Source organism: Agromyces sp. Marseille-Q5079 (assembly GCF_051016555.1).
Classification (GTDB): Bacteria; Actinomycetota; Actinomycetes; order Actinomycetales; family Microbacteriaceae; genus Agromyces.
This window is the reverse complement of sequence record NZ_JBPEJF010000001.1, coordinates 563765-791724: the sequence shown is the minus strand read 5'-3', so window position 1 is coordinate 791724 and position 227960 is coordinate 563765. Positions and strand designations below refer to the sequence as shown.

Sequence of the window (227960 nt, the reverse complement as noted above, 5' to 3'; positions counted from 1 at the left end):
ACATCGCGAAGGTCGCCGAGCTCGAGCGGGTCGCCGAGGACGCGCGCGGCGAACTCCGTGCCGCGATCACCCGCGCGGGCAGCGCCGGCGACGAGGGGCAGGCCATCGCCGACGTCGTCGTGCCGGGACTCGGCTCCAGCGAACTCGCCACCGAGCTGGCCGAGCGCTCCTCGCGTGCGCTCGAGCTCGCGGCGACCGAGGTGCCCGAGCTCGCGGACCCGATCGCCTACGACCAGAGCACGCTGCGCCCCGCATGGATCAGCATCGCGGAACTGCTCCAGACCCGCGCCCGGGGCGTCGAGCTGCTGGGCGACCTCGAGCAGCTCACGACGGACGGCGACGAGATCAACGAGGCGGCCACGGACACCCGCGCCGCGCGGTCGTCGTTCTACGCGTCGGCGGCCGCGGATGCGGGCCAGGTTCTGCTCGCGAACCAGGTCGCGACCTACGAGTCGCGCATCGCGGTGCAGCACGGCATCGACCAGGAGGGCGAGGGCTGGTTCGAGGAGCCGTACAGCGCCGAGGCCTACTCGCAGCTGGCGGGCGCGGTCGACGCGATGAAGGCGTCGGCGGTCGCCGAGACCGCGCGTCGCGCCGACGCCGCCTACGCCGAGCACGGCCCCATCGAGGACTTCGCCCGGTCCATCGCCCACGGAGTGAACCTCGACTTCACCTGGGCGCACATGGTCAACGGCCTCTCCAGCGACGACTGGTACGCCGGCAATGCCACCTATCGGTACGGCGACGGCGGGTGGGCGACGATCCAGCTCAGCCACAGCATCGGATGGCGATGGGCCGACGACGTCAACGCGACGGCGGTCGTCGTGCACGAGGTCGGACACGCGCAGGTCGTGCGTCCCGAGTGCGACCCGTTGTTCACCGGGCCGGTGTTCGGCAGCGACGACGAGATGTGGGCCACGGCGTGGGCGATCGCGTCGGGGTACGACGTGTCGGGGTCCGGGATCGGGGCCTACGGGCGCCCGAGCGACGCGCAGATCGCCGAGGCGGCCAAGTGCCTCTGAGCCGACCCGCCGGGCCGCGGCATCCGCTCAGGTCGTGCGCGGCGCGAGCCAGGTGTGCAGCGAGCGCGTGACGAAGGGCAGCACCCAGTAGGTCATGATCGGCGTGAGCACGAGGGTGGTCGCGAGCACGCGGAGCCAGATCGGCAGGTCGCCCCAGCCCGGAACCGGCGTCACCAGGTAGGTGAAGACCAGGTTGACCGGGAAGAACCCGAGCCAGATCGTCACGGCCTGCTTCCAGCGCGGCGGGGCGGGCGGCAGTTCGTCGTCGGATGCCGCATCGGGATCGATCGTCGGGATGGAGCCGGTCGGCGGCTCGTCGAACCAGCCCTCGATGCCGGTGCGGCGACGGGTGCGCTCCGACCGGACGAGGCCCTCGCCGGTGGCGAGCCAGCTCGTGCGCTCCTCGGAATGCTCCCACGCGTCGAGCGTCTGCTCGCTCGAGAACCGGTACAGCACGTGCCAGACGTCGGAGTCCTCGGCGGCGCGCACCCAGCCCGAGCCGAGGAAGCCGGGGAAGCGGTTCGCACGGTTGATGCCCGCCTGAACCCAGGCGGTGACCTCGGGGATGCGGTCGGGGTCGACCTCGCGGCGGATGGAGACGGTGACGGGGTGGTTCGTGGTCATCTGTGGTGGCCTCTCGTGGCCCGCCGGGGGTGGTGCGGGGATCGGAGCGAAAGCCGCGGGGGCCCTCGGTGTTCCGTGAGCCCCCTCGGCGTCCTCAAGTGTAGGCAACGGGGGTTACCCGTGTGTTTCGCGTCGATAGGCTGCGCTGGTGAGCGGATATCAGGTACTGGACATCGGTGGCCTCGACGACTGGAGGTCGCACTTCGGCGGGTTCCGGCCCGACAGCTCGCGCGACGGCCGCCGGGTCGTCGACCACGAGCTGACGATGCAGTACATCGGCATGACGGCCAACGCACTCGAGCCCGGCGAGGAGGCCGGATACTGGCACCGGCACGCCAGGGTCGAGGAGCTCTACGTGTTCCTCGGCGGCACCGGGCAGATGGGGCTCGACGACGACGTGATCGACGTCGCCGCCGGATCGGTCGTGCGCGTCGGGCAGGGCGTCTGGCGCACGTGGCGCTGTACGCCCGGCAGCACGGGCGAGCTGCGGTGGCTGTGCATCCGGGCCGGCGGCACCGAGCTCCCCGAGTTCCCCGACGACTCGGAGCGCGGCGGCGACCGTCCGATGCCCTGGTAGCGAGCCGCCCGACGGCTCCGGCCGCGTCATGACGTCGGCCGGCTCACTTCGGCGACGGGTCGGGGATCTCCTCGGGCCGGTACTTCGGCAGCCGCGAGGCCGGGATGGCCGCGACGGCACTGAGCCCGGCGAGGATGAGGAAGCCGAGCCGCAGCGTGTGCAGGCGCTCCTCCTCGTTGAGCGCGACGGCGGCGTCGACCTGGGCGGGCGTCGCCGTCGTCTCGTCGAGCACCGCGCGCAGGTCGTCGTTGCTGACGAAGTTGACCTCGTCGAGGTCGACCTGGGCCACGAGGTCGTCGGGCAGCTCGGGATGCTCCGAGACGGCGTTGCCGATGTTCAGCGTCAGCATCGTGACGAGCAGGGCGCCCATGACCGCGGTGCCGACGGCGGAGGCGAGGTTCTGGGTGGTGCCGCGGATCGAGCCGACGTCGCCGGCGAGCGACTTGGGCGCCGACGTGACGAGCACGTTGAACACGAGCGTGACGAGCGCGCCCTGGCCGATGCCGAAGACCACGAGGCCGAGGATGGTCGGCAGCGTCTCCCAGTTGTTGGTCACGACGAACGAGAGCCAGAGCAGGGCGATCGTCGTGAGCCCGAACGAGAACAGCGCGATCGTGCGGGGGCTGTACCGCCGGTAGAAGCGCACGATCAGGGTGGCCGTGATGAAGACGGTGAGGTTGAACGGCATCATCGCGAGCGAGGTGTCGAACGGCGTGCGACCCTGGACCACCTGGATGTACGTCGGCACGGTGAAGTTCACCGCGGCCTCCATCGAGACGATGATGAACATCGCGTAGACCGCCGCGCGCTCGCGAGGGTGCCGGAGCACGCCGAGGTCGACGAGCGGCACGAGGCCGCGACGCATCCGTCGTCTCGTCCACAGGAAGAAGCACTGGCCGAGCACCACGCCGACCACCACGAAGACCGGCGCGGGCGAGAGGCCGATGACGTCGAACGGCGCCGCGGGCTCCGCGAGCAGGATGCCCCACGAGTTCAGGTTGTTGAACCCGAGCGTGAGGAGCACGATCGCCGCACCGATCAGCACCGAGGCGACGAGGTCGATGCGCACGGAGCGGTCGCCGCGATCGGAGCGGAGGCCGAAGCTCAGCGCGAACACCGCGATCGCCAGCGCGAGCGTGATGAAGAAGATCGGGCGCCAGCCGATGAGCGTGCCCAGGGTGCCGCCGATGAGGAAGGCGCTGATGCCCGAGAACGCCCTGGCCGAGCCGAGCGATCCCACGGCCGTCGCCTGCTGGGTGCCGCGGTAGTTCTCGGCGATGAGGGCCACGAGCGCCGGCACGATGATCGCCGCGGCGGAGCCGGCGAGCGCCTGGCCCGCGATCGCCCACCCGATGGTGGGCGAGAAGATCATGATCAGCGAGGATGCCGCGAACACGACGAGGACGCACCGGAAGATGAGCACCCACCCGATGCGCTGGCCGAGCTTCGCTCCCGTCATCACCAGGGCGGCGACCGCGAGGCCGTAGACGACGATCGTCGTGCTGGCCACCGTCGGCGGTACCCCGAAGTCCTCGACCATGCCGCCGAGCGAGATCGGCAGCGCCGACACGTTGAACGACATGAGCACCTGGGCGAGGAACAGCCCGACCATGGGTGCCCAGGAGCGCCGCTCCTCGGTTCCGGTCGCCGTGGTCGTCGAAGTTCCGGTCATCTGATGCCCCCCATCGCGGCCCGCGTGCGAGCGGGCCCGACCAGTCTTACGCAGCCGGACGTGTCGAGGCGCGCCGTGCAGCCTCGTGTCGCGGCGTGTCGGGAGGGGCGCGCGAGGTCAGGTCTGGATGACGGCGACCGGCTCGGTGGTGGGCTGCTCGGAGCCGCCGGCCGGCTCGACCGTGATGCCGACCGCGACGCCCTGCGCGAAGTCGCCCTCGAGGATCCGCCAGGTCTCGTCGCCGGCCACGTCGAACGTGCCCGCGGAGACGACGCCGTTCTGGTCGATGTACCAGAGCTCGTACGTCTGCTCGTCGTCGAGGGCGGTCAGCCCGTCGGCGATGATCGCGCTGCGACCGAGATCGACCGAGGAGACGAGCGTGACCTCGCCGCCGCCCTCGACCTGTGCGGTGGTCTCCTGCGCGTCGGATGCCGCGGCCAGCGTGTTCATCTGGAGCTGTGCACCCCATCCGTTCGGGCCGAACCAGTTCGTGCCGAGGACGACGCCCGCGACGAGCAGCACGACGGCCGCGGCCGACGACAGCACGATCGCGAGTCGGCGGCGCCCGCGCCGCTCGCCGAGGTCGGCGACCGGCGCCGGGTCGCCCGAGCGGGTCTGCGGGGCATCGGAACGCGGAGTCGTGGCAGCGGCGGTCGGCGCGGGGAGCACGGACGGAGCCGGAACGGCCGGCTCGGCAGCATCCGCTCGCCCACCCTCGGCTCGTCGTTCCTGGGGTGCCGAGTCGAGGCGATCGAAGAGGCCCGCCTTGAGGGACGGCGGGGGAGCGACGGGCTCGACGGCCTCGCCGAGTCCGGAGGCGATGGCGCGGAACGAGTCGACCTCGGCCAGCAGCTCGGGCGAGGTCGCGAGGGCTCGTTCGAACCGGGCTCGCTCGACCTCGTCGAGGGCGTCGAGGGCGTACGCCGGTGCGAGCTCGAGCAGCTCGCGCAGCTCGTCGCCCGTCGGGCCATCGGCTCGGTTCATGTCGTCACCCCCAGTAGGTCTCGCAATCGGATCATGCCATCCCGCAGCCGGGTCTTCACCGTGCCGAGGGGAACCTCGAGTCTCGTCGCGATCTCGGACTGCGTGCAGCCCCCGTAGTAGGCCAGCGAGATGCACTCCCGCTGTGCGGGGCTCAGCGAGGTGAGCGCCTCGGCGATGCGCTCGTGCTCGATCGCGATCTCGGCCGCCTCGGCGACCTCGTCGACGGGGACGTCGAGATCGCGGATGCCGACCCTGAGATCGCGGTCGCGCGCCGACTGCGATGCCCGCACCCGGTCGACGGCCCGCCGGTGAGCGAGGGTCAGCAGCCAGGGGATCGCCGCCCCGCGCTCGGGCTCGAACCGCGCAGCGGTCTGCCATGCCTCGAGGAACACGTCCTGCGTCACCTCCTCGGCCTGTGCCGCATCGACGAGCAGGCGGCGCACGAGCCCGAGGACCCGTGCCGCGGTCGCGTCGTACAGCAGCGAGAAGGCGTCGCGGTCGCCCGCGGCGGTGGCGACGAGGAGGTCCTCGAGCGCGCGAGGGTGCTCCCCGGAGTGCCCAGCGACGTCGACCACGTCTCCCAGCATGTCAGAGCGATGCCCGTCTGGCCGCCCCTTGCGAGGCGGAGCGATTCGTGAGAGGAGGGCATGGGTCATCCGAACGTGGAGGGGACATGGTCGGCACCGATCGGTGCATCGACGGGGTGGGTGGTCACTGGGGGCGCCTCGTTTCGGGAGTCATCTGGTATTCGGAGCGGACGCCGGAATCGATTGGCTCGGGCGACGCCCGACATCCGTCCAATCCGATCTCGCACGCCCTCCGAATCCTTCGTGTCGACCCGCTCCGGGCCGGCCACTACGAAGGAGGAGATCCGATGCGATCGATCCGCAGCACCCGTACCGCACTCGCCGTGTTCTCGATCACGGCCGTCGCCATGCTCGGCCTCGCGGGCTGCAGCTCGGGCGGCAGCACCTCGGCCGAGTCCGAGGAGCCCACCATGTCCGAAGAGGCCGCCGCTCCCACCGAAGAGGCCATGGACCCGGCCGCCGACCTCGTCGGCCCCGGTTGCGCCGCCTACGCCGAAGCCGTGCCGGACGGCGCAGGCTCGGTCGCCGGCATGTCCGAGGACCCGGTGGCCGTCGCGGCATCCAACAACCCGATGCTCACGACGCTCACGGCCGCCGTCTCCGGTGAGCTGAACCCCGACGTGAACCTGGTCGACACGCTGAACGGCGACGAGTTCACCGTCTTCGCGCCCGTCGACGACGCGTTCGCCAAGATCGACCCGGCCACGATCGAGTCGCTGAAGACCGACGCCGACACCCTGACGTCGATCCTGACGTACCACGTCGTGCCCGGCCAGCTCTCGCCCGATGAGGTCGTCGGCACCCAGACGACCGTGCAGGGCGGCACGGTCGAGGTGACCGGCTCCGGCGATGACCTCATGGTCAACGACGCGGCGGTCATCTGCGGTGGCGTGCACACCGCCAACGCGACCGTGTACCTCATCGACACGGTGCTGATGCCGGCGATGTAGTCGGCTCTCGCGGGGTGCTCCACCGCCCGGTGGGGCACCCCGCACCGAACGAACGTCAGCCGCGGCATCCGCTGCGCACCTGAGGAGGGATCATCATGGGAAGCTCTGTCAACCGCATCGTCGGCGTCGTGTTCGGCGCGGTCTACCTCGTCGTCGGCCTGCTCGGCTTCGCCGTCACCGGCGGCGTCGGATTCATCGCCACCGAGGGTGGCCTGCTGCTCGGCATCTTCGAGGTCAACCCCCTGCACAACATCGCGCATCTCCTGATCGGCGCGGCGCTGCTCATCGCCGGCATCGCGAGCACCAGGGCGGCGAAGGCGACCAACTCCGTCGTCGGTGCCGCGTACCTGCTGCTCGGCATCGTCGGGTTCTTCCTGACGGGCACCGCGGCGAACATCCTCGCGCTCAACACCGCCGACCACTTCCTGCATCTCGCGAGCGCGCTCGTGCTGCTCGGAGTCGGCGTGGGAGCCGAGCGCTCGGTCTCCTCGAACCGCACGGCGACGGCCTAGGGAGCCCGGCCGTGCCGGCACTGGCGAACCTCACGCGAAGCTGGCCCATGTTCGCCGCACTCGGCGCCGGGCTCGTGCTCACCGCGGTGGGCGCCGGTGCCCTGGGCGCCTCGGGTTGGGGAACCGCCGCCGCCGTCGCGCTCCTCGGGAGCGGCCTCGCCGCCCTCGGCTGGGGCGTGGCGGCGCTGCGGGCGGCCCGAGTGCCTGCCCCCGGCGGCACGCTCGTCGTGTCGCTGGTGCTGATCGCGGCGTCCGGGGCGGTCATCGCCTCGGGCGCCGCTCCCGCGGCCGGTATCGCGGTGCTGCCGCTGCTGGCCGCCGACCTGTTCCTCGTCGTGGTGGCCTTCGGGGCCGCCGCGACACTCCGGGCGCGACGCGAACGGCGAGCGGATGCCGCGGGCGTCCGCGGTGCGGCCGAAGCCGCCGCCCGGGGTGGGCGAACGGCTCGGACGCCCGCTGCGACGGCGGTCGGAATGGTCGTCGGCGCGGCCCTCGTGGCGGCGCTCGCGACGCCCGCGCTCGCCGCGACGGAGGCCGGCGGCGACGCCGTTCCCCACGGCGAACTGCACGGAGACTCGCACGAGGATTCCGTGCACCACTGACTCCGTCTCCTCGCGTGCCGGCGACGCACGCGGAGGAGGCGGACCCAAAAGCGGCCCCGGGGACCCCGAACCCCGGGGCCGCGCCAAATGAAGACTGATTTCGCAATACGGCCTGTCATTCCTCCTCTCGAGGCTCGACAGGCCTTTTCGCGCGCCCGGAACTTCCTCTTGACGGATAGTTTCGAAGACGCTTTACTAAATCAACTCCAGATCCGGCCAGGCCGCAGACAGCCCTGGCCCAGCGCGATCTCGGGCCGCACCACGCTCTTCCACCCGGCGTCCCCCGCGCCGTCACATTCCGGCAGGCCCCCTGCCGCTCACCGAGGAGATCACATGCGTACCACCCGTTTCACCGCGGCCGGCGCCCTCGCCGTCGCCGCAGCACTGACCTTCACCGCCTGTTCCGGCAACGCCGGCGCTGCCGGGCCCGACTCCGGGCCGATGCCCGTGCCCACCACCGATGGCGACGGCAAGACCGTCACCGTCTGGGTCATGGAGGGCGACTACCAGGACGTCACGCTCGAGGCGATCAACGAGGCCTTCACCGAGCAGACCGGCGCAGAGGTCGACCTGCAGATCCAGCAGTGGGACGGCATCACCACGAAGATCAGCACGGCGCTCGCCACGGCGACCCCGCCAGACGTCATCGACATCGGCAACACCCAGGTCCCGGGATACGCGGCCAACGGCGGCCTGCTCGACCTGACCGCGTACGAGGACGACCTCATGCAGGGGGCGACCTGGCTCACGGGCCTCGAGGAGCCCGCGCGCATCGACGGCTCCCTCTACGCGGTTCCCGGCTTCGCGGGCACCCGCGCCGTCATCTACAACGCGAAGATGTGGGCGGATGCCGGCGTGACCGAGATCCCGACCACGTACGAGGAGCTCACCGCGGCGCTCGACACCGTCGCCGCTGCGCACACCGAGGCCGACTTCTCGCCCTTCTACTTCCCTGGCCAGTACTGGCAGTCGAGCATGCAGTTCGTGTGGGACGCCGGCGCCGAGATCGCGACCTCCGACGATGGCACCTGGACCGGCGGCTTCTCGACGCCCGAGGGCATCGAGGGCCTGACGAACTTCGCCGAGTTCCAGAACACGTTCTCGACCGGGGCATCCGCGACCCTCGACAACATCACGCCCGACCAGAACCAGATCTTCGCCGACGGCAAGACCTCGGCGATCCTGAACACCGGCGGCGGCATCGCGGGCATCAAGAAGGCGAACCCCGCGATCACCGACGACATGCTCGGTACGTTCCCGCTGCCCGGGTTCTCGGGCGAGCAGCAGCCCGCCATGCTCGGCGGATCGGTCTGGGGCATCGCGGCGAAGACCCGGAACGAGGATCTCGCCCTGCAGTGGGCGAAGATCGCCGGCAGCCCCGAGATCCAGGAGGAGTACGTCTACGGCGTCGACGGCTGGATCCCGAACAGCGTCGAGGGCATCGAGGCCGCGCAGGCCGACGGCCTCTCACCGCTGCAGGCGGGCTTCTTCCAAGCGGCACTCGTCTCGAAGGCGACCCCCGCCGCCGCGAACTGGCCGACGATCGAGGGCGACAAGTCGATCGCGGAGCTCTTCGGCGCGGTCGCCTCGGGCTCGAAGTCGGTCGAGGACGCCGCCGAGGAGTTCGACGCGCACCTCGCCGACGTGCTGAACGGCTGAGCATGACGGGGATGGGCACGAGCAGCGACGTGCGGATGCCGGCGGCACGAGCCGCAGATGCCACGGCGGCCGCTGCCACAGCGCCGGAGGCGGCGGTGACGGATGCCGCGGCATTGGGTGGACGGGACGACCGAGGGGTTTCGGATCGGCACCGTCCGCCGGGTGACGGGGCGTGGCGGCGCGCGGGAGCCACCCGCGCGCCGCTCTGGCTCCTGACGCCCGCCGGGCTCGTGATGGCGGTCGTGACGCTCGCGCCGATCGTGCTGCTCGTGCTCATCTCGTTCACCGACTACGACCAGCGATCGCTCTTCACCGGCGCGTTCTCGTTCGTCGGCGTCGCGCAGTACCGGGCGATCTTCACCGACCCCGACTTCTGGTGGTCGCTCGTGCGCACGGTCGTGTTCACGCTCGCCATGGTGCTCGGCAGCGTGGCCATCGGCATGGGCGTCGCCCAGCTCATGACCCGACTCGGCACGGTCATGCGCTACGTCGTCACGGTCGTGCTGATCTGCGCGTGGGCGATGCCGAACGTGGCGTCCTCGCTCGTGTGGAACTGGCTCTTCCAGCCCGGGTACGGCGTCGTCAACTGGATGCTCACGCAGGTCGGCGTCTTCGGCGACCTCACCGACATCGCCTGGTCGCAGCATCCGGTGCTCGCGGCCGTGAGCATCTGGGCGCTCATCGTCTGGCAGGCGGTGCCGTTCATCGCGCTGACCCTCTACGCCGCCCAGGTGCAGGTGCCGCCCGAGTACTTCGAGGCCGCCCGGCTCGACGGCGCGAGCGAGTGGACGATCTACCGGTCGATCACCCTCGTGTTCCTGCGGCCGACGCTGCTGCTCATCACCATCCTCTCGATCATCTGGGACTACAACGTGTTCAACCAGATCTGGCTCATCTCGCAGGGCGGGCCCGACGACATCACCACGACGCTCGGCATCTTCACGTACAAGACCGCCTTCGTCGGCTTCGACCTCGGCGGCGGCGCGGCGGTCTCGGTCGTCACGACGCTGATCCTGCTCGGACTCACGGCGCTCTACATCCGCAACCTCGTGCGATCGGGGGAGGAGCTGTGAGCGCCCTCACCGACGCCGGCGCGGGCGCGATCGCCGAGCCGGGCGCCCGCGGCGCGCTCGCGGGCGCCGGTCGCGGCATCCGTGGCAGCCGCCTCACCGGGCGCCGTCGCCGCCGTCCGCGCTGGGCGAGCAACCTCATCGCCGCCGCCTTCTGCCTCGTCTGGATCTTCCCGGTCTACTGGATGGTGAACACGGCGTTCAAGCCGCGCGAGGAGATCCTCACGCCGACGCCGCTGTTCTGGCCGACCAACCCGTCGTTCGAGAACTTCGTCGTCGCCGTCACGCAGACCGGGTTCCTCACCGACCTCCGCAACAGCCTGATCGTCGTGACGGGCACGGTGCTCATGTCGATCGTGCTCGGGTTCTTCGCGGCGGCGGCGCTCTCGCGGTTCCGGTTCCGGGGTCGTCGAGCGATCCTCGTCGTGATCCTCGCGGTGCAGATGCTGCCGGGCACGGCGCTGCTGATCCCGACGTTCCTCATGTTCAACTCCATCGGGCTGCTCGGCACCTTCTTCGGGCTCATGCTCGCGTACGTCGCCGCGGTGCTGCCGTTCTCGATCTGGGTCATGCGCGGCTTCTTCATCGCCATCCCCGACGAGATCGAGGAGGCCGCGCGCATGGACGGCGCGGGCACCTGGCGCATCCTCGTGAGCGTGTGGTTCCCGCTCGTCGGGCCCGGCGTCATCGCGACGAGCATCTTCGCGTTCATCGCGGCGTGGAACGACTACCTCGTGGCTTACACCTTCATGAAGGACCAGGCGATGTACACGCTGCCCGTGTGGCTCGCCTCGTTCACGACCCCAACGGCCGGAACCGACTTCGGCGGCCAGATGGCCGGCTCGGTGCTGTTCTCGCTGCCCGTCATCGTCTTCTTCCTCTTCATCCAACGCAACCTCGTCGCGGGCATGTCGGCCGGCGCCGTGAAGGGCTGACCCGCATGATCCTCCCCCGCCCGCAGCACGTCTCGACGCCGATCGGCGGCCACGCCGGCGCCGACGGCTTCCGGTTCGATCGCACGGTGTCGATCGCCGCGCCCCCCGGCCTCGCCTCCGTCGCCGAGTGGCTCGCCGCCGCGCTGCGACCCGCGACCGGGTTGCCGCTGCCGGTCACGCGAGCGGATGCCGCGGGCACGGCGCCGGCGCGCGGCATCCGACTCTTGCTCGATGCCGACCTCGGCGATGAGGCGTACCGACTGCGCGTCGAGCCCGACGGGATCGAGATCGCCGGCGGCGGCGCAGCGGGCGTGTTCCGCGGCGCCACGTCGCTGCTGCAGTTGCTGCCGCCCGCGATCCACCGTCGCGCGAGGGTCGACGGCGCGGGGTGGGTCGTGGCGCCCGTCGAGGTGGCCGATGAGCCGCGCTTCGGCTGGCGCGGCGCGATGCTCGACGTCGCGCGGCACTTCATGCCCAAGCACGACGTGCTGCGCTTCATCGACCTCATGGCGATGCACAAGCTGAACCGCCTGCACCTGCACCTGACCGACGACCAGGGGTGGCGCATGCAGGTCCGCCGGTATCCGCGCCTCACCCGGGTCGGCGCGTGGCGGCACGAGAGCCAGGTGGGCGCCGACCCCGAGGGCCCCCTCGACGGACGGCCGCACGGTGGCTTCTACACGCAGGACGACCTGCGCGAGATCGTCGCGTACGCGGCCGACCGGTTCGTCACGATCGTGCCCGAGATCGAGTCGCCCGGTCATGTGCAGGCCGCGCTCGCCGCGTATCCCGAGCTCGGCGTGCGGGACGTGGAGCCCGGCCCGCTCGACGTGTGGCCGCACTGGGGTATCGACGAGAACGTGCTGAACGCCGAGGAGGCGACGGTGCAGTTCTTCCTCGACGTCCTCGACGAGGTCATGGACGTCTTCCCCGGCCCGTTCATCGGCATCGGCGGCGACGAGTGCCCGCGCGTGCAGTGGCAGCGGAGCCCTCGCGTGCAGCAGCGCATGCGCGAGCTCGGGCTCGCCGACGAGGCATCCGTGCAGTCCTGGTTCGTCGGCCGCATGGCCGAGCGCCTCGCCGAACGCGGTCGGCGCGTCTTCGGCTGGGAGGAGCTGCTCGAGGGCGAACTCGCCGATGACGCCGTCGTGACGTCCTGGCGCGGCTCGGCCGCGACCGCCATCGCCGCGCGACTCGGCTACGACGTCGTCGCCTGCCCCGACGACGTCGTCTACCTCGACTACCGGCAGTCGGATGCCGCGGACGAGCCGATCCCGGTGTCCATCCCGATCACCGTGCTCGACGCGTACCGCTTCGACCCGGTGCCGAAGGGCCTCGACGAGGCGGCGGCGCAGCACGTGCTCGGCGGCCAGGCGAACCTCTGGACCGAGTACATGGACTCCGCCCGCACGGTCGACTACTTCGCCTTCCCGCGCCTGTGCGCCATCGCCGAGGTGCTGTGGTCGGGCCCAGGGGGTGATGAGGCCGACTTCCTCGAGCGCCTCGACCGGCACCTCGAACGGCTCGACGCGATCGGCGTCGAGTACCGGCGCGCGGATGGACCGCGGCCGTGGCAGCGCAGGCCCGGCATCCAGGGCCGGCCCGAGACCCGTGAGGAGCGCGAACGACACGTCGCGGCGCTCGTCGCCGGGCTTCCGGGCGCGTGAGCGTCGGACGCGCGAAGATGGGGGAGCCCGCCTCGACCGAGGTGACGAGTGAGGTGTCCGCCGAGAGGAGCACGCGCATGAGCCGCACAGCCGGCAGCGGCGGCGCGAACCTGCGCAGCATGAACGCGCGCGAGGTGCTCGGCGCGCTGCACGGCGAGGGTCGTCCGCTCACGGTCGCCGAGCTCGCGGCATCCGTTCGGCTCACCCGGCCCACCGTCGAGGCGGCGCTCGCCGAGCTCGCGGCCATGGGCTGGGTCGAGGATGTCGCCCCAGAGGCCTCGAACCGCGTCGGTCGACGTGCCCGGCGCTACCGGTTCGACACCGACGCGGGCCTGCTCATGGGCGTCGACGTCGGCCCGCACGCCGTGATCTGCCTCGTCGCCGACCTCGGCGGCACGGTGTTGCACTCCGAGGAGCAGCGCTACGACGACCACGGCGACGCGGCGACCGCGTGGGCCGTGATCCGGGACGTGGTCGACCGCGCACTCGCGGCCGTGCCCGCGCGGCCGCTGCTCGCGACGACGTTCGGCGTGCCGGCCGTCGTCGGCCCCGACGGCGTCATCGCGTACTCGGTCGTCGTGCCCGGCTGGTTGCGCGCCGACATCCCCTCGCTCATCGAGAGCTCGTTCCCGTCGGAGGCGACGTACTTCGACAACGACGTGAAGCTCGCGACCCTCGCCGAGGCCGAATGGGGCCGGCTCGTCGGCGTCGAGCACGCGATCTTCCTGCTCGCGGGCCGGCAGATCGGTGCCGGCGTCATCGTGAACGGGCAGCTCACGCGCGGGGCCAACGGTGCGGCAGGCGAGATCGGCGGCCTCGATTCGGTCGACTGGGCGTCGGCGCCGATCCGCCTGATCGAGTCGTTCGAGCCGCGCATCGCCATCGAGGAGATCTTCGAGCGCGCCGCGGGCGGCGACCCCGAGGCCGTGGGCGCCGTGGCCGTCTTCGCACGGGACCTCGCCGAGGGCGTGGCGGCACTCGCCCTCACCGTCGACCCCGAGGTCGTCGTCGTGTCAGGAGAGGCCGCGCTCGCCGGCGACGCGTTCCTCGTGCCCCTGCGCAGGGCGCTCTCCTCTCTCGCGCTCTCGACGCCACGGGTCGAGCGCTCCTCGCTCGACACGCGGGCCGTCGCGCTCGGGGCCGTCGCCCGCTCGCTCGACCACGTGCGCGGGTCGGTGCTGGAGCTGCCCAAGGCGTAGCCAGGGCTCGTGCCCGCTCGTGCCCGCTCGTGCCCGATCGTGCGCCCGCGGCCTAGACGAACGTCTCGGTGTCGGCGGGCGGCCGGAGCTCCGCGGCGGCGCGCATGTCCGCCTCGCGCTGCTCGCGGTTCTTGCGGATCATCCGGTCGTCGCGGAGCGGCAGGTGCAGGTGCTCCTCGGCCGGGATGCCCGACCGCAGCTGCCTGACCCGCTCGACCTCGGTGTCGAGCACCGCGCCGAACATGATCGCGAGGTTCGACAGCCAGAACCAGAGCATGAACGCCACGGCCACGCCGAGCACGCCGTAGTTGCGCTCGTACGTGCCGAAACTGAGGGCGTACCAGCCGAACAGCACCGTCGCGATCGCCCAGGCGAGGAGTGCCCCGGCCGTGCCCACGCTGAGCCAGCGGAAGTTGCGCCGGCGCACGTTCGGCGTCGCCCAGTAGAGCAGGGCGAGCATCGCCGCCGCCAGGGCGATCACGAGCGGGATCTTCGCGAGGTCCCACCAGAAGACCACGCCCTCGTCGAGCCCGAGCGTGCGTGCGGCGGCATCCGCGATCGGGCCGCTGAGCAGGAGCAGGAGGGCGATCGCGCCGCCGAGCACGAGGGCCGCGACGGCGACGAGGAGCATGAGCGGGCGTGACGTCCAGAACGCCCGGCCCTCGCCGACGTGCAGGATGCGGTTCATGCCGCGGCCGAAGACGCCGAGGTAGCCCGAGGTGGTCCAGAGCGCGCCGGCCAGGCCGACGATGATCGCGAACCACTGGTTCGACGCGTCGAGCAGTTGCTCGATCGGCTGGCCGAGGGCGCCGACGATCGAGTCGCCGCCGAGGTCGGAGACGACCGCGAGCACGTCGCGGGTCACGTCTCGAGCGGTGCCGAACGCACCGAGGATCGCGAGGCCGGCCAGCGTGGCCGGGAACACGGTGAGCACCGCGTAGTAGGTGAGCGCCGAGGCGATGTCGGCCGCCTGGTTGATGCGGAACTCGTGCCAGGTGCGGATCGCGATCAGGCGCCACTCGTGCCTCGAGACCCGGATGGGGGAATCCTGGTGCGTCATCTGCGCCTTCCTCGGGTGAACGGGTCTCGCCGATGATCGTATCTGGGCCCCTCAGGTCGAGCGGATGCCGCGTCGAGCGGATGCCGCGTCGAGCGGATGCGTCGGTGGAGCGGATGCCGCCGGGTCAGCCGAGGCTGGCGTGCAGGAACGCCGCGACGCGGGCCCGCATCGCCTCGTCGAGGATGCCGATCGAGTGCTCCGACCCCGCGACGGCCGCGAGCTCGACCGGCACCCCGGCATCGGCGAGGCTCGCGGCGAAGCCGCGCGACTGCGCGAGCGGGACCACCTCGGTCTCGGCGTGGCCGATGAAGAACGGCGGATCGCTCGCGTCGATGAACGATGCCGCCGAGGCATCCGTCGCCTGAGGGCACGCGTCGTCGCCCGCGTCGGCCTCGCAGCCGAGGTAGGCGGCGACGATTCCGCGGAGCCACGCCGACGCCCCGTCGGCGACGAGCTCGTCGGCCGTGAGGCCGACCGGCCCCGAGAGCTCGGCCACCGCGGCGACCCGCGAACCCACGTCGAGCGGGCCGTCGCCGGTCGTGCCGAGCAGGGCGGCGAGGTTGCCGCCCGCCGACCCGCCGAACGCGCCGATGCGCGCCGGGTCGACGTCGAACCGCTCGAGCTGCTCGGGGTCGCGCAGCCACTGCACGGCCAGCGACACGTCGTCGATCGCCGCCGGGAAGCGCACCTCGGGCACGAGCCGGTAGTTGACGGATGCCGCGACGAAGCCCTCGCTCGCGAGCCAGAGGCAGACGTTGCGCCAGTCGCTGTTGGCCTTGTCGCCGCGCGCCCAGCTGCCGCCGTGGATCGACACGACCGCCGGGAGCGCGGTCGTGCCGGCCGTCGTGAGCGCCGCTGCAGCGGCCGGAGCCGCCTCGGCCGGGATCACGGCGGGCCGGCAGACATCGAGGGTCAGCACCGTGCCGTCGTCGCGCACGCCGTACTCGACGTCCTCGTCGACGACGATGCCCTCGGGCGGGGTGAACGTGCGGATGCCGACGATCGCGGGAGTCGTGAGCTCGCTCGCGGCATCCGCGCCGGGCGGGTCGATCTCGCGGAGCTGACGGTGGAAGCCCGAGAGCGCGGACACGCCGACGACGGCCACGAGGGCGGCAGCGGCGGCGACCAGGATCCGCCGGGAGCGGATGCCGGAGCCGCCTGCGTTTCGGGTCGAGGTCACCAGGGCTCCGGGTTCAGGGGTGCAGTGATGCTACTCCGCTCGGCGCGCGCGGCCAATTCGAATGCGAGCGTGCCTCAGGAAGCGCCCGGTCGCGCGGGCTTCGGGCCCGTGCTCGGCGGTTTCCCAGCGGCATCCGCTATCGTTGGAAGGTCGGTTCTGGACACCGCACGCGTAGTGCGGATGGGTTTGTGAGTCCAGGGGCCGGTTTCGGGGCAGTCGCCCTCGAATAGTCACCGTATGTGAACGGCCCCGGTCGACGATGTTCCGGGTTCTCAGCGCGCCGCCCCGCGGCGGTACTGCCATGTACTTGAAGTAACCCAGAAAGCATCGCCATGCCCAAGAACAAGAAGCCCGCCGGCGGACGACCCGCCAAGAACTTCGACCCGTCGTACGCGAAGGGCGGCAAGTCCGCCGGATCGCACCACGGTTCGTCCAAGCCCGGCTCGCGCAGCGCCGGCCACCGCGGCTACCGCCCCGAAGAGGCCGACGCACCCCGTGCGAAGGACCGCTGGTCGCGCGACGAGCGCGTCTCCGCCGGCCGGTCGCCGCACCGCGCCGACCGCGACGGCCGCGACGACCGGGCCCCGCGCTCGTTCGACCGCAACGACCGCCCCGCCCGCTCGAACGACCGCGATGACCGCGCTCCCCGTTCGTTCGATCGCAACGAGCGCCCGGCGCGTTCGTTCGACCGCGACGACCGCGCTCCCCGTTCGTACGACCGCAACGACCGCAACGACCGTCCGGCGCGTTCGTTCGACCGGAACGACCGTCCCGTGCGCTCGAACGACCGCGATGACCGCGCTCCCCGTTCGTTCGATCGCAACGACCGCCCGGCGCGTTCGTTCGACCGCGATGACCGGGCTCCCCGTTCGTTCGACCGGAACGACCGGAACGACCGTCCGGCTCGTTCGTTCGACCGGAACGACCGGAACGACCGTCCGGCTCGTTCGTTCGACCGGAACGATCGGAACGACCGTCCGGCTCGTTCGTTCGACCGTGACGACCGGGCTCCCCGTTCGTACGACCGCAACGACCGTCCGGCTCGTTCCTTCGACCGGAACGATCGCCCGGCCCGCTCGAACGACCGTGACGACCGGGCTCCCCGTTCGTTCGACCGCAACGACCGTCCGGCCCGTTCGTTCGACCGGAACGACCGCAACGACCGTCCTGCTCGTTCGTTCGACCGCGACGAGCGGGCGCCGCGCCGCGACTTCGACCGCAACGAGCGCCCGGCGCGTTCGTTCGACCGCAACGAGCGCCCGGCGCGTTCGTTCGACCGCAACGACCGCAGCGAGCGCCCCGCCCGCCGCGACTTCGAGCGTCCCGGCTTCCAGGACTCCGCTCGCCGCCCGTCGAGCTTCTACCCCGCGAAGGATGCCGGCGCGCACTTCACGCCGAACGACGACGTCGTGCTCGAGCGCCTCGAGGCCGAGGCGATCCAGGCCGGCGACGTCGACGGCGTGAGCTTCGGCGACCTCGGCCTCGGCCAGAACGTCGTCCGCGTGCTCGCCGAACTCGGTGCCGAGTCGCCGTTCCCGATCCAGGCCGCGACGATCCCCGTCGTGCTCGAGGGTCGCGACGTGCTCGGCCGCGGCAAGACCGGCTCCGGCAAGACCATCGCCTTCGGCGCTCCGACCGTCGAGCGCCTCATGACGCTCTGGGCCCAGTCGGGCAAGGCCGGCGGCAAGCGCCAGATGGGCCGCAAGCCCCGCGCCCTGATCCTGGCCCCCACGCGCGAGCTCGCGCTGCAGATCGACCGCACCGTGCAGCCCATCGCGCAGAGCGTCGGCCTCTTCACCACGCAGATCTACGGCGGCGTCCCCCAGGGTCGTCAGGTCGGTGCGCTGCAGCGCGGCGTCGACATCGTGATCGGCACCCCCGGCCGCATCGAGGACCTCATCGAGCAGGGTCGCCTCGACCTCAGCGAGATCGCCATCACGGTGCTCGACGAGGCCGACCACATGTGCGACCTCGGGTTCCTCGAGCCCGTGCAGCGCATCCTCCGCCGCACCGCGCCCGGCAGCCAGAGGCTCCTCTTCTCGGCCACCCTCGACCAGGGCGTCGCGACGCTCGTCGACGAGTTCCTCGTGGACCCGGCCGTGCACGAGGTCGCGGGCGAAGACCAGGCGTCCTCGACGATCGAGCACCGCGTGTTCGTCATCGAGAACCGCGAGAAGCGCGACATCGTCGCCCAGCTCGCCAACCGCAAGGGCAAGACCCTCGTCTTCAGCCGCACGCGTGCGTTCGCCGAGGACCTGACCGCGCACCTCGAGGACTACGGCATCCGCGCCGTCGCCCTGCACGGCGACCTCAACCAGTCGCGCCGCACGCGCAACCTGCAGCAGCTCACCTCGGGTCGGGTCGACGTGCTCGTCGCCACGGACGTCGCGGCACGCGGCATCCACGTCGACGACATCGACCTGGTGATCCAGGCCGACGCGCCCGACGAGTACAAGACCTACCTGCACCGCGCGGGCCGCACCGGCCGCGCCGGCAAGGAGGGTCGCGTCGTCACGCTCATCCCGCGCAATCGTCAGCGTCGCATGACCGACCTGCTCGACCGGGCCGAGATCGACGTGGAGTTCGACTTCCTCGCGTTCGGCGAGGAGGCGTTCCCCGAGGACGCCCCCGGCTACCAGGCCCCCGAGGTCGTCGAGACCGTCGAGGTCGTCGAGATCGAGGTCGTCGAGGTCGAGGTCGTCGAGGTCGCGGATGCCGCGGCCGACGCCGACGCATCCGGCCAGGAGTTCCCCGACACCGCCGACACCCCCGACGTGCTCGAGGAGGCCGACGAGACGATCGAGGCCGACGACGAGCAGGTCGCCGGTGCGCAGGTCGACGACGCGGCTTCCGACGCCGAGAAGGCCCCGGCCGTCTGAGCCATCCGTCGCCGCAGCACTCGAACAGGCCCTCGTCCTTGCGGACGGGGGCCTGTTCCTTCTCCCGTGCGCGCCGCTAGCATGAGCGCGACGCGGTCCGCTTCCGGTATCCACGGGTCGAGTGCGAACGCGAGACGTGGAGGGGCACGACATGACCGACGACGGCAACCCGCAGGGCACTCCTCCCGATTCGTCGGCCCCGAAGGATCCGGCATCCGGGGCGATTCCACCGGGAGCCCCAGGCGACACCACGGCCGTGGCGACCTCGCCAGCGGAGGCCGGCCGGAAGCCGGCCGGCGTCAGCATGGCCGCACTCATCTCGGTGGGCATCGGGGTCGTCGTCCTGTCGTTCGTCGCGGCATTCCTCGGCTCCTCGCTCGCGCGGTCGGCCGACACGGTCGAGGCGGTGGCGACGCCGACGCCTGTAGAGGTCGACGAGGCGGCCTACGAGGAGGCCCTCGAGGAGATCCTCCCCGCCGGCTCAGCGGTTCGCGCCGGAACCGGTGCGCCCGAAGCGGGCAAGGGCTACGACGGCGACGTCTACATCGACATCTCCACCTCCGACGTCTACCTCTTCACGGATGACGAGTGGGAATTGGTCGGCAACATCCGCACCTCGGCGGCCGAGAACCTGACCGGCGCGACGGGCGCCACCGGTGCGGCCGGCACCGATGGCCAGACCGGCGCCACGGGAGCGACGGGCGCAGACGGCGCGGACGGCGCGGATGGCAAGCCGGGAACACAGGTGCTTCTCGACGAAGGCAAGCCCGACCCTGAGAAGTGCAGCACCGACGGCGATCTCTACATCGACACCGAGGCCTGGTCCTTCTACCAATGCAAGAGCGGGGCCTGGACGGCCTTCGGGCCGCCGACCGATACCGCCCCGCCGGCGACCGAGCCCTCGGATGAGCCGACGGACGAGCCGACCGACGAGCCCTCGGAGGAACCCACCGAGGAGCCCGCCGAGTAGCGACTGGACGCCGTGGAGATGGCGACGAGGTGATCCCCGCGAGGTGACGTTCGGCCTCGCGAGGTGATCCCGCGCCCTCCTGGCATCCGGGCCCCGGGAATACTGGCGTCGTCAGGTCGTCAGGTCGTCAGGTCGTCAGGTCGTCAGGTCGTCACCTCGTGGGCTCGGCCGAGCCTTCGAGGTGGCCGCGCCCATCCGCCACTGCTCTGCAACGTTTACCTTCCGCGAGTCTCGAAAATCTCTCGACAAGCGACCTCCGCATCCGATATGTTGACGTCAACATCTGAATGTTGACGTCAACATTCCTGATCGGAAGAGACAACGGTGTCCCCTTTGAATTCACGCCCGCGCGGCGTCGCGGCGGCTGTCGCCGCCGTCGCCGTAGCCGGCTCCCTGCAGTTCATGCCGCTCGCCGCCTCCGCAGCCGAGGCCGACGTGGTGCTCACGCCCAATCCTGCCGTCACCGGCCCGGAGTTCGAGGGCTGGGGAACCAGCCTCGTCTGGATGGCGAACGCCACCGGCGACTACCCCGAAGCGCTCCGCACCGACCTCATCGACTCGGTGTTCGGTGACGACGGCATGAACCTCAACATCGCCCGATACAACATCGGCGGCGGCAACGCGTCCGACGTGTCCGACTACCTGCGGCCCGGCGGTGCCGTGCCCGGGTGGTGGAACGCGGATGCGCCGCTGACCGACGCCCAGGGCGAGATCACGTCGAGCTACGCCGACCGCGACCGGTTCCTCGCCGCATGGACGGGCGACGCGGCATCCGACTACGACTTCGAGGCCGACGCCGCACAGCTCGCCTGGGTCGACCAGATCAAGGACCGCGTCACGAAGTGGGAGGCGTTCAGCAACTCGCCGCCGTACTTCATGACCGAGAGCGGCTACGTCAGCGGCGGCTTCGACGCGAACGCCGAGCAGATCAAGCCCGCGGCCGTCGAGAAGTTCGCCACCTACCTCACGACGGTCGCCGAGCATGTCGAGGACACCCATGGCATCGAGTTCGACACGATCGATCCCCTCAACGAGCCGAACACGAACTACTGGGGCACGACCCTCGGCGCCGGCGGCACACCGACCGGCGGACGCCAGGAGGGCGCGCACGTCGGGCCCGCGATGCAGTCGCAGGTGCTGACCGCGCTCGACGCGGAGCTCGCCGACGAGGCCACCACGACCGACGCCCTCCTCTCCGGGCCTGATGAGACGAACCCCGGACGCTTCGTCGCCGACTGGGACGGCTGGACGCCCGAGGCGAAGCAGGCCGTCGACCAGCTCAACGTGCACACTTACGGCACGGGCGACCGGCTGCGCGTGCGCGACATCGCGAAGGCCGCCGATAAGCCGCTCTGGATGAGTGAGGTCGAGGGCAACTGGGGCGGCAACTCCTGGAACCCCGCCTCGATCGAGAACGGGCTCGGCATCGCCCAGCACATCATGGGCGACCTGCGCGAGCTCGACCCGTCCGCCTGGGTGCTCTGGCAGCCCGTCGAGGACCTCTACAACATGCAGAAGCAGGAGAAGCTCAACTGGGGCTCGGTCTTCATCGACTTCGACTGCAACGCCGACGGCGACTCCGAGCGGCGGCTCGCCGACGGTGACGCCGACCCGTCGTGCAAGGTCGTGACGAACTCCAAGTTCGACGCGATCCGCAACTTCACGCACTACATCGAGCCCGGTGACCGCATCGTGCCGACGAACGACGCCCAGACGACCTCGGCGGTCAAGGGCGACGGCTCCGGCGCCGTGCTCGTGCACACGAACACCTCGGGCGATGAGCAGGCCGTGCGCGTCGACCTCTCGCAGTTCGGCGAGCTCGCAGCGGGCGCGACCGTCACGCCGATCATCACGACGGAGTCGCCGGCGGGGGACCCCTCGGCGAACGCACTCGTCGAGGGCGCACCCGTCGCCGTCGACCAGGCCACGGCCTCGGCCGACCTGACCGTGCCCGCGAAGTCGATCACGACGTTCGTGGTGACCGGAGCCTCCGGCTCCGCCGCCGACGCACCGGCCGTCCGCGACGGCGAGACCTTCCGCCTCGTGGGGGTGCAGAGCAGCAAGCCGCTCGCCGCGACCTCGGGGAGCCCGGCCACCGTGCTCGGTGACGCCGCGGCAGCGGATGCCGACGCCGCCCAGCTCTGGACCGCGACGCGCCTGAGCGAGGGCGACGGCACCACGAGCGACCGGTTCGCGCTGCGACTGGCCGACGGCCGCACGCTCGCCACGAACGCGAGCGGGAGCACCGAGCTGCGCACCCTGAGCGACGACGAGGCCCGAGCGGATGCCTCGGCGCAATGGGTCGCGAACACCACCGACGGCACCACCTTCACCCTGCTGAACCCGGCGCGCGAGCGCGTGCTCGACGTCGGGGGGCAGTCGACGTCGGTCGGGGCATCCGTGGGGCTCTGGACTTCGAACGGCGGCGGGAACCAGCGGTTCACGCTCGTCGAACCCGAGGGACCGGTCGGACCGACCTACACGAGCTTCCGCCCCGGGCAGGAGTGGCTCGACACGAACGGCAACGTGATCCAGGCCCACGGCGGCCAGGTCGTGCCGTCGACCGACGACGAGGGCGAGACGATCTACTACCTCTACGGCGAGGACCGCACGAACGGGTACCACTCGGCTCCCGGCGTGCACGTCTACAGCTCGTACGACCTCACCAACTGGACCGATGAGGGCCTCGCACTGCGCGCCCTCTCGTCGAGGGCGCAGTTCGACGAGCCGTACTTCGAAGCCCTGTACAGCGACTACACGCAGGCGCAGAAGGACGCCGTCTACCGCGACCTCGGCACCACGCCGGTGTCGGGTGTGACGCCGCCGATCATCGAGCGGCCGAAGGTGATCTTCAACGAGAGCACCGGCAAGTGGGTCATGTGGGCGCACATGGACGGACCGAGCGAGACCTCGACCGCGCAGTACGCGAAGGCCAGGGCGGGCGTGGCGATCGCCGACTCCCCGTTCGGTCCGTTCCGCTACATCGACAACCAGGCCTTGAACTCCTCGCCCGACGGCTGGGGCGACCCCGGCATGGCGCGCGACATGAACCTCTTCGTCGACGATGACGGCACGGGATACATCATCTACTCGAGCGAGGACAACGGGACGATGTACATCTCGAAGCTCGACGACGAGTACACCGGCCTCGCCACGCCGGCCGACCAGGCCGTCGAGGGAGTCGACTACAACCGCATCTTCGTCGGCTGGTCGCGTGAGGCGCCGGCGATGTTCAAGCACGACGAGCGCTACTTCCTGCTCACGTCGGGCACCAGTGGCTGGTCGCCGAACCCGACGAAGTACGCGTCGGCGACGGACCTCATGGGCGACTGGACCGAGATCGGCGACCCGTTCCCGTGGTGGGCTCAGTCCAACTCGTGGAACACGCAGCCGACCTCCGTCATCCCGGTCGACCGCGAGCACGGCAAGTACATCTACATGGGCGACCGCTGGAACGGCGGCTCCGACGACGCGCTGCGGAACGCACCGCTCGTCTGGCTGCCCCTGAACATGGGCGAGGGCGGCGACACGCTCTCGGTCGAGGTCTGGGACGAGTGGACGCTCGACGAGCTCGACCAGTGGGCCGCGTGGGAGGTCACGGGCGTGCCGACGAGCGTCCCGCTCGGCGAGCCCTTCGACGTGCCGACCGTGACGGTGGCGCAGAACGGCGAGACGACCTCGCAGCCGGTGACGTGGGCCGTCGACGGGTCGCTCGAGCTCCCGGGCACCGTGACCGTCACCGGCACGCTGCCCGAGTTCGGCGGGCGCACCTTCACCCGCTCGGTCGCGGTCGTGCCCCAGCACGTGCGGTACGCCGTGAATGCCGGAGGGCAGCGCACCGCCGACTGGACGGCGCTCATCGACGCGGCATCCGCCGAGGCATCCGTGCTGAACAGCCGACCCGACCAGAAGTACGGCGTCGACCCCGGAACGCACGCGTCGTGGGGCTACCTCGGCGACGCGAGCGCCACGACGGGCGACGAGAGCGGATCGATGTTCTCCACCCTCAGGTACGCGACCGGCGGCGCCGACCTCGCGTACCGGTTCGACGGCCTGGAGCCCGGCACCTACACGGTGTTCGCCGGGTACTCCGACCCGTGGGCGCAGTGGGCTCCCGATCGCGGGGCCGAGGTCACGGTGAACGGCGTCGTCGTCGAAGCGGACCACGACTACGACGACACGAACCAGGCGGCCGCGTACGCCGGGGTCTCGGTCGGCGCCGACGGTCGCATCGACGTCGCGCTGAGCCCGACGGGCGCCACCGACGTGCAGCTGAGCTGGCTGATCGTCACGGCCGACGAACTCGCGCCCCCGAAGCTCGCCGTCGAGGTCACGGCGAGCACGCGATGCGTCGCGAAGAAGGCCGTCGTGACCGCACTCGTGCACAACACGGCCGACGTCCCGGTCGCAGTCACCCTCGACTCGGCCTACGGCTCGAAGACGATCGGCTCGATCGCGGCCGGAGCCAGCGCCACGCAGGCGTTCACCACGCGGGCCGCGGGCATCGCGGCCGGCACGGTCACGGCAAAGGTCACGGCGACGGTCGCCGGCCAGACCCTCACCCAGACCGCGGATGCCGCGTACGCGGCCACCGACTGCCGATGACCGCCGCACGCGGCATCCACCGTCCGCGAAGCCATCCGAGGAACCGAAGGAGCATGCCATGAAGCACACGAGAGGCGCCGTCCGCGCCTGCGCGATCGGACTCGGAGCCCTGATGCTCGTGGGCGTCGCCGGGGTCGCCGCGGCCGAGGAGAACCACGGCGGCGGGGAGGTCGACGTGCAGGTCGAGATCCCCGAGATCGCGGAGCCGGGCGTGCTCGCGATGACCGTGGCGAGCGGCGCGACCGCGCTCGTCGAGGAGGGCTCGACCGGGACGGTGCGGCAGTTCACCGGCTCGCTGCCGACCGTGACGGTCACCGACACGCGATCGGCCGAGGAGATCCCCGATGGCGCGGCCTGGTACGTCATCGGGACCTCGAGCGACTTCGTCGGGGACGCCGGGCAGCCGGCGATCGATGCCGGGCACCTCGGCTGGGCCCCGCACCTCATCGACGGCGGCGCGAGCGGTCTCGTCGCCGAGGGCGAACGCGTCGACACCGTCATGGACGAGACCGCCGGGGATCCGTTCGGTCTCGTCGACCAGGAGCTGCTCGCGCTCGCGTGGGACTCGGAGGACATCGCCGCCGAAGGGCAGTGGACCGCGAACGCCGACCTGTTCCTCCGCACGCCGGTGACGGTCGCGCCGGGGGGCTACACCGCGACGCTGACCCTGTCGCTGTTCGAGTAGGGCCATGCGTCGGTTCCTCCGAACGGGCGTGCCGACCTCGGGGGCGCGCGCCGTGGTGCTCGCGTTCGCGGGGGTCGTGTGTGCGCTCGCCGTGGTGGCGGGCTCACCCGTCTCAGCGTGGGCGGAGGAGACGCCCGCCTCGGTGTCCTGGTCGGTCTCGCCGGCGGATGCCACAGGGCCCGACGGGCGTTCCCGGGTCGAGCTCGACCTCGACCCGGGGGCGTCCGCCACCGAGCACCTCGCGGTGCACAACCTCGGCGACGAGGCGGTGACGTTCGCGATCACGGCCGCCGACGGCTACCTCACGTCGACCGGGCGCTTCAACATGCTGCCGTCCGATCAGGACTCCGTCGACGCCGGAACCTGGATCTCGGTGGCGGACTCGGTGACGATCGCGGCCGGCTCGACGGCGATCGTGCCGTTCACCGTCGCCGTGCCCGAGAACGCGACGCCCGGCGACCACGCCGCGGGCATCGCGGCATCCGTCGTCTCGACCTCGACCGGTGACGGCGCCCGGGTCGGCGTGGAGAGCCGCGTGGGGTTCCGGGTGATGACGCGGGTGACCGGCGAACTCGCGCCGGCCGTCGCCCTCGCCGCGGACGGCCGATACGTCATCTCGTGGAACCCCTTCCGGCCCGGTCGCCTCGAGGTCACCGGCGTCATCGAGAACACGGGCAACGTGGCGCTCGCCATCGAGGGCGCGGTCGAGTCCGGCGGCGAGAGGATCGCCGCGACCGGCTTCGAGGCCGACGAGTCCGGCGCAGCCGGCCCGACGAGCGCCGACCTGCTCCCGGGCGAGGAGCGCACCCTGGCCTTCGGCGTCCCCGCCGTCTGGCCGCTCGGGGTCGTGACCGTGCCGGTGACCGTCGAGGCCACCGCGGTCGGCCCGGACGGGACGGAGACGGTCGCCGACCGCGCCGAGCGCACGGTGACGGTCTGGGCCCTGCCGCTGCCGCAGTCCGTGCTGCTCGTCGCGGTGGCGCTCATCGTGCTCGGGATCGCGCTCGGCCGTCGCCGCCGGTCCGCGAGGATCGACCGGCTCGTGGAGGACGCCCGCGAGGAGGGGCGCCGAGCGGCCCTCGGCGGGGCCTGAGTCCCGGCATCCACCGGCGTACGCGCCCCCGTTCGGGTTGCGCGCGGCATCCGTCATTGCGTACGCTCAATTCCCAACCGAACAATCGGTCAGGAAGTCGGGCGACGCAGACGACTCCGACCAGCCCCCTCCCCGCACGTCAGAACAACGGAGTTCGCATGTCGACCGAAGTCACCGAGAGCACGAAGAACGGGCGGATGCCCGCCGAGGAACGGAGGGTGCTCGCGGGCACCCTGGTCGGCACCTCGATCGAGTGGTACGACTTCTTCATCTACGCCCAGGCGGCCGGTCTCGTGCTCGCCCCGCTCTTCCTCGCGCCGGTGGCCGAGTCGAACCCGGGCCTCGCCCAGGTCCTCGCGTTCGCCACGATCGGCATCTCGTTCCTGTTCCGCCCCCTCGGCGCGATCGTCGCCGGATACCTCGGCGACAAGCTCGGGCGCAAGCGGATGCTCGTCTTCACGCTCGTCATGATGGGCGTGTCGACCTCGCTCATCGGCTTCCTGCCGACGTACGCCGCCATCGGCATCGCCGCGCCGATCCTGCTGATCCTCCTCCGCATCCTGCAGGGGTTCTCGGCCGGCGGCGAGTGGGGTGGCGCGGCGCTCATGGCGGTCGAGCACGCCCCGAAGGGCCGTCGCGGCTTCTTCGGCGCCTTCCCGCAGATCGGCGTGCCGGTCGGCATGATCCTCGCGACGTTCACCCTGTGGGTCCTCACGAGCTCGATGTCGCCCGAGGCGTTCATGGAGTGGGGTTGGCGCATCCCGTTCCTGCTCTCGATCGTGCTCATCATCGTCGGGTACGTCATTCGCCGGGCGGTCGAGGAGAGCCCCGTCTTCGAGGAACTGCTGCGTCGCCGCAAGGAGTCCTCGACGCCGCTGCGCGAGCTGTTCCGCCACAACACCAAGCAGGTCGTGCTCACCGCGGTCATCTTCATCGCGAACAACGCCGCCGGGTACCTGCTCATCGCCTACTTCGCGACGTACGCCGTCGTCGGGCTCGGCATGGATCGCCCCAGCGTGCTGCTCGCGACGACCTTCGCCTCGTTCGGCTGGCTCATCTTCACGCTCTGGGGCGGGCGCGTCTCCGACCGCCTGGGCCGCGTGCGCACCTTCCAGATCGGCTACGTCTTCCTCGCGCTCTGGGCCGTGCCGATGTGGTTCCTCATCGACACCGGTGAGATCCTCTGGTACTTCGTGGCCCTGTTCGTCATGACGTTCGGCCTGGGTCTCTCGTACGGCCCGCAGGCCTCGCTCTACGCGGAGATGTTCCCGGCCAGGGTCCGCTACTCGGGCGTCTCGATCGGGTACGCGCTCGGCGCCATCCTCGGCGGGGCGTTCGCGCCCATGATCGCCGAGTCGCTGCTGAACGCGACGGGCCAGTCGTGGACGATCGGCGTGTACATCGCGATCGCGAGCGTCATCTCGCTCATCGGCGTCTCGCTGGTCAAGGAGACGAAGGGCCGCGACCTGCTCGAGTAGTCGGCGATCACGGCGACCTCGCGCCCCGGCCCGCACCTGCGGACCGGGGCGTGTCGTGTTCCGGGCTGCGGATGCCACGTGCCTGGGCATGGACGCGGCCGGCCGAACGTACGCGACCGGCGCACGTACGCGCCCGGCGCAGGTACGCGACCGGCGGACTGGCGTGGCGGCTCGACCCCGTGCCATAATTACTTCCTGAACGGTCGGTCACTAATTCGACCGGACAATGACGTCAGGAGAACAGATGGCCGAGGCCTACCTCGTCGGAGGGGTTCGCACGCCCGTGGGCCGGTACGGCGGAGCGCTCGCGAGTGTGCGACCCGACGACCTCGCGGCCCTCGTCGTCGGTGAGGCCGTGCGTCGCGCGGGCCTCGACCCGGCGGCGGTCGCCGACGGCATGATCGACGAGGTCATCCTCGGGGCGGCCAACCAGGCCGGCGAGGACAACCGCAACGTCGCGCGCATGGCCGTGCTGCTGGCCGGCCTGCCCGATTCGATTCCGGGCATCACCGTGAACCGCCTCTGCGCCTCCGGCATGTCCGCCGTCACGATGGCGGCCCAGGCGATCCGGGCCGGCGACGCCGACCTCATCGTCGCCGGCGGCGTCGAGTCGATGACCCGCGCGCCGTGGGTGCAGGCCAAGCCCGAGAAGGCGTGGGCGAAGCCCGGCGCCGCCTACGACACGTCGATCGGATGGCGGTTCCCGAACCCGCGTCTGCTCGCCCGCGACAAGGCCACGTTCTCGATGCCCGAGACCGCCGAGGAGGTCGCCAGGGTCGACGGCATCACGCGCGCCGAGGCCGACGAGTTCGCGCTGCGCTCGCAGCACCGCGCGGCATCCGCGATCGACGCCGGCCGCTTCGCCGACGAGATCGTCGGCGTGCCGCTCGCCCGAGGCGGCGAGGTGCTCGTCGACGAGGGGCCCCGCCGCGACACGACCCTCGAGGCGCTCGCCGCGTTGCGCCCCGTCGTCCCCGGAGGGTCCGTCGTGACGGCGGGCAACGCGAGCTCGCTCAACGACGGCGCGTCCGCGATCGTCGTCGCCAGTGCGGCCGCCGTCGAGCGGTACGGACTCGTGCCCCGCGCACGGGTCGTGGTCGGGGCATCCGCCGGCCTCGCGCCCGAGATCATGGGACTCGGGCCGGTGCCCGCCACCGAGAAGGCCCTCGCCCGCTCCGGCCTGGCCATCGGCGACCTGGGCTCGATCGAGCTCAACGAGGCGTTCGCCACCCAGTCGATCGCCTCGATGCGCCGGCTCGGCCTCGACCCCGAGCGCGTCAACGCCGACGGGGGAGCGATCGCGCTGGGGCATCCGCTCGGCTCCTCGGGCTCGCGCCTCGTGGTGACCCTGCTCGGGCGCATGGAACGCGAGGGCTCGCGCTACGGCCTCGCGACCATGTGCGTCGGCGTCGGCCAGGGGTCGGCCCTCATCGTGGAGCACCTGTCATGACGGATGCCGCAGCAGACCCCGCGACGGGCGCCGGCGGCTCGCCGCTCCGCATCGAGCGCTTCCCCGACCGGGTCGTCGCCACGCTCGACCGCCCCGACGTGCGCAACGCGATCGACCAGCGCACCATCGACGCGCTGCACCTGCTCTGCGCCGAGCTCGAGGCGATCCCGCGCATCCTGATCCTCACGGGCGCCGGCGGCGTGTTCGCCTCGGGGGCCGACATCGCCCAGCTGCGCGAGCGCCGTGCCGCCGACGCCCACCGCGGCATCAACGCGAATGCGTTCATCCGCATCGCCGAACTGCCGATGCCGGTCATCGCGGCGCTCGATGGGTACGCCCTCGGCGGCGGCGCCGAGCTCGCCTACGCGGCCGACATCCGCATCGCGACCCCGTCGCTGAAGATCGGCAACCCCGAGACCGGACTCGGCATCCTCGCCGCGGCCGGTGCGAGCTGGCGGCTGAAGGAGATCGTCGGCGAAGCCCGCGCGGCCGAGATGCTGCTCACCGGGCGCACGGTCCAGGCCGACGAGGCGCTCGCGATCGGGCTCGTGAGCGCGCTGCATCCGGCCGACGAGCTGCTGGGCGCCGCGCACGCGATCGCCGACCGCATCGCGCGCAACGACCGGGACGCGACCATCGCGACGAAGCGCGTGTTCCGCGCACCGCGCGCTGCGCATCCCGAGGCCGACAACGAGGCGCAGGCGGTGCTCTTCGAGAGCCCCGAGAAGTTCCGGCGCATGAGCGAGTTCCTCGAGAGGAAGCAGAAGTGAGCGAGACCACGACCGGTGCCCCGTCCGACGTCGGCGTGCTCGGCGGCGGGCGCATGGGCGCGGGCATCGCGCACGCGTTCCTGCTGGCGGGCTCGCGGGTGACCGTCGTCGAGCGCGACGCGGATGCCGCGGCCGCGGCGTCGACGCGCGTGCTCGACTCCGTCGCGGCATCCGTCGCCCGCGGCACCGCCGACGAGGGCGCCGACGTCATCGCCGCTCGATTCGGCACGAGCACCGACGTCGGCTCGTTCGCGCGCTGCGGGCTCGTGGTCGAGGCCGTGCCCGAGCAGCTCGAGCTGAAGATCGACGCGCTCACCCGCGTCGAGGCCGTCATCGGCGACGACGCCGCGCTCGCCTCGAACACGTCGTCGATCTCGATCGACGAGCTCGCGGCCCTGCTCGACCGGCCCTCGCGATTCCTCGGCATGCACTTCTTCAACCCCGTGCCCGCGTCGACGCTCGTCGAGATCGTGCGTGGCGCGGCGACCGACGCGCCGCTCGTCGACGCCTCGCGCGAGTGGGTGCACGCGATCGGCAAGACCCCCATCGTCGTCGCCGACTCCCCGGGGTTCGCGTCCTCGCGGCTCGGCGTCGTGATCGGCCTCGAGGCGATCCGCATGCTCGAGGAGGGCGTCGCCACCGCCGAGGACATCGACCGGGCCATGACGCTCGGGTACAAGCATCCGGTCGGCCCCCTGCGCCTGACCGACCTCGTCGGGCTCGACGTGCGGCTCGGCATCGCCGAGTACCTCGCCGCGAACCTCGGCGAGCGGTTCGCGCCCCCCGCCCTGATGCGGCGCATGGTCGCCGAGGGGCGACTCGGCCGCAAGACCGGCCAGGGCTTCTACACCTGGGACGAGTCATGAGCGATCGTGGCCGTCTCCTCCTCGAGCGGTCGCGGATGGCGACCTCCGCGCCCGTCATGTCGCCATCTGCGACCGCTCGATGCCCGTTCGACGAAAGGCACCCCGAATGAACACGATCCTGCCCAGCTACGTCAACGGCGAGTGGTGGACGCCGGATGCCGCGACGACCGCGGGCGGCGGCGTCGCCGCATCCGCGACGGAGGTGCGCGACGCCTCGACCGGCGAGGTCGTGACCCGCGTCTCGACCGAGGGGCTCGACCTCGCGGCGGCGCTGGAGTACGCGCGCACCGTGGGCCAGCGCTCGCTCGGCGAGCTGACCTTCCACCAGCGTGCCGTGCTGCTGAAGCAGATGGCCCTCGTCCTCACCGAGCGCAAGCAGGAGCTCTACGAGCTCTCGAGCCGCACAGGCGCGACGAAGCAGGACTCCTGGGTCGACATCGACGGCGGCATCGGCGTGCTCTTCACGTACTCGTCGAAGGGGCGACGCGAGCTGCCGAACTCGCAGGTGTACGTCGACGGCGGCGTCGAGCAGCTCTCGAAGGACGGCTCGTTCCTCGGGCGGCACATCTTCACGCGCCTGCCCGGGGTCGCCGTGCAGATCAACGCCTTCAACTTCCCGGTCTGGGGGTCGCTCGAGAAGTTCGCCCCCGCGTTCCTCGCCGGGGTTCCGAGCCTCGTGAAGCCGGCGACGCCGACCGGATACCTCGCCGAGGCGTTCGTGCGCATCCTCGTCGAGTCGGGCCTGCTGCCCGACGGCTCGCTCCAGCTCGTCTCGGGCAGCGTGCCCGACCTCTTCGAGCACCTCCGGCTCGGCGACCTCGTCGCGTTCACCGGATCGGCCTCGACCGCCGAGCGCCTGCGCGCCAACGACTCCGTGCAGACGGGCGGCGTGCGCTTCACGAGCGAGACGGACTCGATCAACGCGTCGGTGCTCGGCCCCGACGCCGTCGACGGCACGCCCGAGTTCGACGCCTACGTCAAGCAGCTCGTGACCGAGATGACCACGAAGGCCGGCCAGAAGTGCACGGCCATCCGCCGGGCGATCGTGCCCGCGGCATCCGTCGACGCCGTCATCGGGGCCGCGCGGGCCCGCATCGCCGAGCGCGTCGTCGTGGGGGACCCCCGCGCCGAGGGCGTGACCATGGGGCCGCTCGCCTCGACCGGCCAGCGCGACGAGGTCCTCCGCCAGGTGCGCCGCCTCGCCGACGAGGGCGGCGAGATCGTGATCGGCTCCACGGATGCCCCGACCGTGCGGCTCGCCGACGGCACCGACGGCGCGGCATCCGACGGGGCGTTCGTCTCACCCGTCATGCTGCGATTCGCGGATGCCGCGAGCCCCGCCCTGCACGAGGTCGAGGCGTTCGGGCCCGTGACCTCGATCGTCGGCTACGACAGCGTCGACGACGCCGTGCGGCTCGTCGCACGCGGCGGCGGCTCGCTCGTGACGAGTGTCGCCACGCACGACCCCGCGGTTGCCGTGGCCCTCGCCTCGGGCATCGCGGCCTACAACGGCCGCCTGCTGCTGCTCGACCGCGACGACGCCCGCACCTCGACGGGCCACGGTTCGCCGCTGCCCACGCTCGTGCACGGCGGACCGGGTCGCGCCGGCGGCGGCGAGGAGCTCGGCGGCATCCGGGCGGTGCTGCACCACATGCAGCGCACGGCCGTGCAGGGTTCGCCCGAGATGCTGACCGCCCTGACCGGCGTCTGGCATGCGGGCGCCGCGTCGACGCCGTACGCCGAGGCCGGCGAACCGCACCCCTTCCGCAAGTCGCTCGCCGAGCTCCGCATCGGCGACCAGGTCGTGTCGGGTTCGCGCACGGTCACGCTCGAGGACATCGAGACGTTCGCGCACTTCACGGGCGACACGTTCTACGCCCACATGGACGAGGCCGCCGCGGCGGCCAACCCGTTCTTCCCGGGCCGCGTCGCGCACGGGTACCTGCTCGTGTCGTGGGCGGCCGGGCTCTTCGTCGACGCGGCGCCCGGACCCGTGCTCGCGAACTCGGGCCTCGAGAACCTCAGGTTCGTCACGCCCGTGTCGCCGGGCGACGCGATCCGGGTCGAGCTCACGGCGAAGCAGATCACGCCGCGCGAGACCGACGAGTACGGCGAGGTGCGGTGGGACGCCGTGCTGCGGAACCAGGACGACGACCTCGTCGCGAGCTACGACGTGCTGACGCTCGTCGCGAAGGAGCAGGCGCCGGTCGCCGGCTGACCGAGCCCGGCGCGCCCGGCTCGCGGCTCGGCCGTGTCGGTCGTGGCCGTGTCGGTCGTCGGCGTGCCGGTCACGGTCGCGTGGTCGCGCGTCAGCCGCGCAGCGCGAGCACGAACGGCAGCACCTCGGCGGCGCCGGCCTGCCGGAGCTCGCGTGCCGCGACCGTGAGCGACCACCGGCTGTCGGCCAGATCGTCGACGAGCAGCACGCCGCCACTCGGCACGTCGAGCCCCTCGGCCGTGAAGCGCTGCCAGACACCCGCGAGGCGGAACGCGCTGTTGCCGCCGGGTTGCCCGCTCGGGCCGCCGTTCGCGGGCTCGAGGGCGCCGACATAGGGCAGGCGCCCGATGCGGGCGATGCCCTCGGCGAGCGATCGCACGAGGAGCGGATGCGCGCGCGACGGCATCGACACCACGGCGACGGGGCGCTCGTGCCAGCCCCAGTCGGCGAGCACCCGCACGCACGCGTCGAGCATCGCCGGCGTCACCGGTGCGTCGGGGGCGCCGGCCGCGAAGACCTCGCGCAGCGTGCCGCCCCATCCGAGGTCGGTGAGGCGGGCGAGGGCCCGACCCTCGCCCGCCTGCTCGGCCGGAGCGATGCGGCCCTTCACGGGAACGCCCAGGCGATCGGCGCCGGTCGGCCAGGCCTTGCGCGGCTCCACCGGGACGCCGACCCGATCGAGGGCTCCGGATGCCGCGGCGGCAGCGCCCTCGTCGAGGTCGCCCGGGTACCAGACGCCGGCGCAGTTGTCGCAGCGCCCGCACGGCGCCGCCGTCTCGTCGTCGAGGGATCGCTGGAGGAACTCCATGCGGCACCGGTCGGTCTGCTCGTACTCGATCATGTGCTGCTGCTCGGCCTCGCGCTCGGCCGCGATGCGGCGATACCGCTCGGCGTCGTAGGACCAGGGCTCGCCCGTGGCGACCCAGCCGCCCTGCACGCGGCGCACGGCGCCGTCGACGTCGAGCACCTTCAGCAGCAGCTCGAGAGGGGTGCGTCGGATGTCGACGCGGGCCTCGAGGGCGGGTGTGGACACCGGCACGTCGGAGAGTTCGTCGATGACGCGGCGCGCCCGCTCCTCGTCGGGCATCGACGCCGTGGCGAAGTAGTGCCAGATCGCGCGGTCTTCGGTGCCGGGCATCAACAGCACGTCGGCGCTCTCGCTCGCGCGGCCGGCGCGACCGACCTGCTGGTAGTAGGCCACCGGTGACGAGGGGGCGCCGAGGTGCAGGACGAACCCGAGGTCGGGCTTGTCGAAGCCCATGCCGAGTGCGCTGGTCGCCACGAGCGCCTTGACCTCGTTGCGCTTCAGGAGGCCCTCGGACTCCTCACGCTCGTCGGGGTCGGTCTGGCCGGTGTAGGCGCGCACGTCGTGGCCGCGCTCGCGCAGCACGCGGGCGATGTCGGTCGCGGCCGAGACGGTGAGCGTGTAGATGATGCCCGATCCGGGCAGGTCGTCGAGGTGGCTGAGCAACCAGGCGAGACGGCTCGCCGAATCGGGGAGGCGCAGCACCCCGAGCCGCAGCGAGGTGCGAGCCAGCGGGCCCCGGATGGTGAGCACGCCATCGCCCGCATCGCCGCCTTCGGCCGTGGAGCCGAGCTGCTCCGCGACATCCGCCACGACCCGGCTGTTGGCGGTGGCCGTCGTCGCGAGCACCGGCACGGAGGCCGGCATCTGCGCGATGAGCTCGCGCAGGCGCCGGTAGTCGGGCCGGAAGTCGTGGCCCCAGTCGCTGATGCAGTGCGCCTCGTCGACCACGAGCATGCCCATGCGTCGCACGAGTGCGGGCAGCTGCTGCTCGCGGAAGGACGGGTTGTTGAGCCGCTCGGGCGAGACGAGGAGCACGTCGACCTCGTCGGCGTCGAGCCGCTGCAGCACGTCGGACCACTCGTGCGCGTTCGTCGAGTTGATGGCCACGGCGCGTACGCCCGCGCGCTCGGCCGCGGCGATCTGGTCGCGCATGAGCGCGAGCAGCGGGGAGACGAGCACCGTGGGCCCGGCGCCCTCGCGTCGGAGCAGGAGCGTGGCCACGAAGTAGACGGCCGACTTGCCCCACCCCGTGCGCTGCACCACGAGCGCGCGTCGACGGCCCTCGACCAGGGCGCTGATGGCCTCGAACTGCCCGTCGTGGAACGTCGCGTCGTCGCGGCCGACGAGTTCGCGGAGCGCCTCGAGCGCCGCCGTGCGGAGATCTGCGGATGCCGCGCCTGGCGAGGAGGGCGTCGTCTCGTTCGGCGTGGCGGTCATGCTCCCACTCTGTCGGATGCCGCGGACATCCGCTCGTTCTGGGGCATTGCCGGGGCCTCCTCGTGCGAGTAGCGTGCGGTGCGCACGCCCCTCCGTGCACAGCGTCCTCGACGATGCGACCCGACATCGCTGGCACGGTGGAAGGGCACGTCCGTGGCTCGTCGTCCAAGCATCCGCACCTCGTTGGGAGCCGTCGCCGCGACGATCGCGCTCCTCGCCGTCTCCTTCGCCGGGGGGACCGGCGCCCAGGCCGCCCCGCCGCCGCCGCCCTCGATCGCCGCGCTCGGGGACTCGATCACCCAGGCGACGGATGCCTGCGGCTACCGTGACTGCCCGGCGTACAGCTGGTCGACCGGATCCTCCTCATCGGTGAAGTCGCACGCGAGCCGCCTCAGGTTGGCGGGTGCGACGACGCTCGCCGTGTACAACGACGCCGTCACCGGCTCGAAGGCCGCCAACCTGCTCGCCCAGGCGCAGAAGGCGGTCGCGCAGCGGGCCCAGTACGTCACGGTCGAGATCGGCGCCAACGACGCGTGCACCTCGACCGTCGCCGGCATGACCGCGACGGCGGCGTTCCGCACCTCGGTGCTGACGGCGCTGCAGGCGATCAACCAGGGAACGCCGACGGCGAGGATCTTCGTCGCGAGCATCCCGAACCTGAAGCGCATGTGGTCGCTGAGCCAGGCCAAGTCTGGCGCGAGGCTCGTCTGGGCGGCCGGGAAGATCTGCCAGTCGATGCTCGTGAGGCCCACCAGCACGGCCATCGCCGACACCACCCGACGAGACCAGGTGCAGGCGAGGGTCGACGAGTACAACGTGGCGCTGGCCGGTGCGTGCGCCGCGGTCGCGAACTGCACGTTCGACGGCAACGCCGTGGCGAACTACTCGTTCACGGCCAGCCAGATCTCGGTGCTCGACTACTTCCATCCGAGCATCTCGGGCCAGGCGAAGTTCGCCGAGATCACCTGGGGGGTGAGTCCCTACGGCACGCCCTGACCGGGCTCACTCGGCGGACTGCGCCGTGAGGACGGCGGTGACGAACCGCGCGGCGAGGTAGCCGTAGCCCGCGTCGTTCAGGTGCAGGCCGTCGCCCAGGTCGAGCAGGTCGCTGTTGCCGGTCGTGATCCAGGGCGTCGGCGACGACGGGTCGATGAACACGGCGCCCGCCTCGACCGACGCCGCCCGGATCGCCGGGAGGTGCACGAGCCGTGCGGTTCCGGCGGCGATGGGCTCGGCCGGGCCGAACACCACGACGACCGCCTCCGGCCACTGCATGCGCGCCGTGCGCACGACCTGGCCCACGGCCTCGGCCTCGGCCTCGGTGGACGCGCGCCAGTCGTTCAGGCCGCCCTGGATCACGATCACGTCGTAGGTCGCGCCGGTGCGGGCCTGCGCGAGCAGGCGCTGCCGGAAGCCGAGTCCGTCGGTGCCGTCGGTCGAGGTCGTCTTGGTGAAGCCCGTGCCGCCGACGCCGTCGATCGTCGCCTGCCACCGGAGTGAGCCCGCCGCGATGGCCGCCCAGTTCGCGGATGACGAGGTCGCACCGTACCCGGCGGTGAACGAGTCGCCCAGGATGAGCGCCCGGGGATTCGCGGGCAGGTCGGACAGGCGCGGGGTCGTGTCGGTCGGGACCGGCCGCGTCTCGGCGTCGGGCGTGGCCGACGGCGCCGCGGCGATCGCCTCGGTGATCCCGCCCGTCGTGGGCGTCGGCGATCCGAGGGCGAGCGGGGCGGCGACGATCGCGACGCAGACGCCGGCACCGACGAGCCCGAGCGCGGTCCACCGCACGGCCGCAACGCGACGACGGGTCCACTCGGGCTTCATGAGGCGATCGTAACCGGTCGATCCTGCGCGGGGGCCTGAGGATCGCGAGGCCCCGGGGGTGCGTTCGGGGTCGTCGGGTAGCATGCTGTCTTCAGCTCGCTGACGTCGTCGAGCACCCAATCCAACTTCCGGTCCTCGAGGGATGTGCCATGCCTGCTTCACGGCCACGCGTGCAATCGCTCGACGGCCTGCGCGGTCTCGCGGCGCTCATCGTGCTCGTGCACCACTCGCTGCTCGTCGTTCCCGCGCTCGCGGCGCCCTACTACGGCGGTCGCGCCGAGCCGGGGGCGACCTGGCTGCTCGTGCACACCCCGTTGCACCTGCTGTGGGGCGGCACCGAGGCGGTGTACCTCTTCTTCATCCTGTCGGGCCTCGTGCTGTCGCTCGCGGCCCGGTCGAGGTCGTTCACGTGGCGGTCGTACTACCCGTCGCGCATCGTGCGCCTCTACGTCCCCGTGATCGGCGCCGTCGTGCTCGCGGGCATCGTGATCGCACTGGTCCCGCGCGACGGCGCGACCGAGAGCGTCTGGCTCTCGCGTCGGAGCGACGACTACCCGATCTCCTCCATGCTCGAGGATGCGACGCTCCTCGGCGGACCGAGCGGAGTGGTCAGCCCGCTCTGGTCGCTCTACTGGGAGGTGCTGTTCTCCCTCCTGCTCCCCGTCTACCTGTATGCGGCCAGGCGGATGCCCGCGTGGCTGCAGGCGGTCATCGCCGTCGCGCTGTCCACCATCGGCACCCTCGAGGGCGTGACGGCGTTGAAGTACCTGCCGATGTTCGGGCTCGGCGTGGCCCTCGCCGCCGGGTGGGAGCGCCTCGGCGAGACGGTGGGGCGGATGCCGCGAGCCGTCGCGATCCCGGCATGGACCGTGGCCGTCGCGGGCGCGCTCGTGCTCACCAGCTCCTACTGGCTCGTGCTGCCGTACACCGATCGTGTGACGGCGCGGGCGGCGACCATGCCGCTCACGCTCGTCGGGGTCGCGATCCTGATCGTCGCGGCCGTGCACGCCGGGCTGCTCGCGCGCATCCTGTCGTCGAGGCCGTTCCTCTTCCTCGGCACGATCTCCTTCAGCCTGTACCTCGTGCACGAACCCATCGTGATCGCGATCGGGCACCTCGTGCCCCGGCCCTTCATGACGGTGCTGATCGCGCTGCCCGTCGCGCTCCTGGTGGCGGTCGTGTTCTACCACGTGGTCGAACGGCCGGCGCACCTGCTCGCGAAGCGCGTGCGCGATCACGCCGCGAACGAGGTCGTTCCGGCGCCGGCCCGCGGAGGCGACCGGCCGAGCGCGCCGGTCGACGCCGACGCCGTACCCGATGGGGTGCGCACCACGGCAGTGGTGGGCCAGAACTAGGGCGGATGCCCGATACCCATCGGGTACCTCAGGGACGAATGTCGACTCCAGACAGACACAGGGAGTCGACATGATGATCTCGGAACTCAGCTACCTCCACCTGCAGGACGCGCAGGGGGCCCGATTCGCCCAGGAGCTCGAGCGCGTTCGCGAGCAGCGCGAACGGCAGCTCGAGGCCGACGGCGCGGCGGTGCCGTCCCGCACGCACGGGCGGCCGACGGGCGACGGCTGGTGGGCGGGCATCCTGCATCTCGGGCACGGCTCGCATCAGTCGGATGGCGCGCGGGCGGCCTGACAGGCCGGCGAGAACGGGCGGCCCGACAGGCCGGCGCCTCGTGCCGGCGCATCGTCGGCGGCCGTCCGGGGCCGCGCCGCCGACGTCCTTGACCCGATGGCCCGCGGAGGCCACGCTGAGCACATGAGTGCATCGACGAGCGCATCCGTCCGCGGCGCGGCCTTCTGGATCTGCTACGCCGTCACGGTGATCAGCGCGATCACGAGCATCGCCTTCGCCGTCATCGCCGTGACCGACGCCGGGCTCGAGGATGCCAACGCGCTGTACGCGGCATCCCGCAGCACCGCGCTGGTCGTGCTCGCCCTCGTCGCGCCGCTGTTCCGATCGGATGCCGCGCTGCTGGCGATCGCCGTGGCGATGACGATCGTGCAGGGCATCGACGCGTTCATCGGTGCGCTCCAGGGCGACCTCGCGAAGACCCTCGGGCCGGCCCTGCTCTGCGTCGTGACGATCGTCGCGGCGACGTTCCTCGCCAGGAGCGACCGCATCCGCTCGCAGGACTGACACCGGCATGCCCCACGAGTACCGACTCCACGTCGACGTCGACGCGCGCTGCCTCTGCTGCGGCAGCCTGCAGCGCTTCCGCTTCGCCTCGCCGTCCGACCAGGTCGTGTGCGAGCACTGCCGCACCCACGGCGGCGACGAGAAGGCGGTGCGCCGCGACCGGGAGCACATCGCGCTGTGGCGGGGCATCCTCGATCGGCACGAGGCCGATGCCCGAGCCGAAGAGGCGGCCGCGGCGCTCGCCGCCGACGAGGCGGCGGCCGTCATCGCCCGACTCACGGCTGAGCGCGACCAGCTGCGCGCGGGCGTGATCGCGGCCGACAGCGAGGTCGGCGCCGGCCTCCGCGACTCGCTCCAGGGCGAGCTGGTGCGCCGCGCCGAACGCGCGACCGCGTTGACGGCGAGACGGGTCGACAAGGCGATGGTCGCGCTGTGGCGGCTGCAGGCGTTCCACCACCCCGACGCGCGCAAGCCCGGCACGTGCTCGTGCGGGCGATCGCTCACCGCCTGCGGCGAGAGCCGCGTGCTCGAGGCGCAGCGCCAGGACATGCTCGACTGGGAGCGTCGGCAGCTCGTGCTGCTGAAGGCCGGCGAGCGGCACGGACTGCCGCCCGAGCACCCCGAGGTCGCCGGGACCTGACGGCGGCGCTCAGCCGAGCAGGTCCTCGACGCGGTTCGAGGTCGGCATCCGCAGGCCGTCGAGCGCGACCGCGACGACGTCGTCGGCGAGCCGGTCGGCGTCTTCGGCGCCGCCCGGGCGGTACCACTCGACGAGCGAGTTGATCATGCCGAACGTGAGGCGCGAGACGACGCTCGCGTCGAGGTCGCTGCGGAGCGACCCCTCGGCCTGCGCCTCGGACACGAGCGCGGTGACGCGCCGGTCGAAGGCGCGCCGACGCTCGAGCGCGCGTCGTTCGACCTCGGTGTTGCCGCGCACGCGCAGCAGCAGCGTGACCGACGGCAGCCGGTCGACGAGCACGTGCACGGCGCCGCGCAGCACGAGGTCGAGGCGGTCGGCGGCGCGCCCGCCGGCGGCATCCGCCTGTTCGAGCACGCCCTCGAGCGAGGACAGCGCCGAGTCGAGGGCCCGGTCGAGGATCTCGTCCTTCGACGTGAAGTGGTGGTAGATCGCCGACTTCGAGAGCCCGAGACGTTCGGCGAGCACGCCCATGGAAGTGGCGTCGTAGCCGTACTCGTTGAAGGCGGCGACGGCGACGTCGAGGATGCCCTGCTGGTCGTAGCCCGGTCGCCCGCGTCGAAGTGAGGTGTTCTCTGACATCGCCATCAGTCTCCCACCCGAACGGTCGGTTGGCCCGCAGCCGGGTCGAGCGGATGCCGCGTGCCGAGCGGATGCCGCGTGCCGATGTCGCGGCACGTGCCGATGTCGGTGCCCGCTGCCAGACTGGCGTCGTGACCAGGAGCATCGGAACCCCCGGCGGCACGCCCGAGCGCCCGGCGCTGTTCTTCGCCGATGCTGCGGAGTTCCGCGCCTGGCTCGAGGCCAACCACGAGACCGCGCCCGAGCTCTGGATGGGCCTCTACAAGAAGCACGTCGAGCACCACGGCCTCACCTGGGCCGAGGCCGTGCCCGAGGCGCTGTGCTTCGGCTGGATCGACTCGGTCGCCCAGCGCATCGACGACGACGCCCGTCGCCAGCGGTGGAGTCCTCGCAAGGCCGACAGCATCTGGTCGGCCGTGAACGTCGCGCACGTCGAGCGGCTCATCGCCGAGGGGCGCATGCGCCCGGCCGGCTTGGCGGCCTACGAGCGCCGACGGGCCGATCGCACGGGCGTCTACTCGCACGAGCGCGTCGAGCAGGTGCTGCCGCCCGAGGCCGCGGCGCGACTCGAGGCCGACGCCGCGGCATCCGCCTTCTGGCAGGCCGCCACGCCGACCTATCGGCGCATGGTCACGCACTGGGTGCTCTCCGCGAAGCAGGAGTCCACGCGCGAACGGCGGCTCGTGCAGCTCATCGACGACAGCGCCGCCGGGCGGCTGGTGTCGTTCCAGCGATACGGCGAGACACCGAGCTGGGTCGCGCGCGCCGCGCAGGCCGCGCGCGATGCCGGCGGCCCGACGGGGTCGCCGACCGAGTAGCGGCGTCCGGCCGTCAAGGGCGCTCCAGAGGCGCACCAGGGGCGCACCGAGGTCTCGATGCCGAGCGCCGCAGTCGGGTCGGCACCCCCTCGCCCGACGGGTTCCTACGGTTGCACGGGCCACGACGTCGAATCGACGCGGTGCACGCCGGAGTGCGGGTTCGCTCTGCGACTGCGGTGCCGGAGTGCCGGAGTGCCGGAGTGCCGGAGTGCCGTTGTGCCGGGGTGTCGGAGGGTGGGTTTGCTCTGCGAGTGCCGGAGTGCCGGAGTGCCGGAGTGCGGTTGTGCCGGGGTATCGGAGGGTGGGTTTGCTCTGCGACTTCGGTGCCGGGGTGCCGGAGTGCCGGGGTGTCGGAGGGTGGGTTTGCTCTGAGACTGCGGTGCCGGGGTGCCGGGGTGCCGGGGTGTCGGAGGGTGGGTTTGCTCTGAGACTGCGGTGCCGGAGTGCCGGAGTGCCGGGGTGCCGGGGTGCCGGGGTGCCGGAGGGTGGGTTTGCTCTGAGACTGCGGTGCCGGAGTGCCGGAGTGCCGGAGTGCCGGAGTGCCGGAGTGCCGCCCTTCCCGAGAGTGGACCACGCCTCTTCCCGAGAGTGGGACCACGCCTCTTCTCGAGAGCGGGACCACGTCCTTCTCGAGGGTTCGACCACGCCCCTTTACGAGAGTGAGACCACGCCCCTTCCTCGAGAGTGGGAGGGACCGCGCCGCGGCATCCGCTCAGGCGGTGCGCAGGTCGTAGACGCGCTTGTACTTGCCCTCGCTGCGGGGCAGCGTGCCCGGCTCCTCGAGGCGCACCTCGACGGTCGATCCGATCAGCACCTTGATCTTCTTCGCGAGCACCACGGATGCCGCCTCGCAGACGTCGCGAGAGAGGTCGGGGTGGCGTTCGATGCGCACGGTCATGGCGTCCATGCGGCCGACGCGGGTGAGCTCGAGGATGAAATGCGGGGTCAGGTGCTCGATGCCGAGCACGATCTCCTCGATCTGCGTCGGGAAGAGGTTCACGCCGCGCAGGATGATCATGTCGTCGTTGCGGCCGGTGATCTTCTCGATGCGGCGCATCGCGGGCCGTGCGGTGCCGGGCAGCAGGCGCGTGAGGTCGCGCGTGCGGTAGCGGATGACCGGGAACGCCTCCTTCGTGAGCGAGGTGAACACGAGCTCGCCCATCTCGCCGTCGGCGAGCACCTCGCCGTTGTCGCCGTCGATGATCTCGGGCAGGAAGTGGTCCTCCCAGATGTGGGGGCCGTCCTTCGTCTCGAGGCACTCGTTGCCGACGCCCGGGCCCATGACCTCGCTGAGGCCGTAGATGTCGAGGGCGTCGATGCCGAGGCGCTCCTCGAGCTCGTGGCGCATCTCGTTCGTCCACGGCTCGGCGCCGAGCACGGCGACCTTGAGCGAGGTCGAGCGCGGGTCGATGCCGGCCTCGACCATGGCGTCGGCGATCGTGAGGAGGTAGCTCGGCGTGCAGAGGATCGCGTCGGGCTCGAAGTCGGTGATGAGCTGCACCTGGCGGGCGGTCTGGCCACCTGACATCGGGATCACCGTCGCACCGAGCGCCTCGATGCCCGCGTGCGCGCCGAGGCCGCCCGTGAACAGGCCGTAGCCGTAGGCGTTGTGCACCTTCATGCCGGGGCGGATGCCGCTCGCGCGGAGTGACCGGGCGATGAGCGTCGCCCACCGCTCGAGGTCGCCCTTGGTGTAGCCGACGACCGTGGGGCGCCCGGTCGTGCCGCTCGAGGCATGGATGCGCGCGACCTGCTCCATGGGCACGGCGAACATGCCGAACGGGTAGGTGTCGCGCAGGTCGGCCTTCGTCGTGAACGGCAGCTTCGCGACATCCGCGAGCGTGCGGATGTCGTCGGGGTGCACGCCCGCCTCGTCGAACTTGCGCGTGTAGAGCGGCACGTTCTCGTAGGCGTGGCGCACGGTCTGCTGCAGGCGCTCGAGCTGCAGGGTCTCGAGCTCGGCGCGCGACATGCGCTCCTCGGGATCGAGGGCGTCGGATGCCGCGGGCACGAGGCCCGAGACGCTCGGGATCGTGACGCTGCTGGGGGAGAGGGTCGTCGTCGACACGGGATGCTCCTGGGGGTTCGGCGGGGTCAGCGGGTGCGGTTGGTCGAGATCGAGCGGCCGCGGAACTCCGCGACCGGGTCGCCGTGCTCGTCGACGACCGAGACGTCGTAGAGGCCCGTGCGGCCGCTGCGCGTGCGTCGCACCGCGGTGGCGGTGAGCGTCTGGCCGGCGACGGTGGACTTCAGGAACGTGATGTCGGCGCCTGCCGCGACGGTGACCGCGTCGTCTTCGTTGCAGGCGATCGCGAAGGCCGTGTCGGCCAGCGTGAAGACGAGCCCGCCGTGGGTGATGGCGAAGCCGTTCGTCATGTCCTCGCGTACGCGCATGGAGACGACCGCGTGGCCGGGGTCGTCGCGCTCCACGCGCATGCCGAGCGCGGCCGACGCGAGGTCGCGCTGCATCATGGTGCGGGCGGGCGCGGTGGCCTGCTCGGCGGCGTGCGCGGCGGCATCCGGTTCGGCGTCGGTCTGGACCTGCGTCGCGGCATCCGTCATGTGAAGCTCCTCGTCGAGATTCTGCGCTGTTGCGTGCGTTCGTGCGGGCGCCGTTGCTTCCGGCGCTGCAACGACTATATACTAACTGAACGATCGGTTGGTATTGTTCTCTTGGAGAACCCGGATGCCGCCGGCACCCGAACCGCGAACACACAGGAGTCGACGATGACCTCACCCGCTGACCTCAGCGTGGTCGAACGCGAGCCCTCGCCCGAGGAGGCGCAGTTCGACGACCTCATCGCCGCGGACTCGCGCATCGAGCCGCGCGACTGGATGCCCGAGGCGTACCGCAAGACGCTCATCCGCCAGATCAGCCAGCACGCGCACTCCGAGATCATCGGCATGCAGCCCGAGTCCAACTGGATCACGCGCGCCCCGAGCCTCAAGCGCAAGGCGATCCTCATGGCCAAGGTGCAGGACGAGGCCGGCCACGGGCTCTACCTCTACTCGGCCGCGCAGACCCTCGGCATCACGCGCGACGAGATGATGAGCCAGCTCATCGAGGGCCGTGCCCGCTACTCCTCGATCTTCAATTACCCCACCCCGACCTGGGCCGACATGGGCGCGATCGGATGGCTCGTCGACGGCGCCGCGATCTGCAACCAGGTGCCGCTGTGCCGCGCCTCGTACGGCCCCTACGGCCGTGCGATGGTGCGCATCTGCAAGGAGGAGTCCTTCCACCAGCGGCAGGGCTTCGAGATCCTGCTCGAGCTCATGCAGGGCACCGAGGCCCAGAAGCAGATGGCGCAGGACGCGGTGAACCGCTGGTACTGGCCCGCGCTGCAGATGTTCGGCCCGCCCGACGACCAGTCGCCGAACTCGGCGCAGTCGATGGCGTGGAACATCAAGCGCTTCTCGAACGACGAGCTTCGCCAGCGCTTCGTCGGCATGCTCGTGCCGCAGGCCGAGGTCATGGGCGTCACGCTGCCCGACCCGAACCTGCGCTTCAACGAGGAGACCGGCGAATACGACATGAGCGAGATCGACTGGACCGAGTTCGACGAGGTGCTCGCCGGCCGCGGCCCCGCCAACGCCGAGCGCATCCGCCGACGCCGAGAGGCCCACGAGGAGGGCGCCTGGGTGCGCGAAGCCGCCGCCGAGTACGCCCGCAAGCAGTCCGAGCGCGAGCTCGCGGCATCCGGGGCGGTGGCATGATGTCGACCCCCGGCGAGATGGGAACCGAGGCCTGGCCCCTCTGGGAGGTCTTCGTGCGCGCGAATCGCGGCCTCAGCCACGTGCACGTCGGCTCGCTGCACGCGCCCGACTCCGACATGGCCGTGCGCAACGCGCGCGACCTCTACACACGTCGCAACGAGGGCGTGTCGATCTGGGTGGTGCCCGCCGACGCGATCACCACGAGCGACCCCGACGCCAAGGGCGCCTTCTTCGAGAGCCCCGCGGGCAAGAACTACCGCCACGCCGTGTACTACACGAAGAGCGAGGGGGTGAAGCACCTGTGAGCACGCCCTCCCTGCACGACGCCGGTCATGACGCGGGCCACGACGCCCACGGCTCCGTCACGGTCGACGAGCTCGCGCTCGCCGAGGAGCTCGCGGGCTCCGGCATCACGGGCTCGGGCCGGGTCGCCGGTGCGGATGCCGCGGAGTACGCGCTGCGCCTCGGCGACGACGCCCTCGTGCTCGCCCAGCAGCTCGGCATGTGGATCACCCGCGCCCCCGAGCTCGAGGAGGACGTCGCCCTCGGCAACATCGGCCTCGACCTCATCGGGCACGCCCGCTCGCTCCTGCACTACGCGGGCACGGCGACCGGCCGCAGCGAAGACGACCTCGCCTACTGGCGCGGCGAGCCAGAGTTCCGCAACGCCTGGCTCTTCGAGCAGCCCAACGGCGACTTCGCGCACACCATCGCGCGCCAGCTCGTGGCCTCGCTCTACCTCTACGAGCTCTACGGTGCGCTGGAGTCCTCGACCGACGAGACGCTCGCGGCCATCGCGGCCAAGTCGGCCAAGGAGGTCGACTACCACCGCGACCACGCCGTGCAGTGGGTGCTGCGCCTGTCGGGCGGCACCGACGAGTCGCGCCGCCGCATGATCGCGGCCGTGACCGACACCTGGCCGTACGTCGACGAGCTCTTCGCCGACGACGCGCTCGTCGAGCGGCTCGCGGCCGACGGGGTCGCCGTGCTGCCGTCGACGCTCCGGCCCGCCTTCGAGTCGGCCGTCGACGCCGTCTTCGCCGAGGCGCAGCTCGAGCGGCCCACCGGCCGCACCGCGTTCATCGCCTCCGGCGGTGGCCGCGAGGGCCGGCACACCGAGCACCTCGGGCCGCTCCTCGCCGAGATGCAGGTGCTCGCCCGATCGCACCCGGGGGCGTCGTGGTGACCGCGCTCGCCCGGCCGGCGGCATCCGCTCGTCCCGACACGAGCGCCGCTCGCCCGACCCGCCCGGCCGACGCTCACGCATGGGACGTCGCGGCGACCGTGACCGACCCCGAGATCCCGGTGCTCACGATCGAGGACCTCGGGGTGCTGCGCTCGGCGCTCGTCGACGACGAGGGCGCGGTGCGCGTGCAGCTGACGCCCACGTACAGCGGATGCCCCGCGCTCGACGCCATGCGCGACGACGTCGTGCTCGCGCTCACCCACGCCGGCTACGACGACGTGCACGTCGACCTCGTGCTCGCGCCCGCGTGGACCACCGACTGGATGAGCGAGGCGGGCAAGGAGAAGCTCCGCCGCTACGGCATCCAGGCGCCGACCGGTCGGGCGGCCGCTCGCGATGCGGGTCCCGTGCGCGTGCAGCTCGCGGTCAAGTGCCCGCGCTGCGACTCGCTGAACACCCGCGAACTCGCCCGCTTCGGCTCGACCTCGTGCAAGGCGCTCTACGAGTGCCGCGACTGCCTCGAGCCCTTCGACTACTTCAAGGTGCTCTGATGGCCGCGCGCAATCTCGGGTCGACGACGACCCGACCGGCGGATGCCGCCGCAGCGGCGTTCCTCGCCGCCACCGTCGGCGGAGAGGCGGCGACGACGCCCGAGGGCTCGAAGCGCCGTCGGGCCCGGTTCCACAGCCTCGAGGTCGCCGAGGTGCGCCCGCTCACGGCCGACGCCGTCGAGGTCACCTTCGCGGTTCCGGCCGAGCTCGCCGACGAGTACGCCTACCAGCCCGGGCAGTACGTGGCGCTCCGCGCCGAGCTCGAAGGCCACGAGCGCCGCCGCAGCTACTCGATCTGCCGTCCGCCCGAGCGCTCGGCCGACGGCGCCGGCACCATCTCGGTGGGCATCAAGCGCGACCTCGGCGGCATCTTCTCGTCGTGGGCGAACTCCGAGCTGAAGGCCGGCGACCGCCTCGACGTGATGAGCCCTCAGGGCACGTTCACCTCGACCCTCGACGCGCTCGACGGCAAGCACATCGTCGCCATCGCGGCGGGGTCGGGCATCACCCCGCTCATGGCGCTCGCCCAGACGGTGCTGGCCCGCTCCGCGACATCCGAGTTCGAGCTCGTCTACACGAACCGCTCCACGCTCGACGTGATGTTCCTCGAGGAGCTCGCCGAGCTCAAGGACCGGTACCCGTCGCGGCTCGCGCTGCACCACGTGCTCTCGCGCGAGCAGCGCACCGCGCCGCTGCTCTCGGGGCGCATCGACGCCGAGAAGCTCGGCACCATACTCGACGTGCTCATCCGCCCCGAGACGGTCGACGAGTGGTTCCTCTGCGGGCCGTTCGAGCTCGTGCAGCTCGCGCGCGACACCCTCGCCGAGCGCGGCGTGCCGACCGAGCACGTGCGGTACGAGCTCTTCACGACCGACGCCGACCGCGTCGAGCCTCGCCACGGCCGGCCCGTCGAGGTGCGGCAGGGCGAGCGCACGTTCGCGATCGAGTTCACGCTCGACGGGCAGTCCTCGACCGTCGAGAGCCCGGTGTCGGCGAACGAGTCGATCCTGAACGCGGCGCTGCGCGTGCGACCCGACGTGCCGTTCGCGTGCGCCGGCGGCGTTTGCGGCACCTGCCGGGCCAGGGTCATCGACGGCGACGTGACGATGACCGAGAACTACGCGCTCGAACCCGACGAGCTCGAGCGCGGCTACGTGCTCACCTGCCAGTCCCATCCCACGTCCGACCGGGTGAGCGTCGACTACGACGTCTGACGCCGATACCCTGCGAACGGGTCGACGACGACCCGCCGAACGGAGCATCATGATCGAATTCAGCGTGCACGACCGCGTGGCCGAGGTGGTGCTGAACGCCCCGCACAAGTTGAATGCGCTCGGCGCCGACGACCTCATCGCACTCTCCGACGCCTACGGCCGGGCCGAGAGCCTCGCGATCGACGGCGAGGTGCGCGCCCTCGTGCTGCGGGGCGAGGGCCGGGCGTTCTGCGCCGGTCGCGACATCTCCGGGGTCGACCCGCGCGATGACGACGTGCTGGAGTATCTCGGCGGCCTCGTGCAGCCGCTCCTCGAGCGCATGGCGTCGCTGCCGGTGCCGACCTTCGCCATCGCGCACGGCGCCTGCCTCGGCGTCGGCCTCGGCCTGCTCGTGGCGAGCGACATCGTCTACGTCGCCGACACCGCGAAGATCGGTTCGCCGTTCGCCAACCTCGGCGCCACGCTCGACTCCGGCGGGCACGCGCTCTTCGTCGAGCGGCTCGGCGCGCACCGCACGATGGACCTCATCGTCACCGGCCGGCTCATGTCGGGCTCCGAGGCCGTCGCCGCCGGGCTGTTCTCGCAGGTGTTCCCGGCCGACGAGGTCGCGGATGCCACCCGCACGGCGGCCGTGGCCGCGGCATCCGGGGCCACCCAGGCGTTCGTCGCCTCGAAGGCGCTCGTGGCGTCGCTGCGCGACGAGCGCATCGGGCTCTGGCAATCGATGGACGAGGAGAACCGTGCGCAGGCGGCGCTCTGCGACACCGACGACTACCGCGAGGGCTTCGCCGCGTTCCAGGAGAAGCGCCGGCCGGTCTTCACCGGGCGCGCCTAGCCCCCCTCGGCGCTCCGCCGGGCGGTCCGCCAGGCGCTCGGGCGCGCGTCGCGACGGCTCAGCGCACGTCGTCGGCTCGCGGCATCCGCGCGGCCTCTTGATCGTGCTCGGCGATGTCGCGCCCGAGGTCGTCCTCGATGAGGAGGTCGCGTCGCACGTGGTCGCTGCGGTAGGCCGACCGGCCGAGCATGTGTGCCGTCATGGGCTGCGTGAGCAGCTGGAACGTCATCACGAGCACCACGGTCGTGAGCACGCCCCACGTCGGCACCTGCACGACGATCGCCACGAGGACGGCGGCGAGGCCGAGCACCTGCGGCTTGGTCGCCGCGTGCAGCCGGGTGAGCACGTCGGGGAAGCGCACGATGCCGATGCCCGCGGCCATCGACAGGAACCCGCTCACCAGGATGAGCAGGCCGACGGCGATCTCGGCGGCGCTCACGAGGCATCCTGCTTTCCCATGAAGCGCGCGATCGAGATCGAACCGACGACCGCGAACATGGCGAGCACGAGCAGGACGACGAGCGTGTCGGTGTGCTTGTTGAGCGCCATCTCGGCGCCGAGCGCGCAGATCGCGATCGCGAGCAGCACATCGGTCGCGAGGGCGCGGTCGAGGATCGACGGGCCCTTGATGATGCGGATGACGGCGGCGATGGCGCCGATGCCGAACATGATGCCGGCGATGATGCTCACGAGGGTGAGGAAGGTCATGGGGTGCCTCCATTCGGGCCGGATGCGTCGTGGCGACCACGCGGAGCCGAGCCGCCCGTCGCCGAGGCGCGTGCCGCGCGCCGTTCACGTCGGGCCTCGCGCACCGATTCGGCCTGCGCGCGGGTGCCGATGGCGAGCACGATGCGCTCCTCGGTGCCGAGCACGGAGAGATGGGTGCGCTCGATGTCGGCGGCTGTGCGCGTGCCGAGCGCGTGCAGGTAGAGCAGCCCGCGCTCGCGATCGATGTCGACGACGACGGTGCCCGGCACGACCGAGATCGCCTCGGCCGTCAGGGTGGTGACGAGGTCGGAGCGGGTGAGCAGCTGCACGGCGATGATCGAGTTCATCGGCTTCCACCACGGGTTGATCGAGAACCAGGCGACCTGCAGCGACGCGACGACGACGTCGAACATCATGCGGAGGCCGAGCAGGAGGCCGCGCCAGACGTTGAAGCGCCCGCTGAGGAGCACGGGCGGCAGGTAGAGCGTGCGGGTGACGAGCACCGCGAGCACGATGCCCGACACGATCGTGAGCGCGTCGATGTGGTCCCAGAGGAAGCACCACAGGGCGACGAGGGCGACCAGCAACGGCAGCTGGCGCCAGACGCTCCACCAGCGGGACATCTCGGGCACCGAGTCGGTCGTGGGTCCGGTCGTCACGGCGCACCTCCGGGGAACACCAGCGAGACGTAGACCGACGGGTCGACGAGGCTCGCAGCGGCGCGGTCGGCGAACCCGAAGATGGGGCCGGCGAACACCGTGAGCAGCACCGTCACGACGACGAGCACGGTGGTCGCGGCGACCATGAGTCGGGGCGTGGTCTTCGTGGCCGTCACGGTGGCGCCCTCGGGCGCCTCGAGCACCGAGCCGAGGAGCACCGACTCGTAGCCGTCGAGCTCTTCGCGGCGGCGCCAGAACGCCATGTTCCAGAAGCGCGTGAGCGCGTACAGCGTGATGAGCGAGGTGATCGCCCCCGCCGCGATCACGGCCCAGACGAGCCACGCCGTCGCCGGGTCGGTCGCGGCCTGCTCGCCACCCGCGAGGAAGAGCCCGGTCTTGCCGAGGAATCCCGAGAACGGCGGGATGCCGCCGAGGTTCAGCGCCGGGATGAAGAACAGGATCGCGAGGAACGGCGACGCCTTCAGCAGGCCCGCGAGCCGGTTGATGGAGGTCGCGCCGCCGAAGCGCTCGATGAGTCCGGTCGTGAGGAACAGCGTCGTCTGCACGGTGATGTGGTGCACGACGTAGTAGATCGTCGAGGCCATGCCGAGCTGCGTGCCGATCGCGATGCCGAAGATCATGTAGCCGATGTGGCTCACGAGCGTGAACGAGAGCAGTCGCTTGATGTCGGCCTGCGTGAGCGCGCCGAGGATGCCGATGAGCATGGTCAGCCCGCCGACGCCCATGAGCAGCACGGTGAGGTCGTTGTCGGCGAAGATCACCGTCTCGGTGCGGATGATCGCGTAGACGCCGACCTTCGTGAGGAGGCCCGCGAACACCGCCGTGACCGGTGCGGGCGCCGTCGGGTACGAGTCGGGCAGCCAGAACGAGAGCGGGAACACGGCGGCCTTGATGCCGAAGGCGATGAGCAGCAGCAGGTGCAGGATCAGCTGCACCTGGTCGGGCAGCTCGGCGATGCGCACCGAGAGCTGGGCCAGGTTCGCCGTGCCGGTGGCGCCGTAGATGAGCGCGATCGCGCTGAGGAAGAACAGCGAGGACACGAGGCTGACGATGATGTACGTCACGCCCGCGCGGATGCGCTCGCCCGTGCCGCCGAGCGTCAGCAGCACGTAGCTGGCCGACAGCAGGATCTCGAAGCCCACGTAGAGGTTGAACAGGTCGCCCGCGATGAAGGCGTTGAACACGCCCGCAGACAGGATCAGGTAGCTCGGGTGGAAGATCGAGACCGGGGTCTCGCGATGCCGGTCGGCGACGCCCTGGCCGACGGCGTAGACGAGCACCACGAGCAGCACGACGGCCGAGACGAGCAGCATGATCGCCGACAGCCGGTCGACCACGAGCACGATGCCGTACGGCGCCGGCCAGGCGCCGATGGTCACCGCGATCGGGTCGCCCGAGTCGACCGCGGCGAGGAGCACGGCCGCGATGACGACGACGGCCGCGAGCACGGCGATGCTCACCACGACCTGGGCGCGACGGTGGCGGCCGAGGATCAGGGCGGATGCCGCGCCGAGCAGCGGCAGCAGCACCACCAGGGGCACGAGGGCGGCGGTCATCGGTCGTCCTCGGTCTCGTCGGGTCGGCGCTCGTCACCGCGGCGTTCGACGCGGTCGCGGGCGGATGCCTCGAGCTCGAGCTCCTCGTCGAGGTCGTCGTCGAACTCCTCGTCGCTCGCCTCGATGAGTTCCTGGATGGCGGCGTCGTCCTCTGCGGAGATGCGGATGAGGTCGGCGGCCTCCACGGCGTCCTGCAGGTCCTCGTCCTCGTCGTCGATGAGGTCGCCCTTGGCTCCGAGCTGCGCGAGCCACCACGAGCGGTAGATGAGGGCGAGCATGAACGCGGTGATGCCGAGGTTGATGACGATCGCGGTGAGCACGAACGCCTGCGGCAGCGGGTCGGAGATCTCGTCGGGGTCGACGCCGTCGCCGAGGATCGGCGCGAGGCCCGGTGCGCCGCTCATGAGGTAGATCAGCACGTTGACGGCGTTGCCGACGAGCAGGAACCCGATCAGCACGCGCGTGAGGCTGCGCTCGAGCATGATCGAGATGCCCGCGCCGAACATCACGGCCATCAGGATGACGAGGGTGAGCGAGGCGGTCATGTGCGCGCCTCCTCGGGAGCGGGAGCGCCGGCGGGCGACGGCTCGGGAGCGGGACCGGGCTCTGGCGACGGCTCGGGATCGGGTGCATCGAGTCCGACGGGCTGGAGCTCGTCGGCGTCGGCCTGATCACCCGATGGCGCGTCGGGCGAGCCGGAGTCGGCCTCCTCCTGCTGGCGGTCGACCTCGCCGCCGAGGGAGCGGAGGATGTCGAGCACGAGCCCGACGACGACGAGGTAGACGCCGATGTCGAACAGGGTCGACGTGCCGATCGAGATCGTGCCGAGCAGCGGCACCTCGGCCTCGAACCAGGCGGACTCGAGCGCGGCGCCGCCGAAGAGCAGCGACGCGGTCGCGGTGCCCGCGGCGAGCAGCAGGCCCGTGCCGAGCAGCCGTCCGGCGTCGATCGGCGCGGCCTCGCCGAGTTCGTAGCGCCCGCCCGCGAGGTAACGGGCCACGAGTGCGAGGCCGGCGAGCAGCCCGCCGGCGAATCCGCCGCCGGGGGCGTTGTGGCCGACGAAGAGCAGGAAGACCGAGACGACGATCGCGGGGTGGAACAGCAGTCGCACGAGCACCTCGATGAGGATCGAGCGGTTGCGCGGCGAGATCGTGCGGCCGGCGATGAGCCACGTCTGCCGGGTGGATGCGGCCTCGGCCGCGGCATCCGTCTCGCCGTCGGTGTTCGCGAGGCTCGTGCGCGGCGCGCGGATGCTCGACGCGGGCTCGGGCAGCGGGCGCATGCGGTCGCGGCGGTCGAGGCCGAGGTCGCCGTCGTCGAGGCGGGGTGCGCCGCCCGTGCGGCCCGAGACGAAGATGAGGCTCGCGACGCCCGTCGCGACGGCGACGAGCACGGAGATCTCGCCGAGGGTGTCCCACGCGCGGATGTCGACGAGCATGACGTTCACGATGTTCTTCCCGTGCGCCTCGAGGGCGAGGGCGGGCAGGCCGTTCGCGATGGTCGGCTCGACCCGGGCGCCGAGCGCGACGAGTCCGATGACGCCCATCACGAGGCCCGCCAGGGCGCCGATCACGCCGCGGGCGAGCTTGTGCACCGGAGGGTTGCGCTGCGCGATCTGCTTCGGCAGCCGGCGCAGCACGAGCACGAAGACGACGATCACGATGGTCTCGACGAGCGCCTGCGTGAGTGCGAGGTCGGGGGCTCCGGACATGCCGAAGAGCAGCACCAGGCCGTACCCGGTGACGCTCACGAGCAGCACGGCGGTCATGCGTTGGCGGACGCCCGCGGCCGCGACCGCCGCGATGCACATGACGAGGGCGATGAACGGCTGCGACGGGTAGTCCCAGAGCCGAACCTCGTCGGGCCAGTCGGTGTTCATGATCGCGGCGGTGCCGAGGCCGCCGATGAAGACCGCGATGATGATGGTGAGGTAGCCCGGCAGGCCGCGCGACTGGATCGCGGTCGTGACGGCGGCGGCGACGCGGTCGACGACCGAGACGACGCCGAGGTAGCCGCGGCTGGAGTCGATCATCGGCACGAGGGCCGCCTGCAGGCGCGCCACGGGCCGACGCGCCCAGGCGAGCAGGCCGCCGACGAGGAACACGCCCGCCGAGAGGAACAGGGCGGGTTCGAGGCCGTGCCAGAGCGCCAGGTGGTACTCGTGCCCGCCCGGCAGCTCGTCCGCGTACGCCGTGAGCAGGGGCTCGATGGCGCCGATCGCGAACGCCGCGACGAGGCTCGCCGCCGAGAGGATCGCGGGGGCGACGGTGATCGCGGCGCCCGGGGCGTGCAGCGGAGTCGGCGCGACATCCGGCTTGGTGGAGAAGGCGCCCCAGAGGAAGCGGACCGTGTAGGCGACCGTGAGCACCGAGCCGAGCAGGGCGCCGACGAGCGCGACCCACGCCCAGGGCGTGCCGGCGTCGAGGAACGCGGTGAAGATGCCCTCCTTCGCCACGTAGCCGAGCATCGGGGGCACGCCGGCCATCGACGCGGCGGCGAGGAACGCGACGGTCGCGACCACCGGCATGCGGCGCCCGAGCCCCGACAACTTGCGCCAGTCGCGCGTGCCGGCGGCGTGGTCGACGATGCCGACCGTGAGGAACAGGGCCGCCTTGAACATCGCGTGCGCGAGCAGCAGCGCCACGCCCGCGAGCGCCGCGTCGCGCGTGCCGAACCCGGTGACGAGCACGAGGAAGCCGAGCTGGCTCACGGTGCCGTAGGCGAGCAGCAGCTTGAGGTCGTACTGGCGCAGGGCGCGCCATCCGCCCACGAGCATGGTGAGCACCCCGAGCCCGATGACGATCGGATGCCACACCGAGAGGTCCGCGTACCCGGGGGCGAGTCGCGCCACGAGGTAGACGCCGGCCTTGACCATCGCCGCCGCGTGCAGGTACGCCGAGACCGGCGTGGGCGCGGCCATCGCGGCCGGCAGCCAGAAGTGGAACGGGACGAGCGCGCTCTTCGAGATGGCGCCGAGGAGGACGAGCGCGATGCCCCACTCGCCGGCCGCGCCCGTGACCGGGTTCGCGACGAGTTCGGAGAGCGAGGTCGTGCCGCCCGCGACCGAGAGCACCACGAGGCCCACGAGCATCGCGAGCCCGCCGAACGTCGTCACGGTGAGCGCCTGCAGGGCGGCACCGCGGCTCTCCTTGCGACCGGTGTAGTGGCCGATGAGGAGGTACGAGAGCACGCTCGTCAGCTCCCAGAACACGAAGAGCACGAACACGTCGTCTGAGGTCACGAGGCCGAGCATCACGCCCGCGAACGCGAGCAGCAGGGCCGCGAACCGACCGAGTGACGGCTCGTCGTCGGCGAAGTACCACGTGCAGTAGAGCAGCACGAGCGCGCCGATGCCGGTGACCACGAGCCCGAGGATCAGGGCGAGGGCGTCGAGGCGGAAGCTCAGTTCGATGCCGAGCTGCGGGATCCACTCGACCTGCTCGACCACCGGGGTGCCGGCCAGGACGCCGGGCATCCACACGAGCAGCAGGACGAATGCCGCTGCGGGCACGAATGCGATGATCGCGAAGACGCGGCGACCGAGCCGTCTCGCCAACCACGGCGTCACGAGGGAGACCGCCGCGAAGATCGCGAGACTGAGGATCATCCATCCTCCTCACGCCATCAGCAATCGTCCGTCCCGCCAGTTTACCGGGCGTCGCGGCGCTCGCGACCGGCTGCGGCGGCATCCGGCCCCGGTTCGGGCGCTCGAGCGGATGCCACGGCCGGTGCCATGGCGCAGGATGGACGCATGTCGATCCTCATCTCCGTCCGCGAGTTGGCCGCCCGTATCGAGTCGGGCATGCGCACCGTCGTGCTGGATGCGCGTTGGACGCTGGCCGAGCCGCACGGCCTCGACGCATACCGCGCCGGGCATATCCCGACGGCGGTCTCGGTCGACCTCGAGGACGAACTGTCCGACCACGACGCGATCGGCCTGGGGCGGCATCCGCTGCCCACCGAGGAGGCGTTCACGGCCGCGATGCGCCGATGGGGCATCCGAACCGGCGACCTCGTCGTCGTCACCGACACGACCTCGAACCAGGCGGCGGCACGGGCCTGGTGGCTGCTGCGCCACGCGGGGCACGACGCGGTGCTCCTGCTCGACGGCGGCATCGACGCGTGGGTCGCCGACGGGTACCCGCTCGAGACCGGCGTGAACGTGCCGGAGCCCGGTGACGCCACGGCGCGCTTCGGGGCGATGCCCGTCATCGACATCGACGAGGCGGCCGCGTTCTCCGAGCACGGCGTGCTGCTCGACGCCCGTGCGGGCGAGCGCTATCGCGGCGAGGTCGAGCCCGTCGACCCGAAGGCCGGGCACGTGCCGGGCGCGACGTCGGCGCCCTCGGTCGACGCGCTCGACGCCGACGGCCGCTTCCTGCCGGCCGACGTGCTCGCCGCGCGGTACGCGGCCCTCGGCGTCGCTCAGGGCACGCCCGTCGCCGCGTACTGCGGGTCGGGCGTGGCGGCGAGCCACCTGGTCGCCGCGCTCGCGGTCGCGGGCATCGACGCCGCACTGTTCCCGGGCTCCTGGAGCCAGTGGTCCAACGACGACACGCGCGAGGTCGCCACCGGCCCCGAGCCACGCTGAACCGGGCCCGTGCGGCGCGGACGCGGCATCCGCTCAGCTCGGGAGGTGACCGACGCCGATCAGGGTCGTGAGGTCGACGCGCGTGATGCCGCGCTCGGCGAGGAGCCCGTGGAACGCGGTCGCGACGCGGTCGCGCGTCTCGTCGTCGAGGTCGGCCACGAGCCGCCGCCGGGACATGCCGAGCACGAGCCGCCACGCCAGGTCGTCGTCGAGATCGAGGTGCCTCGGCACGAGCTCGCCGCGCGTCTGTTCGAGCCCGAGACCGCCGAGCCACTGCGCCAGGGCGCCTGGGGACTCGGGCAGGTCGGGCGTTCCGCCGTCGCGATACGCGGTCACGGCCGCCGCGCCCACGTCGCCGCCCTCCGCCTCGACCGCGTCGCAGAGCGCGTCGATGAACTCGCGGAGCGCGGTCGGCGCCCACACCGTCGCCACGAAGCGTCCGCCCGGCTTCAGCCGTTCGACGAGATGCGCGACACCGGCCTCGATATCGGGGAAGAAGAACACGCCGAGCACGCACTGCACCAGGTCGTAGCCGACGGGCTCCCACTCCGTGACATCCGCCGCATGGAGCCGCAGCTGCGGCAGCGGGGCCGCCTCCCGCTCGGCGCGCTCCCGGGCGAGCTCGATCATCGTCTCCGAGAGGTCGACCGCATCGACCACCCCCGTCGGCCCGACGAGCTCGGCCGTGGGCACCGCCGAGGCGCCGTCGCCGCAGCAGGCGTCGAGCACGAGCTCGCCGAACTGCGGTGCGGCACGGAGCACGGTCGCCATCGAGATCGGATTCCACACGACGGCATCCAACTCGGCGAATGCCGAGGCATGCTCGGCGAAGTGCCGGACGGTAGCACGAACGTCAGCCTGTTCCCCCATGGGCCCATTCTGACGCTGATCGGGCCGATTGTTGTGGATTCAGGCAAAGGAAAGCCGAAGCGTGCAGACTGGGGGGAATCCTGCTTTCCGATCGAATCGAGAAGACTCCCTCATGAATCGTGCCCTGCGCCGCGTCGCGCCCGTCGCGCTCGCCACCGCCGCAGCAGCCCTGCTCCTCGCCGGCTGTGCGGGCGGCGACCCCGAAGCCTCGCCGTCCACGCCCGCCGCAGCCGAGTGCATGGACCTCTCCTCGGGCGAGCTCAGCGACGGCGTCAAGGTCGAAGGCGACTTCGGCGCCGCGCCGACCGCGACCTTCGACACCCCGCTCGAGGCCGAGGAGCTGCAGCGCACCGTCGTCACCGAGGGCGACGGCGAGACCACCGCGGCCGGCGACAGCGTGAACGCCGTCGTCACGGTCTTCTCGGGCGCCTCGGGCGACCAGCTCTTCTCGCAGCCCGCCACCATCACCGCCGGCGACACGTCGGTCTTCGAGGCGTTCCTCGCGGGCGTCGACTGCGTGCCCACCGGCACCCGCACCGTCACCGTCGCCCCCGCCGACTCGCTCTACGACGGCGCGGGCAACGAGAACATCGGCCTCGCCGCGGGCGAGAGCGTCGTCATCGTGGTCGACGTCAAGGAGCCGCTCACGGCATCCGAGTGGACCGAAGACGTGCCCGAGGTGAAGTTCGGCGCCGAGGGCGAGGCCCCCACGGTCACGCTGCCCGACACCGAGCCGCCCGCCGACTACCAGCTCAAGGTGCTCGAGGAGGGCGATGGCGACGTCGTCGCCGCCGGTGACACCGTGACCCTCAACTACCAGGGCACGAGCTGGGACACCGGCGAGGTGTTCGACCAGAGCTACGGCGGCGACCCCGCGCAGTTCTCGACCGACCAGGTGATCCAGGGCTTCGGCGCGGCGCTCGTCGGCCAGAAGGTCGGCACCAAGCTCATCGTCACGATCCCGCCGGAGTACGCCTACGGCACCGATGCGGAGGCCGCTGAGCTCGGCGGACAGACCCTCGTGTTCCTCGTCGAGATCCTCGACACGGCGCCCGCCGCGTAGCACCGGGCGAACGACGAACGGGCCGCAGCGATCACTCGCTGCGGCCCGTTCCGTCGTCTGCGGGTGTGCGCGCGCCGCCTGACCGGTGTTCGCGCTGCGCCTGACCGGTGTTCGCGCTGCGCCTGACCGGTGCCCGCCGCGCCTGCCCGGTGCGCGTCCGCGCCGACCCATTTCGCCGAGCGGTCACGATCTGCTGATTCAGGCCCTACCGGAAGAGCACTTCGCGACCACTCCGCGAACCAGTCCGGCGTGTCCCCGAGCCGGCATGGTGTGCCGCCACGGCGTCAGGCAGACGGCCGCACGTCAGGCCGGGATCCGCCGAATCATCCTGAATCGCGCGCGTTCGCCTGAATCGGCGAAGGTGTCAGCTGCTGGGCGGATGCCGCGGAGGTCACACCAGGGGAAGGTTCGGCGACGTGGCCGGGCGGATGCCGCGGCTGGCCGCGCGGATGCCGTGGCTGGCCGCGCGGATGCCCCGAGGATCAGGCCGGCACCGCGGCATCCGTCGTCTTCGCGCGCCGCACCGGGCGCTGGAGGCCCCGTGCGACGCCGGTGCGATCGAGGCGGCGGGCGATGAGCAGGCCGAGCCACACGCCCGCGAGGTTGGAGAGCACCGAGAGCGTCGGGTAGGCGATCTGCGCCCAGAGCGGGAAGTGGTCGACCCCGAGGAAGGGCATCGAGTACAGCGCGTAGGGCAGGGCGAACACGGCCGCGCCGACGTAGAAGATCCACGGCCGGAAGGATCGGTAGAGCCCCAGGGCGAGCGGGATCTCGACCATCGCGCCGATCATGAGGCAGGTGAGGATCGCCGATGGGCCCTGCGGGGTCAGCACCGCGTTGATGAGCCCCGCGATGAGCGAGGTGAGCAGGCCGACGCCCGGCTGGCGGATCAGCGCCAGCGCGACCACGAACGGCACGCTCCAGATGCCCGCGAAGGCCGCGTAGAGCAGCGGGAGCGCGGGCGCGACCGTCGTCGACAGCACGAAGGCGGGCACGAGCAGCAGGCCCGCGGCCGCGCCGATCGCAGCGCAGGTGAGCAGCAGGCGGGTGGGGACGTTCAGTCGCACGGGGCGGCTCCGATCAGGTGGGGGTCGTGGGGGTGACGGTCGAGGCGTCGTCGTGATCCGGGTGCGACCGCGGCGCGCGGGCGGGCGCTCACAGCCCGACCTCGGTGCGGTCGGGGGTCACGCCGCCGAAGCCGCCCTGCAGGGCCCACCAGTAGATGGCGACCGAGACCGCCCAGAACAGGACGACGAAGACTGTGTCGCGCACCCGCCAGCGGCTGATGGTGCGCTCGGTGCGAGTGGGGTGCGCCCCGAACGCGCGCGCGTCCATGGCGAGGGCGACGCGTTCGGCGTGGCGGATGGCGCTCGCGAGCAGCGGGATGGCCGTGCCGATCGTGCGCCGAACGGCCGCGACCGGCCCGCGCCCGGCATCCGTTCCGCGAACGCGGTGCGCGGCGCGGATGACCTCGAGCTCGTGGCCGAACCGCGGCACGAAGCGCAGCGCGGCGAGGGCCGTGTACCCGATGCGGTACGGCACGCGGAGGTTCTGCACGAGCGCGCGCACGAGCTCGGGCCCGCTCGTGGTCAGGCCGGCGAGGAGCGAGAGCATGAGCAGCGCCGTGATGCGCATCGCCGTCGCGAGGCCGACGAGGTAGGCGGCGAGCGTGAACTCCCAGTCGCCGATGCCGAAGAGCACCACGGATGCCGCGGCGCCGGCGCCCTCGATGCGCTCGGGGTCGACCCAGATGCCGAAGCTGAACCCGAGCACGAGGACCGCGACGGGAACGCCGAGGAGCAGCGCGGCGAGGGCGCGGCCCGACAGCCGCGCACCGATGACGAGCAGGCCGAGCGCGAGCACGATGAACGCGAGCGGGATCGCGACGCCCCTCGTGAAGATGAGCGCGAGCATTACGGGAAGCGGTGCCGCGAACTTCGCGAGCGGGTTGAGGTGGTGCAGGAACCGGATGCCGCTGGTCGGCGCCTGCTCGGCGTAGGGGTCGCGGATGGGCGGGGGCGAGGGCACGCGGGCGGCCGGGCCGGCGGGCGCCGGTGCGGCGGGCGCCGGTGCGGCGGGCGCCGGTGCGGCGGCGTCCGGCGCCTCGACCGAGACCGAGGCCGGCGGAGCGGTCGCGGTCGCGGGGTGGGTGCGGCCGACGGCAGGGGCGCGGGCGTGGCGGCGCTCATGCGACGGCCCGATCGCCGACGGGCAGTTGCGACATCCGCGTGACCGCGTGCCATTCAGGGTGTCGCTCGAGGCCGCGGGTGGCGCGCGCGAGGGGCGGATGCCGCAGCCCTGCCTCCTCGATCAGCGGACCCGCGAGCACCTCGGCCGTCGGCCCGACGCCGAGCAGCCGCCCGTCGCGCATGACCGCGACGTGGGTCGCGTGGTCGGCCACGAGCTGCAGGTCGTGGGTGACGACGAGCACGGTCGTGCCCTCGGCGTTCAGGTCGCCCAGGATGTCGAGCAGCTCGGACGCGCGGGCGCGGTCCTGGCCGAACGTCGGCTCGTCGAGGGCGAGCACGGGGGCGCCGGCCACGAGCGCGGTGCCGACCGAGAGGCGGCGCTTCTGTCCGCCCGAGAGCAGGAACGGATGCCGGTCGCGGTGCTCGGTCAGGTCGAAGCGCGCGAGCATGCGGTCGACCTCGACGCGACGGGCCTCTTCGTCGACGCCCTGCAGGCGCAGGCCGAGTTCGAGCTCCTCGGCGACGGTGTGCGCGACGAACTGGTGCTCGGGGTTCTGGAACACGAAGCCGATCTGGCGGGCGCGCGCGCGGGCGTCGGCGCGCGACGGGTCCATGCCGAGCACGTCGACACTGCCTCGCGGGGCGGGGATGACGCCCGCGATGGCCTGGAGGAGCGTCGTCTTGCCGGCGCCGTTCGTGCCGACGATGGCGAGGAAGTCGCCGGATGCCACGTCGAGGTCGACTCCGTCGACCACGACCGGTCCGCGACGTCCGCCGCGGCGCACGGAGCAGTCGCGCACCGTGATGGCGGGCCGCAGCGCCGTGAGCCTGGCTGGCTCGGTCGCAGATCGTCGCTCCTCGGCGCCCGAAGCGACCGATTGCGACCGTGCTGCGGGGGCGTCGGCATGGGCGTCGGCGGGGGCGGCGGTCGCGCCACGGGGCGCAGGCAGGATGTCGACGCCGTCGAGGGCGGCCCCGAGCTCGGCGGGGCTGAGCGGCAGCGGGTGCAGTACGACGCCGGCGGCGCGGAGGCGCAGCGCGGCGAGCGTGGAGACGGGGAGCCAGACGCCGAGCGCGAGCAGTTCCTCGGCGCGGCCCTGCAGCACCTCGCGGGCGGGGCCGTCGATCACGAGCCGGCCTGCCGCGTCGAGCACGACGACGCGGTCGACGAGGTCGACGGCGGCGTCGAGGTTGTGCTCGACGAGCACGATCGCGTGGTCGCGTTCGCTCGCGAGTTCGCGGAGCACCGAGTAGACCTCGTCGATGCCGGCCGGATCGAGGTTCGCGGTCGGCTCGTCGAGGACGAGCACGGGCGAGGCGAGCGCGAGGGCGCAGGCGACGGCGAGCCGTTGCCGGCCGCCGCCCGAGAGCACGTCGGGGTTCTCGGTGCGACGGTCCCAGAGCCCGACGAGCTTCAGCGCGCGCTCGGCGCGTTCGAGCACATCGGCGACGGGCACGAGCCGGTTCTCGGGGCCGAAGCAGACCTCGTCGAGCAGGGTTCCGGTGACGACCTGCGCATCGGGGTCCTGGAAGACCATCGCGACGTGCTCGCTGAGCTCGGCGACCGTGTGATCGCGCGTGTCGAGCCCGGCGACCCGCACGGCGCCCTCGAGCGTCGCGGGCACGGCGTGCGGGACGAGCCCGTCGAGGGCGAGCGCGAGCGTCGACTTGCCGCATCCGGAAGGCCCGAGCAGGAGCACGACCTCACCCGGGCGCACGTCGAACGAGACGCCGGCAGGGGTCGCCCGCGTCGCCTCGTCGTGGCGGATGCTCACGCCGTCGAGGGTGATGAGGGGCTCTGCGTTCACGTGGTCTCGCCAGGTAGGCCGGCGGGCGCCGGAGCGGGGTGGCCGACCCGACGTCGGCTTAGGACAGCCTAACCTTCACGCATGGATGCCGCGACCGCCGCTGCGATCGCGGCATCCGCACCTGCGACCGAGCACGCCCGGTCAGCGGGCGGCCACGGCGGCACGCGTGAGCACGGCGGCCTCCAGCTCGGCCTCGATGAGCGCGAACGTGTCGTACGAGGCGATGTCCTCGGCGAGGCCCTGCGCCCGCGCTCGGAAGCCCGCGTCGGCGAGCACCCGGTCGACGCCGTCGCGGACGGCGAGGGCGGTCGGGGTTCCGGTGCCGAGGTTCACGCCGGTGCCGGACCAGGCGATCCGCATCGAGACCTCGGGCTTGTCCTCGGTGTCGCCCGCGGCGACGAGCGGCACGCCGTGGCTCAGGGCGAACTGGGTGCCGCCGTACCCCGCGTTCGTGACGAACACGTCGGTCCGGTCCATGAGGAGGTCGTACGGCAGGAACTCCGCCGCGCGTGCATTGGCGGGCAGTTCGCCGAGCTCGGAGACCGGGCGGCCGCCCGTCGAGACGACGACGAGCACGTCGCGGTCGGCGAGGCCGTCGAGGGTCGGTCGCACGAGGCGGTCGAAGTCCTTGTTGTCGATCGTGCCCTGGGTCACGTGCACGACCGGCCGCGAGCCGTCGAGTTCCGACCACCACTCCGGCAGCGCGGCCGCCTCGGGCACCGCCGGCAGCACGGTCCCGACGAAGCGGAGGTTCGGCGACAGGTCGCTGCGCGGCGGCTCGAACGCCGCCGAGCTCAGCTGCAGGAACCGGTCGAACATCCGCGAGCAGTCGAGCACGAACGACGAGAGTCGCGGGCGTCCGAGCGAGATCATCACGTCGTTCGCGAGGCGCTGCGTCGCGGCGAACACCACGCGCTGCACGAGGACGTTCAGCACGCGGTTGCGCACGTGCCCGAGCAGGCCCGCCTTCGGCGGGAGCCCGAGCCCGTAGGGCGCGACATCCGTGCTGGACTGGCTGAGGGGGATCACGCCGACGGCGATGATCGGGGGCCGGGCGCCGGGGCCGTCGAGCAGCAGCGGCAGCACGCCGGCGAAGGCGGCATCCGTGAGGATCGCGTCGGGCGAGAGCTCGTCGATCGCGGCCTCGAGGGCGGCGAACTGGTCGGGCACGGGCTTCACGAAGATCGTCTGCACGTCGTACTGCAGCTTCGCGATGCCGTGGTGCCGGTCGCGGTCCGGCAGGTGGTCCTGCATGACGCGGTCGTCGTAGTCGGCGATGCCGCCCAGAGCACGGTGCGCGGCGCCGGTCGCCTCGACGGCGGTGCGGAACCGCGCGCCCGTCAGCACGGTGACGGTGTGGCCGCGGGCGACGAGGTCGCCCGCGATCGCGATGAGCGGGGCGGCGTGCCCCTGGATCGGGTTGGAGCAGAGCAGGTAGTTCGACATGGGATCTTCCGGTGGATGCGGCGACCCGAGCGGATGCGCCCGGCATGCCGGAACACCCGGCACGAGGGGTGACGCTAGCCCCGTGCGAGCCGCCGCCGCCACGGTTCCGGGCCGATCTCGGTGCTGGCACGACGAGGTTTCAGGGTGCGCACCGAGACGACGGCGGCTCCGGGGAATTCCCCGGTCAACTGCGGTGTTGTATCAATGTCCGGGTGCGGAGGCTCCGCGCCGGAAGGAGGAGAACGTGGGCATCAGTTACGTCGAGTTCGAAGACGAAGCCGGAGTCCTGCGTCGCTACCGCAAGCACGTGAACGGCCGTGGCCTCGTCTCGACGACGGCGAAGGTCGACGCGTCCGCCTTCGTCGATCCGACGGCGTACGTCGACCCCGGTGCCGAGGTGCAGCGCGGCGCGCAGATCGAGCACGGCGCATGGGTGGAGGCCGGCGCGATCGTCGCCGAGCGCGCCACCGTGGGTGTGAACGCCCGCGTCGGCCAGCGCGCGGTGATCGGACGCAACGCGGTCGTCGGCCCGTTCGCGGTCGTCGGCTCCGAGGCGCGCGTGCAGAACGGCGCCCGGGTGCCACGCGAGTTCGTCGTGGAGGCCCGTTCCGACTACCAGGCGTCCGGCGACGACCTGCGGCGCCTCGGCCTCGCGGCCTGAGGCCCGGCCCGATTCGACGCGACGAGGCCCGCACGACCGCATGGTCGCGCGGGCCTCGTGCTGCCTGCCGGCGGGCCGACTCCCGGAGGTCAGCGCTGGGGCGGCTGTCCGCCCCCGCCGCCGCCCATGCCGGCGACCTGGTCCTGCTCGCCGGCGACGCCGGTGCCGACGCTCGAGGCGCCGTCCGCGGTTCCGGAGGCGCTGAGCCCTCCGACCGTGTCGCCGCTCGCGATACCGCCCGCGACGACCGTGTACGTCTCGCCGTTCACGAAGTCGGGCGACGAGAAGACGACCGACGCCGTCTCCTTCCCGGTCTCGTAGGTCGCCACGACCGTGCCGTCGGAGGCCACGAGGTGGAGCAGCGTGCCCGCGGCCTGCGTGCTGTCGAGGACGACCGCGACCGAGGCCTGCGCCGCGTCGACGCCCGGAGCCACGAGCATGCCCGCGCTGCCGGCGGCCAGCAGGGTGCCGCCCGAGATGTCGAACGTGCCGTCCACGTCGAGCGGGCCGTTCATCTGCTCGGTCGGACCGTCGACGACGATCGTGCCGCCCGTGACCGAGGCGTCGCCGTTCACGTCGATGCCGTCGCCGTCGGAGTGCACGAGCAGGGTGCCGCCCGAGATCGAGAGCGTGCGGCCCGTCGACGACGCCGACTCGGCGTAGCCGTCGCCGGGCGCGCCGCCGCCGGCCTCCGTGCCCGAGCCGTCGGCGCCGCCCGCGACGTTGATGCCGTCGTCGGTGCCGGTGATCTCGGTGTCGCCGCCAGTGATCGTGATCGCGGCGGCCTCGAGCGCCTCGTACGAGTCGTCGACCGTCACCTGGCCGCCCGAGACCGTGAGCGCGACATCCGCGTGCACCCCGTCGTCGCCCGAGGACACCGTGACCTCTCCCGACGCGAGGTGAACGGTGTTGCTCGTGTGGAGCGCGTCGTCGGCGGAGTCCACGTCCACCGTGGCGCCGTCGACGACGACGTACACGTCGCCCTTCACGCCCTTCATCGAGGTGTCCTCGGATGCCGCGGAGCCCGAACCGCCGCCCGCGGTCACGTCGAGCGTGCCGCCCCAGAGCACGGCGTCCGTGGCCGCGTCGATGCCGTCGCCGCCGGAGACGACGCTGACCTCGCCGCCCGCGATCGCGACGTAGCCGCGCTCGGCCTCCTCCACGTCGTCGGCCTTGATGCCGTCGCCGCCCGCGGTCACGTCGATCGTGCCGCCCGTGATCATCACGAGGTCCTTGCCCCGGATGCCGTCATCGACCGCGTCGACGGTGATGTCGCCGCCCGCGATCGTGAGCGCGTCGCTCGACGCGATGCCGTCGTTGCCGTTGCCCTGCACGACGAGTGAGCCGGTGCCCGAGATGACGAGGTCGGCGGCGCTGGCCAGTGCGGCGTTCGCGGAGACGTCGTCCGCGTAGGACGAGGCATCCGACAGGGAGTTCTCGCTGCCGTCGGCGAGCACGAGCTGCACCTCGTCGGCGGCGACCACGTCGATCGCGGCGCCCGCCTCGTTCGCGATGTCGACGCCGTCGAGCACGACGGTCACGTCGGCGTCGCCGGCGTCGACCGCGAGCTGGCCGGCGGTCGAACCGCTGATCACGTAGGTGCCGGCCGCCGTGATCGTCACGGTGTCGCCGTCGACGCTGACGCCGTCGGTCGCCTCGGGGGAGGACAGGTCGATCGAGACGGCGGATGCCGCGTCGTAGTCGGAGATCGCGGTCGGCGCCTCCTCGTTGTCGGCCATGACCTCCGCGGCGCTCGCGCCAGGGGCGACGGCCTCGGCCTGCTCGATCGTGACGGTCGAGTCGTCGCTCTCGGTCGACGAGCCGGTGCCGGCCGCGGCGGTGCCCGCGCAGCTCGCGAGCAGGAGCGTGCCGGCCAGGGCCAAGGGGGCGGCGGCGGTCAACCAGGGGCGTCGTCGGCGTCGGTTCGCGGGAGTCGGGTTCGCGGGAGTCAGGTTCACGGAGGTCGGGTTCGTCGGGTCGGGGGTCGTGGCGTTCACGGGAGGTCCTTTCGGCGACCGGTGGTCGCGTGGGCGAAGTGTCGGCGGAGGACGGGCGTCCACCGGTTGGAGGGCAGGTCGGGCCGGAGCGCCGCGAGGCCCGTGGCGAACTTCGAGACGCTCGCGGGGCGGTGCCCGAGCGACCAGAGCGTGCGGTCGACCGGCCCTGCGCTCCCGCCGGACTTGGTCTCGACGATCACGGAGCCCGGGGTCGTGAGCCATCGCCCGTGCGGCCCGAGCTCGATCCACTCGAGGCCGACGTCGATCGTCGCGCGGCTGCCGCCTGGGACCAGGAGCGTCGCCCGGCGGTAGCGGGTCGTCAGCACGGGCACGAACGGGTCGTGCTCCGGCGGCTCGATGCCGGCCTCGTCGAGCGTCGACTCGGCGTAGGCGAGGGCGTCGCCCGTGAGGCCGGCCGCGGCATCCGGCTCGATGGCGACCCGCTCCTTGACGGTCACGGAGCGACCGCCGCGGGTCTTCACCTCGAGGAAGCTCAGTGCGGAGTCGACGTACGAACGCGTGCGGATCTTGTAGCGCCGTCGCCGGCCGTACGCCGCGAGGTGGTAGCTCGAGAGGTCGGGGGTGTCGAAGTAGACGGACTCGTACTGCGACGAGCGCCGCCCGTCGATCTCGAGCGCGGCGGTGCCGGCCGGCAGCCGCTGGAGCAGGTCGGGAACGGCGCCCGCGGGCAGCATGTACTTGCGGTCGACTCTGGTGAGCAGCTCGGCCGCGCTGTTCAGCTCGTCGAGTCCGACCGGGGCCAGATCGCGCAGTGGCGCGAGGGCCGCGGCGTTCACGCGGCCACCGGTTCGCGACGGGATGCCGTCTGGTGCAGCTCGTAGCGCACGTCGACGGTCGTCGTGTCGTTCACGAGGTCGAGTCGCTCGACTCGCATCGCCCGGACGCGCCCGCCGAGTATGGCCTCGAGGTGCTCGCGGAGCTCGCCCTCGTCGGGGAGGGCCCGATCGAGCACCACGAGCTGCTGCCGGTAGCGGCGCAGGACCCGGCCGTTGTCGACCGCGGCGAGCACGCCGACCACGAGGGCCATGAGCGCGGGGGCGGCCCAGCCGAGTCCGGCGCCGAGACCGCCGATGAGTCCGAGGGCGAGCGCCGCGAAGTAGTACGCGACCTCGTGCTGCTGCACCTCGCTCGATCGCAGCCGGATGATCGAGAGCACGCCGAAGAGTCCGAGGCCGAGTCCGGCGCCCACCGCGCTCGAGCCGAGCACGAGCGAGACGGCGAGCACGCCGACGTTCACGGTCAGGAATGCGATCAGCAGGTCGCGGCGCCGGTGGCGCGGGAAGTACAGGCCGAAGACGAGGGCGCTGACCGCGACCAGGTCGATGGCGAGAAGGATGAGGGGATCCATGGATGCTCCGAACGGTTGTCGATGCACCCATGGAGCCAGCCCGGCCCGGCCGCCTCCTATGGCGGTCCGATGAGGTCCCTATGCGTCCGAGAGCGGTTGCCTGAACGTCCTACCCGACCGGCGGCAGGAGTTCGCCCGCCAGCAGTTCGAGCGTCTGCTCGCGGCCGGGTGCGGCATCCGCCGGCTCGGCCTCGAACGACCCCGAGATCGGCGAGACCATGATCTCGTCGATGCCGTGCCGGTTCGCCAGCGTGCGCAGCTCGGATGCCGCGGCCGACGCGTCGCCGATGATCCAGCGTCGCTCCATGCCGGCGATGACCTCGTCGACCATGCTGTCGGCGGGCGCCGCCTGGGCCTCCTCGACGGTCTCGAGCTCGCGCATCGGACGGTTCGCACGCAACCGGGCCATCGCCCGGAGCTGCGGCAGGGCGCGCGCCCGCGCCTCTTCGGCCGTGGGCGCGACCGAGGCGTTGGCCGTGAGGAACGTCTCGGGCGTCGGGTGCGCCTCGCTCGGCTGGTAGCCGGTGCGGTAGAGCTCGAGGGCGCGTTCGAGGCCCTCGCCCGAGAAGTGGTTCGCGAAGACGTACGGCAGGCCGAGCTCGGCGGCCAGCTTCGCCGAGTAGTCGCTCGATCCGAGCAGCCACACCTGCGGCGTCGAGCTCGCGGCCGGCGTCGCGGTGATCGCGTACTCGCGCCCGCTCGTCAGGCGCAGGTTCGCCCCGTCGGGCGAAACGAGGCTCAGGATGTCGGCGATGTGATCGGGGAACCGGTCGACGTCGGCGGTCGGCCCCGAGATGCGCAGGAGCTGCGTGATCACCGGGTCGCTGCCGGGGGCCCGGCCGAGGCCGAGGTCGATGCGCCCGGGCGCGATGGCCTCGAGGGCGGCGAACTGCTCCGCGACGACGAAGGGCGCGTGGTTCGGCAGCATGACGCCGCCCGAGCCGACGCGGATGCGCTCGGTCTGCGCGACGGTCGCCGCGATGAGCACCGGCGGCGTGGTCGAGGCGACCGAGCGCATGTTGTGGTGCTCGGCGAACCAGTAGCGGGTGAACCCCAGGCGATCGGCGAGCTTGGCCAGGCCCACGGATGCCGCGACGGCCCCCGCACTGGTCTGGCCGCTCCGAACGGGAACGAGGTCGAGGACGGACAGGCGCAGTGTTTCGGACATCGCTGACGGCAACGACCGGCGGCGGCCGCGTATTCCGCGGGCCGCGGCATCGGTGGCGGCATCCGATCGCGGCATCCGATCTGCATCGTCTCGTGGCATCCGATCTTCGAGGGATATCCCTGAGCAGGGAGGAGGGATGCCACTGGCGCGCGGCGTGGGTGTCGGCCGTTGTATGGGTTCTGCGTTCGTGCGTGCCGACGGGATCCCCCGCGGCCGTCCGCCCCGGAGACGGGGCCAGGGCCCGCGGCGCGACCCATCGAAAGGAACCAGCTGTGAACACCCCTGTGTCCGGCGCCGCATGGAGCGCCGCCGAACCCGAATCGACCACCCCCGCCCGAACCGAGGCTGACCAGGCGATCGCGCCGGTCGCCGATCTCGCACTGGCGCGCCGACGTCATCACGAGGCCACCGCAGCGGACGCCGCGCCGCGTGACCGTGCCGCGGCGTTCGCCGAGCTCGCCGACCGCCTCGCCGGTCGACTGAGCCTTCCCGGCGACGCCACCTGGGACGCCGACCGCCTCGCGTGGAACCTCGCCGTCGACCAGCGCCCCGCCGCGGTCGTCGTCGCGGCCGGCGCGGCGGACGCCGTCGAGACCGTGCGCGCCGCCGCGGGCCTCGGCCTCGGCGTCGCCGCGCAGTCCACCGGCCACAACGCCGGCCCGCTCGCCGCGCAGGACGGATTCGACGAGGTCGTGCTGCTCAAGATGTCCGAGCTCCGCGGCGTCGAGATCGACCCCGAGGCTCGCGTCGCCCGCATCGAGCCGGGCGCCCAGTGGGGCGACGTGGTCGCGGCCGCAACGCCGCACGGCCTCGCCGCGCTCGCCGGCTCCTCGCACGACGTCGGCGTCATGGGCTACACGCTCGGCGGCGGCATCAGCTGGCTCGCCCGGTCGCACGGCCTCGCCGCGAACCAGGTGCTCGCGGCCGAGATCGTCACGGCCGACGGCCGCCTGCGGCGCATCGACGCCGAGCACGATACCGACCTGTTCTGGGCGATCCGCGGCGGCGGCGGCGACTTCGGCGTCGTCACCGCGCTCGAGTTCCGTCTCTTCCCGATCACCGAGGTGCTCGCCGGCATGCTGCTCTGGCCGCTGGATGCCGCGGAGCAGGTCCTGCCCGCCTGGGCCGCCTGGACGGCGGAACTGCCCGACAGCGTCACCTCGACCGCGAGGGTCATGCGCCTGCCCGCCCTGCCCGAGCTGCCGCCGTTCCTGTCGGGCCGGGAGCTGCTCCTCATCGAGGCCGTGTGCCAGGAGAGTCCCGAGCGCGCCGCCGAGCTCCTCGCGCCCCTGCGTGCGTTCTCCCCCGAGATCGACACCGTGCACCCGCAGCCGGTCGCCGAACTGCTGCAGCTGCACATGGACCCGCCCGAGCCGTCCCCCGGCTTCGGCGACGGCATGATGCTCACCGAGCTCGCACCCGCGACCGTGCGCGCGTTCCTCGCCGCCGTCGGACCCGGTGCGGACACCGCGCTGCTCGTGGCCGAGCTCCGCCACCTCGGCGGCGTGCTCGACCCCGACGCCGCGCTCGACGTCGCGGCCGACCACGGGACGCCTGCCCCCGGGGCCGTCGCCGGCTTCGACGCCCGCTACCTCGTGTTCGCGGGCGGCATCCCGATGCCCGGCCTGGGCGATGCGCTCGTCGCCTCGCTCGGTCGGCTCTTCTCGCGGATCGAGCCCTGGCGTGCGCCCGTGGAGTACCTGAACTTCAGCGAGAACCGTCGACCCGCCGAGCGCCTGTTCGGTGAGCGCGTGCACCGGCTGCGCGCGGTCAAGCACGCCGTCGACCCGGCGGGCATGATCCGCTCGAATCACTCGGTGCTCGCCTGAGCGCCCCTCGAGCGCCCATCGAGCGGGCAGTCGTCTCGTCGGCTGCCCGCTCAGGGTCGTTTGGGGGGATTCCCCGAGTGACCTCGTCCGTTCCTCGGAGTAACGTGGCGAGCCGGTCGGACCGGGTGGATCGGCCCTGAACGGATCGGGGGACCGATGAGTCGGCTCGGAGACAGGCTCGCGACGTTCGGCGGTGCACGTCCCGACGTGCTGGAGCGCACGCCGGGCCAGCGCCAGCGATACCTCGCGATGGGGCTCGTGCTCATCGCCACCGCGGCCGTCTCCGCCGCCGCGGCCTCGTTCGCCCTCGCGATGGCCCTGAAGGCGCCCACCTGGGTGGCGGTCGTCGTCGGACTGTGCTGGGGACTGGTCATCCTCGCCATCGACCGGATGCTCGTCGTCGGCATGCCCAGGCAGCCGCGCGCCTCGGCGAACCTGCTGCTCGCCCTGCCCCGGGTGGCGCTCGCGCTCGTGATCGGCGTCGTCGTCGCGACTCCGCTCACGCTGCAGGTGTTCGAGCGCGAGATCGAGGCCGAGACCGAGGTCATGGTGCTCGAGGCGAAGCAGGCGTTCGAGGAACAGCTCGCCGCCGATCCCCGCTACGACGACATCGCGTCGCTCACCGAGCGCGTCGCCGAGCAGAAGGCGCTCATCGCAGGCGGCGGACGCGCGTCGCTGGCGGCTGACGCCGACTACGTCGCCGCGCAGGCGGCGACCGCGGCGGCGCAGGCCGCGTACGACGAGGCGAACCGGGTCTGGCTCGCCGAGCTCGACGGCACCGAGGGCACGGGCATCGTCGGCGACGGGCCCATCACGCAGTCGAAGAAGCTCGACCGCGACGGCAAGCTCGCGGCGCTGGACGCGGCCAAGGCCGCGGAGGCCGAGGCGAAGGCCCAGGCCGAGGCCCGCATCGAGGCGGGATCGGCCGAAGCGGTCGAGCAGGCCGGGCAGGCCCTCGCGGCCGACAGTGAACGGCTCGATCGGCTGACCGCGGCGCGCGACCTCGAGGCCGCGCGGTACGACGCGGCCGCCGACCAGAGCACCGGCATGCTCGCCCGCCTCGACGCCCTGTGGCGGATCGGCGAGCGCAACGGCATGCTCGCGACCGCGCACCTCATGATCGCCCTGCTCTTCGTCTGCATCGAGCTCATGCCCGTGCTGACGAAGACGCTCCAGAACCTCATGGCCCCGACCGCCTACGACGAGGTGGCGCAGATCACCGACGAGACGATCGTCGCGGCCGATCGCGAGCGCGCGGCCGAACGACTCCGCGCGGCTCGGGAGGAATCGGCACCCAGGCTCGACGTCGCCGAGTACCGCGCGGGCCTCCGACGCGAATCGGGTCGCCGCGTCGCCGATGCGTTCGTGGCGCGACAGGAGGAGGCCGAACTCGCCGCGGTCGAGGAGTGGGCGGAGCAGCGCGCGCCGTTCATCGCCGCGCGTGCGGTTCGCGAATGGGAGCAGGACGCGGACGGCGCCCCGGTCGCAACGGTGCCGAACCCCGGGTGAGCTGCCTGAGTGTTCTCTCCTTGGGGGTGTCGCTTCACCGCCCGCCTTCATAGGCTGGAGTCCAGCGACATCGTCGTCGCACGATCCACGGGGGAGGAACGAATGACGCTCCATCACGAGCTGCCGACCAGCACCGATTTCGCAACGCTGGCGGGTGAACACCGACCGGCCATCACCGTCTACGCCTCGACATCACCCGTGGTCAACGAGCGCGAACGCGCGGAGGTCTCCGTCAAGAGCGCGTTCGATCACGCGCTCGACCAGATCAAGGCATCTGGCGCACCGGCCACCGAACTCGACGCCCTCCGCCGCGAACGCGACGGCGTGCTCGGCGACTTCGCCCTGTGGGGCGCGCTGTCGCGATCGCTCGCCATCTTCGTCGCCCCCGGGTTCACCGAGGTCTTCGTGCTGCCCAACCGACTCGACGACGCCTGGCACGTCGGCTCGCACTTCACGCTCGGACAGCTGCTCCGCGCCCCCAGCCAGGACCAGGAGGCCTTCGCCCTCACCCTGTCGGCGCACGAGTGGAAGCTCTGGCACGCCACGCCCACCGCACGGGCCCTGCCGCTCGAGACCGACCCTTCGCATCCGGCCGACCTCGACGCCGCGACGAACCGCGAGCCCGGCGAGAACAGCCCCCGCGGCGGCCAGCACGGCGACCGCGGCGAGGTCGGCGACGAGCGCGGCAAGAAGCTGATCGACATCTACGCCAAGCGCATCGCTGACGCGACGAAGCACGAGCTCGCGGCGATCGACCCCGACGGACGGGTGCCGCTGTTCGTGTTCGCGGCCGAGCCGTTGCTCAGCGCCCTCCTCGACCGCGCCCGCAACGGCCGTCGCATCGTGGGCGTTCCCGGCTCGCCCGACCGGCTTGGAGCGTCCGAGATCGACGCCGCCCTGCGCGAGCAGCTCGCGCGCCTGAACGTCGCCGAAGCGGATGCCGCGTTGCGCGGCCTCGCCGAGGCGAACGCCGGACGCGTGGAGCGCGACCTCGCGGCCATCGCCAGGCTCGCCGTCGACGGCGCCGTCGAGACCATCTGGTTCGACTTCACGACCTCGGTCAACGGCACGCTCGACCGGGAGACCGGGGCGATCGAGTTCGCGACCGGCAACGGCACCGGCGAGACGCTCGCCGACGGCACGCCCGCGGGCGACCTGCTGCCGCAGCTCGCGCTGCTCGTGTTCGCCAAGGGCGGCCGCATCGTCACGGTCCGCGGCGAAGACCTCGACGACGGTGCGTGGAGCGGTCCGGTGATGGCCGAGTTGCGGTTCGCGCTCGCCTGATCCCGGGGCGTCGCTTCAGGAGACGGCGACGGATGCCGCAGCGCGTCGACGCTCGGCATCCGCTCGCAGCCCGGTGCGCACCTGCTCGACCACCGGGATGCTGATCGGCTCGCGCCAGCCGAAGCGGATGACGATCGTCTCCGCCTGCGAGTCCTCGATGATCGCCTCGACGGCGGTGTCGACGAGCGCCCGCGGCAGGTCGGTTCCCGGTGTGCGCTCGCGCAGCTCCAGCCACAGGCTGCCGGGATGCGGCACGACGCCGGGGTTCGCGGCGATGAGGGAGAGCTCCCATCCGTTCGAGGGGCAGAGGCCGAATCCGGAGACGCGCACGATGCGTCCGCTCGAGGTGGTCAGCGCGGTGGCGGAGAAGTCCCGGGCGGCGAATTCGCAGTGAGTCGTGTTCATCCCACGCACGATATGAGCCGCGCGGGCCGGCGTCCTCAGGGGTAGCGCTGAACCGGGGCCTCGTCGTCCTAGGCTGAACGGCATGCGTTTCGGAATGTTCATCCCACAGGGCTGGCGCCACGACCTCGTCGACATCGACCCGGCCGAGCACTGGCAGACCATGCACGACCTCGCCGCGCACGCCGATGCGCCCGACTCCGGCTGGGAGTCGATCTGGGTCTACGACCACTTCCACACCGTGCCGGTGCCGAGCGAGACCGAGGCCACCCACGAGGCGTGGACCCTCATGGCGGCCTTCGCCGCGTCGACCTCGCGCGTGCGCCTCGGCCAGATGTGCACGTGCGTCGCCTACCGCAACCCCGCCTACCTCGCGAAGATCGCCGCGACCGTCGACCTCATCTCGGGGGGACGCACCGAGATGGGCATCGGCGCCGGCTGGTACGAGCACGAGTGGCTCGCGTACGGCTACGGATTCCCCGACGCCCCGACCCGGCTGCGCGCGCTGCGCGAGGGCGTCGACGTCATGCACCAGGCCTGGACGACCGGCCGCGCGAGCCTCGACGGCGAGTTCTGGCAGATCGACGACGCCATCGTGCAGCCGAAGCCGCTCCAGACCGGCGGCATCCCGATGTGGATCGCCGGCGGCGGCGAGAAGGTCACGCTGAAGATCGCCGCGAAGTACGCGAGCTACACGAACTTCAACGGCGGCGTCGAGGGCTTCGTGCACAAGAGCGAGATCCTGCGCGGCCACGCCGAGACGCTCGGCCGCGACTTCGACTCGATCGTGCGCAGCTCGAACTTCAACACGGTCGTCGGCACGGATGCCGCGGACGTCGAGCGCCGTCTCGCCGTCATCGAGGCGCGCGTCGCACCGTATCTCGGCCAGGCCGGCACCGAGCGGTACCTCCAGGGCATGCACTCCGACGAGTCGCTCGTCGGCACCGTGAGCGAGGTCGTCGCCAAGCTCGAGCGACGCCGCGACCTGGGCCTGGGCTATGCGATCCACTACATGCCCGAGCTCGCGTACGACCGCAGCGGGCTCGAGCTGTTCGAGGCCGAGGTCATCCCGGCGCTCGCCGACTAGCGACGACGACGACCGCCCGGGCGCCTAGCGGGAGCACGCGCGATCGCGAGGAGATCGCTCGGTTCGGAGGACTCGATTCGCTGAATCGTCCTCCTGACCGGGCGATCTCCTCCCGTGCGTGAAGGCGCGGGAGGTTCGCGGCGCTGCGAGTACTACGCGGCGATGGCCTCGTCGAGCTTCGCGGCGAGCTCGGCGTCGCTGGGCTCGGTGAAGTGCGTGCCGTCGGGGAAGACGACCACGGGGATCTGGGTGCGGCCCGAGATCGCCTTGGCGCGGTCGGCGCCGTCGAGCTCGACCTCGAGGTCGATGTAGTCGTAGTCGACGCCGCGGGTGTCGAGCAGGGCCTTGGAGCGGCGGCAGTCGATGCACCATTCGGCGCCGTACATCGTGATGCGGGCAGGGTTCAGGTCAGACGAGGGGGAGGTCATACCCATAACCTACGTTCCGACGCTGAGGGGTATTCCCAGCCACGGCCGAGCCGATGCGGTGGCAGACTCGGCGCATGCGATTCGAGTCGACGATGTTCCAGACGGGCAACAACACCGGCATCGAGGTGCCCGAAGACGTGATCGAGGCGCTCGGCGCCGGCAGGAAGCCGCCCGTCGTCGTGAACGTGAACGGCTACGAGTACCGCAGCACGGTCGCGGTGATGGGCGGGCGCTACCTGATCGGCTTCAGCGCCGACAAGCGCGCCGCCACCGGAATCCAGGGCGGTGACGCGATCGTCGTCGACCTCGAGGTCGACACCGCGCCACGCACGGTCGAGGTGCCCGACGACCTCGCCGCGGCGCTCGATGCGGCCGGTGCCAGGGCCGCATTCGACCGGCTCTCGCCGAGCGCCCGCAAGGCGCACGTGACGAACGTCGAGTCGGCGAAGGCGCCCGAGACCCGGCAGCGCCGGGTCGAGGCGATCGCCGCCAAGCTCGCCTGAGGCGGATGCCGCGGCCGCCGTCGGATGTGGCGGCGACGGCGCCGGGCGGCTGCTGTCGTTCGGTGCCCTCCGTTTGGTGCCCGATGCCCGGTGTCCGGTGGTCAGTCCGCGGTGGCCGGCGGCCGGTCGCGTCGAGTGCGCCGACCGTCGTGCGGCGATGCAGCCCAGTGGTGGAGGCCGTTTTCGGCGCCCCGCTTCCTGCGATGCGCGGTGCCACGGGGAGGTTCCTCCAAGATTGCAGTGCCGGAGTGCTGGAGTGCTGGAGTGCCGGAGTGCCGGAGTGCTGGAGTGCTGGAGTGCCGGAGTGCTGGAGTGCTGGAGTGCTGGAGTGCCGGAGTGCCGGAGTGCTGGAGTGCCGGAGTGCTGGAGTGCCGGAGTGCCGGAGTGCCGGAGTGCCGGAGTGCCGCGACGACGGAGTTCGAGAACGCCGGAGTGCCGCGACGCCGAAGTTCGAGAGCCTCGGGCCGGGCCAAAGGCGTCCGCCTGCGTGAGTGCCGGAGTGCCTGAGTGCCGCGATTCGAGAGCGACGGACGCGGTACAGCCGGAGCCGGAGCCGGAGCCGGAGCCGGAGGCGCCCGAAGCATGCCCGTCCCGAGCGCGGCGATGCGCGGCCGTGAGGCCGGCCCAGCCGGTGAGGTCAGCGGTGCGTCAGGCCACCGGCTCGAGCACGGTTCCGCCACGGGTGCGCGCCCGATCGGCGCCGACCAGTCGCACGAACGCGCTGAGCTGGGCGACTCCGGCCGGGGTGTACGGCAGGGCGTCGAGCAGGCCGGGGGAGTAGAGCAGGTAGGCCGCCCACTTCGCGCGCGAGATCGCGACGTTGAGGCGGTTCTTCAGCAGCAGGAACTCCACGCCGCGGGGAGCGGACGCCGCGCTCGACGCGGCGAGCGAGACGATCGCGACCGCGGCCTCCTGACCTTGGAACTTGTCGACCGTGCCGACGGGCACGTCGGGGAAGCCGGCGTCGTCGAGGGCCTGACGCACGAGCGTGAGCTGCGCGTTGTAGGGGGTGACCACGATGAGGTCGCGCTGCTCGAGCGGGCGGCCGCGGGCGGCATCGGCATTGGTCGGATCGATCCAGATGCGGCCGAGCAGCGCCTCGACGTGGGCGACGACGACGTCGGCCTCTTCAGCGGAGGCGACCGTGTTGCCCTCGTGCTCGACCGGCACTGGGGTGAGCCCGGGGTGCACGCCGTCGAGGGAGCGGGTCGAGGCGACCTCGTGCGAGTGCAGCTCGCCCTCGTAGGATAGGCGCGACACCGGCGCTGCGACGGCGGGGTGCATGCGCCGACTCTCGGCGAGGAAGAATCCGTACTCGGCGGGCAGCACGTCGTGGCCGTCGGCGATCCAGCCGAGGGCCGACGTGTCGACCGGCTCGAGGTGGATGCCCTGGCTCACCTGCGGCAGTTGCTGCGGGTCGCCGAGCAGCAGCAGGTTGCGGGTGGAGACCGCCGCGGCGATGGTCGAGGCGAGCGAGAACTGCCCGGCCTCGTCGATGACGAGCAGGTCGAGCGAGGCGCGCGGGACCCGGTCGTCGTTGGCGAAGTCCCAGGCGGTGCCGCCGACCACGAACCCGGTGTTCGCGTGCGCCTGGGCGAACTGGCCGAGCCCGTTGCGCTTCTTGTCGAGCACGGTGTACTCGTGGTCGCCGGGGGCGGCGTCGTCTTTCGGCGCCTTGCCGACGAGGTCGGGTGCGAGTCCGGCTCGGATCGTGGCGTCGAGCACGTTCTCGACCACGGCGTGCGACTGGGCGACGACGCCGATCTTCCAGGCGTGCTGCTCGACGAGCGCGGCGATCACGTGCGAGGCGACGTAGGTCTTGCCCGTGCCGGGAGGACCTTGCACGGCGAGGTAGGAGTCGTCGAGCCGCTGCAGGCCCGCGGTGACGGCGGCGACGTAGTCGTGGTGCGCCGCGAGCGCCGCGCTCGCACCCAGGCCGAGGCCGTCGCGCGTGCGGGGCGCGGCTCGGCGGAGGATGTCGACGGCGGGGTTCTTCGGCCAGCGCGGCCAGGTGCGGGCGACCTGTTCGGCCCAGCCGGCGATCGCGCCCTTCTGTCGCCCGGCGGCCGGCGGCGGCCCGGGCACGACGGCCATGGGCAGCCCCGACCAGGTCTCGCCGTCGATCGCGCCCTCGTCGACGACCACGCCGTCGTCGAGCACCTCGACCACGGTGACCGAGCGCGCCGTGCGGGCGCCGGGCCGCTGCGGACGCCCGACGCTGAACGGCGCCGGCGAGTCGTAGAGCACGTTCACGCTGCCGCCGACCGAGAAGCGCGAACCGGGGGCGATGCGGCCGCGCAGCAGCACCTGCCGCCGCTCGACGCGCCGGCCCTCCTCGATGAACCAGGGCTCGACCACGACGGATGCCGCGGGGTCGACGACGAGCACGTCGCGCTGCTCCTCCCACGCCTCGAGCGGCTGCTCGAGGCGGAAGAAGTGCGCCCACCAGAAGCTCTTGGCCTCGCGGTCGTGGTAGTCGATCGCGGCGGCCGCGAGGGCCAGCGCCGTGTGGTCGGCGTCTCGCGCGGGGTCGTCGCGGGGACCGGAGAGCTGCTGCAGGTGCAGCGCGATCGGCGACGGCTCGGGCACCTTGCCCTCGGCCTTCAACGCCTCGATCAGCTCGGACTCGGGCACCGAGGGGACGCCCGCCCCGCGGGCCAGGCCGAGAAGCCAGTCGCGCAGGCGCAGCGTCGACACGCAGTCGTAGCGGTTGTAGTCGGCGAGGTCGTCGAGCACGTGCTGGGCGGCCGCCGCGCCCGAGAGCCCGGTGACGGGGTCGACGCCGCCGTCGGCCGCGAGGGCGCGGGCGCGCACGTACTCGAGGATCGAGTCGCCGCCCGACTTGACGTCGGCCTCGCGCAGCTCGGTGCCCATGTAGAGGGGCTCGAGCTTCTTGATCGAGTACGAGCGGCTGCCCACGCGCACCGCCCGCTTGACGATGGGGTAGAGGTCGACGAACACGCCGTCGCGGAGCAGCCGGTCGACCTCGACCTCGCGCACGCCGTGCCGGGCCGCGATCGACAGCAGGTGCGCCTTCTCGTAGTTGGCGTAGTGGTAGATGTGCAGGTTCGGGTGGGCGGCGCGGCGTGCGGCCACGAGGTCGAGGAACCGCTCGAGCGCGACCTTCTCTTCGGCGAAGCTGTGCGCCCAGAGCGGCGTGAACTGCTCGTCGACGTCGACCATGCCGAAGAGGTAGTCGATGCCCCACTCCTTGGCGGGACCCTCGGTGTAGAGCGGGTCGCCCTCGAAGTCGAAGAACAGGTCGCCCGCATCGGGCTCGGGGATCGCCGAGAGCGAGGCCGGGTCGCGCAGCGCGACGGGCGGCGCGAGCGGCGGGTCGTCGGGGGAGCGCGTGCCCGCGGCATCCGCAGCCTGTTGCGCAGCCTCGGCCTCGAGCTGGAGCCGTGCCTGCAGGCGCAGGTTCGCGAGCGTCGCGTCGAGCACGCCGGGCACCGGTGCATCGGATGCCACGAGTTCGTCGATCGTGGTGATGCCCGCCTCGGCGAGGGGAGTGCGCTGCGTCACGCGCAGGCCCGCGACGAGCAGCACGTCGCGATGCGCCTGCACCTCGAGGTCGCACGTGGCGCAGCGCCCGTCGAGCCCGTAGCGGGGGTCGCCCCAGGCGACGGGCGCGGTGTCGGCGAGGCGTTCGTCGATGATGCGCTCGAGCCGTTCGCGGCGCAGGCGGTAGACGGGCGCGATGTCGTCGAGGCGGTGCGTGCTCGTGGTGCCGTCGCCGAGCAGCAGCTCGACGGTGGCGGCGCAGGGCACCCCGATGCGCTCGAGCTGCTCGGCGTAGGCGGCCAGCTGCAGCAGCGCCGTGACCTTGGCACGACGGGCGAGCTTGCTGTCTTGGACGAGGTAGCGACCGTCGGGCTGCCGCACGATGAAGTCGGCGAAGCCGATGAAGCCGTCGTCGGCGAACGTGGCCTGGAACACGACGGGTGCGCCCGCGGCGAAGGCGGCGTTGGTCGCCTCGACGGCGGCGGCCACGGCGGCCGCGTCGCGCACCGACGGACGCTCGATTTCGACGACGCCGTCGCCGAACTGCTCGCGGTAGCGCTCGAGCACGCGCAGCTCGTGCGCGTCGCCCATGCGCCCCGAGCGCTCGAGCATCGCGTCTTCGGGGTCGGGCACGGGCTCGATGCGGCCGAGCTTGGCGTCGAGGGCGCGGAGGAACGCGAACTCGCACTCCGAGGCCTTCTTGAGGTCGCTCGCGCTCGTGACCACCGTGCCGTCGACCAGATACATCGGGTTCCCTTCGCCGTGCCTGACACGCTAGTCGCGGCATCCGACATCTGATCGGACCTCGACGGGGCGGCCGGCCCGCGCACGGGCGGCCCCGGGGCGGCCGTCGCACCCGGCCTCACGGCGTCGCGAGCACCCCGCGATGCAGGCCGAGCATGCCCTCGACGGCGTGGCCGATGCGGGTGCCGCGATCGCTCGAGTGCTCCCAGCGCACGAGCGCGTGGGCGTTCAGGCCGTCGATCATGCCGAGCACCTGCCAGGCGACGGATGCCGCGTCGTCGGTCTCGAACTCCCCGGAGGCGACGCCCGCCTCGATGATGCCCTGCAGGAACGCCCGCCAGTCGTCCATCTCGTCGCGCACGCGCTGCGCGAGCGGCTCGTTGCGCCGGCCGAGCGCCCACGCCTCGACCCAGATTCCGGTGACGTCGTCGCGGGTGCCGTCGAGCAGGGTCTCGAGCAGCAGGGCGAGGCGTGCTCTGGGGCTCTCGCGCTCGGCGACGAGCTCGCCGACCTCGACCAGCTCGGTCGCGACGATCGTGCCGAACGTGTTCGCGACGAGGGTGTCCATGTTGGGCTCGTAGTGGGCGACGAGGGCCGGGGCGACGTCGATCTGGGCGGCGATGCTGCGCAGCGTCACGCCGTAGAGGCCGTGCTCGAGGGCCACGTCGCGCGCGGCATCCGCGATCTCGGCCGATCGCTCGGCGGGAGTCTTGCGGGCGGCCTTCTTGCGGACCGGTCTTGACATGGTGACCTCGTGTCGGTAGCGTCGCTGCAACTTATTGATCGTCTGATCAATAGTAGATCGAGTCCCCGATCCTGTCGAGTGATCGACGAGCAGAGAGCACCTCAACGATGAGCAACACCACCACCGCGACCCCGGATGCCGCAGCCACGCCGCACCCGCATGCGAACACGTCCGCCGGGCCCGTCGCCGACGCCACGACCGATCGCGCCGGCCACGTCGAGACCCACGGCGCCGACTTCATCCCCGAGAACGAGCGCCACGGCACGCCCCGCGAGCTCTTCTGGGTGTGGATGTCGGCCAACGTCATCTACCTGTACTTCGTCGTGGGCGGCGTGCTCATGCTGCTCGGCCTGCCGATCTGGGAGGCCCTGCTCATCACCGTGCTCGGCAACGTCTGGTGGGCGGCCGTCGGGCTCCTCGCGATCAGCGGACCCGTCTCGGGCACCCCGAGCGTCGCGATCATGCGCGCCATGTTCGGCATCCGCGGCAGTCGCGTGTTCGGCGCCGGCCTCGGCGTGGCCATCGGCATCTTCTACGAGATCATCAACATCGCCTTCGCGACGCTGGCCGCCCTCGCGCTCGTCGCGCAGATCGGCATCGTGCTGCCGGCCGGCGCCGAGTGGGGCGTGCTCGTCGTCGTCGCCGCGCTCAGTTTCGTGATCGGCATCTACGGCCACGCCACGATCCTGAAGCTCGCCCCGTACTTCTCCGCCGCGCTCGCCGTGGTCTTCATCGTGCTCGCCGTGTTCGTCTTCGGCGCGGCCGACTTCTCGTACTCGCCCGCGCCCCTCGAGCCCGGCGAGCACTGGGCGATGCTGCTGCTCGGCTTCGCGATCGTCGCCTCGAGCCCGCTGTCGTGGGGCACCGGCGCCGACTACGCCCGGTACCTGCCGACCGACGTCTCCAAGCGCAAGGTCGCGACGTGGACCGCGCTCGGCGGCTTCATCCCCGCGATCGTCATCGGCACGCTCGGCGTCGTCGCCGGCACCGCCATCGACATGACCGATCCGCAGCTCACGATCGCCGAGATCGTGCCGGCCTGGTTCACGCCCGTCTTCCTCGCGATGATCGTGCTCTCGAGCATCACGAACAACGTGCTCGTCGCATACTCCACCGGCCTCTACGCCCAGGGACTCGGATTCCGGATGCCGCGATCCCTCACGGTCGTCGTGACCGGGGCCGCCGCGACGGCGGCCGCCGCCTGGCTGCTGTTCATCGCCCCGAGCTTCCTCGATGCGCTGAACTCCTCGCTCGAGCTCGCGGTCACCGTGCTCGGCCCGCTCGTCGCGGTCTACGCGGTCGACATCATGCTGCGCCGCAACCGCTACGACGGGCGGGCCCTCACCGACGAGCGTCGCGGCAGCCCGTTCTGGTACCGCGGCGGCGTGTTCTGGCCCGGCGTCATCGCCATGGTCGGCGCCACCACGACGGCCGTGCTCATGGCGAACACGACGCTCTACGTCGGCCCGATCGCCGAGGCGCTCGGCGGCGCCGACCTCTCGGCGATCGTGGGCCCGCTGCTCGCGGGCGGCCTGTACGCCGCGCTCTGGCTGACCACGAAGCCCTACCGCGACCCCGCCGCGCGCCCCGCGGCATCCGCTCACCGCACCGTCGACCGCACCGCCGTCGACCACGCAGCCATCGACCGCACCCAGGAGGTGTCCGCATGACCTGGCGCATGCCCGCAGAGACCGCACGTCACGACCGCACGTGGATGGCGTTCCCCCGCGAGGGCCTGACCCTCGGCGAGACCGAGTCGGAGCGCGAGGCCGGCTACGCCGCCTGGAGCGCCGTCGCGAACGCGATCGTGCCGTTCGAGCCGCTCACGATGGTCGTCGACCCGACCGAGACCGCCCGCGCCCGTCGCATGCTCGACGGCGCGATCGAGCTCGTCGAGGCCCCGCTCGACGAATTCTGGATGCGCGACTTCGGCCCCACGTTCGTCGTCGACGACGAACGCCCGGGCATGCTCGGCGCCGTCGACTGGATCTTCAACGGCTGGGGCGCCCCCGAGTGGGCCGAGTGGACGAAGTCGGCGGAGATCGCCCGCTTCATCGCCGACCGCGTCGGCGCCGAACTCGTGAGCTCGGTGCTCGTGAACGAGGGCGGCGGCATCCACGTCGACGGCGAGGGCACGGTGCTCGTCACCGAGACCGTGCAGCTCGACCCGCGCCGCAACCCGTACGCCGACAAGGCCCGCGTCGAGGCCGAGCTCGCCCGCACGATCGGCGCGACGAAGGCGATCTGGCTGCCCCGCGGCCTCGAGCGCGACTACGACGACTTCGGCACGAACGGCCACGTCGACATCGTCGCGACGATCCCCTCGCCCGGCCGCCTGCTGCTGCATCGGCAGGACAACCCCGAGCACCCCGACTTCGAGGTCACGCGGGCCCTGCGCGCCCAGCTCGAGGGCGAAGCGGATGCCGCGGGCCGCCCCTTCGACATCGTCGACCTCCCGGCGCCCGAGACCCTGCGCGACCACGAGGGCTTCGTCGACTGGAGCTACGTCAACCACCTCGTCGTGAACGACGGCGTCATCGCCTGCGGCTTCGGCGAGGAGCGGGCGGATGCCGCGGCGCGCGAGATCCTCGCCGACGCCTACCCCGGACGCCGGGTCGTCACCGTCGACTCGCGCGAGATCTTCGCCCGCGGCGGCGGCATCCACTGCATCACGCAGCAGCAGCCCTCGCTCGAGGGGGGGCCGCACGATGACCTGGGCTGACGGGGCGTTCGACGTCGTCGAGGCCGCGATCGCCGACCTGCGCGCCGCGCTCGAGTCGGGCCGCGTCACCGCCGTCGGCCTGCTCGACGCGTACCTCGCGCGCATCGCCGCGTTCGACGGGCCCGACACTCCGACGGCGCTCAACGCCCTCGTCGTGATGAACCCCGAGGCCCGCGCCGACGCCGAGGCCTCCGACGCGCGCCGTGCCCGTGGCGAGGTGCTCGGCCCGCTCGACGGCATCCCCTACACGGCGAAGGACAGCTACCTCGCGAAGGGGCTGACCGCGGCCGCCGGGTCGCCCGCGTTCGAGCACCTCGTCGCGCAGCGCGACGCGTTCACGATCGAACGACTCCGTGGCGCGGGAGCGGTGCTCATCGGCCTCACGAACATGCCGCCCATGGCGAACGGCGGCATGCAGCGCGGCGTCTACGGACGCGCCGAGAGCCCGTACACCGCGGACTTCCTGACGTCGGCGTTCGGCTCGGGATCCTCCAACGGATCGGGCACCGCGACCGCCGCATCGTTCGCGGCGTTCGGGCTCGGCGAGGAGACCTGGTCGTCGGGCCGGGCGCCCGCATCGAACAACGCGCTCTGCGCGTACACGCCCTCGCGCGGCGTGATCTCGGTGCGCGGCAACTGGCCGCTGGTGCCGACCATGGACGTCGTCGTGCCGCACACGCGCACCATGGCCGACCTGCTCGAGGTGCTCGACGTGATCGTCGCCGACGACGCCGAGACCAGGGGCGACTTCTGGCGGGTGCAGCCCTGGATCGAGATCCCGAGGGCCTCCGAGGTGCGGCCCGACTCCTACGTCGGGCTCGCAGCGGCCGTCGCCGACGGCGAAGCGGATGCCGCGCCCGCCGCGTATGCCGCGCTCGCGGGCCGGCGGTTCGGCGTCCCGCGCATGTACGTGAACGCCGACCCCGAGGCCGGCACCGCCGCGCCCGGCCAGGTCAACGGCATCGGCGGGTCCACCGGGCAGCGCATCGAGACCCGCGCGTCCGTCATCGAGCTCTGGGAGGCCGCGCGCCGCGACCTCGAGGCGGCCGGCGCCGAGGTCGTGCTCGTCGACTTCCCCGTGGTGTCGAACTACGAGGGTGATCGTCCGGGTGCGACGACGGTCATGACCCGTGGCCTCGTGTCTCCCGAGTTCCTGCATCGCGAGATCGTCGACCTGTCGGCGTGGGCGTGGAACGACTTCCTCGACGCCAACGGCGACCCGGCCCTCGCCACGTTGGCCGACGTCGACGGCGCACGCGTGTTCCCCCACCCCGAGGGGGCGCTGCCCGACCGCTACACGGGCTTCGACGACGACATCGCGGAGTACCCGAAGTGGGTTCGCACGCACCCGGGTGCGACGTTCGACGACATGCCCGAGCTCGAGTCCGGCCTCCGCGGCCTCGAGGAGACCCGCCGCGTCGACCTCGAGGCGTGGATGGACGGCCTCGGCCTCGACGCCGTCCTCTTCCCGGCCGTCGCCGACGTCGGCCCCGCGGACATGGACGTGAACGAGGCATCCGCCGACCTCGGCTGGCGCAACGGCGTCTGGGTCGCGAACGGCAACCTGGTGCCTCGCCACCTCGGCATCCCGACGGTGACCGTGCCCATGGGCACGATGGCCGACATCCGGATGCCGGTGGGCCTCACGTTCGCCGGCCGCGCCTACGACGACACCTCGCTGCTGCGCATCGCCGCCGCCTTCGAGGCGACCGGGACCCGCCGGACCGAGCCGCCGCGCACGCCCCGCCTCGCCTGAGCGGCGCCGGCAACCATCGTCAGAGCGGGGCCGACGCCGCGACGAGCCGCTCGAGTCGCTCGGGAGCGAAGAGCGCGAGCGCCGTCGCGGAGATCACCTCCACGGGCACGGCGAGCAGTCGGCGGGCGACCTCCTCGAGCATCGGCGCCGCCTCGCCGTCCAGCATGATGTCGGTCTCGGCGAGCAGCACGATGCTCTGGCCGAGGTCGTGAACCCCGTCGGGGTCGTCGACCCTGTCGCCTCGGTCGGGGTCATCGGGTCCGTCGTGCTGCTCACCGCGTACGACGACGCCGTCATCGGACGGCCCGTTGCCGAGAGCAGCGATCGCCGCTCCGGGGCTCGTCGGAATCATGGCATCGAGCAAGCGCACGTTCGACGCCCCCTGTTGCTCGAACAGCCTGAGCAATTCGTCGCGCCGCAGCATGAGCCGCTCACGAGGCGAGAGATCGCCGTAGCGGATCCGCCCATTCGCGAGCGCCGGAAGCCGCCTGCGCGTACCCGGCGACCGCATCGGCCATCACCGCCTTCTTCGACGTCTCCATGAGGTGGGCGAGTTCCGCCACGAGACGCGCGGTCCCGACGTCGATCCGGATGGAAAGGTCTGCCATGACGGTGCTCCCCGGTGTGGTGATTGAGAATCATGTGGCGATGTGGCGATGTGGCGCTGTGGCGATGCGGCGACGGGGCGACGGGGCGGGGCTCCCACGGGGCGAGGTGGCGGCGGGTGATGTGGCGATGTGGCGATGTGGCGATCCGGAGGGAAAGGTCTGCAATGACGGTGCTCCCCGGTGTGGTGATTGGGAATCATGTGGCGATGTGGCGATGTGGCGCCGTTTCCCGGAAGCAACCCTCCCCCTGGCCGCCGGCCGCGGCCTCGCTCGGACCGAGCTGGGAGCGGGGGCCGCACGTGCTGCAGCTGTGGAGGACGGGTCACGCCTGATTCGTGAGTGATCGGGCGTGGTGCGCGTCCTCGGCGGCGTGGGTGGCGTGCATGGCAGCGCGGGCAGCGCGGGCAGCGCGGGCGAGGGGCATCAGGGTTCCGCGAGCCGGATTCGATCGCCGGCACAACCCCCTGGCGGATGCCGGGTCGCGGCGTAGCGTGGGAGACGGGTCGAGCTGCGTTCGATCGGGTCGGCCTTCCACCCGCGAGAAGGGACTCGACCATGGCTGTGTACGACGTATCCGAACGATCCGCGATCGTGACCGGGGCGGGCAGCGGCATCGGGCGCGCGATCGCCCTGCGGCTCGCCGACAGCGGCGCCTCGGTGATCGTGAACGACCTCGACGGCGACCACGCGACATCCGTCGTCGCGGAGATCACCGATGCCGGCGGCCGCGCCGAGGCATCCGTCGGCGATGTCACCGACGCCGCCTGGATCGACGCCTCGGTGGAGGCGGCGAACCGTCTGGCACCGTTGCGCATCGCGGTGAACAACGCGGGCATCGGCGGCGCATCCGCCCTGGTCGGCGACTACCCCGACGACAGTTGGGCGAAGGTCATCGACATCAACCTCAACTCGATCTTCCACGGCATGAAGCGGCAGCTGCCGGCGATCGCGGCCAACGGCGGCGGCGCCGTCGTCAACGTCGCGTCGATCCTCGGGAGCGTCGGATTCGCGAACTCGTCGGCCTACGTCACCGCCAAGCACGGCGTCGTCGGCCTCACGAAGAACGCGGCGCTCGAGTACGCCGACCAGGGCGTGCGCGTGAACTCCGTCGGCCCCGGCTTCATCAAGACGCCGCTCATCGACGCGAACCTCGACGACGCGGCGAAGCAGTTCCTGGTCGGGATGCATCCGCTCGGCCGCCTCGGCGAAGCCGATGAGGTCGCGCACCTGGTGGCGTTCCTCGCGAGCGACGGAGCCAGCTTCATCACGGGCAGCTACCACCTGGTCGACGGCGGCTACACGGCGCGCTGACTCCGAGAGGGCGACGATTCGCGGCGTCAGGCGGCGGGCGTCAGGAGACGCTGACCGTGCGCTCGTGCAGGCCGGTCGCGCCGTCAGGCACGACGCCCTGCTCCTTCGAGGTCTGCACCTCGCCGTCGGCGCCCGTGGCGCGCACCCGCAGCACGTGCGAGCCGGGCTCGGCATCCCAGTCGAAGCGCCACTGCACCCACGTGTCGTCCGAGATCGCGGTCGCGAGCGTCGCGGGCTGCCAGCCGCCGTCGTCGACCTGCACGTCGACCGCCTCGATGCCGACGTGCTGGTGCCAGGCGACGCCGGCGACGACCACCTGGCCCGCCGAGACCCCCTGACCCGAGCGCGGCACGTCGATGCGCGACGACAGCTTGATGGGACCGTGCTCGCTCCAGCCGCGATCCGTCCAGTAGGCGGATGCCGCGTCGAACCTCGTGACCTCGAGCTCGGTCACCCACTTCGTGGCCGAGACGTATCCGTAGAGGCCCGGCACCACCATGCGCACCGGGAACCCGTGCTCCGAGGGCAGCGGCTCGCCGTTCATGCCCACCGCGAGGATCGCGTTGCGGTCGTCCTGCAGCACCTCGAGCGGCGTCGACGCCGTGAAGCCGTCGATGCTCCGCGAGAGCACCATGTCGGCATCCGAACCGGGGACGGCCCGTGCGAGCAGCTCGCGGATCGGATACCCCAGCCAGACCGCGTTGCCGATGAGCCCGCCGCCGACCTCGTTCGACACGCACGCGAGCGTCGTGACGGACTCCTCGAGCGGCAGGGCGAGCAGTTCGTCCCAGGTGAGGGTGACCTCCTGCTCGACGTCCCCGTGGATGCGGAGGCTCCAATCGGCCGGCTCGACCGCGGGCACGGCGAGGGCCGTGTCGATGCGGTAGAACTGCGCGTTCGGCGTGACGACCGGCGAGAGGCCGTCGATGCCGAGCTCGGCGCCCTGGGGCACGGATGCCGCGGCCGTCGGCTTCGGCAGCGTGATCGCGTCGCGCACGGCCGTGACCGCCCGCGACCCGGCCTGCATCGCGTACCCGCCGACCGCGGCGAGGACGCCGATCGCGGCCGCGCCGCCCGCCCAGCCGAGGAACCGTCGCCGGTCGAACGCCGTCGCGGCGGGGGTGGTCGTGCCCGTGGCATCCGCTCGGGTGGTGGAGCCCGGGTCCGGGTCGGTGCCCGGACCCGGGCCCGGATTCGGCGCGGTCGCGGCAGCCGGGAGGCGCCGCACGAGCAGACGCAGCGTGATGACGCCGGCGATCGCGGCCAGCGCCGACGGGGCGAACGCGAGCATCGAGGCGTTCGCCCGGGTCACGGCGGCGAGCACGCCGACCGCGCCGATCGCCCAGATCACGACCTGCCCCCACGGCGGACGGCGGGCCTCGAGCACCCCGGCCACCGCGGCGATCACGAGCAGCACGAGCGCGATGCCCACGAGCAGGGCGGCCTTGTCGTCGGTGCCGAAGAGGGCGATCGCGGCATCCTTCGCCCACGGCGGGGCGAGGTCGATCATCATCGAGCCGACCACGGCGAAGGGGCTCGAGGCGGATGCGAGCACCGCCGCGGCGAGCTCGCCGACCCCGGCGGCCACGACGACGGAGGCGACGCCCGCGACCGCGGGCAGCAGCCACCGCGCAGTGCGACGTGGCTTCTGGGACATGGCCTCAGCGTACGCGGGCGAGCCTCTGACCGGCATGTGCGGAAGGCGGCGGATCGCTCGGGCCGAGGCACGGCCGACTCGGTGCGGATGTCGGCGGCGCCTGCCAGAATCGAGAACCGCGGGCACGCCGCACGAGAGGGGCACCATGAGCGCGACCGAGCAGACCGCAACCGCCGGCGAGGCCGCACCGCAGGGGAGGCACATCGCCGACGCGCACGACGTCATCGAGGTGCGCGGCGCCCACGAGAACAACCTCAAGGGCATCTCGCTCGACATCCCGAAGCGCCGGCTCAGCGTCTTCACGGGCGTGTCGGGCTCGGGCAAGTCGAGCCTCGTCTTCGGCACCATCGCGGCCGAGTCGCAGCGCCTCATCAACGAGACCTACTCCACGTTCATCCAGTCGTTCATGACGACCCAGCCCCGGCCCGAGGTCGACAGCCTGCGCAACGTCTCGGCGGCGATCATCGTCGACCAGGAGCGCATGGGCGCGAACTCGCGGTCGACGGTCGGCACCGCGACCGACGTCTACGCGCTCCTGCGCATCCTGTTCTCGCGCATCGGGCAGCCCTACGTCGGCGCGAGCTTCCACTTCAGCTTCAACGTGCCGGCCGGCATGTGCCCGAGGTGCGAGGGCACCGGGCAGGTCAACGACGTCGACCTCGACGAGCTCTTCGACCGCGACAAGTCGTTGGCCGAGGGGGCCATCACCATTCCGGGCTACACGGCCGACGGCTGGATGGTGCGCATCTACTCCGAGTCGGGCTTCGTCGACCCCGACAAGAAGATCCGCGACTACACCGAGGCCGAACGCCAGGACTTCCTCTACAAGGAGGCCACGAAGGTCAAGGTGCAGGGCATCAACATGACCTACGAGGGGCTCGTGCTGAAGCTGCAGAAGAGCCTGCTCTCCAAAGACCGCGACGCGATGCAGCCGCACATCCGCGCGTTCGTCGACCGTGCCGTCACCTTCACGGCCTGCCCCGAGTGCGGCGGTGCGCGCCTCAACCGCGAGGCCCTCTCCTCCAAGATCAAGGGCATCAACATCGCGGATGCCGCGTCGATGCAGATCTCCGACCTCGCCGCCTGGATCTCCGACATCGACGACCCGGGGGTGGCGCCGCTCATCGCGAACCTCCGGCAGAACGTCGACTCCTTCGTCGAGATCGGGCTCGGCTACCTGAGCCTCGACCGGCCCGCCGGCACCCTCTCGGGCGGCGAGGCGCAGCGCGTCAAGATGATCCGCCACATCGGCTCCTCGCTCACCGACGTCACGTACGTGTTCGACGAGCCCACGGTCGGGCTGCACCCCCACGACATCCAGCGCATGAACCGGCTCCTCCTGCAGTTGCGCGACAAGGGCAACACCGTGCTCGTCGTCGAGCACAAGCCCGAGGTCATCGTCATCGGCGACCACGTCGTCGACCTCGGGCCGGGCGCCGGCACGCGCGGCGGCGAGATCTGCTTCGAGGGCGACGTCGACGGGCTGCGGGCCTCCGACACGCTCACGGGTCGGCACCTCGACCACCGGGCCACGCTGCGCGAGTCCGTGCGCGAGGCATCCGGCGCGCTCGAGATCCGCGGCGCCGAGCAGCACAACCTCACCGGGGTCGACGTCGACATCCCGCTCGGGGTGCTCACCGTCGTCACGGGCGTCGCCGGGTCGGGCAAGTCCTCGCTCATCCACGGCAACGTGCCGAAGCACTCCGACGTCGTCGTGGTCGACCAGTCGCCCATCCGCGGCTCGATCCGCTCGAACCCGGCCACGTACACGGGCCTGCTCGACACGATCCGCAAGGCGTTCGCCAAGGAGAACGGCGTGAAGCCCGCGCTCTTCAGCGCGAACTCGGCCGGCGCCTGCCCGAACTGCAAGGGCATCGGGCTCGTGTTCGTCGAGCTCGGCCCCATGTCCACCGTCTCGAGCGTGTGCGAGGAGTGCGGCGGCAAGCGGTTCACCGCCGAGGTGCTCGAGTACCGGCTCAACGGCCTGAACATCGCCGAGGTGCTCGCGCTCTCGGTCGACGCCGCGCTCGAGTACCTCACCGAGAAGCCGGCGCGGGTCATCCTGCAGCGGCTCTCCGACGTCGGCCTCGGCTACCTCGGCCTCGGGCAGGCGCTCAACACGCTCTCGGGCGGTGAGCGCCAGCGCCTGAAGCTCGCGATCAGCATGGCGAAGACCGGCACGATCTACGTGCTCGACGAGCCGACGACCGGTCTGCACCTGGCCGACGTCGACCGGCTGCTCGCCCTGCTCGACCGGCTCGTGAACGACGGCAACTCGGTCATCGTCATCGAGCACCATCAGGCGGTCATGGCGCACGCCGACTGGATCATCGACCTCGGCCCCGGTGCCGGCCGCGACGGCGGTCGCATCGTGTTCGAGGGCACGCCGGCCGACCTCGTGGCGGCGGCGTCCACCGATGCGGCGACCCTCACGGGAACGCACCTGGCGGCGTACGTCGGGGCCTGATCGCCCCCGAGGCCGTCGTCGTCCACTCGCGTCCAGAGGCCCCTGCCTCGGCAGGTCGGCTTCGGCAGGTCGGCTTCGACGGACCAGGAGGCTGCGGCTCAGGCGGGGTTCGCGCGCATGAACGCGACGACGGATGCCGCGAGCGAGGCGCCCACCTCGGCGGCGGGGCGCTTCATCCCCTTGACCTCGAAGGAGTGGTTCGCGTTCTCGATCCACTCGAGGGCGACCGGTGCCGGGGAGGTCGAGGCCAGTCGCGCGACGAGGTCGTCGAGCTGCGCGTTCGGGCTCGCGAAGGGGTCGTTGCGGCCCTGCAGGAACAGCATCGGCACCTCGACCGCGGGCAGGTGCTCGTCGCGCGGCTTCTCGGGCTTTCCGGGCGCGTGCAGCGGATAGCCGAGGAACGCCAGCCCGGCCGCGGGCATGCCGTCGGCGACGGCCATCGACGCCATGCGGCCGCCGAACGACTTGCCCGAGGCCCAGATCGGCTCGTCGGGGCGTCCGGCGTCGGCGGCGCGGGCAGCCGCGACCTCCATGGCGGCGCGCCAGGTCGCGATCGCGACGGGCGGGCGATCGGGGAACCTGCGTGCGGCCTCGCGGTACGGGAAGTCGAAGCGCAGGGTCGCGACGCCGAGTTCCTGCACGGCACGGGCGAACCCCGCGAGGAACGGATGCTCCATGCCGGCGCCCGCGCCGTGGGCGACGACGAGCGTGGCCCACGCCCCGGCCGGGCGGCCGTAGCGCGCCGACACCGAGTCGACGCCGCCGAGCGGGGCGCCGGAGTCGTCGCGGACCTCGATGCGGATCGCGTCGTCGGTGCTCATTCGAACGCCCCGAGGGTGCCGCCGAGGCCGTCGGCCAGGTCGATGAGGTCGCCCGACGGGTCGACGAGGTCGCCGACCGAGGCGGTCAGGTCGGCGACGTGGCCGACGAGCATCGTGAGGTCGGCGAGCTGCGCAGCGACGTCGGCCAGGTCGGCGGTGCCGTCGGCGAGGTCGCCGAGCGTGTCGAGGTTCGTGCGCTCGAGCGTCTGCACGTCGAGCTGCAGCACCCGGATCCAGTCGCGCTCCACGCCGAAGAGCACCGCGTACGGCAGCAGCCGCTCGTGCAGGTGGAATCGCGCGACGGCGTCGGCCACGGGCCCAGAGGCGGGCGTGCTCCCGGCGGACGCCGTGGGCGTCGCGGCATCCGCCGGGCCCGCGGCATCCGTCGGGTGGGGGATCAGCTCGGCGGTGCTCGGCGACTGGAGGGCGCGCATGCGGTTGGACTCGGCGAGTTCGAGGTACTGGCGCAGCCCGTCGAGGTGCTCGCGCCGCTCGTGCGCGGGCGGGAGGAAGTGACGCCACGACGCGGGCGTCACGATGATCGTCGCGATCGTGACCGCGAGGGCCGCGATCGTGGTGATGAGGGCCGGCCAGTCGCCGGCGACCAGGGTGAAGACGATGAACAGCGCCTCGACGAGCATGCCGAGGTAGGCGAGCACGGTGAGCGTCGTGCCGGGCCACGTGACGCGCTTCGGTGCGATCAGCCCCTCGCGGGCGAGGCCGTACGAGGCGTCGCGCACGACCGACTTCAGCCGCGCCGACAGGGCCCGGCGGTCGGAGGTGAAGCGGCGCACCCGCGTGCCGGTGTGCTCGGGTCCGAAGAGCGCCTCGAGCACCGAGAACTCGTCGGCGGAGAGCGTCGCGCCGGGCTGCAGTTCGATGCCGATCGGGTCGCGCTTCGTCACGCCGGCGAGGATGCGCACCTTGCGCGTGACGGCGAGATCGATGAGCACCGCGGTGACGGCGCGGCGGTCGGCCTCGATGAGGAGTGCGTCGCGCAGGACGGACGCGCCGCGTCCGGGCGTGAACTGCGCCACCGGGGAGGTCACCGGCTGACGAGACACGATGCGCGCCGTGACGCCGAGTGCGAAGATGACGATCGCAGGCACGGCGGCGAGCAGGATGACAGCGGGGAGCACGCGCTCAGTCTAGGGATCGCGGGGGCGGCCCTGCAGCGAGCGACGCCCGGCCGGGCGCGCCGGATCACGCCTCGGATCTCGCCTCGGAGCCCCGATCGTCGCAGGCACCGGGGGCAGCCGATCGGGGCGGGTGCTCACGCCCCGAGGGCGGCGATCGCCGCGACGCCCTCGACCGCGGCACGATGCGCCGCGGGCGAGGCCGTGAGGCGGAAATGCCCTGCAGCCGGGACGATCACGTTCGTCGCGCCGGGCAGCGCGCTGCCCTCCGTCACGTGCGCATCGAGCGTGCCGAAGATCGAGACGATGCGGGCGTTCACGCTCGCCGAGCGCTGGAGCTCGAGGATCGTGGCATCCGTGGGCAGGAACGCGCGCATGCTCGGGTCGAGGAACCACCTCGCCCGCGCGGAACCGGCGTACGGGGTCGCGAGGGTGACGGCGCCGCGCACGCCGAGGAGCCTTCGTCCGTCGGCCCCCGACGGTCCGGTGCCGCGCTCGAGGTCGGCCAGGAGATGCTTGGCGATGAGGCCGCCCTTGCTGTGCGCGACGATGACGCGCCCGCCGGCCGGAGGGGCGACCCTCGCGAGTGCGGACTGCAGCCGTCGCGAGGTCTCGGCGACGGGCAGGCGGTTCATGCCGAGGCCGTGCACGATCGTGATGCGGTGGCCGGCGCCGTTCAGCGCATCGGCGAGCGGGATGAGGAAGCTCCAGTGCTCGTGCACGCCGGGCGCGAGCACGACGTCGGGCAGGGTCGGATCGCCATGCCGCCAGCGCGCGGGCGGGCGCCGCGCGGTGAGCTGCACGAGGCGTCGACGGAAGCCGAATGCGTAGTCGCGGAGGATCCAGCCGATGCGCGCGCCCGTGCCGCCGCCGAGCGACGTCGACAGGGCGGCCCGGCGCTCGTGCACGGCGAGCGTGCGGCCGACCGACTCACCGCGCGCGTGGCCCGCGATGAGCTGGTGCAGCGGCCCGTCGTGACGGCCCGTCGCCTCGTGCCCGCGGTCGGCGATCTCCGCGAACCCGGCGTTCGGGACGAGGCTCGCCACCGCCTCCGCCCAGTACTGGGGCACGACGCGGTCGTCCGCGCCGCGGATGACGAGCGTGTCGGCGCGGACCGTCGGCAGCACGAGCTCCATGCGGTGCGCGAGCATGGGGCGCAGGTTCGCGATCGTCCAGCCGAGCCCGCTCTCGAGGTACGCCTGGGCGCCCACCTCGAGCGCGGTCGGATCGATCACCGCGACGTCCTGCGCGAACCGGGCGGCCTGTTGCAGCAGCGTGCGCTCCCGCGGGTTCACCGCCGGCGCGATGAGCACGACGCGGTCGACGAGGTCCGGATGCCGCGCCGCGGCCTCCGCGACGACCTGGGCGCCGCTCGAGTGGCCGACGAGCACCGGCCGGCGGAGTCCCTCGGACCGCAGCATGGCGACGAGGAGCTCGGCGGACTCGGCGATGGACGGGACGGTGCGGGGCTTCGGCGAGTCGCCGAAGCCGGGCAGGTCGAGCGCGAGCACGCGTCCGGTGCGCGCGAGCTGGTCGACGAGGTCGCCCCAGTACTCGTGGCCCATGCCGAGGCCGTGCACGAGGACGTAGACGGGAGCCGTGAGTGCGCCGGATGCGGCATCCGACCCGGTCGCGGCATCCGCATCGGCCGGGTCGGCCGCGTCGGGGCGCGCAGGCTCGTGGATGAGGATCACGCGGTCACCGCGACGGAACGGGCGAGCGGCCATTCCCGCAGCCTAGCCCCGGTGGCGGCGGAGCGAGCTCTGGGGGCGCTTGACGGCGACGATGCGCATCGCGACCGTCACGAGCACCACGGCCACCACCGCGATGATCGCGGCCACGCCCGTGACGGTCGAGGCCGGCTCGTCGGTGAGGCGGGCGACCGCGATCCACGAGAGGCCCCAGCCGAGCGACAGGGTCGGGGCGATGCGGCCCCGGTCCCACACCGCGAGGGCGATGCCCACGAGGCCGGCCACGGCGACCATCGCCACGGCCCAGGTCTCGGGCGGGATGCCCCAGCCGTCGAATCCCGCCGCGACGAGCACCGCGGCGACGTTCGCGACCGTCGCGACGCAGACCCACCCGAGGTACAGGCCGATGGTGCCGTCGGTGATGGTCGCGTCGACGGCGGAGCGCGGCGGAAGGAGCAGGCTGCGGCGGAACGCGATGATGAGCACGACGAGCAGCACCACGATGATCGGCACGCTCAGCCAGAGCAGGTCGGCCTGCACGCTGAGGATCCACGCCGCGTTCAGCAGCATCGACGCGGCGACCCACCAGCCGAGCCGGCGGTGCCGTTCGGCGTTGCGCTGGGCGGGCAGGAACTGCCACACCGCGTAGGCCAGCAGCCCGAAGTAGATGAGCGACCAGATGGCGAACGCGCCGCCGCCGGGGGCGACGAGCGTCGCGTCCGCCGCGAGCGCACCGCCTGCGGCATCCTGCACGCGCTGGCCGCCGGCCGCGCCCGAGCCGATGAACGAGCCGATCACGGCGAGCACCGCGCTCACGGCGACCGCGATCTGCCGCAACAGGTCGTAGCCGGATGCCGCGGTCGTGCCCCCGGTCGTCTCGCGACCCTCGTTCGTTCGGTCGAGCCTCGTCATCGCCACTCCTGCCGTCGTCGTGCGGATCCCGGTCGGATATCGCCAGCCTAGGCAGGTCGCACGACCGATGCATCGAACCTTCGATCGACACGGAGGGGGTTGACATCGAGGTCGGCCGCCCCGAGTCGACGGCGGTGCCCACGGGCCTCGCCGCGCTCGCCGCCTGGCGCTCACCCGGCGGCGCTCACCAGCCTTCGGTGAGCACCCGGTCGAGCATCGCGACGAAGAAGTCGGCCGACGCGTCGTCGAGGCAGAGCGGCGGCTTCACCTTCAGCACGTTCTGGTGGTCGCCCGTCGGCTGCATGATCACGCCGAGCTCGAGGAGACGGTCGCAGATCGCGGCCGTCTCGGCGGTCGCGGGCTCGAGCGTGGCCCGGTCGCGCACGAACTCCACGCCCAGGTAGAGGCCCAGCCCGTGCACGGCTCCGATGAGCGGATGCCGCGTCGCGAGCTCCTCGAGGCGCTCCTTGAGCCGGGTGCCGACGCGCAGCGCGTTCTGCTGCAGGTGCTCGTCGCGGAAGGCGTCGAGCACCGCGAGCCCGGCCGCGCTGGACGCCGGGCTGCCGCCGGTCGAGGAGAAGAAGTACCCCTGGCTGCGGAAGGCGTCCGCGATCTCCCGCGTCGTGATGACGGCGCCGAGGGGGTAGCCGTTGCCGGCGGCCTTGGCGACGGCGATGACGTCGGGCACCGCGTGCTGCTGCTCGAAGCCCCAGAACCAGTGCCCGAGCCGCCCGAACCCCGCCTGCACCTCGTCGGCGATCGCGAGTCCGCCGGTCGCGCGCACGGCCGTGTAGACGCCCGAGAGGTACCCGTCGGGCAGGGGGATGCCGCCGGCGTTGCCGAAGAACGTCTCCGAGATGAACGCCGCCGGCGGCCGGCCCTCGGCGGCCAGCGAGGCGATGCGGGCGGCGGCCTCGGGTGCGTAGCGCGCGGCATCCGCCCCTCGGTGCACGCCGCGGAACGGGTTCGGGGCGTCGACCGCGTGCACCCAGTCGGGCCGGGTGGCGAGCGCGTTCGGGTTGTCGGCGACCGAGGTGCTCACGGCATCCGAGGCGTAGGTCCAGCCGTGGTACGCCTCGAGGATCGCGACGACATCGCGCCGGCCGGTCGCCGCGAGCGCGATGCGGATCGCGAGGTCGGTCGCCTCGGAGCCGGAGTTCACGAGGAAGACCGTGTCGAGGCCGTCGGGCGCGAGGGCCGCGAGCCGCTCGGCGTACTCGACGACCGCGCCGTAGTGGAAGCGCGAGTTCGTGTTGAGCCGGCGCAGCTGCGCGCTCACCGCGTCGGCCACCCCCACGTGCCCGTGCCCGAGGGGCGTCACGTTGTTCACCATGTCGAGGGAGACGCGGCCGTCGGTGGCCACCAGATGCTCGCGCCAGCCGCGCTCGATGCGCGGCGGGGCGGCGTAGTAGTGCTCCTGCACCTCGGCGAGGCTCGCCTCGCGGCGCTCGAGCAGGGCTGCGGCGTCGGATGCCGCGGCGGAACCGGCATCGGACGCCACGTCGGATGCCGCGAGGCCGAGCAGCGGCGCCGGGTCTGCCGTGAGCGCCAGCCAGCCGGCCGCGACCTCGGGGCGCACGGTGTGCGGCGCGGGCGGCGCGTCGCTGCGCTGCAGGCGGATGCGGATGCGGGCGCCGGATGCCGCGGTGCCGAGCGGCGACCCGGCGGCGACCTTCGTGCCCGAGCCGGGGGCGTTCGCGAGGGCGCGATGCGGTTCGTCGGCGCGGGTCGCGTCGAGGTCGAGCCGGACCCCGCCGGCGAGCTCGACGGAGACGAGCCCCGTGCCCGAGGTCGTGACGATGCCGTTCGCGGGGCTCGTGAACGCGGTCGTCGCGCGGAACCAGACGTCGAGGCCGGTCGGCACGGTGGCGGAGGAGGAGTCGGCGCGCACGCGCGCGGCCGTGAGGCGCGGGACGGCGCGGGGGAGCACGGCCGCGTCGACGGCTCGGTCGAGCGCCGCGCGGGCGAGTCGTGCCTCGAGCTCCTCGCCGTCGAGCCACGCGCCCGCGTCGACGTCGGGCGACATGATCGAGACGTCGAGCACGGCCACCCGCGAGGGCTCGAGGCCGTGCACGAGGCGGGAGAACGCGTCGGCGTCGACCTCGAGCGGCGAGCCCGCGTGGGCCTGGTCGAGTTCGACGCCGAGTGCCGCCGCGATGACGGCCGTCATCACCTCGACGGGCACCGACGTCGCCCGCTCGAAGATGCGCCACTCGCGCTCGAGGCCGTCTGCGGCGTAGGCGTTCTCGCCGCCGTCGAGCTGCACCTGGTGCTCGCCGCTGACCACGAGCACGGCGCCGCGCACGACGACGAGCGGCCAGACGGCGGCGACCTCGGCCGACGAGAGCGGCCGCAGCGCGTGGAAGGCTCGCATCGCGGGCAGCACCGAGACCGGCTCGGCCCCCGCGTGGTGCAGCACCGACGAGATCGTGATCGCGAGTTCGGCGACCGCCCACGACCGGGTGACGTCTCCGAAGTCGATGAGCCCGTCGGGGAGCCCGCGAGGGACTCCGCCGGCGAGACCGCCGTCGGCGGCGCGCACGACGTTGTCGTCGGTGAGGTCCAGGTGCACGGCCTGCATGGGCAGGTCGGGCGCGAGCGCGGCGAGGCGCGCCCAGGCGGAGGCCGCGGCATCCGTCACCTGTCGGCGCCGGCTCGCGTCGGGGTGATGGGGTGCGAGCAGGTCGACGACGCGATCGGCGAAGCGCGGATCCCACTGCAGCACGCGGTCGAGGCCGTCGTGCTCGAAGTCCGCGAGCGCGAGGCTCGTGCGCGCGGCGAGCTCGCCCAGGCGGGCGACCGTGCGCGGCGGGAGGTAGGCGCTGCCGGTGAGCGTCCCGCCGTCGAGGAAGGAGATCACGCGGATGCTGCGCAGCCCGTCGCTCGTGTCGGCGACGACCGAGCGCGGCCGGCCCGCGGCATCCGTCGTCGTGGTGGCCACGCGCAGCTCGGAGGCGTGCTCGGCGATGCGCAGGGCGGCGGCGTCCTGCGCGGCGAGCTCGGTCGCGGTGAAGGCCGGGTTCGTGACCTTCACGACGCCGACGGGCTCACCCGTGCCGGGCGCGAGGGCGAGGAAGTTCTGGTCCTGCTGGCTGCCGAGCGAACGGAGCTCGACCTCGAGCCCCCACTCGTCGGCGAGGATCGCGGCCACCTCGGCGCCCGACAGGTTCGGGGCGGGCAGCTCGCCCGCGCTGAAGAAGTCGAACCCGCGCGGCCGCACGGGTTCGCTCGCGTCGCTCGCATCGGTCATCAGGACTCCGCTCCCAGTTCTTCACGGATGCGTCGCAGGTCCTCCATCAGCGAGCCGATGAGGATCCAGTGCGACGAGGTCGGGGGGCGCACGACGAGCGCGGACGTGAGCGCGGGCACCATCGAGGTCATCGGCTCGGGTTCGGGTTCGGCCACGCGGGCCGCGAGCCGGATGTCGTGGGCCACGCGGTGCAGCTGCTCGGCGATCGCGCGCACGGTCGGCTCGTCGTGGAGGGACTCGTCGTAGTGGTCGGCGAACGCGCGCGTCATGCCGATGACCTGCGTCACGATCGGGCCGAGACGTTCGAGCAGGGCGCGCAGCTGCGCCAGTTCCTCGCGGTGGGCCGACCGGCGCGGGTTCAGCGTCAGCGACTCGGTGCCCGCGGCGATCGCGGCATCGGCGGCGTCGCGCATCGGCCGCAGCAGTCGGGCCTCGATCATGAGCGCCTCGATGTCGGCGCGCGACTGCGTCGTCTCGAGCGCGGTCGCCAGGCGATCGGCGGATGCCGCGAGCTCGCCGCCGAGCAGGGCGACCTCGTTGCGGGCCGGCGCGATCGCCACCGGCGGCACGATCGCCGCGTTCACGATGATGCCGATCGCAGCGCCGATGAGGGTCTCGAGCACGCGGTCGAGCGCGTAGTTCGGCGTCGACGCGCCGAGCGCGAGCGTGAGCATCGCCGAGATCGCGACCTGGTTGCCCGTCGCCGGGGCCATCTTCAGGCTCCAGGCGATGAACATCGCCACGAGCACCGCGACGAGCACGATCCACGAGCTCGTGCCGAACACGAGCGACAGCGTCGAGGCCACGATGACGCCGAGCATCACGCCGATGGAGCGCTCGATGCCCTTGCCGAGCGACTGGTTCACGCTCGGCTGCACGACGAGCAGCGCCGCGATCGCCGCGAACACCGGCAGCTGCGCAGGGATCAGCGCGCCCGCGATGAGCCATGCGGCGATGGTCGCGACCGACGTCTTCGCGACCTGCAGCACCGGCAGGCGCTTCGATGCCCGCAGGTTGTCGAGGACGGCCATCGGGTCAGTCGAGGGTCGCGAGGGCTGCGGCGACGGACTCGTCGCCCGCGGTGAGGTCGAACTGCGTGCGCGAGGCCGCACCCGTCGTCAGCACCGCCGCGACGACGGCTGCGACATCCGCCCGGCTGATCGAGCCGCCGGGCAGGCGCGCGCCGACCGCGACGAGCCCGGTCGCCGGTGCGTCGGTCAGGGAGCCGGGCCGCACGACGGTCCAGTCGAGCGAACTCGCGCGCACGGCGGCATCGGCCTCGCTCTTGGCGCGGAGGTAGATCTGGAACACGTCGTCTGAGTCGGGGTCGAAGTCGTCGGCGCGCATGGCGGAGACGATCACGATGCGGGCGACGCCGGCCCGCTCGGCGGCCGCGGACAGCAGGATCGCGCCGTCGCGGTCGACCGTGAGCTTGCGCTCGGCCGTGCTGCCCGGTCCGGCTCCGGCGGCGAAGACGGCCGCATCCGCTCCCGCGAGCACGGCGGCGACCTCGTCGACGGATGCCGCCTCGAGGTCGAGCACGACCGGCACCGCCCCCGCGGCCGCGATGTCGTCGGCGTGATCGGGGTTGCGGATGAGCCCGACGGGCTCGTGCCCGGCGTCGGCGAGCAGCCGCTCGAGGATGAGTGCGATCTTTCCGTGGCCTCCGGCGATGACGACGCGCATGGCCCAAGTCAACGCCGCCGCCCCCGATGGCGCAACCGGCCACGCGGACATGGCGCTTCCGATCCTGCGCGGCGACCGGCAGAATGGGCGGGTGCCGCTCGGCACGTCTTGACGCGATTCAGCGACGACGATGAACGAGGGGCACCACCATGCGACGAACCGTCTCCGCCGACATCCGGCTGACCGTCGAGGCTCCTGCGCGTCTCGTGTTCATGGTCGCCGTCGCCGGTGAGCCTGCGAGCGAGCGGCTCGACCTCCGCTCCGACGGCTCCCCGGTCGAGGCGGTCGAGCTGGCGGATGCCGCGGGCAGTCGCCTGCACGTCGTCGATGCCGAGTCCGGGTCGCTGTCGCTCTCGTACTCCGCGACCGTCGACGGCGCGCTCGACGTCGCGCCCGAGCGGGCCCTCGACCTCGTGGAGTACCTGCGGCCGAGTCGGTACTGCGAGTCCGACACCCTCGGGCCGACGGCGTTCGCCGAGTTCGGCGGCCTCGACGGGCATGCGCTGCTCGACGCCGTCTCGTCGTGGGTGGGCACGCGCCTGTCGTACGTGCCCGGATCGAGCGGCCCGACCGACGGCGCCGTGCAGACCCTGCTCGCCCGGCAGGGCGTGTGCCGCGACTACGCGCACCTCGTGATCGCGCTGCTGCGCGGGCTCGACGTGCCCGCACGGCTCGCCGCCGTGTACGCGCCCGGCCTGGACCCGATGGACTTCCACGCCGTCGCCGAGGCGCACGTCGACGGCGCGTGGCACGTCGTCGACGCGACGGCGCTCGCGCCCCGGTCGACGCTGCTGCGCATCTCGACCGGGCGCGACGCCGCCGACACGGCGTTCCTCAGCTCGTACGGCGGTGCGGCGAACCTCGACGGGATCACGGTCACCGCGACCGCCGACGACCTGCCCGCCGACGACATGACCCGGCTCGTGCAACTGCGCTGACGCGAGCCCGTCAGCGCGTCGCCGCCGCCACGGGCTGCGCCGCCGATCGTTCGAGCAGCGGCGCCGCGAAGAACGCGAGCTCGTGCTCGGCCGACGCGCGGAACGCCCGGTGCATGGCCGCTCGATGGGCGGGCGTCGCGCTCGCCGCGAGGCGGGTGACGAGGTCGATCGCCTCGCGCGTCGCGACGGCGAATCCCGGATCGGAGTACGTCGCCAGCCACGACGCGTACGGATGCCCCGGGTCGAGCGCGCGCTCGCCGAACGCGCCGGCGGCGAGGCGCTCGCCGAGGTCGACGTAGATCCAGAAGCACGGGAGCAGCGCCGCGACGAGCACGGCGTAGTCGCCGCGGGCGCCGGTCGCGAGCAGGTGGTCGAGGTAGGCCGTCGTCGTGGCATCGGGTTCGGCGGCGAACGTCGCGGCGGCGCGCAGGGGATCCGCCGCGGCATCCGCACCGTCGCCCTCGGTGCCCGGGCCCTCGGCGCCGGCAGCGTCGGTGAGCCAGCACGCGTGCAACTCGAGCTCGCCGACGAGGGCGCCGTGCGCCGAGGACGCCCAGAACGCCTGCGCCGCGGCATCCGGTGCCAGGCGCGAGGCCTCGGCGAGCACGCGGGCGTAGTCGCGCAGGTAGAGCGCGTCCTGCGCGAGGTAACCGAGGAACGGCTCGCGCTCGAGCGTGCCGTCGGCGAGCCCGCAGATGAAGGGCAGGTCGTCGATGGCGGCGCGCACGTCGGCGATGCCCGACCACCACTCGGCCTCGATCTCGCCTGTGGTCGGTGCGGTGCGCAGGCCGCCGCGCGACCAGAGCCCCGCGAAGTGGCTCACGGGCCCGTGGCCGCCGCCGACCTCGAGCGCCTCGCCGTGGCGGAGCGACTCGCGCAGCCACCGCCGCGCCTCGCCGACCGCCTCGGTCCAGTCGCCGAGTTCGGCCTGCAGCGTCGCGATCGCCGACGACAGCGAGCATCCGGTGCCGTGCGTCGCGGTCGTCGCGATGCGGGCACCCGCGAACTCGACGACGGTGGCGGATGCCGCGTGCACGAGTGCGTCGGGAGCGTCGGCGCCCGCGAGGTGTCCGCCCTTCGCGAGCACGCGCGCGCCCGTGGCGGCGGAGACCGCCTCGGCCTGCGCGATCGCCTCGGCCCAGGTCGCGGCCGGCGCCTCGCCGGCCAGCACCGCGAGCTCGAGCAGGTTCGGGGTGATCAGGTCGGCGAGGGGGAGCAGCTCGCGCAGGGCCGCCTCGGCATCGGCGTCGAGCAGCCGGTCGCCGCTCGTGGCCACCATGACCGGATCGAGCACCACGATCGGCACCTCCGTCCGTCGCAGCCAGTCGGCGACGACGTCGATCACGGACGCGTTCGCGAGCATGCCGATCTTCACCGCGTCGACCGTGATGTCGTCGCCGATCGCGTCGAGCTGCTGGCCGAGGAACGCGGCCGGCGGCACGTGCACTCCGCGCACGCCGCGCGTGTTCTGCGCAGTGAGGGCGGTGACGGCGCTCATGCCGTAGCCGCCGGCTGCCGCGATCGACTTGAGGTCGGCCTGGATGCCGGCACCGCCCGACGGGTCGCTGCCCGCGATGCTGAGCACGCGCGGCACCCGGCGTGCGCCCGCTGCGAGGTCGGCGCCCACGCCCGCGCTCATCGTGCACCCCAGGCCGCGGCGAACTCCGCGGCGGCGTCGCGCGGCGAGGGCGCGGCGCAGAGCGCCGACACGACCGCGACCCCGGCCGCGCCCGCGTCGCGGAGCGCGGCGACATCCGCCAGGGTGATGCCGCCGATCGCGACGCACGGAAGCTCGGCCTCGGCCGCGAACCGCGCGAACCCGTCGATGCCGAGCGCCGGCGGATGGTCGGGTTTCGTCGTCGTCGGACGGATGACGCCGACGCCGAGGTAGTCGACGTCGCGGCGGGGCATCCGGCGCAGGGCCTCGAGGTGTTCGCGCGCATTCGCGGTGAGGCCGACGACCGCGTCGTCGCCGAGCAGCTCACGGGCGACGGATGCCGCGGTGTCGCCCTGTCCGAGGTGCACGCCGTCGACCGGCAGCCCGCGCGCGCGAGCGGCCGCCGCGACGTCGACCCGGTCGTTCAGGAGCAGCGCTGCGCGCCCGTCGATCGCGATCGCGAGCGCCTCGAGCTGGCGCAGCAGGTCGTCGTGAGTCGCGGCCTTGTCGCGGAGTTGCACGACGCGCACGCCGCCGTCGACGGCGTCGGCCACGACGGCGGCGACCCCTCGCGGCCCGCAGAGGGCGGCATCGGTGACGAGGGTGATCGAGAGGTCGAGGGCGGTGCGGGCGGTCATGCGGTCGCCTCGGCGGTCTCTGCGGCCGGCGCCGCATCCGTCACGGAGACCTTCGCGCGGGCGACGACGGTCTCGGGCGTGACGAGCGCGAGCGCGTCGAGGAAGGCGGGGCCGAAGCTGCCCGGTCCGGCCGAGCCGGCGGCCGCGATCTCGGCCGCGACCGTGTAGACGACGGTGGCGGCCACGGTCGCCGCGAACGCGTCGTCGTCGGTGCCGCGAGCCGCGCCGAGGAACGCCGCCGTCACCGCGCCGAGCGCGCAGCCGCCGCCCGTGATGCGCGTGAGCACCGCGTCGCCGTTCGCGATGCGCGCGGTGCGACGCCCGTCGGTGATGAGGTCGACGGGGCCGGACACGGCGACCACCGCGCCGTGGGCGAGCGCGAGGTGCGCGGCCGCCTCGGCGGCGGCATCCGTGCTGTCGGCCGCGTCGACGCCGCGCCCGCCGGCGCCCGCACCCGCGAGCGCGATGATCTCGCTCGCGTTGCCGCGGATCGCGGTCGGTCGCTGCGCGACGAGTTCGCGCGCGAGGGCCGTGCGCACCGGCAGGGCGCCGATCGCGACGGGGTCGAGCACCCACGGCGTGCCGGCGGCGGATGCGGCGGCCACGGCCTCTCGCGCGGCGTCGCGCTGCTCCTCGTGGGGCGTGCCGAGGTTCACGAGCAGCCCCGACGCGATGCCGGCGAACAGGCCGGCCTCGACGCGGATGTCGACCATCGCCGGGGCGGCGCCGATCGCGAGCAGCGCGTTCGCGGTGAAGTTCGTGACCACGCTGTTCGTGATGCAGTGCACGAGCGGCGCGGACTCCCGCAGGCTCGCGAGCAGCCGTGCGCTGGACGCGGCGAGATCGGCGGGGCCGGCCTCGCCGAAGCCGCTCTCGCCGAAGCCGCTCTCGGCGGCGCCGGCTGCGGCGTGGTGGGCAGGGTCGATGGACAGACGATCGCTCACGCGACATCCCTTCGCTAGTTCGAACTAGATCAGGTTCGACGGGTGTGTTCTCAGCCGCGGTCGCCCTGGCAGGGCTGGAGCGCGGCACCCCGTGTCACTGCGGGCCAGCCTACCGGGACGGCGGATGCCGCGTCGCGAGGTGACGTGGCGCCGTGGGCGATGCGCCTGCGCGTGCCCCCGGGCTGCGCCTGCGGTGGCGTCTGCGTCTGGACCTGGACCTGGACCTGGAACTCGACCTGGACCTGGACCTGGAACTCGACCTGGACCTCGACCTCGACCTCGGGAGCACCACTTTGCGGATACGGTGCCGGAGTGCCGGAGTGCCGGAGTGCCGGAGTGCCGGAGTGCCGGAGTGCCGGAGTGCCGGAGTGCCGGAGTGCCGGAGTGCCGGAGTGCCGGAGTGCCGGAGTGCCGGAGTGCCGGAGTGCCGGAGTGCCGGAGTGCCGGAGTGCCGGAGTGCCGGAGTGCCGGAGTGCCGGAGTGCCGGAGTGCCGGAGTGCCGGAGTGCCGGAGTGCCGCGCATCTGCGGAGCGGCACCCCGGTGGTGCTGGCGATCGCACGCGTTCGTGCTCCGTTCGCCCAGGTTCGAGCTCCGTCCGGCCCCCAGTTCGAGGGCGAACGTCCGCTGAGGTGTGGTGGTCGTCCGACGCGGCGGCTACGGTTCTCGCAACACCCCGCCGGGTCGGCGATCCTCCGTCGGACGATCTCCACTCGGCTGATCGCCCCCGGGAACGTTCCTCCCCGGGCCCGGCGGGGTCGTCACTCCCAGGGATGCGCGGCGGGACCAAGGATGCGCGGCGGGACCAGGATGCGCGGCGGCATCGGGGTGCGAGGCGGGATCCTTGCGGGCCATGGCAGTCTGGCCGTATGACCTCCGGCCGCGCACACCGCAACCACCGGGTCGCCGTCCTCGTCCTCGAGGGCGCGAAGCCGCTCGACGTCGGCATCCCGGCGCAGATCTTCGCGACCCGCCAGTCGATGCCGTACGAGGTGCGCGTCTGCGGCGCGGCGCCGGGCCCCGTGACCGGCGGCGACGGCCTCTCGTACCACGTGGCCGACGGGCTCGAGGCGTTCGAATGGGCGGAGACGATCTTCATCCCGGGCTACCGGCATCCGGATGTCGAGGCGCCGCCGCCTGTCGTCGTCGATGCCCTCCTCGCCGCCCATGAGCGCGGGGCGCGGATCGCGGCGATCTCGACGGGTGCGTTCGCGCTCGCCGCAACGGGCCTGCTCGACGGGCGTCGTGCCACGACGCATTGGCACTACACGCGCGCGCTCGCGGCGCGGCATCCGCTCGTGCAGGTCGACGAGAACGTGCTGTTCGTCGACGAGGGGCGCGTGCTCACGTCGGCCGGTGCGGCGTCGGGCATCGACCTCTGCCTGCACCTCGTGCGCCGCGATCACGGCGTCGCGCTGTCGAACCACGTCGCCAGGCGCCTGGTGGCCGCGCCGTACCGCAGCGGCGGCCAGGCCCAGTACGTGCCGCGGGCGCTGCCCGACGACCTCGGCGAGCTGTTCGCGGCGACCCGCCACTGGGCGATCGAGCGCATCGACGAGCCCCTGACGCTCGATGACCTGGCGCGCAACGCGAAGGTGTCGACGCGCACGTTCTCCCGCCGCTTCGTCGAGGACACCGGGTACACGCCCATGCAGTGGATCCTGCGCGCGCGCATCGACCTCGCGCGGGAGCTCCTCGAGCGCACCGACCTCGGGGTCGAGCAGGTCGCCGCGCGGGTGGGGCTCGGGACGGCGGCGAACCTCCGCCTGCACTTCCACCGTGTGCTCGGCACGTCGCCCACGGAGTACCGGCACACGTTCCGCCGGTCGCCCGCGGAGTGAACGGCGTCGCCTACAGGTCGAGGACGTTCCAGACCACGTCGCCGTTCTCGCCGGGCGTGGTGCGGTCGCGGCGGAAGCCGAGCTTCTCGAGCACCCGGAAGGACGGGGTGTTCCAGGTGGCCACGGTCGACCAGAGCCGCGTGCGCCCGGTCACCCGGGCCGCCTCGACGATCGCCGCTCCGGCCTCGGTGGCGTATCCCCGACCGTGCGCGCTGCGGAGCAGTTCGTAGGCGATCTCGGGCTCGTCGATGCTGGCGCGTCCGATGATCAGGCCGCAGTAGCCGAGGAACTCATGGTCGCCGCGACGTCGGAGCGTCATGAGGTGGATGCCGCGACCGGGTGCGCTCTCGCGTGCGCCGCGGATCTCGTCGAGGGCTCCCTCGAGCGTCGGCATCTCGTCGCCGCGCTCGCCGACGAGCTGCCGGTAGCCGGCGGCGTCGGACTCCTCCCACAACTGCAGGGTCAGGCGTTCGGTCTCCAGTGCGAAGGGCATCGGTCGGTAGGGCACCGGTTCAGGCTAACCGGGCGGCGTCGTTCGGCACTCAGCGCCGCTCGATCGTCGAGCCGCGGATCACGAGCCGCACCGGCAGGTGGTGCACGCCCGCCTCGGCCTCGTCGCCGTCGATCGCCTCGAAGATGCGCATCGCGGCGGCGCGCCCGAGCTGCTGCAGGTTGGCGTCGATGCTCGTGAGCTCGGGGCGGGAGTTCAGGGCGAGCACCTCCCAGTTGTCGTAGCCGATGACGGAGACGTCTTCGGGCACGCGCTTGCCGAGGTCGCGCAGCGTGTCGATCACGCCGCGGGCGATCTGGTCGGACCCGGCGACGATGCCGTCGACGTCGGGGTGCTGGGCGATGAGCATGCCCGTCGCGGCGCGGCCCCAGTGCTCGCTCCAGTTCGACGTCATGACGTCGCCGACGAGGTCGAGTCCTGCCTCGGCGAGGGCCGCCTTCACGCCGACCGCCCGATCCTGCGCGGCGGCGTACTCGGGTTCGCCGGTGATGTGGGCGATGCGACGACGGCCGGTGGCGAGCAGGTGCTCGACGGCGATCCGGCCGCCCGCCACGTTGTCGGGCGTCAGCGAGACGTCGCCCGGGTCGTCGGAGGGCGCGTACGCGTAGACCACGGGCACGGGGAGGTCCTGCCCGAGCGACGGGCGCGGGTCGGTCTGGCGGCCCACCACGATGATGCCGTCGACGCGCCGGTTGAGCAGGGCCTTCAGGTGATGCTGCTCGCGGATCGCATCGCCGCGCGCATCGCAGAGGAACACGTTGATCTGCCCGGCGCCGAAGGCGTCTTCGGCGCCCATGAGGATCGGGATGACGAACCGGCCCTCGAGGTCGCTCGTCAGCAGGCCCACGGTGCCGGTGCGCCCGGCGATGAGACTGCGGGCGAGCGAGTTCGGCGTGAACGAGAGCTGTTCGGCGGCCTCGATGACCCGCTTGCGGGTGGCGGGCGCGACCTGGTCGCGGCCGTTGATCGCCTTCGAGGCGGTGGCGAGCGAGACGCCGGCCATGCGGGCGACGTCGTTGAGGGTCGCTGCGCGCGAGCCGCCGGTACCGCCTCTGGCCATGTCGCCTCCTTGACTGAAACGCTACCGGCCATCGCCCTTGACGGCCGGGAGAATCACACTGTAGCGTGCCGAAAGGCCTTTCGGAAATTTCGGATAGCCGGCACCAGTACCTGGCATTCCGGGCGCTTCGGCACCCACTCAACGACGAGCAAGGAGTACACGGATGAGATCACGCAATCGCCGGATGATGCGGGCTGCAGCCCTGCTCGCCGCCGGCGCCCTCACGATCGGGCTGGCCGCCTGCTCGGGTGGCAGTGACGACTCGGGATCGAGCCTCGCGGACGCCGGCGCCGAGGGCGTCGACGACGGCTCGACCCTCACGCTCTGGACGCGCGCGCCCCTCGAGAAGCAGGCCAAGCTCCTCGTCGAGGCGTACAACGACAGCCACGAGAACCAGGTCGAACTGACCGTCGTGCCGAACGACGACTACGTCGCGAAGGTCGGCGCCGCAGCCGGATCCAACGGCCTGCCCGACCTGTTCGCCGCCGACATCGTCTACGTGCCGAACTGGGTGAAGCAGGGGCTCTTCCAGGACATCACGGCCAACATCGACGGCTTCGACTTCAAGGACGACATCAACCAGGGCCACCTCTCGGCGGGCACCCTCGACGGCCAGGAGTACGTGCTGCCGTTCGTGCTCGACCTGTCGATGCTCTTCTGGAACAAGGACCTCGCGACCGAGGCCGGCCTCGACGCCGAGACCGGCCCCGCGAACCTCGAGGAGTTCGCCGAGTGGGCCAAGGCCATCCAGGCGCTCGACAAGCCCGACACGTACGGCACGGCGACCGGCCTGAACTGCGGCGGATGCCTCGTCTTCACGTGGTTCCCGAGCAGCTGGGCCGACGGCCAGGAGGTGCTCTCCGAGGACGGCACCGAGTCGCTGCTCGCGAGCGACACGTCGAAGGAGATCTACGCCACGTGGAAGGACCTCTGGGACTCCGGAGCGGTGCTGCCCTCCTCGAAGGATGAGGCCGGCCCCACCTGGACCGCCGCGTTCACCGAGGGCAAGGTCGGCATCATGCCGTATCCGGCGACGCTGCTCTCGTCGACCCCGTTCGACGTGGGCGTCTCGGGTCTCGTCGGCCCCGAGGGCGGCGCTTCGACGTTCGTCGGCGGTGACGGCATCGGCGTCTCGAAGGACTCGAAGAAGGCCGCGCAGGCGTGGAACTTCCTCAGCTGGATGATGTCCGAGGACGCGCAGGTCGGCGTGCTCGCGAAGGACAACGACGTGGTCTCCCGCTCCGACCTCGCCGACAACGAGTACTCGCAGAAGGACCCGCGCCTGATCACCATCAACGAGGTCGCCGGTCAGGGCGACACTCCGGTCGCGATCAACTTCCAGCAGGCGTTCAACGCACCGAGCAGCCCGTGGTTGACGATGGTCCGCAACGCGGTGCTGGGCGACGCGTCGACCATCGACGCCGACAACGACGAGATCACGGCGGTGCTCTCGCAGTGAGCACCATCCTCCGCGGCGTCGGGCGGGTGACCCCCGCTCGGCGCCGCGCCGCACTCACCGGCTGGCTGTTCGCCCTGCCGACTGCCCTGTTCGTGCTGCTGCTGTTCGGCCTGCCGCTGCTGCTCGTGCTGCAGATGTCGGGCAGCGACTGGCCGCTGCTCGGCGGCAACCAGGGCTGGAACATGCCCGAGAACTACGTCGACGCGGTCGGCAACCGCTTCTTCTGGGCCTCGATCGGCTTCACGCTGAAGTACACGGTGCTCACCACCGTGATCCTGCTCGCGCTGAGCCTCGGGCTCGCGATGCTCGTGCAGGAGTCGACGCGCTGGAAGGGGCTGCTGCGCACATCCTTCCTTGTGCCGAGCGCCCTCGGCCTGGCATCCGCCTCGCTCCTGTTCTACGTGCTCTATTCGCCCATCGCCGGGCCGTTCGCCGACCTGATGAAGGCATGGGGGTTCACCTTCCTCGGCACCCCCGACGGCGCGCTCTGGTCGACGATCTTCCTCATCGTCTGGCGGTACGCGGGCTTCTACATGCTGCTCATGCTCGTGGGCCTGCAGGGCATCCCCGACGACGTGTACGAGGCCGCGCGCATCGACGGCGCGTCGCGCTGGCAGACCTTCCGGAGCATCACGATCCCGCTGCTGCGCCCGACCCTCGCCCTCACCACCGTGCTCTGCGTCACGGGGTCGCTGCTCGCGTTCGAGCAGTTCTACATCCTCACCAAGGGCGGGCCCGACAACTCGACCATCACGGTCGTGCAGCTCATCTACAGCATCGCGTTCCAGGGCCAGAACGACCTCGGCGTCGCCGGCGCGCTCTCGGTGATCGTGCTGCTCGCGCTCGTGGTCGTCAACATCGCGCAGATCCGCGCGTTCGGAAGGAAGGCCGAGGACTGATGAGTCTCACCACCGCACGCCGGGGTGCACCGGCCACCGACTCCACGACCGCGATCGTCGCGCCGCATCATCGCGGCGGGCCGACGAAGCGGCCCACGACGATCGCCGGCATCGCGCTGCGCACGCCGTACTGGGTGCTCACGGCGGCACTCGCCCTGCTCTTCCTCTACCCGCTCATCTGGACGGCGATCTCGTCGGTCTCGCCGCTCGCCGGCACCAACCAGACCGACGGCTGGGGCTTCGGCAACTACATCACCCTGGCGAACTACCAGGCCGGCATCTGGGTGTACCTGTTCAACTCGACGTTCGTGTCGCTGCTGACGGTGCTGCTGACGCTCACGATCTCGCTGCTCGGCGGGTACGCGTTCGCGCGGTTCCGGTTCCCGGGCAAGGATCTGCTGTTCCTCTCGACGCTCGCGATCCTGATGGTGCCGTACGCGACGCTGCTCATCCCGCTGTACGTGCTGCTGAACACCGTCGGGCTCTCGAACTCGCTCGTGGGCGTCGCGCTCGTGCTCACGATGTTCCAGCTCCCGTTCTCGATGTTCATGATGCGCATCTCGTTCGAGTCGATCCCGCGCGAGCTCGACGAGGCCGCGATGGTCGACGGATGCTCCGCCTGGACGGTGCTCTGGCGCGTGCTCGTGCCGGCGGTCAAGCCGGGCCTCATCACGGTGGGCCTGTTCGCGTTCCTCGCGGCGTGGAACGACTTCATGGCGCCGCTGATCCTCATCAACGACTCGAACAAGATGACGCTCCCGCTGGCGATCTCGAACCTGCGCGGGCAGGTGCAGGGCGTCGTCGACTACGGCGCCACCGAGGCCGGCGTGGTCGTGCTCGCACTGCCGTGCATCCTGCTCTTCCTGATCCTCCAACGTCACTACGTGCGCGGCTTCATGTCGGGCGCCTTCAAGGGATGACCATGACCACTCCTTCCTCCTTCGCCTCGACGTCTCCGGCCGTCGCGGCGACCGTGCACGCGGTCCCGGTCGCGCCCTCCACGGGAGCCTTGCGCCCGCTGGGCCTCGACGAAGTGCGCATCACCGGCGGCATCTGGGCCGATCGCCAGCGCGTGAACGGCACCGCGACCCTCGACCACATCGAGCACTGGCTCGACCGCGAGGGCTGGCTCGCCAACTACGACCTCGCCGTCGCCGGGGGCCTCGCCGAGGGGCGGCGGGGGCGCGAGTTCTCCGACTCCGAGGTGTACAAGTACCTCGAGGCGGTGGCCTGGGAGATCGGGCGGCTGCGCGCCGCGGGGGCGGATGCCGCGGGCGCGACCTCCTCGACCGGCGAGGCGGATGCCGCGGCATCCCTCGCCCGTCTCGAGGGCCGGTTCCGGGCGACCGTGGCCCGCATCGCCGCCGCGCAGGAGCCCGACGGCTACCTCAACACCCGGTTCGGTCGGCCCGGCCAGGAGCCGCGCTGGTCCGACCTCGAATGGGGGCACGAGCTGTACTGCCTCGGGCACCTGTTCCAGGCTGCCGTCGCCCGCGTGCGCACGGCTCCCGGCGCCGACGACGGGCTCGTCGGCGTCGCCCGGCGCGCAGCCGACCTCGTCTGCGAGACGTTCGGCGAAGGCGGTCTCGAGCGCATCTGCGGCCACGCGGAGGTCGAGGTCGGGCTCGCCGAGCTCGGCCGCGCGCTGGGGGAGCCGCGCTACCTCGAGCAGGCGCGCCTCTTCGTCGAGCGGCACGGACGCGGCACCCTGCGCGACATCGAGTGGGGCCGGGCGTACTACCAGGACGACGCGGCCGTGCGCGAGGCCGACGCCCTCCGCGGGCACTCGGTGCGCGCCAACTACCTCGCCGCGGGGGCGATGGACGTCGCCGTCGAGACGGCCGATGCCGACTTGTCGGCCGCCCTCGAACGCCAGTGGGACCGCACGCGCGAACGTCGCACGTACGTCACCGGCGGGCAGGGTTCGCACCACCAGGACGAGGCCTTCGGCGAGGACTGGGAGCTGCCGAGCGACCGCGCCTACTCCGAGACGTGTGCGGGCGTGGCATCCGTCATGTTCAGCTGGCGGTTGCTGCTCGCGAACGGCGACGTGCGCCACGCCGACCTCATCGAGCGCACACTCTTCAACGTCATCGAGACGTCGCCGGATGCCGCGGGCACCGCGTTCTACTACGCGAACACGCTGCACCAACGGGTGCCAGGCGCGCCGGCGGACCCCGACGTGGTGTCGCCGCGGGCGCACTCGTCGCTGCGGGCGCCGTGGTTCGACGTCTCGTGCTGCCCGCCGAACACCGCGCGCACGTTCGCGAGCCTCGCGGCCTACCTCGCGACGGCGGACGACGCGGGCGTGCAGCTGCACCAGTACGCGCCGTCGATCGTGCGAACGGTGCTCGCCGACGGCCGCGAGGTCTCGTTCGAGGTGCTCACGGAGTACCCGCGGTCGGGCACGGTGCGCGTGCGTGCGCTGTCGGATGCGGCCTCGCCGTGGCGCCTCTCGCTGCGCGTGCCCTCGTGGGCGGTCGGCGCACGGCTGTCGGTGCGCTCCGCGTCAGGCGAGATCGAGCAGCAGTGGCCGGCGGCGCCGGGCATGGTCTCGGTCGAGCGCAGGTTCGCCGCGGGCGACGAGGTGGAGCTCGAGCTTCCGATGGCCCCTCGGTTCGTCGCGCCCGACCCCCGGGTCGATGCGGTGCGCGGATGCCTCGTGGTCGAACGCGGCCCCGAGGTGTACGCGCTCGAGTCCGTCGACCTCGCCGACACGGCGCTCGCGGCATCCGACTTCGCCGATCTGCGGGTGGACCCGGATATCGCGCCGATCGACACGGGCGACGGCCGCGTCGTCGTGCGCCTCACGGACCGGCGAACGGATGCCGCGGCCGACGTGGCGCTCGTGCCGTACCACGCATGGGCGGAGCGGGGCCCGTCGACGATGCGGGTCTGGGTCCCGGCCGTCGGAGGGTAGCGGGCGGCACGCCGCCGCACGTGCGTGGGCCCGTCGCCTCGGAGGCGGGCCCACCATGCTGAGAAGGGTGGCTTCGAGAGTCCTGAACGGCGGCGGCGCGGGCTGCGACCCGGGAGGGTTTCGTCCTGGAACTCTGTGGCGATGTGGCGATGTGGCGATGTGGCGATGTGGCGATGTGGCGATGTGGCGATGTGGCGCGAGTTCTGGGATGGACTCGTCCGAGCCGAGCCGAGCCGAGCCGAGCCGAGCCGAGCCGAGCCGAGCCGAGCCGAGCCGAGCCGAGCCGAGCCGAGCCGCGAGCTGAGCTGGGCCGCGAGCTGAGCTGGGCCGGGCCGGGCCGGGCAGGGCTGGGCCGGCGGCTACCGGCTGCCCATGGACCTCTGGCCGCTACCTGCTGGCCGCTGCCTGCTGGCCGTTACCCGATGGCCGCTCCTCCCCACCCGTGCTCAGCGATCAGTGAGCGGCGAGCTCGCGTTCGAGCTCGCTCTCCGACAGCAGCGCGGCATGCTCGGTGCGGGCGAGGTAGTCGCGGATGGTGTCGCGGCTCCGGGACAGGCAGGCGATGCGCTCCTCGATGCCGACGAGCTCGGCGGCGAGCTTCTCGGCCACGCCGCGGGGGCAGCTCGGGCGGGCCTCGGCGACGGCGTCCTCGAGGCCGAGCAGTTCCTTCACGAGCTTGGTGGTGAGCCCCGACTGCACGAGGCTCGCGATGCGCTGCACCCGCTCGACGTCGGCCTCGTCGAACTCGCGGTAGCCGTTTGCGCCGCGGGTCGAGGTCAGGAGCTCCTGCTGCTCGTAGTAGCGCACGAGACGCGTCGAGATGCCGGTGCGGTCGGCGACTTCGCCGATCTTCATGGGGACCTCCGGGCGACTCCTGGACGACGGCTTGACATTGACACTGATGTCAAAGTTTACGGTCGAAGCATGAGCGACGCAACGACCGACCGGGCGGCCACGGCGACGAGGACCCCGGCGACGACGAGCACGGCGGATGCCCCGACCCCGACCGCGATCGCGACCCCGACCTCGACCGAGACCCCCACCGCGACCAGGACCCCGACCTCGACCTCGACCGAGACCCCCACCGCGACCAGGACCCCGACCAGTGCCCGGACCTCGACCCCGGCCGCGGCGCCGGCGCCGCGGACCGCACCGCCCGCACGCCCCGTGCCCTGGCCGGCCCTCATCGTGCTCGGCGCTGCGACCTTCGTCATGGTCACCGCCGAGATGCTGCCGACCGCGGTGCTGCCGCAGATGTCGGCCGGACTCGGCGTGACCGAGGCGCAGACCGGGCTCCTGGTCTCGATCTGGGCGGGCGTGGTCGTGATCGGCAGCCTTCCGCTCGTGAGCCTCACCCGACGGTTCGACCGACGTGCCGTCGTGATCTTGAGCCTCGTCGCGCTCGCGGTGTCGGCGGCCGTCACGGCGGTCGCTCCCCTCTACCCCGTGGTGGTCGGCGGGCGCGTCATCGGCGCGCTCGCCGTCGGGCTGCTCTGGGCGACGACGAACGCGCTCACCGCCGACCTCGTCGACGATCGCGACCTGGCGCGCGGCATCGCGGTCGTGCTCGGCGGCGCGACGCTCGGCATGGTGATCGGCACGCCGATCGCGAGCCTCGTGGCGCAGGGGATCGGCTGGCGCATGACCTTCGCCGGGCTCGCCGTGGCGGCCGTGGCGGGCGCGCTGCTCGTTCGTCTGATCGTCCGCCCCGCCGGCGCGCGTGCGACGACACGCGCCACAGATGCCGGCACGGATGCCGCCCCGGATGCTGCGACGGACGCCACGCCGGATGCCACGCCGGATGCCGCCACGGACGCCACGACGGACGCCACGACGGACGCCACGACGGGCGCCGCGCCGGATGCCGCGACGCGGCCGGCATCCGACGCTCGCCGGGCCCGCGGCATCCGCCCGATGCTCGCCGTGGTCGGGCTCGTTGGCCTGCTGCTCGTCGGGCACTACGGCGTGTTCACGTACATCACGCGGATGGTCGAGGCCCCGGCGGCCGGGCTGCCGATCGGCGTCGGCGGCATGCTGCTCGTCTTCGGGCTCGCCTCGGCAGGTGGCGTCGTGCTCGCCGGGCGGTTCGGCGCCCGCACCGAGCGCGCGCTCCTCGTGGCCGCCGCCGTCACGGCCGCGGCCATCGCGGCCCTCGGCACGGTCGACGTGCACCCGGTGCTCGGCGTGGTCGTCATCGTGGTGTGGGGGGTCGCCTCGGGGGCGGTGCCGCCGCTCGCGCAGACGCTCATCCTGCGGTCGGCCGGGCCGGAGCGCCGCGATCTCGCGGGGGCGCTCATCCCGGTGGTGTTCAACCTCGGCATCGCGGTCGGGGCCGGCGTCGCCTCGGGCATCGTCGACCTGTCGGGCGTCGGGGCCCTGCCCGCCTTCGGGGCGGCCGTCGTCGCGGCATCCGTCGTGGGACTGCTCGTCGCGTTCGGTTCGCAGCGGCGCCGGATGCCACGTCGGTGAGCCACGTCGGTGAGCTGCGTCGGCTCGACGCCGGAATCCCGTTCTCGCGGCGGAATCCCATTCGATCGGGACTCCGCCGCGAGAACGGGATTCCGGCGCGCACGACGAGGGCGCGACCGAAGCGTGGCGAGATCCTTTCGTAGACTGTCGTTGCAGCCACTCGTGCATTCGGGACGACAGGCGCATCGTTGGGGGCGTACCACCCCTGACGAAAGGAACCACCTCCCATGACCCGCATCGCCGTCAACGGCTTCGGACGCATCGGACGCAACACCCTCCGCGCCCTCCTCGAGCGCGACTCCGACCTCGAGGTCGTCGCGGTCAACGACCTCACCGACCCGAAGGCGCTCGCGCAGCTGCTGCGCTTCGACAGCACCGCCGGTCGTCTGGGCCGCCCCGTCGAGGTCGACGGCGACACGCTCGTGGTCGATGGCCGTCGCATCAAGGTGCTCGCCGAGCGCGACCCCGCGAACCTGCCCTGGGCCGAGCTCGGCGTCGACATCGTGCTCGAGTCGACCGGACGGTTCACGTCGAAGGAGGCGGCGTCGGCCCACCTCGCCGCGGGCGCGAAGAAAGTGCTCGTGAGCGCTCCCGCCGACGGTGCCGACGTGACCCTCGCCTACGGCGTGAACACCGAGGCGTACGACGCATCCGCCCACACGATCGTCTCGAACGCGTCGTGCACCACGAACGCCCTCGCGCCGCTCGCGAAGGTGCTCGACGACCTCGCCGGCATCGAGCACGGCTTCATGACCACGGTGCACGCCTACACGCAGGAGCAGAACCTGCAGGACGGCCCGCACCGCGACCCGCGTCGCGCCCGCGCCGCCGGCGTCAACATCGTGCCGACCACGACGGGCGCTGCGAAGGCCATCGGTCTCGTGCTTCCGGGCCTCGACGGCAAGCTCTCGGGCGACTCGATCCGCGTGCCCGTGCCCGTGGGCTCGATCGTCGAGCTGAACACGACGGTGGCTCGCGACGTGAGCCTCGAGGACGTGCTCGCCGCGTACAAGGCGGCCGCGGCAGGTCCGCTCGCGGGCGTGCTCGAGTACTCGGAGGACCCGCTCGTCTCGTCCGACATCACGGGCAACCCGCACTCGTCGATCTTCGACGCCGCCCTGACCCGCGTCGACGGCCGCCACGTCAAGGTCGTCGCCTGGTACGACAACGAGTGGGGCTTCTCGAACCGCGTCATCGACACGCTCGAGCTCCTCGCGCAGGGCTGATCCGGCAGCTGATCGAACGGATGCCGCCACCCGCCGCCCGGCGCGGGCGGCGGCATCCTCGTGGGCATTGCGGGGTCGGTGCTGCGGGCATACCGTGGTGCCGACCGACGCCGGAGGCGTCGCGCACAAGGAGGTGCGACATGGATCCGCTGTGGTGGATCATCGGGCTCGCGATCATCGCGATGGTCGTCGTGATGCTGGTCAGGGGCCGAAGGCGTTCGCGGACTCCATCGGAGGATGCCGCCGCCGAGCGGGCCGTCGAGGAGCAGGCGCGACGGGAGCAGGAGCGGCGCGACCAGGCCGGTCCCGGTGCGGGCAGCGCCTGATCGACGCGCACGACGCGCACGAGGCGCACGAGCGCACGAGGCGCACGAGGCGCGGGTGCGTGGTCGCTCGCGTCGATCGACGGCTGGTTCTCCGACATCCCCGACGATGTCGGCCGCTGGCTCGTGCAGGTCTGAGCTGAGCGGATGCCGCCACCGTCGCCCAGTGTCGGGTGGCGGCATCCGTACGCGGCGGGGGACTCAGCCCTTTCGCGTGAGCAGCGCGCCGACAATGCCGAGCGCCGCGGCCACGATCATGAGCGCCGCGACCGGCCACCAGTGCCCCGTCGTGGCGACGAGCCACGCGGCGAGCAGCGGCGACAGGCCGCCGCCCACGATCGCGCCGGCTTCGCGCCCGATCGTGATGCCCGAGTAGCGCACCCGCGCGTCGAACAGCGACGCGAACCACATCGGCTGCACGCCGTCGGCCGCCGTGTTCACGACGCCGATGACGAGCGCGACCACGCCGATGACGAGTACGGCCGACCCGGTGTCGAGCGCGAGGAAGAGCGGCACGGCGATCACCGCGAGGCCTGCGAGTGCGGCGATCGTGAGTCGCGCCGACCCGACGCGCTCGCCGATCCGCCCCCAGACCGGGCAGGCGACCACGGCGATGCCGGCGCCGAGGAGCAGGGCCGTGAGCGTGACCCACCGTTCGAGGCCGAGACCGGCCGCATAGCTCAGGCAGAACACCGAAACGAGGTAGAAGGTCGTGTTCTGTCCGGCGCGCACGAGGAAGACCGCGAGCACGTTGCGCGGCCGCTGCAGGACCTCCCCGAGCGGATGCCGCGACGTGCGGCGCTCCTCGAGCAGCGCCGTGAACTCGGGCGACTCGTCGACCCGGCGCCGCAGGTACACGCCGACGCCGACGAGCACGATGCTGACGAGGAACGGCACGCGCCAGCCCCACGTGAGCAGTTGCTGTTCGTCGAGCACAGCCACGAGCACGACGAACGCGAGGTTGCCGAGGATGAGGCCGACGTAGAGCGCGCTCTGGATGAGGCCCCCGCGCACGCCGGGGCGGCCGGGGGCGCTCTCGAGCGCGAGCAGCACGGCGCCACCCCATTCGCCGCCGGTCGCGGCGCCCTGCGCGAGCCGCAGCAGCACGAGCAGCACGGGCGCGAGCGCACCGACCTGGGCGTAGGTGGGCAGCAGCCCGATGAGCGAGGTGGCGATGCCCATCACGAGGAGCGTTCCGAGCAGGGTCGAGCGGCGGCCGAACCGGTCGCCGAGGTACCCCGCCGCGAGGCCGCCGAGCGGGCGTGCGAGGAACCCGGTCGCGAAGACCGCGAACGAGAGGAGCACCCCGGTCATGGGGTCCTCGCCGGGGAAGAACAGCGTCGGGAACACGAGTGCCGCCGCCGTGCCGTAGAGGAAGAAGTCGTACCACTCGAGGGCGGTGCCGATGGAGGCCGCTGCCACGGCGCGACGCGCCCGGTCCGGCGACGGATCACCGCCGGGCGGCGCGCTGGGGCCGGGTGCACCCGGATCGGTGCCGAGCATGGTCGGCGGGTGGGCAGGGTCGACGTACGCGCGATCGCTCATCGCGACATCCCTTCGCTAGTCCGAACTAGATCAGGTTCGACGGGTGTGTTCTCAGCCGCGCGGATCGCGGCACCCCGTGTCACTGCCCGCGAGCCTAGCGGGTCTCGGCCGAGCACCGATCGCGCCGGTCGACGGGCGCACCGGCGCCGTATCGAGACCTCGTGGCGTCCACGGGTCCCGAGACGCCTCGTTCCTCGACCGACGGCGATTCTGCTCTGAGCGGATGCACGAGACATCCGCTCGGCGCCTCGGTAGCCTCGCGACATGGGTGCGGGACAGCGGGGTGCGATCGACCGGTACGGCGACGAGCGGATGCCGCGGCGCATCGCGCCACGCACGCGCACGCCGCTCTGGCGGGAGGCGCTCGGCGCGTTCCTGCGACGCGAGCGGCTCGCGCAGGAACGGATCCTCGCCGACGTCGCGAACGAGGCCGACGTGTCGACGCAGTACCTCTCCGAGATCGAGCGAGGGCGCAAGGAGCCGTCGAGCGAGATCCTCGCCGCCGTGGCGGAGGCGCTCGGGCTCACGCTCCTCGATGTCGCGGCGGGCGTGGCCGGCGAGCTCGGAGGCGCCGAGGAGCGCCGGCCGGCGGCATCCGCCCCGCGCCCGCTCGTGGTGCTCGACCTCACCGCTCGCGGCAGTCGTGGCCCTGCGCAGCACGAGACGTCGGCGCCGGTCGCCGGCGCGTTCCGCGACGTCGCGCTCGTCGCCTGAGGCCCGGCCCCGCATCTCCCATCCGGCATCGCCCGCCCGGCATCTCCCGCCCCGCATCTCCCGCCCGGCATCGCCCGGCGGGGTGTCGCTCCTGAACACGGCGGCACTCCGGCACTTGGGCACTTGGGCACTTGGGCACCACGTTCCTGAACGGAACCCGCGGCGGGTTCCGAACGCAACCTCCCGCGGCTACGGCGTGAGGGCGGCGCTACTCGAGCGCCGGCACGGCGATCCGCTGCACGGCCACGACGCGGTCGGCGAGCCCGTACTCCACGGCGCCTGCCGCATCGAGGATGAGCTCGCGATCGGTGTCCCGTCGCACCTGCTCGGGCGTGCGCCCGGTGTCGTGCGCGAGCACCTCCTCGAGTTCGCCGCGCACGCGCAGCACCTCGTCGGCGTGGATGATCAGGTCTGGGATCGACCCGCGACCCTGGGTCGACGGCTGGTGCAGCACCGCGCGCCCGTGCCGCAGGATTCCGCGCATGCCCGGCGCCCCGCCGGCGAGGAGCATCGCGGCCGGTCCTCCCGCCTGGCCGACGCACGTCGTCGCGACCGGCGGGCGGATGTGCTGCATGGTGTCGTACACCGCGAGCGCCGCGTGCGGCGAGCCGCCGGGCGAGTTGATGTACAGGTGCACGGGGGCCTCCTGGCTGTCGGCCTCGAGGTGCAGCAGTTGGGCGATGAGCACGTTGGCGACGCCGTCGTCGATCTCGGTGCCGAGCGTGATGATGCGCTCGCCGAGCAGCCGGCTGTACACGTCGAGGGTGCGCTCGACGTTGCCGCGGCGCTCGACCACGTACGGGATCGGGTAGCTGCTCATGCGAGCACCCCCTGTCGCGCCGCGGCGGCCGCGTGCGCGAGCGGGTGGCCCGCGGCATCCGACCGGAAGCCCGGACCGAGCGCGCGCCCGCGGGCCCCCGGGTAGATGTCGATCGCGTCGTGCACGATGCGGTCGATGAACCCGTACGCGACGGCCTCCTCGGCGCTCACCCAGCGGTCGCGCAGCGAGTCCTCCGTGATGCGCTCGAGCGGCTGCCCGGTGTGCTCGGCGAGCAGGCGCAGCATGGTGTCGCGTGTGTGTCGCAGGTCGTCGGCCTGCAGTTCGACGTCGACCGCGGTGCCGCCGATGCCCGCCGATCCCTGGTGCATGAGGATCCGCGCGTGCGGCAGCGCCACCCGCTTGCCGGGCGTGCCCGCCGAGAGCAGGAACTGGCCCGCGCTCGCCGCCATGCCGATCGCGACGGTGGCGACGTCGTTCGGGATCGCCTTCATGACGTCCATGATCGCGAGCATGGCGGTCACGGAGCCGCCGGGGGAGTTGATCCAGAACGCGATGTCGCGCTCGGGGTCCTCGGCCGAGAGCAGCAGCAGCTGGCTCGAGAGCCGATTGCCGAGGTTCTGGTCGAGTTCGGTGCCGAGCACGACGACGCGCTGGCGGAACAACTGGGTCGAGAGGTCGGCATCGATCGGATGCAGCGGGGCCGGGGTGTCTTCGCTCATGCCTCCAGCGTGCGACCGAGCGGATGCCGCGGGCCAGCGTTTCCGCCCACGGCAGTGCTGCCCTGGGCGGAACGGTCGCAGCCAAGACCGGTCGCGCACGATTGTGCTCGTCCGACACCTCGGTCGCGGCGGTGCTCTCGTAGGATCGGGTCAGCGCTTCGGCGCCGCCCCAACCAACCCCCAACGGCCAGGAGCCCGAGTGACGACATCCGTTGACGACCCGACCCCCGGTCGTCGCGCGGCCGCGCGCGCGGCGTCGGCGACCCATCGGCGCGTTCCCGACGGGGGTCCGTTCCGCTACCACGTGTGCTCGCTCGAGCCCGGCGGCGAGTACGAGGAGACCATCGTCGAGGTCGCCGTCGACGAGGGCTCGCGGTACTTCAGCACCGCGTCGGGCGCGCGGATGACCGAGGTGACCGAACGCTACGTCACCGTTCGGCGCACGAGCGAGATCCGGTCGATGCACGAACTCGACCTCGACGAGATGGCGCAGCTCGAGGACGAGCTCGAGTTCGTCAGGCCGGTCGCGGGGCACAATCCGCTCGACGATCCCGCGTGGACCGAGTTCCTCGGCGACACGGTGCCGATCGCGGCGACCGGGCCGATCGAGCCGCTCGCGACCGCGCCGACCATGCCCGATGTACCTGACGAGTCCGACGAGTCCGACGAGCCCGACGAGCGGCTCGAGTCGATCGCGCTCGACGTTCCCGACGAGCCGGACGTTCCCGACGAGCCGGTCGCGGCACGCAAGGCCGATGACACCCCAGAGCCGGCCGATGCCGGCGAACCGACGCACATCGGGGAGGATGTGGAGATGACGATGGAATCCGACGCCGACTGGACCTTCGAGCAGTTCGAGGCGGTGGTGGCCGGGTCCGCCCCGGCACCGACCCCCGTGCGCGCGGTGCCGCCGTCGACGACCGGCCCGGTCGCCCCGCTGGCCGCGGCGACCCCGGCGCCCGCCGCGCAGCCGGCGCCCGTTCCGCCGGCCCCCGTTGCGCAGGCCCCCGTTGCGCAGGCACCTGTTCCGGCGGCCGCGGCACCGGCCGCACCTGCGGCGCCTGCCGCGCCCGCCCCGACCGTCGCGGCGCCGGTCGCCGGTCCTGCCGTCCCGGTCGCGCACGCCGCGGCCCTGCAGATCGGACTCGCGCAGGGCATCGCGTTCGTCGGGCATCGCGGCCAGACCGACAAGCTCGGTGCGCCGTACATCGACCACCCCGGACGCGTCGCCGAGGCGTTCGATCCCGCCGCGCAGCCGATCGAGGCGGCCGTGGCGTGGCTGCACGACGTGCTCGAGGACACCGAACTCACCGCCGAGACGCTCCGCGAGGCCGGCGTCGCGCCCGAGGTCATCGAGGCGGTGCAACTGCTCACGCGCACGTCCGAGGTCTCCGAGGCCGACTACTACGCGCGCATCCGCTCGCATGCCGTCGCGCGCAACGTGAAGCTCGCCGACATCGCCGACAACACGGCGCCGTGGCGCGTGCGCAAGCTCGACCACGAGACGCAGGCGCGCCTCGCCGAGAAGTACGGCCGCGCCCGCGCCGCGCTCGGCGACGCCTGACCCAGGTCGCGACGGTTCGACGAGACCGCGGCCTGAGAACACCGCCCGAGAACATCGGGCCGCGTGTCGATCCGCGAGGGTGCCGTTCGACGCATGGGTGAAGGGCGGATGCGCCGCCCACGCGAATCCGGAAGGATACCGACATGCGCCCCATCATCGTCACCGAATTCCTGAGCCTCGACGGCGTCATCGACTCCCCGGGCGGAGGAGACCACCCGCGCGCGGGTTGGACCTTCAAGGAGGTGCCCTTCGTCGCCGAGGCCTACGAGCTGAAGGGCAGCGAGCAGCTCGAGGCATCCGCCATGCTGCTCGGCCGCGTGAGCTACGACGAGTTCGCGCCCATCTGGCCGACCATGGACGAGTTCGCCGAGTACAACGCGATGCCCAAGTACGTGGTCTCGTCGACGCTGACGGACCCCGAGTGGAACAACTCGCACGTGCTGCGCTCGCTCGACGAGGTGGCCGAGCTGCGCAACGGCGAGGGCGGGCCGATCATCGTGCACGGCAGCGCGACGCTCGCGCAGGGGCTCGCCGCGGCCGGCCTCGTCGACCGCTACCACCTGCTGATCTTCCCGGTGACGCTCGGCAGCGGAAAGCGGCTCTTCGACGGCAACGCGACGGGCACGCTGAAGCTCGTCGACCAGGCCGTCTACGACAACGGCATCATCAAGGCCGTCTACGACGTCGAGTACTGAGCCCGAGCGGATGCCGCGGGGCGGCGCCCTCGCCCTGCGGCGCCGCGCTGCGGTGCTGTGTCCCGGCCTCGCCGACGCGTGATCGAGGGCCTTGTCGGGCGGCGCGCGGCGGGAGTACGCTCCGATCGCCTGTTCATCGTCGATCGGAGTCCCCGTGGCCGCTGCATCCCTCCCGCCGACCGGTGACGTCCCCGAACCCGCCGGCCCCAAGACCTGCGACGCGCGCGGCATGGCCGAGATCCACCGCCTCTTCAAGGTCGGCTTCGGCGAGGGGCCGACGCTCGTGCACGGCGTCGTCGAGGCGGATGCCGCGCACGCCGACGTCGTCGGCGACCACCTCGCGATGCTCTCGACGGGGCTGCACGCCCACCACGAGGGCGAGGACGCGATGCTCTGGGACCGGCTCGAGCAGCGGGCGCCCGCCTGCAGCCTCCACATCGAGCGCATGCGCCGGCACCACGCCGAACTGCTCGTGCACCTGACGGCGCTCGACGAGGCCCTGCCCGCCTGGCGGGCGAGCGGGCGCCGTGCCGACGCGGCATCCGTGCTCGAGGCCCTCGACGGCGTGAACGGCGCGCTCGCCGTGCACCTGCCCGACGAGGAGGAGAACATCGTGCCCGTCATGGAGCACACCTTCACGCAGCCCGAGGTCGAGTGGTTCGCCGAGCACGGCCGCAAGGCCACGCCGAAGGGCAAGACGTTCGTGCAGCTCGGGGCGATCCTCGCGGCGCAGCCCGACGGCGGCGACGAGTGGATGCACGAGCACCTGCCGGCGCCCGTGCGCGTGATCTGGCGCGTGTTCGGCCGGCCGGTCTACGCGAAGAACCGCGCGCAGCTGCTCGGCACGCGCTGACGCACACTGCCGCGCGCTGACGCGGTCAGTCCGGCGGAGTTCGCACGATCGGGAGGACCCGATCGCGGATCTCCTCCTCCCGATCGCGCGAACTCCTCCGAATCCGGAGTGGAACCCGCCCCGTCAGCCGACCGTCGCGGCGTCGCCGACGGCGACCTCGCCCTCGTCCTGCGGCACGAGCAGCACGCCGAACCAGGTCTTGCCGTCGCGGCGCCGGTACTTCGAGAGCGTGCGGATCGGCTCGAGCCCGCGCTGCAGCGTGACCGGGTCAATGCCGGTCATCATGCAGCGGTCGCATCCGGCCGCGACGCGGAAGCGCACCTCGCCGAGGGTGACGAAACCCCAGTCGTCCTCGGCGAACGGCTCGTCGCCGTCGACGACGACGTTCGGGCGGAAGCGCAGCATGTCCAGCTCGGGCGCGCCCTCGTCGGTCCACGCGTTGAGGGCGGCGAGCGACGCCTCGGTCGTGAGCAGCAGCGGGCCGGCGTCTGCGAGCGACATCCGGTCGCCCTCCTGGCCGCCGTGGTCGGCCTTCACGGTGCGCACGGTCGGGTCGGGCTGCCAGACCAGTCGCACCTGCTGGCCGATGCGCGAACTCAGCCACTCGTCGGCCTCGTCGCCGGCGGGCAGCGCCGTGCCCTGACGCGTCACCTGCACCTCGATGGGATCGCCGCCGCCCGGCACGTCGACGCGGAGCGGGTCGGATGTCGCGCCGCCGAGCAGCACCCCGCCATCGGCCAGCGGCTCGGCCTGCAGGCTCAGCATCACGTTTCGCTCCCGCGCGGTCACCTTCGCGCCGTGCTCGTCGACGACGGCCCAGCGACGGTCGGCGGCGAGGCCCCACGGTTCGACGCGCGCCGAGCGCACGTCGAGGCCGCCGAGCGACTTCACGGGGTAGATGCGAACGCGGGTCACCTGCATGCGAACACGCTACCCGTCGGGCGGGCGCCCGAATCGCCGCACGCCCCGAGCGGTCGCCCGCGTGCACCATCAGGTGCAGGAGATCAGGCCTCATCCTCGCTGTGGGCGGGCATGGGGCCTGATCTCCTGCAGCGTGCACGGACCGGCCGCGCACAGGCGAGCGGGGCCGACCTCCGAGGAGGCCGGCCCCGCCGGTGCTGTCGTGCTGTCGTGTGGTCGGTCGCTCAGCGACCGGGTGCGGCTACTTGCCGACCGCCTTGAGGGCGTTCACGAGGCCGTTGCCGTAGAACCCGTTCTGCTTGGTGGTTCCCTCGCAGGTGTGGGTCGCGGTGAGGGTCGCGCCCGCCGGGGTGATGCGCGTGTACGTGAACGCGGCCGGCGTCGGGCAGGCCTTGTCGACCGCGGTCTGGCGCAGGCGCGCGTCGACGACCGAGGCGGGCAGGTACTTGCCACCGCGGATGACGTCGGGAACGCCGTACTTGCTCACGATGAGCGCGGCGACGCCGGCGGCGTGCGGCGACGCCATCGAGGTGCCCTGCAGGTACTGGTAGTACCCGCAGGTCGTGCCGGCCGTGTCGCAGCTCTTCACCACGCCATCGACCAGCACGTTGCCGGCCTCGTCGATGGCTCCCTCTTCGAGGGCGAGTGCCTGCGGGTACGCCGCGAGGATCGCCTTGCTGATGTCGCGCGTGTTGCCCGCGGTGTCGTAGACGTCTCCGCCGGGGGCGGCAACATCCACGTAGCCGTTGCCGTAGTCGGAGTAGTACGCCTTGCGCTCGGAGACGCCCGTGCTGCTCACCGAGATGACGCCCTTGCCCTCGCTCGGCATCGACGTGCAGGTCGCGGGGTCGAGCAGGTCGCGCGTGTAGGCGACCTCACCGGGGACGTCGGCGAAGTCGGGGCTGCCCACGTCGCTGATGACCTTGGTGTAGTCGGTCGCGCCGTTGCCGGCGGCCGAGACGAGCGTCACGCCGCGCAGGCGTGCGTAGTCGAGCGCGCGCTGCATGGCCTTGACGATCGTCTGCTGCTCCTGCTGGTCTGCTGCGGAGTCGGCCGGGTGGCTCGCGCAGTTGAACAGCCACGGGTCGACGTAGTAGCTCATGTTGACGACGTCGACGCCGATCTTGCCGGCGTACGTGAGGGCGTCGATCGAGGGCTGCAGGAAGAAGTACCCCGAGTCCTGGCCGGCGCGGAGGTTCACGAGCTTCACGTTCGGCGCGACGCCGGCGATGCCGATGCCGTTGATCGGCGAGCCGATCGTGGAGGCGACGTGCGTGCCGTGTCCGTTCTCGTCGACGTTCGCCGCGTCGGTGCACGACCCGTCGGCCTCGTCTTCGCAGGCGCCGTCGATGACGCCGCCGTTCGCGTCGACGGGGACGTCGACGGTGAAGTTGCGGCTCTTCTTCGCGTCGAAGTTCGGTGCGATGTCGGGGTGCGTTCCGTCGACACCGGTGTCGAGGATGCCGACGAGCACCTTGTCGCTGCCGCGCTCGACCTTGTACGAGCCGTCGACGGTGGCGCCGATCTGCTGCATGTCCCACTGCAGGGAGGCGAGAGGCTCGGCGGTGAGCGAGTTGCCGCCCTTGCCCTTCTTCGCGGCAGGCGCCGCGGGCGTCGCGCCGCCGCCTGCGCGGACCTCGGCCTCGGCCTCGTCGAGCTTCTTGGCCTCGTCGCCGCTGACGGCGTCGTCGGGCACGTCGGCGATGACGCGGTTCTGCGCCGTGCCCTCGATGACGCCCTGCGCCAGGGCCTCGGCCTCGAAGCCGGCGTCGGTGGTGCGAACGGTCGCGACGCCGACATCCGTGTTCTCGGCGACGATCGTGCCGCCGGCTGCGGTGACGGCGGCCTTCGCCGCTGCGGACGACGTGCCCGCGGTGAACAGGACCACGTACTCCTGCTCGCCCGTGGCCTGGTCCGTGCCCGTGGTGAACGCGCTCGCCGGGGCGGCAGCGAGTGCCGTCAGGCCGAGCACGAACACCGATGTTGCGGCGATGGTGCGGAATCTACGCATGACTCTCCTTACAACGAAGCGTTTCGCGTGACTCTTCCAGTTCCGATCGCAGCAGTTCAAGGGGTCGCACGGATGTCGCACGATACCCGCAGAACGTGCAGCGAATCGGCGTGATCGGGCCTTTCGCCGGAGTGTGCCGAGTGATAGGGAAAGACGAACGGCGGATGCCGCGAGCGAACATGCGCCCGCGGCATCCGCCGTTCGCGTCGTGGCTCAGGCCGCGGCGGCCTCCGTCGCGAGGGCCGCGCGCAGCCCGTCGACGAGCGAGGTCGTCGGGCGACCGGTGAGGCGGGAGACGCCGCCGGTCGGCACCTCGAGCACGCCCGCGGCGATGCCGGCGTCGAGCGAGGTGACGAATCCGATGGTGCCGGCGTCGAGTCCGGCCGCCTCGAGGGCCGCGGCCTGCTGCTCGGTGGTCAGCGGCGCGTAGGCGACCTCGCGACCCAGCACCTCGGATGCGGCGGCGGCGATGTCGGCGTAGGTGAACGCCTCGTCGCCCGAGAGCTCGTAGACCTGGCCGAGGTGGCCGTCCTCGAGCAGCACGACCGCCGCGGCGTCCGCGAGGTCGGCGCGCGTGGCGCCCACGATGCGGCCCTCACCGGTCGACGACGAGACGACGCCGGTCTCGGCGGCGCGCGCGACATCCGCCGCGTAGTTCTCGATGTACCAGTTGTTGCGCAGGATCACGGCGGGGATGCCGGTCTCGGCGATGACGGCCTCGGTCGCCGCGTGCTCGGGGGCGAGCGGGTAGTCGGCGGTGGTCGCGTTCGGTGCGCTCGTGTAGACGAGCTTGGCGACGCCGGCGGCCTTCGCGGCCTCGATCACGTTGCGGTGCTGCGCGATGCGCTGACCGACCTCGGACCCCGAGATGAGCAGCACGGTGTCGACGCCCTCGAGCGCTGCGGCGATGGTGTCGGGCTTCGCGTAGTCGAGTTCGACCGTGCGGATGCCGCGAGCTGCGGCATCCGCCAGCTTCGACGTGTCGCGGGCGCCGGCGACGATGCTCGACGGCTCGGCGCCGCGGGCGAGGAGGGATTCGACGACGAGACGGCCGAGCTGGCCCGAGGCGGCGGTGACGAGGATGGTCATGCGGGGTGGTTCCTTCCGGTTGGCCGTGCGGGTGATGCGCGGTACGAAGGGGACAACCGGATGCCGCGGTGCTGACATTCCCGCCGGAGGGTACCCACTTTGACGTAAGCTACCCACATGGTGGTAAGTCTTGCGCAGATCCGGGAGACTTCCGGCGAAGTCTTCGTCGAGGGGTGCCCGACCCGGGTGGTCCTCGACCACATCATGAGCAAGTGGGGCGTGCTCGTGCTGCTCGCGCTCACCGACGGCACGCATCGCTGGGGCGAGTTGCGCCGCGAGGTGCAGGGCATCAGCGAGAAGATGCTCGCCTCGACGCTGCGCACGCTCGAGGCCGACGGCCTGGTCGAGCGCACGTCGTACCCCGAGGTGCCGCCGCGCGTCGAGTACGCGCTCACCGATCTCGGCCGCGAGCTCATGGAGCGCATGCTGCCGCTCGTCGAGTGGGTCGCGGTGCACGCGGGCGACATCGTGCCGGCCGACGCCTGAACGCGTCGACCGGCGAACGCCGGTGACGGGGGTCAGGCCGCGCGACGCGCCTTCATGATCAGCACGATCGACACGAGCACGCCGACGACGCTCGCAGCGGCCGCGACCCAGAACGCGGTCGAGAACGCGATCGCCGGGTCTGCGCCCGCGACCACGCCCGCGGTCAGCAGCGCGGAGACGACCGGCGCCGCAGCCGCCGATCCGATCGTGCGCACGACGCCGTTCAGGCCCGTCGCGGCCCCGACCTCGTTCGACGGCGACACCGAGACGACCAGCTGGGCGCAGATCGCGTAGCCGATGCCGTTGCCGAGGCCGAGCACGGCGAAGGCGACGATCACGGCCCACGGCGTGGTCGGCCAGATCGCGAGGGCCGCGGCGCCGACGCCCATGACCGCGGCGGCGATCACGGCCGTGCCGCCACCGCCGAGGCGGGCGACGAGCATCGGCGTGAGACGGCCGCCGAAGAAGACGAGGATGGCGCTCGGGAGCATCGCGAGTGCCGAGGCCGTCACGGTCATGCCGTGCCCGTACCCCGTGGCGGCCGGCGCCTGCATGAGCAGGGGCAGCGCGACGTAGAAGACGTACGGCACGAAGCCGACGACGACGGTGAGCAGGCTGACGAGCGCGATGGGGCCGTGGCGGAAGGTGCGCACGTCGACGACGGGCGCGGCGGTGCGCACCTCGACGAGCACGAGCGCGACGAGCAGCAGGATGCCGGCCGCGCCGACGCCGAGCGTCAGGGGAGAGGTCCAGCCCCAGGCGCCGCCCTGCGAGACGGCGAGCAGCACGCCGACGAGGCCGCCCGCGAGGAGCAGGATGCCGGGCCAGTCGGTCGAGCCGGTCGCGGCCAGCTTGGCGCCGCGTGGCACCCAGACGACCACCATCGCGACGGAGACGAGGATCAGGATCGCGCCGATGACGAACATCCAGCGCCACGACAGTGCGTCGACGATGATGCCGCCCATCACGAGGGCGAGACCAGCGCCGAGGCCGATCATGCCCGGGATCCAGCCGAAGGCCGCGGCCAGCCGAGCGCCCGTCAGCCTGGAGCGCGTGAGCGCGAGCGCGAGCGGGAAGGTCGCCGTGCTCACGCCCTGCACGACGCGGGCGCCGAGCAGCACCCCGAGGTTCGGCGCGGCGGCCGCGACGAGGGTCGCCGCGGCGAAGACGACCATCGCCGTGAGCATGACCCGGCGGTGGCCGAAGCGGTCGCCGAGGTTGCCGACGACGGGGGAGAAGACGGCGCCCGCGAGCAGGAAGGCCGTGAGGATCCAGCCCGTGCCGAGGCTCGACGCCCCGAGGTCGCGCCCGATCGTCGGCAGCGCGGGCACCACGAGCGTCTGCATGAGCGAGAACGCGAGCACGGCTGCGCTGAGTGCGAAGGTGAAGAGGCCGGGGCGGCGCAGTTCGGGCGATTCGGGGGCACTGGCGGTGGCATCGTCTGCGCGGGCGCCGGGCGCGAGGATCGGGTCGGCCGTGTCCGTGACGGGGATCGCGGGGGGCATGGGGGCTCGCTCTCTGGAGTGATGGGTGGGTGACGACGCCTTTATCGGAACGGAACATCCGTTCCGATAGACCATATCACCCGTCTACACTGATGGCATGCCCGACCCCGCAGCGACCGACCGCCCCCTGCCCGGACGGCAGCGCGAGGCGCGATCCAACGACGCCGCCGTGCTCGTCGCGGCGCGCGAGGTGTTCTCGGCTCGGGGGCACGATGCGTCGATGGCCGAGATCGCCCGCCACGCCGGCGTCGGCGTCGGCTCCGTCTACCGTCGCTACCCCACCAAGGAGGCGCTGGTCGAGGCCCTCCGCGTGCACGCGGTGACCGAGGCGGCCGGACTCGCCCAGGAGGTGGCGGCCGCGGTCGAGGCCGCGCCGACCGCTCCCTCCGCCGCCTCTGAGGGGGCGGTGGCCACCTTCCTCGCGCGGCAGATCACCGGGGCGACGGGGCCGATCCTGCAGCCGCCGGGCGGGGGCGATCCGATCTCCGCCGAGCTCGCGGCCGCTTCCGAGGCGCTGCGCGCGGGCCTCGAGCGCCTGGTCGCGCGCGACCGCGCCGACGGGTTCGTGCCCGAGGGGTTCACGACGGCCGACGTGATGCAGCTCCTGCTGCACCTGCGCCCCGCACTCCCGTTCCCGCGGGCGCACGCCGATGCGCTCCACCTGCGTTACCTCGACCTCGCCATCCGCGGGCTGCACGAGCAGGCCCGCGCGGGCGTCGCACTCGAGGACGGCCCGCACTGGGACGAGTGGATGGGCACCTGGCACGACTGACGTGCCGCGACGGAAGCCGATCGGGCAGCACGAGACGTCCGTGAAGGAGCTCGGGAGAAAAAGAGAGCGGATGACGAGATTCGAACTCGCGACCCTCACCTTGGCAAGGTGATGCGCTACCACTGCGCCACATCCGCATCGCCCGCGTTTCCGCGTGCTCTACGAGACTACCCCAGTGCGGGCCGCACCGTTGACACGCCCGATGCCGGGTCGCGCACGGGGAGCCCGGTCGTCGCGCCGTGCAGCATGGCCTGATTCACCCCCGAACTGGGGCGCGGACGACGCCCCGCCGGCATCCGCCGGGCAATATCTTGAGATGCCGCGTGGCGCGGAGTTCTCCCGTGCGCGCCGTTGCGTGCCCTGGTGAGAGGACCGTCCCGTGACGCAGCGCCGCCCGATCCGCCGTCTCTTCCGACCCGTCGCCGGCCTGCTCGCGGTGCTCCTGGTCACCGCCGCGACCGTGGTCGGCGCCGCCGTGCCCGCGCAGGCGGTGCCCACCGTGCCGAGCGCGCTGACCTTCACGGAGGGCGTCGCGCCCGCGGCGCCGACGGTGCTCGTCGAGCCCGGCACGGCCGAGAACTCGGCGCTCTACGCCGACACGGCTCCCCCCGGGATGTGGCTCGAGTTCTTCGGGGCGGGTGACAGCGGCATCCGGCTCGCGGGCACGCCGGAGTTCGACGGCGTCTACAACGTGCGCTTCGATGTCACCTTCCCCGACGGCCCGTGGATGAAGGCGTACACCACGGTCGTCACGGTGCTGCCGGCGGCGCCGGTCACGCCCGCACCCGTCTGGACGACGACGTCGCTCGGCTCGATCACGCACCTCGCGGCGGTCAGCGTCGGGCTCGCGGCATCCGACACCACCTCGTACGCGATCACGGCCGGCTCACTGCCCGCCGGCCTGTCGCTCACGGGCAGCACGATCTCGGGCACGGTCACCGCCGCCCCCGGCCCCTACTCGTTCACGGTCACGGCGACCGGCCCGGGCGGCTCGGCCGCCCAGCCGTTCAGCGGATCGGTCGCGGCACGCGCCATCTCGTGGTCGGCGCCCGTCGTCGGCCCGCTCACCGTGGGCGTGGCCGTGAGCCAGCAGTTCTCGGGCACGAACGTCGACGCCTTCTCGGTGGCGTCCGGCTCGCTGCCGCCCGGCATCTCACTGACCGCGGGCGGGCTGCTGAGTGGCACGCCGACGACGGCCGGAACCTTCACGTCGACGGTCACGGCCTCGAACGAGGGCGCTCCCGTCAGCCAGTCGATGACCATCGTCGTGAACGACGTGCCGCCCGTCTGGCAGACCTCCCAGTCCCTCGGGGATGCCGGTGTCGGGATCTCATACTCCAAGGCCCTCGTCGCGACCGACGCCGCGAGCTACGCGGTCACCGCCGGCTCGCTTCCCGTGGGTCTCTCACTCTCCACCGCGGGCGTGATCAGCGGTCTCCCGACCACGGACGGCGTCTCGAACTTCACCGTGACTGCGACCAAGGCGAGCGGGGTCTCGGCTGCCCGCGCGTTCCGACTCGAGGTGTTCGCAGCTCCGGCCTGGGTCGGCGAGACGTCGGTCGTGGTCACCGTCGGTCATTCGAAGACCGTGGCCGGCCACTTCGAGAACATCTTGTCCGTTCACATCTCCGAGGATCCGAGCGGGCCGTTCAGGTCGTCGGCCTCCGGCGGCTCCATCACGGTCACCGGTCTCAGGCCCGGTACCGGCTCGACGTTCCCCCTCGGGATCACGACGGTGCACCCCTCGCTCGGCGTGAAGATCGACGTGACCGTGCTGGCCGCACCGGCCTGGGTGACCGAGTCGCTCGGCACGCTCCGCCAGACCGTGCCGGTCGATGCCGGCCTGGCGCTCGAGGCGACGGATGCCACGGGCTACGCCCTCACGGCCGGCGCCCTGCCGGCGGGGCTGAGCCTCGCCGCCGACGGGTCGATCACCGGAACGCCGACCGACTTCGGCCCGTACGCGTTCACGGTCGAGGCGACGAACGGCGACGTCGAGGTCGCGCGCGAGTTCACCGGCGTCGTGAAGGCGCCGGTCGTGGACTGGGTCACCGACGGGCTCCCCGCAGTGGCAGTCGATGCGCCGCTCGGCATCACGTTCCACGCGACGAACGCCACGAGCTTCACGGTCCTCTCCGGGGTTCTGCCGGCCGGCGCCTCGCTCACCGCGGACGGCGCGCTGACCGGCACGCCGACCGAGGCCGGCTCGTTCGCGTTCACGGTTCGCGCGGCGAACGCCGACGGCGACGGCGTGGACCGCGAGTTCACGCTCGACGTGCTGGCGCCGCCGAGCTGGACCGGGCTGACATCCTTCCTCCTGACCACCGGCGAGGGCTTCACGGTCGGGTCGAGCGACATCGAGAACGGTGATGTCGATGCGGTCTCGTTCGTCAGCGGCGCAGACCTGCTCGCCTCCGACGGCAGCGCCGAACCGGTCCTCACGAGCGTGGCGCCCGGCACGGCGATCGTGCGGGTGAGCATGGTGAACGGGGTCGGCGTGCTGCGCACGGTCGACCTCACGATCGAGATCCGCAACGCGCCCGCGTGGGTGACCGACTCGCTCGGCACCCTGCGCGAGGGCGTCGCGGTCGATGCAGGCCTCGCGCTCGAGGCGACGGATGCCACGGGCTACGCACTCACGGCCGGGGCCCTGCCGGCGGGCCTGAGCCTCGCCGCCGACGGCGCGATCACCGGAACCCCGACCGAGATCGGGGCGTACGCGTTCACCGTCGAGGCGACGAACGGCGACGTCGTGGTCGCCCGTGGATTCACCGGCGAGGTGCACGCCCCGCTCGTGGCCTGGCCGACGACCGAGGTCCCGCTCCTGCACGTGAACGTCGCGACCGAGATCGCGCTCGAGGCCGCGAACGCGGTGTCCTTCGCGGTGACCGACGGGTCGCTCCCCGACGGCCTCGCGCTCGCCGTGGACGGCACGATCAGTGGCACGCCGACCGAGGCCGGCACCTTCGAGCTCGAGATCACGGCGACGAACGCCACCGACGACGGGGTCGCGCAGGCGTTCACCCTCGTCGTCGACGAGCCCGTGCTGAGCGTCGTCCTCGGCGGGGGGCCGGGCGATGCGGCATCCGGTCTCGGGGTGACCGTGACCGGCTCGGGTCTCTCGCCCGACGCGGCGTTCGACGTGACGCTGTTCTCCGACCCGATCGTCGTCGCGAGCGGCGTGGTCGCGGCCGACGGCACGATCGACGTGGCGGCGTCGCTGCCCGACGTGGTGCCGTTCGGGGCGCACGAGCTGCGGGTCACCGCGGTCGGCGCCGACGGCGAGCCGTTCACGACGTCGGTCTGGTTCTCGGTCGGTGAAGACGGCGAGATCGTCGAGATCTCGACCGAGGGTCCGGTCGCCGAGCCCGCGACGACGCCGGTCGACCCGACTCCGGTGCCGGCTCCGTCGCCCACCCCGGCGCCGGCCGCGGCCGCTGCGCCGACGGGCATCGCCTCGACGGGCGTCGAGCCCTCGCTCTGGCTCGCCGGCTCGATGCTGCTCGTCGTGCTCGGCGGTGCGCTCGTGCTCCTGCGGCGTCGCGCGGCCCGACCGTGACGCACTAGCGCGATCGGTTCGCCGGGGCCCGCCCCGGAACACCTGCGACATCCAGAGTTCACACGATGCGCATTGTCGCGCCCGGGACGCACGGGTAGCGTGCCCCGCACGGCGATCGGTTGGGGGACCATGACCGGGTACGGGCACAGGGTTCGGGTCGTCCGCGGAGTCGCCATCGCCTGCGCGGCGGCGATCGCGGCGACCCTCGTGATCGCGACACCGGCCGTGGCGGACGCGCAGGTGACACCGGTCGCGTCGTGCGACGAGCTGGCCGACGCGTTCGCGACGACGGGCACCGTGCTGTTGACCCAGGACATCAGCGGGCCGGGAACCGAATGCGCGGCGGTCGAGATCGGGGCCGGTGCCGACATCGTGCTCGACATCGGCGGCCACACGGCGTACTTCGGCTCGATCTTCGGAACCGGACCGACCGTGGCCGAGGGCGCGGCGATCTTCGTGCCGTCCGACGCGAGCCTCACGGTGCGAGGGGTGACGGAGTCGACCGGCGCCGAGCGGGCGGGGTTCCTCGTCGCCTCCGGCGGGGCCGGCGCAGGGATCGGCGCCCGGCCGGGCTCCGGCGCCAGCGGCGACATCCGCATCGAGGGCGGCATCATCCGTGCCGAGAGCCGGTCGGCAGCGGGCATCGGCGGTGCCGACGGCGACGCGCACGTGACCATCACCGGTGGCAACGTCACGGCGTTCGCCTCCCTGTGGGCGCCGTACGTCGACAGCGGTGCGGGCATCGGCGGCGGACGCCAGGGCATCGGCCGGGTCGAGGTCACCGGAGGCACGGCGAACGGCAGCTCGTTCTCGGGTGCGGGCATCGGGGGCGGCAGCGACGGCGACGGCATCGTCACGATCGCCGTCCCCGATGACGCGCGGAACTCCCTTCGCGGAAACGCCGGCGGCGGCAGCCACACGGGTGCGGGCATCGGCGGCGGCATCCGCGGGTCGGGTCAGGTCGTCATCACCGGCGGCACCGTGAGCGGCACCGCGTCGGGCGACGGGCTCGGTGCGGGCGACCGACTCGGGGTCGGCTACGGCGACGTGCGCGGCCTCGGCGCGGTCTCGATCTCGGGCCGGCCCCACGTTTCAGGATCGTCGATCCGGAGCAGTCGGACGGAGATCCTCGGTGGATCCGTCTCCATCGTCGACGGGCTCAGGGCGACGGATCCGCGCCCCGTCGCAGGCACCACGCCCCTGTCGCCGATCTTCGTCAGCGTGCGCAAGGACGGGCAGCCCGTGCGGCCGGGCCTTCTCGTCGTGGTCGACGACCGCGGCACCCCGACCGGCTACGAGGCCGTGCCGGAGCTCACCAGCGCCAGCCTGTGGCTGCCGCCCGGGCGCAGGTTCATCCGCACCGAGGTCGACGGCGAGGTGCGAACGTTCCCGGTGCAGGTTGCCGCGGACGGCACAGCGCGTGCGTTCCTCGACTTCGGCGCACCGCCTCCTCCGCCGACGCTCGAGCAGCGCATCGTCGCCCGCTTCGCCGAACTCGCGCGCCGGCTCGGGAGCGACGACGCGGCGATCGCGCGCATCGCCCGCGAGCTCGGCACCACCGAGGGGACCGTGCGGTACTGGCTGCGCCGGGCCGGGGAGATCGGCTGAGGCGAGGTGTCGCCGACCCGCCGTCACCGACGCGCTGTCGCCTACTCGGCCTTCGCCTCCTCGGCCTTCGCCCGCTCGATCACCTCGGCCGCGTGGTCGGGCACGAGGTTCGCCCACTCGCGGGGCGGCCGCTCGTAGCCGCCGGACGTCGGGCGGGGCGGGATCACGATCGATTCGCGCTCGACCGGCTGATACGGGATCTTCGAGAGCAGGTGGGCGATCATGTTGATGCGCGAGCGGCGCTTGTCGTCGCTCTCGATCTCGTACCAGGGCGCCTCGGAGATGTCGGTGTTGGCGAACATCGCGTCCTTGGCGCGCGAGTAGTCCTCCCACTTCGTGATCGAGAGCACGTCGTTGGGGCTGAGCTTCCAGCGCCGCATCGGGTCCTCGAGCCGCGAGCGGAACCGCTCCTCCTGCACGACGTCGGACACGCTGAACCAGTACTTCAGCAGGATGATGCCGTCTTCGACCAGCATCCGCTCGAAGGTCGGCGCCTGGTGCAGGAACCGGTGGTACTCCTCGTTCGTGCAGTAGCCCATGACCCGCTCGACGCCCGCCCGGTTGTACCAGGAGCGGTCCATGAGCACGATCTCGCCCGCCGCCGGCAGGTGCGGCACGTACCGCTGGAAGTACCAGCGCGTCTTGTCGCGCACGCTCGGCGTGGGCAGCGCGACGATGCGCGTGACGCGCGGGTTGAGGTACTCGGACACGCGCTTGATCGTGGAGCCCTTGCCCGCGGCATCCCGCCCCTCGAAGATCACGACGATGCGCGCACCCGACTCCTGCACCCACGCCTGCATGTCGACGAGCTTCGCCTGCAGGTCGTGCAGCTCGCGTTCGTACAGCTTCTTCGGCATCCGCTTGGTCATCGCGCACCTCCTGCGCTGAAGCCTAGAGCCGATGCCCCGAGCGGATGCCGCGGCGCGGCGTCGTATCCGCGCCTATTCGGCCGGGATGCCGAGGTCGCGCACGAGGTACGCCCACGGGAACATCGTCGAGCCCACGATCCAGCCCTCGGCCTCGTCGCGGCGCGAGGGGCCGCGCCAGATGAGGCGCTTCGTCTCCCACTGGGTGTCGGTGCGCACCATGCGGTGGCGCAGCATGCCGGCCTCGACGGTGTGCCAGCCCGCTCGCCCGGCGAGCTCGAGCTCGGCCATCTCGTCGAACGCGGTGACCGGTCCGAGCCACCGGTACTCGGCTTCATCGTCGGCTGCGTCGTCGGGTTTGGAAGCATCGCCGAAGCGCTGCTGCGCGGCCTGCCGCGACATGCCGAGTTCGGCGCCGATCGCGGCCCAGCTGACGCCCCCGGCGCGCGCCGACTCGACGGCCTGGCGAAGGATGGCCCGCGCCTCGCCCTCGGCGTCGGAGCCGGCATGGATCAGCGCGAGGTGCTGCTCGGGCGTGAGGTGGCTCTCGAGATTGCCGTCGAGGATGTCGCGGTCGAGGGCCGCGGCATCGAGCACGGCGAGCGTGATCGCGTCGTGGAGGTCGGTCATCGGTCGCCGTCTCGGCTCGGGAGCCACCATCCCCGCACCTCGCGGGATCGGGTGCGGGACGCGAGCCAGCCGAGCGCCGAGGCCAGCATCACGGTGCCGATGAGGGTGAGGGCGACACCCGCACCGATGAGCACCCCGCGCGCGACGCCCTCGAACACGGCGATGCCGACCAGGCTGCAGAGCATCCCGATCGCGATCGTCGCGAAACCGGTCGACCAAAGGACGAGGAGTCGTCGTTCCGTGCGTGCGGGCATGCGTCAACGATAGGTTGACGCGGTGGTGTTGTCAACGAACCATTGACGTGGTCTCAAATGCTGACGATCATGCCGAGGAGCGCCGACGACGCAGCGATGAACGCGAGCGGTATCGAGAGCACGATCGCTCCGATCCAGAGTCCGCGTCTCTGCCTGGCTCGATCGATGGAGATTCTCAGACGGTCGAACGCCGCGTGGTCCACCTTCTCGGCATCCGCCTCGCGCTTCCATGCCGCCGGCTGGGCGGCGATGCCCGCGATGTGGCGCACCTGCTCTGGGCCGAGTGTCGTCGGGTGCCTCCGCAGCCACGAGACCAGCTCCGTGTCGCGGATCACGATGACGACCGGAGGGCGCTCTCGAACGGTCATCCGCCGTACCCCGACGACCGCGATGATCGGCGTCACATCGACGAGCATCTGTGCGGCACCGGAGAGCAGCTTCGACGTTCGGCTGCCCTCGAACGCCGCGTTGCGGAGGTGGTCGGTCCGCTGACCGTTCACGAGGATTCGCTTCGCGCCGACCCAGACGTTCTGGCCGCGGTGGTGCTTCGTGTTGATCGTGAAGACCCCGGCCGGGCCGATCACGACGTGGTCCAGATCGCTCGATCCGTTGCCGATCGGAACCGAGTGCAGCACGAACCACCCCGGGCCGAGGCCTTCGAGCCGCCGGGCGACCTCGAGCTCGCCGAGGGCGCCGAGATACCAGGGCTGCGCCTCGCGCCCGAGGGGAGAGATCCCGAAGAACCTCTGGAGCGGCGTGTTCGCCGGCACTGCGGCCTGCACGCGCAGGCATTCGGAGATGACGGATGTCGCGGGCAGCCGATGACCGAGTGACGATACCGTTGCTGACTCGCTCAGATCCATGCTCCTTCGCCCGTGATCGGGGGCGCATCGATCCTCGCAACCGGCGAGCTCGAATGGCAGTCCCCGAACTGGGGAGCACCCGTCAACTCAGGTGCGCGAGGCGCGGCCAGAGCTCGTCCCAGCCGACGGTGCGACCGCGGCACAGCGTGATCGGCAGGCCCTGCTCCTCGTTGTCGACGTCGACGCCGTTGTCGAGCCGGCCCGCGGTCGTGCAGGACTCGAACGCCGCGACGGTGCGGGGCGACAGGTCGCCGACGAAGATGACGTCGGTCGCGGCATCCGGTGGCCTCGCCTCGAACCACAGGGCGTTGTGCCCGCTGTAGACCGCGTCGGGGTCGAGGCCGAACTCCTCGCCGTAGCGCGCGATGGCGCCGGCCTCGCCGTAGTTCGAGGTGATGACGACCGGGTCGGATGCGGCATCCGCTCGCCCATCGCCGGAGCCGGATCCGGAGCTCGCGCCAGCGCCGTGCACGACCGTGGCGACCTGCTCGACGTAGGTCGGCCAGCCGATCGAGTCGCCGACGGTCTGGTTCATCGCGGCGAACGGGCTCGCGCCGACGAGGCCGAGCGGCAGCAGTGGCAGTGCGATGAGCGCCGAGACGACGGCGTTCAGGGCGATGCCCGCCCAGACGAGCGCGCGGCGGCCCGTGGTGCGCATCCACTCGGCGGTCGGCACGGCGCCCAGCGCGAGCAGCACCTCGATGAGGCCGACGGGGTAGTAGGGCTGCGCGCCGCCTGCGATCGTGGCGATCACGACCACGGCGAAGGCCACCGCGAGCAGGCGGATCGGCCGCCATGCGGGTCGGCGCAGGAGTGCGACGAGTCCGGCGATCCAGATCGGCACGAGAGGTGGGCCAGCCAGCAGCAGGAGGAACGGCAGGGTCAGCAGGCGCGCTTCGCCGTCGGAGTCCTCCGCGAGGGCGGCGCCCATGCGCAGCTGCGGCAGGTCGTTCGCGACCTGGTACGCGAGGTTCGGCAGTGCGACGACGACGGCCACGCCCACTCCGGCCCAGAGCCACGGCGATCGCAGCGCGCGCCACGGTCCGACCACGAGCAGCCCGATGCCGATGCCCGCGACGAGCAGCACGACGAGCAGCTTGTTGTACGTCGCGACGCCGACGACGAGGCCGACGGCGAGCCACCACCGTCCGCTGCGCTCGCCGTCGCGCAGCAGCGCCCGCATCGTGAACAGCGCGACGAGCGGCCACACCACGAGGTCGATCGAGGCGGTCAGCAGCACGTGACCGAACACCATCGGGAACGACGCGGATGCCGCGGCCCACGCCGCGACCGACTGCGCACGCCGCCCTCCACCGGCTTCGCGCGCGATGAGCGCCAGCACGTACACCGTGGCGACGGCCGCGAGGATCGCGGGGATGCGGAGCGCCCACGGCTCGTCGACCACGCTCGCGATCGCGCGCGTGAGCAGGGGCGTGAGCGGCGGCTGGTCGACGTAACCCCACGCCGGCTCCAGCATGCGGAAGTACAGCTCGTCGCGATGGAATCCGTACCAGTCGCTCGTCGCCGCGAGCAGCACCGCGAGCGCCGCCATCGCGCCGAACACGGGCCCGCGGGCGAGCGGTTCGAGCGAATCGAGCGGCCCGATCCCGCGATCGGGAGCGCTCGGCAGCGACCCGCTGGGGGCCGATGCGCCCGGCGGACTCGCGGTGGAGGAGTGGAGGTCGGCCGAAGCGGCGTCCGACATGCGGCTCACCCTAGCGGCGCCGGCAGGTGCCCGCGAGGGCGGCCGTAACCGGCATTCCTCGTGCACCGTTCCTGCCGCCGCGCCCGTCGACACCCCGCCGCTCGGCGTGCGACCTGATAGCCATGAGTATGGCCACCGATGCAACCTCGTCGCCCAGCGCGACCTCCGCCCGGCGGATCCTCGACGCGAACGCCTACGTGACCCTCGCCACGGCGGATGCCGCGGGCCGCCCATGGGCGACGCCCGTGTGGTTCGCCGTGCGCGACCTGCGCGAGTTCGTCTGGGTCTCCCGGCCGACGCGCCGCCACTCGCAGAACATCGCCGCACGAGCCGAGGTCGCGCTGACCGTGTTCGACTCGTCCACGCCCGTCGGCGAGGCGACCGCGGTCTACGCCGAGGCGCTCGCCGAACCCGTTCCGGATGATGGGATCGACGACGCCCTCGCGATGTTCAACGCCGCGTGCGAGGCATCCGGCCTGCGACCCTGGGCCGAAGGCAGCGTGACCGGCGCCGCCCCGCACCGGTTGTACCGTGCCGTCGCGTCGCACCTCTGGGTGCTCGACGAGCGAGAGGACCGCGTCACCGTCTTCTGAGCGGATGCCGCGGCCGGCCGTTCACGGTCGCTCCCGGTCGAGTGGAATGGCGCGGCGAGACCCGCGTCACGCAGCGGCCGCTCAGTCCTGTGCGAGCACCTGCTTCGGGCGCTTTCGGATCACGCGCACGAGGTACGCCCCCGCATCCCACGCGATCTTGCCCGCGGCCAGGGCGCCGAGTGCGAGGCCGATGAGGGCGAACCACGCCGGGGTCGGCCGCGCGACGCCGACCGAGTCGAAGGGCCCGAGTCCCGCGTCGATGGTCGAGACGAGGAGCCACACGCAGACCACCGTGACGGCCGCGGTGATCGCCCCGACGATGACCATGGCGATCACGACGCTCGGCTTCGTGCTCTCGGGCCGGTACCGGCGACGTTCGCGGCTGCGGTTGCGGTGTCTGCGGCTCACCCGTGGAGCGTACTGCACCACGGATGCGGCTTCGAAGCCGGGCGGCCTATCCGTCGCGATCGGCCCAGACGGCGATGTCGACCTTGTTGCCCGCCGGATCGGCGAGGGTCCACCAGTCCTGCTCGCCCGCGCCGCCGTCCGCCTGGGCCGCAATGCGCCCGCCCGCCGCGAGCGCCGCGTCGACCCGTGCTCGACCGACGGCGCGCGGCAGCGAGACGTCGATGTGGAAGGCGTGCCGGAGCGGTTTCTCCGCCGGGAGCTCCTGGAACCACAGGCTCGGACCGCGACCACCGAGGTCGACGAGGTCTTCGGCGCCGTGCTCGGCGTAGCCGAAGAGCTCGCGCCAGAACGGCCGAACCTCGTGGTCGGGCTTCGACGCGATCGCCACCTGCACGGTCTGCACCTGCGTCGGATCGGCCACGGCCCCGAGCTCGCGCGCGATCGCCGAGAAGCGCCGCGCGAGCTCGAGGTCGTCGTCGACGAGCTCGGTGAAGTCGCGGGCGAACCGCACCGCCAGCCCGTCGGCCCTGAGGTCCAGCTGCAGTCGGTCGGCGCCGTGCTGCTCGGCCAACGCCGCGGCGAGTTCGGCGCTGCGCGCGAGCGAGGTCGTGCCGAACCACGCGGTCGGCCCCCAGAAGACGACCGGCCAGTCCTCGAGGTCGGATGCCGCGCGGAACGCCTCGAACATCGTCTCGCCGTGCTCGAGCTCGGCGGCTCCGGCGACGACGATCGGGGCGCTGCGAGACGCCGGGGCGGCCGTCGCGTCTCGGCCGAACATGATGTCGCCCGGCCATCCCTCGGCGTCGGCCTTGGTCAGGGGCAGGTCCGGCCAGGCCACGAGGTCGACCTTGTTGCCCGCGGCATCCGCGTAGGTCCAGAACCTCGGCGCGACGACGTCGCTGGCGAGACGGCCGCCGGCCGCGACCGCGGCGTCGCGCCGGCCCGCCGCGACCTCGCGCGGCACGGCGAGGTCGAGGTGCATGACGTGCCGCAGCGGTTTCGCGGCGTCGAGACCCTGGAACCAGATGCTCGGACCGCGCCCGTGCGGATCGACGAGGTCCTCGCCGGAGTTGTCGACGTACCCGAGCACGGCCCGCCAGAACGGCAGCACCTCATCGACCGTGAGTTGCGTCGCGATGGCGACCTGCACGTCCTGCAGTCGATCGGGGCGGGCCGGGAGGCCGTGGGCACGAGCCACGGCGGAGACGGCGCGGGCCCGGTCGGCGGCATCGGCCGGGGTGGCGGCGTCGTCGAGCGCGAGGAGGTCGGCGTGCAGTCGCACGGTCACGCCGTCGGGCCGCACATCGATGAGGGGCGGATGCCGCGTCACGGCGTCGAGCGCGGCGATCTCGGTCGCGAACGCCGTGCCGGCGCGCACGGAGTCCGTGGCGAAGTGCGCGACGGGGCCGCAGTACAGCACGCGCCAGTCGTCGATGCCCGTCTCGGCGTGGAACGCGAGTCGATGCTGTTCGTTCATGGAGCCCCTCCCGACGCCGAGCACGATAGCGGAGCGCTCGGCGAGCCGAAACCCCGGGCGCACGGCACTCCGGGGCCGCTCGAACCGGCGCTCGCTACCAGCGCTCGCCGAGCGGATGCTCCGGTTCGGTGAACGTGCCGCCGATCGGGCCGCTCGTCGGCGGTGCTTCGGGCTCGAGGCCACGCGCTCGGACGATCGCGTACGCGTCGTCCTGCGGCTCGAACCCGATGGCCCGCCCGGCCGACAGGTTGCAGACGCCGGGGGAGTTCGCCGAGACGCCCCACACGATGTGGTGCCGGCCGTCGTCGAGTGCGAGCGCGGCCTCGACGAGCCGGGCGGCGTCGCCGGCCGAGAGCCAGTGCGCGATGCCGTGACGCAGGTTCGGCTCGCCGTCGCCGTACGCGCAGATGCGCGCCGACACGATGCTGAGCCCGTACCGGTCGGCGTAGACGCTGCCGAGCGCCTCGACGGCGGCCTTGCTCACGCCGTAGAACGTGTCGGGGCGCGGCACGAGCACGGGCGTCGAGGCGACCTCCGCGACATCCGCGAACCCGACCGCGTGCACGCTGCTCGCGAGGAACACGCGCGTCGCGCCGCCGAGCCGCGCCGCCTCGAGCACCTTCTGCGTGCCGTCGATGTTGGCCCGCAGGATCTCCTCCCACGGCCGCTCCGACGACTGAGCCGCGAGATGCACGACGGCGTCGGCGCCATCGAGGACCGAGCGGATGCCGCGCTCGTCCTCGATCGACGCGCGACGCAGCTCGACCCGGTCGGAGACCTCGCCCCACGGGCCGTCTTGGACGCGATCGGGCAGGTCGGTGTCGACGAGGCGCAGCGTGCGACCGGGCCGATCGAGCAGGGGAACGATGCGCCGCCCGATGCGCCCGGACGCACCGGTGATCGCCACGACGTCGTGTGAGACATCCGCTGTCATGACGGCGAGCGTAGCGCTCGCGTGCGACATGCGTCTGCTGGTCAGGGCGACAGGTTCGCCAGGAAGGCCTCGGCGAGCGAGGATGCCTCCACGACGGCCACTCCGAGGCCCGGCACCCGCCCCATATTGGGGGAGCTGCCCGACCACGTCGGCGCGGGTGATTTCGCTACGGTCGTGGGGTGACCCTTCAGCCCGCCGCCGGCGCACCGGCGCCCGCTCCGTTCCTCGTGTCGATCGGGAACATCCACGCCACGCAGCACCACATCGTCACGCCCACCGGAACCTGGCCGATCGCCGAGGTCAACACGACGACGCATGATCAGACCGCGACGACGACCCACACGCCGACCTGGGCGATCGTGATGGTCGCGATCTTCATCTGGTTCTTCCTGCTCAGCCTGCTCTTCCTGCTGGCTCGGGAGTCGCGCGTCAGCGGATACGTCAACGTCACCGTCTGGGGCCCCGGGGGCCAGTCCTACTCCGAGAATGTGCCCGTCTGGGACGCCGTGCAACGAGCCGACGTGTTCAACCGGGTCAGCTACCTGCAGGGCCTGATCGGCCAGGAGCGGGCGCGGCTCGGTCGCTGGGCCTGACTGCCGCTGGGCCGCCGGTCGCTCGGCACGCCGGTCGCGAACCGACTCGAGCGCTGACCTGCCTCGTGCGCTGACCTGCCTCGTGCGCTGACCCGCCACGTGCGCTGACCTGCCACGTGCGCTGACCTGCCACGTGCGCTGACCTGCCACGAGCACTGACCTGACACCAACGCCCGGGCGACTCTGCGCCCGCGCGGCTTCGCACGAGACTGCGGATGCCGCGGTCGGACCGGGTTCGGTCCGAGAATCATGTGGCGATGTGGCGATGTGGCGATGTGGCGATGTGGCGCGCGGCGCAGGAGCGGACGCCCCGGGCGACGGATGCCCCACCCGACCGGTGCCCGTCTTGAAAGACGGTGCCGAAGTGCCGAAGTGCCGAAGTGCCGAAGTGCCGGAGTGCCGGAGTGCCGGAGTGCCGGAGTGCCGGAGTGCCGGAGTGCCGGAGTGCCGGAGTGCCGGAGTGCCGGAGTGCCGGCATCCGCTGGACGAACCCCGCCCTCCTCCGGCGGAGAACTCGGCGACACGCAGGTCCCCAGGTCCCCCAGGTCCCCCAGGTCGCCAGATCCTCGGGCGCCTCGTGAGGCGCCTCGCGAGGCGCCGTGCGTGGGCGCGGGCACACGGCCCGCACCCACGCTGGGCGCGACTCAGTGTTGCAGCACCGCCCAGGCGAGGAGGCTGTCGATGCGGCGCACGTCGGCGCCCTTCGTCAGCTTGACCTTGATGTGGCCGGCGCGCGTCCAGAGCTCGATCTCGGCGTCGCGGTCGAGCATGCCGCCGGCATTCTCGCTCGACCACATGTTGATCGAGCTGTACGGCAACGAGGTGATCTCGACCTTCTTGCCGGTGATGCCCTGGGCGTCGCGCACGATCAGGCGCTTGGTCGTGAACGTCGCCGAATCGCGGAACGTCTTGAACGAGGCCACGGCCTGCTCACCCTCGACGAGGAGCGGGAGCACGTCGTCGGGCACGGGGATCTCGGTCTGCAGCGTCCAGGCGAGGATGGGGGAGTTCTCCATTGCGGTGTCTGTTCCGTTCGGTCGGTGGTCGGTGGTGGGTATTCCCTGTTTGGTGCTGGTGCTGGTGTTCGTCGTTCGAAGCGCGGTGTCCGGCCGGGTCAGCCCACGGCCAGTGTCCACGAGCCGTCGGCCTGCACGGCGATGGCCGAGGGGCCGGCGCTCAAGGGTACGGTTCCGGAGTAGTTGCCGATCTCGTTGACGAGCAGTCCCAGGCCGAGCGAATCCGGGGCCTCCTCCGTGATCACGAAGTTCGCCTCGCCCGAGTGGGTCGCGGTCAGCGCGGCGGCGCCGCCGTCGTAGAGGAACACGCCGTCGCCGCTGCCCGAGGAGGCGAGCGCGGGCGCGGCCGAGACCGGGGCGATCGTGATCGTCCAGTTGCCGTCGGCCGTGATCTGCAGGGTGGCCGGCTCCGAGAAGGAGCTGAATCCGTACGCCGTGGTGCCCGTGTACGCGCCGATCGTGTTCACGAGCAGTTCGCCGGTCGAGCCGTTCGTCGCGTCGAGCACGTTGACGACGAAGTTCGCCGACCCGTCGTGCGTCGCCGTGACGATGCCGGACGTGCCGGGCAGCGTGATGAGGGCATCGCCCGCACCCGTCTGCGTCACGGGCGCGAACGAGCCGAACGTGTCGTCCGCCCACGTCTGCGCGGTCGCGACGGCGCCGGAGTCGGCCGCAAGCTCCGCGGTGTCCGCAGAGTCGTCGGCGGCGGCATCCGCTTCGACGACGATCGCGGGCTGGTCGACGGCCTCGAGCGCTCCGCTCGCGCCGGAGACCGCGCCGTTCACGATGTTGACGACGAGGCCGAGGGCGATGACGGCGCCCGTGACGATCCACGCGATCTTCTTGTGCTCGTCGTAGCCGGCGAGACGCTGGCCGCGCTGGTCGCGCTGGCTGCCCGTGAGCACGAGGATCAGGTCGATCAGCACCCACACGCCGAGCCCGCCGAACGTGAGGAGCTTCGCGAGGCCGGTGCCGACCTTGCCGAGGTAGAAGCGGTCGACGCCCCAGAGCCCGAGGAACCAGGCGAGCAGCCAGGTCGCGACGAACGACTTCTCTCCGACGGGTGCGGCGGGCGCCGCATACGGCTGCGGTGCGCCGTACGGTGCTGCTCCGTACGGTGCTGCCCCGTACGGTGCCGGCGCCGCGAGCGGTGCGCCGTAGGCGGGCGGTGCGCCGTAGGGCGCGGGGGCTGCGGGTGCGACCCCGTAGGCGGAGGGTGCTGCGGGCGCCGGCGCGCCTCCGTACGGCTGCGGCGGCACCGCCGACACGGGCGGCGCAGGAGGCGCCGGCGGAACGTTCGGACTGGGGGGAAGGGTGGGGTCTGACATGAGCCGGCCTCTCGACGAACGGTGATGTGCGGGTGCACCGCGACGCGCAGATGCACCGCGTGTGCGGATGCTGCGACGCGCGGATGCACCGTGGGTGCGGTGAGCTGTGGGTGCGCTTCCCGAATGGGAGCCCTCCGAAAGCTAGCGATCACGCACGACACTGCGTGGCGCCGGATGCCTCCCGCTGGCGCGGCATGGGCGTTTCGGGGGTGGTCGTGCCCGCGACATCCGCGCCGTTGCTGGGCAGTTCGCCCGGGACCCCCAGTTTGAGGGTCAAATGCCGAAGGTCGCGGCATCCGAGGGTCGATAAGCCCTGCTGCGCCGCGATTCTGCCCCGGCGACGGGCGAGATGGCACGATGGGCGACAGCCCCCGCCCGCACCGATTGGAGCCGACATGACCGACGCGAACGACCTCCTCACCGCCGAACGTCTCGATCGCGCGATCGGCGCCGTGCTCGGCTCGGCCGCGGGTGACGCCCTCGGCGCTCCGTACGAGTTCAAGCCGTCGCTGCCCGATGATGTGCCGGTCGTGTTCAAGGCCGGCGGCCCGTGGGAGCTCGGCGAGTGGACCGACGACACCTCGATGGCGGTGCCCATCCTGCAGGCGCTCGCGCGCGGCGAGTCGCTGACGGATGCCGCGGTGCTCGGCCGCATCGCGGGCGCGTGGAAGCACTGGGCGACCGACGCCAAGGACGTCGGCATCCAGACCCGCCAGGTGCTGGGCGCGACGACGTTCCGGTCGGTGGAACCGCACGTGATGAGCGAGGACGACGTGCGGGCGTCCGCGAAGCGCGTGCACGACGCGACCGGCCGCTCCGCGGGCAACGGCTCGCTCATGCGCACCGGCCCGGTCGCGCTCGGCTTCCTCGGCGACGGCGCTGGCGAGGGTGCCGACGCCGGCGCGGCTGCCGGTGCTGGGCAGCAGGACCAGGTGCAGGCGCTCGCCGTGGCCGCCCGTCGCGTGAGCGAACTCACCCATTACGAGACGGATGCCGGTGACGCCTGCGTCGTCTGGTCGCTGGCGATCCGGCACGCGATCCGCACCGGGGAGTACGACGTCCGCACGGCCGTCGACGCCCTGCCCGAGGAGCGCCGTGCGCGGTGGTACGGGTTCCTCGACGTCGCCGAGCGCACGCAGCCCCGCGACATCCCCGGATCGAACGGATGGGTCGTGGCCGCGATGCAGGCGGCATGGTCGGCGATCCACCACGCGGAGGTCGCCGGCGAGGGCATGCAGCAGACCCTCGAGCGCGCGGTGCGCTGCGGCAACGACACCGACACGGTTGCGGCGATCGCCGGCTCACTGGCGGGCGCGAAGTGGGGCGCCTCGGCCGTGCCCGCGCTCTGGCGCGCCGAGCTGCACGGCTGGCCTGGGCTTCGCGCCGACGACCTCGCTCGACTCGCGGAGCACGCGGTGGGCGGTGACGCTGGCGACGCGGCCGAAGCGGCCGACGCGTAGGGACGCCGCGGGCGGTTTCCGCAGGCGCGCGGCATCCGCGGTTCGAACCTGTCGATCGACCTTCGACTGGGTCGTCATCACTCCGAAGGCCGATATCCGGCCGAGGCTCCCGAAAGGGAGCGACAGATGATCCGAGCGGCGACGCCGGTGCGCGAGTACCCTGTCGCTGGATCGGGCCGAAGGAGGAACAGATGCGTTACACACTGCTGCTTCACTACCCCGAGATGACGGCCGACGAGCTCGGCCCCGAGGGGCTCGAGCAGGGCCAGCAGGCCTTCACCGCGTACGCGGCCACGCTGCACTCCGCGGGCGTGCTGATCGGCGCCGAGGTGCTGCAACCGTCGTCGAACACGACGACCCTGCGCGCCGACGGCGGCACCCTGCAGGTGCAGGACGGCCCTTTCGCCGACACGAAGGACCAGCTCGGCGGCACGTTCGTGATCGACGTGCCCGACCTCGACACCGCGATCGAGTGGGCCAAGCAGGCGCCCTCGATGGACTACGGCGCCGGCGGCGTCGAGGTGCGCCCCGGCGCCGTCTACACGGTCGACGGCGTGTGGACCGCCAACGCGTGAGCCCCGCCGGCGGCGACGCGGATGCCGATGCCGACCCCGACGGCGTGCGGGCGATCGCGGCATCCGGCGCGGCATCCGTTGCGGCTGAGGCTGCGGCAGCGGCAGCGGCAGCGGCCTCGGTCGAGCTGGCCGCCCGCGCCTCCTACGGCCGGCTGATCGCGCTGCTCGCGGCGTCGACCGGTGACCTCGCGCTCGCCGAGGATGCCCTGGCCGGCGCCTTCGAGCAGGCGCTCAAGACGTGGCCGCGTGGAGGTGTGCCCGACAATCCCGAGGGGTGGCTGTTGACCGTGGCCCGCAATCGCCAGCGCGACGCGTGGAAGTCGGCCGAGCGCCGCCTCACCGCGCCGCTCGACGACGAGACCGGTGCAGCCGGCGGCACCCGCTCGCACGCCGGGCAGGGTTCAGCAGGGTCGGATGCCGCACCGCGTGCGCGGCCGAACGTCGTCGCGACGGCGGGCGCGGCATCCGTCGATCCGCTGGCCGACCTCGACCCGTTCGCGATCGGCGACAAGCGCCTCGAGCTGCTGTTCGTGTGCGCGCACCCGGCGATCGACGCCGCCGTGCGCACGCCGCTCATGCTGCAGGTCGTGCTCGGATTCGAGTCCGCGCAGATCGCCACGGCGTTCGCGGTGCCGCCGGCCGCGATGGCGCAGCGACTCGTGCGGGCGAAGCGCCGCATCCGCGACGCCCGAATCCCGTTCGCGGTGCCCGACCGCCGCGCGATGCCCGAGCGCCTGCCCGCCGTGCTTGAGGCGGTCTACGGATGCCACGCCATCACGTGGCGCGCACCAGCCGACGCGCCCGACTCGATGGCCGGCGAGGCGCAGTACCTCGCGGTGACGCTCGCCGCCCTGCTCGAGCACGAGACGGAGGCCTGGGGCCTCGCGTCGCTCGTGACGCTGTCGCTCGCACGGCGCGGTTCGCGGGGTGGCGGCGCGCGCGTGCCCGACGCGGCTGCCGCCGCCGACCCGGCTGACGCCGCCGACCCGACTGACGCCGCCGACCCGACTGCCGCGGGCGGTGCGGGTGAATCGACTGGCGCGGCCGATGCAGTGCCCGAGCAGCCCGCGTTCATCCCGCTCGACGAGCAGGACCCGACCACCTGGGATGCCGCGCTCATCGCCGAGGGCGAGGAGTACCTCCGCCGCGCTTCGGCACCGGGGCGCCCGCCGGGCCGTTTCCAACTCGAGGCCGCGATCGAGGCCGTGCACTGCGCCCGCCGTCGCACGGGCACCACCGACTGGGCGGCACTCCGCACCCTCTACTTCGCGCTGAACGGCGTCGCCCGGAGCCTCGGCGCGAAGGTCGCGCTCGCCGCGGTGATCGGCCGCATCGACGGGCCGGATGCAGGCCTTGAGGCGCTCCCGCCGGCGGCCGACGCGACGACGTTCCAGCCCTGGTGGGCGGCCCGAGCCGACCTCCTCGCCCGCGCCGGCCGGGCATCCGAGGCATCCGACGCCTTCGCCCGCGCCGCCGAACTCACCTATGACGACGCCGTGCGCGCCTACCTGCTCGCCCGGCGAGCCGCCGTCATGGGTGTGATCGACTGACCAATCGCGGCGGCATCCGCAGCGCACGGATGGAATGAGCTGCATTCAGCGGCGGCGGACGCAGTGGCCGGGCGGTATCAGAGTGCAGAATCCTGTGGCGAAGTGGCGATGTGGCGATGTGGCGATGTGGCGATGTGGCGATGTGGCGATGTGGCGATGTGGCGCCGGTCCCTGCGAAGGGACCGTCCCCTCTTGGAATCCTGTAGCGAAGTAGCGAAGTAGCGCAGTAGCGCTGATCGCCAGGCGCGACCGACGCTGCGCCTTGGGGCCCGCCGACTCGCCGTATTCGGCGCGAGGGCGACCCCCAGGCTCGCGCCGAACGGACATCATGCTCAGCTGGCCACCGCGAACAGCGCTGAGGCCAGGTCCCGGCGACCGCCTACACGATCCGTTCGATCACGTGCGGTCCGTGCATCCGGTCGACCCGGATCACCAGATCGCTCAGGTCGGTCACGCCGCCACGCACGGTCAGCTCGGCGACGTCGTGGCCGCTCGTGCGGGGTTCGTCGCGCTCGGGATGCCGGTAGTCGCGGATCGACTGGAACGTTCCCGGGCCACGGCGGGCCTTGCTGTGCCGTTGGGCGAAGCCCGAGTTGATCGCGCACAGTTCGATCGAGTGTCCGTAGCGCTTGACGAGCTTGGCGGTATCGAGCGTGATCACGGTGTGGGTGTCGTTACGGTACGAGCGTGCGCCGAGGAGTTCGAGCAGTCGCTGCTGTCGCAGGAAGAAGAACACCCGGCTGTTCAACTCGCGGTACCAGTCCGCGGGCGTCATCCCGTCGAGCGCCTCGGCAAGCGATGGCTCGTGAATGGGCTTCTGGTCGCGGACGACGGCCGTGCCGTGCGTCTGATGCTCCAGCACCTGCGACTCCTCGCGGCGCTCGGTCAGCAGTCGCGCGCGATGTGCGTCCTCCAGCTCCCAACGCTCGGCGAGTGCTGTGGAGGAAAGCAGGCCATGGCGCTCGATGGAGGGCCAGCTCCCATCGGCGGCCATGTGGAACACCTGGGGATAGAGGCGGATCAGATCATCGGTGCGCACGGCTACTCGCCCGACCGGCGGTGGAGCTCGCGTCGCACGGCTGCGGCCTGTTCTGAATCGAGGAGCCACCGTGTCTCGTTCCGCGAGGCGAGCGTTCCATACTCGCGCCGGAGGAACACGCGAATCGTGCGTTGGGTCACGCCGAGCTCGCGCGAAAGTTCGCTCGGCGTCACTGGCTCCGTTGTCATGAGGGAGAGCGTATCGATCGCGCCAGTCTCGTGCGCGGGCCTCCAGGACCTCCACCCCACAGCCGCCTCCCATCCCCGCCCCTAGGATCGAACCTATGGCCGGATTCTGGGGCAAGCGCAAGCGAGAGACAGCCGAACTCGCGGCGCACGACGCCACCCTCGCGCAGCGGGCGAAGATCGCCCTGGTCGCCGCAGACGAGCGCGTGCGCGTCACCGCCGATGAGCTCGTCTTCGCCGAGGCCGAGCTCGGCCGCGATGCGACCACCGACCTGGCCACCGCGCTCGTCGCGGTGAAGGAGCACCTGGGTGAGGCGTTCCGGCTCAACCAGCTGAACCACGACGAGATCCCCGACACGGCCGAAGAGCTGCGCACGCGCAACGCCCGCATCGTGCAGCTGTGCGAGTGGGCCGAAGACCTGCTCGACGAGCGGATGTCGGCGCTGTCGGCGACCATCGAGCGCGCACGTCGCGCCCCCGAGATCATCGCCGGCGTGCGAGCGGATGCCGCGCGCCTGCGCGCCCGCGTTCCCCAGGCGCGCGAGACCATCGAGCGCCTCGCCGCCCGCTACGCGCCCGAGGCGATGGCCCGGGTCGAGTCGAACCCCGGCGAGGCCGACCAGCTCCTCGGATTCGCCGAGCACAGCGCGGGCGTGGCCGAGCGACGCCGCGAGGCGGGGCAGCGCGAGCAGGCCAATCTCGCGCTCGAGGCCGCGACCGAGTCGGTGCGCCGCGCAGGCACGCTCCTCGACGCGGTCGAGACCTTCGAGGTCGAGGCGCTGCGGGCCGAGGCCACGCTCGCGGCGATCGTCGAGGATTCCCGCGGCGACCTCACCGTGGCGCTCAGCGAGCCGCAGACACCGGTCGTCACCGCCGCGATGTCCGAACTGCGGGCCGCACTCGCCGCGCTTCCGCCGGCCGGCGTCAACACCGACCCGTTCTCGCAACTCGGCCGCCTGCGCGAGGCGAACGCCGGGCTCGATGCCGCGATCGCCGCCGCCCGTGAGCGCGCGGCGCGTCCGATCCCGCCGATCGAGCACGTGCACCACGCCATCGACGACGCCGACCGGCAGCTCGCGGTCGCGCGCGACGTGATCGCCGGCCACCGCGGATGGATCGGCGCCGACGCCCGCACCCGTCTGGCCGAGTCCGAGCGCGTGCGCATGGACCTCGACCGCTTCTTGGGCACGCCCGCGGCGACGGTCGCGACCATCGGCGAGGATCACCGCGAGCAGGCCATGGGGATGGCCCGCCGCGTCGCCTACCTCGCGGGCGAGGCCCTCCAACTCGCCCAGCGCGACATCAACGCCTCGCGCCCGCAGGGCCCCGACCAGTGGGGCGGCCAGGGCTGGGGCGGCGGACGCCGCGGCGGCTCGAACGACCTCATGGGCGGCATCCTCGGCGGCCTCGTCATCGGCAGCGTCCTCGACGGCATCTTCGACTGAGCCTCGCCGGTCGAGGAGCGAAGCGTATCGAGACCCGTCGCGGCATCCGCTCGGCCTACTGCACCGGCCGATGCTGGACCGCCGGGCGCACGCGAAGCTAGCGTGGGCTGGAGGGAAGGGACGTGCAGATGAGCGATCGAGATGAACTCGCGTCGGATGTCGATCTCGCGATCCAGCGGGCGATGGAGGCCGCCGACCTGCGTGCCGGGGACTCGCTCGGCGCATCCACCGCGGTGGTGGGCGCGGAGCACGAGCCGGCTGCGGCCGAGGCGGGCGACGTCGGCGGAGCGATCGACGGGGACTGAGGCGGACTGAGGCGTGCTGAGCACCGCCGGCCGGTCATCGAGAAGCACGTGAGCGGATGCCGCGGGCACGGAGTATCCCGATCCATGGCGGCCGCGGAGCGATGAACATAGGATCGCCGCATGGCCGGGTTCTTGGTCAAGCGCAGGCACGACGCGCACGACCTCCAAGCCCACGACGTCGAGCTGGCGAAGCGGGCTGCATCCGCCCTGCTCGCCGCCGATGAAGGCATCCGCGTCGCATCCGAAGAACTCGATTTCGCCGAGGCCGTGCTGGGTGCCGAGTCGATCGAGCCCGCGGCGGCGGTGATCGCCGCGGTGCGCCGGCATCTGACCGACGCATTCCGACTGAACCGGCTCAACCACGACGCGCTGCCCGGCACGCTCGACGAGGTGCGGGCGCGATACGAGCTCATCCTGCGGCTCTGCGAATGGGCTGAGCACGTGCTCGGCGCGCTGACCTCGACCCTCGCCGACCGGGTCGCGCGGGCGCGGCGGGCGCCCGTGGTCGTCGTGGAGATGCGAGCGGATGTCGCGCGCGAGCGCGCCGGCATCCCGACCGCTCGTGACACGGCCGACCGGCTCGTCATCCTCCCGCCGGCCGACGCCGGCGCCGACATCAGCACTGACGCGCAAGCCCACCTGACCCGACTGCGCGCGGCGCGATCGGCGCTGGATGCCGCGACCACGGCGGCCCACGAACGCGAGAAGGGGACGCCGCGCACGCCGTCGCCCGCGAGCCTTCTGCACCATGCGATCGAGGACGCCGACCGAACGCTCGACGCCGCCCGCGATGCCGTCGCCGGTCATCCGGGATGCATCGGCGACGAGGCCCTGACGCGACTGGCCGAGGCCGAGCGCATCCGCATCGATCTCGGCCACTGCCTCGGCACCTCGTCGGCGACGAGCACGGTGACGGCGTCCGACCAGCGCCATGGAGACCACGTGCTCGCGATGGCCCGAAGGGTCGCATCGCTGGCGAGCGAATCCGCGCAGCTGGCACGCCGAGATCTCGACGCGTTCCGGGCGCAGAACCGTGCCCAGTCGCGGCCTCGCCGCATGTCGTGGGCCTGATCGTCCCGCACGCAGCGGCGCGGTTCCGTGCGCACGCACCAGCGGGCCGCCGCCGCGCAGGGCGTCCGAGTCGCTAGCCTCACGTCTATGCTCCTGGTCGCCGGTGTGCTCATGGTCCTCCTCGGAATCGGTCATTCGATCCTGGGTGAGCGGTACGTCGTCGGGTGGCTGCTCGAGCGCGACGAACTGCCGCCCATAAGCGGCGGTCGCGCAATCGCCGCGGGAACGATCCGCTTCGCGTGGCACGTCACCTCGCTGCTGGCGATCGCGATCGGCATCGCCCTCGCGCTCTTCGGCCTGGATGCCCCGCCGGCGGCGATCGTGGGCTCCATCGGCGGCATGCTGCTGCTCTGCGCCCTCCTGCCGATCGTCTACACGCGCTGGCGGCACCCATCGTGGGTGATCTTCCTGGTCGCAGGCGGGCTCTGCCTGATCTGGTCGTTCTTCGGCGCGTAGTCGTGCGCCGCCATGTGCTGCGGCCGGGCCACTCGGTACGATCGGCGGATGGAAATCTCTGACTGGATTGCGGCAGTCGCGGCTGCCGCGGCTGTGGGCAGCGCTCTGTTCGCGTGGCGACAGGCGAGGGCGGCTCAGCGGTCGGAGTCGGAAGCACACCGCGCGCTCGACAGGATGGCGGCGGCGCAGGAAGCGTTGGCCCTTGCCAGCCGCAAGAGTGCCTGGGGTGTGCCGAAGAAAGGCCCCGGCAGCGCATGGATGATCCGCAACACCTCAGGCAAAGACATCACGGTTGTGAAGATCGACGTCAAGCCGGCTCGCTTCCAAGGTGACGTCGAGTTGGAACGGCCCCTGCCTGCGGAAGCGGAGTCAGGCGAGTTCCTTCAGTTCCGGATCGACAACCGAGTGGCCGCGCAAATCGAGTCGATTCGACTGACCTGGTTCTTCACAACGGGGAGCGGAGAGGAGTTCGCGTCCACGCGGACTCTACGGTAGCGACAGGCCTCAAGAAAGCTGTGCAGCCGTGACTACGTTTCGGGTCATATGACTACTTCGTGCATCACTGGCCTCCGCTGATGCCGGACGAAAATCGTCCATCTGTAAGGTGAGAACTCGTCCAAATGTTGGGTAGAAGATCGAGGTGAAGCTCGCAGCCACGGTCGACGACCGTGACGTCCGTCACCTCCATTGGCTGCAGCAGCAGATCGGCGATCGTGTGGCCGACCGCATCGTCGTGACGACGGGCGAGTACGCGTACCGCAGGCGCGACGGCGTGTGCGTGGTGCCGCTGGCGCTGCTCGGCCCGTGACCGTTCCGATGAAGGAGAGCCAATGACCGACCCGACCGACAGCACCGCCCTCCGCCTCGATCGCGCGATCGGCGCCGTGCTCGGCTCGGCCGCGGGCGACGCCCTGGGCGCGCCCTACGAGTTCAAGCCGTCGCTGCCCGACGACGTGCCGGTCGTGTTCAAGGCCGGTGGGAGCTCGGCGAGTGGACCGACGACACCTCCATGGCCGTGCCCATCCTCGAGGCGCTCGCGCGCGGCGACTCACTGGCGGATGCCGCAGTGCTCGGCCGCATCGCGGGCGCGTGGAAGCACTGGGCGACCGACGCCAAGGACGTCGGCATCCAGACCCGGCAGGTGCTCGCCATGACCACGTTCGAGTCGGTGGAGCCGCACTCGGTGGCGGAAGCCGACATCCGCTCGGCCGCGAAGCGCGTGCACGACTCGACCGGCCGCTCGGCGGGCAACGGCTCGCTCATGCGCACCGGCCCGGTCGCGCTCGGCTACCTCGGCGACGGCCAGGAGCGGGCGCTCGCCGACGCGGCCCGCCGGGCGAGCGAGCTCACGCATTTCGAGACGGATGCCGGTGACGCCTGCGTCATCTGGTCGCTGGCGATCCGGCACGCGATCCGCACCGGATCGTACGACCTGCGCACCGCGATCGATGCCCTGCCCGTGGAGCGCCGCGCCCGCTGGCACGAGTTCATCGACGTTGCCGAGCGCACGCAGCCCCGATATCCCCGGATCGAACGGATGGGTCGTGGCCGCGATGCAGGCCGCCTGGTCGGCGATCCACCACGCGGAGCTCGCCGGCGAGGGCCTGCAGCAGACCCTCGAGCGCGCCGTGCGCTGCGGCAACGACACCGACACCGTCGCCGCGATCGCCGGTTCCCCTGCGGGCGCGAAGTGGGGCGGCTCGGCCGTGCCGGGGTTGTGGCGCCGCGAGCTGCACGGGTGGCCGGGTGTGCGCGCTGACGACCTGGTCACTCGGACAGATGCCGCAGCTCAAGCAGTGGGAGTCTGGTCGAAAGGTTGTACTCGCGCTGGAAATCAGGGAGCTGCAGCGTCCGAGGTCGTCCAGCCCAGTACTCGCTGAGTGCAGGCTGGGGCGCCTCGAAACCCATGTGATCTCACCTTCCGAGTGGAATGCGACCTCAGACTACGGGCTCGAACTTTCGTCGAGGTTCAGAACGTGGGCGGCAGTGGCAAGGAACGCGAGTTGCATGTTCAACCGGTCTGAACGACCGCCCCGTTCGGGGGGAGCCGTTGAGCAATTCCGTGAGCGCCGCAATCGATATGTTCGATGGTGGCGTTCGGCCCATGCGTCGGGCGCCTCGCAACGAAGCTTTCACACCTGAGGAACCGACATCATGGATCGCCAAGAACTCGCCACACTGCGTTCCGTTGTGGGCGAAGCATCGCTATGGGCGACACGCACCGCGGAGATCTGGAAGCACCGTCGCTCAGTCATCGACGCTGCCGAGCAATCGGTTGGCGCCATCCGAGCCGCCTCAGTGCCCGTCGACCGCGATGGGCGGCGACAGTGGACGGTCATCCCCCTCCGCGCGGGCGACGCGACGTATCTCGGTCATGTTGCTCGGGCGCAGGCCCTCCCCGGCCTGGATCAGCCTGAGACGCAGGTACTCGACCAGCTGAGAACCCCCGTACCCGAGGCGCTTTCGACTGTGAAAGCACTATTCGGCGTTCGGAGGATGTTCGCCGGGCAGCAGGCCAAGGCATCTGCAGAGGCCGCCGCGAAGTACCTTTCCGAGTTTTGGGCATGGGGTCGCCAAACGGGAGTCTCGAACTTCCTCGAGCGGCTCGACGACCGCGCGGTGAAGCCGTATCCCGTGGATCCTTCTTCGGCCCTCCTCGAAAGCGTCGGCCTCGCCGCTCGGATCCACGGCGACAAGCAGATGCTGCCACCGACTGTTCTGGACGGCCTCGGCGAGGCGATCCAGCTCATCGACCGTACAGTCGCCACCGAGTCGGAGGCGCGGACCCAAGCGCTTCGTGCAGGAACGGCTCTTCGCCAGGACGAGGCCAACCGCATGGTCGCCGACATGTCGGTGGAGCGCATCAAAGAAGCGACTCGTGAGCGGATTCGGCTCACACCCCTGACCGATGCCGGCATTCGAACGGTGCGAGATGTGCTCGCTCATGCGGCTCAACTCTCGAACTTGCCTGGGATCGGACCGACGACCGCGCAGCGGATCGTCGGCGCGGCGAACACCATCTGGCAGGCGACGTTCGATGAGATGCCGGTTCGTATCGACGTCACTTCCCCGAGCGCCTGGACTCGAGAACTCGTGGGGCGACTTGCAGCGTGGGATGCCACTCGCCGGACGATCCGAGCAACCGATGATCTCGCTTGGGCGCAATCACTCGCGCACCTGGGGCGCATTCAACAGCACAACCTCGTGAGTCTCATGCTGATCGAGGAGAACGCGGACCGCATTGCACTCGAACGCGCCATCGACGCGGTGAAGCAACGGGCCCGGTCGATCTCGAGTTCAGCAGCGCCGGGGGGTCCCTTCGACCCCTGGCAGGACTTCCTGTCGCGGCCGGCGGATTATTTCGCCATGCTGCACGAACTCGGCTTCGTCGTCGAGGACGAAGATGCCGTGGCGGGTGGGCTTCCCGACGAGATCGTCGCGGCGGTCCGTGAATTCGAGTTGGTCACCGATCACCTCACGGCGTCCTTGCGCGGCTATCAGAGCTTCGGCGCCCGTTTCGCACTCGTCCAGCGAAAGGTGGTCGTCGGGGACGAGATGGGCCTTGGCAAGACGATCGAGGCATTGGCCGTGTTCGCCCACCTCCGGGCGAAGGGGGCGCATCACGGCATAGTCGTCTGTCCCGCTGCAGTCGTGACGAACTGGACACGTGAGATCGCAACGAAGTCGACCCTGCGCGGCCATCGACTTCACGGCTCGGGGCGCGACGCCGCGGTACGCGCGTGGATCGCGCACGGCGGTGTGGCCGTGACGACCTACGAGTCGCTGGCCTGGTTGGAATCACATCTCGATTCCGTCCCGGAGCTGGGGTGCGCCGTCTTCGACGAGGCGCACTACATCAAGAATCCGAGTGCGCTCCGTTCCCGACGGAGTCAGGGGATCATCGCGCGAGCCGAGCGGGCGATCCTGCTCACTGGCACCCCCCTGGAGAATCGGGTCGAAGAGTTCCGCAACCTGGTGAGCTACATCCGACCGGATCTCCTGGTCGACGCTACCGATCTGCGTCCCCGGTTGTTCCGACAGCAAGTTGCTCCCGCCTACCTTCGGCGCAACCAGGAGGACGTGCTGACGGAACTTCCGGATCTCGTCGAGGTCGACGAATGGTTGCCGATGTCGAGGAGTGATGCCGCGGCGTACCGAGATGCCGTCTTCGTCGGCAATTTCCAGGCGATGCGTCAGGCCGCGATGTCGACCGGCTCCGAATCGGAGAAGCTAAGCAGATTGATCGAGATCGTTCAGGAAGCCGAGGACAACAACCGCAAGGTGATCGTCTTCTCCAACTTCCTCAACGTCCTGCAGACGGTCGCTGCAGCTCTTCCCGGCCGGGTCATCGGGCCGCTCACCGGCAGCGTTCCTGCAGAACAGCGTCAGCGCCTGGTCGACGACTTCTCGTCGGCGAAACATGGTGCTGTACTCGTCGCGCAGATCATCGCCGGCGGCGTCGGCCTCAACATTCAGGCTGCGTCCGTCGTGGTGATCTGCGAACCGCAGCTCAAGCCCACGATCGAATGGCAGGCGATCGCGCGCGCTCATCGAATGGGGCAGCTGGATTCCGTTCAGGTGCATCGTCTGCTGTCGGAGGAAGGCGTGGACGTTCGCGTGACCCAGATTCTCGCGAAGAAGAAGGAACTGTTCGCGGAGTTCGCCAAGGTCAGTGAAATGGCGGATGCCGCGCCGGAGGCGCTCGATGTTTCGGAAGCGGACCTCGTCAAGGAGGTTCTGGAAGCGGAGCGGCAGCGGCTGTTCGCCGGCCAGTTCGGACCCGGTGCTTGATCGTGCCGCGTGCCGCGTGCAGATGCCGTAGCTCAGCCGGGCAGCACCAGAGCCACCGCCGTGAGACGTGGCGCGATCGGCGACATGGTCAGTTGCAGATCGAGCAGTGAGAGACGACGCACCCGTCGTTGGCGGAGTTCCTCCGCACGTCGCCGCAGCGTCTCGCCCGAGACACGGACTTGTCGTCCGAGGCTCGCGTTCGCATCGGCATCGGTCGCCGCACGTGCCAGCCGCTCGATCTCGCGGCTCAGGCGATCAACGACGCGTGTGCGGACACGTTCGTATTCGACCCTCCGCTGGTCGACTACTCGGGCCGTTGCGCGAGGGAGCTCGTGCTCGACGATCCAGGAAAGTCCTTCGCGTTCTCGCTGGACCACCCAGCTCGGCGGGGCTCCGGAGCCGGATGACGCGGGCACGAGCTCGCGGAACGGCGACGGCCCGGCATTTCTCACATGAGACTCGTCCACGAACCAGTATCGGAACTGCTTGGCTACGGTCGCACCTGTCGCGTCCCGGACTTCATCGAGCACACCCATGAGCAGCGCCGGAGCAGACAATGCGGATGACGTGAACGTGGCTCCGCGATCGAGTAAGGGGCCGTATCGCTCGAGCGTCAGTCGCATCGTCGCGTCGAAGAGCGGATGCCCCGGTGCGACGAGATCCGATTGCACGGCACCACCGCCGATGTTCGCCACATCGAAGGCGACGTGGCTGTAGCGCCGGGCGATCGGTGCTCCAGCGTTTCCTGCACGAATCGATGGAGGCACGTTGAGCGCGATGGGCGATTCGGTTCCCCGGGTCTCGACCGTGCCCCCAGCGCGCTGGAATCCGGTGATGAACGCCTCGCGAAGGTCGTCGGGGCTGACCCGATTCTCGTTCGCCCGCCGGACTCCGTCACGGATTTCGGCGACGTCTTCGGGAACGAGCGCTTCGCTCGCGAGCGCTGCCTCGTGCAACAGCTCGCGGAGGCCCGCTGAGATGCCGTCGTCGATCACTTGCTGCATGCGCGCGCGGACTGTCGGCTCCTCGCCGTACTGGATGGCTTCGCGAAGGAGTTGCGACAGCTCGAGGTTCCCCAGCGATGTACCGAGCACGTTGAAGATCTCACCGTCGTACGCTGCGCGCTGCGCGCTGCTCGGCGATCTTCCTGAGGAGCAGGAGATAGACGTCTCCCTCGCGGGTGCCTTCGGCGACCAGGTTCCAGAGTCGGCAGACCTCGGTCTGTCCGATCCGATGGATCCGACCGAATCGCTGTTCGATCCGGTTGGGATTCCAGGGAAGGTCGTAGTTCACCATCAAGTGCGCGGCTTGCAGGTTCAGCCCTTCCCCGGCTGCATCGGTGGCGACGAGGATCTGCACGCCGGGGTCGGTGGTGAACGCCTCGGTGATGCGTTTCCGCTCAGGACGCGGCAGGCCGCCGTGGATGGTCACGACGCAGCCGGGGCGCTGGATGAGCTCGGCGATGCGCCGCTCGAGGTAGTGCAGTGTGTCACGGTGTTCGGAGAACACGATCAGCTTGCGAGGAGTCCCCGACTCGGTCGTGAGGATCTGGCGTTCGATCACCGCTCGGAGCTCGCGCCACTTCACGTCCTGTCGAGTTTGCAGAACCCCATGGGCGATACCTCCGAGCCGGAGGAGGTCTGCGATCTCCGTATCCAACTCTCTCGCGGTCTGCGCAGACGTCGCCGCATCGGCGAGCTCGTTCTCTTCGGTTTCGATTCGCGAGGCGTCGAACTCGTCGCCGATCGTCGCTTCATCGCTCGCAAGGGCGTCGAAGTGGTTCGGGGTCGCCGGTCCGACCCCGGCCAGCAGGTCTCTTCGAACTCGATCGAGTCGTTCGGCTCGCCGTTGCAACGAACGGTGAATCGCCTCGGGGCTGGAAGCGAGGCGGCGTTGCAGCACGGTCAGCGCGAAGCCGACGGTGGACCTTCGTTTTCCATCGAGTCGGTCGGCGAGATTCATGCCGTTGCGAACGTATTCGGTCACCTCGTCGTAGAGGTGCTGCTCGTCGTCGGAAAGGCGGTACGAGACGGTCTCTGCGATTCGCTCGGGGAAGAGCGGTCTGCCTTCGAGTGTCAGCAGCTTCTCCTTGACCATTCGGCGCATGAGACCATCGGCAACTCCAGCGAACGAGCGCTTGTCGCCCAGCCCGGCGAAGCGATCCGCGTCGAGCAGGGAGAGGAACGTTTGGAAGTCCTCGTCCTTGCCGTTGTGAGGTGTCGCCGTCATGAGGAGGAGATGCCGCGAGTGTTCGCTCAGCAACTGCCCGAGCGCGAAGCGCTTCGATACCGTGAGTTCTTCGCCGAACCAGCTGGCGCTCATACGGTGGGCTTCGTCGACGACGACGAGATCCAGGTCGGCTCGTTCCACCTCGGCGAGGAGTGCGGGATTGCGGGCGACTTGATCCATGCGGGCGATGAGCAGAGGTTTGCGATCGAACACCGACCGGGCGGGCACGAGGTCTTCTGCGCCTGCGAGGATCTCGAACTCCAGGCCGAACTTCGAACCGAGCTCGTCCTGCCACTGCTCGACGAGACCGCCTGGTGCCACGATGAGGCATGTTCGAACGTCTTCTCGCAGAATCAGTTCTTTGATGTAGAGCCCCGCCATGATGGTCTTTCCGGCTCCGGGATCGTCTGCGAGCAGGAATCGGAGGGGCGTTCGCGGGAGCATTTCGCCGTATACTGCGCGGATCTGATGCGGGAGCGGACGCACGTCGCTGGTGGCGATCGCGAGCATCGGATCCTGTACCGGCGCCAGCACGATGCGCTGTGCCTCTGCCGCGAGGCGGAAGTCATCGGGATCCGCGTCGAATGGGCGACCAGTGCTCTGATGCCGAGCGACTCGCTCTTCATCCGCGCGGAAGAGCACGACCTGTCCGAGCGTTCCCGAGTCATCCCGGTATGTGACCTCGAGCGCGTTCGCGCCGTGCATCCATGCGGCGAGAACGGTGACCGGGCGCCCGGGGACGATGCCGGTCAGCCGAGCCGGCGCACTGATTTCCTCGAGTCGCATCACAGCTCCCGTTGATTTCGATGAGTCACAACCCGCGAGCAATCGCGATGTAGGGAGGGTACTTCGACTTCAGCTTCCCGGTCAGTCGGTAGCGCTTGAGCGTTTCGAACGCGCCTGGCGGCGAGTCGTCGAGTATCTGCCCGACTGCTGGCAGCTTGAGCATCGCGTCGATGCCCGACTTCCAGATATTCCAAGTTGCACGAGTGATTCGACCGGCCTCGTACATGTCGGCTTCATCCTCGCAGAGCTGAACGTACGCGATCAGCGTGGCCCGATCTCGCTTCTTGAAGGTCGCCGAGTGGCTTCCGAAAGGTTCCCTGCTCCCGAGTCTGTCCATGAGCGTCCAGTACCGCTGGACGTACAGGCTCTCGAAGTCGCGATGACCTTGGCGGGTCATGAGCCAGAGCTGGAATGCGGCGAATCCTCCGCCGAGAATGACGACGACCGCACTGATCGCGGTCAGCACATCGAGCACGCTCCCCATCTCGGGAACCCTAGGCCGCGAACGCGGCGAACCTTTCAGCGAGGCTGTCGCGAGAAGGCCACTCGACACGCCGCTTCGGCACCACGAGCTTCCGCCCGTGCATGTCCTGCAGCCCGTGCCGCAGCATCGGCCCGTCGATCTCGTCGAGCAGGTCGCGGTCGATCCGCACTTCGTAATCCGGCGTGATGCCGAGCAGGTTGCGGTCGTACGAGGCATGGTGGATCTTGCAGAGCGCGAGGCCGTTCGTCACCTGGGCGAGACCGCCGAGTTCGGTATCGCCGATGATGTGTGCGGCGTCGAGGAGTTCCGCGTGCTTCAGTGAGCAGACCGCGCAGGTCGCCTGGTAGGCGCGCATGATCCTGGCCCGGAACATCGGCTGGTGCAACCGTTCGCGTACGGCGCGCTCGGCGTACCGACGTTCGTCGCCCGTCATGTTGAGCGGGTCGCCGAAGAAGCGGAACGTTTCGTCGAGCGCGAGGTGCACGCTCCGGAGTTCCGGGTCGTCGTGGACGATGTACACCGGGTAGTAGGCGACGAAGTAGCCGCTTCGCACGCCGTGGAAGTAGGCGAGCGGCTCGTTGTGCTCGTATGCACGCCTGAGTTTGACGTTGTCGCCGCCGTCTTTCGATTGGTACGAGTAGCGAACGAGTCCATCGGGCCGGATCTCGTCGTCGTAGCCGTGCGACTTCGAGCTCGTCATCACGGTGAGGGTCGCGTCGAAGTCGCGAGGGTTCCGGATGCCGCGGGCAGTATCGAGCAGCGGAATCCGTTCGCCCAGGTAGGTGTAGTTCTCGAGTTCGTCGCGGCTCAGTTCGTACGCCCCGGCGCCCAGCTTCTCATCGAGCCAGCGGAACACATCTTCGCGAATCGCTCGCTGCTCGATCTCGGGTCGCATTCTCATGCTCGTCCTTCCTCGATGGCCTGGGCGATAGCGAGCGCGACGTCGTCGGCCGCCTCGTGCTCCCAGAAACGCAGAACCCGCCAACCCGCTTCCTGGAGCCGCCGATCGGTATCCCGATCGCGTTCGATGTTCGCAGCCAGCTTGGGTCCCCAGTACTCCGCGTTGCGCTTCGGGTGCGTTGCGTGTTCGGGGCATCCGTGCCAGAAGCATCCGTCGATGAACACCGCGAGGCGGGCGCGAGTGAAGACGATATCGGCGCGGCGTCGCCGCAGCCCGGGGAGCGGCGCGTAGTCCACCCGGTAGCGCAACCCGCGGGCATGCAGGATCCGCCGCACGGCGAGTTCGGTCGACGTATCGCGCCGCTTGTTGGCGAGCATCGACCGGCGGGTGCCCTCCGAGGTCGCCCACGACTCAGCCATCGGACGAGTGCGGGGGATCGAGCGCGTACAGGTGGCCCTCGTTGTAGAGCGACGAGAACCGCTGTCGCATCACGGAGGCGAATCCGGAGTCGCGAATGAGCACCCCGGCTTCGAGGTTCTTCTCGTGCGCCGCCTCGGAGAGATTCGCGCTGGTGATGAAGGCGACTCGCGAGTCGACGATGACGACCTTGGAATGCTGGATGCCTCCGTTGGGACCGGGTTGGAACCCGAGGAACTTTGCGCCGACGAGTTTCTGCTGCAGCCACGCAGCGGTCTCACCACGGTTCATTTTCGGGTCCACGAGCAGAGTCGTCTTGACTCCGCGGGCGACGGCACGCCACAGCGCTTTCAGATACGCGGAGTTCGGGCTCGCCGAATAGGTCGACGCGAACACATCCTGAGTCGCCTCGTCGATCAGGTGCGCCACGGCGGCGGTCGTGTGGTCCCCGTCACCGATGAACGTCGGTCCGCTCCACACTGCGCGCAGGTCGGTTCCGTTCGCAACAGCTGCAGCCGAGAACCCCCGAAGCACCGCCGCCAGGTGGTCGGGTCCGAGCAGCGCGAAGCACTCGCCGAGCAGATTCCGCGCAGAACTCGGCGGAGGAGGCAACGTCGATGCTGCCTTGGCGAGGCTACCGTCGATCTCGAGGCTCGACGCGACCTTCAACGCGAGCGAGGGCGACACGACTCTCGCGAGTTGCTCGATCGGCGTTGTCACTGCGACTCCAGCGCCCCGAGATCGACGCCGGTCAGCAGGGGCGCGAGTCCCTGCGATCCCGCGTTCAGATCGAGCACGAACCGGCGATCGAGGAATCGGTTGGCTCGTTCGCACGACGTCTCCGAGAGGAAGCCGCAGAAGTGGCAGGCTGCTCCGTGCAGGAAGTCCTCTTGATCCTTCGGAACGCGATGCGCGCAGATCGGGTCCGATGAGCAGCGCTGGGCGCGGTGCAGCGCCTCGAGCACGACTTCTTCGAGCCGCTCGGTGCGGGCGAGGTCGACGAGGCCGCCGAGGGTACCCTCGCTGTCGGGCGACGTGGTTGTGATCAGGATGCCGGCGGCGGGCGCCCGATCGTCGGTCTCGCGCCAGGCGTAGATCCGCTCCGAGAGCGACGCCGATCCGTAGCCGCTCGACATCGCCATCTCGCGGATGAGCAGGTGCGAGAGGGTGTGGAGTGCCCAGTATCGGGGCGGTGGCATCCGTTCGTCGGGGTCGAGCTCCGCGGTGGTGCGGCTCTGCCGTCGGGCGAGGTTGCGCTCGTGCGCGGCGACGTGTGCGGCCCACACATCCGAGTGCAGTACGGATTCCTCCCATGCGGCGACCACCGGCTCGGAGATTCGGATGAACACGCCTTCGCCGCGGTCTTCGGTCGCCGGCACCCACTTGGGTTTGCCCGACAGCGCGATCGGGGCGATGCGCGCCGCGTCGTCGCCGACGCGGTCGAACGCGTCGATCCTGGTGAACCCGATGAATGCGTTGGCCTTGCGGATGCGGTCGACGGCGATCACCTCGAGCAGCGCGTCGCCCAACGATGCGGCGACCGGCACCGGGTGCACCTTGAACCCGTTGCGCTGGTCTTCCGCGAGGAACTCGTCGGGGTGCGTCAGCGTCTGCCACTCGGGCACGAGCAGGTGGTTCGGGTCGTAGCCGACCGGCCCGGCAGCGGCAGGCACGAGCGGCGGCAGCTCGCCCTTGGCGACCTGGATCGCCTGCCAGAGGTCGTCATCGGTGATTCCGGCGAACTTCGACGTCATGTGCTCGGAGGCGAACTCGCGCCACGACTGCACCGAGGCGAGCGACGTCAGCTTGGCGACCAGGGCGGGCGGAAGTCCCATCACCTCATCGACGGTGTCGGCCGGCTTCGGTTCCTTGCGCGACGGCAGCACGAGCACGCCGATCGTCGCTGGGAACCACTGGTTCGCCGCGCCGAGCAGCATCAGCCGCACTTCGCCTTTGCACGGGTCGCTCGCAGAGGCGAACGATGGCAGATGCGGGTGGCGTCCACGGCAATTCGGCAGCGAGGCCTCTCCGCCGGCGCGGGTGAGCTCGGCGATGTTGCGCGAGGCGTCGCACTGCACGCAGACGATCGACACCTGCGGCCCGAGGTTGGAGCGCCATTCGCGCATCCTCATCTGCGGATTGGCGACGCACTCCTTGCGGTTGCCGTCGGCGCCGTGGATCCACTCGTTGTAGGGGAATTCGTCGAGGTGGCCGTTGGTGCACGCGATGAGATATCGGGCGGGCACCGCGACGCGGTCGAACCCTTTGCTCGGTCCCTTGAACCGTCCCTTGCATTTGCGGTGGAAGAACCGCGCCATGTCGGGCCGATGCTTGCGGGTGTTCTCGAACTCGAACACGTTCGCCGATACGGGGGCGAGCAGGTCGCATCCGGTGCAGCGCAGCCATTGGGGGAACACGCGGGTCGGAATGCCGATCGGGGTGGTGTCGCCGCCCAGAACATCGGGCAGCCAGGGTGGCTGCCGCAGCTCGCCGACCTGCGACCCGAGCTGACGGCGCACGGCCTCGATGAGGCGCGGCACCAACACGAGCGATGGTTCGCCGCCCATGCGTGCGTAGGCATTGTCCCACGCATCGATGCCCTGCGGCATGACGGCGATGTGCGGCAGGTCGACGGAGGAACCGATGCCCGAGGTGTAGAGCATCGCGCTCGGTCGGATCGAGCCGACGCGGGCCCGGTTCTTCGGCTTGATCGAAGTCTCGAGGAACGGGTCGGCGACATCGCCTGCGATGCCGACCGCCGCGACCGCGGCCGCGGCACCGACGGCAGCATCGGAGTCCCCAACGGCATCGGCGACGGCAGCGGGGCCAGCGGATGCCTCGGTGCGCTCGTTCTCGGTCACTTGGCATCCTTCTTCGGGGTGAACGTCCATTTCGGCGTCGCTGCGGAGACCGGCTCGGCCAGCTTGGCTGGGAACGGCGAAACCAGCAGGTCGATCTCGGGTTGCACCTCGCGCATCGAGTTCGCGACCTGGAACAGCCGCTCGCCGGCTTCGCCGATCGCATCTTCGGGGCTCGTGAGGAGCGGCACCACATGCTGTTTCGGCAGGGTCTTGCGGGCGTAGGTCAGCCCGCCGCCCTGTGCGTCGGAGCGCTCGGTCCACTCGTCGAGGCGCAGCACGAGTTTGCTCTTCGCCTGCTCCGCCGCGTGCTCGTCGCCGGCCTGGGCGACGCGTGCGACGAGCTCGTCGACGAGCCGGTCCACGGTCGCGCGACGATGGGCGATGCGCCCGGCGCCAGCGACGGAGTCGGGCGAGAGCGACGACCCCACCCCCGTGCTCGCGTCGATGACGCGAGCTGCCGACACGATGAGTCCGGTCAGTCCGCGTTCGAGCGAGGCATCCGAGAACGGGGTGACCGACAGCGCTTCGACGTTGGCGTAGAAGGTGTCGTGGTAATGCTCGAACTGCTCGTAGTGCGCCATATCGCGCGGTCGCGACCGGTTCGCCAGCGTGACGACGAGGCCGGGCTTGCCCGACTCGCGTCCGACGCGCGACGACGCCTGAATGTACTCGGCGGTGTTCTTGGGCTGCCCGACGATGAGCATGAGGCCGAGGCGCGGCACGTCGACGCCGACCTGCAGCATCGAGGTGGCGAGCACGACGTCGAACGGCCGATCCCGCCAGGGCACGTCTTCACCGGCCGCCCGTCGAGCGTTGAGCGCCGCGCGACCGGCCGTGGTGTCGGCATCCGCGTCGAATGGTACTGCGAGGTGCGTCAGCGTCTTGCCGATGTCGGTCGACGAGATGCGGGAGGTGAGCTCGCCGATCTCGAGCGGAGTGCGCCGCCGAGGGTATCCGCTCGCCTTGTCGGGGTTGCTGACGCGCGTCGTGACGTCGTCTTCGAGGTAGCGCCGCATGCCGGCGAGTTCGCGCGTGGCCGAGAAGTAGTCGACGAGCGTCAGGTACGGCTCGGCGGCCGCGCCGTGCTCGTCGAAGAGCTGCTGGCCGGCGAGCAGCAGAATCTCGCTGAGCCGGATCTCGGCGAGCGTGAGCCGCGCACCGTGCAGGCAGACGCCGAGGTACTTGCGTCCGGGGGCTTCGTCGAGCGGCACCTCCTTCGAGAAGAACGTGTCGCTGACGCTGAGCACCTGCGGCGGGAACACCTCGACCTGGCGCGCGTAGAGCCGCTGCACCTGCTCGCCGGCTTTGCGCACGGTCGCGGTTGAGGCGATCACGAGCGGCTTCACTGGCTTCGCGGATGTCTCGTCGCCGGTCTTCCAACTCGAGAGCACGTCGATGGCGCCTTCGAAGAGCCCGACGGCGGTGCCGAGTGCGCCGGTGATGAGGTGCAGCTCGTCTTGGATGATCAGGTCGGGTGGGCGAAGCCGGCCGACGGTGGTCACCTGCGTCGGCGGGTAGGTGCGTCCGTGCGTCTTGTTCTGGTTGTGGTGTTCGGCACCGCAGACGGATGCATCGGTGTCGGGGTGCTTGTACCCGTGCCGCGGGCAACGCTTCGACACGTACCCGAAAAGGCTCGCGGCTTCGCCTTCGCGGGCGAGGCGGGCGAACTTGTCGACCGTGGCGAGCAGGAAGGTCGGCGGGTGCCGGTAGATCTCGTCGTCGACGGTGAGTACTGGAAGCCCCTCGCCAGCTGCGCCGCCCGCCGAGAACGGGCAGCCAGAACGGCGGTCGCCGCAGTAGACGCGGATGCGTTTCGCGACGTCGTCGGCCTCGACGTTACCCTTGGGGTTGATCGCCGTGCCGCACCAGGGGCAGTGGCCGAACTGCAGGGCGGTGAGACCGAAGGCCGCACCGTCGGACTCGAGCACGTGCTTGACCTGCTCGGCCGCCTCGGCGTACCGCTTGGGGCTCACGCTCGACCCGACCCAGAGCCCGATGCGGAACGGCACCGATCCCCACATGGCCGGGTCTTCGAGCCGCACGAGCTCGGCCGCGCACATGAGGGTGGTCGCGCGGATGAACTGCTGCGACGTGAGCAGGCGCAGCGTGTACCGCATGAGCACGGCGACGCCGTCGCCGCCGTCGAGCAGGCCCTCGGGGGTCTCGACCTTGCCTTGGAGTCGACGGATACCGAACGTGAACGCCGCGAGCCCGAGATACGCCTCGGTCTTGCCGCCACCGGTCGGGAAGAACAGCAGCTCCGCGCGGGGGAAGTCGGAGGAGCGGCGCACATGCGTCGGGTCGACGACCGCGGGCAGCTGCATGAGGATGAACGCGAGCTGGAACGCGCGCCACGATGCGGCCTTGTCGCCACGCGCGTCGACCTCGGCGACGGCTTCGGCGATCTTCAGCGCCGGTTGCTCGATGCGCAGCGCGGCGACCTGCGAACGCAGTCGCTGATCGCGCATCGTGCGGTTCATGAACCAGAACGCTCGCTGAGCCTGCTCGTTGGAGGCGAGCAGTTCGAGACCCTGCCCGAGTCGTTTCAGGGCGGCCTCTCCGTCGGCGATTCCGATCGCGCCCTCGACGCGGAGATGCTCTGGCAGGCCGTCGTTCGCAGCGCCCTGCTCGACGAGCCACGCCCCGTACTCGTCGACCAGCGGCTGCAGAGCGGCGCGGAGCTCGTCTGGTGTCGACTCCATCAGCGCGCGCATGCTCAGCACAACGCCGGGCACCTCCGGCGCGCGGGTCTGCGGAACCTCCGCGGTCGGCAGCCAGGTCGTGCGCACCGAGGCAGCGCGGCGTGGGGTGGAAGCGTCGACATTCCAGGTGGCCGAAGCCGTTCGGCCCACGGCGAACTCGAGTCGATCGCGGTAGAGCAGGTCGAGGCGACGCACCTCGTCGTCGCGCGAACCTCTCGGTTTCTCGAGGTCGTCGCGAGTCGGCAGGAATACAGCGGATGTCGCGTCGATGGCCGTGGCCTCGAGCTCGGCCTGGAACAGCCAGAGCTTCGGCGGAAGTTCCCGCCCGGTGACGGCGACGTTGAGCAGCGCGGCTTCGACGACCCGACGGCCTTCGTAGTCGAACACCTCGACGGAGACCGACACCTGCTCGCCGCCCAGGTTCGAGACGCGGTGCGACTCCCCGGCCGGGATGGCGGCGAGGTCCACGTCGAACGACTCGGCGAACGCCGTGCGGTCGTAGTAGGTCTGGTTCCGGCCGTTCTCGTCGAGCTCGCGACGCGAGTCGTAGCGACCCCAGCGTGCGGTGAAGCGCAGACGATCCGTGTCAGCCGCGACCTGGAAGCGCAGGCCCATCGACGACGGCGCGATGATCTTCGACTCGGGGCCGCGGTCTTCATCGGGCTCGGTGGGGGAGGCCTCACCGGCGGATTCCTCGTCGTCGGCGGGAACTCCCTGCACTTCGTGGGCTGTGCTGAGGTCGGCGACCGCGAGGGTCTCGTCGTTGCGAACATCGTCGAGCGACGTCGCCGCCGCCGACGGTGCGGGTGCAGCGGATGCCTGGCCCTCGAGCAGCGAGATCGGCGCGAGCGCACCGGCGAGATACCGGGCGCGTGGGGTGCCGACGATCGTCTCATCGGCGCCGCCCCATGGGCCGACGAGATCGCGGTCGAGGAGATCGAGCAACTCGTCTCGCACCTGCTCTGAGGTGACTGGCATCGGGTCGCTCATCAGAACATCGCTCCTTCGGGCTTCTCGGACTCCTCGAGGCTCTTGCCGCGCTTCGCCTTCTTCGGGTTCTGCTGCGCCTCGATCGCCGCGCGCCGGTGGTTCTCCTCGAGTAGACGGTCGAGGATCTCGACGCGGGCCGCCGGGCTCACGGTCCACCGTTCCATCTGCCGGTAGGTGTGGAATCCGTGATCGAGCGGAATGTCGATCCACCCATAGGCCTCCATCACCGCCTCGTCGATCTGCACGTGGATCGAACGGATGAGATCGACATCGGCGTCGCCCTGCACATCGGGCGAGTTCACGAGGTTATACAGCGCGGTGAGTCCGAGCTGGCGTCGCAGCATTATTTCGCGACGATCCCGGTCGAGTGTGATTCCACTGAGCGACGCGGTTTGCGGGGGTAGCGGAAAGGTCTCCAACACGTCTGAAGGCGTGTATCTCGTTCCGTTTCCGAGAGTGGAGCCGTAGGCAATCGCCCACAGCTGGTGAAGCGACGAGGACAAGGTCGCCTGGAATGCGATGGAATCTTCGGCGAAGACCACAACGGCTTCGCTTGCAAGGGCATCCGTCGAAATGCGCACAGGTATCACAGTCTTTGTGTGCCGCGCGATGGCAAGAACTTCTAGCAGGCCGTCGGTCGCCGCCCGAAGGGCAGGCCGCTTCTCAGCATGCTGCCACCATCGCTGCGGTAGTGGCTTGCGCAATACGAACTGTCCGTCGGGGCGAGTGCGCTGTCGTTCCGGCTTGACAAGCTCTTCGATCCTCGCGAACGGTTGGGCAAACATCATCGATTCCGCCAAGGAGCGAGCGTTGAAGTCGATGATCCATCGGGAGGGCGAGCAATCAGGACGAGAGTTGAGATCGTCTCCGGTCAAGAAGGGGCGAATGATCTCGTCATTTCGACGGTCATTCGCTACGAAGCTTTCGGCCTCTTCGCGATCGAGAATGAAGCCCATACCGAGGGGTTTTCCGCCTTCGAACGCGATCCCGGAATTGCTTGCAAGGCGTCGTGGTGTGCCGCCCACCGCACCCGCGGGTTCGAGCAGGCTGCTGATCTTCCTCGTCCGGACTCCATCAGCGAACCTGGCGAAGTCCTCGCGTACCTCGCCATGTGTCCCCCAGATCGCGGCATAGTCGAGGTTCGCGCTCGAAGAGGGCCACGGCCGCGACTGGACGGCTCGAATTATCTCGAAGCCGCTCGCGCTCATCTGATCCAGCCCGACCTCGCGACTATCTCCTTGTGCGACGGTCTTTGTAGCAATCAGTCCGATGAACCCATCGTGACGTAGGAGTGCCGCGGCACGGAGGAGGAAATAGGCAACAAGGTCAGCACGGCCCCCTGAGTTTTCTGACGCGATGACCACAGACAACCAGTCCCGAGCGTTTGTCCCCATGGCGCCAGAAATCTTCGTCCCCCCGAGGAACGGCGGGTTTCCGATGATCGCGTCGAAGCCGTTGTGGTCGTGGACGACGTCGGGCGCTTCGATGATCCAGTGCAGCGGCTTCCAGCGGGCTTCGCCCGTGTCGACGGTCGGGGTGAGTCCGGCGTCGATGATCGCGTCGAGCCGTCGACGTTCGCCGGCTGAACGGTCGGCTGGGTACGCGTCACGAAGCGCCTCTGCGAGTTCGTCGTAGCGCTCCTCGAGCTTGCGTCCGGGCTTGCCACCCTCGAGCAGGCCCGCGGCGATGATGCCATCGGCGACATCGCGTAGGGTTGCGGTCGCCTCCCTCGACTGGGCGAGCAGCGCGCGCTTCGCGCGGGTCGAGCGCATGCGATCCGTGTCGTCGACCTGACCTGAGGCGAGTTCGCGGCGAAGCCGCGAGGCATCCGCGAGCTCCTTCACAACGTTGAACGAGCCAAGCTGACGCGACGCTGTAATTTCGGGGTAGATGTGCTGCGCCTTCAGCTGCGCCTCGGTCGTGACCCCGAGCAGCGAGTTGCCGTGGAAGACGCGGTCGTCGACGAACGAGAACGGTTTGCCGGGGTCCATCGAGATGAGCCATAGCGAGAGCTTGCACATCTCCACGGCCATGCCGTTGATGTCGGCGCCGTAGAGGCAGCGGGCGACGATCTCGCGCACTGCCCAGCGCTTGAGGTCGGACTCTGCGGTGACGTCCATACCCTCCTTAGCTCGCGCCTCGATGAGGCGATCGGCGAGATATCGGGCCGCGGCGACTAGGAACGCGCCCGAGCCGGCGGCGATGTCGGCGACCTTGAGGTCGAGGATCTCGGCCGACGACTTCAGCACCCACTCGTCGGAATTCTCGGTGTCGAGCGGTCCAGGGGAGTAGACGAGCGGCTCGAGGGCGTGCAGCACGACCTCCTCGGCGAGCGAGCGAGGCGTGTAGTGCGTGCCGGTGTTCGCGCGCTGCGACGACTCGGTCATGACGAGCCCGCGCGCGGGTACGACATAGGGGAAGCCGCGCAAGTCGTCGCGGATGAGCGCATGGAAGGGCTCCAGCCGGCCGGCGAGCTCGTCGTCGCCGAGCAGCGCGTGGCGGAGGCGGGTGCGGGCGTCGGCCGCGGCATCCGAGTCGGTCGTGCCGAAGGCCTTCGCGATCTGACCGGCGGTGCGCGACTTGGCATGCTCCTGGGTCTTCTTCAGGTGCACGACGAGCTCGTCGCCGAACTCCTTGGGGCTCGAGGCGGCTGCCGCGATCTGTTCGAGCTCCCGCAGCGGGATCTCGGGCTCGAAACCGGCCTTGCCGTGCAGGCCCACGGTCACCTCGGGCACGTATTCGGCAGAGTAGCCGAGCAGTCCCTCGTAGACGTAGCCGATCTGCTCGACGTCGAGGTCGCGGAACGAGAGCTGCATCGCGCCGTCTTCGATCGTCTGCACCGCGCGGAGGACCGCGAGCATCGCCCGGTCGGTGAGGCGAACCTGCAAGCGCCCCTGCGCATCCGTCGCCTGCAGCCACGGGAAACGGTCGGGGTCGAAGAGGGATCCTCCGTAGGCGGGCATCCGCGCATCGGGGTACGAGACTCCGCCGTAGACCGCATTGCTCGCGGCGAGCAGCCGGTGCCAGGCCTCCCACGAGTGATCGAGCGCCTCGGGCGAGCCGGCCTCGGTCGCCTCGGCCTGCAGGCGGGTGCGGAGGTCGGCGATCGCGTACGACGACCGGTACAGGTCGTGCTCGGGGAGCAGCCCACGCTCCTCGGCGAAGAGGAGGAAGACGATGCGCATGAGCATCGTCACCGCGCCCTCGTACACGATCCTCGGGTCATCCGGCAGCGGCGATGCGTCGGCCTGCGCGAGGGCGCGGAGATGCGTATCCGACATCGACTGCAGCACGAGCTCGACCGCACGGCGCACCTGGTCGCCGAGCGCGACGGTGATCTGCTCGGCGCTCGCGACGCTCTCGGTGAACAGCAGTGGGAGCCGCTTCTCAGGCGGACCGGCGATCGACATGAAACTCGCGAGAGCGAAGAACGCATCTCGGCTTGGACGCTCGACCCGCCAGAGGTCGGAGTCCCAGATGCCGCTGGCCGTCGTAACGTCTTTCGTCGCCGAGACCAGGGCCCACCAGCGGCCGTCTGTGACGATTCCGATCGAGATGCCGGTCTTGCGGAGCAGGGCGGCCATGCGGTCGATCGCATTCGCAGACCACCCGTCGGAGCCGACCGCGCGCAGGTTCTCTGTGCGCTCCACCACCGTGACCAGGGCTGCAGGGGTGTCATCGGTGCTCAGCGCCGCCCACGGGGAGACCGTGACCACACCATTCGGCGAGTGCACCTCGATGCCCGACGGGGCGAGTTGCAGGTCGTCCGACCAGTCGAGCAGGGTGCGCAGCACGGCCTCGACCCATCGGTCGCGCGCTTCCGCATAGGCATCGGGCGTGTTCGTCGTGGCCGCCCATACGGTCGACCACCGCACGAACTCCGCGGTGAAGGTCGCATTCACGTCGTCGACGGACTCATCGGCCTTGGGTAGACCCGAGGGATAGAACAACTTCAGCGCCGCCTTTGACAAGAACGGCCCGTCAGCGTCGATCAGCGTCAGCCACTCCCATTCGGGGTTCTTGGATCTAGCGGCCACCAGCGGACTCCAGCTTCTTCACGTCATCGGGGGTCAGGGCGAACACGAGGGCGGCGACGAACGTATGCGCCTGCACGTCGTGGTACCGGCGCTCGACGGAGTCGCGTTCCGCACGCTGCTCATCGTCGAGGGCCGAGAGACGCGCGCGAACCCGGGCGAGGTCCTTCTCGCGCTGCTGCTTCTCTTCGACGAGCTGGAACAGCATCTCCTCGCCCGCCCGACGCGCCTCGTCCGCCGCTGAGAGCGTGCCCTGGAGCGTGGCGCGGAAGCGGTCGAAGATCTCGTCGACTGCGCCGAGGTCGGCCTCGCGCCGAACGTCGAGGCTCTCCTCGACCTCGTGCTGCAAGCGGTCGGCCCGGCGGCGTACCGCCTCGGCGACCCGGGCTCCGACCCCGTCGGGGTCGCCCGCATCGGTGTTCCAGCGCGAGGCGATCATGCGTCGCGTAGCTTCGCCGGGCGCCGAGAGTCTCGAGCCGTCGAGCGCTTCGGCGAGCAGGGTCTCGGCCTTCTCCATACCGAGCTCCTGCCGCTTCGAGAGCCGTGTGCCCGCGAGGAACACCTCCTCGTGCAACCGCACGCCCCCCTCGCCGACGAGCACGAGCCGGGCGACGCCGGCCGCGAACGACTGATCGAGACCATCGACGACGACGGCGCTGACGCCGCGGATCTGATCCGTGCGGGTCCACACCTGCCCGCGGAGCTCGCGGGCCGCGCGCTGCACGAGCGGGTGCCCGAGATGCGCGTAGACCACGTCGGTCCGGTGTCGCGCCCGACCTTCGTCGAACGTGATCGGCCGGAGCGCCCCCGGAGCGAGTCGCGTGTCGAGGCCGGCGAGCGCGGGCACCCAGGTTCGCGAGAGTCCGGACGGCACCTCGAAGACGCGCGCCACCTCTTGCATATCGCCGACCTCGACGAGCTCGGGCTGACCCGACACGCGAAGGCCCTCCTCGAACACGCGCAGCAGGTTTCCCTCGTGCAAGTGCATCCGATCGCGAGAGCCCTCGAGGCGCTCGGCGAGGCGGGTCAGGCTGCGACCGAGCGATCGCTCGGCCTGCAGCGCGCGGTTGATGACCTGCTCACCGGCATCCGACTTCACCTTTCGTGCTGGCCCGTCACCGAACCCGAGCTCGCGCTGGAGGTCGGGTGCGATGATCTCGGGCGCCGAAACGCCATCGTGCTCGGAGTTCGCGATCTTGCTCGCCAAGCGCGCGAGCAGGTCGGTGTCTTTGGCGTAGGGGGTCGGGTTCGACTTCGCGGCGCGCGGATTCCAGACCAGGGGCGTCTCGGTCTGGCCGAAGCGGTCGATGCGGCCGATGCGCTGCTCGAGGCGATTCGGATTGAACGGAATGTCGAAGCTCACCAGGCGGTGGCAGTAGCTCTGCAGGTCGATGCCCTCGCCCGCGGCATCCGTCGCCAGGAGGATTCGAACCTGCTCCTCACCAGGCGGTGCGGTGAACCGAGCGCGGATCTCTTCGCGAGTTTCGGCGTCGACCGACCCGTCGATGATCGCGAGACGTTCGCCGCCGAGCCCTCGCGACTCCAGGACGTCGCGCAGCCACTCGAGTGTGGACACGTACTCGGTGAAGACGACGATGCGCTCATCGCCCCAGCCGAGGCCCGGCACCATCAGTTCGCCGTCGATCAGATGCAGCAGCGCGTCGAGCTTGGAGTCGGGGCGGCCCTCGTATCGGTTGCCCCAGGTGATGAGCTGCTCGAGTTCCGCGACATCCTGCGAGGTCAATGCGACCTGTGCGCGCTTGGCCGAACGCAGGGCCTCGAGCTCCGGCTGTTCGAGACGGCCCTCTTCCTCGTCGGATGCCTCGTCGCCGAGCACGTCGTCGTAGTCGGGCAGCTGCACGGCGTCGTCACCGCGCGCCGCCAGGTACGCCTCGGCGGTGCTCGCGAACGCCACAGGCGAGGAGAAGAAGCGCTTCTTCAGGATCAGCGTTGCGAGGTCGGATGCTCGCCTGCCGCGCTCCTGCTTGACGGCCTGGGTGCGGCGGCGCGTGAACGCGATGAGCTGGTCGTACGCATCGGACTCGTCGTCGGACGGATCGAAGACGAGCTGCCTGACCTCCCGCAACATGAAGCCCTCTTCGGGCAGGTCGCGCTTGAGTCGCCGAACGGCGACCTGCTTCAGCGCTTCCTCGTCGAGATCGGCGCCGCGGGCGAACCGCTGCGGATCGATCATCTCGAGCAGCGCCGTGAACGATTCGGTGTAGCCGTTGTGCGGCGTCGCGCTGAGGAACAGGCGGTGCTCGCAAAGCTCGGCCAGCCGGCGAACGGAGATCGTGCGCTGGCTGTCGACCGCGTACCGGGGCGCGTCGCCGCTCGAGCTCCGGCTGGGCGTCGACGGTGCGACGTGGTGCGCCTCGTCGACGACGAGCACGTCGAACGCGCGGCGGTCGGCGGTGCGAGCGTCGTTCACACTCGCGTAGACCTCTTCGAGCATGCGCTCGGCGCGCGGCGACGGCAGCCACGACATCGACACGATCACGCGCGGGTAGACCTTGAACGGGTTCGCGTGCACGCCGAAGGTGCGGCGGAACGTCTTCATGGTCTCGGAGTTGACGATCTCGAAGTGCAGGCCGAACTTGTCGCGCAGCTCCTCCTGCCACTTGATGACGAGGCCGGCAGGGCAAACGACGATCACCGAGCGGGCGCGGTGACGCAGCAGCAGCTCCTGGATCACCAGGCCGGCCTCGATGGTCTTGCCGAGGCCCACATCGTCGGCGAGCAGCATGTTCGCTCGGGGGCTGTCGATCGCGCGTCGCAGCGGCTCGAGCTGGTAGGCCTCGACCGAGGCGCTGCTGCGGAACGGAGCCTGCAGCGTCTTCGGGTCCGCACTCGTCAGCGCGCCCCAACGGAGCGCGTCGACGTAGGCCGCGAACGTCTTCGGGTCGTCGAACCGGTCGGCATGGATCGTCTCGGGCAGACCCTGCTCGCGCACGACGCTGCGGCCGGGTTCGAGCTCCCAGATCACCGTGAGCTCCCGCCCGTAGTGCTCCTCTTCGATCGACTGCATCGTCACGGCGTGCTGCAGCTCGGCCGTGCCGTCGTCGGCGCTGGAACGCGGGAGCGACTGCGCCGAGACATCCGTCACCGACCAGCGCGCGCCGCGCACGTTCACGAGATTGCCGATCTCGGGAACCTCGTTCGATGCGGTTCCGGTCGACTCGATGGTCGCTTCCACGTGGTGCTCCTCGCCGGTAGGTGGCGTGTTCGACGCTGAACTGGGGCTAAGCCATGGCCGCAGTCGGTTCTTCGCTCTCCATCTTGGCGAAGGAACCCGCCGAGAAGAGACTCGAGAACACCGCCGTGCCCAGTTGTGGGGGTACGGCGTTGCCGATCATCGTCGCCATCGCGGCACGGGTGCTGCACGTCGAGAAATCGAAGTAATCGGGGAACCCCTGAATGCGCGCCGCTTCATGCGCGGTCAGGGCCCGCCGAAGGTCGGGGTGCATGTAGCGGCCCTGACCGATGCTGCCGAAGCCGCTCGTGATCGTCTGCGCAGGCTGGTCCCAGCGCAAGCGGCCGTACATCGACTTGTAGCTGTGCGCGCCCTGGTGGCACTTGGGTCGGCGATCGTTGGGCAGGTCGTACGCGTCATTCTCGAGCAGCCAGCGCATGCGTTCGAGGTTGTCGGCCTTCGCCTGTGGTGGGCGGTCACGCGGGTCATCGCCGACTACATGGGCGAGGTCGCCGATGGCCCACTCGAGGTCGTGGCGGATCTCGTTGCGTTCGATGTGCTCGAAGACCGAGGCCGGCGCGACTTCGCCGCGCTTCGTCGCGAGCATGATGTGACGCCGCCGGGTCTGCGCAACGCCCAGCGAGTCGACCGACACGACCCGGTGCTCGACTCGGTAGTCGAGCTCACCCAGCCGCCGCTCCGCCCGCGCAACCACACCCTCGACGTCGTGGCGATCGCGAAGCACCGCCGGCACGTTCTCGATCAGCACGACCTTCGGAGCGAGGATCTCGGCCGCGCGAACCATGCGCAGATACAGCGCGTTCTTCTCGTCGACGCGACGAGTGTGGTTGTTCAGGTTGCTGTGGCCCTGGCACGGAGGGCCGCCGACGAGGATGTCGATCGCACCACGTTCGCCGAGCTCGTTCGCCGTTCGACGCTCGGCGAGCGTCGCCTCCGAGCCGAGAGCGCCGTCGAAGAATTCCTCGACGGGCGCGGTGGCGATGCGCTGCGCCGATGGGAAGTTGCGGCGGTACGCATCCGTCGCCTCCGCCTCGAAATCGACGGCGAGCGCGATCTCGAGAGCAAGGTCGTTCGCCAGCGCGGCCTGCGCGATGCCCAGTGTGATGCCGCCGCATCCGGCGAACAGATCGACGAGCCGCACGCGTCGTTCGCCTGACTCGAAATCGGGTCGAGTCGCGACCCGAAGCGGATGCTCGGGCCTGGCGGGCAGGACGGTTCTCACGAGGACCAACGGTAGTCGCTTCGTCACGTTGCATGCCGGACCGCGGTTGGACCGGGCCGATACGATGACGGCACTGCCCCGCCGAACGAAGGTGCCCGCGCGATGCCCAATGTGCTCTGGTCCGACATCAATGGATTGAAGGCCCCCGAGCTCGACTCCGCGGTTCAGAAGCGCGAGATCGCGTTCATCAACAAGCTGCGCAAGGACGACACCGCGGACGGCCTTCGCATCAAGCCGATGACGGATGCTGCCGACCCGCGCGCCCGCACCGGCCGGGTCACGCAGGGCTGGCGTGCCGTGCTCTTCAGGTTCGACTCGAGCGACGGTGTACGCACCTACGTGTACGCGGGCACTTGGCCGCACGACGAGGGCAACATGCTCGCCAAGACCAGGCGTCTCGAAGGCAACCCCGTCAACGGCATCGCCGAGTTCGTGGACGTCTCCGCGCTGGCCCCGCCGGTGCAGGTGATCTACGACGGGGCAGCTTCCCAGACGCTGTCGTACCTCGAGAGCGAACACAATTACAGCATCGCGGATCTCACGGACGCACTCGGATTCGATGCGCGTTCGGCACGAGCACTGCTCGCAGCGACATCCGGAGATGAAGTTCTGGCGCTCGCGGAGGCGTTTCCGAATGCGTGGCAGCAGCACGCGGCGCTCGCCCTCGCCGTCGGAGACCCGCTCGACAAGATTCGCGAGGAGCTCGCGATCGGGGTCGGCCCCGCGGACGAGGAAGCACCCGGTCTCACGGAGGACGATCGGATTCTCCGTGCCCTGGAGCACCCGGCCGCCAAGATGCAGTTCGCCTACATCGACAGCGACGAGTCGCTCCAGCGGATCATCGAGGAAGGCAGCCTCGGAGCGTGGCGAGTGTTCCTGCACCCTGAGCAGCAGCGATACGCGACCGGTCATTGGAACGGACCGTTCCGGCTGACGGGTGGCGCAGGCACGGGCAAGACCGTGGTACTCCTGCACCGTGCACGGCATCTCGCCGAAGTGGATCCGGCCTCGACGGTCGTTCTCACGACATTCACGCGAGCGCTCGCCGAGAATCTGAAGAGCGATCTGCAAGCGCTCGACCCCGCGTCACCGATTTCCGACGCACTCGGAAAGCCTGGGATTCTCGTGCGCGGAGTCGATCAGCTCGCGACGGCGGTTCGGTTCAAGGCAGGCAACGGATTCGGGGCTGCAGCGGCCGCCGTCTTCGGTGCGCCGTGCGGAAAGGTGTCGCAGGTGACGTCGAACGACGAGGGCTGGGCGACCGCTATCGCGGCCGTCGCCCCGGCGCTGCCCGATTCGATCGCGCACCCTGCGTTCTTCGAGCAGGAGTACCTGCAGGTCGTTCTTCCCGCCCGAGTATCCGACGCCGACGAGTACTTCTCGGTGAGGCGGCCGGGTCGTGGCGTCGCGCTCGACCGCCAGAAGCGCGTCGAGGTGTGGAAAGTCATCGAGGCGTACCGGGTGAACGCTCGACAGGCTGGAACCGTGAGCTGGGCGGAACAGGCTGCGATCTCAGCCGCTTGGCTCGATGCGGCCGGCGTCGCCACTGGAGTGCTCGTCGGCCACGTACTCGTCGATGAAGGGCAGGATCTCAGCCCTGCGCACTGGCAGTTCCTTCGCGCGCTGGCGGCACCCGGCGCGGACGATCTCTTCATCGCCGAAGACACCCACCAGCGCATCTACGGGCAGCATGTCGTGCTCGCGCGCTACGGAATCCGCATCGTCGGTCGATCGCGTCGGTTGACCCTCAACTACCGCACGACCGAGCAGAACCTGAAGTACGCGCTCGGCGTGCTCGACGGCGGCGAGTACGCCGACAGCGAGAACGAGGGCGAGGGAGTCGGCGGCTATCGATCAGCCCGTCGGGGACCCGTGCCATCGTCGTTCGCAGGTCCGGACGACGAGGCGCAGGTGCAGCACATCGCCGCGCTCATCACCGCCTGGATCGAAGATGGCGTGGAACCGGCAGCCATCGCCGTGCTCGCGCGTACGAACGATCGGGCAGCTTCGGCGCGAGACGGGCTCAACCGACACGGCATCGCGCTCAACCACATCAAGTCGGCGCAGCGAGACGGCGACAAGCCGGTCGCGCTGACCATGCACACCGCCAAGGGCATGGAATTCAATCGCGTCGTGCTGTTCGACGTCTCCGACGGGGTGATGCCCGCTGCTCAGGTGCTGCAGAAGCTGCCGCCCGAGGAACACGAGGACGCGCTGCTTCGCGAGCGATCGCTGCTCTACGTCGCCGCGAGTCGCGCCCGCGATGTGCTCGTGGTCACGTGGAAGGGCGAGCCGTCACCGCTGCTTCGACGTTCACCCGATCAGCTCGCCCCGACCGATTCTGCTGCAGCGAACTCGGCGTCGTAGCGGTCGATCTCACTCAAGAACCAGGTGAGTACATCAGCAATCGAGTCGCGCGTTGCCGCGTACTCGAGCGATGCGAGCGGCGCTGAGGGGTAACGGAGCGCGGAAATGTCGTCGGTCAGGTCTGCGACCCGAGACGCATTGAGTCGCGACTTGTACTCTTCGCGGAGTTCCGGCTCGTCGAACGGGGGCCGATGTTCGAGCGTGGCGAACGGGAACTCGATCGAGCCGCTCGCATACAAGATGATCGGCTTGATCGGCTTCGGCCGCGCACCCGACGCCGGAGCGATGAGGTGACAGGAATTGCCATCGGCGTTGTACTCGATGCGACCGCCGAGCGACTCCCACGAATCGAGGAGGGCATTCACCCCGTTGGAGGTCGACGGAGTGAACTCCAAAGCAACCACTTCGAGGAACGCATTCCGGGTTTCCGATTCGTCCTCGCGTGGTTCGACATCCGATCGGATGACCAGTCCGATTGCCTCTGCGAGTTCGGTGACCGACATTCGCTGGTTCTGGGACGCTCGGAGTTCGGGGTCGAACTCGATGCCCTCCGCTCGAAGCAATTCGACTGGGTCGATACCGGCATTCGGGCTCTCCGCTGCCCACACGAAGTTGGGTGCGACCGAACCGAAGCGCTTCAGCACGCGATAGGCGTTCGGCACGACGGTGCTCGAGAGGTGGTGCCCGAGTGGCACAGGATGGGTTCCCGCCACCGCTGCGACGTCGCCATAGCTCGCCCAGCGACCAGCGGGAATCGCATCGATCGCGTCGAGAGCGACCTTCCAGGTCACGCCGGCGTCGCTGACATCGGTGTCGTCGAGCGGTGCCATCCAATTCTCGGAGATGCGCTTCGAGATGACCGCTCCCCGCTCGAGGATCTCCGCGCGACCCCATCGCTCGTGTGTTGCGATCTCAGCGTTCATGCGAATGCCGGAAGCGCTGAGAAGCTCGCGCTTCTGTTGGAACGGATTGTTGCTCAGCTCGGAGTTGTACCCGGTGAGGGTGAGATTCGCCAAGGTATGGAGGTATTCCTCTTGCACCTCGTCGGCGGATTCGAAGTCGCCGAGATCCCGTTCCAGCGACTCCCGCCAAGGAGCGCTGATCGTCTGAGGCATGACGTGCTCGATCGTCAGATTCTCGAGCTCGACCTGTTCCTTTCCGACAAGTTGCCGGTCGCCGAATTGGAGCGGCGTCGACTGCTCGAGCCAGGAGAGAAGGGTCTTCCGTTGGCTCGATCGCCCCTGGTAGTAGAAGGGCTTGGTGATCACCGCATCTGCGATCTGGGCATCTGTCGCGAAGAACTTCCGACCGCGTGAAAGGTAGCCGTGAAGCGACGCCACCGCGTCTTCTTCGCCGACTTCACCCGGCGCGCCGTAGAGAATGCGGGAGATGCCATTGGTCGAAGCTCCCACCACCAAGCGCCGCACCATGAACGACTCGATGAGATGCAGGGCGGAGGTCAGCCCGTCATTGTCGAGTCGTCCCTCTGCCCGCAGCCGTAGCAGATGCAGCATCAGTGGTTCCGCAGCGGCGAGGCGCCACTGGCTGCCCCGCTGCAGCTGCTTTCGAACCTGGGCGTTCGACTCTCCTTCCGGCTTTCGGATGAGGCTGAACAGCTTCGCGAGATCGCTGAAACGCCGAACCTCGGCGACGATCTGGTCGTCGTCGAGGTCGCGCAAGCGTTCGACCTGAAGGGTGTAGATATCGCCCTGCTTCGCGAGCGGGTTCCGCCAGATCAAATCGATCCAGAACAAGGTCTCGAGGTCGGACGGCGACAGTGTTCGCTGCATCGGCAGCCACCAGCTGTCGTAGATCTCCTCGCCCCGGCCACCGAGGCGCATGAAGAGATAGTTACGAAGCAGATCGCCCTGCGTCAGCTTCAACCCGGTGTTGTTCAGGGACTCGAAGATCCGATAGACGTTGTCATCGCCCTTCGCAGTGATCGAGACGAAGACGAGACCGTTCAGCACCGCGGATTCGATGCGATCGATATCGTGAGGGTCGTCAGGGGCATCCGCCTGGTGAATGCGCGTTCTGAAGAACCGGTACGCCTCGAGGATTCCGGACTGCGGAGCGCCGTCGACATTTCGGCTGATGATCGAGCGGTATGCATCTCGATCAGCCTGTGTGGGCAGGAGCTTGAGGCGGTCGTCGCCGCGCTTGAACCGGTCGACCAGATACGACTCCTCGAGGCGCGCCATCTTCTCGGGATGGTCCGGCTCCACCTCTGCGTAGTGGTCGCGCAGCGCGCAGATCAGGAGTGTGAGCGTCGTCAGACGTTGCTGGCCATCGACGACGAGGAACTCGCTGCCGCTCGGTCCAACCTGTCCGAGTGAGAGCACGAGAGAGCCGGTGAAATGCGTGGCGTGGGGTGCGTCGACGCGATGCTCGGCGAGCTCGACGATGTCGCTCCACAGGCGATCCAACTGCTTCGTCGTCCAGGAGTAGGGCCGCTGATATAGCGGAACTCGGTACTGCTTCGAACCTTCGAGCACCTGTTGGAGGCGGGTCTCCTGCACGTCCATGTGTCTGCGTGTCCTTCAGTCGATGGCTGGAACTCTGTCAGCGTACCCGCGGGGTTCGCAGTGGCAGCGACTGCTTCCCGCTGATACGTCGCGTTAGTCAGTACCGTGGGTGGCATGACGCTCGACATGTCGTTCCTCCGCGCGGCATCGAGTCTTGCGCGAACGAGACCGCGGCCCGTGAACGTCTACGACATCCTCCGAGAGGGCTGGCGCGAAACACGCGTCGACATGACGCTGCAGTTCTTTCTGGATCCCAACGAGCGTCACGGACTCGGAACTTTGGTGATCGACGCGCTGCTCCGCCTCCTCGACGGTGTGAACGCGATCGGGCCGGCTGGGAAGGATGGCAGAGTGTTCGTCGCCGAGGATGCTCTTGGCTCGGACGCATGGGAGATCGGGACCCAGGTCGAGTACATCGACGTCTTCGCGGTCAACCATGAACTCGACATCGCGATCGTGCTCGAGAACAAGATCGGTCATGTGCTCGACAACCCACTGCAGAAGTACGCCGAGCATGCCAGTAGCCTCGGGCTCTCGACCGTGATCGTGGCCGTGCTGGCACCTGACGAGAGAACGCATTTCGATCAGGCACAGCAACAGTTCCTTTCGACAGCGATCACCTACGCGGGCCTGAGCGAAGCCATCAAGCGGGCGCCACAGCTGCTCGAGTTCCTCCTCGCACCCAAGGATCTCGACCAACGACGAAGTCTTGACCTGCTCCAACAGTTCATGGAAGCAAGAATCGGAGACGTGGCGATGACTGAACTCGAAGACGAAGCGAAGCGGTTGGATGAGTGGCGGGACATCCTCGAAGAGCACGGCGCTGCGATCGCAGCATTTCAGGAGGCCCGCAGCACCATCGGCAGACTGGTTCGCGATCGCAGAAAGCGGCTCGAACCGCTCATCGCAGAGCGTCTGGCGGCTGAAGGTCTCGTGACCGAATGGGAAGCCCATGGCGGTCTTCACGAAGAGACCTGGAATGCCTACTACTTTCCGGAAGCGGACTGGACCGTGGAGCTGAAATTCTCGGCTGACCCGGCGCGTCCGATGATATTCGTGTACGACCGGCGCGGACTCACCTACAAGGATGCGAGCATCGCCCCCCTCGGACTCGCGTGGACCGCAACGGACGAAGAGATCACCGATTCATTCCTGGAACAAGTGGTCCTGATTATTGCTCAAGCGAAAGCGGGCATCCGAAAGGGCCCGACCACCTGAGACCGTAATGATTCAGATCGGTCGTGGCGAGATCCGCGACCGAACTATGCGCGAGCGTCGCGCATGCCACATGCACGCACCCTCTGCGGCTCTCGGCTTCCGCGGCAAGTTTCGAACTTCGCAGATTCTGGACGAATGTCGGCGGCAGCCCCTAACGTCGGAATCTTCGGCTACGGCTGGAGTCTTCGAGGAGCACCAGTATGGGCTTCGACTCACCGCTCAGAGCGCACGAGCAGGTTTCGCGCGGCATCAGCGACGGCGGCTTGCACAGTGGGCCGGGTGGCACGTATGCCACGGCCGACCGGGAGCAGTTCCTCGCTGACGTTCAGGCGCTCGAACTGCGTGTCGCGATCATCGACAACCGCTTCGAGCGCCTCGCCGCGCGTCCTGACGACGCGTTCCAGGCGTTTCGCCGCGACACCATCGCACGGATGCGATCCGTCGCCGCGCGAGCTCGGACTCTCGAGGTCGCCGGCTGGCTCGACGAGCCGCGTCGTCGCCACGTCGCTGCGGTGCTCACTCTGGTTCGCCGCCGCGTCGCCGAACTCGATACGCAGCACGAAACGTACGGCGACCGTCGAGCGCGGCGCCGGGATGGTCCGGTCGTGCGTCAGCACGTGGCATCTGCTCGTCCGGATCCCGTGGTCGCTCGCCCTGCCTGACTCCGCGCGCATGAGTCGCGGTCACCGAAGAGCCTCGGCCGCCGACGGCCTTGCGCATCCGTACAATGTCCCCACCCGAACGAAAGAGTGTCCATGACGACATCAGCCGAAGCATCCGTCGGAACCGAGTTGGCCGAGACCGACGACCGGGCGATCAGCCTGGTCGAGATCGAGCCCGGTCTGGCGGTTCTCTTCGCAGACCACGTGCCCGTCGGTCTCGACGTCGTTCCGTTCGAGATGACGACAACACGAGCACGCGCGCAACTCACCGACCGGCTCGCTGTCGCGTCAGGGCTCGGAAATCTGGCGGCGCAGGGTATCCAAGCCGCGACGAACGTGCAGGGCCTGGTTCGGTTGGCCCCAGAGACGCTGCAGGCACTGCAGACGGCGCAGCCGATGGTGTCCGGCGGGTGGAACCTGGGTTCGCTCGTCGACGGGAGCGGCAAGATCGCGGCGTCGGTGCGTTGGGCTCCTGCGACCGGTGTTCAGAGCGTGACGATGATCGCGGCGCTTGGCCCGGCAGCGGCGATGCTCGCCATGCAGGTGCAGCTCGCCTCCATCTCGCGCCGCATCGACGAGAACATCGAACTGACCCGTGACGTGCTCCACGCCCTGCACGAAGATCAGTGGACGACCCTGCTCGGTCTGCACGAGACGACAATGCGCGCGGTGCGAGAGGCCAGGATCGCCGGCATCGTCAACGACCACATCTTCGCCGCTGTCTCCACGCGGGAGGCCGATCTCCGAAAGCAGCAGCACCTGTTCCTCTCGTTCGTCCAGCGGCACATCGCAGCGCTCGACGCAGATGCCTCGAGCCGTCGCGCCTACATCGAGAAGTACGTCGAGCAGATCATCGCGGACACGCACGGACTGCTGATGGCCGAGGGGTCGTGGTATCGCTCGCAGGTGCTGCGGGCCGCCCGCATCGCAGGCGATGACGCGCATTCTGTCGAGAACGAGAAGCTGCTCGCCGATCTCGTCGAGGTGACCGAGCGCGAACACACCCGTGACCTCGAGACGATCGCGAATCTGCTCGGAGTACTCGAACGTCAGTGCCGGCTGATGGCCGAACTGCCGGCCGAGCGCAGTCTGCCGTTCACTGGCAAGCGTCGGAGCATCCGCGACACGGTGGCGATGTCCGAAGCGCTCGCCGATCTCGTGGCATCGCTGCGCAACCGAGTCAATGTGCGGCCACCCGTTGCTGACCCGTCGCTTGCGGTCTTCAAGGAGCCCGTGCCCGAAGACGTGCTTCGCATCCTGCGATGGGCCGTTCCCGGGCAGAGCGACCTGCTTGCGATCGCCGACGTGAATCTCGATCGCCTCGTCGGCGACAACGCCTACCTCGGCGTCACGCCCGAGCGGCTCTTCATCTCCTCTCAGAGCGCGGTTCGCAAGCAGGGGGTGATCGAGCGGGACGTGCCCCTGACCGACATCCGGTACGTGAGGTTCCGCGAACGCGAGAAGCAAGGTCCGGTCCTCGACGTCATCACTGCCGACGAGAACATTCGCCTGACCTTCGACAGTTGGGCGGCGACAGGAGACGGCCTCGATGTCGCTCGCCGACTCGGGAACCTCCTCGCCTCGACGATGGACATTCCGGAAAGCGAACGGCGGACCGATCCGTTGTTGCCCGCGAAGGAGCCGGAAGCGCTGGCGATCGCGCAATGAGGCCGCACGAGAACGTGCCTACTCCCGGCCCAGCCGCGGCATAGACTCCGCAGCATGGACGAGTCGGCCGCCCTCGAGACGACCGCGGCGCGCGCCGTCGAGACGGCTGATCGCGAGCGCGTGCTGTGGTCCGATGCCGACCGGGAGTGGGCGAGCCGCGCGGCGGCGGCGATCGTGGGGGAGCGGGCGAGCGCCGAGGAGTTCCTCGGGCGGCGCGCGCAGCTCGTGCTCGAACGGGTCGGCACACGCCAGCCCGCGGTGACGCGCACGGTGCGCGGCATCCGATGGCGTCCGTGGGTGGGCGTCGTGACGGTGATCGCCGCGTTCGTGTTGGGCCTGCTCATCGATCGCATCGGCGGCGGGTCGAGCATCAACCTGCTCGCACCGCCGGTGTTCGCGCTCGTCGCGTGGAACCTCGTCGTGTACGTCTGGCTGCTCGTGCGTCGGCTGGTGCTCCGGCGCGGCGCGGCCGGTCCGGTGCGGTCCGTCTTGATCCGGGTCGCGTCGGTGCGGGCATCCGGCGACATCAACCGAGCGGATGCCGCGACCGCCGCCAGGCGCACCGTGCTCGCGGCGCTGCCCCGTGAGTGGGCGCGCGTCGCCGCACCGCTCTACGGGGCGCGCGCCGCGCGCGTGCTGCATCTCGCGGCGGCGGCGACCGCGCTCGGCCTGATCGCCGGGCTCTACCTGCGCGGGCTCGCGTTCGAGTACCGCGCGTCGTGGGAGAGCACGTTCCTCGGCGCCGAGCAGGTGCACGCGCTGCTCGCCGTGACGCTCGCGCCCGGATCGTGGCTCACCGGCATCCCGGTGCCCGACGTCGCCGCGATCGAGGCGATCCGCGCGCCCGCGAGCGAGAACGCCGCGAGCTGGATGCACCTCATAGCCGGCACGGTCGCCGTCGTCGTCATCGTTCCGCGACTGGTGCTCGCCGTCGTCGCGGGGCTGGTCGAGCGGCGCCGCGCCAAGAACGTCGCGCTGCCGGTCGACGAGGCGTACTACCGACGCCTCGTCGCCGGGTGGGTGGGCGAGCCGGCGCGGGTGCGCGTCATCCCGTACAGCTACACCCTCGCGCCCGAGGCTCGCACCGGGCTCGAGGCCATCGTCGCGCGGGCGTACGGCAACGCCGCCGCGACCATCGACGAGGCCGTCGCGTGGGGCGACGACCTCGACCACGGCCAAGTGACGGATGCCGCGGGCGGGCGAATCGCCGACGCGGGGGAGATCCGCCTGCCGCTGTTCAGCCTCACGGCGACACCCGAGGATGACGCGCACGGCGCGTTCCTCGTGCAACTCGGGGCGCTGGGCGGCGAAGGCCGCGGCGCGGCATCCGGAACCACCGTCGCGCTCGTCGACGAGTCCGCGTTCCTCGCACGCTGGGGCGACGACGCGCAGCGCCGCGACGACCGCCGCGCGGCGTGGCGCGAGCTGCTCGAGGCGCACGGGAGCGTTCCGGTGTTCGTCGACCTCGCCGACCCCGACCTGGCGGCGGCCGAGGCGCAGCTCGCCGCCGCGGCATCCGCTCGTGGGGGCGACGGGAGTGCCACGACCGAGGCGGGGTGGAGGGCATGAGCGGGCACGCGGCACCCGACGGGGGTGAGCGGGGGCGGGGTCTCGATACGGCTGCTTCGCTGACTGCTCGACCGCCTGAGGTGCGCGGCCTCGACGCCGGGGCCGTCTCGCTCTCGCTCATCTCGCACACCAACGCGGGCAAGACGACGCTCGCGCGCACGCTGCTCGGGCGCGATGTCGGCGAGGTGCGCGACGCCCCGCACGTCACCGCCGAGGCGACGCCGTTCCCGCTCGTGCAGACCTCCGACGGCGACCTGCTGACGCTCTGGGACACCCCGGGCTTCGGCGACAGCGTGCGCCTCGCGCGCCGGCTGCGGCAGGACCGCAACCCCATCGGCTGGTTCCTCACGCAGGTGTGGGACCGCTACCAGGACCGTGCGCTGTGGCTCAGCCAGCTCGCCGTGCGCAACGTCGCCGAGCAGGCCGACGTCGTGCTCTACCTCGTGAACGCCGCCGAGGCGCCCGCCGACGCCGGCTACCTCGCCCCCGAGCTCGAGGTGCTCGAGTGGATCGGCAAGCCCGTGCTCGTGCTGCTCAACCAGACCGGTCCGCCGCGCGAGCGGGCGGTCGAAGAAGCGGATGCCGCGCGCTGGCGTGCCGCGCTCGGCCCCACCACCAACGTGCGCGACGTGCTCGCCTTCGACGCGTTCGCGCGTTGTTGGGTGCAGGAGTTCACATTGTTCCAGGCGATCGAACCGCTGGTTCCGGATGCCTCGGGGCGGGCCTTCGCGCGACTGTCAGTCGCGTGGCGTGAGCTCCGCATGGGCGAGTTCGACGCCTCGATGGCCGCGCTCGCCGGGCCGATCGCCCGGGCCGCCGCTGACCGCGTCACGCTGCCGGCCGAGCCGCTCACGAACCGGGTCACCGGCTCGTTCGGGCTGCCGAACGCGGCGCGCACCAAGGCGCGATCGGATGCCACCGACGAGATGGCCGCCCGCCTGCAGGCCGACCTGCGGCGGGGCATGGAGCAGCTCATCGCGATCCACCGGCTCGAGGGGCGGGCCGCCGACGAGGTGCTCGAGCGCGTGGCCGACGGCGTGCACCTCGACGCGCCGCTCGACGGCACCCGCACGGCCGCGCTGGGCGGCGTCGTCTCGGGGGCGCTCACTGGACTCGGTGCCGATCTCCTGGCGGGCGGGCTCACGTTCGGCGCGGGCATGGTCGCCGGTGCGATCATTGGCGCGCTCGGCGGCGCGGGCGTGGCGCAGGGCGTCAACGTCGTGCGCGGCCGCACCGAGTCGAGCCTGCGCTGGGAGGAGGCGTTCCTCGATGGGCTCGTGACCTCGGCGCTGCTGCGCTACCTCGCGGTCGCGCACTACGGCCGCGGGCGCGGCGCCTGGCGCGAGGGCGAGTACCCCGAGCACTGGCGGCCGATGGTGGTCGACGCCGTCGTGGCGGAGCAGGATCGGCTCGCGGCGATCTGGGCCCGGCGCGGCGATGGCGAGGAGCGGGTGCCGCGCGTGCAGCGGGAGCTCGAGGAGTTGCTGCGGGAGATGGCGCTCGGGCTGCTCGACGAGCTCTATCCGGGGGCGCTCGACGGCGACACTGCCTCGGTCACGACCAGGAGCTGAGTGTCCATGAGGAGGTCAACTCGCTCGATCGCGATATGGCTCAACGGCTCAACGGCTTTGGTGAGGCGCGGGGCTTCATCCGCGTTTCGCGTCGTGCCATCATTGGCTGCGTCGCCCGACCGGGCGGCGCGATGCAGGAAGGACCCGATGAACATCAAGAGGAAGCTGGCGGCCGGTGCGTTGGCTGTAGGGCTTGTTGCCGGAGTCGGAGCGACCGTGGCTTCTCCGGCGCATGCGACGCGAGAGTACATGCAGACCTTCTCGGGCTATACGACCAAGTCGCGTTGCGTCTCCGAGATGTACGCCGCATTCAATCGGCTTGCTGCGTCGGGCGCCACTCGTACGGGCTACGTCGCGTGCAACTACCGGAACTCCACACTGAAGTGGACGTTCGCGGTCTGGTACGTCTACGTCTGACCGATCTCTGGCGCCCGACGAAGTGGATCCAGCCAGGCAGGGGCTTGTTCTGAGCGGTAGCGTCGGGCGTAGGCCCAGTCGTCGGACAGGGCTGCTGCGCGAGATGGCGCTCGGGCTGCTCGACGAGCTCTACCCGGGGGCGCTCGACGCCGACGGTGCCTGAAGGCCGGCATCGATCGCGTCGAGCAGCGCGGGTGCGTGGGTCGAGATGGTCTCCCAGAGACGCGCGTTGTCTCCGAGCGCGGAGTTGCGGGCGGCCGTCTTGCGGGTTGCCCGGAGCCCGTCGCGCGCGAGTCGAGGCAGGGTGGCCGCGATCGCGGCGGGGAGTTGGCGGTTCACGAGATCGGCGAGGTGGATGACCGCGAGCATGCCGATGTCATAGGCGTCGGAGTCGGCATCCGCGAAGGTTCCGCGCCCGTCGCGGGTTGCGCGCTCGAAGCGCGAGCGAAGTCGAGCGACTTCTTCGGACAGGCGCTCGCGCGAGCGCTCCGAGCCCACGGCTTCGCTCCGCGGGCGTGCAGTGAAACGGCCGCGCGGCGCGTCGCCGTCGGTCACAGCGGCACCGCTTCGCGGCGGAGTGCGCGCACGACCGGATCCGCGTCGTCGTCGACGACGGCATCGACCGGGAACCCGATGAGGTCCGCCACCTCCTGGCGGAACGCCGCAAGGGTGAGAAAGTCGACGTCGGGGCCGGCCCCGACGAGCAGATCGACGTCGCTGTCGGCGGTGTCGGTTCCGCGAGCGGCCGAGCCGAAGACGCGGATGTCGCTGACGCCGTACTTCGGGGCGAGCTCGAGGATGCGCTCGGCGAAGAGCTCGAGGGGGATGGACGGACGCATGCGCGCGGCCCGGAGGATGCGCTCGCGGAGATCGTCGCTCGGTACTCGGGCGCCGGATTCGATCATCGCGAGATTGGGTTGCTTGATGCCGGCCAGGGTCGCGAGCGCCCGCTGCGAGAGCCCGGCGTCTTCGCGCGCCCGGCGCACGAGCGTTGCGGCATCCGACTCACGGGTGGTCATGGGGTCGAGTATATCGCGGTGATATCACGAGCGACCGAGGGAGTTCGTGGCATCCGGGCAACCCCATAGCGAACTCCTCGCCGGCCAGCCATAGTCGCGCAACCCTGCGGTATCATGGCGATACCACTTTGGAAGGGTTTGCTATGGCACTCACGTTGCGCCTCACCGAGGAGCAAGACCGCCTCTTGACCGAACTCGCTGCCGCCGAGCGCCGCTCCAAGAATGAGATCGTCATCATGGCGATCGAGGAGAAGGCCGCGCGCGACGACAAGTCCGCTCGGGTGCGCGCCGCGTTCGACTACGTGATCGAGCGCGACGCCGGCATCCTCGCCAAGCTCGCTGACGCATGACCCGGTACGAGAAGCCGGTCATCTACATCACCCCCGACGAGGTCGATCCGCTCGTCGTCGACCGGCTGGGATTTCACTACCGCGATCGGGGGCTGATGCTCTCGGCCCTCGCCGCGCCGATGCCGGTGTTCGGCGTGGACGTCCATTCCGGTATCTGGGCGAAGGCCGCGGCGCTGTTGACTGCGCTCGCGCGGAACCACCCCCTGATGGATGGCAACAAGCGCACGGCGTGGGTCATCACCATCGCGTTCCTCCGGCTGAACGGGTGGGACGTCGAGATGGATGAGGATGATGCGGTCGCGTTCGTCGTTCGGGTGGCCTCGGACGGGGCAATGGAACCGTACGAGATCGCCGACGCGTTGCAGGCGGCCTGCCCGGATTGGTGGGCTGAGGATTCTGCGATCGACCCGGAATCGTCTGCTCCAGGCGTCCCCCGCTCATAGCGAGAGCTGTCGCGGCAGTTGACGGGGTGACACGCTGTCGTGCCGGAGTGCCGGAGTGCCGGAGTGCCGGAGTGCCGGAGTGCCGGAGTGCCGGAGTGCCGGAGTGCCGGAGTGCCGGAGTGCCCGAATTCAAGCCTCAAGCGCGAAACCGCGCGCTCGTGCCCTCATCTCGCCATGCCCTCTTGACTCACCGTTCGCCGCAGGCGAGGATTGACACGATTCAAGGGAAATCGCTTTCCCGAAGGGGGAGAAGCGATGGATCACGCGCGGCGAGCACGGACGCTGCGACCCAGCACCAGTACTCGATCGAAGGAGATCCTGTGGGTCCGAACGTACGCCGCGGCCGATCACGGCCGCTCATCGCACTGCTGACCGGAACGGCGCTGGCCGCCGGTGCAGCCCTCACCGCCGTGGCGCCGGCATCCGCTGCCGAAGCTGCCGAAGCCGGCAACATCGACCTCGCCTTCGACTTCGGCGGGCCGGCCACGCCGGTCGCCGCCGGCTGGCTCGGCGTGAACCCCGGCACGGCCTACTCAGCAGGAAAAGGCTACGGCTTCACGACCGCGCCGCCCGCCGCGGGCTTCCGCGACCGCGGCGGCGACGACCTCATGGCGCGCGACTTCACCATCGCCAACAACCAGGCGTTCGCGGTCGACGTGCCGAACGGCGCGTACGAGGTCACGACCTTCGCGGGCGACCTCATCGCCAGCAACGGCACGAACTTCGACATCGAGGGCACCGCCTACTCGGGTCCGCGCACGACCACGGGCAACGTGCACGAGGCGTACTTCCCGGCGATCCAGGTCGCCGACGGGCAGCTCAACATCCGCGTCACGGGCGGCGACGGCCGCCTCAACGGCATCAAGGTGCAGACCCCGCTCGCCTCGCCCACGGGCCTCGCGGTCACGGATGTCGCCGCCGACGGCGACCTCGCCGTCACGCTCGGCTGGCAGCCGGTGGCGGATGCCACGGGCTACACGATCTTCCGCTCGGCACCCGGTGGCGAGCTCGTCGCCATCGGTCAGGTGACGGATGCCGCGACCACGACCTTCGACGACACCGACGTGGAACTCGGCGAGAGCTACGACTACGCCATCGCCACGGTGAAGGGCGACCGCGTCTCGCGGCAGAGCGACCGGCTCGCGGCATCCGTCGTCGATCCTGACGTCGCGGCACCCGCGACGCCGACCGGGCTCGCGACCTCCGCGATCGAGCGCAACAGCGTGACGATCGGATGGGGCGACGCCGACGACGTCATCCAGTGGAAGGTGTTCCGCTCGACGCGCGCCGACATCGACTTCGAGCAGGTGGCCACGGTCACCGAGCCCACGTTCACCGACACCGACGTGCTCACCACGCGCCCCTACCTCTACAAGGTCGTCGCGCAGAACGCGGGCGGGGCGTCCGCGGCATCCGAGACTTTCGCAACGGACGTCGCGACGACCCTCGTGCGCCAGGCGGAGTACCTCGACCGGGCGCCCGTCGCCGTGGCTCGCACGGAGGCTGATGGCGGCGGCGTGTACGTCGGCTGGCGCCTGCTCGGCCTCGACGCGCGCGACCTCGGGTTCAACGTGTACCGCGACGGCGTGCTCGTGAACGACGAGCCGCTCACGGGTGCGACGAACCTCGTCGACCCCGACGGCACGACCGAGTCGACGTACCTCGTGACGGCGCTGGTGCCGAGCGCCGACGGCGCTACCCGCGAGGTCACCGTCGCCGACGACTTCGGCGTGTGGGACGACCAGTACCTCGACATCCCGCTGAACAAGCCGGCCGACGACGTGCTGCCCGACGGCAAGACCGTCACGTACGCACCCGGCGACGGCACGGTCGGCGACCTCGACGGTGACGGGGAGTACGAGCTCGTGTTCCTCTGGAACCCGTCGATCTCGAAGGACAACTCGCAGTCCGGCTACACCGGCAAGGTCTACGCCGAGGCCGTGAAGTTCGACGGCACGAGCCTGTGGCGCATCGACCTGGGCATGAACATCCGCGCCGGCGCGCACTACACGCAGCTCGAGGTCTTCGACTTCGACGGCGACGGGCGATCCGAGGTCGCGTTCAAGACGGCGGATGGCACGGTCGACGGCGCCGGCACGGTCATCGGTGACGCGGCCGCCGACTACCGCAACTCCAGCGGCTACATCCTGAGCGGTCCCGAGTATCTCACCGTCTTCGACGGGCCGACGGGCGCCGCCATCGACACGGTCGACTACAACCCGGGCCGCGGCAACGTGAGCTCGTGGGGCGACGCGTACGGAAACCGGGTGGACCGGTTCCTCGCGGGTGTGGCCTACCTCGACGGCGAGCACCCCTCCCTCATCACGAGCCGCGGCTACTACACACGCACCGTGATCGTCGCGTGGGACCTCGTCGACGGGCAGCTGCAGCAGCGCTGGTCGTTCGACTCGAATGACGCCGGCTCGGCCTTCACCGGGCAGGGCAACCACCAGTTCGTGCCCGCCGACGTCGACCGCGACGGACTCGACGAGATCGTCTTCGGCGCCATGACCATCGACGACGACGGCACGCCGCTCTACAACACGCGCCTCTTCCACGGCGACGCGCTGCACGTGGGCGACTTCGACACCGACCGCCTGGGCCTCGAGGTCTACGGCGTGCATGAAGACGTCTCGGGCAACGGCGGCATCGGTGCGAGCTTCCGCGATGCCGAGACCGGCGAGGTGCTCTGGACCACGAAGGCGACGAAGGACACGGGCCGCGGCGTCGCCGCCGACATCGACCCGAGCCACCCGGGCGCCGAGGCGTGGAACATCGGCGGGGATGCCGCGTGGAACTCGCCCGTCGGCACGCTGAAGTCCGCCGACGGCGAGGTGCTGTCGACCGACATCCCGGCGGCGAACTTCGTCACCTGGTGGGACGGCGACCTCACCCGCGAGATCACCGACCACGACTACGACACGGTCAGCGCCACGGGCGTGCCGACGATCTCGAAGTGGGACCCGGCGTCGCAGTCGTCGGTGCTGCTGAAGCGCCTCGACGGCACGCTCACGAACAACACGACCAAGGGCAACCCGGTCGTGCAGGCCGACCTGTTCGGCGACTGGCGCGAAGAGCTCGCGGTGCGACTCGACGACGGCAGCGGCATCCGCATCTCCACGACGACGGATGTCACGGACGCCCGCATCCCGACCCTCATGCACGACTCGCAGTACCGCGTCGGCGTCGCCGGGCAGAACTCGGCGTACAACCAGCCGCCGAACCCGTCGTTCTTCATCGGGGCCGACATGGCGGAGCCGCCCGTGGCGTCGATCGCCTACGTCGGGGCTCCGGCCGCCGACGAGACGGCGCCCGTCATCGCCGGCCTGCCCTCGGGCACGGTCGTCGACGACGAGCCGCTGCAGCTCGCGATCACCGCCGACGACGCCGAGAGCGGCATCCGCTCACTGGTCGTGACGGTGGGTGGCGAGACGGTCGAGGCGGATGCCGCGGTCGACCTCGCGGCCCTCGGGCTCGCGGGTGACATCGAGGTGCTCGTGACCGCGACGAACCACGCCGGGCTCGTCTCGACGGCGTCGTCGACGCTGCTCGTGGTGCCGGCGACCGGGGCTTCCGTTGTGCCGGGCAAGGGCACGCTCTCGAACACGAGCGGATGGCTGAACGGCCTGCACAACGGCGACTACGACGTCGTCATGAACCTCTGGTACGGCACGCCGGGCAGTATTTTCCGCCTCTACGAGAACGGTGCGCTGGTCTCGACGAAGGTGCTCGGTTCCACGGATGGTCTCTCGCAGACGACCGGTGTCACGTTCACGGGCAAGCCCAACGGCACCTACGTCTACACGGGCGAGCTCATCAACCCGGTCGGCACGACGGCGACGACCTCGACGACGGTCAAGGTCACGCAGGCCTCGCCCGCGGTGCCGGTCGTCTCGACCGACCAGAAGAAGGGCGCGAGCTCGTTCACCGCGACCGCCAACCTCTGGTGGGGCACGAACGCGACGTCGTACCGCTTCGAGCTCGACGGGGTTTCGGTGGGCTCCGGCTCGCTGGTCGCGGCCACGCCCGGCGCCCAGGCCGCCACGGTCAAGCTCACGGATGTCGCGCCGGGCACGCACTCGCTCGTCGCCGTGTTCGCCAACGCCAACGGCGAGACCGAGTCGAAGCCGGTGCAGGTGGTGGTGAAGTAGGGCGACCCGGCAGGAGGGCAGCGGATGCCGCGGCATCCGCTGCCCTCCTCGTCACGTCACGGCGGCCGGCCATCGAACGACCGAGCGTCACTCGCTCTGGGTATCGCGGACGATGGTCTCGTCGTCGGGGAGTTCGTCGTTCGGGAGCCCCTCGTCGACGGACTGAACGCCCGCCGGCACCTCGGTGCGATCGACGTCGCGGTTGCGGTCGTCGTTGTCACGGCGGTCGTCGGGCGGATCCGTCATCATCGCTCCCATCGTCGGCTTCGCACGGATGTGCGAGAGTCCAACCCTCACGTGCCGCGGCGCCTGCGCGGAAGGGCTTGACATCGGTTCGCGACATCCGCAGTCCGGCATCGTTCCGGCCTCGTTCCGCAACCCCTTGCACCCGCTCGGCCCTGCGAAGGAGCATGAACGCATCGACCGAGGAGACGACATGAGCGACACCACCGCACCCGACGACGGCCAGCTACCCGACGACCGCGACTTCGCCGACGACCCCGACGAGCAGCGGCGCCTGCGCGCCGAGCACGACCGCGAGCTCGGCGTCGACCCGTTCTTCGAGGGAGCGAACATCACTGAGAGCGACGGCCCCGACCTCGAGGCCGGCGACGACCTCGACACCGGCGGAGGGCACCGCACCCCGCGCGAGTGAACCGAGCGACCCTGGCGCGGCCGTGCACGGAGTGCGGGCCGACGCCATCACCGGATGTCAGGCGGCGGGCGGCTCCTGGAAGGCCCGCACCTCGATGCGGCCCTGCAACGCCAAGGCTGCCCTCGTCGCCCATTCGACGGCCGCGCTCTCGTCTGCCGCCTCGATGATCCAGAATCCGCCGACGTACTGCGATGCCTCGACGAATGGCTCGTCGAGCACCCGGGGCTCGCCCGACGAGGGGTCGACGGTCTTCGCGGATGACGGCGGGTAGAGCCCGCCCGCGAACACGAACGCACCCGAGTCCTTGAGCGCGGTGTTGAACTCGTCGACCGCTGCCAGTACGGCGGCCAGGTCGGCGGGGTCGATGTCCTGCATCGATGCCATGGTCGGCTCTTCCGCGGAGTCGTGGGGAACGGTGAGGAAGTACTGCGTCATGATCGAACCTTTCGTCATCGGGCTCCGCTGGGAGCCCCTCTTTCTCATACGTCGAACAGAACCGGGCCGGATCGACACGACCGTGTAGTCGTGTAGCCGTAGAGCTCGAGTCTGCAGGGCGAGGGTCGGGAGTTGATGCTTGCGGCCGCGCTTGCCGTGCGGCGGGCCCCGCGTCGGTGGAGGAGCATCCCCTGAGAGCGATGTGGTGATGTGGTGATGTGGTGATGTGGTGATGTGGTGATGTGGTGATGTGGTGATGTGGCGAAGGGGTGCGGGTTCGTGGAGCGAGAGCCGACCGCCGATATTCGCCGCGGCGGACTCAGCGGCGGACTCAGCGGCGGACCCAACGGTGGACTCAGTGGCCGAGCAGGCCCTCCGGGTCTCGTACGACGACCTTTTCGCCACCGCCGTCGGCCCGCTCGCCCGCGACGCCAGGCGCTGAGCGGAACATGCGGGCGGCCGCGTCGCCGATGCGCGTGACATCCGCGAAGTCGAGCACGAGGCATCCGTCGTCGCTGACGAGTGGGGTGAGGCGGGCGAGCACCTCCTCGGCTCCGGAGAAGAAGATCTCGCCGCGCAGCGCGGCGATCGTGTCGGAGCCGTCGCGCGTGAGCGACGCGATCGGCGAGAGCGGGTCGCCACGGTGCTGCATCTGGTGCAGTTCGAAGCGCGCCGACATCGCCTCGAGCATCGCGACGCCGCGCACGCTGTTGCCTTTCGCGTCGAGCCGGGGGCTGAACGTTCCGATGCCGAACTGGCCGGGCAGCTCGGCCGCGATGCCGCCGCCGACGCCGCTCTTCGCCGGCATGCCGACGCGCAGCAGCCAGTCGCCCGACTCGTCGTACATGCCGCAACTCGTCATGACCGACGAGGTCCAGCGCGCGGCATCCTCGCTGATCACGCGTTCGTGCGTGATCGGATTCACGCCACCCGTGGCGAGCGTCGCCGCCATGGTCGCGAGGTCGCGCGCGGTCACGGAGATCGAGCACTGGCGGAAGTACGCCGTGGTCGCCACGTCGACCGGTGCGCCGAGCGTGCCCGCCGCGAGGGTGAGGAAGGCGAGCGCGCGGTTGCGGTTGCCGGTCGTCGCCTCCGAGGTGAACACCGCCTCGTCGACGGCGAGGTCGCGCCCGGCGAACCTCTGGATACCCGAATGGATGGCGGCGAACTTGTCCTCGGCGGTCTCGCCCGCCATGAGGGACGACATCACGATCGCGCCGGCGTTGATCATGGGATTCAGCGGGCGCCCGGTCCCCGGTTCGAGGCTGATCGCGTTGAACGGTTCGCCGCTCGGCTCGATGCCGACGTGCTTCAGCACTTCGTCGAGGCCCAGCGCATCGACCGCGAGCGCGAACACGAACGGCTTCGACACCGACTGGATGGTGAAGTGCGTGTCGGTGTCGCCCGCCTCGTGCACGACGCCGTGCACGCTGACGAGCGCGACGCCCAGGGGATCGGGATCCACCCGCGCGAGCTCGGGGATGTACGACGCGACCTCGCCGGAGGTCTTGGATCGCACCTCGTCGAGCACGGATTCGAGGGCGGAACGGACCGGATCGCGAACCTCGGTGGCGGCCATGCGGCACAGCCTACGCCCGGGCCGAACCCAGGCCTGGTCAAGGCGGCTGCCGGCACCGCTGTTGTCGTTGCGGTGAGGGTGGGTCGCTGTCGCGCGGGCTGTGGTGATGTGGCGATGTGGTGGTGTGGTGATGTGGTGCGGCGTCCCGACCAGCACCCGGGTTGCCGGCAAACCCTTGCGGGATTCTCAGAAAGTGGAATACCATTCCAAAATCGCAACGATGGAGGTGTGGTCGAGTGGCCAGGACACATGAACATGGCGGCGCGCAGCCGCTGCTCGAGGTGCTCGACTCCTCGTACGGCAGCGTCGACGTCGAGGCGGCGGCCGCGGCATCCGTGGGTGTCGAGGTGCGAGACGCACGCGGCACGGGCGCGTCCGAGCTCGGCAGTCTGAACGGCGGCACCCCGGCCGACGGCGTGCTCGTGCAGTACGCGAACATCACCGCCGAGGTCATGGACGCGAACCCCACGTGGAAGGTCATCGGCCGCTACGGCGTCGGCGTCGACACGATCGACCTGGCCGCAGCATCCGCTCGACGGATCCCGGTCGTGAACGTGCCCGACTACTGCGAGGAGGAGGTCGCGACGCACGCCGTCGCCCTCATGCTCGACGCGAACCGCCGCATCACCGCCGCCGACGCCCTCGTGCGCCGCGGCGAGTGGGCCGACTGGGCGCAGCTGCGCCCCATCGCCCCGCTGTCGACGGCGACGCTCTCGCTCATCGGCGTGGGCCGCATCGGGCGCGAGGTCATCCGCCTGATGCGACCGTTCGTCGGTCGCATCATCGCGCACGACCCGTACGCCGGCGACCTCGACGGTGTCGAGCTCGTCGACCTCGACACGGCGCTCGCCGAAGGCGACCTCGTGAGCCTGCACTGCCCGCTCACCGCGGACACCCACCACCTCGTCGACGGCGCCGCGATCGCCCGCATGAAGCCGACCGCCACCCTCGTGAACGTCTCGCGCGGCGGCCTCGTCGACGGCGCCGCGCTCGCCGAGGCCCTGCGCGATGGGCGCCTCGCCTTCGCCGCCCTCGACGTGCTCGAGACCGAGCCGCCCGCCGCCGACGACCCGCTGCTCGCCGTGCCCAACACGATTATCACCAACCACCTCGCGTGGTACTCCGAGGCGTCCGAGCAGCGCCTGCGAGCACGCCTCGCCGAGCGTTGCGCCGCCGTGCTGCGCGGGCACGACATCCCGTCGCTCGTCAATCGCCAGGGGCTCGCGGATGCCGCGGCGTTCGCCCCCGACGCATCCGGCCGCCATGCGACATCCGCCACCACCGCCGCAACCACCACCGACACCGCCCTGGAGCACGCATGAGCCTCGCCGCCGACTTCTCGCCCGCCGAACTGCGCGACCTGGCGCTCGAGCCGACGGGCGCGCCCGCCCGGGTGCTCGCGGGCGACCCGCAGACGGCCGAGCACGTGCTCGCCGCGCGCGACGGCCTCGAGATCGGCGTGTGGGAGGTCACCCCGGGGGAGTTCGCCTCGGCCAAGCCCACGAGCGGCGAGGTCATGCAGTTCCTCTCGGGCGAGGGCACGATCACGCACGCCGACGGCTCGGTCACCCGCATCGCGGCCGGATCGGTGCTCGTGCTCGAGCCCGGCTGGACCGGCACGTGGCGCGTCACGGCGACCGTGCGCAAGGTCTACACGATCTTCGATGCGCCGGCCGAGCCGGCCTCGGTGAGCCCCACGGCGAACGCCGACGCGTCCGCGGACGTGCCGGCCGCGGCATCCGAAACGCAGCGGAACACCGCCGACATCTGACCGAAATCCGATTTCGGTACGGTGTTTCAAAATCCAAGAAACGAAACGAACGAGAGGAGATGACATGACCGTGACGGATGCCCCGACCCCCACGACGCCCCTGGCGATCAACGCGGACCCCGTCATCCGGCGTCGCATCGGAGCGCTCGCCGCCCGAGTCGCGCTGCTCGCCCCCGTCGTCGCGATCTACGTGATCTTCTTCGTCTGGCCCGTCATCAGCGTACTCGGGCGCTCGCTCAGCCCCGATGGCAGCGGCTTCGACGCGGCGGCGCCGGTGATCGACTTCGGCAACTACCAGAAGATCTTCGTCGACGACTTCCTGCTGCGCATCGAGTGGCGCACCGTGCTGCTGGCGATCAACTCGACGCTGCTCACCGTGCTGCTCGCGTTCCCGACCGCGTACTTCATCTCGCGGCTCTCCAAGCGCACGGCGGGCATCCTCCTCCTCCTGATCCTCGTGCCGTTCTGGGTCTCGATCGTCGTGCGGCTCTTCGCCGTCACCTCGATCCTCAGCCCCAACGGCATCGTCAACCAGCTGAGCCTCGCGCTCGGGTTCGGCGAGACGTCGCTCCTCTACACGCAGGCCGGCACGCTCGTCGGCACGGTCATGTACCTGCTGCCCTACATGGTGCTCGTGCTCTACGCGGGCATGACCTCGGTCGACGACAACCTCGTGCTCGCGGCCCGAACCCTGGGCGCCTCGTCGGTGCGTACCTTCTTCACCGTCTACCTGCCCATGGTGCGCGGATCGATCGTGAGCGGCGCGCTGCTCGTGTTCATCCTCGGGCTCAGCTTCTTCCTCGTGCCAGCGATCCTCGGCGGCCCGCAGGAGCAGACCATCTCGGTCTACATCCAGCAGCAGATCGACGTGTACCAGTGGGGCATCGCGAGCGCCATGGGCATCCTCCTGCTCGTCGCGACGATCATCTGCTACGTCGGCGTCGTGAAGGTCGCCGGCAGCTTCCAGCCCGGCGGCGTCGGGCCGGCGCAGGCGAAAGGCGTCAGCACGTCGCTGCCGTTCCGGTGGTCGCCGTGGATGGCCGTCTCGGCCGTGGTGAGCTTCCTCACCATCGGGTTCCTCGTGATCCCCGTGCTCTTCGTCTTCCCGCTCGCGGTCGGCGAGACCGGCACGGTCGTCTTTCCGCCGCGCGGCTTCACGCTGCGCTGGTTCGGCGAGGTGTTCACCAGCCAGACCTGGCTCGGTCCCATCTGGCAGAGCACCGTCGTGGCGATCGGCACCGCCATGCTGTCGGTGGGCATGGCCCTGATCCTCGCGAGGGTCACGAGCCGCATGACGTCGACGCTCGGCAAGGCGGTGATCGGCGGCCTCGCGTTCGCCCCCATCGTGACGCCCGCGATCCTGCTCGCGATCGGCATCTTCGACGTCGAGCTGAAGCTCGGGCTGACCGGCACCACGATCGGGCTGATCTTCGCCCACACGATCATCGCCGCGCCGCTCAGCTACGCGCTCATCGTCGCGGCCATGAGCTCGGCCGACCGGGGCATCGAGGCCGCCGCCTGGACCCTCGGCGCCTCGCGCACCCGCGCCTTCTGGACCATCGTCGTGCGCGGCATCATGCCGAGCGTCATCGGCGCCTTCGCGATCGCGTTCGTCACCTCGTGGGACGAGGTCGTGCTCGCGCTCTTCATCCAGACCGGGCCGACCAAGACCCTGCCCGTCACGATCTACAAGTACCTCGAGAGCGGGATCGTCCCCACGGTGCCCGCCGTGGCCTCGCTCCTCGTGCTCGTCGTCGTGGTCATCGTCGTCGTGCGCGGCATGACGAACCGTGCGACCAGCCGGCGAACCGCCCGACTCTCGGCCCGACAGGAGAAGCCATGACCCTCTCGACCGCACGCCGCACGGGCGGCGCCGACACCCCGATCGCCGGCGACCGCCGCGGAGAGGTCGTCGTCTCGGACATCGGCCTCGACTACAACGGCGTTCCGGCTCTCGCCGACACCGACCTGCACGTTCACGCCGGCGAGTTCTTCACGCTGCTGGGCCCGAGCGGCTCGGGCAAGACGACCCTCCTCCGCATCATCGCGGGCCTGCTCGACCCGGCACGGGGCACGCTGCACATCGACGGCACGGATGTCACGCGCACGCCCACGCAGAAGCGCGACATCGGGTTCGTCTTCCAGAACTACGCCCTGTTCCCGCACCTCACGGTCGCCGAGAACATCGAGTACGGCCTCAAGGTGCGAAAGCTCCCCGCAGCGAAGCGCGCCGCGCGCGTCGCCGAGATGGTCGACCTCGTCGCGCTCGGCGGCTTCGGCGACCGCTACCCGTCGCAGCTCAGCGGCGGCCAGCAGCAGCGCGTCGCCCTCGGCCGCGCCCTTGCGCAGAACCCTCGTGTGCTGCTGCTCGACGAGCCGCTCGGCGCCCTCGACCGCGGACTCCGCGAGGAGCTCGGGGCCGAGGTGCGCCGCATCCAGCAGGAGTCGAACACCACCGCCGTCTACGTCACGCACGACCAGGAGGAGGCGTTCATCCTCTCCGACCGCATGGGCGTCATGCGCGACGGCCGCATCTGCCAGCTCGGCACGCCAGAACAGCTCTACCGGGAGCCGAAGGACCTGTTCGTCGCGAAGTTCCTCGGCAAGACGAACCTGTTCCCGGGGCGCATCACGGGCCTCGACGGGGCATCCACCCTCGTGAGGGTCGGCGGCAACGACCTCGTCGCGCGCGCCAACCCGGCCATCGCCGGCGACGAGGTCGTCTGCTCGGTGCGACCCGAGCAGCTGATCCTCGGTGGCGCCGGGGCGGCGGCCCCCGCGGGCCTCAACCGCATCGCCGACGCCGTGATCACCGAGGTGCGCTTCCTCGGCCAGCGACGCAGCATCCACCTCGACGCCGAGGGCATCGCCTGCTCGGTCGACCTCGACCCCGCGGCACCCGTGCCGGTCGCCGGCGATCGCGTGTCGCTGCTCGTGCGGCCCGGTGAGGTCGCGCTCGTCGCGGCCGAACCCGCCGCGCAGGCCTGAGCCGCGGCATCCGACCTGGTCGTCGCATCCGCTCGCACCTCGCCCGAACCCGCACCACTGGAGCCCGCACCACCGCACCGCATTCCGCAGCACAGCCCGAGCACCACCCAGCAGTCACGAGAAATCTAGGAGCAGCAATGAGTACCATCCGTCGTCACCGCCTCCTGCTCGCAGGAGCCGCGACGATCGCCTCGGCGATCGCCCTCACCTCGTGTTCGTCCGGCGATGCCGGAGCCCCGTCGGAGGCCGGCGCCATCAGCGGCGACATCCTCTTCTACGACACCAGCGGCGGCCAGGTGTGGGAGGAGCTGAACTCCACCCTCTTCGCCGACTTCACCGAGGACACGGGCGTCACCGTGACCGACGACTACAACGAGGCGGCGACGAAGTTCTTCGCCGCCTCCGAGGCCGGCCAGGTGCCGTGGAGCCTTGCGTTCCTGCCCACCGTGAACGACGCCGAGAAGGCCGCCGACGAGGGCTACCTCTCGAAGATCGACACGTCGATCGTGCCCGTCGACAAGCTCGTCGAGGGCACCTACAGCGACTACGGCATCGAGGTCGGCACGTTCGGCATGGTGCTGACGTGGGACGACGAGGCCTACCCCGACGAGAAGCCGTCGGAGATGGCCGACCTGTGGGACCTCGACACGTTCCCGGGCAAGCGCTGCTTCTTCAACAACCCGCAGTACGGCTGGACCCTCGAGGCCGCCCTGCTCGCCGACGGCGTCGCGCCCGACGAGCTCTACCCGCTCGACGTCGACCGCGCCCTCGCGAAGCTCGACGAGATCAAGGACGACATCACCTGGTGGACGAGCGGCGCCCAGTCGATCGAATCGCTCGAGAACGGCTCGTGCGACATCGGCATCCTCTGGGCGAACCGCGCGTTCGTCGCGGCATCCGAGAACGGCTTCCCGGCCTCCATCACGTGGAACCAGGCCGGCTACTCGAACTCGGTGTGGTCGATCCCGGCCGACGCACCCAACGCGGCCGCCGCGCAGGCGCTGCTCGCCCACGTGATCGAGAACACCGAGGGGCAGATCGCCCTCGCGAGCAAGGTGCCGACGCCGATCCCGGCTTCGGTCATCGGCCTCGAGCCCTCGTCGTTCCCCGAGGACGTGCAGCAGTTCCTGCCGATCGGCGACAACGTGACCGACTCGATCAAGCAGGACGTCGGCTACTACTCCGAGAACATCGACGCCGTGCTCGACCAGTTCAACCGCTGGCTGGGCGAGTGATCGACGCCGAGCGGATGCCGCGGACGATCGTTCGTCGGCCGCGACATCCGCTCGGCCTGAACCACCTGCACGGGCCCGCCGCAGCTCATCGGCGGCGGGCCGACGGAACGAAGGAGACACCCTGATGCGCATCGTCTGCATCGACACCGAAGCCCAGTACCGCGAGATCGTCGAGCGCGACGTCGTGGCGCCCCTGCAGGCGCAGGGCCACGAGTTCGCGTGGATCGACGGCGGGCGCTTCGACCGCCCCGAGGAGGCGATCGCGGCCGCGCAGGGGTTCGACGCGCTGTACATCATCGGCGACCAGGGGCCGCTGCCGGCCGGGCTGCTCGAGCAGACGCCGAGCCTGAAGCTCGTGAGCTTCGTCGGCACGGGCGCCCGCCGCTTCGTCGACATGGCGGAGGCCGAGCGATCGGGCGTCACCGTCACGAACGTGCCGGACTTCGCCAGTCAGAGCGTCGCCGAGCACGCGATCGCCCTCATGTTCGCCGTCGCGCGTCGCGTGGTCGAGGGCGACGGCATCGTGCGGTCGGGCGGCTGGGCGAAGCACCAGGGCGTGAAGCTCGCCGGCGAGCGCATCGGCGTCATCGGAGCCGGAGCCATCGGCGCCCGTGTCATCCGCCTCGCGAAGGGGCTCGGCATGGAGCCCGTCTACTGGAGCCGCACCGCCTCGCCGGAGCGCAGTGCCGAACTCGGCGCCGAGCAGGTGAGCCTCGAGGAGCTCGTCGCGACCTCGCGCGTCGTCTCGGTGCACCTCACGCACTCGCCCGAGACCGACCGGCTCGTCAGCCGCGAGCTGCTTGAGACGCTGCGCGCCGACGCGATCTTCGTGAACACGGCGCGCGCCGAGGTCGTCGACACCGAGGCGCTCGACGAGCTCCTCGCCGAGGGCCGCATCTTCGGCGCCGGCATCGACGTGTTCACCGAGGAGCCCCCGAACACGGAGGGCCTGCCGTCGGTGTCGAGCAACGCCGTGCTGACCCCGCACATCGGGTTCCACACGAACGAGGCCGATGACGTCTTCCGGCTCGCCGCCGAGAACATCCTCGCGTTCGCCTCCGGCACGCCGACCAACGTCATCCACTGAACCGTGCCACTCGCCAGCACCACCGAACCAGGAGCACCACGCATGCAGATCCGACACGCCTCGCACCCCGCCGACGTCGGCGGGCTCCCCAAGGCCGCCCTCCGCGAACGCTTCGTCGCCGACCGGCTCTTCGTGCCCGGCGAGCAGACGCTCGTCTACACGCACGAGGACCGCATGGTCATCGGCGGCGTCGTGCCGCTCGCGGGCTCGCCGATCGAGCTCGTGGCCCCCGCCGAGCTCCGCAGCGAGCGCTTCTGCGACCGGCGCGAGCTCGCCGTCGTGCAGGTCGGGCGCACGGGAACCGTGCTGGTCGACGGCGTCGAGTACACGCTCGACCACAAGGACGTCCTCTACATCGGCCAGGGCACGCGCAGCGTGACGTTCGCAGCGACGGGCGACGACGAGGCGGCGTTCTACCTGGCATCAGCGCTCTCGTTCAGCGGCTACCCCACGCGCCTCGTGCGCCTGCAGGACGCGAACACGACCCAGACCGGCGACGCCGCGACGGCGAACCGCCGCACGGTGCACAAGCACATCCACGCCGACGGGGTGCGCAGCGACCAGCTCGTGCTCGGCATCACCGCGCTCGAGCCCGGCAGCGTGTGGAACAGCATGCCCCCGCACACCCACGACCGCCGCACCGAGGTCTATCTCTACTTCGGGCTGCCCGAGGGGCACCGCATCCAGCACGTCATGGGGGAGCCCGACGACACGCGCACGCTCGTGCTCTCGGACCGCGACGCGGTGATCTCGCCGAGCTGGTCGGTGCACTTCGGATCGGGCACGACGAACTACGCGTTCGTGTGGGTCATGGCCGGAGAGAACCAGGCCTTCACCGACATGGACCAGATCCCGGTCACAGCTCTCGCCTGACCGGGCGCTGCCGCTAGCGTAGGGGCACCAACCCTGCGACATCCGCTCGACACCACCACACCTCACCGAAAGGGATGCCCCATGGTCGACACGTCGGAGAGCCGGCGCGACGCCGGCGGCACGACCGGCACGCAGAGCGTGGATCGTGCACTCCAGGTGCTGCTCCAGATCGCCGAGAGCCCGCCGCCCGGCCTCACGCTCGCGGCATGCAGCTCGATCCTCGGGTACTCCAAGCCCACGACGCTGCGCATCCTGCGCACCCTCGAGGCCCGGCAGTTCCTGCGGTACGACGAGGAGCTCGGCGTCTACACGCTCGGCATGGCGACCGTGCAGCTCGGGTCGGAGTACCTGAACCGGCTCGACCTTCGCCGCGCGGCGCTGCCCTCGATGCGCGCGCTCGTCGAGCAGACCCAGGAGACTGCCCACCTCGGGGTGCTGAGCGGGACGGACGTCGTCTACATCGAACTCGTCGACAGCCCGCATCCGGTGCGCGTGTTCAGCCGAGTCGGTGCCGCCGTGCCCGCCTACGCCACCGCGATCGGCAAGGCGATCCTCGCGTGGACGCCCGAGGCGACCCGGGCCGCGCACGTCTCGCACCCGCTCGACGCCCGCACCCCGTACACGCTCCGCACCGAGGCCGAGCTCGCCGAGGACCTCGTGGCCACGCGCGAGCGCGGGTTCGCGATCGACAACCAGGAGAACCGCGAGGGCATCCGCGGCTTCGCGGCGCCCGTGTTCGACTTCCAGGGCCGGGCCATCGCCGCGGTCAGCATCGCCGGCCCGGCGACGCGCATCCTGCCGGAGTCGGCCGAGGAGCTCGGGTCCCGCATCGTCGACACGGCGGCCGAGATCTCGGCCTCGATGGGGGCACCGCGGGGCGACGCGTGACGGGCGCGGACGCCGACCACGGCTCGCGACTCGCGGTCGTGACGGGCGCGAGCCGCGGCATCGGGCGGGCGATCGCGCTCCGGCTCGCGCGCGACGGCGCCGACATCGTCGGAGTGGGCTCGTCGGTCGACGGGCTCGCGGATGCCGCGGCCGACGTCCGTGCGCTCGGGCGGCGCTTCGATCCGCTCGCCGCCGACCTCGCCGATCCCCATGCCGCGCTCGGGCTCGCGTCGACGATCCTCGAGCGCCACGGCACGCCCGACGTGCTCGTGCAGGCCGCCGGCATCAACCGGCGGGCGCCCGCGGCAGAGCATCCGACCGACGACTGGGACGAGGTGCTCGGCGTCAACCTGCGGTCGCCGTTCATCCTCGCGCGCGAGCTCGGCCGCGGCATGCTCGACCGCGGCAGCGGCAAGGTGGTGTTCATCGCGTCGCTCCTGAGCTTCCAGGGCGGGCTCACCGTGCCCGGCTACGCGGCGAGCAAGGGCGGCATCGCGCAGCTCACGAAGGCGCTCGCCAACGAGTGGGCGGCGCGCGGCGTGAACGTCAACGCGATCGCGCCCGGCTACGTGGCGACCGACATGAACGAGGCGCTGCAGGCCGACCCCGTGCGGTTCCGGCAGATCTCCGAGCGCATCCCGGCCGGTCGTTGGGCGACGCCCGACGACATCGCCGGCGCGGCGGCGTTCCTCGCGTCGAACGACGCCGACTACGTGCACGGCATCGTGCTGCCTGTCGACGGGGGATGGCTCGGGCGCTGAACGCTCCCCGAGGTCGACGTCGAGAAGCGCACGAGCGGCAGGATGCCGCGTCCCGCACCGCAGCGCGCGAACGCCGGTCGGGCGACGCGCGCCGAGGCAGCGGCCTCGCACCACTGCGCGGCCGGCAGCGGCCCGGCCGTCAGGCAGCGGGCATCGCGACCGCGGTCAGGCGCTCCGAGACCTCCCAGATGCGGCGGGCGTCGTCGGCGCTGCGGTGGCGCGAGTACAGGTTCTGCTCCGCCGGGGCGCCGCGCCGCCCCGGCGGCCGAGGCCGCGCGGCCCGTAGCACCCGCCCGGCCTCGCATCGGGGGCGGTCGCGGGCATGAGCGCGGGCAGCTTCGCGGACTCCACGGTGCCGAGCAGGAGCTGGCGTGCCTGACGCTGCTGGACCCTGCGCTGTCGCACTCGCTGCTCGTCTACACCGCGGTCCCGGGCAGCGAGAGCGCCGAGCAGCTGGAACGGCTCTCAGTCATCGGGGCGCAGTCGCTGCGCTGAGCGGGCGGCGCGTCAGCGAACCGCTCACCGATCAGGCCGAGTCGCTCCGGGCACCGTCCGTGCCGAGGCCGCGGTCCTGGCGCGGAGCCATCGTCAGGCCGAGCGTGCCGAGCGTGGCCCCGCCGGCTCGTGCGAGGTGCGCCTCATCCACGAGTGCGCGCGCGGCGAGCACATCGACGGCGCCCCGTACGTCGGCCTCCATGCGCGCGCGGTCGGCGGGGCCCAGCTCGGCGAGCGCACGGTCGAGCCGGGAGAGGTTCCGCCTCCAGCGGGCGGAGCCAGACTCGGCCGGACCGCGGTAGAACACGAAATGCGCGACGCCGACCGCGACGTCGACGAGGAGGCCTACGATGCCGATGGCGCCGTCGGCGTTCGCCGTCGCGATGGCAGGCACGGCGATGAGGGTGCCGACGCCTGACGGAACGAGATGCATCGCGCCGAGCAGGCGCCCGATCTTCGGGTCGACGCCGACGGTGCCTCGCAGGTCGTCGATCATCCCGATGCCCACCAGCATGGCGCCGATCGCGGCGAGCAGGCCGGCCGTCCCGACGGGCGCAGGGTCGTCACGACTGGAGAGAAGCCATCCGACGAGCATGGCGCTGGCTAGCACCGGCAATGTCAGGGCGGCGATGTGCGACAGGGTGAGCAGGCAGCCCCACGGGGTTGCCGTGCCCTTCGCGAGGTCGCGCCAAGCCTCCGGGGGTGCAAACGGGGCGAGGGCGCGGCGGAGCTCGGGGCTGTCATGCACAGCGCGCGCCTCGAGCTTCCACCAGTCGATCGGCGTCCATGAGCCCACCGCGCGGGCGTACGTGGTAGCGGGGGAGTCGGTCACTAGAACACCTTCGCACGGCTGCACGCCCACGTGCAGCCGTGCAGCCGCGCAGCCCGAGTTCGCGAAGAGAAGGGCCGGGAGCCTTCGCTCCCGGCCCTCGTGGTTCCGGCCGCGGCGACGGGCCCCGCCGTCGCCGCCGACCGGTTCCGGTCAGCGCGCCAGCGATACCCCGAGCGTCGCCAGCACGCCGAACACGACGCCCCACAGGATGATCGAGATGACCTGCCAGAAGATGACGGTGTTGCGGTTCGCGCCGAACGAGACCATCGCGGCCGAGGTGATCTGGCTGGGCAGCATGGTCTGGCCGATGATGCTGACGCCCGCGACGCCGTACTTGTCGAAAGCGCGGCGCAGCTTCTCGCGGCGCGGCGACTCCTCGCGGTCGCTCCGGTCGGCCGCGGCGTCTGCACCGTCGAGATGTCCCGCACCGGACGCCCCATCGACCGGCGCCCCGGCCCCGACCAGCGCGCGGTTGCGTCGACGCCTCGCGACCGCCTTCGTGCGGGCGCCGTGGGCGGTGAACACGAAGATCAGCATCGAGATGACGTTGCCGATGACGGCGGCCGCGATCGCGAGGGCGGGCGGCAGCCCGATCACGACGCCGATGACCGCGCCGAAGTACGACTCGACGAACGGGATCGCCGCCACGATCATGACGCCGAGCCACTGGAGGAAGTCGGGGAAGGAGGCGGTGAAGTCCTGGAGTGCGTCGATCATGACGGGTCCTTTCGTGGGAAGCGAAGGCTGCTGCTCCGAACGGGAGCGGCTAGTGATGGGTCAAGCCTCCGCGACCGCGTCGCTGCCCGGCAGTGCCACGATGTCAGGTGTTCGCGTGGGCTTCCGCACGACGGAGCATGACAAATGTCACTGGCCTAGGCTCTGACCCATGCCTGCCGAACCCGCCCGGAGCGTGCACACCACGTGGCTCTATACGCTCGGGTCGATCGTCTTCTTCATCGGGTTCCTCGACGCCGTCGTGATGCTCACGATGCTCGAGGCGTACCGCGCCACGGGCGAACCCGCGACCGCGGTGCTCGTCGTGCTGACGCTCGTCGCGTCCGCGACGCAGATCCGGTACTGCTGGTTCCTCCGCGCCGGTCGTGGCGGCGGGCTGCCGCATCCCGGTTGGACGGCGGCGCTGCGCGTGCCCGCGGCATCCGTCTGGGTGCTCGGCCTGTTCGTCCCGGGCACCGAGCTCGCCTCCGCCGTGCCGCTCTGGGCCGCGGCATCCGTCATCGCCTGCCTGCTGCCGACTTCCCGGCGACGCACGCTGCTGCTCGCGAGCATCGGCCTGTACGTCTCGCACCCGATCCTCACCGCGTGGATCACGGGCGTGCCGTTCTCGTTCACCGCCACGTCGGAGCCGTTCGTGCTCAGCCTCTTCGTGGCGATGCTGCCGCTCATGCTGCTGTCGAGCCTGTGGTGGTGGGAGGTGGTCGTGCAGCTCGACCGCAACCGGCGCACCGCCGCCGAGCTCGCGGTGACGCAGGAGCGGCTGCGGTTCGCGTCCGACCTGCACGACATCCAGGGCCACCACCTGCAGGTCATCTCGCTGAAGGCCGAGCTCGCCGAGCGCCTGCTCGAGGTCGATCCGGCAGCCGCGCGCGAGCACATCCACGAGACGCGGCTCATCGCGAAGCAGGCCCTCGAAGAGACCCGATCGCTCGTCGCGGGCTACCGGCAGGTCGCGTTCGACGACGAGCTCGAGAACGCGCGCGAGGTGCTCACGGCGTCGGGCGCCGCCTGCGACCTGCGGCTCGGGCCGTTGCCGGCGGGAGCCGCCGCGCAGAGCGCGCTCGCTTCGGTCGTGCGCGAGGCGACGACGAACATCCTGCGGCACAGCGAGGCGACGACCGTGACGATCGAGCTCAGGACGACGGGCGGGCTCACCGAGCTGCGCATCGTCAACGACGGGGTGACGGATGCCGCGGCATCCGCTGCTCGCGACCGCGGCGGTGTGCGCGCCGGAGCTGGTGTCGGTGTCGGTGTCGAGGCGCGGGGGTCGGGGCTCGCGGGCCTGCGCGAGCGCCTCGCGGCCGTGGGCGGCGCGCTCGAGACGGTGACGGATGCCGCCGCCGGTCGCTTCGAGCTCCGGGCGACCGTGCCCGTGGGCGAGCGGGTGTCGGCGTGAGCGCGGCGGCGGGCGAGGGCGGTGCGGCACGCGGCATCCGACTGCTGATCGCAGACGACGAGCACCTGATCCGCGGCGCACTGGTCGCGCTGCTAAACCTCGAGCCCGACATCGAGGTCGTCGCGAGCGCCGACAACGGGGCATCCGCCGTGGAGCAGGCGATCGCGACGCGGCCCGACGTGTGCCTGCTCGACCTCGAGATGCCCGAGGCCGACGGCATCGAGGCGGCGGGCCGCATCCTCGCCGCGGTGCCGACGCGCGTCGTGATCGTGACGCGGCACGCGCGCCCCGGCGTGCTGCGCCGGGCGCTCGCGTCGAAGGTGTCGGGGTTCGTGCCGAAGTCGACGCCGGCGGAGGATCTCGCGCACGTGATCCGCGACGTCGCGGCCGGGCGTCGGTACATTGATCCCGAGATCGCCGCGACGGCGCTGACCGCCGAACGCTGCCCGCTCACCGACCGCGAGCTCGACGCGCTGCGGTACAGCCGGTCGACGATGAGCGTGCAGCAGATCGCCGACCGCCTGCACCTCGCGCAGGGCACGGTGCGCAACTACCTGTCATCGGCGATGACCAAGCTCGACGCGAGCTCGCGGCACGACGCGGCCGAGCGCGCCTGGCAGCAGGGCTGGATCTGACGCGACGTCCGTGCGGCGCCGGTGCGTTGCTGCGGAGGTGTGCGTCGCTGCGTCGCGCGGGGCGGGAGCGGGGCGGCGTCAGGCGGCCGCGATGGTCGTCTTCGTCAGGCGCTCCGAGACCTCCCAGATGCGGCGGGCCTCGCCGGCGCTGCGGAGGCGGGAGTACAGCTTCTGCTCGGCCGGCGCGCCGCCGAGGTGCCCGAGGCCGCGGGGTCCGTAGAGCGCACCCGGTTTCGCGGCCGGGTCGGTCGCGGCCATGAGCGCGGGCAGCTTCGCGGTCTCGACAGTTCCGAGCAGGATGCCGCGCGCGGAGAGCGCGCTGATGAGCTTACGGCCCGTGGCGTCCTCGCCGCGGCCGAGCTCGGGGCGGGCCGCCAGCAGGTTCGTCGGGGCGACCCCGGGGTGCGAGAGGTTGCTCGTGATGCCCCATCCGTTGGCCGCGCTGCGCCGGTCGAGCTCGAGGCCGAACAGCCCGAGCGCGATCTTCGACTGGCTGTAGGCCTTCATGCCGTCGTACGAGCGCTCCCAGTTCAGGTCGTCCCAGTTGATGGCGCCCTGGTTCGCGGCGATGCTGATCTGCGAGGTGACCCTCGCCCGCCCCGCCTTGAGCAGCGGGAGCAGGTGACCCACGAGCGCGAAATGGCCGAGGTGGTTCGAGCCGAACTGCAGCTCGAAGCCGTCGGCCGTGGTCTGCCGGTCGGGCGGGGTCATGACCCCGGCGTTGTTGACGAGGAGGTGGATCGGCGCACCCTCCGAGCGCAGGGTCTCGCCGAGGGCGGCGACGGACGCGAGCGAGGCCAGATCGAGGTCGCGAAGCGAGACATCCGCCCCCCGATTCGCCTGCGTGATGCTCGCGATCGCTCGCTCGCCCTTCTCGCGGTTGCGCACCGGCATGATCACCTCGGCGCCGGCCGCGGCCAGGCGCGCGGCGATGCCGAGGCCCATGCCGTCGCTGGCGCCGGTGACGACGGCGCGGGTGCCCGAGAGATCGGGCACGGAGATGTCGATGTGCTTGCGTGGCATGTGCTTGGCTCCTGCCGGTTGCGTGGTGATGGGTGTCGTGGTGTCGGTGGTTCCACCGTCGCTGATCGGCGCCGAGGTATTCAGGGCCTGTCGATCCCCGGATCGGCGATCCGAGGTTGCGCCTGCTCGATCGCGCCGAGCGGGGGATCGGTCGATCCGGGGATCGGCGGGCCGTGGCTGCGCGGGCAGTCGCGCGGTAGAAAGGGAGCGGCAGTCACGAGGGGGACGCATGGAGATCGATCGGGCCGGACTGGCGGGGTTCCTGCGCCGTCGCCGCGAATCACTGCAGCCTGAGGATGTCGGGCTGCCGCGCGGGCAGCGCCGCCGCACGAGCGGACTCCGGCGCGAGGAGGTCGCCGCGCTCAGCCACATGTCGACCGACTACTACTCGCGCCTCGAGCGGGAACGCGGTCCGCAGCCGTCGGAGCAGATGATCGCCTCGATCGCCCAGGGCCTGCACCTCTCCCTCGCCGAGCGCGACCACCTGTTCCGGCTCGCCGGCCACACCCCGCCGACGCGCGGCGCGGCGAGCGAACACATCAGCCCGGGACTCCTGCGCATCTTCGACCGCCTGCAGGACACACCGGCTGAGATCGTCACCGAGCTCGGGGAGAGCCTGCGGCAGACCCCGCTCGGGGTCGCGCTCACGGGCGACCTGACCTCGTATCGCGGCCCGGCCCGCAGCATCGGGTATCGATGGTTCACTGACCCCGCCACGCGGGAGCTCTACGCGCCCGAGGATCACGCGTTCCTCACCCGCCTCTGGGTCTCGGGACTGCGCGAGGTCGCCACCTTGCGCGGCCCCGACTCGCGGGCGGCCGAGTACGTCAACCTGCTCCTCGCGCAGAGCGAGGAATTCCGCGACGTGTGGGAGTTGCACGAAGTCGGCATCCGCCCGCGCGAGGTCAAGCACTTCGTACACCCCGAACTCGGCATCCTGGAGTTGGCGTGCCAGACGCTGCTCGACCCGGCGCAGTCGCACTCGCTGCTCGTCTACACGGCCATCCCGGGCAGCGAGAGCGCCGAGAAGCTGGAACTGCTCTCGGTCATCGGGGCGCAGTCGCTGCGCTGAGGGTGGGTGTCACCGTCTCGCGGGCTGTGGTGATGTGGTGATGTGGTGATGTGGTGCGGCTTCTCGAACCATGACCCGGTTGCCGGCAGCGGTATCGAAGTCTGTGGCGATGTGGCGATGTGGTGCGGCTTCTCGACCAGCACCCGGTAGCCGGCGACGGTATCGAAAACTGTAGCGATGTAGCGATGTAGCGATGTAGCGCGGCTCCCGGATCAACAACCCGGATCGTCGGGCGCGGCGGTGCAGTCGCCTCGGGTGAGCACGGTGTCCATCTCGCCGACCAGCACCGGGCGCGGCTCGCTCGCGACGGACAGGGTTCCGGCGATCGACTGCCACCCGGACCCGCCGAAGCGATACTCCGCGGCCAGCGCGACCTCGAGCGTCACGGTGTACTCGCCCGCCTCGGCGTAGACGTGGCTCGTGCCGGTCGCGGTGAACTCCTTCTGGCCGAGCTCCGCCCACGAGGCACCAGCGCTGCCGCTCTCGACCACTGACCCGTCGCTGTGCAGCCACCGGAAACCGACCGGCGTGAAGCGAACGTCGGCGGGCTGGCCGAGCAGGGTTCCGGGAACCACCTGAGCGGATGCCGCAGCCACGAAGTTCGCTGGAAGCCCAACGACTGCCCAGCCGCCGGGTTCCATGTCGTTGCCGGGCGCGGCGGGACGGAATGCGGCGATGTCCCTGAGAGTCACGACGGTCGGCGCGACGCCGGGTTCCGGTGTCGAGGGAGGGGTCGTGGGAACCGGAACGTCGATGCACTCGAGGTGCCCCGCCTGGCACACCTCGGGCCACTCGATGGGCTCGCGCTTCGGCGCGGTGGGGCTGAGGTTGTCATCGTCCTCGCCGGTTGCGTAAGTGCCTTCCGAATGATCGTTGCCTGCGCTCCCGCCTTCCCGAGTTCCAACAAGCTCGACCTCGTCTGGATCAACCAAGCTCGCGACTTCGCAAGTGCCGGCGAGCACATCGATCCGCGAACATCCCGAAACGGTGAATTGGGCGGCATTCGCAACTAACCCGCCCGTTGCGCTGAGCAAGAGTGCGACGATCACGCCAAGCAGAAGTTTTCGCGTTCCCATAGGACCTTCTCGTTGACTTTGAGTTCTGCAGGATGCGCTCCAGCGACCACGACTGTGTAGGGAACGTCTGAGACGCGATCGTCCGCGACAACCGATGTGCCGCTGTCATCGATGAGGTCCAGTGCATGGATGTCATCGCAAACGTATGCAGTGATGGAAATCGAGTCGGCCGTGGCGTCAACTTCTTGAACACTATGAATCGAAAACGACGCGGATCCCTTGGTGCGGAGGCCTTCTGCTGTGAGCTCCTCGGCTGCCTGCTGCTCGTCGAGGAGCGCTTGACCGGACGCAACTTCGGACAGCCCGTCTACGTCCGCGCCACCGCCGTTTGTGACGTCGACGGAAGCCTCGAGGAACTCGCCATACGACGCTTGGAATGCCGAAATCGCCTCCTCGTCGGACGCGAAGATCGGCGCGGCGTCGTCGCTCGCGGTCGGGCGCGGCGAGGAGGTGGGGTCGGCGTCGGCGGAGCATCCGCTCAGGGTGAACGCGAGCGCAGCGGCGGTGGCGGCGAGGGTGAGGCGTCGCGCACGTGGGATGGGCATGCCCACCACCATAGGCGGGCTCGTCGGCGAGCGACGGCGGCTATCCACATGCGTCCGGGGCGGGTGTGGAGGGAGCGCGGCATCCGCTCGCGACCGCGATATCGTCGTCAGGCCGCCCACCAGAAGGAGCCCGATCCATGCCCGAACTCATCCTCTCCGGCAACGACCTGCAGACCGTGCCGGTCGTCGTCTCGATCGCCAAGGAGCTCGGCTACGAGGCGACGCAGCCGTCGGAGCGCAGCATCAAGCTCGAGCGGGGCAACCTGACGAAGACGCTGCTGCTGGGGGCGATGGCGGGCAAGAACTTCCACATCTCGTTCACGTTCGACATCGGCGTCGACCAGCACGGCAACACCTGGCTGCGGTTCGACCAGGACGGCGCGCTCGGCGCGGTCAAGGGCGGCGCGATCGGGTACGCGAAGAGCAAGAACGCCTACGCCGAGTTCATCGACACCATCCGCCGGGAGACGACGCAGCGCGGGCTGCTGCTCGGCGAGCGGTAGCGCACGGCGGGCGGCGCGGGCGGCGCGGGCGGCGCGGGCGGAGCGAGGGGAAGAGCTCGGCTCGCGGCATCCGCTCGCCGACTCGCGCCTGCAGGCCGACGCGGCCGACCGGCGCCCGCCGGCGCCCGCCTCACCCCTCGGTCGCGAGCGCGTACTCCCCGTCGGCGCAGGCCGTGACGAGCCATCCGCCGGGCTGCTGCTCGAGCTCGACCCGGCTGAGGCCGGTAGAGTCGGCGATCGTCGGCTCGGCCTCGCCCGGAACCCACACCACGAGGCCGCACGAGGGCTCGTCGACGACGCCGGTGAGCGACATCCGCCCGCCGTCGTCGCCCGCGGTGCCGGCCGAGAGGCTCGTGAGCGTGCCTGGAGCGGCCTGCGGGTAGGCGCGGCTCAGGATGCCGAGCAGCTGCTCGGGGCGAGGGGCGTCCTCACCGGTCGCGCAGTCCTCGGGCACGAGCGCGTTGCCGAACTCGCCGATGCCGTTCTGCGGGTCGCCGCACGACTGCTTCCACACCCAGTAGGCGCTGGCCTGAACGCGCCGATCCTCCTCGGCGGCGTAGCGCGACAGGCGCTCCACTCGGGAGTCCATGTCGCCCCAGTAGCCGTACTCGCCCGACCACATCGGCATGCCGTGCTCGTCGGCCACGCGCTGGGCGAGCTCGAACTGGCGCTCGGTGCTGACGATCGTCGGGATGCCGAGGGAGCGGTCCATCGTGATCGACTCGGCGTAGAGGTGCGGCGAGAAGACGACGTTCGGGTCGTCGGTGAAGCCGAGCGAGGGGCCGCTGTCGATGCCGAGGCCCGACCACAGGATGCTCGGCTCGACGAACACGATCTGCGGCGCGCCGGCCGCGCGGATCGCGTCGATCGCGGCATCCGAGAACTCGCCGAGCTTCAGCGACGTCGTGACGGGTGCCGTCTCGCCGAAGCCGGGCTCGTTGAGCAGGTCGAAGCCCGCGACCGCCGGCTCGTCGGCGAACTCGCCCGCGAGCTCGCCCCACGTGCGCACGAGGGCCTGCTGCACGCCGTCGGTGTCGAACCAGAAGTGTTCGAACGCGCGGTCGCCCGCGGGGGAGATGTCACGACCGGTGAACGAGCAGCGCGGCGCGCCGTCGAACTGCGTGGCCCACTCGGGGGCGCCGTCGTAGCCCCACATCGGGTCGGTGCCGGGGCGGCACTCGGTGCCCTCGGCCGTCGCCGCGTTCGACCAGCCGTCCTGGTGCATGTCGAGCACCGTGCGGATGCCGTGCGCCTTCGCCCAGCCGACCGCTCGCTTGATGGTCGCGAGGTACTCCGCGTCGAGTTCGCCCTGCTCGGGTTCGAGCGCCGACCACGAGAGGTTCAGGCGCACGACGTCGAATCCGTACGAGGCCATGTCTGCGAAGTCCGCCTCGGTCAGCGGGCGGGTCGCCGGCACCTCGGCGCGGGGCTGGTAGAAGTCGACGAGCTGGTTCACGTTGACGCCGCGCAGCAGCACCTGGTTTCCGTCGCCGTCGGCGATGCGCCCGTTCTCGACGCGGAGGAATCCGGCCGGGGCGGATGCCTCGCCGCGATCGGTCGCGGTCGCCTCGGCCGGTGCCGGGGTGAGCAGCGAGGCGGCGATGGCGGATGCCGCGATCACGGCCACGGCCACGGCGACGCCCGCGGCGGTGGCGGCCCGCGCAGGCGTGCGCGCGGGTGCCGGGGCGGGCGCGGTCGACGGGACGGGTGCGGGCGTGGGGGCGCCCGGGGTGGCTGTGGTCGCCACGGGCGTCGTCGCCGTCCCGGGCGTCGCGGATGCGGCATCCGTCGCCAACGCGGCATCCGCTGCCGTGCGCCGCGCCCGCAGCCGGTCGGCGACGAGCGCGACGAGGGCGACGATCCAGCCGGTGCAGGCGCCGAACGCGAGCCCGTCGGCGACGTGGATGTACGCCCCGAGGAGCGGCCACATGTCGCCGGCGAAGCCATCGTCGACGAGGAGGCCGACGAGGCTCTGTGCGAGCCCGAACACGCCGCCGGCGACGAGGGCGGCGAGCCATGCGCCGAGGAATCCGGGCACGCGGTGGCGCATCCAGCGGAGGCTGAGCCAGGCCGAGCCGACGAGCAGGGCGATCGCGATGAGCATGAGCACGGGGCCCGAGTCGGCGCGGGGAGTCGGGACGAGTGGGCCGTAGGCCGCACCCGTCCACCAGGTGCCCGCGAGCAGTGGCGCCGCCGCGCCGAACGCGATCGCACCGGGCCACACCGACCCGCGCTCGTGCACGCGGAGGTCGCGGGGCCCGCCGGCGAACCGCACGACCGCGGCCACGATGAGCGCCGACGGCACGGCCTTCGCCGCGACGTATCCGGCCGCCCACCCCGCGAGCGCGAGGTCGCCCGTCATCGCGAAGCACGCCGCCGCCTGCGCGAGCAGCGCCGCGAGCACGACGCCCGCGGTCATCGTCCAGAAGCGCTGGCCGGCGCGCACGGCCGCCCACCACACGACGGCGAGCATGACCGGCACGAACACGAGGTACCGCGCGACCGGCCAGCCGAGTTCGATCCGCGGGGTGCCGCCAGGCCACCCGACGAGCGCGAGGAGCCCCGTCGGATCGATGACAGCCTGCAGGATCAGCAGGGCGGATGTCGCGGCGACAGCGACGATCGGACGGCGGGCTTGACGCATGACACTCCATCGTGACGAGTTCGGGTCAGATCAGCATCCGCACTGCGCCCGGCGGGGTCAAGAGTGGACTGGGACAAGTGACCCAGTTGTGACCTTCGGCGCGTCCCGGCCCGGCGCGGGCCGGGCCTGGCCCAGCCCGGCCCGGCGGGCCCGGCGCGTCCCTGCCCGACACGACCCGGTGCGGCGGGAGTCCCTGCCGCACCGGGCCTAGCGGCCCGACCCGCCTACCGGTCGGCGCCACCTTCGCCGTCGTGCGTCGGCGTGAGCACCACCTTGCCGCGGAGCCGGCCGGCCTCACCGAGCGCGTGCACCTCGGCGAGTTGCTCGAGCGGGTAGCGCGCGCTCACGTCGACCCGCAGTTCGCCGGCGTCGACCAGGTTCACCAGTTCGGCGAGCTGGGCGGCGTCGCTGCGCACGAAGAGGCTCACGGCACGGACGTCGCTGCCGGCGGGCACGACGCCAGGCGTGGTCGTCGAGACGAAGACGCCGCCGGGCTTCAGCAGCGCGACGAGCGCCGCGGTCTCCTCGGGCGACGTGCGCACGAGGTTCAGCACGGCGTCGACCGGCTCGGTCACGGCCGCCGCCACGGAGGTCGTCGTGTAGTCGACGACCTGAGCGGCGCCCTGCGCGGTGACGACGTCGCGGCTCCGGGGGCCGGCCGTCGCGATCACCGTCGCGCCGGCCCGGGCCGCGAGCTGCACGGCGAATCCGCCCACGCCGCCGCCGGCGCCGTTGACGAGCACGCGCTGTCCGGGGCGCACCTCGGCCTGCTCGACGATCGCCTGCCACGCGGTGAGTCCGCTCGAGGCCAGGGCCGCGGCATCCGCCAGTGGAATGGATGCCGGCGCAGCCGCGACGAGCTCGGCCGGCACCGCCGCGAACTCGGCGGAGGCACCGGGCGCGGTCATCGGCAGGAAGGCGACGACGTCGCGGCCGATGAGGTCGCCGGCGACGCCGCCGCCCACGGCGACGACCGTGCCGCTCACGTCGAAGCCCGGCACGTGCGGCAGGTCGACGGGGAACACCTGCGCGAGGAATCCTGCGCGAATGGTCGCGTCGACCGGGTTGAACGTGGTGCCGGCGACGCGGACGACGACCTCGCCGGGGCTGGCCTCGGGGCGGGGGAGCTCGGCTGCCTCGAGCACGGAAGACGGGCCGAACGAGGTGAACTGGATGGCGCGCATGGTGATGGGTCCTGTCTGGTTCTGGTTCTGGTTCTGGATGCGGGTGCGGGTCGGGGTCTCGGTGCGGGTCGGCGACATGGTCGTGATCAGGCCGCGAGACGCGGGTAGTCGGTGTAGCCCTGCTCGCCGCCGCCGTAGAGCGTGGCGCGGTCGGGGCTGTTCAGCTCGGCGCGGTTCGCGATGCGGTCGATGAGGTCGGGGTTGGCGAGCGCGAGCTGGCCGACGCTGACGACGTCGGCGAGGCCCTCGCGCACGTCCTGGGCGCGGCGCTCGATGTCGGCGCCCGCGCGGTTCAGCACGAGTCCGGTCGGCCAGCCCGAGCGGATGTCGCGCAGGAGAGCCTCGTCGCCCAGGTGCACGACGTGCAGGTAGGCGAGGCCGAGCGGTGCGAGCGCTGCGATGAGGGCGGGGTACAGCTCCGCGGCATCCGCTTCCTGGATGTCGCCGAGCGGGCTGCCGGGGCTGATGCGGAAGCCGACCCGGTCGGCGCCGATCTCGTCGGCCACGGCGGCGGCCACCTCGACGGGGAAGCGGATGCGGCCGGCGATGTCACCGCCGTAGCCGTCGGTGCGGAGGTTGGCGTTGGTGCTCAGGAACTGCTGGAGCAGGTATCCGTTCGCGCCGTGCAGCTCGACGCCGTCGGCGCCGGCAGCGACGGCCAGCCGCGCGGCGTGGCGGAAGTCGGCGATCGTCTGGGCGAGGTCCGCGTGCGACATCTCGCGCGGCACGGGCATCGGCTGCGGGCCGGATGCCGTGAACATGTCGCCCGCGGCCGCGATGGCCGACGGCGCGAGCGGCTGGCGGCCGTGAGGGGTGTTCGAGGGGTGCGCGACCCGGCCGACGTGCATGAGCTGCACCACGAGGGTCGAACCGGCCGCGTGCACGGCCTCGGCGACGCCGCGCCAGGCCTGCACCTGCTCGTCGGTGTGGATGCCCGGGGTCGCGAGATAGCCCTGCCCGTCCTCCGACGGCTGGGTGCCCTCGGTGATGAGCATCGCGAGGGAGGCGCGCTGGCGGTAGTACGTGCGCGTGAGGTCGGTCACGAGCCCGTCGCCGGTCGCGCGGCTGCGGGTCATCGGGGCCATCGCGAGGCGGTGCGCCAGGCGGATGCTGCCGAGCTGCGTCGGCGACCAGAGCGCGGCGGTGGCCTCGGCGGGGGCGGGGTCCGTGGTGCCGGCGCCGTTCTCGGTGCGGATGTCTGCGGTCATGTGGGCTAACTCCTTCGAATTCGAACTACCTTCATCCGTCACAACGCACGGCGCGCGGATCTATTCCAATTCGAACCAAATTCGGTGACATAGGATGCGGGCATGCCAGAGCCATCCGTTCCGCCGGCGCTGCCTCCGGAGTTCGGGGTCTACTTCGCGTTGCTCGAGGTCAGTGCGCTCGTGGAGCACGGAGTCGCGAGCCAGCTGCGACGCGACGGCGGCCTGAGCTTCGTGCAGTTCCAGATCCTCGCGATCCTCGGCGAAGCGCCCTCAACGCCGCGCACCATGACCGAGCTGGCCGACCGGCTCGTGCACAGCAAGAGCGGCCTCACCTACCAGGTCGACCGTCTTGAGCAGGCGGGCCTGGTCGCCCGCACCCCGTCGACCGAGGACGAGCGCAGCGTGACCGTGATGCTCTCCCCAGAGGGCGCGTCACGGCTCGAGCGGGTGCTGCCCGGTCACGTCGACGTCGTGCGCGGCATCCTCGTCGAGGCGCTGGATGAGGACGACCGCGCCGACCTCACGCGCCTGCTCGGCCGCGTCGTCCAGCACATGCGCGCCCGGCCGCCTCGCTCCGCGCGGGCCTGACCGGTCCGAATGGCGGATGCCGCCGCCGTGCGGGCACCCATCCGCAGCGCCGGACGATCCGAGGACGACGTCCGATTCCCGCCTGCCTCGACGGGCACCAGGCGCCGCCGAGGGGCGATCATGGAAGCATGACCCGGCGCCACGCGACCCTCCCGACCGAGCTCGGCGACCTGCTCGTCGTCGCCGACGGCGAGGCGCTCGCGGGCATCACGTTTCCGGGGCACTGGCATCCGCTTCCCGCGGACGCGCTCGGCGTCGAGGTCGAGGCGAGTCGCGACCCGGTCATCACGCGCTTCGGCGTGGAGCTCGCCGAGTACCTCGCGGGCACGCGCACCGAGTTCGACCTGCCGATGGCGCCGGCCGGCGACGAGTTCCAGCACGCGGTCTGGCAGATGCTGCGCGACATCCCCTATGGCACGACCGTCACCTACGGCGAACTCGCGCTGCAGCTCGGCGACCGCAACCTCGCGCGCCGGGTCGGCAACGCGGTCGGGCGCAACCCGCTGAGCATCATCGTGCCGTGCCACCGCGTGGTCGGCGCCGACGGATCCCTCACCGGCTACGCCGGCGGCCTCGAGCGCAAGCGATTCCTGCTCGAACTCGAGGGCGCCCCGGTGGTCGCGCAGGCCCGCCTGTTCTGAGGGCCTCCGCGCGTCACTTCTTGTCGTCGTGCCTCCGGTCGGTGTCCGTGTACTCGCCGTCGACCTCGCCACCGGTCTCGGCGGCCTCGGTTCCGTCGGGGAGCTCGAACTCCGTGTAGTTGCCCTCGACGTCGGCGTCGCCGCGTTCGGGGTTGTGCCGCCGGGGTTCCGTTGCATCCGTCATCATCGCTCCGTTCGTCGGGTGCGCGCCTCGCGCAGCTCTTGGCACGCCGTTCGCGCACTCCCACTCTCGCCGCGCGCGCCGCAGATGGGCAGGGCTTGACAACGACGCGTGCGGTGCGCGGTGAGATGCACGACACGAGGGCGGATGCCGCGGCATCCGCCGTCGTGCGCTGTCGGGGTCGTGATCAGCGGGCCGAAGACGCCGAATGGCTGCGCGTCTGAGGTCCCACGCGGCCATCTGAGGTGCCCGGCGGCCATCTGAGGTAGGTCGGGTGCGGCATCCGACGCGAGGACGCCCCGAAGATAGGGCACCCGCCCCATGCCGCCCGCCCACCTCAGCGACGAATCTGATCTCAGGCGGCCGGAAGGGCCGCGAATGCCCCAGAAGGGAACGGGATCATGAGCCTCGCATACGGATACCTCGCAGAGACGATGCAGAGCCACGACGAGCGCGAGGCGGCTCGTATCCACGAGCAGCGCCTCGCCGTGGCCGACCGGCGCGCATTCGACGCCGAGCGTGCGGCCCGCGACGGACAGGTCGCGGTGGCGGGCGCCACTCCGAGCCGACTGCACCGGCTCGCCGAGCGGATGCACCTGATCGCCTCCACCGGCGATCACCAGGGTGCCCGCGCCGCGCACTGATCGCCGAGGGGGTCTCCCCGATCGCTCAAGGGGCGTGGTCGCGAGCCGCTACTCGCGACCGCGCTCCACGTTCGGTTCGGACAGGCGGGGCGGTTCGCCTGCGATGCCGAAGCCCCATGTTTCGGGCGCGTGCTCCGAACCCCGTTCGGACGCGACCTCGTCGCCCTCCACCCGGGTCATCGGCAGGTCGGCCCAGTCCTCCTCGTCGCGGTTGCCGGCCGGGTTCGCCGCATTCGTCGACGTGTCACTCATGATGGTGCTCCTTCCTCCACACCACGTTTCCACCGCGGGTCCGTGGCCGCGAGTGGGTTGACATCGACGATCGGAGCGCGCGCGACTCGGTTGCGCCGACGTCGTGCGCGTCAGGCGGCTGGCCGCCGCACGAGGAAGACGTCGATCTCGTCCTCGTCCTCGGACTCGAACACGAACCCGTGCCGTTCGTAGAGCCCTCGCGCCCGGCTGCCCTGCAGTACGTCGAGGCGCACGGTGGCTTCGCCGGTCTCGGCGAGGAGTCGTACGAGCACGGCTGAACCGATGCCCCGCCCCTGCGCCGACGGCTCCACGTAGAACAGCTCGAGCCACCAGCCGGCGTCGCCGTCGGCACCGGCATCCGGGCGGAGCGAGACGGAACCGATCGGCCCGCTGTCGACCTCGACGATGCGGGTGTGCGCGACGGAGAACGCCGCGAGCACGCGGTCGCGAGAGCGTTCCGGATGCCACCGGCCGAGCCGTTCGAGGTCGGCGCGCATCGTGCGCTCCTTCAGGTCGACCACGTAGTCGGCGTCGTCCGATCGGCACGGTCTGAGTTCGAGTGAGGCCTGCATCCCCTTCACGTTCGCACGCTCGGCCGCTCGGCCGAAATCGGCGGCCGCCGAAACTTTGTTGTGTTTTGCAACGCGAATCGGGAATGCCCGCCCTGCGGCATCCGTTGGCCCTCACTATGACAACGATCGGAATCATCGGAGCAGGACACATCGGCAGCCAGGTCGCACTCGCGGCGGTGGCGAACGGCTACGAGGTGGTCATCTCCAACTCGCGCGGCCCCGAGACCCTTGCCGAACTCGTCGACGAGCTCGGCCCCAACGCCACCGCAGCCACCGCGGAAGAGGCCGCCAAGGCCGCGGATGTCGCGGTCGTGACCGTGCCGTTCAAGGCGTACGGCGCCGTGCCGGTCGAGCCGCTCGCCGGCAAGATCGTCATCGACACGAACAACTACTACTGGGAGCGCGACGGCCACGTGCCCGCGCTCGACGAGGGCCGCGACACCGTGAGCGGCATGCTGCAGCAGCACCTTCCGACCAGCCGCGTCGCCAAGGGCTTCAACCACATCACGGCCGCCGACATCACCGTCGCGGGTTCACCTGCCGGCACGCCCGGTCGCCGCGCACTCGCGACCTCGAGCGACCACGCGGACGCCGCGCAGTTCGTCACCGACCTCTACGACCAGTTCGGCTTCGACACCGTGAACATCGGCCCGCTCGCCGAGAGCTGGCGCGTCGAGCGCGACCAGCCCGCGTACGTCGTGGCGCAGAACCGCGACGAGCTCGTCGCCAACCTCGCCAAGGCGGAGCGCGCCGGCGAGAACGCCGCGTAGTCACGGAACCTTTCGAGCCGGTTATCGCCTGCGGGCGGTAACCGGCTCGTCGCGTCTCGGGGCGCGGCGCGGCCGGGGCGCGCTCAGTCGAGTGCCGGAGTGCCGGAGTGCCGGAGTGCCGGAGTGCCGGAGTGCCGGAGTGCCGGAGTGCCGGAGTGCCGGAGTGCCGGAGTCTCCGTACGTCAGGACGACGGCGCCGAGGCGAGCATGCTCAGTCGAGCGCGCCGAGCGACCTCGCGAACGTTCGCATACGGTCGGCGAGGGCGTCGGGCACCTCGGCGGCCGTGAAGTGCCCGCCCTCGTCGAGTCGTTCGAACACCCGGAGGTCGAGGTAGTGCCGGCGCGCGA

At 71.2% G+C, this 227960-nt stretch carries 196 protein-coding genes, 1 tRNA gene, 1 pseudogene and 2 riboswitches (2 of these 200 running past the window's edge); of the genes and pseudogenes, 103 read left to right on the top strand and 95 right to left on the bottom strand.

Annotated features, from left to right (window positions below; all coding sequences use genetic code 11):
* Positions 1-1022 carry the 3' portion of a hypothetical protein gene (locus ACR3IO_RS03590; RefSeq protein ID WP_434069786.1) on the top strand. The gene continues 244 nt to the left of window position 1, outside the view, so 1022 of the gene's 1266 nt are visible here — the last part of the coding sequence; the start codon falls outside the window, past its left edge; the stop codon is at positions 1020-1022.
* Positions 1023-1049: 27 nt separating this feature from the next.
* Here ACR3IO_RS03590 and ACR3IO_RS03585 read toward each other — a convergent pair whose 3' ends face one another.
* Positions 1050-1646: an antibiotic biosynthesis monooxygenase gene (locus ACR3IO_RS03585; RefSeq protein ID WP_434069785.1), complete on the bottom strand. Its 597-nt coding sequence runs from the start codon at positions 1644-1646 to the stop codon at positions 1050-1052.
* 148 nt (positions 1647-1794) lie between these two features.
* Between ACR3IO_RS03585 and ACR3IO_RS03580 the strand changes: the two genes are divergently transcribed.
* A complete protein-coding gene (locus ACR3IO_RS03580; RefSeq protein WP_434069784.1) occupies positions 1795-2223 on the top strand; it encodes a cupin domain-containing protein in 429 nt (142 codons plus the stop codon).
* Positions 2224-2266: 43 nt separating this feature from the next.
* Here ACR3IO_RS03580 and ACR3IO_RS03575 read toward each other — a convergent pair whose 3' ends face one another.
* The 3 genes from ACR3IO_RS03575 to sigK all read right to left on the bottom strand — a co-directional run bounded on the left by ACR3IO_RS03575 (position 2267) and on the right by sigK (position 5466).
* Complete coding sequence (locus tag ACR3IO_RS03575) at positions 2267-3895, bottom strand: MFS transporter (protein WP_434069783.1); 1629 nt, start codon at positions 3893-3895, stop codon at positions 2267-2269.
* A 117-nt stretch (positions 3896-4012) separates the two neighbouring features.
* Entirely contained in the window at positions 4013-4879 is an 867-nt protein-coding gene (locus tag ACR3IO_RS03570) for an anti-sigma factor (protein ID WP_434069782.1), read from the bottom strand.
* Positions 4876-5466 carry an ECF RNA polymerase sigma factor SigK gene (gene sigK, locus ACR3IO_RS03565; protein WP_434069781.1) on the bottom strand — a complete coding sequence of 197 codons (591 nt, stop codon included), beginning with the start codon at positions 5464-5466 and terminating at the stop codon, positions 4876-4878. The genes ACR3IO_RS03570 and sigK overlap by 4 nt, the downstream gene beginning before the upstream one ends.
* Positions 5467-5753: 287 nt before the next feature.
* Here sigK and ACR3IO_RS03560 point away from each other — a divergent pair, with 287 nt between their 5' ends.
* From ACR3IO_RS03560 to ACR3IO_RS03525, 8 genes are all read left to right on the top strand, one after another.
* Positions 5754-6416 carry a fasciclin domain-containing protein gene (locus tag ACR3IO_RS03560; protein WP_434069780.1) on the top strand — a complete coding sequence of 221 codons (663 nt, stop codon included), beginning with the start codon at positions 5754-5756 and terminating at the stop codon, positions 6414-6416.
* 95 nt (positions 6417-6511) lie between these two features.
* The gene (locus ACR3IO_RS03555) at positions 6512-6928 is read left to right on the top strand and encodes a DUF4383 domain-containing protein (protein ID WP_434069779.1); all 417 of its coding nucleotides are present in this window, start codon (positions 6512-6514) and stop codon (positions 6926-6928) included.
* Between the two features lie 47 nt (positions 6929-6975).
* On the top strand, positions 6976-7530 hold the full coding sequence (locus ACR3IO_RS03550; protein ID WP_434069778.1) for a hypothetical protein: 555 nt from the start codon (positions 6976-6978) through the stop codon (positions 7528-7530).
* Positions 7531-7863: 333 nt separating this feature from the next.
* Entirely contained in the window at positions 7864-9189 is a 1326-nt protein-coding gene (locus tag ACR3IO_RS03545; RefSeq protein ID WP_434069777.1) for an extracellular solute-binding protein, read from the top strand.
* Positions 9190-9200: 11 nt separating this feature from the next.
* Entirely contained in the window at positions 9201-10262 is a 1062-nt protein-coding gene (locus ACR3IO_RS03540; RefSeq protein ID WP_434069776.1) for a carbohydrate ABC transporter permease, read from the top strand.
* The gene (locus ACR3IO_RS03535; protein WP_434069775.1) at positions 10259-11194 is read left to right on the top strand and encodes a carbohydrate ABC transporter permease; all 936 of its coding nucleotides are present in this window, start codon (positions 10259-10261) and stop codon (positions 11192-11194) included. The genes ACR3IO_RS03540 and ACR3IO_RS03535 overlap by 4 nt, the downstream gene beginning before the upstream one ends.
* A gap of 5 nt (positions 11195-11199) precedes the next feature.
* A complete protein-coding gene (locus ACR3IO_RS03530) occupies positions 11200-12861 on the top strand; it encodes a beta-N-acetylhexosaminidase (RefSeq protein WP_434069774.1) in 1662 nt (553 codons plus the stop codon).
* Between the two features lie 77 nt (positions 12862-12938).
* A complete protein-coding gene (locus ACR3IO_RS03525; protein WP_434069773.1) occupies positions 12939-14060 on the top strand; it encodes an ROK family protein in 1122 nt (373 codons plus the stop codon).
* A 52-nt stretch (positions 14061-14112) separates the two neighbouring features.
* Here ACR3IO_RS03525 and ACR3IO_RS03520 read toward each other — a convergent pair whose 3' ends face one another.
* Together ACR3IO_RS03520 and ACR3IO_RS03515 are read right to left on the bottom strand one after the other, a co-directional pair.
* Positions 14113-15120 carry a YihY/virulence factor BrkB family protein gene (locus ACR3IO_RS03520; protein ID WP_434069772.1) on the bottom strand — a complete coding sequence of 336 codons (1008 nt, stop codon included), beginning with the start codon at positions 15118-15120 and terminating at the stop codon, positions 14113-14115.
* 124 nt (positions 15121-15244) lie between these two features.
* Positions 15245-16300 (bottom strand): alpha/beta hydrolase fold domain-containing protein, encoded by a 1056-nt coding sequence (locus tag ACR3IO_RS03515; protein ID WP_434069771.1) that lies wholly within the window; start codon positions 16298-16300, stop codon positions 15245-15247.
* A gap of 332 nt (positions 16301-16632) precedes the next feature.
* Between ACR3IO_RS03515 and ACR3IO_RS03510 the strand changes: the two genes are divergently transcribed.
* The 10 genes from ACR3IO_RS03510 to paaZ all read left to right on the top strand — a co-directional run bounded on the left by ACR3IO_RS03510 (position 16633) and on the right by paaZ (position 33314).
* A complete protein-coding gene (locus tag ACR3IO_RS03510; RefSeq protein WP_434069770.1) occupies positions 16633-19179 on the top strand; it encodes a DEAD/DEAH box helicase in 2547 nt (848 codons plus the stop codon).
* A gap of 151 nt (positions 19180-19330) precedes the next feature.
* Positions 19331-20149 (top strand): hypothetical protein, encoded by an 819-nt coding sequence (locus ACR3IO_RS03505; RefSeq protein WP_434069769.1) that lies wholly within the window; start codon positions 19331-19333, stop codon positions 20147-20149.
* 333 nt (positions 20150-20482) lie between these two features.
* Positions 20483-24754, top strand: a complete 4272-nt coding sequence (locus ACR3IO_RS03500) for a family 43 glycosylhydrolase (RefSeq protein WP_434069768.1) — start codon at positions 20483-20485, stop codon at positions 24752-24754.
* 58 nt (positions 24755-24812) lie between these two features.
* The gene (locus ACR3IO_RS03495) at positions 24813-25439 is read left to right on the top strand and encodes a hypothetical protein (RefSeq protein WP_434069767.1); all 627 of its coding nucleotides are present in this window, start codon (positions 24813-24815) and stop codon (positions 25437-25439) included.
* A gap of 4 nt (positions 25440-25443) precedes the next feature.
* Positions 25444-26532 carry a WxL protein peptidoglycan domain-containing protein gene (locus ACR3IO_RS03490; RefSeq protein WP_434069766.1) on the top strand — a complete coding sequence of 363 codons (1089 nt, stop codon included), beginning with the start codon at positions 25444-25446 and terminating at the stop codon, positions 26530-26532.
* Between the two features lie 158 nt (positions 26533-26690).
* Positions 26691-28010: an MFS transporter gene (locus ACR3IO_RS03485; protein WP_434069765.1), complete on the top strand. Its 1320-nt coding sequence runs from the start codon at positions 26691-26693 to the stop codon at positions 28008-28010.
* 244 nt (positions 28011-28254) lie between these two features.
* Positions 28255-29460 (top strand): thiolase family protein, encoded by a 1206-nt coding sequence (locus ACR3IO_RS03480; RefSeq protein ID WP_434069838.1) that lies wholly within the window; start codon positions 28255-28257, stop codon positions 29458-29460.
* Positions 29457-30230, top strand: coding sequence for an enoyl-CoA hydratase/isomerase family protein (locus ACR3IO_RS03475; RefSeq protein WP_434069764.1), 774 nt, complete (start codon positions 29457-29459; stop codon positions 30228-30230). The genes ACR3IO_RS03480 and ACR3IO_RS03475 overlap by 4 nt, the downstream gene beginning before the upstream one ends.
* Positions 30227-31096 carry a 3-hydroxyacyl-CoA dehydrogenase family protein gene (locus ACR3IO_RS03470; protein WP_434069763.1) on the top strand — a complete coding sequence of 290 codons (870 nt, stop codon included), beginning with the start codon at positions 30227-30229 and terminating at the stop codon, positions 31094-31096. Before ACR3IO_RS03475 ends, ACR3IO_RS03470 begins: the two co-directional genes overlap by 4 nt.
* 106 nt (positions 31097-31202) lie before the next feature.
* Complete coding sequence (gene paaZ, locus ACR3IO_RS03465) at positions 31203-33314, top strand: phenylacetic acid degradation bifunctional protein PaaZ (RefSeq protein ID WP_434069762.1); 2112 nt, start codon at positions 31203-31205, stop codon at positions 33312-33314.
* A gap of 91 nt (positions 33315-33405) precedes the next feature.
* On the opposite strand, the gene ACR3IO_RS03460 is transcribed toward paaZ, so the two are convergent.
* Positions 33406-35559, bottom strand: a complete 2154-nt coding sequence (locus ACR3IO_RS03460; protein ID WP_434069761.1) for a DEAD/DEAH box helicase — start codon at positions 35557-35559, stop codon at positions 33406-33408.
* Between the two features lie 153 nt (positions 35560-35712).
* Between ACR3IO_RS03460 and ACR3IO_RS03455 the strand changes: the two genes are divergently transcribed.
* A complete protein-coding gene (locus tag ACR3IO_RS03455) occupies positions 35713-36555 on the top strand; it encodes an SGNH/GDSL hydrolase family protein (protein WP_434069760.1) in 843 nt (280 codons plus the stop codon).
* 6 nt (positions 36556-36561) lie between these two features.
* Here the strand turns inward: ACR3IO_RS03455 and ACR3IO_RS03450 are convergent, their stop codons facing one another.
* Positions 36562-37383 (bottom strand): SGNH/GDSL hydrolase family protein, encoded by an 822-nt coding sequence (locus ACR3IO_RS03450; protein WP_434069759.1) that lies wholly within the window; start codon positions 37381-37383, stop codon positions 36562-36564.
* 149 nt (positions 37384-37532) lie between these two features.
* Here ACR3IO_RS03450 and ACR3IO_RS03445 point away from each other — a divergent pair, with 149 nt between their 5' ends.
* The 4 genes from ACR3IO_RS03445 (at position 37533) to ACR3IO_RS03430 (ending at position 40177) form a co-directional block, all read left to right on the top strand.
* On the top strand, positions 37533-38738 hold the full coding sequence (locus tag ACR3IO_RS03445) for an acyltransferase family protein (protein ID WP_434069758.1): 1206 nt from the start codon (positions 37533-37535) through the stop codon (positions 38736-38738).
* A 70-nt stretch (positions 38739-38808) separates the two neighbouring features.
* Positions 38809-39033, top strand: a complete 225-nt coding sequence (locus ACR3IO_RS03440; protein WP_434069757.1) for a hypothetical protein — start codon at positions 38809-38811, stop codon at positions 39031-39033.
* A 123-nt stretch (positions 39034-39156) separates the two neighbouring features.
* Positions 39157-39537 carry a hypothetical protein gene (locus ACR3IO_RS03435; protein WP_434069756.1) on the top strand — a complete coding sequence of 127 codons (381 nt, stop codon included), beginning with the start codon at positions 39157-39159 and terminating at the stop codon, positions 39535-39537.
* A 7-nt stretch (positions 39538-39544) separates the two neighbouring features.
* On the top strand, positions 39545-40177 hold the full coding sequence (locus ACR3IO_RS03430) for a hypothetical protein (RefSeq protein WP_434069755.1): 633 nt from the start codon (positions 39545-39547) through the stop codon (positions 40175-40177).
* 9 nt (positions 40178-40186) lie between these two features.
* On the opposite strand, the gene ACR3IO_RS03425 is transcribed toward ACR3IO_RS03430, so the two are convergent.
* Positions 40187-40816 (bottom strand): TetR/AcrR family transcriptional regulator, encoded by a 630-nt coding sequence (locus tag ACR3IO_RS03425; protein WP_434069754.1) that lies wholly within the window; start codon positions 40814-40816, stop codon positions 40187-40189.
* A gap of 131 nt (positions 40817-40947) precedes the next feature.
* On the opposite strand from ACR3IO_RS03425, the gene ACR3IO_RS03420 reads away from it, so the two are divergent.
* Positions 40948-41634 carry a YdeI/OmpD-associated family protein gene (locus ACR3IO_RS03420; protein WP_434069753.1) on the top strand — a complete coding sequence of 229 codons (687 nt, stop codon included), beginning with the start codon at positions 40948-40950 and terminating at the stop codon, positions 41632-41634.
* 712 nt (positions 41635-42346) lie between these two features.
* On the opposite strand, the gene paaK is transcribed toward ACR3IO_RS03420, so the two are convergent.
* Together paaK and paaI are read right to left on the bottom strand one after the other, a co-directional pair.
* Positions 42347-43606, bottom strand: coding sequence for a phenylacetate--CoA ligase PaaK (paaK, locus tag ACR3IO_RS03415; RefSeq protein ID WP_434069837.1), 1260 nt, complete (start codon positions 43604-43606; stop codon positions 42347-42349).
* Positions 43607-43728: 122 nt separating this feature from the next.
* Positions 43729-44196: a hydroxyphenylacetyl-CoA thioesterase PaaI gene (gene paaI / locus ACR3IO_RS03410; protein ID WP_434069752.1), complete on the bottom strand. Its 468-nt coding sequence runs from the start codon at positions 44194-44196 to the stop codon at positions 43729-43731.
* A gap of 165 nt (positions 44197-44361) precedes the next feature.
* Here paaI and paaA point away from each other — a divergent pair, with 165 nt between their 5' ends.
* Genes paaA through ACR3IO_RS03380 form a run of 6 tightly spaced genes read left to right on the top strand, consistent with a single transcriptional unit; the run spans position 44362 to position 49137 of the window.
* Positions 44362-45351, top strand: coding sequence for a 1,2-phenylacetyl-CoA epoxidase subunit PaaA (gene paaA, locus ACR3IO_RS03405; protein WP_434069751.1), 990 nt, complete (start codon positions 44362-44364; stop codon positions 45349-45351).
* A complete protein-coding gene (paaB, locus tag ACR3IO_RS03400; protein WP_434069836.1) occupies positions 45351-45656 on the top strand; it encodes a 1,2-phenylacetyl-CoA epoxidase subunit PaaB in 306 nt (101 codons plus the stop codon). Before paaA ends, paaB begins: the two co-directional genes overlap by 1 nt.
* Positions 45653-46537, top strand: a complete 885-nt coding sequence (gene paaC / locus ACR3IO_RS03395; protein WP_434069750.1) for a 1,2-phenylacetyl-CoA epoxidase subunit PaaC — start codon at positions 45653-45655, stop codon at positions 46535-46537. Before paaB ends, paaC begins: the two co-directional genes overlap by 4 nt.
* Positions 46534-47088 (top strand): 1,2-phenylacetyl-CoA epoxidase subunit PaaD, encoded by a 555-nt coding sequence (gene paaD / locus ACR3IO_RS03390; protein ID WP_434069749.1) that lies wholly within the window; start codon positions 46534-46536, stop codon positions 47086-47088. The genes paaC and paaD overlap by 4 nt, the downstream gene beginning before the upstream one ends.
* Positions 47088-48302, top strand: coding sequence for a 1,2-phenylacetyl-CoA epoxidase subunit PaaE (gene paaE / locus ACR3IO_RS03385; RefSeq protein WP_434069748.1), 1215 nt, complete (start codon positions 47088-47090; stop codon positions 48300-48302). Before paaD ends, paaE begins: the two co-directional genes overlap by 1 nt.
* Positions 48303-48351: 49 nt before the next feature.
* Positions 48352-49137 (top strand): enoyl-CoA hydratase/isomerase family protein, encoded by a 786-nt coding sequence (locus tag ACR3IO_RS03380; RefSeq protein WP_434069747.1) that lies wholly within the window; start codon positions 48352-48354, stop codon positions 49135-49137.
* A gap of 58 nt (positions 49138-49195) precedes the next feature.
* Here ACR3IO_RS03380 and mnhG read toward each other — a convergent pair whose 3' ends face one another.
* From mnhG to ACR3IO_RS03350, 6 genes are read right to left on the bottom strand one after another with little or no spacing between them, the layout of a single operon-like run.
* Positions 49196-49576 (bottom strand): monovalent cation/H(+) antiporter subunit G, encoded by a 381-nt coding sequence (mnhG, locus tag ACR3IO_RS03375; RefSeq protein ID WP_434069746.1) that lies wholly within the window; start codon positions 49574-49576, stop codon positions 49196-49198.
* Positions 49573-49845 carry a monovalent cation/H+ antiporter complex subunit F gene (locus ACR3IO_RS03370; RefSeq protein WP_434069745.1) on the bottom strand — a complete coding sequence of 91 codons (273 nt, stop codon included), beginning with the start codon at positions 49843-49845 and terminating at the stop codon, positions 49573-49575. The genes mnhG and ACR3IO_RS03370 overlap by 4 nt, the downstream gene beginning before the upstream one ends.
* On the bottom strand, positions 49842-50504 hold the full coding sequence (locus ACR3IO_RS03365) for a Na+/H+ antiporter subunit E (RefSeq protein ID WP_434069744.1): 663 nt from the start codon (positions 50502-50504) through the stop codon (positions 49842-49844). Before ACR3IO_RS03365 ends, ACR3IO_RS03370 begins: the two co-directional genes overlap by 4 nt.
* A complete protein-coding gene (locus tag ACR3IO_RS03360) occupies positions 50501-52081 on the bottom strand; it encodes a Na+/H+ antiporter subunit D (RefSeq protein ID WP_434069743.1) in 1581 nt (526 codons plus the stop codon). The genes ACR3IO_RS03365 and ACR3IO_RS03360 overlap by 4 nt, the downstream gene beginning before the upstream one ends.
* Positions 52078-52626, bottom strand: coding sequence for a sodium:proton antiporter (locus ACR3IO_RS03355; RefSeq protein WP_434069742.1), 549 nt, complete (start codon positions 52624-52626; stop codon positions 52078-52080). The genes ACR3IO_RS03360 and ACR3IO_RS03355 overlap by 4 nt, the downstream gene beginning before the upstream one ends.
* Positions 52623-55688: a Na+/H+ antiporter subunit A gene (locus tag ACR3IO_RS03350; protein WP_434069741.1), complete on the bottom strand. Its 3066-nt coding sequence runs from the start codon at positions 55686-55688 to the stop codon at positions 52623-52625. Before ACR3IO_RS03350 ends, ACR3IO_RS03355 begins: the two co-directional genes overlap by 4 nt.
* Positions 55689-55832: 144 nt before the next feature.
* Here ACR3IO_RS03350 and ACR3IO_RS03345 point away from each other — a divergent pair, with 144 nt between their 5' ends.
* A complete protein-coding gene (locus tag ACR3IO_RS03345; RefSeq protein WP_434069740.1) occupies positions 55833-56672 on the top strand; it encodes a sulfurtransferase in 840 nt (279 codons plus the stop codon).
* 33 nt (positions 56673-56705) lie between these two features.
* Here ACR3IO_RS03345 and ACR3IO_RS03340 read toward each other — a convergent pair whose 3' ends face one another.
* Positions 56706-57542, bottom strand: a complete 837-nt coding sequence (locus ACR3IO_RS03340) for a class I SAM-dependent methyltransferase (RefSeq protein WP_434069739.1) — start codon at positions 57540-57542, stop codon at positions 56706-56708.
* A 112-nt stretch (positions 57543-57654) separates the two neighbouring features.
* Here ACR3IO_RS03340 and ACR3IO_RS03335 point away from each other — a divergent pair, with 112 nt between their 5' ends.
* A complete protein-coding gene (locus ACR3IO_RS03335) occupies positions 57655-58605 on the top strand; it encodes an FKBP-type peptidyl-prolyl cis-trans isomerase (protein WP_434069738.1) in 951 nt (316 codons plus the stop codon).
* A 482-nt stretch (positions 58606-59087) separates the two neighbouring features.
* On the opposite strand, the gene ACR3IO_RS03330 is transcribed toward ACR3IO_RS03335, so the two are convergent.
* From ACR3IO_RS03330 to ACR3IO_RS03315, 4 genes are all read right to left on the bottom strand, one after another.
* Positions 59088-59672: an ECF transporter S component gene (locus ACR3IO_RS03330; RefSeq protein ID WP_434069737.1), complete on the bottom strand. Its 585-nt coding sequence runs from the start codon at positions 59670-59672 to the stop codon at positions 59088-59090.
* 88 nt (positions 59673-59760) lie between these two features.
* Entirely contained in the window at positions 59761-60633 is an 873-nt protein-coding gene (locus ACR3IO_RS03325; RefSeq protein ID WP_434069736.1) for an energy-coupling factor transporter transmembrane component T family protein, read from the bottom strand.
* A gap of 157 nt (positions 60634-60790) precedes the next feature.
* On the bottom strand, positions 60791-62602 hold the full coding sequence (locus ACR3IO_RS03320) for an ABC transporter ATP-binding protein (RefSeq protein WP_434069735.1): 1812 nt from the start codon (positions 62600-62602) through the stop codon (positions 60791-60793).
* 141 nt (positions 62603-62743) lie between these two features.
* Positions 62744-64048: a glycosyltransferase gene (locus tag ACR3IO_RS03315; RefSeq protein ID WP_434069734.1), complete on the bottom strand. Its 1305-nt coding sequence runs from the start codon at positions 64046-64048 to the stop codon at positions 62744-62746.
* A 244-nt stretch (positions 64049-64292) separates the two neighbouring features.
* Between ACR3IO_RS03315 and ACR3IO_RS03310 the strand changes: the two genes are divergently transcribed.
* Positions 64293-64709: a transferase gene (locus ACR3IO_RS03310; protein ID WP_434069733.1), complete on the top strand. Its 417-nt coding sequence runs from the start codon at positions 64293-64295 to the stop codon at positions 64707-64709.
* Positions 64710-64798: 89 nt separating this feature from the next.
* Here the strand turns inward: ACR3IO_RS03310 and ACR3IO_RS03305 are convergent, their stop codons facing one another.
* The 4 genes from ACR3IO_RS03305 to ACR3IO_RS03290 form a co-directional block, all read right to left on the bottom strand.
* Complete coding sequence (locus ACR3IO_RS03305; protein ID WP_434069732.1) at positions 64799-66706, bottom strand: carbohydrate-binding domain-containing protein; 1908 nt, start codon at positions 66704-66706, stop codon at positions 64799-64801.
* Positions 66703-67503, bottom strand: a complete 801-nt coding sequence (locus ACR3IO_RS03300; RefSeq protein WP_434069731.1) for a polyphosphate polymerase domain-containing protein — start codon at positions 67501-67503, stop codon at positions 66703-66705. Before ACR3IO_RS03300 ends, ACR3IO_RS03305 begins: the two co-directional genes overlap by 4 nt.
* On the bottom strand, positions 67500-68075 hold the full coding sequence (locus tag ACR3IO_RS03295) for a DUF4956 domain-containing protein (RefSeq protein ID WP_434069730.1): 576 nt from the start codon (positions 68073-68075) through the stop codon (positions 67500-67502). The genes ACR3IO_RS03300 and ACR3IO_RS03295 overlap by 4 nt, the downstream gene beginning before the upstream one ends.
* Positions 68076-68184: 109 nt before the next feature.
* Complete coding sequence (locus ACR3IO_RS03290) at positions 68185-69243, bottom strand: LLM class flavin-dependent oxidoreductase (protein WP_434069729.1); 1059 nt, start codon at positions 69241-69243, stop codon at positions 68185-68187.
* A 272-nt stretch (positions 69244-69515) separates the two neighbouring features.
* Between ACR3IO_RS03290 and ACR3IO_RS03285 the strand changes: the two genes are divergently transcribed.
* The 3 genes from ACR3IO_RS03285 (at position 69516) to ACR3IO_RS03275 (ending at position 73865) form a co-directional block, all read left to right on the top strand.
* Positions 69516-71072, top strand: coding sequence for an FAD-binding protein (locus ACR3IO_RS03285; RefSeq protein ID WP_434069728.1), 1557 nt, complete (start codon positions 69516-69518; stop codon positions 71070-71072).
* 156 nt (positions 71073-71228) lie between these two features.
* Positions 71229-72581, top strand: a complete 1353-nt coding sequence (locus ACR3IO_RS03280; RefSeq protein WP_434069727.1) for a DUF4407 domain-containing protein — start codon at positions 71229-71231, stop codon at positions 72579-72581.
* A 102-nt stretch (positions 72582-72683) separates the two neighbouring features.
* A complete protein-coding gene (locus tag ACR3IO_RS03275) occupies positions 72684-73865 on the top strand; it encodes a hypothetical protein (protein WP_434069726.1) in 1182 nt (393 codons plus the stop codon).
* A 15-nt stretch (positions 73866-73880) separates the two neighbouring features.
* On the opposite strand, the gene ACR3IO_RS03270 is transcribed toward ACR3IO_RS03275, so the two are convergent.
* Positions 73881-74270: a hypothetical protein gene (locus ACR3IO_RS03270; RefSeq protein WP_434069725.1), complete on the bottom strand. Its 390-nt coding sequence runs from the start codon at positions 74268-74270 to the stop codon at positions 73881-73883.
* 82 nt (positions 74271-74352) lie between these two features.
* Here ACR3IO_RS03270 and ACR3IO_RS03265 point away from each other — a divergent pair, with 82 nt between their 5' ends.
* Positions 74353-75354, top strand: a complete 1002-nt coding sequence (locus tag ACR3IO_RS03265) for an LLM class F420-dependent oxidoreductase (protein ID WP_434069724.1) — start codon at positions 74353-74355, stop codon at positions 75352-75354.
* A gap of 152 nt (positions 75355-75506) precedes the next feature.
* On the opposite strand, the gene ACR3IO_RS03260 is transcribed toward ACR3IO_RS03265, so the two are convergent.
* Positions 75507-75782 carry a glutaredoxin family protein gene (locus ACR3IO_RS03260; RefSeq protein ID WP_434069723.1) on the bottom strand — a complete coding sequence of 92 codons (276 nt, stop codon included), beginning with the start codon at positions 75780-75782 and terminating at the stop codon, positions 75507-75509.
* Between the two features lie 74 nt (positions 75783-75856).
* Here ACR3IO_RS03260 and ACR3IO_RS03255 point away from each other — a divergent pair, with 74 nt between their 5' ends.
* Complete coding sequence (locus ACR3IO_RS03255; RefSeq protein ID WP_434069722.1) at positions 75857-76285, top strand: YdeI/OmpD-associated family protein; 429 nt, start codon at positions 75857-75859, stop codon at positions 76283-76285.
* A 648-nt stretch (positions 76286-76933) separates the two neighbouring features.
* Here ACR3IO_RS03255 and ACR3IO_RS03250 read toward each other — a convergent pair.
* Together ACR3IO_RS03250 and ACR3IO_RS03245 are read right to left on the bottom strand one after the other, a co-directional pair.
* Positions 76934-80536: a TM0106 family RecB-like putative nuclease gene (locus ACR3IO_RS03250; protein ID WP_434069721.1), complete on the bottom strand. Its 3603-nt coding sequence runs from the start codon at positions 80534-80536 to the stop codon at positions 76934-76936.
* A 115-nt stretch (positions 80537-80651) separates the two neighbouring features.
* A complete protein-coding gene (locus ACR3IO_RS03245) occupies positions 80652-81278 on the bottom strand; it encodes a TetR/AcrR family transcriptional regulator (RefSeq protein ID WP_434069720.1) in 627 nt (208 codons plus the stop codon).
* A gap of 107 nt (positions 81279-81385) precedes the next feature.
* Between ACR3IO_RS03245 and ACR3IO_RS03240 the strand changes: the two genes are divergently transcribed.
* From ACR3IO_RS03240 to ACR3IO_RS03230, 3 genes are read left to right on the top strand one after another with little or no spacing between them, the layout of a single operon-like run.
* Complete coding sequence (locus ACR3IO_RS03240) at positions 81386-82948, top strand: purine-cytosine permease family protein (RefSeq protein ID WP_434069719.1); 1563 nt, start codon at positions 81386-81388, stop codon at positions 82946-82948.
* On the top strand, positions 82945-84000 hold the full coding sequence (locus ACR3IO_RS03235) for an agmatine deiminase family protein (protein ID WP_434069718.1): 1056 nt from the start codon (positions 82945-82947) through the stop codon (positions 83998-84000). The genes ACR3IO_RS03240 and ACR3IO_RS03235 overlap by 4 nt, the downstream gene beginning before the upstream one ends.
* Complete coding sequence (locus ACR3IO_RS03230; RefSeq protein WP_434069717.1) at positions 83987-85756, top strand: amidase; 1770 nt, start codon at positions 83987-83989, stop codon at positions 85754-85756. The genes ACR3IO_RS03235 and ACR3IO_RS03230 overlap by 14 nt, the downstream gene beginning before the upstream one ends.
* A 19-nt stretch (positions 85757-85775) precedes the next feature.
* On the opposite strand, the gene ACR3IO_RS03225 is transcribed toward ACR3IO_RS03230, so the two are convergent.
* Both ACR3IO_RS03225 and ACR3IO_RS03220 read right to left on the bottom strand, forming a co-directional pair.
* Complete coding sequence (locus ACR3IO_RS03225; RefSeq protein WP_434069716.1) at positions 85776-86120, bottom strand: hypothetical protein; 345 nt, start codon at positions 86118-86120, stop codon at positions 85776-85778.
* Positions 86121-86187: 67 nt separating this feature from the next.
* On the bottom strand, positions 86188-86364 hold the full coding sequence (locus ACR3IO_RS03220; protein ID WP_434069715.1) for a hypothetical protein: 177 nt from the start codon (positions 86362-86364) through the stop codon (positions 86188-86190).
* A 555-nt stretch (positions 86365-86919) separates the two neighbouring features.
* On the opposite strand from ACR3IO_RS03220, the gene ACR3IO_RS03215 reads away from it, so the two are divergent.
* Entirely contained in the window at positions 86920-87675 is a 756-nt protein-coding gene (locus tag ACR3IO_RS03215) for an SDR family NAD(P)-dependent oxidoreductase (RefSeq protein ID WP_434069714.1), read from the top strand.
* Between the two features lie 40 nt (positions 87676-87715).
* Here the strand turns inward: ACR3IO_RS03215 and ACR3IO_RS03210 are convergent, their stop codons facing one another.
* Entirely contained in the window at positions 87716-89332 is a 1617-nt protein-coding gene (locus tag ACR3IO_RS03210) for a molybdopterin-dependent oxidoreductase (RefSeq protein WP_434069713.1), read from the bottom strand.
* Positions 89333-89477: 145 nt separating this feature from the next.
* Here ACR3IO_RS03210 and ACR3IO_RS03205 point away from each other — a divergent pair, with 145 nt between their 5' ends.
* On the top strand, positions 89478-91799 hold the full coding sequence (locus ACR3IO_RS03205; protein ID WP_434069712.1) for an ATP-binding cassette domain-containing protein: 2322 nt from the start codon (positions 89478-89480) through the stop codon (positions 91797-91799).
* 98 nt (positions 91800-91897) lie between these two features.
* On the opposite strand, the gene ACR3IO_RS03200 is transcribed toward ACR3IO_RS03205, so the two are convergent.
* The 7 genes from ACR3IO_RS03200 to ACR3IO_RS03170 form a co-directional block, all read right to left on the bottom strand.
* Positions 91898-92620 (bottom strand): alpha/beta hydrolase family protein, encoded by a 723-nt coding sequence (locus ACR3IO_RS03200; protein WP_434069711.1) that lies wholly within the window; start codon positions 92618-92620, stop codon positions 91898-91900.
* On the bottom strand, positions 92617-93759 hold the full coding sequence (locus tag ACR3IO_RS03195) for a hypothetical protein (RefSeq protein WP_434069710.1): 1143 nt from the start codon (positions 93757-93759) through the stop codon (positions 92617-92619). The genes ACR3IO_RS03200 and ACR3IO_RS03195 overlap by 4 nt, the downstream gene beginning before the upstream one ends.
* A gap of 134 nt (positions 93760-93893) precedes the next feature.
* Positions 93894-95483 carry an alpha/beta fold hydrolase gene (locus ACR3IO_RS03190; protein ID WP_434069709.1) on the bottom strand — a complete coding sequence of 530 codons (1590 nt, stop codon included), beginning with the start codon at positions 95481-95483 and terminating at the stop codon, positions 93894-93896.
* 9 nt (positions 95484-95492) lie between these two features.
* Positions 95493-96359, bottom strand: coding sequence for a tryptophan-rich sensory protein (locus tag ACR3IO_RS03185; RefSeq protein WP_434069708.1), 867 nt, complete (start codon positions 96357-96359; stop codon positions 95493-95495).
* 184 nt (positions 96360-96543) lie between these two features.
* A complete protein-coding gene (locus ACR3IO_RS03180; RefSeq protein WP_434069707.1) occupies positions 96544-99609 on the bottom strand; it encodes an aminotransferase in 3066 nt (1021 codons plus the stop codon).
* Complete coding sequence (locus ACR3IO_RS03175) at positions 99609-100640, bottom strand: FUSC family protein (RefSeq protein ID WP_434069706.1); 1032 nt, start codon at positions 100638-100640, stop codon at positions 99609-99611. The genes ACR3IO_RS03180 and ACR3IO_RS03175 overlap by 1 nt, the downstream gene beginning before the upstream one ends.
* A gap of 4 nt (positions 100641-100644) precedes the next feature.
* Entirely contained in the window at positions 100645-101295 is a 651-nt protein-coding gene (locus ACR3IO_RS03170) for an NAD(P)H-binding protein (protein ID WP_434069705.1), read from the bottom strand.
* 149 nt (positions 101296-101444) lie between these two features.
* On the opposite strand from ACR3IO_RS03170, the gene ACR3IO_RS03165 reads away from it, so the two are divergent.
* Entirely contained in the window at positions 101445-102233 is a 789-nt protein-coding gene (locus tag ACR3IO_RS03165) for a transglutaminase-like domain-containing protein (protein WP_434069704.1), read from the top strand.
* 10 nt (positions 102234-102243) lie between these two features.
* On the opposite strand, the gene thiD is transcribed toward ACR3IO_RS03165, so the two are convergent.
* The 3 genes from thiD to thiM are packed head-to-tail and all read right to left on the bottom strand — an operon-like array spanning position 102244 to position 105349.
* Positions 102244-103872 (bottom strand): bifunctional hydroxymethylpyrimidine kinase/phosphomethylpyrimidine kinase, encoded by a 1629-nt coding sequence (thiD, locus tag ACR3IO_RS03160; RefSeq protein WP_434069703.1) that lies wholly within the window; start codon positions 103870-103872, stop codon positions 102244-102246.
* On the bottom strand, positions 103869-104528 hold the full coding sequence (gene thiE / locus ACR3IO_RS03155) for a thiamine phosphate synthase (RefSeq protein ID WP_434069702.1): 660 nt from the start codon (positions 104526-104528) through the stop codon (positions 103869-103871). The genes thiD and thiE overlap by 4 nt, the downstream gene beginning before the upstream one ends.
* Entirely contained in the window at positions 104525-105349 is an 825-nt protein-coding gene (thiM, locus tag ACR3IO_RS03150; protein WP_434069835.1) for a hydroxyethylthiazole kinase, read from the bottom strand. The genes thiE and thiM overlap by 4 nt, the downstream gene beginning before the upstream one ends.
* Before the next feature lie 112 nt (positions 105350-105461).
* Positions 105462-105574, bottom strand: a riboswitch (TPP riboswitch).
* A gap of 765 nt (positions 105575-106339) precedes the next feature.
* Here thiM and ACR3IO_RS03145 point away from each other — a divergent pair.
* The gene (locus ACR3IO_RS03145) at positions 106340-107311 is read left to right on the top strand and encodes a GlxA family transcriptional regulator (protein ID WP_434069701.1); all 972 of its coding nucleotides are present in this window, start codon (positions 106340-106342) and stop codon (positions 107309-107311) included.
* A gap of 10 nt (positions 107312-107321) precedes the next feature.
* Here ACR3IO_RS03145 and ACR3IO_RS03140 read toward each other — a convergent pair whose 3' ends face one another.
* Together ACR3IO_RS03140 and ACR3IO_RS03135 are read right to left on the bottom strand one after the other, a co-directional pair.
* Positions 107322-107819, bottom strand: coding sequence for a GNAT family N-acetyltransferase (locus tag ACR3IO_RS03140; protein WP_434069700.1), 498 nt, complete (start codon positions 107817-107819; stop codon positions 107322-107324).
* A 34-nt stretch (positions 107820-107853) separates the two neighbouring features.
* Entirely contained in the window at positions 107854-108882 is a 1029-nt protein-coding gene (locus ACR3IO_RS03135) for a LacI family DNA-binding transcriptional regulator (protein WP_434069699.1), read from the bottom strand.
* A gap of 163 nt (positions 108883-109045) precedes the next feature.
* Between ACR3IO_RS03135 and ACR3IO_RS03130 the strand changes: the two genes are divergently transcribed.
* The 4 genes from ACR3IO_RS03130 to ACR3IO_RS03115 are packed head-to-tail and all read left to right on the top strand — an operon-like array spanning position 109046 to position 114160.
* Complete coding sequence (locus tag ACR3IO_RS03130) at positions 109046-110341, top strand: ABC transporter substrate-binding protein (protein WP_434069698.1); 1296 nt, start codon at positions 109046-109048, stop codon at positions 110339-110341.
* A complete protein-coding gene (locus tag ACR3IO_RS03125) occupies positions 110338-111240 on the top strand; it encodes a carbohydrate ABC transporter permease (protein WP_434069697.1) in 903 nt (300 codons plus the stop codon). The genes ACR3IO_RS03130 and ACR3IO_RS03125 overlap by 4 nt, the downstream gene beginning before the upstream one ends.
* Positions 111240-112160, top strand: a complete 921-nt coding sequence (locus ACR3IO_RS03120) for a carbohydrate ABC transporter permease (protein WP_434069696.1) — start codon at positions 111240-111242, stop codon at positions 112158-112160. The genes ACR3IO_RS03125 and ACR3IO_RS03120 overlap by 1 nt, the downstream gene beginning before the upstream one ends.
* Positions 112157-114160, top strand: coding sequence for a glycoside hydrolase family 127 protein (locus ACR3IO_RS03115; protein ID WP_434069695.1), 2004 nt, complete (start codon positions 112157-112159; stop codon positions 114158-114160). The genes ACR3IO_RS03120 and ACR3IO_RS03115 overlap by 4 nt, the downstream gene beginning before the upstream one ends.
* Positions 114161-114613: 453 nt before the next feature.
* On the opposite strand, the gene ACR3IO_RS03110 is transcribed toward ACR3IO_RS03115, so the two are convergent.
* On the bottom strand, positions 114614-115015 hold the full coding sequence (locus tag ACR3IO_RS03110) for a MerR family transcriptional regulator (protein WP_434069694.1): 402 nt from the start codon (positions 115013-115015) through the stop codon (positions 114614-114616).
* Between the two features lie 69 nt (positions 115016-115084).
* Between ACR3IO_RS03110 and ACR3IO_RS03105 the strand changes: the two genes are divergently transcribed.
* The 3 genes from ACR3IO_RS03105 (at position 115085) to ACR3IO_RS03095 (ending at position 118181) form a co-directional block, all read left to right on the top strand.
* Positions 115085-116629, top strand: a complete 1545-nt coding sequence (locus tag ACR3IO_RS03105; protein ID WP_434069693.1) for an MFS transporter — start codon at positions 115085-115087, stop codon at positions 116627-116629.
* A 227-nt stretch (positions 116630-116856) separates the two neighbouring features.
* On the top strand, positions 116857-117855 hold the full coding sequence (gene gap, locus ACR3IO_RS03100) for a type I glyceraldehyde-3-phosphate dehydrogenase (RefSeq protein ID WP_434069692.1): 999 nt from the start codon (positions 116857-116859) through the stop codon (positions 117853-117855).
* A 140-nt stretch (positions 117856-117995) separates the two neighbouring features.
* The gene (locus tag ACR3IO_RS03095; RefSeq protein ID WP_434069691.1) at positions 117996-118181 is read left to right on the top strand and encodes a hypothetical protein; all 186 of its coding nucleotides are present in this window, start codon (positions 117996-117998) and stop codon (positions 118179-118181) included.
* A 198-nt stretch (positions 118182-118379) separates the two neighbouring features.
* On the opposite strand, the gene ACR3IO_RS03090 is transcribed toward ACR3IO_RS03095, so the two are convergent.
* Complete coding sequence (locus ACR3IO_RS03090; protein WP_434069690.1) at positions 118380-119723, bottom strand: MFS transporter; 1344 nt, start codon at positions 119721-119723, stop codon at positions 118380-118382.
* A riboswitch (TPP riboswitch) is annotated at positions 119714-119810 on the bottom strand. (Overlaps the previous gene by 10 nt.)
* A gap of 177 nt (positions 119811-119987) precedes the next feature.
* Between ACR3IO_RS03090 and ACR3IO_RS03085 the strand changes: the two genes are divergently transcribed.
* Positions 119988-120437 (top strand): helix-turn-helix domain-containing protein, encoded by a 450-nt coding sequence (locus ACR3IO_RS03085; protein WP_434069689.1) that lies wholly within the window; start codon positions 119988-119990, stop codon positions 120435-120437.
* A 208-nt stretch (positions 120438-120645) separates the two neighbouring features.
* Here ACR3IO_RS03085 and ACR3IO_RS03080 read toward each other — a convergent pair whose 3' ends face one another.
* Positions 120646-121257: a ClpP family protease gene (locus tag ACR3IO_RS03080; protein WP_434069688.1), complete on the bottom strand. Its 612-nt coding sequence runs from the start codon at positions 121255-121257 to the stop codon at positions 120646-120648.
* The gene (locus ACR3IO_RS03075) at positions 121254-121937 is read right to left on the bottom strand and encodes a ClpP family protease (protein WP_434069687.1); all 684 of its coding nucleotides are present in this window, start codon (positions 121935-121937) and stop codon (positions 121254-121256) included. Before ACR3IO_RS03075 ends, ACR3IO_RS03080 begins: the two co-directional genes overlap by 4 nt.
* Positions 121938-122136: 199 nt before the next feature.
* Between ACR3IO_RS03075 and ACR3IO_RS03070 the strand changes: the two genes are divergently transcribed.
* From ACR3IO_RS03070 to ACR3IO_RS03060, 3 genes are all read left to right on the top strand, one after another.
* On the top strand, positions 122137-123501 hold the full coding sequence (locus ACR3IO_RS03070; RefSeq protein ID WP_434069686.1) for a hypothetical protein: 1365 nt from the start codon (positions 122137-122139) through the stop codon (positions 123499-123501).
* Positions 123502-123644: 143 nt separating this feature from the next.
* Positions 123645-124196, top strand: a complete 552-nt coding sequence (locus ACR3IO_RS03065) for a dihydrofolate reductase family protein (protein ID WP_434069685.1) — start codon at positions 123645-123647, stop codon at positions 124194-124196.
* A gap of 154 nt (positions 124197-124350) precedes the next feature.
* On the top strand, positions 124351-125049 hold the full coding sequence (locus ACR3IO_RS03060; RefSeq protein ID WP_434069684.1) for a hemerythrin domain-containing protein: 699 nt from the start codon (positions 124351-124353) through the stop codon (positions 125047-125049).
* Positions 125050-125172: 123 nt separating this feature from the next.
* Here ACR3IO_RS03060 and ACR3IO_RS03055 read toward each other — a convergent pair whose 3' ends face one another.
* The 3 genes from ACR3IO_RS03055 to ACR3IO_RS03045 form a co-directional block, all read right to left on the bottom strand.
* Positions 125173-125970 (bottom strand): MOSC domain-containing protein, encoded by a 798-nt coding sequence (locus tag ACR3IO_RS03055; protein WP_434069683.1) that lies wholly within the window; start codon positions 125968-125970, stop codon positions 125173-125175.
* Positions 125971-126211: 241 nt separating this feature from the next.
* Positions 126212-127981 carry a S8 family serine peptidase gene (locus tag ACR3IO_RS03050; protein WP_434069682.1) on the bottom strand — a complete coding sequence of 590 codons (1770 nt, stop codon included), beginning with the start codon at positions 127979-127981 and terminating at the stop codon, positions 126212-126214.
* A 213-nt stretch (positions 127982-128194) separates the two neighbouring features.
* Positions 128195-129070: an SDR family oxidoreductase gene (locus tag ACR3IO_RS03045; RefSeq protein WP_434069681.1), complete on the bottom strand. Its 876-nt coding sequence runs from the start codon at positions 129068-129070 to the stop codon at positions 128195-128197.
* Positions 129071-129187: 117 nt separating this feature from the next.
* On the opposite strand from ACR3IO_RS03045, the gene ACR3IO_RS03040 reads away from it, so the two are divergent.
* Positions 129188-129556: a winged helix-turn-helix transcriptional regulator gene (locus ACR3IO_RS03040; RefSeq protein ID WP_434069680.1), complete on the top strand. Its 369-nt coding sequence runs from the start codon at positions 129188-129190 to the stop codon at positions 129554-129556.
* Between the two features lie 32 nt (positions 129557-129588).
* Here ACR3IO_RS03040 and ACR3IO_RS03035 read toward each other — a convergent pair whose 3' ends face one another.
* Entirely contained in the window at positions 129589-131061 is a 1473-nt protein-coding gene (locus ACR3IO_RS03035) for an MFS transporter (RefSeq protein WP_434069679.1), read from the bottom strand.
* Between the two features lie 97 nt (positions 131062-131158).
* Between ACR3IO_RS03035 and ACR3IO_RS03030 the strand changes: the two genes are divergently transcribed.
* A complete protein-coding gene (locus ACR3IO_RS03030) occupies positions 131159-131833 on the top strand; it encodes a helix-turn-helix domain-containing protein (protein WP_434069678.1) in 675 nt (224 codons plus the stop codon).
* 65 nt (positions 131834-131898) lie between these two features.
* Here the strand turns inward: ACR3IO_RS03030 and ACR3IO_RS03025 are convergent.
* Positions 131899-131970, bottom strand: a tRNA-Gly gene (locus tag ACR3IO_RS03025).
* A gap of 242 nt (positions 131971-132212) precedes the next feature.
* Here ACR3IO_RS03025 and ACR3IO_RS03020 point away from each other — a divergent pair.
* Both ACR3IO_RS03020 and ACR3IO_RS03015 read left to right on the top strand, forming a co-directional pair.
* Positions 132213-135392 carry a beta strand repeat-containing protein gene (locus ACR3IO_RS03020; protein WP_434069677.1) on the top strand — a complete coding sequence of 1060 codons (3180 nt, stop codon included), beginning with the start codon at positions 132213-132215 and terminating at the stop codon, positions 135390-135392.
* A gap of 129 nt (positions 135393-135521) precedes the next feature.
* Positions 135522-137000 (top strand): hypothetical protein, encoded by a 1479-nt coding sequence (locus tag ACR3IO_RS03015; RefSeq protein WP_434069676.1) that lies wholly within the window; start codon positions 135522-135524, stop codon positions 136998-137000.
* 41 nt (positions 137001-137041) lie between these two features.
* Here the strand turns inward: ACR3IO_RS03015 and ppk2 are convergent, their stop codons facing one another.
* The 5 genes from ppk2 to ACR3IO_RS02990 form a co-directional block, all read right to left on the bottom strand.
* Positions 137042-137869, bottom strand: a complete 828-nt coding sequence (ppk2, locus tag ACR3IO_RS03010) for a polyphosphate kinase 2 (protein WP_434069675.1) — start codon at positions 137867-137869, stop codon at positions 137042-137044.
* 72 nt (positions 137870-137941) lie between these two features.
* Entirely contained in the window at positions 137942-138496 is a 555-nt protein-coding gene (locus ACR3IO_RS03005) for a hypothetical protein (RefSeq protein ID WP_434069674.1), read from the bottom strand.
* Positions 138493-138750: a hypothetical protein gene (locus tag ACR3IO_RS03000; protein WP_434069673.1), complete on the bottom strand. Its 258-nt coding sequence runs from the start codon at positions 138748-138750 to the stop codon at positions 138493-138495. Before ACR3IO_RS03000 ends, ACR3IO_RS03005 begins: the two co-directional genes overlap by 4 nt.
* A gap of 53 nt (positions 138751-138803) precedes the next feature.
* Positions 138804-139613, bottom strand: a complete 810-nt coding sequence (locus tag ACR3IO_RS02995) for a nuclease-related domain-containing protein (protein ID WP_434069672.1) — start codon at positions 139611-139613, stop codon at positions 138804-138806.
* Between the two features lie 82 nt (positions 139614-139695).
* Positions 139696-141318 carry a glycosyltransferase family 39 protein gene (locus tag ACR3IO_RS02990; protein WP_434069671.1) on the bottom strand — a complete coding sequence of 541 codons (1623 nt, stop codon included), beginning with the start codon at positions 141316-141318 and terminating at the stop codon, positions 139696-139698.
* Between the two features lie 128 nt (positions 141319-141446).
* On the opposite strand from ACR3IO_RS02990, the gene ACR3IO_RS02985 reads away from it, so the two are divergent.
* A complete protein-coding gene (locus tag ACR3IO_RS02985; protein ID WP_434069670.1) occupies positions 141447-141911 on the top strand; it encodes a pyridoxamine 5'-phosphate oxidase family protein in 465 nt (154 codons plus the stop codon).
* Between the two features lie 81 nt (positions 141912-141992).
* Here the strand turns inward: ACR3IO_RS02985 and ACR3IO_RS02980 are convergent, their stop codons facing one another.
* From ACR3IO_RS02980 to ACR3IO_RS02970, 3 genes are all read right to left on the bottom strand, one after another.
* Complete coding sequence (locus ACR3IO_RS02980; protein WP_434069669.1) at positions 141993-142319, bottom strand: hypothetical protein; 327 nt, start codon at positions 142317-142319, stop codon at positions 141993-141995.
* A gap of 46 nt (positions 142320-142365) precedes the next feature.
* Complete coding sequence (locus tag ACR3IO_RS02975) at positions 142366-143796, bottom strand: VOC family protein (RefSeq protein ID WP_434069668.1); 1431 nt, start codon at positions 143794-143796, stop codon at positions 142366-142368.
* A 94-nt stretch (positions 143797-143890) separates the two neighbouring features.
* Positions 143891-144730: an NAD-dependent epimerase/dehydratase family protein gene (locus ACR3IO_RS02970; RefSeq protein WP_434069667.1), complete on the bottom strand. Its 840-nt coding sequence runs from the start codon at positions 144728-144730 to the stop codon at positions 143891-143893.
* A 179-nt stretch (positions 144731-144909) separates the two neighbouring features.
* On the opposite strand from ACR3IO_RS02970, the gene ACR3IO_RS02965 reads away from it, so the two are divergent.
* Positions 144910-145323: a hypothetical protein gene (locus ACR3IO_RS02965; RefSeq protein ID WP_434069666.1), complete on the top strand. Its 414-nt coding sequence runs from the start codon at positions 144910-144912 to the stop codon at positions 145321-145323.
* Positions 145324-145967: 644 nt separating this feature from the next.
* Here ACR3IO_RS02965 and ACR3IO_RS02960 read toward each other — a convergent pair.
* Complete coding sequence (locus ACR3IO_RS02960; protein WP_434069665.1) at positions 145968-146339, bottom strand: PH domain-containing protein; 372 nt, start codon at positions 146337-146339, stop codon at positions 145968-145970.
* A 98-nt stretch (positions 146340-146437) separates the two neighbouring features.
* Positions 146438-147667, bottom strand: coding sequence for a TM2 domain-containing protein (locus ACR3IO_RS02955; RefSeq protein WP_434069664.1), 1230 nt, complete (start codon positions 147665-147667; stop codon positions 146438-146440).
* A gap of 395 nt (positions 147668-148062) precedes the next feature.
* Here ACR3IO_RS02955 and ACR3IO_RS02950 point away from each other — a divergent pair, with 395 nt between their 5' ends.
* The 3 genes from ACR3IO_RS02950 (at position 148063) to ACR3IO_RS02940 (ending at position 151252) form a co-directional block, all read left to right on the top strand.
* Entirely contained in the window at positions 148063-149127 is a 1065-nt protein-coding gene (locus tag ACR3IO_RS02950; RefSeq protein WP_434069663.1) for an ADP-ribosylglycohydrolase family protein, read from the top strand.
* A 191-nt stretch (positions 149128-149318) separates the two neighbouring features.
* A complete protein-coding gene (locus tag ACR3IO_RS02945; RefSeq protein WP_434069662.1) occupies positions 149319-149702 on the top strand; it encodes a YciI family protein in 384 nt (127 codons plus the stop codon).
* Positions 149699-151252 (top strand): RNA polymerase sigma factor, encoded by a 1554-nt coding sequence (locus ACR3IO_RS02940; RefSeq protein ID WP_434069661.1) that lies wholly within the window; start codon positions 149699-149701, stop codon positions 151250-151252. Before ACR3IO_RS02945 ends, ACR3IO_RS02940 begins: the two co-directional genes overlap by 4 nt.
* A 379-nt stretch (positions 151253-151631) precedes the next feature.
* Here the strand turns inward: ACR3IO_RS02940 and ACR3IO_RS02935 are convergent, their stop codons facing one another.
* Positions 151632-152291, bottom strand: a complete 660-nt coding sequence (locus tag ACR3IO_RS02935) for a DUF7002 family protein (protein ID WP_434069660.1) — start codon at positions 152289-152291, stop codon at positions 151632-151634.
* A gap of 283 nt (positions 152292-152574) precedes the next feature.
* On the opposite strand from ACR3IO_RS02935, the gene ACR3IO_RS02930 reads away from it, so the two are divergent.
* The 8 genes and pseudogenes from ACR3IO_RS02930 to ACR3IO_RS02895 all read left to right on the top strand — a co-directional run bounded on the left by ACR3IO_RS02930 (position 152575) and on the right by ACR3IO_RS02895 (position 160544).
* Entirely contained in the window at positions 152575-153921 is a 1347-nt protein-coding gene (locus ACR3IO_RS02930; RefSeq protein WP_434069659.1) for a hypothetical protein, read from the top strand.
* A 128-nt stretch (positions 153922-154049) separates the two neighbouring features.
* A complete protein-coding gene (locus ACR3IO_RS02925) occupies positions 154050-154226 on the top strand; it encodes a hypothetical protein (RefSeq protein ID WP_434069658.1) in 177 nt (58 codons plus the stop codon).
* Between the two features lie 120 nt (positions 154227-154346).
* Positions 154347-155297, top strand: a complete 951-nt coding sequence (locus ACR3IO_RS02920) for a hypothetical protein (RefSeq protein ID WP_434069657.1) — start codon at positions 154347-154349, stop codon at positions 155295-155297.
* Positions 155298-155384: 87 nt separating this feature from the next.
* Positions 155385-155753 carry a hypothetical protein gene (locus ACR3IO_RS02915; RefSeq protein ID WP_434069656.1) on the top strand — a complete coding sequence of 123 codons (369 nt, stop codon included), beginning with the start codon at positions 155385-155387 and terminating at the stop codon, positions 155751-155753.
* Positions 155754-155801: 48 nt separating this feature from the next.
* Positions 155802-156248 (top strand): hypothetical protein, encoded by a 447-nt coding sequence (locus tag ACR3IO_RS02910; RefSeq protein ID WP_434069655.1) that lies wholly within the window; start codon positions 155802-155804, stop codon positions 156246-156248.
* 145 nt (positions 156249-156393) lie between these two features.
* A complete protein-coding gene (locus tag ACR3IO_RS02905; RefSeq protein WP_434069654.1) occupies positions 156394-156561 on the top strand; it encodes a hypothetical protein in 168 nt (55 codons plus the stop codon).
* Positions 156562-156684: 123 nt separating this feature from the next.
* A pseudogene (locus ACR3IO_RS02900) lies at positions 156685-157633 on the top strand (ADP-ribosylglycohydrolase family protein); the annotation flags it as partial.
* 274 nt (positions 157634-157907) lie between these two features.
* The gene (locus ACR3IO_RS02895) at positions 157908-160544 is read left to right on the top strand and encodes a DEAD/DEAH box helicase (protein ID WP_434069653.1); all 2637 of its coding nucleotides are present in this window, start codon (positions 157908-157910) and stop codon (positions 160542-160544) included.
* A gap of 32 nt (positions 160545-160576) precedes the next feature.
* Here the strand turns inward: ACR3IO_RS02895 and ACR3IO_RS02890 are convergent, their stop codons facing one another.
* The 11 genes from ACR3IO_RS02890 to ACR3IO_RS02840 are packed head-to-tail and all read right to left on the bottom strand — an operon-like array spanning position 160577 to position 180303.
* Positions 160577-161638, bottom strand: a complete 1062-nt coding sequence (locus tag ACR3IO_RS02890) for a hypothetical protein (protein ID WP_434069652.1) — start codon at positions 161636-161638, stop codon at positions 160577-160579.
* Positions 161639-161648: 10 nt separating this feature from the next.
* Positions 161649-163559: a DEAD/DEAH box helicase gene (locus ACR3IO_RS02885; protein ID WP_434069651.1), complete on the bottom strand. Its 1911-nt coding sequence runs from the start codon at positions 163557-163559 to the stop codon at positions 161649-161651.
* A 25-nt stretch (positions 163560-163584) separates the two neighbouring features.
* Positions 163585-164043 (bottom strand): hypothetical protein, encoded by a 459-nt coding sequence (locus tag ACR3IO_RS02880; RefSeq protein WP_434069650.1) that lies wholly within the window; start codon positions 164041-164043, stop codon positions 163585-163587.
* A gap of 10 nt (positions 164044-164053) precedes the next feature.
* Positions 164054-164944 (bottom strand): HNH endonuclease, encoded by an 891-nt coding sequence (locus ACR3IO_RS02875; RefSeq protein WP_434069649.1) that lies wholly within the window; start codon positions 164942-164944, stop codon positions 164054-164056.
* Entirely contained in the window at positions 164941-165363 is a 423-nt protein-coding gene (locus ACR3IO_RS02870) for a very short patch repair endonuclease (RefSeq protein WP_434069648.1), read from the bottom strand. Before ACR3IO_RS02870 ends, ACR3IO_RS02875 begins: the two co-directional genes overlap by 4 nt.
* Positions 165356-166048, bottom strand: a complete 693-nt coding sequence (gene drmC, locus ACR3IO_RS02865) for a DISARM system phospholipase D-like protein DrmC (protein WP_434069647.1) — start codon at positions 166046-166048, stop codon at positions 165356-165358. The genes ACR3IO_RS02870 and drmC overlap by 8 nt, the downstream gene beginning before the upstream one ends.
* Positions 166049-166077: 29 nt before the next feature.
* Positions 166078-168222 carry a DrmB family protein gene (drmB, locus tag ACR3IO_RS02860; protein WP_434069646.1) on the bottom strand — a complete coding sequence of 715 codons (2145 nt, stop codon included), beginning with the start codon at positions 168220-168222 and terminating at the stop codon, positions 166078-166080.
* Positions 168219-171902, bottom strand: coding sequence for a DISARM system helicase DrmA (gene drmA, locus ACR3IO_RS02855; RefSeq protein WP_434069645.1), 3684 nt, complete (start codon positions 171900-171902; stop codon positions 168219-168221). Before drmA ends, drmB begins: the two co-directional genes overlap by 4 nt.
* An 11-nt stretch (positions 171903-171913) precedes the next feature.
* On the bottom strand, positions 171914-175951 hold the full coding sequence (locus ACR3IO_RS02850; RefSeq protein WP_434069644.1) for an Eco57I restriction-modification methylase domain-containing protein: 4038 nt from the start codon (positions 175949-175951) through the stop codon (positions 171914-171916).
* Positions 175941-179144, bottom strand: a complete 3204-nt coding sequence (gene drmD / locus ACR3IO_RS02845) for a DISARM system SNF2-like helicase DrmD (RefSeq protein WP_434069643.1) — start codon at positions 179142-179144, stop codon at positions 175941-175943. The genes ACR3IO_RS02850 and drmD overlap by 11 nt, the downstream gene beginning before the upstream one ends.
* Positions 179145-179190: 46 nt before the next feature.
* A complete protein-coding gene (locus ACR3IO_RS02840) occupies positions 179191-180303 on the bottom strand; it encodes a DNA cytosine methyltransferase (protein ID WP_434069642.1) in 1113 nt (370 codons plus the stop codon).
* A gap of 456 nt (positions 180304-180759) precedes the next feature.
* Here ACR3IO_RS02840 and ACR3IO_RS02835 point away from each other — a divergent pair, with 456 nt between their 5' ends.
* Positions 180760-182751, top strand: coding sequence for a 3'-5' exonuclease (locus tag ACR3IO_RS02835; RefSeq protein ID WP_434069641.1), 1992 nt, complete (start codon positions 180760-180762; stop codon positions 182749-182751).
* Here ACR3IO_RS02835 and ACR3IO_RS02830 read toward each other — a convergent pair.
* A complete protein-coding gene (locus ACR3IO_RS02830; protein WP_434069640.1) occupies positions 182706-185276 on the bottom strand; it encodes a GmrSD restriction endonuclease domain-containing protein in 2571 nt (856 codons plus the stop codon). The genes ACR3IO_RS02835 and ACR3IO_RS02830 overlap by 46 nt on opposite strands.
* Positions 185277-185390: 114 nt before the next feature.
* Here ACR3IO_RS02830 and ACR3IO_RS02825 point away from each other — a divergent pair, with 114 nt between their 5' ends.
* On the top strand, positions 185391-186494 hold the full coding sequence (locus ACR3IO_RS02825; RefSeq protein WP_434069639.1) for a PD-(D/E)XK nuclease family protein: 1104 nt from the start codon (positions 185391-185393) through the stop codon (positions 186492-186494).
* Between the two features lie 212 nt (positions 186495-186706).
* Here ACR3IO_RS02825 and ACR3IO_RS02820 read toward each other — a convergent pair whose 3' ends face one another.
* On the bottom strand, positions 186707-187111 hold the full coding sequence (locus ACR3IO_RS02820) for a hypothetical protein (protein WP_434069638.1): 405 nt from the start codon (positions 187109-187111) through the stop codon (positions 186707-186709).
* 138 nt (positions 187112-187249) lie between these two features.
* Between ACR3IO_RS02820 and ACR3IO_RS02815 the strand changes: the two genes are divergently transcribed.
* The 4 genes from ACR3IO_RS02815 (at position 187250) to ACR3IO_RS02800 (ending at position 192381) form a co-directional block, all read left to right on the top strand.
* The gene (locus ACR3IO_RS02815) at positions 187250-188824 is read left to right on the top strand and encodes a hypothetical protein (protein ID WP_434069637.1); all 1575 of its coding nucleotides are present in this window, start codon (positions 187250-187252) and stop codon (positions 188822-188824) included.
* A 54-nt stretch (positions 188825-188878) separates the two neighbouring features.
* Positions 188879-190393, top strand: a complete 1515-nt coding sequence (locus ACR3IO_RS02810) for a DUF2868 domain-containing protein (protein WP_434069636.1) — start codon at positions 188879-188881, stop codon at positions 190391-190393.
* An 80-nt stretch (positions 190394-190473) separates the two neighbouring features.
* Positions 190474-191964, top strand: coding sequence for a DUF3482 domain-containing protein (locus tag ACR3IO_RS02805; RefSeq protein ID WP_434069635.1), 1491 nt, complete (start codon positions 190474-190476; stop codon positions 191962-191964).
* Between the two features lie 147 nt (positions 191965-192111).
* Positions 192112-192381 carry a hypothetical protein gene (locus ACR3IO_RS02800; protein ID WP_434069634.1) on the top strand — a complete coding sequence of 90 codons (270 nt, stop codon included), beginning with the start codon at positions 192112-192114 and terminating at the stop codon, positions 192379-192381.
* Positions 192382-192510: 129 nt separating this feature from the next.
* On the opposite strand, the gene ACR3IO_RS02795 is transcribed toward ACR3IO_RS02800, so the two are convergent.
* Together ACR3IO_RS02795 and ACR3IO_RS02790 are read right to left on the bottom strand one after the other, a co-directional pair.
* Positions 192511-192879 carry a hypothetical protein gene (locus tag ACR3IO_RS02795; RefSeq protein WP_434069633.1) on the bottom strand — a complete coding sequence of 123 codons (369 nt, stop codon included), beginning with the start codon at positions 192877-192879 and terminating at the stop codon, positions 192511-192513.
* Positions 192880-192932: 53 nt separating this feature from the next.
* The gene (locus ACR3IO_RS02790; protein ID WP_434069632.1) at positions 192933-193400 is read right to left on the bottom strand and encodes a helix-turn-helix domain-containing protein; all 468 of its coding nucleotides are present in this window, start codon (positions 193398-193400) and stop codon (positions 192933-192935) included.
* Between the two features lie 143 nt (positions 193401-193543).
* Between ACR3IO_RS02790 and ACR3IO_RS02785 the strand changes: the two genes are divergently transcribed.
* The 3 genes from ACR3IO_RS02785 to ACR3IO_RS02775 all read left to right on the top strand — a co-directional run bounded on the left by ACR3IO_RS02785 (position 193544) and on the right by ACR3IO_RS02775 (position 198344).
* On the top strand, positions 193544-193750 hold the full coding sequence (locus ACR3IO_RS02785; RefSeq protein WP_055861989.1) for a ribbon-helix-helix protein, CopG family: 207 nt from the start codon (positions 193544-193546) through the stop codon (positions 193748-193750).
* A complete protein-coding gene (locus ACR3IO_RS02780) occupies positions 193747-194193 on the top strand; it encodes a type II toxin-antitoxin system death-on-curing family toxin (protein ID WP_434069631.1) in 447 nt (148 codons plus the stop codon). Before ACR3IO_RS02785 ends, ACR3IO_RS02780 begins: the two co-directional genes overlap by 4 nt.
* Positions 194194-194513: 320 nt before the next feature.
* A complete protein-coding gene (locus ACR3IO_RS02775) occupies positions 194514-198344 on the top strand; it encodes a hypothetical protein (protein WP_434069630.1) in 3831 nt (1276 codons plus the stop codon).
* A gap of 87 nt (positions 198345-198431) precedes the next feature.
* Here the strand turns inward: ACR3IO_RS02775 and ACR3IO_RS02770 are convergent, their stop codons facing one another.
* Complete coding sequence (locus tag ACR3IO_RS02770; protein ID WP_434069629.1) at positions 198432-198593, bottom strand: hypothetical protein; 162 nt, start codon at positions 198591-198593, stop codon at positions 198432-198434.
* Between the two features lie 187 nt (positions 198594-198780).
* Here ACR3IO_RS02770 and ACR3IO_RS02765 point away from each other — a divergent pair, with 187 nt between their 5' ends.
* Complete coding sequence (locus ACR3IO_RS02765; protein ID WP_434069628.1) at positions 198781-198999, top strand: hypothetical protein; 219 nt, start codon at positions 198781-198783, stop codon at positions 198997-198999.
* A gap of 57 nt (positions 199000-199056) precedes the next feature.
* On the opposite strand, the gene ACR3IO_RS02760 is transcribed toward ACR3IO_RS02765, so the two are convergent.
* Both ACR3IO_RS02760 and glsA read right to left on the bottom strand, forming a co-directional pair.
* A complete protein-coding gene (locus ACR3IO_RS02760; RefSeq protein WP_434069627.1) occupies positions 199057-199434 on the bottom strand; it encodes a YciI family protein in 378 nt (125 codons plus the stop codon).
* A 355-nt stretch (positions 199435-199789) separates the two neighbouring features.
* Entirely contained in the window at positions 199790-201013 is a 1224-nt protein-coding gene (glsA, locus tag ACR3IO_RS02755; protein ID WP_434069626.1) for a glutaminase A, read from the bottom strand.
* A gap of 236 nt (positions 201014-201249) precedes the next feature.
* Between glsA and ACR3IO_RS02750 the strand changes: the two genes are divergently transcribed.
* The 9 genes from ACR3IO_RS02750 to ACR3IO_RS02710 all read left to right on the top strand — a co-directional run bounded on the left by ACR3IO_RS02750 (position 201250) and on the right by ACR3IO_RS02710 (position 210616).
* A complete protein-coding gene (locus ACR3IO_RS02750; RefSeq protein WP_434069625.1) occupies positions 201250-202335 on the top strand; it encodes a C-terminal binding protein in 1086 nt (361 codons plus the stop codon).
* Entirely contained in the window at positions 202332-202784 is a 453-nt protein-coding gene (locus ACR3IO_RS02745; protein WP_434069624.1) for a cupin domain-containing protein, read from the top strand. The genes ACR3IO_RS02750 and ACR3IO_RS02745 overlap by 4 nt, the downstream gene beginning before the upstream one ends.
* 64 nt (positions 202785-202848) lie before the next feature.
* Complete coding sequence (locus tag ACR3IO_RS02740) at positions 202849-204627, top strand: ABC transporter permease (protein ID WP_434069623.1); 1779 nt, start codon at positions 202849-202851, stop codon at positions 204625-204627.
* Positions 204624-205772, top strand: coding sequence for an ABC transporter ATP-binding protein (locus ACR3IO_RS02735; RefSeq protein ID WP_434069622.1), 1149 nt, complete (start codon positions 204624-204626; stop codon positions 205770-205772). The genes ACR3IO_RS02740 and ACR3IO_RS02735 overlap by 4 nt, the downstream gene beginning before the upstream one ends.
* Positions 205773-205909: 137 nt before the next feature.
* The gene (locus ACR3IO_RS02730) at positions 205910-207007 is read left to right on the top strand and encodes an extracellular solute-binding protein (protein ID WP_434069621.1); all 1098 of its coding nucleotides are present in this window, start codon (positions 205910-205912) and stop codon (positions 207005-207007) included.
* A 124-nt stretch (positions 207008-207131) separates the two neighbouring features.
* Complete coding sequence (locus ACR3IO_RS02725; RefSeq protein ID WP_434069620.1) at positions 207132-208094, top strand: 2-hydroxyacid dehydrogenase; 963 nt, start codon at positions 207132-207134, stop codon at positions 208092-208094.
* Positions 208095-208136: 42 nt separating this feature from the next.
* Positions 208137-208967, top strand: a complete 831-nt coding sequence (gene kduI / locus ACR3IO_RS02720) for a 5-dehydro-4-deoxy-D-glucuronate isomerase (protein WP_434069619.1) — start codon at positions 208137-208139, stop codon at positions 208965-208967.
* Positions 208968-209048: 81 nt separating this feature from the next.
* Positions 209049-209855 (top strand): IclR family transcriptional regulator, encoded by an 807-nt coding sequence (locus tag ACR3IO_RS02715; RefSeq protein ID WP_434069618.1) that lies wholly within the window; start codon positions 209049-209051, stop codon positions 209853-209855.
* Entirely contained in the window at positions 209852-210616 is a 765-nt protein-coding gene (locus ACR3IO_RS02710; RefSeq protein ID WP_434069617.1) for an SDR family oxidoreductase, read from the top strand. Before ACR3IO_RS02715 ends, ACR3IO_RS02710 begins: the two co-directional genes overlap by 4 nt.
* A 526-nt stretch (positions 210617-211142) precedes the next feature.
* Here the strand turns inward: ACR3IO_RS02710 and ACR3IO_RS02705 are convergent.
* Both ACR3IO_RS02705 and ACR3IO_RS02700 read right to left on the bottom strand, forming a co-directional pair.
* Complete coding sequence (locus ACR3IO_RS02705) at positions 211143-211973, bottom strand: hypothetical protein (protein WP_434069616.1); 831 nt, start codon at positions 211971-211973, stop codon at positions 211143-211145.
* A gap of 120 nt (positions 211974-212093) precedes the next feature.
* Positions 212094-212660, bottom strand: a complete 567-nt coding sequence (locus ACR3IO_RS02700; protein ID WP_434069615.1) for a hypothetical protein — start codon at positions 212658-212660, stop codon at positions 212094-212096.
* 169 nt (positions 212661-212829) lie between these two features.
* Between ACR3IO_RS02700 and ACR3IO_RS02695 the strand changes: the two genes are divergently transcribed.
* Together ACR3IO_RS02695 and ACR3IO_RS02690 are read left to right on the top strand one after the other, a co-directional pair.
* Positions 212830-214074 (top strand): sensor histidine kinase, encoded by a 1245-nt coding sequence (locus ACR3IO_RS02695; protein WP_434069614.1) that lies wholly within the window; start codon positions 212830-212832, stop codon positions 214072-214074.
* A complete protein-coding gene (locus ACR3IO_RS02690) occupies positions 214071-214709 on the top strand; it encodes a response regulator transcription factor (RefSeq protein ID WP_434069613.1) in 639 nt (212 codons plus the stop codon). Before ACR3IO_RS02695 ends, ACR3IO_RS02690 begins: the two co-directional genes overlap by 4 nt.
* A gap of 78 nt (positions 214710-214787) precedes the next feature.
* On the opposite strand, the gene ACR3IO_RS02685 is transcribed toward ACR3IO_RS02690, so the two are convergent.
* Positions 214788-215732, bottom strand: coding sequence for an SDR family oxidoreductase (locus ACR3IO_RS02685; protein WP_434069612.1), 945 nt, complete (start codon positions 215730-215732; stop codon positions 214788-214790).
* A gap of 229 nt (positions 215733-215961) precedes the next feature.
* Here ACR3IO_RS02685 and ACR3IO_RS02680 point away from each other — a divergent pair, with 229 nt between their 5' ends.
* Positions 215962-216804, top strand: a complete 843-nt coding sequence (locus ACR3IO_RS02680; RefSeq protein WP_434069611.1) for a helix-turn-helix transcriptional regulator — start codon at positions 215962-215964, stop codon at positions 216802-216804.
* 212 nt (positions 216805-217016) lie between these two features.
* Here the strand turns inward: ACR3IO_RS02680 and ACR3IO_RS02675 are convergent, their stop codons facing one another.
* Positions 217017-217853, bottom strand: coding sequence for a PKD domain-containing protein (locus ACR3IO_RS02675; protein WP_434069610.1), 837 nt, complete (start codon positions 217851-217853; stop codon positions 217017-217019).
* Positions 217850-218425 (bottom strand): hypothetical protein, encoded by a 576-nt coding sequence (locus ACR3IO_RS02670; protein WP_434069609.1) that lies wholly within the window; start codon positions 218423-218425, stop codon positions 217850-217852. The genes ACR3IO_RS02675 and ACR3IO_RS02670 overlap by 4 nt, the downstream gene beginning before the upstream one ends.
* A 137-nt stretch (positions 218426-218562) precedes the next feature.
* Between ACR3IO_RS02670 and ACR3IO_RS02665 the strand changes: the two genes are divergently transcribed.
* A complete protein-coding gene (locus ACR3IO_RS02665) occupies positions 218563-218928 on the top strand; it encodes a hypothetical protein (protein ID WP_434069608.1) in 366 nt (121 codons plus the stop codon).
* Positions 218929-219058: 130 nt separating this feature from the next.
* On the opposite strand, the gene ACR3IO_RS02660 is transcribed toward ACR3IO_RS02665, so the two are convergent.
* The 3 genes from ACR3IO_RS02660 to ACR3IO_RS02650 all read right to left on the bottom strand — a co-directional run bounded on the left by ACR3IO_RS02660 (position 219059) and on the right by ACR3IO_RS02650 (position 223964).
* Entirely contained in the window at positions 219059-221572 is a 2514-nt protein-coding gene (locus tag ACR3IO_RS02660; RefSeq protein WP_434069607.1) for a glycoside hydrolase family 5 protein, read from the bottom strand.
* Between the two features lie 224 nt (positions 221573-221796).
* Complete coding sequence (locus tag ACR3IO_RS02655) at positions 221797-222834, bottom strand: NADP-dependent oxidoreductase (RefSeq protein ID WP_434069606.1); 1038 nt, start codon at positions 222832-222834, stop codon at positions 221797-221799.
* An 8-nt stretch (positions 222835-222842) separates the two neighbouring features.
* The gene (locus ACR3IO_RS02650) at positions 222843-223964 is read right to left on the bottom strand and encodes an alkene reductase (RefSeq protein ID WP_434069605.1); all 1122 of its coding nucleotides are present in this window, start codon (positions 223962-223964) and stop codon (positions 222843-222845) included.
* A gap of 102 nt (positions 223965-224066) precedes the next feature.
* Here ACR3IO_RS02650 and ACR3IO_RS02645 point away from each other — a divergent pair, with 102 nt between their 5' ends.
* Together ACR3IO_RS02645 and ACR3IO_RS02640 are read left to right on the top strand one after the other, a co-directional pair.
* Positions 224067-224552 carry a MarR family winged helix-turn-helix transcriptional regulator gene (locus ACR3IO_RS02645; RefSeq protein ID WP_434069604.1) on the top strand — a complete coding sequence of 162 codons (486 nt, stop codon included), beginning with the start codon at positions 224067-224069 and terminating at the stop codon, positions 224550-224552.
* Positions 224553-224680: 128 nt separating this feature from the next.
* Entirely contained in the window at positions 224681-225193 is a 513-nt protein-coding gene (locus tag ACR3IO_RS02640) for a methylated-DNA--[protein]-cysteine S-methyltransferase (RefSeq protein WP_434069603.1), read from the top strand.
* A gap of 13 nt (positions 225194-225206) precedes the next feature.
* Here the strand turns inward: ACR3IO_RS02640 and ACR3IO_RS02635 are convergent, their stop codons facing one another.
* Complete coding sequence (locus tag ACR3IO_RS02635; protein WP_434069602.1) at positions 225207-225377, bottom strand: hypothetical protein; 171 nt, start codon at positions 225375-225377, stop codon at positions 225207-225209.
* 95 nt (positions 225378-225472) lie between these two features.
* Here ACR3IO_RS02635 and ACR3IO_RS02630 point away from each other — a divergent pair, with 95 nt between their 5' ends.
* Positions 225473-225598, top strand: coding sequence for a hypothetical protein (locus ACR3IO_RS02630; RefSeq protein WP_434069601.1), 126 nt, complete (start codon positions 225473-225475; stop codon positions 225596-225598).
* Positions 225599-225775: 177 nt separating this feature from the next.
* Positions 225776-226018, top strand: coding sequence for a hypothetical protein (locus tag ACR3IO_RS02625; RefSeq protein ID WP_434069600.1), 243 nt, complete (start codon positions 225776-225778; stop codon positions 226016-226018).
* A gap of 48 nt (positions 226019-226066) precedes the next feature.
* Here the strand turns inward: ACR3IO_RS02625 and ACR3IO_RS02620 are convergent, their stop codons facing one another.
* Together ACR3IO_RS02620 and ACR3IO_RS02615 are read right to left on the bottom strand one after the other, a co-directional pair.
* Positions 226067-226270 carry a hypothetical protein gene (locus ACR3IO_RS02620; RefSeq protein WP_434069599.1) on the bottom strand — a complete coding sequence of 68 codons (204 nt, stop codon included), beginning with the start codon at positions 226268-226270 and terminating at the stop codon, positions 226067-226069.
* 110 nt (positions 226271-226380) lie between these two features.
* Positions 226381-226842 carry a GNAT family N-acetyltransferase gene (locus ACR3IO_RS02615; protein WP_434069834.1) on the bottom strand — a complete coding sequence of 154 codons (462 nt, stop codon included), beginning with the start codon at positions 226840-226842 and terminating at the stop codon, positions 226381-226383.
* Positions 226843-226958: 116 nt separating this feature from the next.
* On the opposite strand from ACR3IO_RS02615, the gene ACR3IO_RS02610 reads away from it, so the two are divergent.
* Complete coding sequence (locus ACR3IO_RS02610; RefSeq protein ID WP_434069598.1) at positions 226959-227612, top strand: NADPH-dependent F420 reductase; 654 nt, start codon at positions 226959-226961, stop codon at positions 227610-227612.
* A 211-nt stretch (positions 227613-227823) separates the two neighbouring features.
* On the opposite strand, the gene ACR3IO_RS02605 is transcribed toward ACR3IO_RS02610, so the two are convergent.
* A protein-coding gene (locus ACR3IO_RS02605) for an epoxide hydrolase family protein (protein ID WP_434069597.1) crosses the window boundary here: on the bottom strand, positions 227824-227960 show its 3' portion. It continues 985 nt past the right edge of the window; only the last 137 of its 1122 coding nucleotides appear in the window; its start codon lies beyond the right edge, outside the window; its stop codon occupies positions 227824-227826.

What these genes read in the sequence shown, in the direction of transcription:
- ACR3IO_RS03585 (WP_434069785.1), bottom strand. Translation starts at nt 1,646, where the DNA reads ATGACCACGAACCACCCCGTCACCGTCTCCATCCGCCGCGAGGTCGAC.
- ACR3IO_RS03575 (WP_434069783.1), bottom strand. Translation starts at nt 3,895, where the DNA reads ATGACCGGAACTTCGACGACCACGGCGACCGGAACCGAGGAGCGGCGC.
- ACR3IO_RS03570 (WP_434069782.1), bottom strand. Translation starts at nt 4,879, where the DNA reads ATGAACCGAGCCGATGGCCCGACGGGCGACGAGCTGCGCGAGCTGCTC.
- sigK (WP_434069781.1), bottom strand. Translation starts at nt 5,466, where the DNA reads ATGCTGGGAGACGTGGTCGACGTCGCTGGGCACTCCGGGGAGCACCCT.
- ACR3IO_RS03560 (WP_434069780.1), top strand. Translation starts at nt 5,754, where the DNA reads ATGCGATCGATCCGCAGCACCCGTACCGCACTCGCCGTGTTCTCGATC.
- ACR3IO_RS03555 (WP_434069779.1), top strand. Translation starts at nt 6,512, where the DNA reads ATGGGAAGCTCTGTCAACCGCATCGTCGGCGTCGTGTTCGGCGCGGTC.
- ACR3IO_RS03550 (WP_434069778.1), top strand. Translation starts at nt 6,976, where the DNA reads ATGTTCGCCGCACTCGGCGCCGGGCTCGTGCTCACCGCGGTGGGCGCC.
- ACR3IO_RS03545 (WP_434069777.1), top strand. Translation starts at nt 7,864, where the DNA reads ATGCGTACCACCCGTTTCACCGCGGCCGGCGCCCTCGCCGTCGCCGCA.
- ACR3IO_RS03540 (WP_434069776.1), top strand. Translation starts at nt 9,201, where the DNA reads ATGGGCACGAGCAGCGACGTGCGGATGCCGGCGGCACGAGCCGCAGAT.
- ACR3IO_RS03530 (WP_434069774.1), top strand. Translation starts at nt 11,200, where the DNA reads ATGATCCTCCCCCGCCCGCAGCACGTCTCGACGCCGATCGGCGGCCAC.
- ACR3IO_RS03525 (WP_434069773.1), top strand. Translation starts at nt 12,939, where the DNA reads ATGAGCCGCACAGCCGGCAGCGGCGGCGCGAACCTGCGCAGCATGAAC.
- ACR3IO_RS03520 (WP_434069772.1), bottom strand. Translation starts at nt 15,120, where the DNA reads ATGACGCACCAGGATTCCCCCATCCGGGTCTCGAGGCACGAGTGGCGC.
- ACR3IO_RS03510 (WP_434069770.1), top strand. Translation starts at nt 16,633, where the DNA reads ATGCCCAAGAACAAGAAGCCCGCCGGCGGACGACCCGCCAAGAACTTC.
- ACR3IO_RS03505 (WP_434069769.1), top strand. Translation starts at nt 19,331, where the DNA reads ATGACCGACGACGGCAACCCGCAGGGCACTCCTCCCGATTCGTCGGCC.
- ACR3IO_RS03495 (WP_434069767.1), top strand. Translation starts at nt 24,813, where the DNA reads ATGAAGCACACGAGAGGCGCCGTCCGCGCCTGCGCGATCGGACTCGGA.
- ACR3IO_RS03490 (WP_434069766.1), top strand. Translation starts at nt 25,444, where the DNA reads ATGCGTCGGTTCCTCCGAACGGGCGTGCCGACCTCGGGGGCGCGCGCC.
- ACR3IO_RS03485 (WP_434069765.1), top strand. Translation starts at nt 26,691, where the DNA reads ATGTCGACCGAAGTCACCGAGAGCACGAAGAACGGGCGGATGCCCGCC.
- ACR3IO_RS03480 (WP_434069838.1), top strand. Translation starts at nt 28,255, where the DNA reads ATGGCCGAGGCCTACCTCGTCGGAGGGGTTCGCACGCCCGTGGGCCGG.
- ACR3IO_RS03475 (WP_434069764.1), top strand. Translation starts at nt 29,457, where the DNA reads ATGACGGATGCCGCAGCAGACCCCGCGACGGGCGCCGGCGGCTCGCCG.
- paaZ (WP_434069762.1), top strand. Translation starts at nt 31,203, where the DNA reads ATGAACACGATCCTGCCCAGCTACGTCAACGGCGAGTGGTGGACGCCG.
- ACR3IO_RS03460 (WP_434069761.1), bottom strand. Translation starts at nt 35,559, where the DNA reads ATGACCGCCACGCCGAACGAGACGACGCCCTCCTCGCCAGGCGCGGCA.
- ACR3IO_RS03450 (WP_434069759.1), bottom strand. Translation starts at nt 37,383, where the DNA reads ATGAAGCCCGAGTGGACCCGTCGTCGCGTTGCGGCCGTGCGGTGGACC.
- ACR3IO_RS03445 (WP_434069758.1), top strand. Translation starts at nt 37,533, where the DNA reads ATGCCTGCTTCACGGCCACGCGTGCAATCGCTCGACGGCCTGCGCGGT.
- ACR3IO_RS03440 (WP_434069757.1), top strand. Translation starts at nt 38,809, where the DNA reads ATGATGATCTCGGAACTCAGCTACCTCCACCTGCAGGACGCGCAGGGG.
- ACR3IO_RS03435 (WP_434069756.1), top strand. Translation starts at nt 39,157, where the DNA reads ATGAGTGCATCGACGAGCGCATCCGTCCGCGGCGCGGCCTTCTGGATC.
- ACR3IO_RS03430 (WP_434069755.1), top strand. Translation starts at nt 39,545, where the DNA reads ATGCCCCACGAGTACCGACTCCACGTCGACGTCGACGCGCGCTGCCTC.
- ACR3IO_RS03425 (WP_434069754.1), bottom strand. Translation starts at nt 40,816, where the DNA reads ATGTCAGAGAACACCTCACTTCGACGCGGGCGACCGGGCTACGACCAG.
- paaK (WP_434069837.1), bottom strand. Translation starts at nt 43,606, where the DNA reads ATGTCGCGCGCCGAGCTCGAGACCCTGCAGCTCGAGCGCCTGCAGCAG.
- paaI (WP_434069752.1), bottom strand. Translation starts at nt 44,196, where the DNA reads ATGACGGATGCCGCGACGCAGGTCCAGACCGACGCCGAACCGGATGCC.
- paaA (WP_434069751.1), top strand. Translation starts at nt 44,362, where the DNA reads ATGACCTCACCCGCTGACCTCAGCGTGGTCGAACGCGAGCCCTCGCCC.
- paaB (WP_434069836.1), top strand. Translation starts at nt 45,351, where the DNA reads ATGTCGACCCCCGGCGAGATGGGAACCGAGGCCTGGCCCCTCTGGGAG.
- paaE (WP_434069748.1), top strand. Translation starts at nt 47,088, where the DNA reads ATGGCCGCGCGCAATCTCGGGTCGACGACGACCCGACCGGCGGATGCC.
- ACR3IO_RS03380 (WP_434069747.1), top strand. Translation starts at nt 48,352, where the DNA reads ATGATCGAATTCAGCGTGCACGACCGCGTGGCCGAGGTGGTGCTGAAC.
- ACR3IO_RS03370 (WP_434069745.1), bottom strand. Translation starts at nt 49,845, where the DNA reads ATGACCTTCCTCACCCTCGTGAGCATCATCGCCGGCATCATGTTCGGC.
- ACR3IO_RS03360 (WP_434069743.1), bottom strand. Translation starts at nt 52,081, where the DNA reads ATGACCGCCGCCCTCGTGCCCCTGGTGGTGCTGCTGCCGCTGCTCGGC.
- ACR3IO_RS03355 (WP_434069742.1), bottom strand. Translation starts at nt 52,626, where the DNA reads ATGACCGCCTCGCTCACCCTCGTCATCCTGATGGCCGTGATGTTCGGC.
- ACR3IO_RS03350 (WP_434069741.1), bottom strand. Translation starts at nt 55,688, where the DNA reads ATGATCCTCAGTCTCGCGATCTTCGCGGCGGTCTCCCTCGTGACGCCG.
- ACR3IO_RS03345 (WP_434069740.1), top strand. Translation starts at nt 55,833, where the DNA reads ATGTCGATCCTCATCTCCGTCCGCGAGTTGGCCGCCCGTATCGAGTCG.
- ACR3IO_RS03340 (WP_434069739.1), bottom strand. Translation starts at nt 57,542, where the DNA reads ATGGGGGAACAGGCTGACGTTCGTGCTACCGTCCGGCACTTCGCCGAG.
- ACR3IO_RS03335 (WP_434069738.1), top strand. Translation starts at nt 57,655, where the DNA reads ATGAATCGTGCCCTGCGCCGCGTCGCGCCCGTCGCGCTCGCCACCGCC.
- ACR3IO_RS03315 (WP_434069734.1), bottom strand. Translation starts at nt 64,048, where the DNA reads ATGTCGAACTACCTGCTCTGCTCCAACCCGATCCAGGGGCACGCCGCC.
- ACR3IO_RS03295 (WP_434069730.1), bottom strand. Translation starts at nt 68,075, where the DNA reads ATGGATCCCCTCATCCTTCTCGCCATCGACCTGGTCGCGGTCAGCGCC.
- ACR3IO_RS03290 (WP_434069729.1), bottom strand. Translation starts at nt 69,243, where the DNA reads ATGTCCGAAACACTGCGCCTGTCCGTCCTCGACCTCGTTCCCGTTCGG.
- ACR3IO_RS03280 (WP_434069727.1), top strand. Translation starts at nt 71,229, where the DNA reads ATGAGTCGGCTCGGAGACAGGCTCGCGACGTTCGGCGGTGCACGTCCC.
- ACR3IO_RS03275 (WP_434069726.1), top strand. Translation starts at nt 72,684, where the DNA reads ATGACGCTCCATCACGAGCTGCCGACCAGCACCGATTTCGCAACGCTG.
- ACR3IO_RS03270 (WP_434069725.1), bottom strand. Translation starts at nt 74,270, where the DNA reads ATGAACACGACTCACTGCGAATTCGCCGCCCGGGACTTCTCCGCCACC.
- ACR3IO_RS03265 (WP_434069724.1), top strand. Translation starts at nt 74,353, where the DNA reads ATGCGTTTCGGAATGTTCATCCCACAGGGCTGGCGCCACGACCTCGTC.
- ACR3IO_RS03260 (WP_434069723.1), bottom strand. Translation starts at nt 75,782, where the DNA reads ATGACCTCCCCCTCGTCTGACCTGAACCCTGCCCGCATCACGATGTAC.
- ACR3IO_RS03255 (WP_434069722.1), top strand. Translation starts at nt 75,857, where the DNA reads ATGCGATTCGAGTCGACGATGTTCCAGACGGGCAACAACACCGGCATC.
- ACR3IO_RS03250 (WP_434069721.1), bottom strand. Translation starts at nt 80,536, where the DNA reads ATGTATCTGGTCGACGGCACGGTGGTCACGAGCGCGAGCGACCTCAAG.
- ACR3IO_RS03245 (WP_434069720.1), bottom strand. Translation starts at nt 81,278, where the DNA reads ATGTCAAGACCGGTCCGCAAGAAGGCCGCCCGCAAGACTCCCGCCGAG.
- ACR3IO_RS03240 (WP_434069719.1), top strand. Translation starts at nt 81,386, where the DNA reads ATGAGCAACACCACCACCGCGACCCCGGATGCCGCAGCCACGCCGCAC.
- ACR3IO_RS03235 (WP_434069718.1), top strand. Translation starts at nt 82,945, where the DNA reads ATGACCTGGCGCATGCCCGCAGAGACCGCACGTCACGACCGCACGTGG.
- ACR3IO_RS03230 (WP_434069717.1), top strand. Translation starts at nt 83,987, where the DNA reads ATGACCTGGGCTGACGGGGCGTTCGACGTCGTCGAGGCCGCGATCGCC.
- ACR3IO_RS03220 (WP_434069715.1), bottom strand. Translation starts at nt 86,364, where the DNA reads ATGGCAGACCTTTCCATCCGGATCGACGTCGGGACCGCGCGTCTCGTG.
- ACR3IO_RS03215 (WP_434069714.1), top strand. Translation starts at nt 86,920, where the DNA reads ATGGCTGTGTACGACGTATCCGAACGATCCGCGATCGTGACCGGGGCG.
- ACR3IO_RS03210 (WP_434069713.1), bottom strand. Translation starts at nt 89,332, where the DNA reads ATGTCCCAGAAGCCACGTCGCACTGCGCGGTGGCTGCTGCCCGCGGTC.
- ACR3IO_RS03205 (WP_434069712.1), top strand. Translation starts at nt 89,478, where the DNA reads ATGAGCGCGACCGAGCAGACCGCAACCGCCGGCGAGGCCGCACCGCAG.
- ACR3IO_RS03200 (WP_434069711.1), bottom strand. Translation starts at nt 92,620, where the DNA reads ATGAGCACCGACGACGCGATCCGCATCGAGGTCCGCGACGACTCCGGC.
- ACR3IO_RS03190 (WP_434069709.1), bottom strand. Translation starts at nt 95,483, where the DNA reads ATGGCCGCTCGCCCGTTCCGTCGCGGTGACCGCGTGATCCTCATCCAC.
- ACR3IO_RS03185 (WP_434069708.1), bottom strand. Translation starts at nt 96,359, where the DNA reads ATGACGAGGCTCGACCGAACGAACGAGGGTCGCGAGACGACCGGGGGC.
- ACR3IO_RS03180 (WP_434069707.1), bottom strand. Translation starts at nt 99,609, where the DNA reads ATGACCGATGCGAGCGACGCGAGCGAACCCGTGCGGCCGCGCGGGTTC.
- ACR3IO_RS03175 (WP_434069706.1), bottom strand. Translation starts at nt 100,640, where the DNA reads ATGGCCGTCCTCGACAACCTGCGGGCATCGAAGCGCCTGCCGGTGCTG.
- ACR3IO_RS03170 (WP_434069705.1), bottom strand. Translation starts at nt 101,295, where the DNA reads ATGCGCGTCGTCATCGCCGGAGGCCACGGAAAGATCGCACTCATCCTC.
- ACR3IO_RS03165 (WP_434069704.1), top strand. Translation starts at nt 101,445, where the DNA reads ATGCGACGAACCGTCTCCGCCGACATCCGGCTGACCGTCGAGGCTCCT.
- thiD (WP_434069703.1), bottom strand. Translation starts at nt 103,872, where the DNA reads ATGAGCGCGGGCGTGGGCGCCGACCTCGCAGCGGGCGCACGCCGGGTG.
- thiE (WP_434069702.1), bottom strand. Translation starts at nt 104,528, where the DNA reads ATGACCGCCCGCACCGCCCTCGACCTCTCGATCACCCTCGTCACCGAT.
- ACR3IO_RS03145 (WP_434069701.1), top strand. Translation starts at nt 106,340, where the DNA reads ATGACCTCCGGCCGCGCACACCGCAACCACCGGGTCGCCGTCCTCGTC.
- ACR3IO_RS03135 (WP_434069699.1), bottom strand. Translation starts at nt 108,882, where the DNA reads ATGGCCAGAGGCGGTACCGGCGGCTCGCGCGCAGCGACCCTCAACGAC.
- ACR3IO_RS03130 (WP_434069698.1), top strand. Translation starts at nt 109,046, where the DNA reads ATGAGATCACGCAATCGCCGGATGATGCGGGCTGCAGCCCTGCTCGCC.
- ACR3IO_RS03120 (WP_434069696.1), top strand. Translation starts at nt 111,240, where the DNA reads ATGAGTCTCACCACCGCACGCCGGGGTGCACCGGCCACCGACTCCACG.
- ACR3IO_RS03115 (WP_434069695.1), top strand. Translation starts at nt 112,157, where the DNA reads ATGACCATGACCACTCCTTCCTCCTTCGCCTCGACGTCTCCGGCCGTC.
- ACR3IO_RS03110 (WP_434069694.1), bottom strand. Translation starts at nt 115,015, where the DNA reads ATGAAGATCGGCGAAGTCGCCGACCGCACCGGCATCTCGACGCGTCTC.
- ACR3IO_RS03105 (WP_434069693.1), top strand. Translation starts at nt 115,085, where the DNA reads ATGAGCGACGCAACGACCGACCGGGCGGCCACGGCGACGAGGACCCCG.
- gap (WP_434069692.1), top strand. Translation starts at nt 116,857, where the DNA reads ATGACCCGCATCGCCGTCAACGGCTTCGGACGCATCGGACGCAACACC.
- ACR3IO_RS03095 (WP_434069691.1), top strand. Translation starts at nt 117,996, where the DNA reads ATGGATCCGCTGTGGTGGATCATCGGGCTCGCGATCATCGCGATGGTC.
- ACR3IO_RS03090 (WP_434069690.1), bottom strand. Translation starts at nt 119,723, where the DNA reads ATGAGCGATCGCGCGTACGTCGACCCTGCCCACCCGCCGACCATGCTC.
- ACR3IO_RS03085 (WP_434069689.1), top strand. Translation starts at nt 119,988, where the DNA reads ATGGGTGCGGGACAGCGGGGTGCGATCGACCGGTACGGCGACGAGCGG.
- ACR3IO_RS03080 (WP_434069688.1), bottom strand. Translation starts at nt 121,257, where the DNA reads ATGAGCAGCTACCCGATCCCGTACGTGGTCGAGCGCCGCGGCAACGTC.
- ACR3IO_RS03075 (WP_434069687.1), bottom strand. Translation starts at nt 121,937, where the DNA reads ATGAGCGAAGACACCCCGGCCCCGCTGCATCCGATCGATGCCGACCTC.
- ACR3IO_RS03065 (WP_434069685.1), top strand. Translation starts at nt 123,645, where the DNA reads ATGCGCCCCATCATCGTCACCGAATTCCTGAGCCTCGACGGCGTCATC.
- ACR3IO_RS03055 (WP_434069683.1), bottom strand. Translation starts at nt 125,970, where the DNA reads ATGCAGGTGACCCGCGTTCGCATCTACCCCGTGAAGTCGCTCGGCGGC.
- ACR3IO_RS03050 (WP_434069682.1), bottom strand. Translation starts at nt 127,981, where the DNA reads ATGCGTAGATTCCGCACCATCGCCGCAACATCGGTGTTCGTGCTCGGC.
- ACR3IO_RS03045 (WP_434069681.1), bottom strand. Translation starts at nt 129,070, where the DNA reads ATGACCATCCTCGTCACCGCCGCCTCGGGCCAGCTCGGCCGTCTCGTC.
- ACR3IO_RS03040 (WP_434069680.1), top strand. Translation starts at nt 129,188, where the DNA reads ATGGTGGTAAGTCTTGCGCAGATCCGGGAGACTTCCGGCGAAGTCTTC.
- ACR3IO_RS03035 (WP_434069679.1), bottom strand. Translation starts at nt 131,061, where the DNA reads ATGCCCCCCGCGATCCCCGTCACGGACACGGCCGACCCGATCCTCGCG.
- ACR3IO_RS03030 (WP_434069678.1), top strand. Translation starts at nt 131,159, where the DNA reads ATGCCCGACCCCGCAGCGACCGACCGCCCCCTGCCCGGACGGCAGCGC.
- ACR3IO_RS03015 (WP_434069676.1), top strand. Translation starts at nt 135,522, where the DNA reads ATGACCGGGTACGGGCACAGGGTTCGGGTCGTCCGCGGAGTCGCCATC.
- ppk2 (WP_434069675.1), bottom strand. Translation starts at nt 137,869, where the DNA reads ATGACCAAGCGGATGCCGAAGAAGCTGTACGAACGCGAGCTGCACGAC.
- ACR3IO_RS03005 (WP_434069674.1), bottom strand. Translation starts at nt 138,496, where the DNA reads ATGACCGACCTCCACGACGCGATCACGCTCGCCGTGCTCGATGCCGCG.
- ACR3IO_RS03000 (WP_434069673.1), bottom strand. Translation starts at nt 138,750, where the DNA reads ATGCCCGCACGCACGGAACGACGACTCCTCGTCCTTTGGTCGACCGGT.
- ACR3IO_RS02995 (WP_434069672.1), bottom strand. Translation starts at nt 139,613, where the DNA reads ATGGATCTGAGCGAGTCAGCAACGGTATCGTCACTCGGTCATCGGCTG.
- ACR3IO_RS02990 (WP_434069671.1), bottom strand. Translation starts at nt 141,318, where the DNA reads ATGTCGGACGCCGCTTCGGCCGACCTCCACTCCTCCACCGCGAGTCCG.
- ACR3IO_RS02985 (WP_434069670.1), top strand. Translation starts at nt 141,447, where the DNA reads ATGGCCACCGATGCAACCTCGTCGCCCAGCGCGACCTCCGCCCGGCGG.
- ACR3IO_RS02975 (WP_434069668.1), bottom strand. Translation starts at nt 143,796, where the DNA reads ATGAACGAACAGCATCGACTCGCGTTCCACGCCGAGACGGGCATCGAC.
- ACR3IO_RS02970 (WP_434069667.1), bottom strand. Translation starts at nt 144,730, where the DNA reads ATGACAGCGGATGTCTCACACGACGTCGTGGCGATCACCGGTGCGTCC.
- ACR3IO_RS02960 (WP_434069665.1), bottom strand. Translation starts at nt 146,339, where the DNA reads ATGGAGAACTCCCCCATCCTCGCCTGGACGCTGCAGACCGAGATCCCC.
- ACR3IO_RS02955 (WP_434069664.1), bottom strand. Translation starts at nt 147,667, where the DNA reads ATGTCAGACCCCACCCTTCCCCCCAGTCCGAACGTTCCGCCGGCGCCT.
- ACR3IO_RS02950 (WP_434069663.1), top strand. Translation starts at nt 148,063, where the DNA reads ATGACCGACGCGAACGACCTCCTCACCGCCGAACGTCTCGATCGCGCG.
- ACR3IO_RS02945 (WP_434069662.1), top strand. Translation starts at nt 149,319, where the DNA reads ATGCGTTACACACTGCTGCTTCACTACCCCGAGATGACGGCCGACGAG.
- ACR3IO_RS02930 (WP_434069659.1), top strand. Translation starts at nt 152,575, where the DNA reads ATGGCCGGATTCTGGGGCAAGCGCAAGCGAGAGACAGCCGAACTCGCG.
- ACR3IO_RS02925 (WP_434069658.1), top strand. Translation starts at nt 154,050, where the DNA reads ATGAGCGATCGAGATGAACTCGCGTCGGATGTCGATCTCGCGATCCAG.
- ACR3IO_RS02920 (WP_434069657.1), top strand. Translation starts at nt 154,347, where the DNA reads ATGGCCGGGTTCTTGGTCAAGCGCAGGCACGACGCGCACGACCTCCAA.
- ACR3IO_RS02915 (WP_434069656.1), top strand. Translation starts at nt 155,385, where the DNA reads ATGCTCCTGGTCGCCGGTGTGCTCATGGTCCTCCTCGGAATCGGTCAT.
- ACR3IO_RS02910 (WP_434069655.1), top strand. Translation starts at nt 155,802, where the DNA reads ATGGAAATCTCTGACTGGATTGCGGCAGTCGCGGCTGCCGCGGCTGTG.
- ACR3IO_RS02895 (WP_434069653.1), top strand. Translation starts at nt 157,908, where the DNA reads ATGGATCGCCAAGAACTCGCCACACTGCGTTCCGTTGTGGGCGAAGCA.
- ACR3IO_RS02885 (WP_434069651.1), bottom strand. Translation starts at nt 163,559, where the DNA reads ATGCGACTCGAGGAAATCAGTGCGCCGGCTCGGCTGACCGGCATCGTC.
- ACR3IO_RS02880 (WP_434069650.1), bottom strand. Translation starts at nt 164,043, where the DNA reads ATGGGGAGCGTGCTCGATGTGCTGACCGCGATCAGTGCGGTCGTCGTC.
- ACR3IO_RS02875 (WP_434069649.1), bottom strand. Translation starts at nt 164,944, where the DNA reads ATGAGAATGCGACCCGAGATCGAGCAGCGAGCGATTCGCGAAGATGTG.
- ACR3IO_RS02870 (WP_434069648.1), bottom strand. Translation starts at nt 165,363, where the DNA reads ATGGCTGAGTCGTGGGCGACCTCGGAGGGCACCCGCCGGTCGATGCTC.
- drmA (WP_434069645.1), bottom strand. Translation starts at nt 171,902, where the DNA reads ATGCCAGTCACCTCAGAGCAGGTGCGAGACGAGTTGCTCGATCTCCTC.
- ACR3IO_RS02835 (WP_434069641.1), top strand. Translation starts at nt 180,760, where the DNA reads ATGCTCGCCAAGACCAGGCGTCTCGAAGGCAACCCCGTCAACGGCATC.
- ACR3IO_RS02830 (WP_434069640.1), bottom strand. Translation starts at nt 185,276, where the DNA reads ATGGACGTGCAGGAGACCCGCCTCCAACAGGTGCTCGAAGGTTCGAAG.
- ACR3IO_RS02825 (WP_434069639.1), top strand. Translation starts at nt 185,391, where the DNA reads ATGACGCTCGACATGTCGTTCCTCCGCGCGGCATCGAGTCTTGCGCGA.
- ACR3IO_RS02815 (WP_434069637.1), top strand. Translation starts at nt 187,250, where the DNA reads ATGACGACATCAGCCGAAGCATCCGTCGGAACCGAGTTGGCCGAGACC.
- ACR3IO_RS02810 (WP_434069636.1), top strand. Translation starts at nt 188,879, where the DNA reads ATGGACGAGTCGGCCGCCCTCGAGACGACCGCGGCGCGCGCCGTCGAG.
- ACR3IO_RS02800 (WP_434069634.1), top strand. Translation starts at nt 192,112, where the DNA reads ATGAACATCAAGAGGAAGCTGGCGGCCGGTGCGTTGGCTGTAGGGCTT.
- ACR3IO_RS02790 (WP_434069632.1), bottom strand. Translation starts at nt 193,400, where the DNA reads ATGACCACCCGTGAGTCGGATGCCGCAACGCTCGTGCGCCGGGCGCGC.
- ACR3IO_RS02785 (WP_055861989.1), top strand. Translation starts at nt 193,544, where the DNA reads ATGGCACTCACGTTGCGCCTCACCGAGGAGCAAGACCGCCTCTTGACC.
- ACR3IO_RS02780 (WP_434069631.1), top strand. Translation starts at nt 193,747, where the DNA reads ATGACCCGGTACGAGAAGCCGGTCATCTACATCACCCCCGACGAGGTC.
- ACR3IO_RS02770 (WP_434069629.1), bottom strand. Translation starts at nt 198,593, where the DNA reads ATGATGACGGATCCGCCCGACGACCGCCGTGACAACGACGACCGCAAC.
- ACR3IO_RS02765 (WP_434069628.1), top strand. Translation starts at nt 198,781, where the DNA reads ATGAGCGACACCACCGCACCCGACGACGGCCAGCTACCCGACGACCGC.
- ACR3IO_RS02760 (WP_434069627.1), bottom strand. Translation starts at nt 199,434, where the DNA reads ATGACGCAGTACTTCCTCACCGTTCCCCACGACTCCGCGGAAGAGCCG.
- glsA (WP_434069626.1), bottom strand. Translation starts at nt 201,013, where the DNA reads ATGGCCGCCACCGAGGTTCGCGATCCGGTCCGTTCCGCCCTCGAATCC.
- ACR3IO_RS02745 (WP_434069624.1), top strand. Translation starts at nt 202,332, where the DNA reads ATGAGCCTCGCCGCCGACTTCTCGCCCGCCGAACTGCGCGACCTGGCG.
- ACR3IO_RS02740 (WP_434069623.1), top strand. Translation starts at nt 202,849, where the DNA reads ATGACCGTGACGGATGCCCCGACCCCCACGACGCCCCTGGCGATCAAC.
- ACR3IO_RS02735 (WP_434069622.1), top strand. Translation starts at nt 204,624, where the DNA reads ATGACCCTCTCGACCGCACGCCGCACGGGCGGCGCCGACACCCCGATC.
- ACR3IO_RS02730 (WP_434069621.1), top strand. Translation starts at nt 205,910, where the DNA reads ATGAGTACCATCCGTCGTCACCGCCTCCTGCTCGCAGGAGCCGCGACG.
- ACR3IO_RS02725 (WP_434069620.1), top strand. Translation starts at nt 207,132, where the DNA reads ATGCGCATCGTCTGCATCGACACCGAAGCCCAGTACCGCGAGATCGTC.
- kduI (WP_434069619.1), top strand. Translation starts at nt 208,137, where the DNA reads ATGCAGATCCGACACGCCTCGCACCCCGCCGACGTCGGCGGGCTCCCC.
- ACR3IO_RS02715 (WP_434069618.1), top strand. Translation starts at nt 209,049, where the DNA reads ATGGTCGACACGTCGGAGAGCCGGCGCGACGCCGGCGGCACGACCGGC.
- ACR3IO_RS02700 (WP_434069615.1), bottom strand. Translation starts at nt 212,660, where the DNA reads ATGATCGACGCACTCCAGGACTTCACCGCCTCCTTCCCCGACTTCCTC.
- ACR3IO_RS02695 (WP_434069614.1), top strand. Translation starts at nt 212,830, where the DNA reads ATGCCTGCCGAACCCGCCCGGAGCGTGCACACCACGTGGCTCTATACG.
- ACR3IO_RS02685 (WP_434069612.1), bottom strand. Translation starts at nt 215,732, where the DNA reads ATGCCACGCAAGCACATCGACATCTCCGTGCCCGATCTCTCGGGCACC.
- ACR3IO_RS02680 (WP_434069611.1), top strand. Translation starts at nt 215,962, where the DNA reads ATGGAGATCGATCGGGCCGGACTGGCGGGGTTCCTGCGCCGTCGCCGC.
- ACR3IO_RS02670 (WP_434069609.1), bottom strand. Translation starts at nt 218,425, where the DNA reads ATGCCCATCCCACGTGCGCGACGCCTCACCCTCGCCGCCACCGCCGCT.
- ACR3IO_RS02665 (WP_434069608.1), top strand. Translation starts at nt 218,563, where the DNA reads ATGCCCGAACTCATCCTCTCCGGCAACGACCTGCAGACCGTGCCGGTC.
- ACR3IO_RS02660 (WP_434069607.1), bottom strand. Translation starts at nt 221,572, where the DNA reads ATGCGTCAAGCCCGCCGTCCGATCGTCGCTGTCGCCGCGACATCCGCC.
- ACR3IO_RS02655 (WP_434069606.1), bottom strand. Translation starts at nt 222,834, where the DNA reads ATGTCGCCGACCCGCACCGAGACCCCGACCCGCACCCGCATCCAGAAC.
- ACR3IO_RS02650 (WP_434069605.1), bottom strand. Translation starts at nt 223,964, where the DNA reads ATGACCGCAGACATCCGCACCGAGAACGGCGCCGGCACCACGGACCCC.
- ACR3IO_RS02645 (WP_434069604.1), top strand. Translation starts at nt 224,067, where the DNA reads ATGCCAGAGCCATCCGTTCCGCCGGCGCTGCCTCCGGAGTTCGGGGTC.
- ACR3IO_RS02640 (WP_434069603.1), top strand. Translation starts at nt 224,681, where the DNA reads ATGACCCGGCGCCACGCGACCCTCCCGACCGAGCTCGGCGACCTGCTC.
- ACR3IO_RS02635 (WP_434069602.1), bottom strand. Translation starts at nt 225,377, where the DNA reads ATGACGGATGCAACGGAACCCCGGCGGCACAACCCCGAACGCGGCGAC.
- ACR3IO_RS02625 (WP_434069600.1), top strand. Translation starts at nt 225,776, where the DNA reads ATGAGCCTCGCATACGGATACCTCGCAGAGACGATGCAGAGCCACGAC.
- ACR3IO_RS02620 (WP_434069599.1), bottom strand. Translation starts at nt 226,270, where the DNA reads ATGAGTGACACGTCGACGAATGCGGCGAACCCGGCCGGCAACCGCGAC.
- ACR3IO_RS02615 (WP_434069834.1), bottom strand. Translation starts at nt 226,842, where the DNA reads ATGCAGGCCTCACTCGAACTCAGACCGTGCCGATCGGACGACGCCGAC.
- ACR3IO_RS02610 (WP_434069598.1), top strand. Translation starts at nt 226,959, where the DNA reads ATGACAACGATCGGAATCATCGGAGCAGGACACATCGGCAGCCAGGTC.